At 73.5% G+C, this 226,370-nt stretch carries 193 protein-coding genes and 6 pseudogenes (2 of these 199 running past the window's edge); 86 read left to right on the top strand and 113 right to left on the bottom strand.

Going from position 1 to position 226,370, the window contains the following annotated elements:
• From ACH4E7_RS11255 to ACH4E7_RS11240, 4 genes are all read left to right on the top strand, one after another.
• Nucleotides 1–908 carry the 3' portion of an extracellular solute-binding protein gene (locus ACH4E7_RS11255; RefSeq protein ID WP_396248759.1) on the top strand. The gene continues 346 nt to the left of window position 1, outside the view, so only the last 908 of its 1,254 coding nucleotides appear in the window; its start codon lies off the left edge, out of view; the stop codon is at nt 906–908.
• Nucleotides 898–1,983: a carbohydrate ABC transporter permease gene (locus ACH4E7_RS11250; protein WP_396248758.1), complete on the top strand. Its 1,086-nt coding sequence runs from the start codon at nt 898–900 to the stop codon at nt 1,981–1,983. The genes ACH4E7_RS11255 and ACH4E7_RS11250 overlap by 11 nt, the downstream gene beginning before the upstream one ends.
• Nucleotides 1,970–2,866, top strand: a complete 897-nt coding sequence (locus ACH4E7_RS11245) for a carbohydrate ABC transporter permease (RefSeq protein WP_396248757.1) — start codon at nt 1,970–1,972, stop codon at nt 2,864–2,866. The genes ACH4E7_RS11250 and ACH4E7_RS11245 overlap by 14 nt, the downstream gene beginning before the upstream one ends.
• Before the next feature lie 102 nt (nt 2,867–2,968).
• A complete protein-coding gene (locus ACH4E7_RS11240) occupies nt 2,969–4,327 on the top strand; it encodes a hypothetical protein (RefSeq protein ID WP_396248756.1) in 1,359 nt (452 codons plus the stop codon).
• A gap of 57 nt (nt 4,328–4,384) precedes the next feature.
• Here the strand turns inward: ACH4E7_RS11240 and ACH4E7_RS11235 are convergent, their stop codons facing one another.
• The 4 genes from ACH4E7_RS11235 to ACH4E7_RS11220 all read right to left on the bottom strand — a co-directional run bounded on the left by ACH4E7_RS11235 (nt 4,385) and on the right by ACH4E7_RS11220 (nt 9,099).
• Nucleotides 4,385–6,214 carry a DUF1003 domain-containing protein gene (locus tag ACH4E7_RS11235; RefSeq protein ID WP_396248755.1) on the bottom strand — a complete coding sequence of 610 codons (1,830 nt, stop codon included), beginning with the start codon at nt 6,212–6,214 and terminating at the stop codon, nt 4,385–4,387.
• A gap of 330 nt (nt 6,215–6,544) precedes the next feature.
• Nucleotides 6,545–7,252, bottom strand: a complete 708-nt coding sequence (locus ACH4E7_RS11230; RefSeq protein WP_396248754.1) for a ribonuclease H — start codon at nt 7,250–7,252, stop codon at nt 6,545–6,547.
• Nucleotides 7,253–7,309: 57 nt separating this feature from the next.
• A complete protein-coding gene (locus ACH4E7_RS11225; RefSeq protein ID WP_396248753.1) occupies nt 7,310–8,062 on the bottom strand; it encodes an MBL fold metallo-hydrolase in 753 nt (250 codons plus the stop codon).
• Between the two features lie 35 nt (nt 8,063–8,097).
• Entirely contained in the window at nt 8,098–9,099 is a 1,002-nt protein-coding gene (locus ACH4E7_RS11220) for a GlxA family transcriptional regulator (RefSeq protein ID WP_396248752.1), read from the bottom strand.
• 292 nt (nt 9,100–9,391) lie between these two features.
• On the opposite strand from ACH4E7_RS11220, the gene ACH4E7_RS11215 reads away from it, so the two are divergent.
• Nucleotides 9,392–9,943 (top strand): YceI family protein, encoded by a 552-nt coding sequence (locus ACH4E7_RS11215; RefSeq protein WP_396248751.1) that lies wholly within the window; start codon nt 9,392–9,394, stop codon nt 9,941–9,943.
• A 167-nt stretch (nt 9,944–10,110) separates the two neighbouring features.
• Nucleotides 10,111–10,758 (top strand): DUF4937 domain-containing protein, encoded by a 648-nt coding sequence (locus tag ACH4E7_RS11210; protein ID WP_396248750.1) that lies wholly within the window; start codon nt 10,111–10,113, stop codon nt 10,756–10,758.
• Here the strand turns inward: ACH4E7_RS11210 and ACH4E7_RS11205 are convergent.
• Nucleotides 10,755–10,898, bottom strand: a complete 144-nt coding sequence (locus ACH4E7_RS11205; RefSeq protein WP_396248749.1) for a hypothetical protein — start codon at nt 10,896–10,898, stop codon at nt 10,755–10,757. The genes ACH4E7_RS11210 and ACH4E7_RS11205 overlap by 4 nt on opposite strands.
• A 208-nt stretch (nt 10,899–11,106) precedes the next feature.
• Between ACH4E7_RS11205 and ACH4E7_RS11200 the strand changes: the two genes are divergently transcribed.
• The 3 genes from ACH4E7_RS11200 (at nt 11,107) to ACH4E7_RS11190 (ending at nt 13,818) form a co-directional block, all read left to right on the top strand.
• A complete protein-coding gene (locus ACH4E7_RS11200; RefSeq protein WP_396248748.1) occupies nt 11,107–11,808 on the top strand; it encodes a hypothetical protein in 702 nt (233 codons plus the stop codon).
• Nucleotides 11,809–11,824: 16 nt separating this feature from the next.
• Nucleotides 11,825–12,367: a GNAT family N-acetyltransferase gene (locus tag ACH4E7_RS11195; protein ID WP_396248747.1), complete on the top strand. Its 543-nt coding sequence runs from the start codon at nt 11,825–11,827 to the stop codon at nt 12,365–12,367.
• A 566-nt stretch (nt 12,368–12,933) separates the two neighbouring features.
• Nucleotides 12,934–13,818 (top strand): S1 family peptidase, encoded by an 885-nt coding sequence (locus tag ACH4E7_RS11190; RefSeq protein ID WP_396248746.1) that lies wholly within the window; start codon nt 12,934–12,936, stop codon nt 13,816–13,818.
• An 88-nt stretch (nt 13,819–13,906) separates the two neighbouring features.
• Here ACH4E7_RS11190 and ACH4E7_RS11185 read toward each other — a convergent pair whose 3' ends face one another.
• Entirely contained in the window at nt 13,907–17,062 is a 3,156-nt protein-coding gene (locus ACH4E7_RS11185; RefSeq protein WP_396248822.1) for a bifunctional cytochrome P450/NADPH--P450 reductase, read from the bottom strand.
• Between the two features lie 182 nt (nt 17,063–17,244).
• Here ACH4E7_RS11185 and ACH4E7_RS11180 point away from each other — a divergent pair, with 182 nt between their 5' ends.
• The 3 genes from ACH4E7_RS11180 (at nt 17,245) to ACH4E7_RS11170 (ending at nt 18,905) form a co-directional block, all read left to right on the top strand.
• Nucleotides 17,245–17,925, top strand: a complete 681-nt coding sequence (locus ACH4E7_RS11180; protein WP_396248745.1) for a LuxR C-terminal-related transcriptional regulator — start codon at nt 17,245–17,247, stop codon at nt 17,923–17,925.
• A 114-nt stretch (nt 17,926–18,039) separates the two neighbouring features.
• Nucleotides 18,040–18,249 (top strand): hypothetical protein, encoded by a 210-nt coding sequence (locus tag ACH4E7_RS11175; protein ID WP_396248744.1) that lies wholly within the window; start codon nt 18,040–18,042, stop codon nt 18,247–18,249.
• A 152-nt stretch (nt 18,250–18,401) separates the two neighbouring features.
• Complete coding sequence (locus tag ACH4E7_RS11170; RefSeq protein ID WP_396248743.1) at nt 18,402–18,905, top strand: LURP-one-related/scramblase family protein; 504 nt, start codon at nt 18,402–18,404, stop codon at nt 18,903–18,905.
• A 47-nt stretch (nt 18,906–18,952) separates the two neighbouring features.
• Here ACH4E7_RS11170 and ACH4E7_RS11165 read toward each other — a convergent pair whose 3' ends face one another.
• Entirely contained in the window at nt 18,953–20,620 is a 1,668-nt protein-coding gene (locus tag ACH4E7_RS11165; RefSeq protein WP_396248742.1) for a histidine decarboxylase, read from the bottom strand.
• Between the two features lie 161 nt (nt 20,621–20,781).
• Here ACH4E7_RS11165 and ACH4E7_RS11160 point away from each other — a divergent pair, with 161 nt between their 5' ends.
• Nucleotides 20,782–21,273: an Lrp/AsnC family transcriptional regulator gene (locus tag ACH4E7_RS11160; protein ID WP_355674737.1), complete on the top strand. Its 492-nt coding sequence runs from the start codon at nt 20,782–20,784 to the stop codon at nt 21,271–21,273.
• 22 nt (nt 21,274–21,295) lie between these two features.
• Here the strand turns inward: ACH4E7_RS11160 and ACH4E7_RS11155 are convergent, their stop codons facing one another.
• The gene (locus tag ACH4E7_RS11155) at nt 21,296–21,952 is read right to left on the bottom strand and encodes a TetR/AcrR family transcriptional regulator (protein WP_396248741.1); all 657 of its coding nucleotides are present in this window, start codon (nt 21,950–21,952) and stop codon (nt 21,296–21,298) included.
• A gap of 91 nt (nt 21,953–22,043) precedes the next feature.
• Between ACH4E7_RS11155 and ACH4E7_RS11150 the strand changes: the two genes are divergently transcribed.
• The 3 genes from ACH4E7_RS11150 to lanL all read left to right on the top strand — a co-directional run bounded on the left by ACH4E7_RS11150 (nt 22,044) and on the right by lanL (nt 25,585).
• Nucleotides 22,044–22,679 (top strand): NAD(P)-dependent oxidoreductase, encoded by a 636-nt coding sequence (locus tag ACH4E7_RS11150; RefSeq protein ID WP_396248740.1) that lies wholly within the window; start codon nt 22,044–22,046, stop codon nt 22,677–22,679.
• Between the two features lie 240 nt (nt 22,680–22,919).
• Entirely contained in the window at nt 22,920–23,087 is a 168-nt protein-coding gene (locus ACH4E7_RS11145) for an SflA family class IV lanthipeptide (protein ID WP_396248739.1), read from the top strand.
• 2 nt (nt 23,088–23,089) lie between these two features.
• Nucleotides 23,090–25,585: a class IV lanthionine synthetase LanL gene (lanL, locus tag ACH4E7_RS11140; protein WP_396248738.1), complete on the top strand. Its 2,496-nt coding sequence runs from the start codon at nt 23,090–23,092 to the stop codon at nt 25,583–25,585.
• 72 nt (nt 25,586–25,657) lie between these two features.
• Here lanL and ACH4E7_RS11135 read toward each other — a convergent pair whose 3' ends face one another.
• The 3 genes from ACH4E7_RS11135 to ACH4E7_RS11125 form a co-directional block, all read right to left on the bottom strand.
• Nucleotides 25,658–26,104: a hypothetical protein gene (locus ACH4E7_RS11135; protein ID WP_396248737.1), complete on the bottom strand. Its 447-nt coding sequence runs from the start codon at nt 26,102–26,104 to the stop codon at nt 25,658–25,660.
• A gap of 147 nt (nt 26,105–26,251) precedes the next feature.
• Complete coding sequence (locus tag ACH4E7_RS11130; RefSeq protein ID WP_396248736.1) at nt 26,252–28,066, bottom strand: alkaline phosphatase family protein; 1,815 nt, start codon at nt 28,064–28,066, stop codon at nt 26,252–26,254.
• A 178-nt stretch (nt 28,067–28,244) separates the two neighbouring features.
• Nucleotides 28,245–28,466, bottom strand: coding sequence for an RICIN domain-containing protein (locus ACH4E7_RS11125; RefSeq protein ID WP_396248735.1), 222 nt, complete (start codon nt 28,464–28,466; stop codon nt 28,245–28,247).
• Between the two features lie 79 nt (nt 28,467–28,545).
• Here ACH4E7_RS11125 and ACH4E7_RS11120 point away from each other — a divergent pair.
• Nucleotides 28,546–29,031: pseudogene (locus ACH4E7_RS11120) on the top strand (IS200/IS605 family accessory protein TnpB-related protein); the annotation flags it as partial.
• Between the two features lie 31 nt (nt 29,032–29,062).
• Here ACH4E7_RS11120 and ACH4E7_RS11115 read toward each other — a convergent pair.
• Nucleotides 29,063–31,450: a ricin-type beta-trefoil lectin domain protein gene (locus tag ACH4E7_RS11115; protein ID WP_396248734.1), complete on the bottom strand. Its 2,388-nt coding sequence runs from the start codon at nt 31,448–31,450 to the stop codon at nt 29,063–29,065.
• 310 nt (nt 31,451–31,760) lie between these two features.
• On the opposite strand from ACH4E7_RS11115, the gene ACH4E7_RS11110 reads away from it, so the two are divergent.
• The 4 genes from ACH4E7_RS11110 to ACH4E7_RS11095 all read left to right on the top strand — a co-directional run bounded on the left by ACH4E7_RS11110 (nt 31,761) and on the right by ACH4E7_RS11095 (nt 36,597).
• Complete coding sequence (locus ACH4E7_RS11110) at nt 31,761–32,807, top strand: substrate-binding domain-containing protein (RefSeq protein ID WP_396248733.1); 1,047 nt, start codon at nt 31,761–31,763, stop codon at nt 32,805–32,807.
• A 97-nt stretch (nt 32,808–32,904) separates the two neighbouring features.
• Complete coding sequence (locus tag ACH4E7_RS11105) at nt 32,905–34,551, top strand: sugar ABC transporter ATP-binding protein (protein ID WP_396248732.1); 1,647 nt, start codon at nt 32,905–32,907, stop codon at nt 34,549–34,551.
• Nucleotides 34,548–35,588, top strand: a complete 1,041-nt coding sequence (locus ACH4E7_RS11100) for an ABC transporter permease (protein WP_396248731.1) — start codon at nt 34,548–34,550, stop codon at nt 35,586–35,588. Before ACH4E7_RS11105 ends, ACH4E7_RS11100 begins: the two co-directional genes overlap by 4 nt.
• A 214-nt stretch (nt 35,589–35,802) precedes the next feature.
• On the top strand, nt 35,803–36,597 hold the full coding sequence (locus ACH4E7_RS11095; RefSeq protein WP_396248821.1) for a DeoR/GlpR family DNA-binding transcription regulator: 795 nt from the start codon (nt 35,803–35,805) through the stop codon (nt 36,595–36,597).
• A 3-nt stretch (nt 36,598–36,600) separates the two neighbouring features.
• Here the strand turns inward: ACH4E7_RS11095 and galK are convergent, their stop codons facing one another.
• Entirely contained in the window at nt 36,601–37,746 is a 1,146-nt protein-coding gene (gene galK, locus ACH4E7_RS11090) for a galactokinase (RefSeq protein WP_396248730.1), read from the bottom strand.
• Nucleotides 37,747–37,965: 219 nt separating this feature from the next.
• Between galK and galT the strand changes: the two genes are divergently transcribed.
• The gene (galT, locus tag ACH4E7_RS11085) at nt 37,966–39,075 is read left to right on the top strand and encodes a galactose-1-phosphate uridylyltransferase (RefSeq protein ID WP_396248729.1); all 1,110 of its coding nucleotides are present in this window, start codon (nt 37,966–37,968) and stop codon (nt 39,073–39,075) included.
• Between the two features lie 9 nt (nt 39,076–39,084).
• On the opposite strand, the gene ACH4E7_RS11080 is transcribed toward galT, so the two are convergent.
• From ACH4E7_RS11080 to ACH4E7_RS11070, 3 genes are all read right to left on the bottom strand, one after another.
• A complete protein-coding gene (locus tag ACH4E7_RS11080; RefSeq protein WP_396248728.1) occupies nt 39,085–39,843 on the bottom strand; it encodes a DeoR/GlpR family DNA-binding transcription regulator in 759 nt (252 codons plus the stop codon).
• A 110-nt stretch (nt 39,844–39,953) separates the two neighbouring features.
• Nucleotides 39,954–42,623 carry a TIM-barrel domain-containing protein gene (locus tag ACH4E7_RS11075; protein ID WP_396248727.1) on the bottom strand — a complete coding sequence of 890 codons (2,670 nt, stop codon included), beginning with the start codon at nt 42,621–42,623 and terminating at the stop codon, nt 39,954–39,956.
• Between the two features lie 189 nt (nt 42,624–42,812).
• Entirely contained in the window at nt 42,813–43,430 is a 618-nt protein-coding gene (locus tag ACH4E7_RS11070) for a TetR/AcrR family transcriptional regulator (protein WP_396248726.1), read from the bottom strand.
• A gap of 80 nt (nt 43,431–43,510) precedes the next feature.
• Here ACH4E7_RS11070 and ACH4E7_RS11065 point away from each other — a divergent pair, with 80 nt between their 5' ends.
• Together ACH4E7_RS11065 and ACH4E7_RS11060 are read left to right on the top strand one after the other, a co-directional pair.
• The gene (locus tag ACH4E7_RS11065; RefSeq protein WP_396248725.1) at nt 43,511–44,344 is read left to right on the top strand and encodes a class II aldolase/adducin family protein; all 834 of its coding nucleotides are present in this window, start codon (nt 43,511–43,513) and stop codon (nt 44,342–44,344) included.
• Nucleotides 44,345–44,434: 90 nt separating this feature from the next.
• On the top strand, nt 44,435–45,451 hold the full coding sequence (locus ACH4E7_RS11060; protein WP_396248724.1) for a 2-dehydropantoate 2-reductase: 1,017 nt from the start codon (nt 44,435–44,437) through the stop codon (nt 45,449–45,451).
• 8 nt (nt 45,452–45,459) lie between these two features.
• Here ACH4E7_RS11060 and ACH4E7_RS11055 read toward each other — a convergent pair whose 3' ends face one another.
• Both ACH4E7_RS11055 and ACH4E7_RS11050 read right to left on the bottom strand, forming a co-directional pair.
• Nucleotides 45,460–47,103 (bottom strand): multicopper oxidase family protein, encoded by a 1,644-nt coding sequence (locus ACH4E7_RS11055; protein WP_396248723.1) that lies wholly within the window; start codon nt 47,101–47,103, stop codon nt 45,460–45,462.
• A gap of 234 nt (nt 47,104–47,337) precedes the next feature.
• Nucleotides 47,338–48,471, bottom strand: coding sequence for an FAD-dependent oxidoreductase (locus ACH4E7_RS11050; protein WP_396248722.1), 1,134 nt, complete (start codon nt 48,469–48,471; stop codon nt 47,338–47,340).
• Between the two features lie 174 nt (nt 48,472–48,645).
• On the opposite strand from ACH4E7_RS11050, the gene ACH4E7_RS11045 reads away from it, so the two are divergent.
• The gene (locus ACH4E7_RS11045; protein ID WP_396248721.1) at nt 48,646–49,155 is read left to right on the top strand and encodes a GNAT family N-acetyltransferase; all 510 of its coding nucleotides are present in this window, start codon (nt 48,646–48,648) and stop codon (nt 49,153–49,155) included.
• Between the two features lie 60 nt (nt 49,156–49,215).
• On the opposite strand, the gene ACH4E7_RS11040 is transcribed toward ACH4E7_RS11045, so the two are convergent.
• Nucleotides 49,216–49,887 (bottom strand): TetR/AcrR family transcriptional regulator, encoded by a 672-nt coding sequence (locus tag ACH4E7_RS11040; RefSeq protein WP_396248720.1) that lies wholly within the window; start codon nt 49,885–49,887, stop codon nt 49,216–49,218.
• Nucleotides 49,888–49,924: 37 nt separating this feature from the next.
• Between ACH4E7_RS11040 and ACH4E7_RS11035 the strand changes: the two genes are divergently transcribed.
• Nucleotides 49,925–50,251, top strand: a complete 327-nt coding sequence (locus ACH4E7_RS11035; protein ID WP_396248719.1) for a rhodanese-like domain-containing protein — start codon at nt 49,925–49,927, stop codon at nt 50,249–50,251.
• A 36-nt stretch (nt 50,252–50,287) separates the two neighbouring features.
• Here ACH4E7_RS11035 and ACH4E7_RS11030 read toward each other — a convergent pair whose 3' ends face one another.
• Both ACH4E7_RS11030 and ACH4E7_RS11025 read right to left on the bottom strand, forming a co-directional pair.
• On the bottom strand, nt 50,288–50,452 hold the full coding sequence (locus ACH4E7_RS11030; protein WP_396248718.1) for a hypothetical protein: 165 nt from the start codon (nt 50,450–50,452) through the stop codon (nt 50,288–50,290).
• Nucleotides 50,453–50,756: 304 nt separating this feature from the next.
• Nucleotides 50,757–51,485 (bottom strand): dienelactone hydrolase family protein, encoded by a 729-nt coding sequence (locus ACH4E7_RS11025; protein WP_396248717.1) that lies wholly within the window; start codon nt 51,483–51,485, stop codon nt 50,757–50,759.
• Between the two features lie 219 nt (nt 51,486–51,704).
• Here ACH4E7_RS11025 and ACH4E7_RS11020 point away from each other — a divergent pair, with 219 nt between their 5' ends.
• Both ACH4E7_RS11020 and ACH4E7_RS11015 read left to right on the top strand, forming a co-directional pair.
• Nucleotides 51,705–52,643 carry a hypothetical protein gene (locus ACH4E7_RS11020; RefSeq protein ID WP_396248716.1) on the top strand — a complete coding sequence of 313 codons (939 nt, stop codon included), beginning with the start codon at nt 51,705–51,707 and terminating at the stop codon, nt 52,641–52,643.
• A gap of 274 nt (nt 52,644–52,917) precedes the next feature.
• Nucleotides 52,918–53,694 carry an HAD-IIA family hydrolase gene (locus ACH4E7_RS11015; RefSeq protein ID WP_396248715.1) on the top strand — a complete coding sequence of 259 codons (777 nt, stop codon included), beginning with the start codon at nt 52,918–52,920 and terminating at the stop codon, nt 53,692–53,694.
• A gap of 147 nt (nt 53,695–53,841) precedes the next feature.
• Here the strand turns inward: ACH4E7_RS11015 and ACH4E7_RS11010 are convergent, their stop codons facing one another.
• The 3 genes from ACH4E7_RS11010 to ACH4E7_RS11000 all read right to left on the bottom strand — a co-directional run bounded on the left by ACH4E7_RS11010 (nt 53,842) and on the right by ACH4E7_RS11000 (nt 56,662).
• The gene (locus ACH4E7_RS11010; protein ID WP_396248714.1) at nt 53,842–54,723 is read right to left on the bottom strand and encodes an alpha/beta fold hydrolase; all 882 of its coding nucleotides are present in this window, start codon (nt 54,721–54,723) and stop codon (nt 53,842–53,844) included.
• A gap of 323 nt (nt 54,724–55,046) precedes the next feature.
• A complete protein-coding gene (locus tag ACH4E7_RS11005) occupies nt 55,047–55,649 on the bottom strand; it encodes a DUF4240 domain-containing protein (protein WP_396248713.1) in 603 nt (200 codons plus the stop codon).
• A complete protein-coding gene (locus ACH4E7_RS11000; RefSeq protein ID WP_396248712.1) occupies nt 55,646–56,662 on the bottom strand; it encodes a helix-turn-helix transcriptional regulator in 1,017 nt (338 codons plus the stop codon). The genes ACH4E7_RS11005 and ACH4E7_RS11000 overlap by 4 nt, the downstream gene beginning before the upstream one ends.
• A gap of 93 nt (nt 56,663–56,755) precedes the next feature.
• Between ACH4E7_RS11000 and ACH4E7_RS10995 the strand changes: the two genes are divergently transcribed.
• The gene (locus ACH4E7_RS10995; protein ID WP_396248711.1) at nt 56,756–57,154 is read left to right on the top strand and encodes a VOC family protein; all 399 of its coding nucleotides are present in this window, start codon (nt 56,756–56,758) and stop codon (nt 57,152–57,154) included.
• Between the two features lie 433 nt (nt 57,155–57,587).
• Here ACH4E7_RS10995 and ACH4E7_RS10990 read toward each other — a convergent pair whose 3' ends face one another.
• The 3 genes from ACH4E7_RS10990 to ACH4E7_RS10980 all read right to left on the bottom strand — a co-directional run bounded on the left by ACH4E7_RS10990 (nt 57,588) and on the right by ACH4E7_RS10980 (nt 59,605).
• Nucleotides 57,588–57,863 carry an isoamylase early set domain-containing protein gene (locus ACH4E7_RS10990; protein ID WP_396248710.1) on the bottom strand — a complete coding sequence of 92 codons (276 nt, stop codon included), beginning with the start codon at nt 57,861–57,863 and terminating at the stop codon, nt 57,588–57,590.
• Between the two features lie 361 nt (nt 57,864–58,224).
• Nucleotides 58,225–59,085 carry a class I SAM-dependent methyltransferase gene (locus ACH4E7_RS10985; protein WP_396248709.1) on the bottom strand — a complete coding sequence of 287 codons (861 nt, stop codon included), beginning with the start codon at nt 59,083–59,085 and terminating at the stop codon, nt 58,225–58,227.
• Between the two features lie 25 nt (nt 59,086–59,110).
• Nucleotides 59,111–59,605, bottom strand: coding sequence for a Tn3 family transposase (locus tag ACH4E7_RS10980; protein ID WP_396248708.1), 495 nt, complete (start codon nt 59,603–59,605; stop codon nt 59,111–59,113).
• 267 nt (nt 59,606–59,872) lie between these two features.
• Between ACH4E7_RS10980 and ACH4E7_RS10975 the strand changes: the two genes are divergently transcribed.
• The 5 genes and pseudogenes from ACH4E7_RS10975 (at nt 59,873) to ACH4E7_RS10955 (ending at nt 63,566) form a co-directional block, all read left to right on the top strand.
• Nucleotides 59,873–61,027, top strand: coding sequence for an IS701 family transposase (locus tag ACH4E7_RS10975; protein ID WP_396248820.1), 1,155 nt, complete (start codon nt 59,873–59,875; stop codon nt 61,025–61,027).
• 340 nt (nt 61,028–61,367) lie between these two features.
• Complete coding sequence (locus tag ACH4E7_RS10970) at nt 61,368–61,961, top strand: hypothetical protein (RefSeq protein WP_396248707.1); 594 nt, start codon at nt 61,368–61,370, stop codon at nt 61,959–61,961.
• Between the two features lie 93 nt (nt 61,962–62,054).
• Nucleotides 62,055–62,153: pseudogene (locus ACH4E7_RS10965) on the top strand (N-acetyltransferase); the annotation flags it as partial.
• A 66-nt stretch (nt 62,154–62,219) separates the two neighbouring features.
• Nucleotides 62,220–62,837 (top strand): RNA 2',3'-cyclic phosphodiesterase, encoded by a 618-nt coding sequence (gene thpR, locus ACH4E7_RS10960; RefSeq protein WP_396248706.1) that lies wholly within the window; start codon nt 62,220–62,222, stop codon nt 62,835–62,837.
• A gap of 219 nt (nt 62,838–63,056) precedes the next feature.
• A complete protein-coding gene (locus ACH4E7_RS10955) occupies nt 63,057–63,566 on the top strand; it encodes a DUF664 domain-containing protein (protein ID WP_396248705.1) in 510 nt (169 codons plus the stop codon).
• Between the two features lie 131 nt (nt 63,567–63,697).
• Here ACH4E7_RS10955 and ACH4E7_RS10950 read toward each other — a convergent pair whose 3' ends face one another.
• Both ACH4E7_RS10950 and ACH4E7_RS10945 read right to left on the bottom strand, forming a co-directional pair.
• Nucleotides 63,698–64,492, bottom strand: a complete 795-nt coding sequence (locus ACH4E7_RS10950; RefSeq protein ID WP_396248819.1) for an inositol monophosphatase family protein — start codon at nt 64,490–64,492, stop codon at nt 63,698–63,700.
• Nucleotides 64,493–64,702: 210 nt separating this feature from the next.
• Nucleotides 64,703–65,026, bottom strand: a pseudogene (locus ACH4E7_RS10945) (sigma-70 domain-containing protein); the annotation flags it as partial.
• 246 nt (nt 65,027–65,272) lie between these two features.
• On the opposite strand from ACH4E7_RS10945, the gene ACH4E7_RS10940 reads away from it, so the two are divergent.
• Complete coding sequence (locus ACH4E7_RS10940; RefSeq protein ID WP_396248704.1) at nt 65,273–66,448, top strand: AI-2E family transporter; 1,176 nt, start codon at nt 65,273–65,275, stop codon at nt 66,446–66,448.
• 12 nt (nt 66,449–66,460) lie between these two features.
• On the opposite strand, the gene ACH4E7_RS10935 is transcribed toward ACH4E7_RS10940, so the two are convergent.
• From ACH4E7_RS10935 to ACH4E7_RS10905, 7 genes and pseudogenes are all read right to left on the bottom strand, one after another.
• Nucleotides 66,461–66,838: a DUF488 domain-containing protein gene (locus ACH4E7_RS10935; protein ID WP_396248818.1), complete on the bottom strand. Its 378-nt coding sequence runs from the start codon at nt 66,836–66,838 to the stop codon at nt 66,461–66,463.
• A gap of 150 nt (nt 66,839–66,988) precedes the next feature.
• Nucleotides 66,989–67,366: pseudogene (locus tag ACH4E7_RS10930) on the bottom strand (ATP-binding protein); the annotation flags it as partial.
• A gap of 179 nt (nt 67,367–67,545) precedes the next feature.
• On the bottom strand, nt 67,546–69,813 hold the full coding sequence (locus ACH4E7_RS10925) for a SpoIIE family protein phosphatase (RefSeq protein ID WP_396248703.1): 2,268 nt from the start codon (nt 69,811–69,813) through the stop codon (nt 67,546–67,548).
• Nucleotides 69,810–73,358, bottom strand: coding sequence for a HAMP domain-containing protein (locus ACH4E7_RS10920; protein ID WP_396248702.1), 3,549 nt, complete (start codon nt 73,356–73,358; stop codon nt 69,810–69,812). Before ACH4E7_RS10920 ends, ACH4E7_RS10925 begins: the two co-directional genes overlap by 4 nt.
• A 145-nt stretch (nt 73,359–73,503) precedes the next feature.
• Nucleotides 73,504–73,896, bottom strand: coding sequence for an STAS domain-containing protein (locus tag ACH4E7_RS10915; RefSeq protein WP_396248701.1), 393 nt, complete (start codon nt 73,894–73,896; stop codon nt 73,504–73,506).
• A 100-nt stretch (nt 73,897–73,996) separates the two neighbouring features.
• On the bottom strand, nt 73,997–74,506 hold the full coding sequence (locus ACH4E7_RS10910) for an ATP-binding protein (RefSeq protein ID WP_396248700.1): 510 nt from the start codon (nt 74,504–74,506) through the stop codon (nt 73,997–73,999).
• Between the two features lie 11 nt (nt 74,507–74,517).
• A complete protein-coding gene (locus tag ACH4E7_RS10905; protein WP_396248699.1) occupies nt 74,518–74,778 on the bottom strand; it encodes a hypothetical protein in 261 nt (86 codons plus the stop codon).
• 204 nt (nt 74,779–74,982) lie between these two features.
• Here ACH4E7_RS10905 and ACH4E7_RS10900 point away from each other — a divergent pair, with 204 nt between their 5' ends.
• Nucleotides 74,983–75,741, top strand: a complete 759-nt coding sequence (locus ACH4E7_RS10900) for a maleylpyruvate isomerase family mycothiol-dependent enzyme (protein WP_396248698.1) — start codon at nt 74,983–74,985, stop codon at nt 75,739–75,741.
• A 39-nt stretch (nt 75,742–75,780) separates the two neighbouring features.
• Here ACH4E7_RS10900 and ACH4E7_RS10895 read toward each other — a convergent pair whose 3' ends face one another.
• Nucleotides 75,781–77,046, bottom strand: a complete 1,266-nt coding sequence (locus ACH4E7_RS10895) for an NAD(P)/FAD-dependent oxidoreductase (RefSeq protein WP_396248697.1) — start codon at nt 77,044–77,046, stop codon at nt 75,781–75,783.
• 227 nt (nt 77,047–77,273) lie between these two features.
• Here ACH4E7_RS10895 and ACH4E7_RS10890 point away from each other — a divergent pair, with 227 nt between their 5' ends.
• Nucleotides 77,274–78,902: a PucR family transcriptional regulator gene (locus tag ACH4E7_RS10890; RefSeq protein WP_396248696.1), complete on the top strand. Its 1,629-nt coding sequence runs from the start codon at nt 77,274–77,276 to the stop codon at nt 78,900–78,902.
• On the opposite strand, the gene ACH4E7_RS10885 is transcribed toward ACH4E7_RS10890, so the two are convergent.
• Nucleotides 78,890–80,002 carry an ABC transporter substrate-binding protein gene (locus ACH4E7_RS10885; protein ID WP_396248695.1) on the bottom strand — a complete coding sequence of 371 codons (1,113 nt, stop codon included), beginning with the start codon at nt 80,000–80,002 and terminating at the stop codon, nt 78,890–78,892. The genes ACH4E7_RS10890 and ACH4E7_RS10885 overlap by 13 nt on opposite strands.
• 366 nt (nt 80,003–80,368) lie before the next feature.
• Entirely contained in the window at nt 80,369–81,562 is a 1,194-nt protein-coding gene (locus ACH4E7_RS10880) for a TIGR03364 family FAD-dependent oxidoreductase (RefSeq protein WP_396248694.1), read from the bottom strand.
• 163 nt (nt 81,563–81,725) lie between these two features.
• On the opposite strand from ACH4E7_RS10880, the gene ACH4E7_RS10875 reads away from it, so the two are divergent.
• Both ACH4E7_RS10875 and ACH4E7_RS10870 read left to right on the top strand, forming a co-directional pair.
• Nucleotides 81,726–82,487, top strand: coding sequence for a GntR family transcriptional regulator (locus ACH4E7_RS10875; protein WP_396248693.1), 762 nt, complete (start codon nt 81,726–81,728; stop codon nt 82,485–82,487).
• Between the two features lie 4 nt (nt 82,488–82,491).
• Nucleotides 82,492–83,181, top strand: a complete 690-nt coding sequence (locus ACH4E7_RS10870) for a phosphonatase-like hydrolase (RefSeq protein ID WP_396248692.1) — start codon at nt 82,492–82,494, stop codon at nt 83,179–83,181.
• A gap of 532 nt (nt 83,182–83,713) precedes the next feature.
• Here the strand turns inward: ACH4E7_RS10870 and ACH4E7_RS10865 are convergent.
• On the bottom strand, nt 83,714–85,183 hold the full coding sequence (locus ACH4E7_RS10865) for an IPT/TIG domain-containing protein (protein ID WP_396248817.1): 1,470 nt from the start codon (nt 85,181–85,183) through the stop codon (nt 83,714–83,716).
• Nucleotides 85,184–85,750: 567 nt separating this feature from the next.
• Between ACH4E7_RS10865 and ACH4E7_RS10860 the strand changes: the two genes are divergently transcribed.
• On the top strand, nt 85,751–86,587 hold the full coding sequence (locus tag ACH4E7_RS10860) for a PIG-L family deacetylase (RefSeq protein WP_396248691.1): 837 nt from the start codon (nt 85,751–85,753) through the stop codon (nt 86,585–86,587).
• 460 nt (nt 86,588–87,047) lie between these two features.
• Here ACH4E7_RS10860 and ACH4E7_RS10855 read toward each other — a convergent pair whose 3' ends face one another.
• A complete protein-coding gene (locus ACH4E7_RS10855) occupies nt 87,048–87,191 on the bottom strand; it encodes a hypothetical protein (protein WP_396248690.1) in 144 nt (47 codons plus the stop codon).
• 177 nt (nt 87,192–87,368) lie between these two features.
• Between ACH4E7_RS10855 and ACH4E7_RS10850 the strand changes: the two genes are divergently transcribed.
• Complete coding sequence (locus ACH4E7_RS10850; RefSeq protein ID WP_396248689.1) at nt 87,369–87,986, top strand: LysE family translocator; 618 nt, start codon at nt 87,369–87,371, stop codon at nt 87,984–87,986.
• Between the two features lie 59 nt (nt 87,987–88,045).
• Here ACH4E7_RS10850 and ACH4E7_RS10845 read toward each other — a convergent pair whose 3' ends face one another.
• Nucleotides 88,046–88,138, bottom strand: a complete 93-nt coding sequence (locus ACH4E7_RS10845; RefSeq protein ID WP_396248816.1) for a hypothetical protein — start codon at nt 88,136–88,138, stop codon at nt 88,046–88,048.
• Between the two features lie 88 nt (nt 88,139–88,226).
• A pseudogene (locus ACH4E7_RS10840) lies at nt 88,227–88,529 on the bottom strand (DUF885 family protein); the annotation flags it as partial.
• A 325-nt stretch (nt 88,530–88,854) separates the two neighbouring features.
• Here ACH4E7_RS10840 and ACH4E7_RS10835 point away from each other — a divergent pair.
• Both ACH4E7_RS10835 and ACH4E7_RS10830 read left to right on the top strand, forming a co-directional pair.
• A complete protein-coding gene (locus ACH4E7_RS10835) occupies nt 88,855–89,163 on the top strand; it encodes a hypothetical protein (protein WP_396248688.1) in 309 nt (102 codons plus the stop codon).
• 157 nt (nt 89,164–89,320) lie between these two features.
• Entirely contained in the window at nt 89,321–90,985 is a 1,665-nt protein-coding gene (locus ACH4E7_RS10830) for a serine/threonine-protein kinase (protein ID WP_396248687.1), read from the top strand.
• A gap of 7 nt (nt 90,986–90,992) precedes the next feature.
• Here ACH4E7_RS10830 and ACH4E7_RS10825 read toward each other — a convergent pair whose 3' ends face one another.
• The 17 genes from ACH4E7_RS10825 to ACH4E7_RS10745 all read right to left on the bottom strand — a co-directional run bounded on the left by ACH4E7_RS10825 (nt 90,993) and on the right by ACH4E7_RS10745 (nt 107,823).
• The gene (locus ACH4E7_RS10825) at nt 90,993–92,426 is read right to left on the bottom strand and encodes a phytoene desaturase family protein (RefSeq protein ID WP_396248686.1); all 1,434 of its coding nucleotides are present in this window, start codon (nt 92,424–92,426) and stop codon (nt 90,993–90,995) included.
• Between the two features lie 72 nt (nt 92,427–92,498).
• Nucleotides 92,499–93,569 carry a hydrogenase expression/formation protein HypE gene (gene hypE, locus ACH4E7_RS10820; protein WP_396248815.1) on the bottom strand — a complete coding sequence of 357 codons (1,071 nt, stop codon included), beginning with the start codon at nt 93,567–93,569 and terminating at the stop codon, nt 92,499–92,501.
• 7 nt (nt 93,570–93,576) lie between these two features.
• The gene (gene hypD / locus ACH4E7_RS10815) at nt 93,577–94,701 is read right to left on the bottom strand and encodes a hydrogenase formation protein HypD (RefSeq protein WP_396248685.1); all 1,125 of its coding nucleotides are present in this window, start codon (nt 94,699–94,701) and stop codon (nt 93,577–93,579) included.
• Nucleotides 94,698–95,009, bottom strand: coding sequence for a HypC/HybG/HupF family hydrogenase formation chaperone (locus ACH4E7_RS10810; RefSeq protein WP_396248684.1), 312 nt, complete (start codon nt 95,007–95,009; stop codon nt 94,698–94,700). The genes hypD and ACH4E7_RS10810 overlap by 4 nt, the downstream gene beginning before the upstream one ends.
• Before the next feature lie 6 nt (nt 95,010–95,015).
• The gene (hypF, locus tag ACH4E7_RS10805) at nt 95,016–97,334 is read right to left on the bottom strand and encodes a carbamoyltransferase HypF (RefSeq protein ID WP_396248683.1); all 2,319 of its coding nucleotides are present in this window, start codon (nt 97,332–97,334) and stop codon (nt 95,016–95,018) included.
• Nucleotides 97,331–98,059: a hydrogenase nickel incorporation protein HypB gene (gene hypB / locus ACH4E7_RS10800; protein ID WP_396248682.1), complete on the bottom strand. Its 729-nt coding sequence runs from the start codon at nt 98,057–98,059 to the stop codon at nt 97,331–97,333. Before hypB ends, hypF begins: the two co-directional genes overlap by 4 nt.
• A gap of 89 nt (nt 98,060–98,148) precedes the next feature.
• On the bottom strand, nt 98,149–98,496 hold the full coding sequence (hypA, locus tag ACH4E7_RS10795; protein WP_396248681.1) for a hydrogenase maturation nickel metallochaperone HypA: 348 nt from the start codon (nt 98,494–98,496) through the stop codon (nt 98,149–98,151).
• A gap of 116 nt (nt 98,497–98,612) precedes the next feature.
• Nucleotides 98,613–98,717, bottom strand: coding sequence for a DUF6893 family small protein (locus tag ACH4E7_RS10790; protein ID WP_387933688.1), 105 nt, complete (start codon nt 98,715–98,717; stop codon nt 98,613–98,615).
• Nucleotides 98,711–99,217 carry a hydrogenase maturation protease gene (locus tag ACH4E7_RS10785; protein WP_396248680.1) on the bottom strand — a complete coding sequence of 169 codons (507 nt, stop codon included), beginning with the start codon at nt 99,215–99,217 and terminating at the stop codon, nt 98,711–98,713. Before ACH4E7_RS10785 ends, ACH4E7_RS10790 begins: the two co-directional genes overlap by 7 nt.
• A 22-nt stretch (nt 99,218–99,239) precedes the next feature.
• A complete protein-coding gene (locus ACH4E7_RS10780) occupies nt 99,240–100,610 on the bottom strand; it encodes a hypothetical protein (protein ID WP_396248679.1) in 1,371 nt (456 codons plus the stop codon).
• On the bottom strand, nt 100,607–101,251 hold the full coding sequence (locus tag ACH4E7_RS10775) for a DUF6084 family protein (protein WP_396248678.1): 645 nt from the start codon (nt 101,249–101,251) through the stop codon (nt 100,607–100,609). Before ACH4E7_RS10775 ends, ACH4E7_RS10780 begins: the two co-directional genes overlap by 4 nt.
• 150 nt (nt 101,252–101,401) lie before the next feature.
• The gene (locus ACH4E7_RS10770; RefSeq protein WP_396248677.1) at nt 101,402–102,049 is read right to left on the bottom strand and encodes a DUF5947 family protein; all 648 of its coding nucleotides are present in this window, start codon (nt 102,047–102,049) and stop codon (nt 101,402–101,404) included.
• Nucleotides 102,046–102,513 carry a thioredoxin gene (locus ACH4E7_RS10765; RefSeq protein WP_396248676.1) on the bottom strand — a complete coding sequence of 156 codons (468 nt, stop codon included), beginning with the start codon at nt 102,511–102,513 and terminating at the stop codon, nt 102,046–102,048. The genes ACH4E7_RS10770 and ACH4E7_RS10765 overlap by 4 nt, the downstream gene beginning before the upstream one ends.
• A complete protein-coding gene (locus ACH4E7_RS10760) occupies nt 102,510–104,294 on the bottom strand; it encodes a nickel-dependent hydrogenase large subunit (protein WP_396248675.1) in 1,785 nt (594 codons plus the stop codon). The genes ACH4E7_RS10765 and ACH4E7_RS10760 overlap by 4 nt, the downstream gene beginning before the upstream one ends.
• A gap of 87 nt (nt 104,295–104,381) precedes the next feature.
• Nucleotides 104,382–105,428, bottom strand: coding sequence for a hydrogenase expression protein HypE (locus ACH4E7_RS10755; protein WP_396248674.1), 1,047 nt, complete (start codon nt 105,426–105,428; stop codon nt 104,382–104,384).
• Between the two features lie 133 nt (nt 105,429–105,561).
• On the bottom strand, nt 105,562–107,253 hold the full coding sequence (locus ACH4E7_RS10750; protein ID WP_396248673.1) for an enoyl-CoA hydratase-related protein: 1,692 nt from the start codon (nt 107,251–107,253) through the stop codon (nt 105,562–105,564).
• A gap of 138 nt (nt 107,254–107,391) precedes the next feature.
• Nucleotides 107,392–107,823 (bottom strand): hypothetical protein, encoded by a 432-nt coding sequence (locus ACH4E7_RS10745; protein WP_396248672.1) that lies wholly within the window; start codon nt 107,821–107,823, stop codon nt 107,392–107,394.
• Between the two features lie 370 nt (nt 107,824–108,193).
• Between ACH4E7_RS10745 and ACH4E7_RS10740 the strand changes: the two genes are divergently transcribed.
• Nucleotides 108,194–108,619: an SsgA family sporulation/cell division regulator gene (locus tag ACH4E7_RS10740; RefSeq protein ID WP_396248671.1), complete on the top strand. Its 426-nt coding sequence runs from the start codon at nt 108,194–108,196 to the stop codon at nt 108,617–108,619.
• Between the two features lie 73 nt (nt 108,620–108,692).
• Nucleotides 108,693–109,067 (top strand): cupin domain-containing protein, encoded by a 375-nt coding sequence (locus ACH4E7_RS10735; protein WP_396248670.1) that lies wholly within the window; start codon nt 108,693–108,695, stop codon nt 109,065–109,067.
• A 243-nt stretch (nt 109,068–109,310) separates the two neighbouring features.
• Here the strand turns inward: ACH4E7_RS10735 and ACH4E7_RS10730 are convergent, their stop codons facing one another.
• From ACH4E7_RS10730 to ACH4E7_RS10695, 8 genes are all read right to left on the bottom strand, one after another.
• Nucleotides 109,311–112,064, bottom strand: a complete 2,754-nt coding sequence (locus ACH4E7_RS10730) for an alkaline phosphatase family protein (RefSeq protein WP_396248669.1) — start codon at nt 112,062–112,064, stop codon at nt 109,311–109,313.
• Between the two features lie 4 nt (nt 112,065–112,068).
• Nucleotides 112,069–113,451, bottom strand: coding sequence for an ABC transporter permease (locus ACH4E7_RS10725; protein ID WP_396248814.1), 1,383 nt, complete (start codon nt 113,449–113,451; stop codon nt 112,069–112,071).
• An 8-nt stretch (nt 113,452–113,459) separates the two neighbouring features.
• A complete protein-coding gene (locus ACH4E7_RS10720; RefSeq protein WP_396248668.1) occupies nt 113,460–114,398 on the bottom strand; it encodes an ABC transporter ATP-binding protein in 939 nt (312 codons plus the stop codon).
• 195 nt (nt 114,399–114,593) lie between these two features.
• On the bottom strand, nt 114,594–114,749 hold the full coding sequence (locus tag ACH4E7_RS10715; RefSeq protein ID WP_396248667.1) for a DUF6131 family protein: 156 nt from the start codon (nt 114,747–114,749) through the stop codon (nt 114,594–114,596).
• A gap of 246 nt (nt 114,750–114,995) precedes the next feature.
• The gene (locus ACH4E7_RS10710) at nt 114,996–116,585 is read right to left on the bottom strand and encodes a threonine/serine exporter ThrE family protein (RefSeq protein ID WP_396248666.1); all 1,590 of its coding nucleotides are present in this window, start codon (nt 116,583–116,585) and stop codon (nt 114,996–114,998) included.
• A 260-nt stretch (nt 116,586–116,845) separates the two neighbouring features.
• Nucleotides 116,846–117,751 carry a toll/interleukin-1 receptor domain-containing protein gene (locus ACH4E7_RS10705; protein ID WP_396248665.1) on the bottom strand — a complete coding sequence of 302 codons (906 nt, stop codon included), beginning with the start codon at nt 117,749–117,751 and terminating at the stop codon, nt 116,846–116,848.
• 7 nt (nt 117,752–117,758) lie between these two features.
• Entirely contained in the window at nt 117,759–119,360 is a 1,602-nt protein-coding gene (locus tag ACH4E7_RS10700; RefSeq protein WP_396248664.1) for a DUF4157 domain-containing protein, read from the bottom strand.
• 178 nt (nt 119,361–119,538) lie between these two features.
• Nucleotides 119,539–121,209: a phospholipase gene (locus ACH4E7_RS10695; RefSeq protein ID WP_396248663.1), complete on the bottom strand. Its 1,671-nt coding sequence runs from the start codon at nt 121,207–121,209 to the stop codon at nt 119,539–119,541.
• 199 nt (nt 121,210–121,408) lie between these two features.
• Here ACH4E7_RS10695 and ACH4E7_RS10690 point away from each other — a divergent pair, with 199 nt between their 5' ends.
• Complete coding sequence (locus ACH4E7_RS10690) at nt 121,409–121,582, top strand: hypothetical protein (RefSeq protein WP_396248662.1); 174 nt, start codon at nt 121,409–121,411, stop codon at nt 121,580–121,582.
• On the opposite strand, the gene ACH4E7_RS10685 is transcribed toward ACH4E7_RS10690, so the two are convergent.
• Together ACH4E7_RS10685 and ACH4E7_RS10680 are read right to left on the bottom strand one after the other, a co-directional pair.
• Nucleotides 121,572–122,033, bottom strand: a complete 462-nt coding sequence (locus ACH4E7_RS10685; RefSeq protein WP_396248661.1) for a hypothetical protein — start codon at nt 122,031–122,033, stop codon at nt 121,572–121,574. The genes ACH4E7_RS10690 and ACH4E7_RS10685 overlap by 11 nt on opposite strands.
• Before the next feature lie 133 nt (nt 122,034–122,166).
• On the bottom strand, nt 122,167–124,065 hold the full coding sequence (locus ACH4E7_RS10680; RefSeq protein WP_396248660.1) for a putative Ig domain-containing protein: 1,899 nt from the start codon (nt 124,063–124,065) through the stop codon (nt 122,167–122,169).
• Between the two features lie 562 nt (nt 124,066–124,627).
• On the opposite strand from ACH4E7_RS10680, the gene ACH4E7_RS10675 reads away from it, so the two are divergent.
• A complete protein-coding gene (locus tag ACH4E7_RS10675; protein ID WP_396248659.1) occupies nt 124,628–125,839 on the top strand; it encodes a serine/threonine-protein kinase in 1,212 nt (403 codons plus the stop codon).
• Here the strand turns inward: ACH4E7_RS10675 and ACH4E7_RS10670 are convergent.
• The 7 genes from ACH4E7_RS10670 to ACH4E7_RS10640 form a co-directional block, all read right to left on the bottom strand.
• Nucleotides 125,836–127,281, bottom strand: a complete 1,446-nt coding sequence (locus tag ACH4E7_RS10670; RefSeq protein WP_396248658.1) for a hypothetical protein — start codon at nt 127,279–127,281, stop codon at nt 125,836–125,838. The genes ACH4E7_RS10675 and ACH4E7_RS10670 overlap by 4 nt on opposite strands.
• A gap of 3 nt (nt 127,282–127,284) precedes the next feature.
• Entirely contained in the window at nt 127,285–130,845 is a 3,561-nt protein-coding gene (locus ACH4E7_RS10665; RefSeq protein ID WP_396248657.1) for an OmpH family outer membrane protein, read from the bottom strand.
• A gap of 1 nt (nt 130,846) precedes the next feature.
• Nucleotides 130,847–131,860 (bottom strand): hypothetical protein, encoded by a 1,014-nt coding sequence (locus ACH4E7_RS10660; RefSeq protein WP_396248656.1) that lies wholly within the window; start codon nt 131,858–131,860, stop codon nt 130,847–130,849.
• A gap of 112 nt (nt 131,861–131,972) precedes the next feature.
• The gene (locus tag ACH4E7_RS10655; RefSeq protein ID WP_396248655.1) at nt 131,973–132,893 is read right to left on the bottom strand and encodes a WD40 repeat domain-containing protein; all 921 of its coding nucleotides are present in this window, start codon (nt 132,891–132,893) and stop codon (nt 131,973–131,975) included.
• A gap of 252 nt (nt 132,894–133,145) precedes the next feature.
• Nucleotides 133,146–133,616: an ATP-binding protein gene (locus tag ACH4E7_RS10650; RefSeq protein ID WP_396248654.1), complete on the bottom strand. Its 471-nt coding sequence runs from the start codon at nt 133,614–133,616 to the stop codon at nt 133,146–133,148.
• A gap of 145 nt (nt 133,617–133,761) precedes the next feature.
• Complete coding sequence (locus ACH4E7_RS10645; RefSeq protein WP_396248653.1) at nt 133,762–134,205, bottom strand: STAS domain-containing protein; 444 nt, start codon at nt 134,203–134,205, stop codon at nt 133,762–133,764.
• 117 nt (nt 134,206–134,322) lie between these two features.
• Nucleotides 134,323–135,222 (bottom strand): SigB/SigF/SigG family RNA polymerase sigma factor, encoded by a 900-nt coding sequence (locus ACH4E7_RS10640; protein ID WP_396248652.1) that lies wholly within the window; start codon nt 135,220–135,222, stop codon nt 134,323–134,325.
• A gap of 247 nt (nt 135,223–135,469) precedes the next feature.
• On the opposite strand from ACH4E7_RS10640, the gene ACH4E7_RS10635 reads away from it, so the two are divergent.
• The 4 genes from ACH4E7_RS10635 to ACH4E7_RS10620 all read left to right on the top strand — a co-directional run bounded on the left by ACH4E7_RS10635 (nt 135,470) and on the right by ACH4E7_RS10620 (nt 138,544).
• Nucleotides 135,470–135,907: an SRPBCC family protein gene (locus ACH4E7_RS10635; protein WP_396248651.1), complete on the top strand. Its 438-nt coding sequence runs from the start codon at nt 135,470–135,472 to the stop codon at nt 135,905–135,907.
• 143 nt (nt 135,908–136,050) lie between these two features.
• Entirely contained in the window at nt 136,051–136,419 is a 369-nt protein-coding gene (locus ACH4E7_RS10630; RefSeq protein ID WP_396248650.1) for a PRC-barrel domain-containing protein, read from the top strand.
• A gap of 144 nt (nt 136,420–136,563) precedes the next feature.
• Nucleotides 136,564–136,959 (top strand): SsgA family sporulation/cell division regulator, encoded by a 396-nt coding sequence (locus tag ACH4E7_RS10625; protein ID WP_396248649.1) that lies wholly within the window; start codon nt 136,564–136,566, stop codon nt 136,957–136,959.
• Nucleotides 136,960–137,449: 490 nt separating this feature from the next.
• Nucleotides 137,450–138,544 carry a mechanosensitive ion channel family protein gene (locus ACH4E7_RS10620; RefSeq protein WP_396248648.1) on the top strand — a complete coding sequence of 365 codons (1,095 nt, stop codon included), beginning with the start codon at nt 137,450–137,452 and terminating at the stop codon, nt 138,542–138,544.
• 9 nt (nt 138,545–138,553) lie between these two features.
• Here the strand turns inward: ACH4E7_RS10620 and ACH4E7_RS10615 are convergent, their stop codons facing one another.
• Nucleotides 138,554–139,456 (bottom strand): LysR family transcriptional regulator substrate-binding protein, encoded by a 903-nt coding sequence (locus ACH4E7_RS10615; RefSeq protein ID WP_396248813.1) that lies wholly within the window; start codon nt 139,454–139,456, stop codon nt 138,554–138,556.
• Here ACH4E7_RS10615 and ACH4E7_RS10610 point away from each other — a divergent pair.
• From ACH4E7_RS10610 to ACH4E7_RS10600, 3 genes are read left to right on the top strand one after another with little or no spacing between them, the layout of a single operon-like run.
• The gene (locus tag ACH4E7_RS10610) at nt 139,437–140,003 is read left to right on the top strand and encodes a nuclear transport factor 2 family protein (protein WP_396248647.1); all 567 of its coding nucleotides are present in this window, start codon (nt 139,437–139,439) and stop codon (nt 140,001–140,003) included. The genes ACH4E7_RS10615 and ACH4E7_RS10610 overlap by 20 nt on opposite strands.
• Nucleotides 139,994–140,743, top strand: a complete 750-nt coding sequence (locus ACH4E7_RS10605) for an ABC transporter ATP-binding protein (protein WP_396248646.1) — start codon at nt 139,994–139,996, stop codon at nt 140,741–140,743. Before ACH4E7_RS10610 ends, ACH4E7_RS10605 begins: the two co-directional genes overlap by 10 nt.
• Nucleotides 140,737–143,229 (top strand): FtsX-like permease family protein, encoded by a 2,493-nt coding sequence (locus tag ACH4E7_RS10600; RefSeq protein ID WP_396248645.1) that lies wholly within the window; start codon nt 140,737–140,739, stop codon nt 143,227–143,229. The genes ACH4E7_RS10605 and ACH4E7_RS10600 overlap by 7 nt, the downstream gene beginning before the upstream one ends.
• A gap of 71 nt (nt 143,230–143,300) precedes the next feature.
• Here the strand turns inward: ACH4E7_RS10600 and ACH4E7_RS10595 are convergent, their stop codons facing one another.
• On the bottom strand, nt 143,301–144,185 hold the full coding sequence (locus tag ACH4E7_RS10595) for a LysR family transcriptional regulator (RefSeq protein ID WP_396248644.1): 885 nt from the start codon (nt 144,183–144,185) through the stop codon (nt 143,301–143,303).
• A gap of 315 nt (nt 144,186–144,500) precedes the next feature.
• Between ACH4E7_RS10595 and ACH4E7_RS10590 the strand changes: the two genes are divergently transcribed.
• Nucleotides 144,501–144,650 (top strand): hypothetical protein, encoded by a 150-nt coding sequence (locus ACH4E7_RS10590; RefSeq protein WP_396248643.1) that lies wholly within the window; start codon nt 144,501–144,503, stop codon nt 144,648–144,650.
• A 12-nt stretch (nt 144,651–144,662) separates the two neighbouring features.
• On the opposite strand, the gene ACH4E7_RS10585 is transcribed toward ACH4E7_RS10590, so the two are convergent.
• The gene (locus ACH4E7_RS10585; protein ID WP_396248642.1) at nt 144,663–145,445 is read right to left on the bottom strand and encodes a class I SAM-dependent methyltransferase; all 783 of its coding nucleotides are present in this window, start codon (nt 145,443–145,445) and stop codon (nt 144,663–144,665) included.
• 293 nt (nt 145,446–145,738) lie between these two features.
• On the opposite strand from ACH4E7_RS10585, the gene ACH4E7_RS10580 reads away from it, so the two are divergent.
• The 14 genes from ACH4E7_RS10580 (at nt 145,739) to ACH4E7_RS10515 (ending at nt 163,833) form a co-directional block, all read left to right on the top strand.
• Complete coding sequence (locus tag ACH4E7_RS10580; protein ID WP_396248641.1) at nt 145,739–146,944, top strand: hydroxymethylcytosylglucuronate/cytosylglucuronate synthase; 1,206 nt, start codon at nt 145,739–145,741, stop codon at nt 146,942–146,944.
• Between the two features lie 98 nt (nt 146,945–147,042).
• Nucleotides 147,043–148,044, top strand: coding sequence for a cytosylglucuronate decarboxylase (gene blsE / locus ACH4E7_RS10575; RefSeq protein WP_396248640.1), 1,002 nt, complete (start codon nt 147,043–147,045; stop codon nt 148,042–148,044).
• Entirely contained in the window at nt 148,032–148,988 is a 957-nt protein-coding gene (gene blsF, locus ACH4E7_RS10570; RefSeq protein ID WP_396248639.1) for a CGA synthase-related protein, read from the top strand. The genes blsE and blsF overlap by 13 nt, the downstream gene beginning before the upstream one ends.
• A gap of 59 nt (nt 148,989–149,047) precedes the next feature.
• A complete protein-coding gene (gene blsG, locus ACH4E7_RS10565) occupies nt 149,048–150,232 on the top strand; it encodes an arginine 2,3-aminomutase (RefSeq protein ID WP_396248638.1) in 1,185 nt (394 codons plus the stop codon).
• On the top strand, nt 150,229–151,410 hold the full coding sequence (locus tag ACH4E7_RS10560; protein WP_396248637.1) for a DegT/DnrJ/EryC1/StrS family aminotransferase: 1,182 nt from the start codon (nt 150,229–150,231) through the stop codon (nt 151,408–151,410). Before blsG ends, ACH4E7_RS10560 begins: the two co-directional genes overlap by 4 nt.
• On the top strand, nt 151,407–152,681 hold the full coding sequence (locus ACH4E7_RS10555; RefSeq protein WP_396248636.1) for an ATP-dependent carboxylate-amine ligase: 1,275 nt from the start codon (nt 151,407–151,409) through the stop codon (nt 152,679–152,681). Before ACH4E7_RS10560 ends, ACH4E7_RS10555 begins: the two co-directional genes overlap by 4 nt.
• Nucleotides 152,678–153,976: an MFS transporter gene (locus ACH4E7_RS10550; RefSeq protein WP_396248635.1), complete on the top strand. Its 1,299-nt coding sequence runs from the start codon at nt 152,678–152,680 to the stop codon at nt 153,974–153,976. Before ACH4E7_RS10555 ends, ACH4E7_RS10550 begins: the two co-directional genes overlap by 4 nt.
• A 106-nt stretch (nt 153,977–154,082) precedes the next feature.
• The gene (locus tag ACH4E7_RS10545) at nt 154,083–155,936 is read left to right on the top strand and encodes a hypothetical protein (RefSeq protein ID WP_396248634.1); all 1,854 of its coding nucleotides are present in this window, start codon (nt 154,083–154,085) and stop codon (nt 155,934–155,936) included.
• A 39-nt stretch (nt 155,937–155,975) separates the two neighbouring features.
• On the top strand, nt 155,976–156,599 hold the full coding sequence (locus tag ACH4E7_RS10540; RefSeq protein ID WP_396248633.1) for a class I SAM-dependent methyltransferase: 624 nt from the start codon (nt 155,976–155,978) through the stop codon (nt 156,597–156,599).
• Nucleotides 156,600–156,604: 5 nt separating this feature from the next.
• Nucleotides 156,605–157,090 carry a nucleoside 2-deoxyribosyltransferase gene (locus tag ACH4E7_RS10535; protein ID WP_396248632.1) on the top strand — a complete coding sequence of 162 codons (486 nt, stop codon included), beginning with the start codon at nt 156,605–156,607 and terminating at the stop codon, nt 157,088–157,090.
• Between the two features lie 29 nt (nt 157,091–157,119).
• Nucleotides 157,120–158,445 (top strand): M1 family metallopeptidase, encoded by a 1,326-nt coding sequence (locus tag ACH4E7_RS10530; protein ID WP_396248631.1) that lies wholly within the window; start codon nt 157,120–157,122, stop codon nt 158,443–158,445.
• A gap of 146 nt (nt 158,446–158,591) precedes the next feature.
• The gene (locus tag ACH4E7_RS10525) at nt 158,592–160,343 is read left to right on the top strand and encodes an RNA ligase family protein (RefSeq protein WP_396248630.1); all 1,752 of its coding nucleotides are present in this window, start codon (nt 158,592–158,594) and stop codon (nt 160,341–160,343) included.
• The gene (locus tag ACH4E7_RS10520; RefSeq protein WP_396248628.1) at nt 160,343–163,156 is read left to right on the top strand and encodes an RNA repair domain-containing protein; all 2,814 of its coding nucleotides are present in this window, start codon (nt 160,343–160,345) and stop codon (nt 163,154–163,156) included. The genes ACH4E7_RS10525 and ACH4E7_RS10520 overlap by 1 nt, the downstream gene beginning before the upstream one ends.
• A 182-nt stretch (nt 163,157–163,338) precedes the next feature.
• Entirely contained in the window at nt 163,339–163,833 is a 495-nt protein-coding gene (locus ACH4E7_RS10515) for a DUF1772 domain-containing protein (protein WP_396248626.1), read from the top strand.
• A 97-nt stretch (nt 163,834–163,930) separates the two neighbouring features.
• Here ACH4E7_RS10515 and ACH4E7_RS10510 read toward each other — a convergent pair whose 3' ends face one another.
• Entirely contained in the window at nt 163,931–164,614 is a 684-nt protein-coding gene (locus ACH4E7_RS10510; RefSeq protein WP_396248625.1) for a polysaccharide deacetylase family protein, read from the bottom strand.
• Between the two features lie 341 nt (nt 164,615–164,955).
• Here ACH4E7_RS10510 and ACH4E7_RS10505 point away from each other — a divergent pair, with 341 nt between their 5' ends.
• The 3 genes from ACH4E7_RS10505 (at nt 164,956) to ACH4E7_RS10495 (ending at nt 168,947) form a co-directional block, all read left to right on the top strand.
• The gene (locus ACH4E7_RS10505; RefSeq protein ID WP_396248623.1) at nt 164,956–166,317 is read left to right on the top strand and encodes a hypothetical protein; all 1,362 of its coding nucleotides are present in this window, start codon (nt 164,956–164,958) and stop codon (nt 166,315–166,317) included.
• 90 nt (nt 166,318–166,407) lie between these two features.
• Complete coding sequence (locus tag ACH4E7_RS10500) at nt 166,408–167,628, top strand: AAA family ATPase (protein WP_396248622.1); 1,221 nt, start codon at nt 166,408–166,410, stop codon at nt 167,626–167,628.
• Complete coding sequence (locus ACH4E7_RS10495; RefSeq protein ID WP_396248620.1) at nt 167,625–168,947, top strand: VWA-like domain-containing protein; 1,323 nt, start codon at nt 167,625–167,627, stop codon at nt 168,945–168,947. Before ACH4E7_RS10500 ends, ACH4E7_RS10495 begins: the two co-directional genes overlap by 4 nt.
• Before the next feature lie 222 nt (nt 168,948–169,169).
• Here ACH4E7_RS10495 and ACH4E7_RS10490 read toward each other — a convergent pair whose 3' ends face one another.
• From ACH4E7_RS10490 to ACH4E7_RS10450, 9 genes are all read right to left on the bottom strand, one after another.
• The gene (locus ACH4E7_RS10490; protein WP_396248618.1) at nt 169,170–171,995 is read right to left on the bottom strand and encodes a condensation domain-containing protein; all 2,826 of its coding nucleotides are present in this window, start codon (nt 171,993–171,995) and stop codon (nt 169,170–169,172) included.
• Nucleotides 171,992–173,800 carry an amino acid adenylation domain-containing protein gene (locus ACH4E7_RS10485; RefSeq protein WP_396248617.1) on the bottom strand — a complete coding sequence of 603 codons (1,809 nt, stop codon included), beginning with the start codon at nt 173,798–173,800 and terminating at the stop codon, nt 171,992–171,994. Before ACH4E7_RS10485 ends, ACH4E7_RS10490 begins: the two co-directional genes overlap by 4 nt.
• Nucleotides 173,801–173,873: 73 nt before the next feature.
• A complete protein-coding gene (locus ACH4E7_RS10480) occupies nt 173,874–175,697 on the bottom strand; it encodes a non-ribosomal peptide synthetase (protein WP_396248616.1) in 1,824 nt (607 codons plus the stop codon).
• Between the two features lie 24 nt (nt 175,698–175,721).
• A complete protein-coding gene (locus tag ACH4E7_RS10475) occupies nt 175,722–176,897 on the bottom strand; it encodes an acyl-CoA dehydrogenase family protein (RefSeq protein ID WP_396248614.1) in 1,176 nt (391 codons plus the stop codon).
• Nucleotides 176,894–179,980: an amino acid adenylation domain-containing protein gene (locus tag ACH4E7_RS10470; protein WP_396248613.1), complete on the bottom strand. Its 3,087-nt coding sequence runs from the start codon at nt 179,978–179,980 to the stop codon at nt 176,894–176,896. Before ACH4E7_RS10470 ends, ACH4E7_RS10475 begins: the two co-directional genes overlap by 4 nt.
• A 189-nt stretch (nt 179,981–180,169) precedes the next feature.
• Nucleotides 180,170–181,474 carry a non-ribosomal peptide synthetase gene (locus ACH4E7_RS10465; RefSeq protein WP_396248611.1) on the bottom strand — a complete coding sequence of 435 codons (1,305 nt, stop codon included), beginning with the start codon at nt 181,472–181,474 and terminating at the stop codon, nt 180,170–180,172.
• 54 nt (nt 181,475–181,528) lie between these two features.
• Nucleotides 181,529–182,923 carry an MFS transporter gene (locus tag ACH4E7_RS10460; protein ID WP_396248610.1) on the bottom strand — a complete coding sequence of 465 codons (1,395 nt, stop codon included), beginning with the start codon at nt 182,921–182,923 and terminating at the stop codon, nt 181,529–181,531.
• 440 nt (nt 182,924–183,363) lie between these two features.
• Complete coding sequence (locus ACH4E7_RS10455) at nt 183,364–184,455, bottom strand: PP2C family protein-serine/threonine phosphatase (protein ID WP_396248608.1); 1,092 nt, start codon at nt 184,453–184,455, stop codon at nt 183,364–183,366.
• 81 nt (nt 184,456–184,536) lie between these two features.
• Nucleotides 184,537–185,190 (bottom strand): maleylpyruvate isomerase family mycothiol-dependent enzyme, encoded by a 654-nt coding sequence (locus ACH4E7_RS10450; protein ID WP_396248606.1) that lies wholly within the window; start codon nt 185,188–185,190, stop codon nt 184,537–184,539.
• Between the two features lie 72 nt (nt 185,191–185,262).
• Between ACH4E7_RS10450 and ACH4E7_RS10445 the strand changes: the two genes are divergently transcribed.
• A complete protein-coding gene (locus ACH4E7_RS10445) occupies nt 185,263–186,207 on the top strand; it encodes a LysR family transcriptional regulator (protein ID WP_396248605.1) in 945 nt (314 codons plus the stop codon).
• Between the two features lie 7 nt (nt 186,208–186,214).
• On the opposite strand, the gene ACH4E7_RS10440 is transcribed toward ACH4E7_RS10445, so the two are convergent.
• Entirely contained in the window at nt 186,215–187,360 is a 1,146-nt protein-coding gene (locus tag ACH4E7_RS10440) for an erythromycin esterase family protein (RefSeq protein ID WP_396248604.1), read from the bottom strand.
• A gap of 96 nt (nt 187,361–187,456) precedes the next feature.
• Between ACH4E7_RS10440 and ACH4E7_RS10435 the strand changes: the two genes are divergently transcribed.
• Entirely contained in the window at nt 187,457–188,182 is a 726-nt protein-coding gene (locus ACH4E7_RS10435) for a TioE family transcriptional regulator (protein ID WP_396248603.1), read from the top strand.
• 145 nt (nt 188,183–188,327) lie between these two features.
• Here the strand turns inward: ACH4E7_RS10435 and ACH4E7_RS10430 are convergent, their stop codons facing one another.
• The 6 genes from ACH4E7_RS10430 to ACH4E7_RS10405 all read right to left on the bottom strand — a co-directional run bounded on the left by ACH4E7_RS10430 (nt 188,328) and on the right by ACH4E7_RS10405 (nt 196,812).
• Nucleotides 188,328–191,318: a bpX6 domain-containing protein gene (locus tag ACH4E7_RS10430; RefSeq protein WP_396248601.1), complete on the bottom strand. Its 2,991-nt coding sequence runs from the start codon at nt 191,316–191,318 to the stop codon at nt 188,328–188,330.
• Nucleotides 191,318–192,985, bottom strand: a complete 1,668-nt coding sequence (locus ACH4E7_RS10425) for a hypothetical protein (RefSeq protein WP_396248600.1) — start codon at nt 192,983–192,985, stop codon at nt 191,318–191,320. The genes ACH4E7_RS10430 and ACH4E7_RS10425 overlap by 1 nt, the downstream gene beginning before the upstream one ends.
• Before the next feature lie 100 nt (nt 192,986–193,085).
• A complete protein-coding gene (locus ACH4E7_RS10420; protein ID WP_396248599.1) occupies nt 193,086–193,532 on the bottom strand; it encodes a hypothetical protein in 447 nt (148 codons plus the stop codon).
• A complete protein-coding gene (locus ACH4E7_RS10415) occupies nt 193,529–194,692 on the bottom strand; it encodes an AAA family ATPase (protein WP_396248597.1) in 1,164 nt (387 codons plus the stop codon). The genes ACH4E7_RS10420 and ACH4E7_RS10415 overlap by 4 nt, the downstream gene beginning before the upstream one ends.
• A gap of 171 nt (nt 194,693–194,863) precedes the next feature.
• Complete coding sequence (locus tag ACH4E7_RS10410; RefSeq protein WP_396248812.1) at nt 194,864–196,189, bottom strand: MFS transporter; 1,326 nt, start codon at nt 196,187–196,189, stop codon at nt 194,864–194,866.
• 125 nt (nt 196,190–196,314) lie between these two features.
• Complete coding sequence (locus ACH4E7_RS10405; protein WP_396248596.1) at nt 196,315–196,812, bottom strand: MarR family winged helix-turn-helix transcriptional regulator; 498 nt, start codon at nt 196,810–196,812, stop codon at nt 196,315–196,317.
• A gap of 108 nt (nt 196,813–196,920) precedes the next feature.
• On the opposite strand from ACH4E7_RS10405, the gene ACH4E7_RS10400 reads away from it, so the two are divergent.
• Nucleotides 196,921–197,586 (top strand): response regulator transcription factor, encoded by a 666-nt coding sequence (locus tag ACH4E7_RS10400; RefSeq protein WP_396248595.1) that lies wholly within the window; start codon nt 196,921–196,923, stop codon nt 197,584–197,586.
• 131 nt (nt 197,587–197,717) lie between these two features.
• Here the strand turns inward: ACH4E7_RS10400 and ACH4E7_RS10395 are convergent, their stop codons facing one another.
• The 3 genes from ACH4E7_RS10395 to ACH4E7_RS10385 all read right to left on the bottom strand — a co-directional run bounded on the left by ACH4E7_RS10395 (nt 197,718) and on the right by ACH4E7_RS10385 (nt 201,333).
• Nucleotides 197,718–198,914 carry a sensor histidine kinase gene (locus ACH4E7_RS10395; protein WP_396248594.1) on the bottom strand — a complete coding sequence of 399 codons (1,197 nt, stop codon included), beginning with the start codon at nt 198,912–198,914 and terminating at the stop codon, nt 197,718–197,720.
• A gap of 248 nt (nt 198,915–199,162) precedes the next feature.
• A complete protein-coding gene (locus ACH4E7_RS10390) occupies nt 199,163–200,554 on the bottom strand; it encodes an FtsX-like permease family protein (RefSeq protein ID WP_396248593.1) in 1,392 nt (463 codons plus the stop codon).
• Nucleotides 200,555–200,559: 5 nt separating this feature from the next.
• Nucleotides 200,560–201,333, bottom strand: a complete 774-nt coding sequence (locus ACH4E7_RS10385; RefSeq protein WP_396248592.1) for an ABC transporter ATP-binding protein — start codon at nt 201,331–201,333, stop codon at nt 200,560–200,562.
• 250 nt (nt 201,334–201,583) lie between these two features.
• On the opposite strand from ACH4E7_RS10385, the gene ACH4E7_RS10380 reads away from it, so the two are divergent.
• The 5 genes from ACH4E7_RS10380 (at nt 201,584) to ACH4E7_RS10360 (ending at nt 205,762) form a co-directional block, all read left to right on the top strand.
• A complete protein-coding gene (locus ACH4E7_RS10380; protein ID WP_396248590.1) occupies nt 201,584–202,834 on the top strand; it encodes a hypothetical protein in 1,251 nt (416 codons plus the stop codon).
• Between the two features lie 71 nt (nt 202,835–202,905).
• Nucleotides 202,906–203,781, top strand: a complete 876-nt coding sequence (locus tag ACH4E7_RS10375) for a ketopantoate reductase family protein (protein ID WP_396248589.1) — start codon at nt 202,906–202,908, stop codon at nt 203,779–203,781.
• A 71-nt stretch (nt 203,782–203,852) separates the two neighbouring features.
• The gene (locus ACH4E7_RS10370) at nt 203,853–204,413 is read left to right on the top strand and encodes a DUF6817 domain-containing protein (protein WP_396248811.1); all 561 of its coding nucleotides are present in this window, start codon (nt 203,853–203,855) and stop codon (nt 204,411–204,413) included.
• A 125-nt stretch (nt 204,414–204,538) separates the two neighbouring features.
• Nucleotides 204,539–204,937 (top strand): hypothetical protein, encoded by a 399-nt coding sequence (locus ACH4E7_RS10365; RefSeq protein ID WP_396248587.1) that lies wholly within the window; start codon nt 204,539–204,541, stop codon nt 204,935–204,937.
• 138 nt (nt 204,938–205,075) lie between these two features.
• Nucleotides 205,076–205,762 carry a transcriptional regulator gene (locus tag ACH4E7_RS10360; RefSeq protein ID WP_396248586.1) on the top strand — a complete coding sequence of 229 codons (687 nt, stop codon included), beginning with the start codon at nt 205,076–205,078 and terminating at the stop codon, nt 205,760–205,762.
• A 1-nt stretch (nt 205,763) separates the two neighbouring features.
• On the opposite strand, the gene ACH4E7_RS10355 is transcribed toward ACH4E7_RS10360, so the two are convergent.
• Entirely contained in the window at nt 205,764–206,252 is a 489-nt protein-coding gene (locus tag ACH4E7_RS10355) for a hypothetical protein (protein WP_396248585.1), read from the bottom strand.
• Between the two features lie 293 nt (nt 206,253–206,545).
• On the opposite strand from ACH4E7_RS10355, the gene ACH4E7_RS10350 reads away from it, so the two are divergent.
• Nucleotides 206,546–207,721 (top strand): S1 family peptidase, encoded by a 1,176-nt coding sequence (locus ACH4E7_RS10350; RefSeq protein WP_396248584.1) that lies wholly within the window; start codon nt 206,546–206,548, stop codon nt 207,719–207,721.
• Nucleotides 207,722–207,737: 16 nt separating this feature from the next.
• On the opposite strand, the gene ACH4E7_RS10345 is transcribed toward ACH4E7_RS10350, so the two are convergent.
• Nucleotides 207,738–208,958 carry an ROK family protein gene (locus ACH4E7_RS10345; protein ID WP_396248583.1) on the bottom strand — a complete coding sequence of 407 codons (1,221 nt, stop codon included), beginning with the start codon at nt 208,956–208,958 and terminating at the stop codon, nt 207,738–207,740.
• Nucleotides 208,959–209,101: 143 nt separating this feature from the next.
• Nucleotides 209,102–209,959 carry an SDR family NAD(P)-dependent oxidoreductase gene (locus ACH4E7_RS10340; protein WP_396248582.1) on the bottom strand — a complete coding sequence of 286 codons (858 nt, stop codon included), beginning with the start codon at nt 209,957–209,959 and terminating at the stop codon, nt 209,102–209,104.
• Between the two features lie 186 nt (nt 209,960–210,145).
• Here ACH4E7_RS10340 and ACH4E7_RS10335 point away from each other — a divergent pair, with 186 nt between their 5' ends.
• Together ACH4E7_RS10335 and ACH4E7_RS10330 are read left to right on the top strand one after the other, a co-directional pair.
• Nucleotides 210,146–211,891 carry a SpoIIE family protein phosphatase gene (locus tag ACH4E7_RS10335; RefSeq protein ID WP_396248581.1) on the top strand — a complete coding sequence of 582 codons (1,746 nt, stop codon included), beginning with the start codon at nt 210,146–210,148 and terminating at the stop codon, nt 211,889–211,891.
• Nucleotides 211,888–212,529: an NUDIX domain-containing protein gene (locus ACH4E7_RS10330; RefSeq protein WP_396248810.1), complete on the top strand. Its 642-nt coding sequence runs from the start codon at nt 211,888–211,890 to the stop codon at nt 212,527–212,529. Before ACH4E7_RS10335 ends, ACH4E7_RS10330 begins: the two co-directional genes overlap by 4 nt.
• 36 nt (nt 212,530–212,565) lie before the next feature.
• Here ACH4E7_RS10330 and ACH4E7_RS10325 read toward each other — a convergent pair whose 3' ends face one another.
• Together ACH4E7_RS10325 and ACH4E7_RS10320 are read right to left on the bottom strand one after the other, a co-directional pair.
• Nucleotides 212,566–213,768, bottom strand: a complete 1,203-nt coding sequence (locus tag ACH4E7_RS10325) for a trans-sulfuration enzyme family protein (protein WP_396248580.1) — start codon at nt 213,766–213,768, stop codon at nt 212,566–212,568.
• Nucleotides 213,769–213,912: 144 nt separating this feature from the next.
• The gene (locus ACH4E7_RS10320) at nt 213,913–214,287 is read right to left on the bottom strand and encodes a hypothetical protein (protein ID WP_396248579.1); all 375 of its coding nucleotides are present in this window, start codon (nt 214,285–214,287) and stop codon (nt 213,913–213,915) included.
• Between the two features lie 379 nt (nt 214,288–214,666).
• Between ACH4E7_RS10320 and ACH4E7_RS10315 the strand changes: the two genes are divergently transcribed.
• A complete protein-coding gene (locus tag ACH4E7_RS10315) occupies nt 214,667–216,145 on the top strand; it encodes an LCP family protein (protein WP_396248578.1) in 1,479 nt (492 codons plus the stop codon).
• A gap of 76 nt (nt 216,146–216,221) precedes the next feature.
• Here the strand turns inward: ACH4E7_RS10315 and ACH4E7_RS10310 are convergent, their stop codons facing one another.
• The 5 genes from ACH4E7_RS10310 to ACH4E7_RS10290 form a co-directional block, all read right to left on the bottom strand.
• Nucleotides 216,222–216,881: a zinc ribbon domain-containing protein gene (locus tag ACH4E7_RS10310; RefSeq protein ID WP_396248577.1), complete on the bottom strand. Its 660-nt coding sequence runs from the start codon at nt 216,879–216,881 to the stop codon at nt 216,222–216,224.
• Between the two features lie 540 nt (nt 216,882–217,421).
• On the bottom strand, nt 217,422–218,375 hold the full coding sequence (gene lepB, locus ACH4E7_RS10305) for a signal peptidase I (RefSeq protein WP_396248576.1): 954 nt from the start codon (nt 218,373–218,375) through the stop codon (nt 217,422–217,424).
• 65 nt (nt 218,376–218,440) lie between these two features.
• A complete protein-coding gene (locus tag ACH4E7_RS10300) occupies nt 218,441–219,037 on the bottom strand; it encodes a helix-turn-helix domain-containing protein (RefSeq protein ID WP_396248575.1) in 597 nt (198 codons plus the stop codon).
• A gap of 145 nt (nt 219,038–219,182) precedes the next feature.
• A complete protein-coding gene (locus ACH4E7_RS10295) occupies nt 219,183–220,718 on the bottom strand; it encodes a hypothetical protein (protein WP_396248574.1) in 1,536 nt (511 codons plus the stop codon).
• 354 nt (nt 220,719–221,072) lie between these two features.
• Nucleotides 221,073–221,225: a hypothetical protein gene (locus ACH4E7_RS10290; protein WP_396248573.1), complete on the bottom strand. Its 153-nt coding sequence runs from the start codon at nt 221,223–221,225 to the stop codon at nt 221,073–221,075.
• Nucleotides 221,226–221,720: 495 nt separating this feature from the next.
• On the opposite strand from ACH4E7_RS10290, the gene ACH4E7_RS10285 reads away from it, so the two are divergent.
• On the top strand, nt 221,721–223,118 hold the full coding sequence (locus ACH4E7_RS10285; protein ID WP_396248572.1) for an FAD-binding monooxygenase: 1,398 nt from the start codon (nt 221,721–221,723) through the stop codon (nt 223,116–223,118).
• A 30-nt stretch (nt 223,119–223,148) separates the two neighbouring features.
• Here the strand turns inward: ACH4E7_RS10285 and ACH4E7_RS10280 are convergent, their stop codons facing one another.
• The gene (locus ACH4E7_RS10280) at nt 223,149–224,072 is read right to left on the bottom strand and encodes a RimK family alpha-L-glutamate ligase (protein ID WP_396248571.1); all 924 of its coding nucleotides are present in this window, start codon (nt 224,070–224,072) and stop codon (nt 223,149–223,151) included.
• 208 nt (nt 224,073–224,280) lie between these two features.
• Between ACH4E7_RS10280 and ACH4E7_RS10275 the strand changes: the two are divergent.
• Nucleotides 224,281–225,036, top strand: a pseudogene (locus ACH4E7_RS10275) (ATP-binding cassette domain-containing protein); the annotation flags it as partial.
• A gap of 128 nt (nt 225,037–225,164) precedes the next feature.
• Here ACH4E7_RS10275 and ACH4E7_RS10270 read toward each other — a convergent pair.
• Both ACH4E7_RS10270 and ACH4E7_RS10265 read right to left on the bottom strand, forming a co-directional pair.
• On the bottom strand, nt 225,165–226,253 hold the full coding sequence (locus tag ACH4E7_RS10270) for an S-(hydroxymethyl)mycothiol dehydrogenase (RefSeq protein WP_396248570.1): 1,089 nt from the start codon (nt 226,251–226,253) through the stop codon (nt 225,165–225,167).
• Between the two features lie 47 nt (nt 226,254–226,300).
• Nucleotides 226,301–226,370, bottom strand: partial view of an aromatic ring-hydroxylating dioxygenase subunit alpha gene (locus tag ACH4E7_RS10265; protein ID WP_396248569.1) — the end only. 1,052 nt of this gene lie beyond the right edge of the window; only the last 70 of its 1,122 coding nucleotides appear in the window; the start codon falls outside the window, past its right edge; the stop codon is at nt 226,301–226,303.

Here is a 226,370-nt window from a genome sequence, read left to right as displayed (position 1 = left end):
TGTACGCCTACGGCGACCGGATACCGGACGCCGCGGACTTCTCCCCGCAGCTGCGCCAGGCCTTCAGCTACAACGGCAAGCTCACCTGCCTGCCCAAGGACAGCTCCACCCTGGGCCTGGCGATCAACACCGCGATGTGGCAGCGGGCCGGCCTGACCGAGGCCGACTACCCGACCACCTGGCCGCAACTCGCCGACGACGCCGGCAAACTCACCAAGAACGGCGTGACCGGCCTGGTGACCGCCCCCGACTACCAGCGGCTCGGCGCGCTGATGAAGGAGGCCGGCGGCTGGGTCACCAACCCCGAGCAGACCGCGATGACCGCCGACAGCCCGGCCAACAAGCAGGCGCTGGAGTACGTCCAGACCATGCTGAAGGCCGGCTCGGCCAAGTACGTCTCCGAGGTGGACGCCGGCTGGGGCGGCGAGGCGCTCGGCAAGGGCAAGGCCGCGATGACCATCGAGGGCAACTGGCTCAAGGGCGCGATGGCCAAGGACTACCCCGACGTCCAGTACAAGGTGCTCCCGCTGCCGGCCGGCCCCGCCGGGCAGGGCACCCTCGCCTTCAGCAACTGCTGGGGCATCGCCGCCAAGAGTCGGCACCAGGCGGCCGGCGTCGACCTGGTCAAGCACCTCACCGCGGCCGACCAGCAGTTGGAGTTCGCCAAGGCGTTCGGCGTGATGCCCTCGCGCACCAGCGCGCTGGCCACCTACGCCGAGAAGTACCCCGAGTCCAAGGCCTGGGTCGACGGCATCGCCCACTCCCAGCCACCGGTCACCATCCCCGGGTTCACCAAGGTGCTCACCCAGTTCAACACCGACCTGCAGTCGCTGAGGACCGGCGACCCGGCCACCATCCTGGCCGCACTCCAGCGCAACGGCGAGCAGGCCATCAAGAATGCCGAATGAGGGAACCGTCGGCACGAAGCAGAGGCGCGGCCTGCGCGAGGGAGCGTGGGGCTGGCTGTTCGCCGGCCCCATGGTCCTGGTCCTCGGTCTCTTCCTGGTCCTGCCGATCGCGATGGCCCTGTGGGTCAGTCTGCTGCACTGGGACGGCCAGTCCAATCCGTTCAGCGGCCACGCGGACTTCGTCGGCCTGGACAACTACCGCAGGCTGTTCGCCGACGACGGCCTGGACCGCACGCTGTTCGCCACCTCGATGCGCAACACGCTGTACTACGTCCTGCTGACCGTGCCGCTGCAGACGGTGTCGGCGCTGTTCCTCGCCGTCCTGGTCAACCAGCGGATGCTGCGCGGCCGGGGCGCCCTGCGCACGGCGTTCTACTTCCCGTCGGTCACCAGCTCGGTCGCGATCTCGACGGTGTTCCTGTTCCTCTTCCAGGGCAGCGGCGCCGTCAACCGGATGCTCGGCTGGGTCGGCGTCAAGGGCCCCAACTGGTTGGCCGATCCGCGCGGGGTCGTCTGGCTGGTGCTCGGCCGGTTCGGCGTCGACCAGCCGGCACCGACGGCCGGCGGACCGCTCGGGCTGTCCTGGTCGGAGTGGTTCGCCGGGCCCTCGGTCGCCATGTGCACCCTGATCCTGATGGCGGTGTGGACGACCTCCGGCACCTTCATGCTGATCTTCCTGGCCGCCCTCCAGGACATCCCCCGCGAGCTGGAGGAGGCCGCCGCGCTGGACGGCGTCAACCGCCGTCAACTGCTGCGCAACGTCACGTTGCCGGCGCTGCGGCCCGTCCTGTTCCTGGTCCTCACCCTGGGACTGATATCCACCTGGCAGGTCTTCGACCAGGTCTACGTGATGGGCAAGGGCGCACCCGGCAACACCACCCTCACGCCCGCCTACCTGTCCTACTCGGCCGGCTTCGACAACGCCGACTACGGGCAGGGCGCCGCCATCGCGTTCGTACTGCTCGGCCTGATCCTGCTCCTCACGGCCCTGCAGCGGTGGGTCCTGCGGGAGCGCGGCGGCAGGCCCCGGCGCGGCTCACGGAGCCCGAAGGGAGCTCGCCGTGCGGCACGCTGACCGCAAGCCCGTAGCGGACAAACCCGTCCTCGGCCGCTTCCCCCGGCCGCTGCGCGTCCTCGGGTACACCGCGCTGCTCGGCTTCGCGCTGCTCTACCTGCTGCCGTTCCTGCTGCAGCTGGCGAACAGCTTCAAGACCGACCCGGATGCCGCCGCGAACCCGATGGCACTGCTGCCGGACGGCGGCACCCTCGCCTCCTACCGACGGCTGTTCGGTCTGGCGGAGGGCGTGGAGAACATCCCGTTCCTGCGCTGGCTGGGCAACAGCGTGCTGGTGACCGTCCTGGTCACGGCCGGCCGGGTGCTGTTCGACTCGATGGCGGGCTACGCCCTGGCCCGGATCCGCTTCCCCGGCCGCCGGCTGCTGTTCGCCTTCGTGCTGGCCGTGATGGCGGTCCCGGGCGTGGTGCTGCTGATCCCGAAGTTCCTGGTGCTGAAGAGCTTCGGCATGTTCGACACCTACAGCGGGATGGTCCTGCCGCTGCTGGTCGACGCCGCCGGGATCTTCATCATGAAGCAGTTCTTCGAGTCGGTGCCGCGCGAGATCGAGGAGGCCGCGCGGATCGACGGTGCCGGGACGTTCCGGATCTTCTGGTCGGTGGTGCTGCCGATGTCCCGGCCCTCGCTGATCACGCTCACCGTGCTCTCCTTCCAGGGCTCCTGGAACGAGTTCACCCACTTCCTGGTCTCCACCCAGTCCAGCGAGCACGACACCCTGACCACCGGCCTGGGGCACTTCGTCTCCGGCGGCCTCGGCTCCGGCACGCAGTACCCGCTCAAGCTGGCGGCGGCGTTGGTGTCCACCCTGCCGGTGGCGGTGCTGTTCTTCTGCTTCCAGCGCCACTTCGTGCGCGGCGCCAACTCGGGCTCGTCGAAGGGGTAGCTGCCGCGGGGTCGAAATCCGGCCGAACAGCCGTGATCTCGGCCGGATAGCTTAAAAGGAGGGTCAAATAATCGCGTGACTCCTTGCTGATAATGTGATCGCATGTGTACGCGCTGCGGCGCGCTTCGCCACAGGGGAGGGATCGGCCTGGCCCCGTTCGATCAGGCCCTGTCACACAGGAGTTGGACCATCAGCACCGCCATCCGCAAGGCCGCCCGCGGCGCGCTGCCCGTCGCGGTCACCGCTTCCGTCCTCGCCACGGGTCTCACCGCCTGCGGCACCGCCGAGCAGCTCTCGGCCGCCCAGCAGGTGTCGAAGGCCTTCGACAAGGTCGGTGACAGCAAGTCGGCCGGCTTCACGCTCTCCGTGGATGCCACCCCCGAGCAGATCGTCGCCTTCACCAAGGCCACCGGTGAGGAGGCCGACGAGAAGAGCGCCCGGGGCCTGTCCGGACTCTCCCTCTCCGTCGCGATCTCCGCCGACAAGCCGCTCAAGGAGGTCGACGCCTTCAAGAAGGAGGCGAAGGACCTCTCGCTCGACAAGTCGGTGCGCGTCTCCTACACGGTCGCGGACAAGAAGGGCACCACGCTCCTCGAGTACCGCCAGCTCGACGCCAAGGCGTACCTGCACATCGACGTGAAGAGCGTCCTGAAGCTGACCGGCCAGGACCCGTCCGAGGCCGACACCGCCACCAAGGACCTGCCCCCGGAGCTGAGCAGCGCCAAGGACGTGCTGAACGGCAAGTGGATCTCGCTCGACCTCCAGGAGCTGGCGGACGAGGCCAAGAAGAAGGACGGCGCCAAGGGCGCGACGCCGGAGGCCGTGCCCTCGGTCGACCCGGAGGCCGCCAAGCAGCTCGTCAACTCGTTGAAGGACGTGTTCAACCGGACCGTCACCTTCGACGACAAGGGCAAGAAGGACGGCGCCGAGCACATCTGGATGAGCGCCCCGGCGCGCACCGCGGTGGACGAGCTGTACAAGGCCCTCAAACCGCTGTCCGGCAAGTTCCCGCAGCAGTTCAAGAACTTCCCGACCGAGGCTCCGAAGGACGTGCCGGACACCAAGGTCGGCGTCGACCTCTACCTGAAGGACGGCAGGTTCTCCTCGGCCACCTTCGACCTGGCCCAGCTGGACACCAAGGCCGGACCGGGCGTCAACTTCCCGGTGAAGCTGACCTTCAACGAGGCCGCGCCGAACGTCCAGGCCCCGGCCGACGCGGTGAAGACGACCAGCGACGACCTGATGAAGACCTTCCTCGCCCTCGCCTCCGGCGGCGCCGGGCCCGAGACCGGCGACGCCGCCGGGGCGGACTCCGTCCCGCCGATGACCGAGGCCGCGCCGCTGACCGACGCCCAGCTCAAGGAGCTGGCCGGCCTCGGCATGCCCGAGGCGCAGGCCCGTGCCTTCAACAAGATCGGCATGAGCTTCGAGGAGATCAAGTCCATCGCCCAGGAGAAGTGATCCCCTCCTGACGCGGCGACCGGCCGGTCGCCCCCATGGCCGGCCGGTCGCCCCCGTTCAACCTCGTTTGCGCAGACCGACCTCGGCGCGTGCGGGCTCCGGAACATCGAGGTCGCTCGCGGCCCGGACGGCCTCCACGGCGGCGAGTTCGCTGGGCACCCGGGAGCGCGCGCCCAGACCGAGAATGCCGCCCTCCTCGTTGGCGTCGGCGACGACCACGGCGATCTCCAGCAGGAAGGCGCGGAACTCGGCGAGTTCGTCCGGCGCCTGCTCGGCGACGATCCGAACGGCCGCGCGGATGGTGTCCAGCGCGGGACCGCGGTACGCGACGTAACGGGTGTCGGGACGCAGCCCGGTGTCGAAGGTCGAGGCGGCCGCGAGCTCCCGGACGAAGCGTCGCGGATGGGTGCCGCTCGCCTCGCGCAGCAGCTTGACGATCGCGATGATCTCCTCGGGGTCGGCAACGCCCTCGGCGAGCGAGACCAGGACACCGGAGGCCATCAGGGCCCGGCCCAGGGTCGCCCAGTCCTCGGGGGTGAAGTCCAACTCGCCCACGCCGTCGGCGATGCGGCTGATCCGTACCACCTGGAAGCCGACGTCGGCCAGGACGGCGGGGATCCGGCGGACCGACTCCACCGTCCGGGCCCGGGCCCGATCGGACAGCTCTTCCCAGGGCAGGGACTCGACGCGGCCGTCCCGCCGGCCGGGCAGCGAAGCCGAGTCGGCGCCGTGCTCGCGCTCGTGTTCGTGTTCCTGTTCGTGTTTGTGTTCGTGCTCCAGCCGGGCCAGGACCTCGGCCTCCTCCTCGGTGAAGTCCCCGAAGCCGCCGCCGGCGTCGGAGGCCACCTGCTCGGAGGTGGGCACCATCAGGCAGCCGACCGTGGCGAGGCGTTCGCCGAGCTGCCGGGCTTGGCGCCGGTTGGCTGCCCTCAGCTCCTCGGGCAGCTCCTCCCAAGGCAGCAGGGCGGCCCGGCTGCCCGGCTCCTCGCCGTCCTCGACCGCCACCGTCAACCGGCTCTGGTGGATGGCCCGCGCCAGATGCCGGATGACCTGGGCGCTGGTGTAGTCGGCCAGGCTCTCGATGACCTTCCCCTGTGCCTCCAGCCGGGCCTTCATCCGGCCGCACTCGTGCAGTACGGCCTCGGCGTCCAGCAGGGTCTGCTCGGCGCGGCGGTCGCCGGCCTTGCCCAGCACGTCCTGGCCGACCATGATCACGATCATGAAGATCAGCTGGGCCAGGGTGGACAGGAAGCTCATGAAGGCGAACGGGTACGGGTCGAAGGTCTGCACCCCCAACTGGGACAGACCGATCCAGACCACCTGTGTCCCGGCCGCGAGGCAGAAGGCCCCCATGCTGCCCAGCCGCTGGGTCAGCCAGGCGGCGATCCGCCCGTTGACCCCGGTGACCTGGTCCAACGCCTGTGGCGGCGGCTGCACCCGGTGCCGCTGAATCCACGGGTGCCCGCTGGTCTCCAGCAGGCTGACCCCGCGGCCGAGCGCGCGGTCGTGCCGGTCCAGGTGCGCCTGGAGGTCGGCGACCTTGGCGAAGATCGCCTCGGCGTTCTCGTAGGTCTGCACCGCCCGGCGGTCGGCCGCCTGGCCCAGGACCCGCTGGCCGACCAGGATCACCAGGCAGAGCACCAGTTGGACCACGTTGTCCAGGAACAGCAGGAAGCCGAAGGGGTACGGGTCGACCGAGTGCAGCGGCCCCCAGGTCGCCAGCGCCATCCAGCCGCCGACCACCACCAGGGCGACGTACAGGGCGGGCATCGAGCCCACCGCCCGGGTCAGCGCCGCCGCGATCGCGCCGTTGGAACCGACCTGTTCGTCCGCCATCGCCACCGGCTGCTGCCGTGGCTGATCGGTCCCCGCACCCGCAGCGTTCACGCCCGCTCCTCACCATCGGCTCCGGCGCCGCCGCCGAAGTCATGCTCATGATGACAGCGGGCGCGCCGGTCGGCGGGCCGCTGGACTGCGATCCTGACACCGTGTCAACGCCGCTTCCACGCCCGGCGTGTGCGGCTCGCCCCGACCGTCGCGGAGGTGGCTTCGGTGGCCGTCGGCGAACTCCAGCCGGAGGCTGCGGTCCGCCGGGGCCGCACCGCGGCGGCCCGTCGACCCGGAAGCCGGCGGCAGTGACCGACCGCTGTCGTCCAGCGCCCGGCCGGGCCGTCGCCTGAATGCGGGTACTCAGGCGACGGCGTCGAACCGCCCGGGTCAGGCGTGGGCGGCGGCGCACTCCGGGTGGCCCCAGCTGCTGCCCACCTTGGTGATCTTGTCGCCCTTGGCGTACGGGCGGCTGCACGGGCAGGTGCCGGGGAAGCGGGCGTTCAGGGTGCGCGAGCCGGTCCGCTTGGTCGTGCTGCCGGTACCGCCGCCGCTGCTCGTCGCTGCGGCGCGGGTGCTGCGGGCCTTGGGGGCCTTGGCAGCCGCGGCCGGGTCGGGCACCGGGAGGTCGGCGGCGGTCCCGGCGGCGGCCCGCTGGGTGCGGGCGGCGTCGCTGGCGGCCTTGTCGGCGATGGCGTTCAGCGGGTCGCCGTCCGCCTGGTGGGCGGGGACGTACACGAAGGTGACGTCCCGGCCCTCCAGGAGCTCGTCGATCCGCTGGATCAGCTCGCGGTTGGCCACCGGCTTGCCCGCAGCCGTCTTCCAGCCGTTGCGCTTCCACCCCTTGAGCCACTTGGTCACCGAGTCGCGGGTGTAGGTGCTGTCCAGCCGCACCTCCAACGGGACGCCCGGGTCGGTCGCGGACAGCAGCTGTTGCAGCGCCGTGAGCTCACCGATGTTGTTGGTGCTGTGCCCGAGCGGCCCGGCCTCCCACCGCTGGGGCGCCCCGGCGCTGTCCGCGACCACGTAGGCCCAGGCCGCCGGGCCCGGGTTGCCCTTGGCTGCTCCGTCACACGCTGCAATGACTCGTTCGACCATGCCTCCGATCATGCCTGGTCAGGGGGCCGGGAGCCAAAGCCGCTCAGCGGCTCCGGATCAGTCGAGGACTTCGGCGACGCCCGGGGTCAGCCAGTGCAGCCGGTCCGCCAGGCCTGCTGCCGCGAACCGCTCGACGGTCTCCCCTCGCCCCTCGGTGAAGTGCTCCCACGAGGTGTAGTGCACCGGGACCACCCTGCGGGCGCCGAGCGAGGCGGCGAGCGCCGCCGCCTGGACCGCGTCCATGGTGATCAGCCCGCCGCCGCCGAAGGCCTCGATCCTGGCCGCACCGAGGTGCAGCAGAGCCGTGCCGATGGTGAACCTCCGTCCGATCTCGTCCAGTTCGGGGATGTGGACGGTGTCGCCGGAGATGTAGACGGCCTCCTCCTCGCCGGGCACCTCGACCACGAACCCGGTCACGTCCCCGACCGGACCGTGCTCGCCGGGCGTACCGGTGACGTGCACGGTCCGGTCACCGACGGTCACCGTCCGGGTCTGCCAGGGCGCGAGGCCCAGCGCACCGCCGCCGAGCCGGGCGGCGCCGCTGACCGTGGTCAGCACCGGGCGCCCGGCGAGAAGGGTGCGGCCGGTGGCGTCCAGGTTGTCGGGGTGCTCGTCGTGGCTGAGCAACACCCCGTCCACCTCCGGGAGTTGGTGCACGTCCAGGGCCGGTCCGGTGGTGCTGCGCAGGACGACCGGGTCGTGACGGTACTCGGCGGGGGCGGGGTCGAAGACCGGGTCGGTGAGCAGCCGCAGGCCGCCGATCTCCAGCAGGACGGTCGCGGTGCCGATGTGTGTGGCCGTGATCTTCACGATTCTCCTCGATGATTCTCGGTAGTTCTTCGGGTTCAGGGTGTGGCGACGCGGAACCGCCGCCGGTACTCGCCCGGGGTCGCGCCCAGGTGGTCGCGGAACACCCGGTGCAGGGTCTCCACCGAGCCGAAACCGCAGGCCCGGGCAACCCCCGGCAGCGGATGGTCGGTCCGCTCCAGCAGCCGGCGCGCCGCCTCCAGCCGCAGCTCCTCGACGTACGCGCCGGGCGTGGTGCCGGTCTCGGACCGGAACACCCGGGCGAAGTGCCGCTCGCTCATGGCGAGTCGAGCGGCCAGCGCGGGCACCGAGAGGTCGGCGTCCAGGTGCTCGCCGATCCAGCGGCGCAGGCTCCGCAGGTCCGAGCGGCCGCCGACGGGATGGGCCAGCGGGACGCTGAACTGGCTCTGGCCACCCGGACGTTGCAGGTACATCACCATGATCCGGGCGATCTCCAGGGCGAGGTCGTCGCCGTGGTCCTCGGCCACCAGGGCCAAGGTGAGGTCCATCGAGGTGGTCAGGCCCGCGCTGGTCCACATCCGCCCGGAGCGGATGAACACCGGGTCGGCGTCCACCTCCACCGCCGGGTGGTCGGCGGCCAGCCGGTCGGCGGTCGCCCAGTGGGTGGTCGCGCGGTGCCCGTCCAGCAACCCGGCGGCCGCGGTCACATGCGCGCCCGCGCACACCGAGGCGACCCGCCCGGCCCGGGGCCCGATCTCACGCAGCCAGGCCACCACCGCGGGATCCACCTGTGGCACCGGCCCGTGCGGCTCCAGGTCCACCCGGCCCGGCACCAGCACCGTGTCCGGCCGCACCCGCGCCGCCTCCAGCGTGCCGCTCACCTGCAGCGGCACCCCCGAGAACGTCGCCACCGGCCCACTGCGCTCGGCGCACAGCCGCACCTCGTACCCTGGCCGCTCCGGCGCCAGCAGCTGCCCGGCGAGCGCGAAGATCTCGGCGGGCCCGGTCACGTCCAGCGCGTTCACCCCGGGGAAGACCGGGATCACGACCAGGTGCGGCAGGCGGGGTGCGTCGTCCATGGCTCCACCCTCGCCCGGCAGCGGGTGTGGCGGCAATGACAGGACTGTGCAGGATCCCGCCATCGATCCCGTCATCGACGTTCCGTCGACCGGCCGCGCCTTCACCCGTGCGCGCTAACTTGCCGCGAGGGTGCCGCGCGGCGGGCGAGGCGGTGTCGCGACGGGCTGGCAGTTTGCACCCTGGCACTCCGCACCGCGCCTCGGCCGGGCGGAGGGAGGGGAAACCCCGGCATGGTCGGGGGACACCCCGGGCACACCGCCGCCAGGACCGAGACCATCGTGGAGGCACACCGTGACCGTTTCACTCCCCGAGCTCACCGGGGACTACGTCCTCGACCCCGCCCACACCCGGATCGGCTTCGTCGCACGCCACGCCATGGTGACCAAGGTCCGCGGCGCGTTCCACCGGTTCGAGGGCGCCGCCCACCTGGACGGTGGCGACCCGTCCCGTTCGACCGCCCAGCTCACGATCAAGGCCGAGAGCATCGACACCGGGGTCGAACAACGCGACCAGCACCTGCGCACCAACGACTTTCTCGACGCCCCCAACTACCCCGACATCACCTTCCGCACCACCTCCGTCGAGCCCGGCTCCGATACCGAGTACCGGGTGACCGGCGACCTCACCATCAAGGACACCACCCGCCCGGTCACCATCGACTTCGAGTACACGGGCAACGCCGTCGACCCGTACGGCAACCTGCGGGTGGGCCTGGAAGGCTCGGTGACGATCAGCCGCAAGGATTACGGCGTGACCTGGAACGCGGCACTGGAGGGCGGCGGCGTCCTGGTCGGCGACAAGGTCGTCCTGGAGTTCGACATCTCCGCGATCAAGCAGGGCTAGCAGCCACCGACGGCCCATCGACGGCCCCGTCGGCGCACTCCGCCAACGGGGCTTCGCCGGTTCATCCGACCTCCCCACGGCCCGGCACACCTACATCCCCGGACGGAGCGCCCCGGCGACCTCCGACCGATTGATCCTCCTCCCCCGGGCCCAGCAAGATGGCCCGCATGTGGGGCAAGTGGATCGACTGCCGGGTGCGGCCCGGCGCACACGGGGCCTTCGCCGCCGGCCAGCGCCGCTGGGCGGCGCTCGCGGACCAGCCGGGGCTGGTCGGCCAGGTGGGCGGCTGGTCCCGCGCGGACGGCCGGGCACTCGTGCTGGCCCTCTGGGCGGACGAGGAGGCGTACGGCCGCTTCATGCGCGAACGTCATGACGCGGTCGCCACCGAGGCCGCCCAGCAGGGCAGTTGGCGATCGATCCAGGCGGCCGCCGGCCCGGTGGCGCTCACCATGCCGGGCTCGGCACCGTCCCTCGTGGACGCCCTGCAGCACGCCACCCTGCTGCGCGCCGCCGACTGCCTACTGCGCCCCGGCCGTACCGGCCACTTCCTGGAGGTCCAACGCGAGGTCTGGGCCCCCGGCATGGCAGCGGCCGGCGGCATGCTCGCGGGCACCGTCACCCGCCTCGCCGCCGACCGCTACCTGGTCACCACCCTCTGGACCTCCCCCGAGGCCCACGCGGCCTACACCGCCGACGCACTCCCCGCGCTGCGCGCCCGCGCGGACGTCCCGGCCGACGCCGAGTCACTGACCGGGCACGTCCTGCCGCTGGAACCTTCCTGGCAGGTCCTGCCGTCACGGATCCGACGGGTCTAGTGGTGCGCGGCGGCGTCGAAACCCTCGGGGGCGCGGTCCACGAAGACGGTGACGGCGGTGATCCGGCCGTCCTCGTCCAGCTGGACCACATCCGTACCGGCGGCGAAGGACGTGCCCTCGCCCTCGCCGGAAGCCCCCATCACCTGAGCCGTGAGAGCAGCTCGCCCCACTCGTCGCCGCCGTCCGCCCCGGTCCGCTCGCCACCGCAGCGGGGGTGATCGCGATGATGGTGGCCGCCCTCACCGGCGCCACCGCTCCCGCCACCGGCCTTCACAAGCCGCCCGGCCCGACGAAGGACCCCGCCCCGCCGCCTCCCGTCCACCCCCTGACCTGGCAGGATCTCGCGCCATGACGCGAATCGAGACACCACCGCCCGGGCCCGGGGCCAGGCGGCGCGGCGGACGCGGCGGCCGGGGCGGGAAGAACGACACGCCCTGGCCGAGGCGTCCCCTGCTGACCGCCCTGTGGATCCCGGCCGCCGCCGTGCTGCTGCCGCTCGGCGGCGCGCTGGGCGCCTTCGGCCTGTGGCTCCTGCTCCCGTCGCTGTTGCTGGTCATCACCGGGCTGGTCGGCCTGATCTACGCCCTGGTGAGCCTCTGCCAGTCCGGCCCCCTGCGGCTCGTGGCGCTGCCGCTGCTGATCGCGCCGCTGATCGGGGTCCCGCTGCTGAGCATGAGCACCGCGCAGGCCGCCGTGTTGTCGATGCGCGGCGTGGCCCACCCGGGCACGGTCACCGAGGTCCGGGTGAGTCACGGCAAGACCACCACCTACTCGTGCGCGGTGCGCTACGAGGACGCGCCGGGTCGCGGCGGGTCCGTGAAGTGCGGGGCGGGCGACACCGCGGGCGAGCGGGTCAGCGTCGCCGAGGACCCGGGCGGCCTGGTGGATCCGGAGTTCACCGACCAGGCCGCCAATCCCCGGTTCGATCTCGTCATGGACGGCCTCGCCGACCTGACGCTGCTGGTCATCGCCACCGTGACGGCCGCGATCGGAGCGCTGCTGCACCGGCTGCAGGTCCGCCGTAATCCTGTTGCGGGAGCGACGGGGTAGCGGGGATCCTCCACAGATGGAGCTGGCAGAGCAGGAAATCGCCCTGGGTGAGGTGACGCTGCGCCGTTTTCGCGGCGAGGCGGACCTCCCCGAGTTCTTCCGGGTCATCGAGGAGTCGCTGGAGCACCTGCGGCCGTTCATGCCGTGGGTCGCCGAGCACAGCCTGGCGAAGACCACCGCGTTCCTGGCCGAGCGGCCGGAGTTGTGGGAGAGCGGCAAGGACTTCACCTACGCGATCCTGCTGGACGGCGCCATCGTCGGCGCCTGCGGGCTGTTCCGGCGCGAGGACACGCCGGAGAACGGCCGGGAGATCGGCTACTGGTTGCACCCCGCCGTGACCGGCCGGGGCATCGCCACCCGGGCGGCCCGGGGGCTGGCCGAGCAGGCCTTCCGGCTTCCCGGCGTGGACTTCGTCGAGATCGTGCACGACTCGGCCAACCACGCGAGCGCCGCCGTTCCGGCCCGGCTCGGCTTCACCGAGTACCTGCGCCGCCCCGCCGAGGCCCTCGCCCCGGCCGAGACCGGCGAGGAGCAGGTCTGGCGGCTCGACCGTTCCTGACGGACAGGTCCCGACGGCCCGCCGCCGTGGGGGGAATGCGCGCGGACCGCCGGGTTGCGCCGGCCGGACGGGACGATCCGGCCGGCGCCGTGGGAACGAACGCGGCCGGAGACCCTCATCTCCGCGCGGAGCGCCCCATCTCGAACCCCGCGTTCCGGCCGCACACCTCTGCCACGGCCTCGCGCGTTCGTTCCCACGCCCAGGAGACCGTGGGCGGACCACAGCGATAACACTTTTCCTTTCGGCCGGCCCACCCCGGAGACCCGATTGACGGTTCATCACCCCTCGGGGGCCTGCCGACCGCGCCCGAGGCGGCGCCCGCCTGGAACGCGCCCTCGCCGGACCCGCGGGTCACTCCACGGCGCTCGGGGCCGCCGACACCACGTCCGACACCCGGTCAGGAAGCTTGTACCGAACCGTCCGTTTCTTCATACTTTCGGGCAGCGCCTGTCAGGGGCAGATCATCCGCCGCGCTTCCGGACGGCACCGGCCGGGGTCCGCCCACCGCCTGACCGCGCCTCACGGCCCCCAACCCTCGGGGGCCTCTCACTCCCAGGAGGAGATCGGTGAGGACCATGCGCAGGACCCCCCACACCGGCATGACCCGGAGCATCCGCCTGCTCGCCGCGACGCTCGGCCTGCTGACCGCCACCGCGGTCGCCGCGCCGGGCGCCGCCGCCGCACCCGCCCACACCGCCATGCCGGAACAGCTCGCGGCGATCAGTGACGCCGTCCTGAACGCCGAGGTCGACGGGACGGCCTGGTACGTCGACCAGGACGCCGGCCGCGTCGTGGTGACCGCCGACAGCACGGTGACCCCCGCCGGGCTCGCCAAGGTCATGCGCGCCGCCGGCCCCGCCGCCGCCACCCTGTCCATCCACCGCGTCGCCGGTGCCTTCACCCCGCTGATCGCCGCGGGCGACGCCATCTACGGCGGCCAGTACCGCTGTTCGCTGGGCTTCAACGTGGTGAGCGGCAGCACCCACTACGTCCTCACCGCCGGCCACTGCGGGAACGTCGCCCAGACCTGGTTCACCGACAAGGCCCACACCACGCTGATCGGGCCGACCGTCAGCTCCAGCTTCCCGGGCACCGACTACGCGCTGGTCCGGTACGACGACGACACGCTGGCGCACCCCGGAGGGTTCACCTCCGCACCCAACGCGTACATCGGCGAGTCGGTCACCCGCACCGGCTCGACCTCCGGCACCCACACCGGCACGGTCACCGGGCTCAACGTCACCGTGCGCTACTCCGACGGCGGCACCGTCCGCGGCCTGATCCAGACCGACGTCTGCGCCGAGCCCGGCGACTCCGGCGGCCCGCTGTACGAGGGCACCAAGGCGCTCGGCCTCACCTCGGGCGGCAGCGGTGACTGCACGGTCGGCGGAACGACCTTCTTCCAGCCGGTGAACGCCGCGCTCGCCAAGTACAAGGCGAGCGTCTACTGACCCCCGGCCACGGATCCCGACCCACTGATCCCGGGGCCGACTGCCCGCTGCTCCGAAGCAGTGGGCAGCCGGCCCCGGTGTGCGGGGCTCAGCCCGCGTACACGTCCTCGACGTAGCGGCCGCCCTCGACCAGCCCCTGCAGCCAGTCCCACGCCTGCTGCTCGTCCGCCCCCGGCGTGCGCTGGCGGTAGAGCGCCCGGAACGCGTCCCGCACGCCCGGCGCCATCCGGGCGCCGTCGCCGCAGACGTACACCTCCGCGCCGGCCACCAGCAGCTCCCAGACCTCCGCCGCCTCGACGGCGATGCGGTCCTGGACGAAGCGCTGCCCGTCCACCGGCCGCTCGCTGAACGCGGGCCGCATCGAGACCGCGCCGGCCCGCTCGGCCGCCTCCAGCTCGGCTCGGTGCAGGTAGTCCGCCTCCGGGTCGTCACAGCCGAAGTACAGCAGCGCCGGGGCGAGTTCGCCGCCGCCGTCGACCAGCGCGCACCGGTCGGCGACGGCCCCGCGGAAGGGCGCCAGGCCGGTCCCGGCCGCGATCATGATCACCGGGGTGTCGTGACCGATCCGGAACACCTCCCGGCACGGCTGCACCCGGGCGCGCACGGTGTCGCCGACGGCCACCCGGTCGAGGTAGCCGGAGCCGGTGCCCCGGAAGGTGCCCCGGCCCGAGCGGGCCGGCGCGCTCAGCACCGAGACCATCAGGTCGACCTGCCCCGCGTCACCGGCGGGCGAGGAGGAGATCGAGTAGTGCCGCGGCCGGATCGGCGGCAGCAGCTCCAACAGCACCGGCCAGCTCAGCCGCTCCCGCAGGGCCGGGTGGTCCTCGATCAGGTCCAGCAGGGTGCGCTGGTCGTCGGCGGGCAGCGCCCGCAGCGCGGCCTGCTCCGGCGGGCAGGGGTTGAGACCGGCCAGTAGGACGCGCTGCTCGGCGCTCGGCCGGTCCTGCAACTCGACGTGGTGGGTGAGCAGTTCGCGCACCGTCAGCGGACGGTCCACGGCCAGGCCGGTACGCCGGTGCGGCGTGATGGAGAGCACGGTGTCGAGGTCGGCGCCGAACAGCTTGGCGGCGCGCTCGACCAGCTCCGGGTCGTTGGCCGGGAGCACGGTGAGGTGATCGGCGGTCCGGTAGTCCACCCCCTCCGGCAGGGCCAGCCGGACCAGCCGCTTCACCCGGTGGTACGCCGGGTCGGTCAGGCTGTCGACGGCGGTGACGGTCAGCTCGCCCATGCCGTGCCGGGCGGCCAGCGCGTCCGACGGGCCGCCGACCAGCTCGGTCACCGTGTACGCGGCCTCCTCCTGCCGTACGGCCGGGGCGTCGGCGTCCCCGTAGCGCTCCAGCAGGGCGACGCCCAGCGCATCGGTGAACGCCCGGACCGCACCGGCCAGGTCCCCGGAGGCGTCGGCCTCGGCGCGGGCCAGCAGCCGGGTGCCGCCGAGGGCGGCGAGCCGGTCGTCGATCAGGGCGGGGATGCGCTGGTAGGTGGCGGCATAGGTGCGGTCGCCGATGCCGAGCACCGCGTACTCGACCCCGTCGGCCGCCCCGTCCTCCTGCAGCCGGCGGACGAACACGGCCGCGTCGTCGGTCGGTTGGCCGTTGTACGAGGCGGCGGTGATCACCACCGGGCGGTCGGTGGGCAGGCCGGCCGCATAGGCGTCCAGCGGGGCGATCTCGGTGGCGCAGCCGAGTTCGGCGGCGACGTCCGCGAGTTGGCGCGAGAACTCGCGACAGGCGCCGTAGTTCGAGCCGTGCAGGAGCAGCAGGCCGGTCCCCTGCCGTACCCGGCCGGGGAGCTCGGACCGGGCGGCCCGCTCGGCCGCGGCCTCGACCGGCTTCGCTGCAGGCGCGGGGGTGCGCGGGGCGAGGGCGAGGGTGAACTCGTCGGGCTTGATGGTGAGGGTCTGCTTGATGGTCAGCCGGTAGTCGGCGTGGTCGATCAGCCGGTAGCGGTGGACCAGCATGGCCAGCAGCATGGTGGCCTCGTGGAGCGCGAACTGCCGCCCGATGCATGCGCGTTCGCCGGTGCCGAAGGGCTTGAAGGCGTGCGGCGAGCGGGCCTCCTCGCGCTCGGGGTCGAACCGGGACGGGTCGAACAGCTCCGGGTTGTCACCCCAGGCCGGGTCGCGGTGCAGCATCGGGGTCACCACGAAGATCGGCAGCCCGGGGCGGACCGGGATCCGCCCGCCGAGCAGGGTCTCCTCGCGCGCCTCCCGGCTGAACTGGGGCGCCGTCGGCCACAGCCGCAGCGCCTCGTTGAGCACCTGGCGGGTGTGACGCAGCCGTCCGACGTCCTCGTACGAGGGCTCCGGGTCGGCCTGGTCGCCCCAGAGCGCGTCCACCTCCCGCTGGAGGCGCCGGAGTTCGGAGGGGTGCTTGGACAGGTAGTACAGCGCGAAGGAGAGCGCGCCCGAGGTGGTCTCGTGACCGGCGATCAGGAAGGTGATCACCTGGTTGCGGATGTTCTCGATGTCCAGCCGGGTGCCGTCGACGGGGTGCACCGCGCCGAGCATCAGCCCGAGCAGGTCCTCGGCCGGGCCCTGCTCGCCGCTCCCGGCCCGGGCGGCGATCACCTCGTCCACCACCCCGGCCAGGTAGTCGGCGTCGGCCCGGAACGCGGCGTCGCGCTCGCTGTGGTCGAGCTGCGGGTCGCGGGTGAGCCGGGTCATCGCCCAGTCCAGGCAGCGCACCATCGCCTCGACGAAGGGGTGCGGCTCGTCCCGTTCGAAGGAGCCGAAGTCGAAGCCGAAGCCGGCCAGCCCGATGGTGTCCAGGGTCATCCTGGTCATGTCGCCGGGCACGTCCACGGTCAGCCCGGCGGCCGAGCGGCGGTCCCAGGAGTCGATCAGCCGACGGGCCACCCGCAGCATCACCGGGTGGTAGGTGCGCAGCGAGCCGAGCGCGAAGGCCGGCACCAGGATGTCGTGCGCCCGGGCCCAGTTGGGCTCCTCGTTGTAGGCGGTGAACAGGCCGTCGCCGGTGAACTCGCGGACGTTCTCCAGCGCCGGGCCGACGGCCTTGCGGAACCGCTCCTCGTCGGCCAGTTCCTCCACCAGCTCCAGACTGCTGACCATCACGGTGTCCCGCCCGTGCAGCCGCTGGACGAAGGCCGGGCCGTGCGCTCTGACCAGCTCGATGGTCCGCAGCACGGGGGCGGAGACCGGCGGCAGCCCGGAGATGTCCACCAGGGGGACGTTCTGGGCCTCCGTCGGCGCCCCGGTCGCCGGGGTCGGCTCGGCCTCGGTCATGGTCTCGGTCATCGCTTGGTCCCTCCCAGGCAGGAAAGTTCTCGACTCCTCCACTCTGCGCCCCCCGGACACCCCCATGGCAACGATCACTACATGATTGTGTAGTGCCAGCGGCATCCGGAGACTTGCCCACGACCCGTCAGATCTGATGCGGGCCGGCTGCCGCGGGAGGAGAGCGGAGCATGCGACCGACCGACGGCTGCGGTCCGGCGCCCGGCACCCGGCTGGACGCCGCGGTGATCTGGCGCAATCGGGCGCTGCGTCTGCTGGACCATGTGCCGCTGCCCATCGCCGTGGTGAGGTTCGGCGGCGCGATCCTGATCGTCAACCGCGCAATGGCGGCCGAATTCGGCCTGCTGCCAGGGCAGTTGCACAACCGTCGGATTCTCGAGTTCTTCACCCTGCAGGACAGCGCCACCCTGCAGGCGCTCACCGAGGCCGTCCGGCTGCACCGCCGCTCGCAGTACCCGGCCCGGGTGTCCTGGACGCCCTCCAGCGGCGGCGAGCGCCACGGCGAGATGACCGTCGACCTGGTCAGCGACACCCCCGAGCAGACCCCGAACCTCCTGCTCTCGCTGCGTGCCCTCGACGAACCCGCCGCCCGGCCCGCGCCGCCGACGGCGGACCCGAGCGCCGAGGCCAGTCCGATCGAGGCCCGCATCCTCGCCGCGGCCGCCCGGGGCGCCACCACCGCCCGGATCGCCAAGGAGATCGGCCTCACCGCGGACGGCGTCAACTACCACCTGGCCCGTCTCACCCGTCGCTGGCAACTGCCCAACCGCACCGCCCTGGTGGCCCGCGCCTACGCCCTCGGCGTCCTCACCCCGGGCGCCTGGCCCCCGGAGGTGGCCGGGCCCCGGTGACACGGCGGCCCTGTCCGATACCGCTCCCCCGTTGCACCGGAGAACCGCCCGCACGGCCTGCGAATGGACGCGCCCGACTCGCCGCCGTCGCAGTCGCATGCTGCCGTAAGACACATGATCACTACATCGCTGGCCCGTCTGGCCGTCCCGCTCGCCACCGCCCTCGTCCTCGCCGGTTCCGCCCCCGCCTGGGCGCTCCCGTACGACGTCACCGCCGAGCAGTGCCAGGCGGCCGGCGGCACCGTGCAGGGCGGCGGCTACTGCGTCGGCGCCGTCGGGCAGGACGAGTGGGGGGCCGACATCGACGGGCAGGGCATCGCCTAGGCCCCAGGCCGACGTCACCGTGGTGTAGGGGGAATGTCGCGGACCGGTAAAAGCACCACCCCCCGCCCCTCCCCCGCGCTGACCAGCCGCTACGCTCTGGGCCGCGCCGGGCCGCAGGGCCGGCGGAGACGATCTACCACGGGGGAACCGCTGTGCGTTACCTGGTCCGCGACCGCATGTTCGCCTTCCATGAGGAGGCTTGGATCGAGACGGAGCACCGGGAGAAGCTCTACCGCGTCAACCGGAAGTTCTTCCGGCTGCGCCGCACCTTCGCCCTGGTCGACACCCGCGGCGAGCACGTCGCGAGCATCGTCCGCAAGGCCTTCACGATCCACCACACGCTGCTGATCAAGCAGGACGGCGCCCTGACCGCCAAGATCAGCAAGAAGATGTTCACGCTCTTCGGCGACCGCTTCAAGGTCCGCCTCCAGGACGGCCGGCGACTGAAGGTCAGCGGTAACCTCTGGGACCGCGAGTTCGACATCCAGCACGAGGGCACCACCCTGGCCCACATATCGCGGCGATGGTTCACCGTCCGCGACGCCTACGCCGTGGACGTGCTCGACGAGCAGGAGGCACTGCTGCTGGTCATCCTCGCGGTCTGCGTCGACCACGTCCTCCAGGACGCCAAGGGCGACCAGCTCACCAACCTCTGAGCGCCGACAGCCCCCCGGCCGTCGGCCGGGGGGCTGTCAGTGGCCGCTCACCGGCCCAGGATCGCCGGGTCCTCGGCGAGTTCGGCGAGCAGGGCGTCCAGCTTGGCCCGGTCGACCGAGGGCATCACGAAGACGTGGACGTAGCTGCGCCGGGTGGCCTCGTCGCCCGGGACCATCAGCACGTCCTGGGAGGACAGCGACCACTTGGCCACCAGCTCCGGGCTCGGCTTGCGGAACCGCACGGTGACGGCCCCCGGGGTGCGGGCCGGCCAGAGCTCGACGCCGAGCTCCTGCTCCATGGCGGTCAGTCGGCGCTCCAGGTAGGCGGCGAGCTCCTGGGCCTCGCGGATCCGGTCCACCTGGTCCCGGTAGGAGTAGCGGGACAGGTGGTCCCAGAGGATCAGCGGCGAGAAGCCGTTGCGGGAGCCGGCGAAGGTGGTGTCCGGCGCGCCGATGTAGTCCGGCTGGGACGGCGGCGAGATCTGGTACTTCACCTTGGTCATGTAGATGCCGCACGGCCACGGCGCACCGGCCCACTTGTGGCCGCTCATGGCGATCGAGGAGACCATGTCGACCTCGCCGTGCTCGGCGGTGGGCAGCCGCAGGCCGAAGTCGAACTCGGGCAGCTCCACCTCGGGGGTCCAGCCGTACTCCCCCGGCTCCTGGGCGGCCAGCCGCAGGAACGGCGCGTAGCCGGCGCCGAGCGCGCCGTCCACGTGGATCCAGAAGCCGCGGCGAAGGTCCACCAGCGGCTCCCCGGTCTGCGGGTCGGTGCCATATACCACCTCGCGCTGGACCAGGCCGTACCGCTCGAAGATCGGCAGCAGCCGCTCGCAGACCTCGCGGACGTTGTCGTGGGCGCCCTTGAAGGTGCTGCCGAGGTTGAGGTTGACGAAGATCGGGTGGCCCTTGGCGGCGAAGAACTCGACCAGCACGGCGAGGGCGTCGACGTCTATCTCGCCGGTGCCGTCCCAGGAGAGTCCGGACGGGCCCGGGCGGGACGGGACCTCGGTGGGCCAGCTGCGCAGGCCCGTCACCGGGTCGACCAGCGGGCACTCGTCGGCGTACTTCTCCAGGCCCACGGCGTGGAAGGTCTCCACGCCCAGGACCCGGACGGCCTTGGCGAAGGAGTAGTGGGTGTCCTCGGAGTAGAACGCGACCGGGTGGTGGGCGTTCGGGTTCCGCCGGTCGGGCGCGGCCTTGACGTAGCGCAGCGCGTCGAAGGGGGCGGTCGGCGGCTGGATCAGCGCCTTGCCGCTCAGGTAGTCGCGGGCGTTCCAGAGGGCGTACATGTTGCCCTCGGTCGAGCCCATGGACAGCATGTAGCCCCAGTAGGACTCCGGGTCGGCCGGGTCGTGCGGGCGCTCGGCGTGCCAGAGCCTGGCGTAGTAGTCGAGGACGGCCCGCTCGACGACCTTGGTGTTGGGCTTGTAGCCGCCGCTCTGGAACGGGTCACCGAGGTTGTTGATGTTGTTCGGCAGGAACCGGGCGAGGTCCAGCGCGGTGCCCTGCATGTCCTGGGTGGCCTGGTAGCCGACCAGGTGCTTGCGCTTGCGGGTCAGGTACTCGTCGACGGCGTCGAGCGCGCGCAGCCGCCGGGCGTCGTCCAGGCCGTCCGCGGGGAGCGCGAAGTCGCGGCCGTCCAGCTCCGGGCCGGGGTCGACGACGGTCGGGGCTGCGGTCGGCGCGAAGGTGGCGGACGCGGTCGGGCTCATGGGCGGGGCGCTCCGAAAGTTGCTGCGGACGGCGACGTGCGTTCATCGCCAGCGGCAAGGATGGAACTTTCGCGGGATCCAGGGAAGCTCCTCCGAAGAACATTCGGTTCCGACCCGATCGGGTTTGCGGATCTGCGGAACGGGCTGGAATTCTGGCAGGTATGCCGAACAATCCGCAGGCCCGGCGAGCACCCCTCGACGAGGTGGACCGGGCGATCATCCGCGCTCTGGCCGACAACGCCCGCCTCCCGAACAACGCCCTGGCGGCGGCCGTCGGCATCGCCCCGTCCACCTGTCTGACCCGCGTCCGCGCCCTCCAGGAGCGCGGCACCATCCGCGGTTTCCGCGCCGAGCTCGACCCCGCCGCGATCGGGCTGCCGCTGCAGGCGATGATCTCGGTGCGGCTGCGCGCCCACACCCGGGAGCAGAACGAGAGCTTCCGCGGCACCGCCCCGGACCTTCCCGGCGTCCTGGCGGTCTTCCACATGGCCGGCTCGGACGACTACCTGCTCCACGTCGGCGTCGCGAGCCCCGAGGCGCTGCGCGATTTCGTGGTCGACCACCTCACCACCCACCCGGCGGTCGCCCAGACCCGGACCAACCTGATCTTCGAGCAGATACCGGGCCGCCGCTACCTCGCGCCCGAGCGCTGACGGCCTGGACCCGCCCGCCGGCTCAGGCCTCCGGGGCCTGGATGCCGCCGAGCAGGGCCCGGACCGTCGTGCGCGCGAACTCGTCCAGGGCGGCGGGGCGGATGGCCTCGGCCGGGCCCTCGCCGGCGTAGAAGACCTCCAGGAAGGCGCGGTGGAAGCAGGCGCCGATCAGCAGCATCGCGGCGGCGTCCGGGTCGACGTCGGCGGCGACCCGCCCCAGCCGCCGTTCGGCGCGCAGGTAGTCGGCCAGATGTGAACTGACGTGGTGCGGACCGGCGTCGTCGAGCTTGCGGCGGTGGGCGGCGAGCAGTTCGGGGCTGGCGAGCAGCCCGCCGGCCATCGGGAACGACTGCCGGTAGAACGGCACGGCGACCACGACCACCGCTTCCAGGTGCTCACGCACCGTGCCCTGCCCGGCCCGCTCGGGAAGTTCGGCGACGGCGGCGGCCAGGCGCGGGGCGCGTTCGCGCAGGACCCGGACGAAGATCTCCTCCTTGTCCCGGAAGTGCTTGTACAGCGCCGCCTCCGAGCAGCCGGCCTCCCGGGCGATCTGCTTCGTGGTGGCCCGGACCAGCCCCACCGTGCCGATCAGCCGGGCGGCGGCGTCCAGCACCCGGGCCCTGGTCAGCGCCGCCCCGGTCAGCGGCTCGACTCCCTCACGCGTCCCCTCGTTCGTCATGGGCACCAGCCTACCTTGACAGGTGGGTGAACACTCACCCACCATCGGGACGAGAAGGAAGTGAGCACTCACCCACCCCCTGGGAGGGGTCATGGAACTCGCTGTTCTGGGCGCCACCGGCGGCATCGGCCGCCACCTGGTCACCCTCGCCCTCGCCGACGGGCACCGGGTCACGGCCGCCGTCCGGGACCCGGCCCGGCTGCCCGTCCGCCACGACCGCCTGACCGTGGTCAGGGCCGACGCCCTCGACCCCGCCTCGCTGCAGCCGGTGATCGAGGGCGCCGACGCCGTCCTCTCCGGCATCGGCCAGGCCGGCCGGACCGACCCCCTCAAGCCCGCCTCGACCTCCGCCCGCGCGGCGGCCACCGCCATGGCGACGGTCGGGGTGCGCCGCATCCTCGTGGTCAGCGCCGCACCGCTCAACCGCTCCGGGGCCGGGCAGTCCTTCCTCACCGCGAAGGCCTTCGGCCCGCTGCTCTGGGCGGCGCTCCGGGACGCGTACACCGACCTGGAGGCGATGGAGCGCGTGCTGCGGGACAGCGACCTGGACTGGACGGCCGTCCGGCCCCCGCGGCTGACCGACCGGCCCGGCCGGGGCCGTTACCGGCACGCCGTCGAGTCCGGACCGGCCGGGACCACCGTCCCGCGCGCCGACGTCGCACGGGCCATGCTGGACCTGGTCACCGACCCGACGAGCTTCCGGCACGCCGTCGGCGTCAGCTCCTGACCCGACGGCCGACCGTCGAAGGACCGTCCACGATTCCTCCACGGATGTGTCCGACAAGTGGAGTTGATGCGTCCCGACCCCTTGCCAGGCCCATCGTTCCTCCCTACCTTCGTGGATCAGGAACCCGGACCTTCGTGGATCAGGCACCCGGCCCGATCGGGCCCGCCGGTTCGCCGCGACCGCAATCCGCGCCGTCGCCATCGCCATCGCCAAAGGCACGACCAGACCTGGAGGCGCCACATGCCCGTAACCCTGATCGACGAGATCCGCGACGCAGGCCCGCTGGTGGTCGATGACGAGGCCATCGTGTTCGAGGGCGACGACCGCGGCGACCACGAGGCCACGGCCTGCCTGGCCGACCCGTGGGTGACCGCCACCACCCGCTTCGCCTGCGACTTCAACTCCTGACGGTGACCGGTTCCATCGCCGGCCGCAGCGGATGGTCCGACGACACCTGGTCGTACCTGAACGATCCGCGGATGCCGGCGATGGAACACGGCTGGAAGCTGCACGTCTCGGCCCGCCCGGGCGGGCTCGACACCGTGGTCGACCTCGTCCTGCCGGTGCTGGCGCGGCACGTCTGCCACGCGAAGTGGGCCAGGGATCCGGAGACCCTGCGGGCGATCAACTCCGGCGTGTCGAGCGCCGGTTCCGTCGGGAAGGCGATCACGGTCTACCCGGCGCCCGGCACCCTGGTCGCGCTCGCCGAGGAACTCGTCGCCGTGTTGCGCGGCCGGGAGGGCCCACAGATCGTCAGCGACCGGCGGGTCGATCCGCACTCCCCCGTCTACTACCGCTACGGGCCCTTCACCGGCGACTACCGGACCGGCCGCAGCGGGCGGCTCGAATCGGTCATGACCGGCCCGGACGGCCGGGTCTTCGACGGCCTGGCCGGCGGCTCCTACCGCTGCCCGCCCTGGGCCGAGGACCCGTTCGAGCACCGGACCGCCGCGCCCCACGCCCCCTCCGGGTTCGACGGCGGCCGCTACCGCGTCACCGCCGGGATCTCGCGCAAACCGCAGGGCAACGTCTACCGCGCCCTCGACCGGGCCACCGGGCTGCCGGTGGTCGTCAAGCAGGCCCGGGCCTTCGTGGCCGAGGACGAGTCCGGTGCGGACACCCGGGACCGGCTGCGCAACGAGCGGACGGTCCTGACCGCGCTCGACGGCGTCACCGGGGTGCCCCGCGCACTCGACTACTTCCGGCAGCGCTCGGACGAATACCTGGTGATGACCAGCTGCGGCAACCGGGACTTGCGGCGACACGTCCAGGAGAACGGCCCGTACCGGGACGGCGCGCTCCCGGACCTCGCCGGACGGCTGCTGCGCGTCCTGGACGGCGTCCATCGCCGGGGCGTGGTGGTCCGGGATCTCAAGCCCGACAACGTCGTACTCGACTCCGCCGGGCGCTGCCATCTGATCGACTTCGGGATCAGCGCACTGCACGGGGTCGGTCCCGACGGCTCGACGCCCGGCTACAGCGACCCGGTCCGACGCGCGCCGGGCGCGGCCGAGCCCGCCGACGACTACTACGCGCTGGGCGCCACGCTCTGCTTCGCCGCCACCGGCATGGACCCGGTGATCGTCGACGCCGACAAGGCCGTCAACCGGGACCGCACCCTGGCGGGGCTGGCGTGGGCGCTGCCCGGTGCCGAACACCGGCACGTCCGGGCGGTGATCGGCGAGTTGATGAGCTTCGACCCGGCCGTACGAACCGCCGGGGCCGGCCGGCTCCGCACCGGGGTGCCGGCGGCGTCCCGGGTGGCCGTACGGCTCCGCTTCGACCACGGTCTGCTTGAGGAGATCATCGAGCACACGACCGCGTACTGCGTCGAGGAGGCCCGCCGGATCGTCGACCCCGCGGCCGCTTCCCGGGCCGGCATCCCGACACCGGTCGACGTCTACGGCGGCAGCTCGGGGCTCGGCCTGGAGCTCCTCCACCACCCGCACCGGCCCGGGGTGCGCGACGCCGTCGACGCGCTGGCGCGCTGGACGGCGCGTCAGTCCAGGAGTCTGTCGCCGGGCTTCTACTCCGGCCGGACCGGCGTCGAGCTCTTCCTCACCGAAGCGCGCATCGAGTCGGCGGTGAGCCCGCCCGCCCTGCCGGCCTCGGGCCCGGGCGGCGGACCACCGGAGGCAGACCTGATCGAGGGCGTCGCCGGAATCGGCATCGGCCGCCTGCTGCTCGCCCGGCACGCCGCCGGGACCGGCAACCGCGAACTCGCCGACCGGCACCTCGCCGTGGCCGCCGCGTGCGAGCGGATGCTCGCCGCCGGCGCGGCCCGGCTCACCCCGGAGGGGGCCGACACGCCCGGCAGCGCCGCCCTGCGCGACGGACTCGCCCACGGCGAGGCGGGCGTGGCGTACTTCCTGCTCGAATTCGGCAGCGCGACCGGCGATCCCGATGCGCTCCGCCGGGCCCGACAGGCCTGCGCCCGGCTCGCCGCCGTCACCCCGCGCATCCTCGCGACGGCGGGCGAGCCGGGGGCGACCCGCCGTTACGGCTCCTGGTGCCGGGGCCTGGCCGGGATCGGGTCGGTGCTGGTCCGGGCCGCCGACCGCCTGGAGGAACCCGGGTACCTCGCCCTCGCCCAGCGGGCCGCGCGCGGCTGCGCCGAGCTGGCGCCCCGGATGCCGCTGGTCACCCAGTGCTGCGGGCTGTCCGGGGTCGGCGAGCTGCTGGTGGACGTGGCCGGGGCGACCGGGTCGGAGGAGTTCCGGAACGCGGCCGAGACCGTCGCGGCGATCATCCTGAGCCGCAGCGGCGGCACCCCGTCCCGTCCGGTGTTCCCGGACACCGGCCTCACCCGCTCCAGCGCCACGTGGGCCGGTGGCTCCGCCGGGGTGCTCGCCTTCTTCCGGCGGCTGCACGACCGGGGCGGCCGCCGACTCGGCCTCATCGACTGACGGCCCCGAATCGGGCCTCTACGGGCCCACCCGCTGAGGGACGAGCCTTCCTCCGGGACGTGTCGGGTGCCGTCACCAGTCCATGCTGCGCCTGGCGAGGACCGCCATGGCCACGGCTGCGGGCAGTTCGACCAGTAGGGCCATGGCCAGCGCCACGTACCAGTCGCCGCCGCCCTCCGCAGTCATCACGTCGAACCAGGCGTCGAGCAGCAGCAGCGTGGCGGTGGCGGCCCCGGCCAGCGCGACCAGGCGCGAGCGGCGGACCAGCAGCAGCGCGGTGGCGATCAGGCCGGTGCACTGGAGCAGGTCCATCCCGATCCACACGGTGGACCAGTTCCTGACCTCGGCCTGCCCGCGGGTGGTCGACCCGAGCACCAGGATCCACCCGAACAACAGCGCCGCCACCACGACCAACCCGCCGGCCACCGCCTTGCGCGGGCGTTCCGAGGCCGGGGCGTCCGCGCCGAGACGGTCGAGCAGGGCGTGCAGCGGTCGGGGGTCCCGTATACGACTCTCCATGATCGGAAACCTACCGTCACGCGGCCACGGGGCGGCCCCTGTGGGGGCCGCTCGACACTGAGCAGCCCCGGGGCGCGACAGCCCGGCGCCAGGGGTCTGGCCGACCCCACCGCACCGGGCTGTCGATCACCCACCGAGGAGCCGGCGTCAGCCGACGGTCAGCCGGAACGGGCCGGCCAGCACCGAGTAGCCGTCGTTGGCCAGGTAGTAGGCGTCGTAGCCGCCGGCGCCGTTCAACTTGCCGGTGGAGAAGGTGACCGCGCCGCTCTGGTTCGGCGTGTAGGACCAGGTCAGCGCGGAGCGGGAGCCGGGGGTAACGCCCGCCGGGTAGATGCCGACCCAGTTCTTGGCGCCGGCCTGGGAGGCGTTCGGCAGAGCGTAGCGGAGGGTGACGTTGCCGCCGTTGGCCACCGCGTTGAGGTCGCCGGTCAGCGTCGGGCCGGTGGCCGTGGCGGGGGCGAAGGCGGCGTTGAGCGGCGTGGCGTAGGTGTCGTTGCCGGTCAGGCCCGGCAGGCCGAGGGCGGACTCGATGGTGCGGCCGACGCCGTAGTGGTCGTAGTGCAGCGGGCTGCTGGTGGCGGCCGGGACGGTGCCCTGGGAACCGACGACGACGGTGGCGAGGTGGTTGTAGCCCTCGTTCTGGCTCTCGTCCCAGGTCAGGATGAGCAGCGAGCGCTGCTGGGTCCAGGCCGGGGAGGACAGCACCGGGGCGAGGGTCTGCTGCAGCCAGCCGTCCTGGGTCTTCAGGCTGGTGGCGCTGCCGTTGCCGGAGGCCTCGCCGTCGTAGTAGTCGTCGGCGGCGATCCAGGAGAAGTCCGGCGTGGTGGCCGCGGACTGCAGGTCGGTGGTCAGCTGGGAGGTGTCGAACAGGTGCGCCGCGCAGCGGGCCGGGTTGCCGCTGATGTCGGCGTAGTTGATGAACGGCGCGTCGTCGGGCATGTAGTAGCTGTCGTAGTTCTTGGTGGTGTTGCAGGGCGTGCCCATGCCCTGCTCGTAGGCCTTCCAGGTCTTGCCGGCGTCCTCGATGGTGTCGCCGAGGTTGCGCTGCGGGGAGTTGATGTTGGGCCAGTAGGTGGCGCCCTTGGTGTAGGTGTCGCCGCCGGCGACGGCGAGGTAGTTCTCGTCGCTGGGGTGGTAGACGCCGTGGGAGTCCGTGAGGGTGGCGCCCTGGGACATCAGGCTGTGGATGTACGGCGTGTCCGTCGGGTCGTTCATGATCTGGGAGTAGTCGGTGTTCTCCATCATGACCGTGAACACGTGGTCGTAGCCCGGCACGGCGGACGCGGGCGGGGTCAGCGGCGCGGGCGCGGCGACCGAGGTGTCGAGGGTGAGCGCGAGGTTGTCCAGGTAGCCGGTCTCGCTCGTGGTGGAGAGGAACTGCACCTCGACCTGGATCGAGCGGGTGCCGGCCGGGACGGCTCCGGTGGCGTTGCGGGAGAGGAACTTGGTGCTCAGGCCCCGGTCGGTGGCGGAGACGGTGGGCAGCTTGGCGGTCGCGCCGAGCGGGCTGCCGCTGGCGTCCTGGAAGTGCAGGCTGACCGCGACGTAGCCGCCGTAGGTGGTCCAACCGCCCAGCCATCCGGAGAGGTTGAAGTGCACTCCGCCGCCGTCGATGGCGCCGGCGGCGGAGGAGACGTCGACGGTCTGCGACATCGCGCCGTCCCCGAAGTTGCCCGGGCCGAAGAAGGCCTTGCCGGGGGTCCGGCCGTCGCTCGGCAGGCCGAAGGAGCCCACCGAGTGGCACATGACGTTGACGCCGCCGGCCTGGACCGTCCAGCCGGGGACGGTGCTGGCGGCGCTCCAGTCGTTGGTGCAGTAGCCGCCGGCCTCCGCGTCGCCGTTGACGATCAGGTTGCCGCTGCCGCCCGCCGCACCGGCGGTGGTGGGGGCGGCGACGACGAGCGCGCCGACGAGGGGAAGGGTAGCGAACAGCCCGCCGAGGGGGCTCCAGCGCAGTCGCATAGGGGGTACCTCGTCCCGTTGGTGAGGGTGGGTGCGCCATGGCTGTTCGCCATGGGCGGGACATAAGTACCGGTCGGCGCTGTCCGGCGGAAGAACTTCGGCCGAACTTGACCAGACAACTTTGAGCAGCCGGGCGACCCGGGCCGGTTGGCGCCCCGGCCCGGGCCTCCCGGGAGTGTCAGGAGACGGTCCATTCCTGGTTGGTCTTGCCCGTCCCGCAGGTCCACTGGACCACCTGGGCGCCGTCGGCGGTCGAGGCGCCGCACTTGCCGCTGTTCAGGCTGCTGACGGTGTGGTTCGCGGGCGCGGCCAGCGGGGTGACGGCGGTGTTGGCGAAGTCGACGTGCTGGAAGCCCCCGACGGCCAGGCCCGTCTGACCGAAGCCGTGGCTCGCGTCCACGACCGACGCGACCTGGGCGTGGTCGATGGACGCGGTGACGGTTCTGGCCCGCCCTGCATGGCCAGCGTGAGGTTGCGCCCGGGAGAAGCACGGCCGCAAGAAGCGATTCCGGCCGCTCATCTCGAGCATTCCCACCGGCAGACTCCGCGCCCGGCTGCTGTCCATGTGCGCGGAGGCCGGAATCGGCGTGATCGCCGTCGATCCCGCCTACACCAGCATGTGGGGGGCCGAGCACTGGCAAAAGCCCCTCTCCACTGACCGTCGCCCCGTCAGCCGCCACCAGGCGGCAGGCGTGGCGATCGGACGACGCGCCCTCGGTCACAGGATCAGGCGACGGACGGCACCGCCCCGCCGGCACCAGAGCGATGCCGGCGGGCATCGGACCGCCCAGGCCCGACCCGATGACCGGGGACGTGAGGAAACCCGCCCCCGCATCCCCGGACCACGGACACGATCCCTGTCGCCGGGCGCGGAGCGAAAGCGGGCGACCAGTGCATCCAAACCCGTTCGGGATGCGCCAGCTGCGCAGGTTTGGGTCCAAGACTCACTCCTGCTCACTGGTTAGGAACGGTGGGCCGCATGACGCCCCGGTTCCGCTACGGCAGGGTCCAGCGCTGGTTGGCGCCGCCGCTGCAGTCCCAGATCTCCAGCCGGGTGCCGTTGGCGGTGGCGAAGGCCGGGTCGTCGAGGCAGCGGCCGGACTGGACGCCCTTCAGGGTGCCGTCGGGCTGGGGCGTCCACTGCTGGTTGGCGCCGCCGTTGCAGTCCCAGAGCTCGACCGGGGTGCCGTTGGCAGTGCCCTGGCCGGTGACGTCGAGGCACTTGCCGTTGTGGGTGAGGGTGCCGTTGGTCCGGGTCCAGGTCTGCGTCGCGCCGCCGTTGCAGTCCCAGAGCTGCACGGCGGTGGAGCCCGGGGCGTCCACGCACGTGCCGGGCAGAGCGGAGGTGATCGGACCGGTGTGGGCGGACGGCGTGCCGGGGGTGAGGGTGAAGTCGTCGAACTGGTCGGTTTGGTAGCCGGTCACCCCGAGGCCGGCCTGGCCGTTGGTGTAGCCGGCGTCGGTGGCGCTGCCCACGGTGACACCGTCGACGGTCGCGGTCAGGGTGGAGTCCTGGAGGGAGAACGCCACGGTGTGCCAGCTGCCGGTGCCCGGGGCGGTGATGGTGCCGCTGGCGAGGGTGGTGAAGTTCCAGCTGGTGTCGCTCTTGTCGATGGACCAGGCGCCGGTGTCGCTGACCCGCAGGTGGTAGGCGTTCAGGCCGTTGTTGTTGCGGCCCTGCTGGTTGACCCGGCCGAGCAGCTCGACGGTACTGGACTGCTCGAAGAGGGTGTCCGCGGTGACGGTGTAGTTGGACCAGCTGCCGTCGCCCATCATCGTGTACGGCGCGTCGTACGGCTCGTCGGTCCAGCGGATCGGTGTGGTCGGGGCCATCTGGCGCAGGCAGGTGCCGGTGCGCCCGCCGCCGCAGGGGACGGTCTGGAAGGCGCCGTTCATGTCGGTGAAGTACTTCGGGGAGGTCGTCGTGGCCGGGGTCTCGAAGCCGTCCGCGTACGGCAGTCGGAGCGGGGCGGCGGCCGGCGCGGTGGCGCCGCCCTTGCCCTGGCCGGTCGTGGTGGTGACGGAGTAGACGTGGCCGGGCTGGAGGGTGAGCGTGTAGCCGCCCTTCACCGGGGTGAGGTCCTGGGTGTGGACGAACCAGGCCGCCGGGTCGGCGGAGTTGAGGTCGGTGTCCCAGACGTGGACCCGGCCGGTGGACAGTCCGCCGGTGACGGTGAAGTTAAGGCTCTGGGCGGCGGTGGCGTCCATGGTCTCGATGACGGTGCTGTAGTCGCTGTTGTTCGGCGACTTCAGCGTGACGTAGCTGCCGTTGCCGCGCGCGCCGCCGAGGTAGCCGCCGGCGGAGTCGATGTAGCGCCAGCCGGGCATGGCGAACTGGGTGGTGTGCGCGGTGACCCAGGTGGTCTTCCCGATGCTGTAGTGGCCGGACCAAGGCTGGTCGGCGATCGACATGCCGTCGGTGGAGAAGTACAGGTTCGGGTAGAGCGCGGCGATGACCGGCCAGTTGATGAACGAGGTCATCTTCCCGTCGAGGTAGTCGCGGTTGAGCGCGCGCGCCACCGACGGCGCACCCGCGTCGGCGTCCTCGGAGCCGTTCTCGCTCGCCCACAGCGGCTTGCCCAGGGACTGGGCGTTCGCGGTGCTGGGGCAGGAGTTGAAGGCGCCGAGGTAGCCGCACGGGTAGTGGACGCCGACGATGTCGACCGCGTTCTTGAACGCCGGGTCGGTGGTCATGGCGTCGGCCACGTTCCAGCCGTCGTCGGCGGCGACCACCTTGGTGGCGTAGCCCTTGGCCACCAGGGTGCTCTTGAGGTTCTCGTACCAGCTCTTGTCGAAGCCGCGCTCGTTCCAGCCGCCGAGGTAGTCGATCGCCAGGTGGCGCTGCTCCGCGCAGCCCATCCAGTTCATCAGGTAGCCGACGGTGTCCTGGGACCAGAAGTCGCCGTTGCCGATCCAGCCCGGGGCGCCCCAGGACAGGCCGTAGAGCTTGATCCCGGGGTTGCGGGCCTTGGCCTGTTCGGCCAGCCACCACTCGTAGCCCTGACCGCAGTCGACGGTGCCGGCGGTGTGCTCGATGCTGGGCTCGGCGCCGTCGGTGGAGTTGGTGTCGCCGCCGATCTCCAGCTTGAGCACCTGCAGTGAGGCGCCGTAGCCGGGCTTGAACAGGTAGTCGAGCAGCTGGCTGCGCTGCGGCTCCGGGTAGTCGACCAGCAGTCGGGAGTTGCCGCCGCCCCCGGAGATGGCGCCGACCCCGTCGAAGGTCAGGCCCGGCTTGGTGCCGTCGACGGTGATGGCGGTGGACACGGTGGCCGGGGTGGCGGCCGGGGTGGCCGGTGCGGCGGCGTGGGCGGTGGACGAACCGAGCAGCAGGAGCAGGATCGCACCGGCAGCCTGGCATGTTCGTGATAAGTATCGGAGGCCCATGGGTGTCTCCAACGATGGGTGAGAGTGGGGGATTGTGATTGATCGCGCCAAATCATGCGGCTTGACGAAGCATCGGTCAACAACTTCCAACAGACCTGACACTCGACCAGGGCCAAAGTGACGGACCGTCGAGACATCCAGGGCACGGGCATAACGAGACGGTTTCGAATCCGGCGGGCGAAGCGTCCAACGCTTGACGCACGCATGAACCGGGCGTTTCCCTTGTACCTCATCGCGTTTGATTGCGATGTTTTTTGATCGGTTGTGTTGCTTCTAGTCGGCCGGTCCAACACCCTCAGGAGCCCCCACCATGCACCCCTCCGTCCGTAGCCGCCTGGCCCAGACCGCCGCGCTCGGCCTCGCCGCCGTCCTCGGCCTGACCGCGTGTTCCACCGGACAGACCTCCTCCGGCGGCGACGCCTCGGTGGCGCCGGTGTCCGGCAAGATCTCGATCACCTACCTGCAGAAGCAGGGGGATCAGCAGTACTTCGTGGACGAGGCCGCGGGCGCGAAGGCCAAGGCGGCCGAACTCGGCGCCGACCTGAAGGTCGTCAACCTCGGCAACGACGCCAACAAGACGGTCAGCGAGGTGCAGTCCGCGATCGCGCAGAAGAGCAACGGCCTGATCATCGTGGTGCCCGACCCCGCGGTGGGCCCCCAGGTCGTCCAGACCGCCCGGGACGCCAAGGCCGCGCTGCTCACCTCCGACGACCAGGTCTGCGCCGGCGGACCCTCCCCCGCGCAGTGCGCGGCCACCGACCTGGTGCCGCGGATCGGCTTCTCCGGCCAGCAGATGGGCCAGCAGGTCGGCCAGCGCGCCGCCGAGGAGTTCAAGAAGGCCGGCTGGAACCCGGCGGACACCCGGATCATCTCCGCCTGGAAGCAGGACGTCACCGTCTGCGGCGACCGCGTGAAGGCCGCGAAGGAGGCCTTCGACCAGGCCGTGCCGGGTGTGCAGGCCATCGACGTCGCCACCGACAACACCCCGACCGGCGCCCAGGACAAGGTCGCCGCCACCATCACCGCCAACCCGGGCGTCAAGCACTGGGTGACCTGGGGCTGCAACGACGAGAACGTCCAGGGCGCCGTCACCGCCCTGCAGAACGCCGGGGTCGCCCCGAACGACATCGACGGCGTCGGCCTGGGCGCCTACCTGGCCTGCAAGGACTGGGCCGCCGGCAAGCCCTCCGGCATGAAGGCCGCCCTGTTCATCAACGGCAAGGACGTCGGCGCCCTCGCGGTGCAGACCATGTTCGACAAGCTCAAGAACGGCAAGGACTTCCCGAAGGAGGCCTTCGCCCCCACCAAGATGGTCGACGCCACCAGCTGGCAGTCCGCCGGCGTGTCCTGCAGCTGACACCGCGTCCGGCCACCGGTGCGGCGGGCGACTCCGAACCGCCGCACCGGCCCGCGTCCTTCGAAGACCGTACCCCCGCGCCGCCAACGAGGCCCCGATGACCGCACCTGAACCCGTCCCCGCCCCACCCCCCGGCAGCTCCACCGGCTCCGCGCCCGGCGCATCGCCCGGTCTGAGCGCCGAGGGGGTGTCCAAGCGCTTCGGCACCGTCCAGGCGCTGAGCGACGTCACCCTCACCTTCCCGCCCGGCCAGGTCACCGCCCTGATGGGCGAGAACGGCGCCGGCAAGTCCACCCTGCTGCGCATCCTCACCGGCGACCACCGCCCCACCGCGGGCCGGGTCCTGCTGGACGGCGAGGCCCTCGACCTGCACTCCCCGCAGGACGCCCGGCGCGCCGGGATCCGGATCATCCCGCAGGAACCCGAGATCATCCCCCATGTCTCGGTCGCCGAGAACGTCTACGCCGGATCGCTGCCCCGCACCGGGATGCGCCGCCTCGACCGCGCCGAGCTGCGCCGCCGGATCACCGCGGACCTGCACCGTCTGGGCTTCGACAAGGTCCTCGACCCCGATCTTCTCGGCTCCGAACTCACCGCAGCCCAACGCCAGTTGGTCGAGATCCTGCGGGCCCTGACCGGCGCCGTCCGGCCGCGCGCGATCGCCTTCGACGAGCCGACCTCCTCCCTCTCCGAACACGAGGTCGAGGCCCTGTTCGCGCTGATCGGGAGGCTGCGCGACGAGGGCATCGCGGTCATCTACGTCTCGCACCGGATGAAGGAGATCTTCCAACTCGCCGACGGCATCGCGGTGCTGCGCGACGGCCAGGTCGCCGGGGTCGTCCGGGCCGCGACCACGGACGAGAGCGCACTGGTGAAGCTCATGGTCGGCCGGGACCTCTCCGCCCTCTTCGTGCGCCAGCAGGTCGCCACTGACCGGGTCGTCCTGGACGTCCGGGGCCTCACCACCGACGACGTCAGCGACATCAGCCTGCGCGTCCACGCCGGGGAGGTCGTCGCCCTCGCCGGACTGATCGGCGCCGGACGCTCCGAACTCGCCCTCGCCCTGGCCGGCGACGCCCCCGTCCGCTCCGGAACCGTCGAGCTCAACGGCGAGGTCCTGCGACTGCGCGACCCCCGCGCCGCCATCACCGCCGGCATCGGCCTGGCCCCCGAGGAGCGCAAGGCCCAGGCCCTGTTCCTGCAGCGCACCATCCGCGACAACACCTCCCTGGTCAGCCTGGGCCGGCTGCGCCGCTGGCGGTTCGTCAGGCAGCGCCAGGAGAAGGCGCTCGCACAGGAGTACGCCGACCGGCTGCGGGTCCGGGCCCCCTCCGTCGAGGCGGAGGTCCGCACGCTGTCCGGCGGCAACCAACAGAAGGTCGTCCTCGCCCGCTGGCTCGCCCGCAAACCCGACCTGCTGATCCTGGACGAACCGACCCGCGGCGTGGACATCGGCGCCAAGGCCGAGATCTACCAGATCATCGCCGACCTCGCCCGCGAGGGCACCGCCGTCCTGGTCATCTCCTCCGAACTGCCGGAAGTCCTCGGCCTCGCCGACCGGATCGTGGTGATGCAGAACGGCCGCACCACCGGCGAACTCAGCCGCGACCAGGCCACCGAGGAGGCCGTCCTCGCCCTCGCCATGGCCGACGACCTCGCCATGGGCGACCTCGCCACCGCCCCCACCGTCGGCACCACCGCCCACGCACCGACCGGGCCGAACACCGCTAAGGACACCCGATGACCGCCACCACCTCCCCCAGCGCCCAGCTGCCGGAAGCCCGGCCGGGGGCCGGCCGGTCCGGCGGCCCGCGTGCCTTGCTCGCCGCGATCGGCGGGCAGAACCTCAGCCTGATCGGCGCCCTCATCGCCGTCGTCGCCCTCTTCGGCACGCTCAACCCCAACTTCGCGGGCTGGGACAACATCCAGGTCATCGCCGAGGCCGCCACCATCTCGGGCCTGCTGGCCGTCGTCCAGACCGTCGTGATCATCTGCGGCGGCCTCGACATCTCGGTCGGCTCCCAGGCCGGCCTGGCCTCCGTCACCAGCGCCATGGTCTTCACCTCCACCGGCAACAGCCCCTTCCTCGGCATCGGGGCCGCGCTCGCCATCGGCGCCGGCATCGGCCTGTTCAACGGCATCGTCATCATCTACGGCCGGGTCAACCCGACCATCGCCACCCTCGCCGGGCTGGCCGCCTACAAGGGCGTCGCCCAGCTGGTCTCGGACGGCCGCGCCCAGGGCTACGTGCTGGGCGACCCGGTCTTCGTCTTCCTCAGCCGAGGCAAGATCGCCGGGCTGCCCACCATGGTCTGGCTGCTCATCCTCACCGCGGCCGCCGTCCACGCCCTCCTCACCTACACCGACATCGGCCGGAACATCTACGCCATCGGCGGCAACGACACCGCCGCCCGCCTGGCCGGCATCAACCTCAACAAGTACCTGATCGCCGCCTACGCCCTCTCCGGCACCGTCGCCGCCCTCGCCGGCGTCCTCCTCACCGCACGCACCGGCAGCGGCCAGCCCGTCTCCGGCAGCGAGGGCCTGGAACTCCAGTCGATCACCGCCGCCGCCCTCGGCGGCTGCGCCCTCAAGGGCGGCAAGGGCAGCATCGGCGGCACCCTGCTCGCCGTGGCGCTGCTCGGCGCGCTGCAGAACGGCCTCACCGTCCAGGGCATCAACGCCTTCTGGCAGAACGTCGCCCAGGGCTCCCTGCTGGTCGCCGCCGTCGTCATCCAGCAGCGCCGCAACCGTGAACGCGCGGTCGGGCTGCCGGCCTGACCTCACGCTGTGCGGGGCCGGCCGCCCGATCGCCGGTACTGCTCCCGCCCGCAGCACCGGCGGTCCGGCTCCCGGCCCGGCGGTTCCGCCCCGTGCGGCTGACCAGCGGCAGCCGTGCGTACGCCGTTACCGGGCCGTTTAGGGTTAGTCTGCCGGACAGTGCGGAAGCGAATCGGGCACCCGTTCGACCGAAAGGGCCTTTGTGGCTGACCAGATGTTGCTCGCCCCCCAGCGCCAGGCGCTGATCCTGGAGGCGATCCGCCGGGCCGGCGCCGTGCGCGTCGCGGAGCTGGTCGAGCAGTTCGGCGTGTCGGACATGACCATCCGTCGTGACCTGGACGCACTGGCGCGCCAGGGCGCCGTGCAGAAGGTGCACGGCGGGGCGATGGCGACCGGGACCGCGAGCACGTACGAGCCGGGGTTCGACGCCAAGTCCGGGCTGGAGGAGGCCACCAAGGCCGCGCTCGCGGACGCCGCCGTCAAGCTGGTGGAGCCGGGCAGCGTGGTGGCCCTGTCCGCCGGTACCACGACCTACGCGGTCGCCGCCCGGCTGCTGGAGATCCCGCAACTGACGGTCGTGACCAACTCCCTGCCGATCGCCGACCTGCTCTGGACAGCCAGCCGCGACCGCGGCGAGGCCGTCCCGTCGCTGCTGCTGACCGGCGGTTCGCCCACCCGCTCGGCCGCTCTGGTGGGCGCCCTGGCCGATCAGACCATCCGCTCGCTCCATGTGGACCTGCTGATCCTGGGCGTGCACGGGGTGCACGAGCAGGCCGGTCTCACCACGCCCAACCTGGCCGAGGCGCAGACCAATCGGGCCCTGATCGCCTCGGCGCGCCGCACGGTCGTGGTCGCGGACCACACCAAGTGGGGCGTCGTCGGGCTCAGCAGCTTCGCGACCTTGGAGGAGGTCGACTGCTTCGTCACCGACGACGCCCTCCCGGCGACCGCCCGCGGGGTGCTCGCCGACGCGGTCGGCGAGCTCCTCGTCGTCCCGGCCGCCGGCTGAGACTCAGGCCACCCGCCGTGCCCCCGCCGAGGGCACGGCGGTGAACGCCACCGGCGCGGCGAAGCCCGCCGAGCCGAAGGCGGACCGCACCGCGTCCGAGACCGCCGTGACGTCCCCGGCCGCGACCAGCGCGATGACGGACCCGCCGAAGCCGCCGCCGGTCATCCGGGCCCCCAGCGCCCCGGCGGCGACGGCGGCCTCCACCGCGAGGTCCGTCTCGGCGCAGGACACCCGGAAGTCGTCGCGCAGCGAGGCGTGCCCGGCCGTCAGGATCGGGCCCAGCGCGGCGATCCCGCCGCGGTCGAGCCGCTCGACGGTCTCCAGGACGCGGCGATTCTCGGTCACCACGTGCCGCACCAGCGGCCGGAGTTCACCGGGCAGCCGGTCCAGCGCGGGGGCCAGGTCGGCGACGGCGAGGTCGCGCAGCGCGGGCAGCCCGAGCAGCTCGGCGGCGCGCTCGCAGCCGGCTCGCAGGGCGGCGTAGGCGCCGTCGCCGAGGTCGTGCTTGACCCGGGTGTCGATCACCAGCAGCCGCAGGCCCGCCGCCGCAAGGTCGAGCGGTACGTGCCGCTGCTCCAGGGTCCGGGTGTCGAGGAACAGCGCGGCGCCGTCCGTGCAGCAGGCGGAGGCCATCTGGTCCATCGCGCCGCAGGGCACGCCGACGAAGGCGTTCTCGGCCCGCTGGGCGAGCAGGGCGAGTTCGGGTGCGGCCAGGCCCAGCTCGTACAGGTCGTTCAGGGCCGCGGCCGTCGCGCACTCCAGGGCGGCGGAGGAGGAGAGTCCGGCCCCGGCCGGCACGTCGCTGTCGATGAACAGGTCGGCCCCGCCGACCGGGTGGCCCGCGTCGGCGAGGGCCCAGAAGACGCCGACCGGGTAGCCGGCCCAGCTCGCGACGACGCCGGGGGTCAGGCCGTCCAGCGACAGGTCGGTGATGGTGCCGTCGCCCTGGGCGCTGTACAGCCGCAGTCGTCCGTCCTCCCGGCGGCGGGCGGTGACCCGGGTGGTGTGCGGAAGGGCGACGGGCAGGACGAAGCCGTCGTTGTAGTCGGTGTGCTCGCCGATCAGGTTCACCCGGCCGGGAGCGGCCCACACGCCGGTCGGTCGGCCGCCGTGGACGGCCTCGAAGGTGGTGGCGGCCTCGTCGATCATCTGCTCAGCTCCAGTGCGCGGGGGAGAGGAATGCCAATTCCGACATAATCAAACATGATCGGGTCTCGCGGTCAACACATTCGCATGTCCAAGCCCACCTGCCCCAAGAGGGCCCGACCGAGAGTCGTCGGCCATAGACCGGCCATGTTGGCAACCGGTAGTATCTGTTTGATTCTGTTTGACCGGGCGGGCCGATGTCACAGACGAAGGAGAACAGCGGTGCACAAGACCGCCAGCAAGTTGGCCGACGGCCGCGAGCTCGTCTACTACGACCGGGAGCCGGGAGCGGCGCGCGACGCCCGGGACGAACGCCCCCTGGAGCCCGCGGTGAGCTTCTCCGAGATCCGGCTCGACCCGGTGCTCGGCGACTGGGTCACGGTGGCCGCCCACCGCCAGCAGCGCACCTACCACCCGCCCGCCGGCGAGTGCCCGCTGTGCCCCTCCCGGGACGGCCGGCTCAGCGAGATCCCGGCGGCCGACTACGAGGTGGCGGTGTTCGAGAACCGCTTCCCCTCGCTCGCCCTGGGGTCGGCCGAGCACGTGGCGGCCCACGAGGGCCTGCTGCACACCGTTCGGCCGGCGGCCGGCCGCTGCGAGGTGGTCTGCTTCACCTCCGACCACGACGCCTCCTTCGCGGACCTGGACGAGGCCAAGGCGCGACTGGTGCTGGACGCCTGGACCGACCGTACGGCGGAGCTGTCCGCCCTGCCCGGGGTGCGGCAGGTGTACTGCTTCGAGAACCGGGGCGAGGAGATCGGGGTCACGCTGGGCCACCCGCACGGCCAGATCTACGCGTTCCCCTTCATCACCCCGCGCACCGCCAAGATGATCGTCCGGGCCGAGGAGCACCGGGCGCGCACCGGACGGAACCTCTTCGAGGACCTCCTCGCCGCCGAGCGGGGCTCCCCCGAGCGACTGGTCCTCCGGGGCGAGCACTGGGTCGCCTTCGTGCCGTTCGCCGCGCGCTGGCCCTACGAGGTCCACCTCTACCCCAAGCGCCGGGTCGCCGACCTCACCGCGCTCGACGAGGCCGAACGCGCCGAGTTCCCCGGCCTCTACCTCGACCTGCTACGCCGATTCGACGCGCTGTTCCCCGCCGCGCCCGGCGCGGCGCCCAACCGGACCCCGTACATCGCGGCCTGGCACCAGGCTCCCGCCGAGGGCGGTGGTGAACTGGCGCTGCACCTGGAGCTGTTCACCATCCGGCGGGCCCCGGGCAAGCTCAAGTACCTGGCCGGCGTGGAGTCCGGGCTGGACGCGTTCGTCACCGATGTGAGCCCGGAGGGGGCGGCCGCCCGGCTCCGGGATGCCGCGACGCCAGGACGGTGAGGCGGCCGCTCAGGCCCGGAGCACCCGCACCCCGGTGTCGGCGATGGCCCGCTCCTGCTCGTCGGAGATCCCGGAGTCCGTCACCAGGTCGTGGACCTCGGTGAGCGGGCAGATCGAGGCGAAGGTGACCCTGCCGATCTTGGTGCGGTCCGCCAGTACGACCGACCGCGCGCTGCTGCCCAGGAACGCGCGGTCGGTCTGGGCCTCCATCTCGTCGTGGGTGGTGCAGCCCTCCTGCACCGTCAGGCCGTCCACGCCGATGAAGGCGAGGTCGAGGTGGTAGCGCTGGAGCATGCTGTCCGCGGCCGGGCCGACGAGTTCGTAGCTGGCCGAGCGGGCGATGCCGCCGATCACCACCAGACGGATCTCCGGACGTACGATCAGCTCGGCCGCGATGTTCACGGCGTTGGTGACCACCGTGACCTTGCCCCGTTCGCCCAGCACCCGGGCCAGTTCGGTGGCGGTCGTGCCGCCGGTCAGGCCCACCACGGCGCCGTCCGGCACCAGCTCGGCGGCCACCCGGGCGATCCGGCGCTTCTCCTCCTGCTGCTTCTCGCTGCGGTGCCGCAGCGGGAGTTCAAGGTTGACGGCCCCGCTCACCGCACCGCCGCGGGTGCGGTGCAGGAGCCCCTGGTCGTGCAGTTCCTGGAGGTCGCGACGGACCGTCGCGCCCGACACGCGCAGCAGATCGGCGAGCGCGTGCACGTCGGCACTGCCCACCTCCGCGATGTGGGACAGGATCCGGGCTGCGCGATCAGCTTTGAGCATGGACGGAGTGTAGCCCCGGGCCGTGAGCCTCGGGACACGTGATCCTCCAGGGGCACGTGTGCGAACGGGGACGGGGGCAACGGCCCCCGTCCCCGTGGCTTGGGCCGAGGTCAGCCCTCGATGGCGCCGGCTCCCGCCAGGAGCAGTGAGAAGGTGCTGCCGGTGGACCGCTGCGGCGTCTTCACGTGCACCACGCCGGCGGCCTCGTCGTACCACCAGCCCGAGGCGGCCGCGTCCAGCTCCGCCTGCGAGTCGAAGCCGTCCAGCGGCCGGTGGTCGAGCAGCACCGCGCCGGGGCCTGCGCCGGTGTGCACGGTGAACTCGTAGGCGCGGCTCGCCGGTTTGCCGGTGTAGTCGCCGACGCTCGGCCCGACCTCGACGGTGGTCATGCCGTGGCCCCGGCCCACCGAGCGGACCTTGACGTCCTGGGTCGCGGACGCGCCCTGCTCGTGGCCGCGGGTGGTGCCGTCGTCCTCGTACAGGGTGTAGGAGGACGTGCCCTGGGCGTAGATGTCGTAGTCGAGCCGGCCGGTGTCGCGGGTCTGCCAGGACAGCGTGCCCTTGGGCCACATCGGCACGACGGCGCCGGCCCGGACGAACAGCGGCAGGGTGTCGAGCGGCGCCTGGTAGCCGTTGAGCGTGGTCGGCCCCTGGTAGGTCCTGCCGGTCCAGTAGTCCACCCAGGTGCCCTCGGGCAGGTAGATGCCGTTGCGGGTGGCGGAGTCGTCGTAGACCGGGGCGACCAGGAAGTCCTTGCCGCTCAGGAACTCGTACTTGGCCGCGTCACCCCAGGTGTTGGGGTCGTCCGGGTACTCCAGGACCAGCGGCCGCACCGCGCCGACGCCGCTCTGGTGGGCCTGGGCGGCGAGGGTGTACAGGTAGGGCAGCAGACGTTCCTTCAGCTGCAGGTAGCGCCGGTTGATCGAGGTGTACGGTTCGCCCGCGCGCCAGGGCTGCTTGTCGCCGGCGGCCCAGCCGTCCATGGTCATGATGGTCGGGATGAAGGTCTTCCACTCCAGGTCCCGGGTCGCCGCCTTGGGGTCGTTGCCGAAGATGCCGCCGACGTCCCCGGTGTTGTAGGCGATGCCGGACATGGTCGCCCCGGCGTAGGTGGGGATCTGCCAGCGGACGTAGTCGTAGGTGCCCTTCTGGTCGCCGCTCCACAGCACGCCGCAGCGCTGGGCGCCGGCCCAGGAGACCGGCAGCCAGACGAAGCCGCGGGCGTCGCTGTTCGCCTGGATGCCGTCGTACGCCTTCTGGCAGCCGTCGAGGGCGAACTTGTAGCCGGGGCCGACCCAGGCGACGTCGAGTTTGCGCACCCGGACGCCGGCCTTGACCTCCTCGTTCTGGTTGGGCAGGCCGGTCGAGGTCCACAGGCCCAGCTGGGCGTGCTGGTCGCGCAGGCCCTGGCCGGTCTGCCGGAGGTCCTCGTAGCCGCAGCCGTAGCCGTCGTTGACCAGCATCCAGCCCAGCGGGTCCTGGTTGGCGGTGTAGCCGTCGGCGACCTTGAGGGCGTCCAGGGTGTGCCGTTCACCGCGGTTGGCGTTGTGCAGGTAGCAGTCGGAGTCGCCGGGCTCCAGGCCGTAGACCGGCGGCATGAAGGGCTTGCCGACCAGGTCGGTGTAGGCGCCGATGACCGTCTTCAGGTCCGGGCCGTAGAAGTAGTAGCCGTCGAAGCGGCGTTCGCGTTCGGCGGTGGTGACCGGGTCGTCGAAGGTGTAGGTGCCGGGGGCGTAGGTGTGCCGGAAGACGCCGTAGCCGGCCGAGGAGAGGTAGAAGGGCTGAGAGTTGTTGAAGCCGCCCTCGTTCCAGTTGTAGTCGTTGGCGGCGTGGACGGTCCGGCCGCGGTGCGAGAAGGAGCCGTTCTGCTCGCCGGCGCCGTAGAACTGCTCCTGGGGCCCGCGGGCCAGGGTCTGGGCCATCGAGGTCTGCGTCCAGGTCAGGCCGCGGGTCTCCTGCCAGACGGGCTTGCCGTCGTCCTCGGCGTACAGCGCGAAGCGCAGCGGGTGCTTGTAGGCGCGCAGCGTCAGGTGCTCGGAGCTGATCGCCCAGTAGTCGCCCTCGTCGCTCTGCCGGACGGTCTTCAGGGTCGGCGGGGCGGTCGCGATCATCTCGCCGACGGGCGGGGCGGTGAAGGTGCCGTCCGGGGCGAACTGCAGCCGGAAGGTGTCCTCGGTGCTGAAGTCGACCCTGGCCTTGGCGGCGCCGGCCTGGATCAGGTAGCCGTCGCCGTCGCGGGCGATGCCGGTGGCGTCGCCGACCGTGGTGGGCTGGGTCAGCAGGGCGGTGGCGGTGTAGGAGGAGTTGGTGACGTTGTAGGGCACGACCAGGACCTGGTAGGTCCCCGAGGCGTTCGGGATCACGGCGGAGGCGGGGTCGGCGCCCGACGCGTCCTCGGCGACCTTCCGGCCGGTGTTGTCGTAGACGTAGAGGTCGAACTCCATGGCCGGGTCGGGCCAGCTGATGGAGACCGGGACTCCGCCGTCGGGGTTGTCCTGCCAGTAACCGGGCGGGACGTCGACGGTGAGGTCGAAGCGGTCGCAGACCTTGCCCTGCGGGTCGGCGGCCGCGGTCGGGCAGTGCTTGGGGTCGGGCACCGAGCCGCTCGGATAGGTCGGGGACTGCCAGGTGACCGTTCGGTGGGCCGCCGAGAGCGTGCCGCCCGGGGGTGCCGCCGCGTGGACGACGGGGGCGGTGCCGAGCAGTCCGCACAGCACGGCCACCACGGCGACCAGGATGCCGTGGGGGCGGGGTGGGTGTGAGCGCCTGAATATGAGCATGGGCATGCCACCGTTCAACGGGGGTCGGGGTGGTGTGCGCCGCAGGACCCTACCAGTTCACTTCTGCTCACTCAATGGTCAAGAGTGCACAGTAGGTGTCAAGCGAGTGCCCGAACATGCTTGAGACTGAACTGAATTACACAGCTTCACACAACACCCTGGTCCCCCGACGCCGAACCGTCCACCTCGTCAGGGCGTGCGGGACTCCATGGTCAGCGCCGTCAAGAGCGGTTCCAGGAAGCGTCGTTCGAGTCGGCCGGGCGGCAACCGGTCGGGCTCGACGTAGCTCTGGGCCAGACCGCCCTCACGGATGGCGATCAACAGCCGGGCGAGTTCGTCGGCTTCCACGGTGAGGGTGCGACCGGCGCGGGCCAGGTGATCGGTGAGGGCACGGGCGAGTTGGGCGCGCAGCCGGGCATCGTGCTGGGCGAGCACCCAGGCGGCCTGGGGGTCGCGGATGGCGTGCAGGGTGAACTCGGTGGTGACCAGGTACCAGTCGCGTTCGGCCGGTTCGATCTCGCAGAGGACGTCGACCAGGGCTTGCACGGTGAGGTCCTCGGTGGCGATCGAGTCGACCAGCTCGGTCATCCGCTGGACGACCTGCTCGCTGTGCGCGTCGAACAGCGCGAGGAAGAGCTCCTCCTTGCTGCTGAAGTTGGAGTAGAACGCGCCACGGGTGTAGCCGGCCCGCTCACAGATCTGCTCGATGGTGGCGGCGCGGAACCCGTACTCGGCGAAGGTCTCCAGTGCCGCCTGGAGCAGGGCCGCACGGGTGCGCGGACGGCGCTTGGTCTCACCCTTGGGCATCGGTGGCGTCCCGGTTCACTCGAAGAACGGCCAATCGGATGCATTGGCGTATCGGATGCATCATTGTATCTTCTGGGGCCATGAGCATCCCTACCCCCTCGGGGACCGGCGCCCCGCTGCCCGCCTCGCTCGCCGCCGCCGTCGGACCGCTGCCGGCCGGCGTCACCCTGCCGCTGCCGCCCGGCTTCGACTCGGTCGAGGCGGAGCGCCGGTACCGCAAGGAACAACTCGCCGCAGGCTTCCGACTGTTCGGCCGGTTCGGCTTCTCCGAAGGGGTGGCCGGGCACATCACCGTGCGCGACCCGGAGCACCCCGACCGCTTCTGGGTGAACCCGTTCGGGATGCCCTTCAGCATGATCAAGGCCTCGGACCTGATCCTGGTCGACCACGAGGGCACCCTGCTGCACGGCAACCGGCCGGTGAACCGGGCCGCGTTCGTGATCCACTCCCAGGTGCACGCCGCCCGCCCGGACGCGATCGCGGCCGCCCACGCCCACTCGCTGCACGGAAAGGCCTTCTCCAGTCTCGGCATCCCGCTGGACCCGCTGACCCAGGACGCCTGCGCCTTCTTCGAGGACCACGGGCTGTACAGCGACTACCGCGGCGTCGTCAACGAGGTCGACGAGGGCAAGCGGATCGCGACCGCGCTCGGCGCGCACAAGGCGGTGATCCTGCAGAACCACGGCCTGCTGACGGTCGGCCAGTCGGTCGCCGAGGCGGTCTGGTGGTTCGTCACCATGGAGCGCTCCTGCCAGGCCCAGCTGCTGGCGATGGCGGCCGGCACCCCGAAGCGGATCGACCGGGAGACGGCGCTGATCACCCGTGGACAGGTCGGCAGCAGCCTGGCCGGCTGGTTCCAGGCGCAGCCGCTGTTCGAGCAGATCAGCGCGACCGACCCGAACCTGGTGGACTGACCGTCGGGCCTGTCGTCGAACTCCCGCCTGCCGAACGAACGACGCGGGTTCGAAGCAAGCCCTGAGCCGCGCACACGAAGGACGCGACGCATGAACAAGGAACCGCGGATCGCGGTCTTCGGTGCCGGAAGCATCGGCTGCCACCTCGGCGGCATGCTGGCCGCCGTCGCCGACGTCACCCTGGTCGGCCGGCCGGCCGCGATGGCGGCGATCGAACGGGACGGGCTGACGCTGACCGGCCCCGGCGGGGCGCAGCGGCAGGTCCGGGAGCTCACCACGGCCACCGACGCGGCCGCCACCGCGCGGGCGGACTACGTGCTGGTGACCGTCAAGTCCGCCGACACCCGGGCGGCCGCCCGCGAACTGGCCGGACACCTGGCACCGGAAGCGGTGGTGATCAGCTTCCAGAACGGTCTGCACAACCCCGAGGTGCTGCGGGCGGAGCTGCCGGGCCACCGGGTGCTCGCCGGGATGGTCCCGTACAACGTGCTGCGCAGCGGGCCGGCCGCCGTCCACCAGGGCAGCGGCGGTGCGTTGATGGTCGAGGACACCCCGGCGGCCGGACCGTTCGCGGCGGCGGCCCGGGCCGGCGGGCTCAGCCTGGCGCTGCACCCGGACATGCCCGCCGTGCAGGCCGCGAAGCTGCTGATGAACCTCAACAACGCGGTGAACGCCCTGTCCGGACTGCCGCTGCGCGAGCAGCTGGGCGCCCGGGCGTACCGCGCCTGTCTGGCCCGGTGCCAGCGGGAGGCGCTCGCCGCCTTCCGGGCGGCGGGTGTCAGGCCCGCCCGGCTGGGCCCGGTGCCGCCGGGGTGGATGCCCGGGGTGCTCGGGCTGCCGGACGCGCTCTTCCGCAGGCTGGCCGCCGCCAGCCTGCGGATCGACGCTCATGCCCGCTCGTCCATGTGGGAGGACCTGCGGCGTGGCCGCCCGACCGAGATCGACTCGCTCCAGGGCGAGGTGATCGCGCTCGCCGGGCGGCACGGCCTGTCGGCCCCGGCCAACGCCCGCCTGGCCGCGCTGGTCCGCGAGGCCGAGCGGGCGGGTCCGGGCGCCGCGCGGCCGTGGTCGGGCCCGGAGCTGCTGGCTGAACTCGGGGGCGACTGACGCCGGGGTCAGCGGCCCCGCTGCCGCGGATCGACGTACTCGACGGTCTGCATCATGCCGAGGTCCTCGTGCTGGAGCTGGTGGCAGTGGGCGACCGTCCTGCCGGTGAAGTCCTCGTACCTGACCAGGAAGGTGACCTTGTCCCCGGGTTCACCTCCGGCCAGCCCGACGGTGTCCTGCCAGACCGGCGGGTCGACCCGCTCGCCGTTGCGGTGGGTGACCAGGACGTGGTTGGTGTGCAGGTGGAAGGGATGGTTGAAGGCCGGCCTGGTCTCGTCGGTGCGGACGGTCCACCGTTCGACCGTGTCGAGCGGCAGGGCGTGGTTGACGTAGCCGGGATCGAACAGGCCGTAGGCCGGGTCCCGGGTGAGGTCGCCGTCGGGGTCGGCCGCGGGGGTCGCGTTGGTGCCCAGGACGCGGAAGGCGTTGGGGAACGGCCCGTCGAAGGCCCGCGGGTCGACGTGGAAGACCACCTCGCGGTCCGCGTCGGGGTTGGCGATCTCGTTCTCGTCGAGGAACGGCTTGCCGGCCGGCAGCGCGGTCGGCAGGTCCATCGGCGGTTCGACGGGCTCGCCCGTCACCTCGACGGTCATCAGCGACTCGGACACCCCGTCGGCCCGCAGTTCGTACCTACCGGGGTCGCCGCCCCGGACCAGCACGTCGGCGCGGTTGCCCATGGCCAGGCTCACCGTGTCGGCGGCGACCGTGGCCGGGAAGGTCACGCCGTCCTGCGCGATCTGGTGGAAGGTGAGGTTCTGCCCATCGCCGGTGAGCCGCAGCGGCAGCGCGGTGAAGGCGGTCGCGGCCACCAGCCGCCAGCGCTGCACCTCGCCCGGGCGCAGCCTGATGGTCGGGTTGACCTCGCCGTTGACGGTGAGGGTGGGCGGGACGGCGGTCAGGGCGCCGCCGGAGGTGAAGTCGGGGACCTTGCCGTCCTTGAGCCGGAGTTCGTTGATGCAGACGACGATGTCGGCGGCCGCCTTGACCTCGGGCACCTCGTCGATGTCGCCCTCGACGATCAGGACCCCCGCCATCCCCCCGACGATCTGCACGGCCGTGGCCCCGTGCAGGTGCGGGTGGTACCAGTGGGTGCCGGCCGGGTGGTCGGCCGGCACCTCGACGGTGGTCACGTACTGCGGCTCCGGGGCGCCGGCGTCGACCTCGTCGGCCGTGCGCGGGGCGAACTCCCGCAGGACGTTGTCGGCGTCCCCGGACGGGGAGACGTGCAGGCCGTGGGTGTGCAGGTTGAAGCTGTTGAGGTGGTGCGGCCGGTTGTGGTCGCCGTCGAAGGGCTGGTTGGGCGGCAGGCCGTTGATCTGGGTCAGCCGCAGGGTGTCCCCGCCGCGCACCTTCAGGGTCGGCCCGGGGATCGCCCCGTTGTAGGTACGCGTGGTGACCAGCCCGTAGCCCGGGACGGCGAGGTCCGTGAACCGTACGTCGAGCGTCTGCTCGAGCACCTCGGACGCCCGGCCGGGCACCGCCCGCGAGGTCCGGACGGCGACGGGCTGCGGGAACCGCTTCCGCACCCCCGTCCGCGCCGGCGCTGCCACCGCTCGCCGGCGCTCGAGGATCCCCGAGGATGCCTCCAGGAGGACGGCTAGGGGGATCGCCTTGAGCACCGATCGACGGCTGATTCCGACATTTTCGCTCATGTCCGGGCAATCTAGATCACATTGGGAAGCCACCCCGGAAGGCACACCGCACGGGCGCGAGACGGTCCGTCATGTGAGTTCACGCTTGAGGATCCCGCCGGCGGCGGTCATCGGCCGCCGCTCGATCCGACCGGAGATCGCACCCGCACCACCGACGGGTCCCCCGCCGTCCCGCGTTCCCCGGAGGCCGCCGCTCGGGACCGCACGAGGATCTCCGCCTCGCCCTCGGGTGCGCTACCGCGCGGGCGTGAAGTCCGGGAGCCGCTCCAGGCTCTCGGCCACGGCGGCGAAGCCGTGATCGAGCATCCGCCGCTCGTACTCCTCGACGGCGGCCGGGAGTTCGGCCTCACCCCGCTGGACGGCGGCGAGCGAACGGCTAAGCAGCTCGGCGTCACGCAGCGCCGTGTTGGCGCCCTGGCCGCCGCTCGGCGGCATGGGGTGGATCGCGTCCCCGAGCAGGGTGACCCGGCGGGTGCCGCCCCAGTGCGGTACGGGCTTGGCGTAACGGACGGTCAGGGCCGAGCTGTTGACCACGTCGGCGCCGCGGACCAGGTCGACGAGGTCCGGATGCCAACCGTCCAGCAGGGCGAGCAGGTCGCCACGGATGCCTGCCCAGTCCTTCGGCTCGGCCGGGGCGAGGCCGGGGAGCATCACCACCCAGCGCAGATAGCTCGCGGTGTCGGGCAGTCGGATGTCGGGCGCGAGCTCTTCGGCCGCGAGCCGTGGCGGCCGGCGGAACTCCATCCGGCCGAGCAGCATGCTCACCCCGGCACCTGCCACCACGGTGCCGAAGCCCGGCACCAGCGCGGCGAACCGCTCGGTGAGCGGGGTGCGGCCGAGGACGGAGTTGCCGGGGACGGTGACCACCTCGGCCTCGGGCAGCAGTTGGCGGCGCACCGCCGAGCCCACGCCGTCCGCGCCCACCAGCAGGTCGCCGATCGCGCTGCCGCCGTCGCCGAACCGCGCCTCGACCGTGCCGTCCGCCCGCTCGGTGTAACCGACCACGGCCTTGCCGAACTCGACCCGGTCGCCGAGCCCGGCCAGCAGCAGCCGGCGCAGCACATGCCGGTCGGTGGCCGTCCCCTCGTCCACCGCGCCGAGCCTGCGGACCTCCCGGAGCTGCGCGTCGACCACCCTCCGCTCCCCCGCCATCGGCCCGGTGACGGCGGCCAGCAACGGGTGCAACCGCTCCGGCAGGCAGGCGCGCAGAGCGGTGAGACCCGGCCCGTTCAGGACGATCCGGAAACCCTGGTAGCGACTGTGCGGGTCGTCCTCCCGTTCGAGGACGCGTACGTCGACGCCGGCCCGCAGCAGCCCGTGCGCCAGGCAGAGCCCGCCGATTCCGGCCCCGGCCACCAATACCCTCATGTCTGTTCCCCCTGTTCGCCAGGCGTTCAGTCTTGCGCGCCCAGCCGACCCCGCGTCAGTGATCCCTGTGGCCGGAACCACGTGACAACTGTCACGGCAGGCAGCTGACCGGCCGACCCGGTGGTGCCGACCCGACTGTGCGAAGGTCTGATCATGTATTACGTCATCCGCCGAATGACCAGCACGGAGCACCGGGAACTGCGTGCCATCAAGCTGGAGGCACTGCTCGACTCGCCGACGGCGTTCAGCTCCTCCTACGACGACACCGTCGCCCTCGCCGAGGACGTCTGGCAGCAGCAGGCCGCCGTCGAGGCCACCAGCGAGGAGTGCGCCACCTTCGTGGCCGTCGACGAGGCCGGGGCCTGGGTCGGGATCGCGGGTGTCGGGCCGATCCCGGACGTCCCCGACCACGTCCACGTCCACTCGGTCTACGTCTCCCCGAGGTACCGCGGGCCCGCCGGCCCCGCCGCCGAGCTGATGAGGGCGTGCATCCGCCACGCCCAGGGGCACACCGCCCTGGGCTGGTTGACCCTCGGCGTACACGAGCGCAATCTGCGGGCGCTGGCCTTCTACCGGCGGCTCGGTTTCGAGGACACCGGCAAGATCGTCCCCTACCGCCTCAACCCCGCCGAGAAGCTCCTCATCCTGGGCTACCCGGCCTTCCGGGCCTCCGACCAGCACTGACACCGCCCCGCGGGTGACGTTCGCGCGGCACGACGGCGCCGCGCCGTCGCCGGGACGCCCTCAGGCCGGCTTCACGATCCGGGCGGCCAGCCCGAGTGCCCCCGCCCGGATCCGCTGCTCCCCCAACTCCGGTAGCAGCGCCGCGACATGCTCGGCCGCGAGGGTCGCGAGCAGGGCGTGGGCGTCGTGCTCGGGGTCGGCCGCGCCGGCGTCGGCGAGCAGGATCGCCGTGTGCCGGTGCCAGAACCGGTACGCGCCGACCCGGTAGCGGGCGCCACGGCCGGCCGTCTCGGACATCCGCACCAGATCCAGGTGTTCCAGCAGGTAGTCCAGGTAGGCGTCGACGAAGGCCGCCAGCCGCTCACCGGGGGCCACTCCCGGCTCGACCGACCCGACCGGGCCGAGCGGTGCCGGCCCGCGCAGGATGGCCTCCTGCAGCTCCCGCTCGCGCGCGTCCAGCAGCGCCACCCCGAGCCCGGCCTTGTCGCCGAAGCGCCGGAACAGGGTGCCCTTGCCGACACCGGCCGCCGCCGCGACCTGGTCCATCGAGACCGCCTCCACCCCGTGTTCGGCGAACAGTCGGGCGGCCGCCTCCAGCACGGCGGCCCGGTTCCGGGCGGCGTCGGCGCGTTCGACGGGCGGCGGGGTACGGAGCAGCTCCAGGGGTACGGGCCGCTGCCCGGTCGAGGGGATTGCGGAACCGGACTGCGGTCCGTTATCGTCGTGAGCCATAACCGGACTATAGTCCGAATCTCTGGGAGGCAGAAACATGACCGCACTCATTTCCCGGGACGAGCTGGCCGCGGCGATCGAGACCGGATCCGTGACCGTGATCGACGCGCTCGGCGGCGAGTACTACGCCAAGCAGCACGTGCCCGGCGCGATCGCCCTGGTCCGCGCCGACGTGGACGAGCTGGCGCCCACCCTGCTGCCCGACCGCGACGCCGCGATCGTCACCTACTGCTCCAACCCGGCCTGCCCCAACAGCGGCCAGGTCGCCGACCGCCTCACCGCGCTCGGCTACACCGACGTCCGCAAGTACCGCGAGGGCATAGAGGACTGGGCCCAGGCGGGCCTCCCCCTCGAATCCGCCTGACCTCACTCCCGCGGGACGCCCTTCCGGCGGCGCCGGTCAGGCCGCCAAGAGGCGGCGCCAGCGCGGCAGTTCGGTGCCGCAGCAGGCCAGCGCGAGCAGGCTGACCAGCACCGCCGCCCAGGCCGGGAACAGCAGCCAGGCGGCGGTGACGGCGCCGGCGAGTTCGGCGAGCACCATCAGGACGGTGACCCAGCCGGGCACCGCGATGACCGTCCCCCCCCGGTTTGTCCCCCGGCGTCTGGAACACGGCCGGGACGCCGATCAGCAGGACGTCCACACCGACCGCCAGCAGGATCGAGTGCGACCACAGCGCGATCGGCAGCCCGATCCAGCCGACCAGTTCCAGGCCGGCTCTCAGCGCGGTGGCGTACTTGGGCTCGGTGAACCGCTTGTCCATCGTCTTCCCCCGTCAACGAGTGCCGGGGAAGCGTAGCGCGCGAACGCACCCGTGCCCACGGAGCGGAGCAGGCCGTTCTACCGCCGCTCCGCTCCGCGGGCTTCTGATCTACAGGTGACGGGCCAGCGCCTCGTGCACGCGCCGCCAGGCGTCGGCCGTCGCGTCGGCGTCGTGGTCCGCCGGGCGATCGGCCGCGAAGCCGTGCCGGGCGCCCGGGTAGGTGATCAGCTCGTGCCCGACCTTGGCCTCGGTCAGCCGCCGCTCGGCCTCCTGCCATTCCTCCTGCGGCAGGATGTGGTCCAGCTCGCCGCAGAAGCCCAGCAGGTGCACGCCGTTGGCGGCGATCCGCTCGGCGGTCTCCAGCGGTGGCACCGGACCGACCAGCGGGAAGCCGGAGTTGAGCAGCCAGCCAGGGTAGAACACCGCGGCCAGCTCGAACCGCAGCTCGGTGGCCGCGCGCACCGCGATGTGCCCGCCCATGCTCTGCCCGACGAAGGCCACCCCGCGCCCGTCGGCCAGGCCCCGCGCGGCGGCCAGCGCCTCGGCGGCGTCGGCGACCAGTTCGTCGCGGTCCAGGGCGCCCATCAGCACCAGGCCCGCCTCGCGCCCCTTCTCGGTGTAGCCGAGTTGGGTGCGGCGGGCGTTGCGCCAGTAGAAGTCCGGCGCCACCGCCACGTACCCGAGGCCCGCCAACTCCGCGCAGACGCCCCGAAGATACGCGTTGACCCCGTACAGCTCGGAGCAGACCACCACCGCACCGCGGACCTCTCCCTCCGGGCGGCGCACGTACGCCTCGATCCCGCCGGGCGTACCCAGCTCCTGCCACTGACCTGTCATCAGAACCCCCGTCGATCATCCGGATTGTGTCGCTGCGCATCGTAACCGCCGGGCCCGACCGACTCCGTTTCCCCGACAAGGGCTTGGTATGACCACGGCAAAGGCTTCGCTCCGCCGCGTCCGCACGTCTGGACCGACCGGCGGCCGAGCTGGTGAGGTGTCGGCGCTCAAACAACGCACTGACGAACCTCCCACACCCTCACACTCGGGAGCAGACACATGCGCAAGCCGTTCAAGGCCGCCGCCCACACCCTCACCGCGCTGGCCCTGGCCGCTTTCGGCACCACCTCGCTGGCCACCGGAGCCTCGGCGCAACCCGCCCCGGCACCCGCCCACTCCGGGCTCAAGCCGCTCCACCCGGGCACCGCCCAGCGGCCCGCCGCGAGCACCAACAACACCCTCTCGGTCCGCTCCAACGCGAGCCAGGGCGTGGTGTCCCCCACGCCGAAGGTGTACCTGGTCTTCTGGGGCTCACAGTGGTCCTCCGACCCGGCCGGGGTCGCCCCCGACATGCAGAACATGTTCAAGGGTCTCTACGGCAGCCAGGACACCTGGGGCACCATCCTCGACCAGTACTGCGAGGGCGTCGCCAAGGGCACCACCAACTGCGGCACCAAGGGCGTCCACGTCCAGCACCCGGCCTCCTCCCCGCTGGCCGGCGTCTGGTTCGACAACTCCGCCGCCGCGCCGTCCAGCGCGACCACCACCCAGATCGCCGCCGAGGCCGGCAAGGCCGCCGCCCACTTCGGCAACACCACCCAGGCGCCCAACCTCAACGCCCAGTACGTGGTGGTCTCCCCCACCGGCACCCACCCGGACGGCTTCCCCAACACCGGCTTCTGCGCCTGGCACGACAAGACCAGCAGCTCCTACGGCACGCTGGCCTACACCAACCTGCCGTACATCCCGGACAACGGCGCCGGCGCCTGCACCACCTTCACCGACGGCCGTCTGCTCTCCGGCATCGAGTCCACCGAGACCCACGAGTACGCCGAGGCGGTCACCGACTTCTGGCCCAGCATCGGCTGGAACGGCGGCGGCGGTGAGATCGGCGACGAGTGCGAGAACCTCGACGCCTACGTCACCCTGAGCACCGGCACCTTCGACCTCCAGGGCCTGTGGTCCAACAGCGCCAACAAGTGCGTGACGCACGGCTGATCGCGTCGGATCGAAGCGCGGGTCCGAGCCATCGGGCCCGCGCTTCCCACCGCGAACCTGATCTCGATCAACCGCCGTTACGGGGCGCACGCCGGGATCCGAATCACCGTCGGCGACGGCGGCCGGGTCGGAGAGCACCGGCCCCGGAAGAAAATGCACCATGTCCGCCGACCAGCCCAACCAATCCCCCGTTCGGCCCGACAGGACGTTCCAGGGCCCGCTCCGGCAGCGGAAGGAGCGGCGGCGGGGCCAGGCCCGGGGCTATGGTCGGGGCATGGGACGACCCGAAGGGGTACTGCTCGACATCGACGGCGTGCTCACGGTCAGCTGGCAGCCGATCCCGGGCGCGGTGGCTGCCCTGCGGGAGCTCCGCGCCGACGGCGTGCCGTACGTGCTGCTGACCAACACCACCTCACGCACCAGGCGCTCGATCGCCGAGACGCTCGCCGCAGCGGGGTTCCCGGTGAGCGTCGAGTCCGTGCTCACCGCGCCGGCCGCCACCGCCGCCCGGCTCGCGGGCACCCGGTGCCTGCTGCTGAACAGCGGCGACATCCGGGAGGACCTGGCCGCTCTGGAGCTGGTCGACGATCCGGACGACGCCGAGGTGGTGCTGATCGGCGGGGCCGGTCCCGAGTTCGACTACCGGGCGCTCAACCGGGCCTTCGCGGCGCTGCGAGCAGGGGCGAGGCTGGTGGCGATGCACCGGAACGCCTACTGGCGTACGGACGAGGGGCTGAGGCTCGACAGCGGCACCTTCGTCACCGGCCTGGAGTACGCGGCCGGCGTCCGGGCCGAGGTGCTCGGCAAGCCCGCCGAGGCCTTCTTCGTCGGCGCGCTGGAGCAGCTGGGCGTCACGGCGGCCGAGGCGCTGATCGTCGGTGACGACATCGAGTCCGACGTGCTCGCCGCCCAGCGGCTCGGGATCACCGGCGTCCTGGTCCGCACCGGAAAGGCCGCACCGGGCGCGCCGAGACGGGGCGACGGCGAGCCGGACCACGTGCTCGACTCCGTGGCGTCCCTGCCCGAGCTGCTCGCCCGGCTCCGCCGGTGACGGGCCCGCGGCACCCGGCAGGCGGGAACGTCCCGCGGATCGTGACCGTCCCCCTCACGGCATCAGCCCCATCGGCGCCACCGCCGGTCGAAACGGGTCGCCGGTCGAAACCGCCGACGGATTCGCGAGCGCCGGCGAACCCGCTGCTCAGTCGTGCGGCAGGCTCAGGATCGCCTCGGCGAAGGCCTCCGGTGCCTCCTGCGGGACGTTGTGACCCACACCGGGCAGGAACCGCACCTCGCACGGGCCGGTGAAGCGCTCGATGCCGGTCTGGTCGGCGGCGGGGATCACGCCGTTCTCCTCGCCGACGAGCACCATCGTCGGGGCCGCGATGGACGGCCGACCGGCCAGTGCCTCTTCCAGCTCCTGGTAGCGCGGGTCGCCTTCGACCAGGCCGTAGCGGTGGCGGTAGGAGTGGATGGCGACGTCCACGAAGTCCGGGTTATGCAGACTGGCGGCCGAGGCGGCGAACGCCTCCCGGGCCTGCAACCAGGTCGGAGACCAGAGCCGCCAGAGCAACCCGCATAGCTCCTCGCGGTTCTGCTCCAGACCCTGGCGACCCCGCTCGGAGTGGAAGTAGTACTGATACCAATAGTTGCGCTCCGTCTCCGGTGCGGCGGGCTCCATCGCGCGGGCGATGTCCTGGACGGTGTAGCCGCCCGCCGTGACCAGGCCGTGGATCCGCTCCGGCCACAGCGCCGCCGCCGCACAGGCCGCGCGCCCGCCCCAGTCGTAGCCGGCGACCACGGCGCGCCGGATCCCCAGTGCGTCCATGAACTCCACCAGGTCCTGCGCGAGCGCGGCCTGCTGGCCGCTGCGCGGGGAGTCGTCGGCCAGGAACCTGGTCGGCCCATAGCCGCGCAGGTACGGCGTCAGCACCTCCCGGCCGGCCTCCGCGAGCAGCCGCGCCACCTCGTCGTAGGCCCGCACGTCGTAGGGGAAGCCGTGCAGCAGGATCACCGGAACGTCGGTCTTCCGGCGGCGCTCGCCGGTCCGGTGGTAGGCGATCTCCAGAACCGGTGTCGTCACCCGGTGCACCTCGTGTAGCTCGTGGGAACTCGCAGTCATCCGGTCATGCTCGCACGTCTGTCTCGGACACGACTGACCCAGGGTCAGCTGCCCTCTGCAGCCGCGTACATTGCCGCCGGCAAGGTGGCCGGAGAAGCAGCGACGCTGAGACATCGGAAGCCGACGACCACGACGCGCACCCTGCGGTGCTCCCAGTCGTGCGGGACGGCAGAGAGTTCGGCGCGCACCGCCTCCGCGGCGGATTACTCGTCCGGCCGATTTCCCTACCTCGTGGGGTAACCGGTCTCGGCGAGATCCTCGGCAAGGTCCGCGAGGGTCAGCTCTCAGCCGCCGGCTGCGCCGAGGTAGAGGGCGGCAAGACGGGGAAGGCGACGGTGCATCTCGTCAGCGTCGTCGAAGTCGAAGTCCTCGCCCATGTCGGGCTCCAGCGCCGCATCCGGATCCTGCCCGGCCCGATGGCGCTTCCACGCCTCGTGAAAGGCGTCGGCGTCACCCGTGAGGCGTTCGAACGCAGAGCCGGCCGCGTAGTTCACGTCCTCGTCGAAGATCACGTAGTCGTCATCCCGGGCCGCGGCCTCGATCACTGCGGGGTTGTCCGCCAGATCGTCCGGGCCAGCGGCTGCCAGCTCGTACCAGTCCCGCCCGAGGGCGATCAGGCCGGCCCGGAAGTCCATGAAGCTGTCGTCCGAGCAGCCTCCCCCGATGAGATAGGCGGCGGCCCACACGTCCCAGCGGTACACGGCGCCGCGCACCTCGTCGAATCGCTCCTGATAGGCGAGGATCTCCTCCTGCGAGAGCCTCGCCAGCTGGTCCACCAATGCCTCGGCGAACGCCCGCCTCGACCTGGTCGGTTTCTGGCGCTGTGACCGAGAGGGTCCACCGAAATGACGCCAGTGAACCGAAGACCGACTACCTAGGTGTGTCATCCCATGACATCGGTTCCTTGCTGCCAGGCTCGGCGGGCGTAGGAAGCGAGGCGATCGGCGAGTGCGATGACGAGGTCGCGCAGTTCATCGGGGCGCTCGATGACGAACGGCCGGTCGAGCGAGGCGAGTACCGGAGGCAACCAGTCGAGTCGCTCCACCCGTAGCTCGACGCGCAGCCAGCGCTCGACCGCCCGCTCCTCGCCTGCCGCGGGCTCGTGCTCCTCCAGGCTCGCGACGCCGGCGGGAAGGTGGGCGCGGATCTGCTCAACCGTCCCGTGGATCCGCAAGGTCACCTCATGCCGGTACTCGGCCGTGGCGAACCCTGACACCACGCGCTGCGCCGGACCGGGACCCACGGGCGCCTCGAATGAGCCGGGCAGGGTCCTCGCGTCGGCGATGCGATCGAGCCGGAAGGTTCGGTCCTCGCTGATCTGGGCGTCCTTGCCCGTGACGTACCACCGGCCCGCGTGGGCGACGATCCCGTACGCGTGCAGCGTGCGTTCGCTGCGCCGTCCGTCGCGGTCGGTGTATCTGATCGAGACCGGTCGGCGGTGGCGCACCGCATCGGCGATGGTGAGCAGGACCGCGGCGTCCGGGGTGTCGAACTCGCCGGGCTGATCCGTGAAGGCGAGCGCCTCCAGGAGTGTGTCGAGCCGACGGGCGATGTGCTTGGGCAGCACCCGCCGGATCTTCGCCGATGCCGTCTCGTTCGCCGCGCGCTCCGTCGTCGTCAGCCCTGTTCGGCGGCCGGCGACCAGGCCGAGCAGCACGGCCAGTGCCTCGTCGTCGCTGAGCATGAGCGGAGGCAAGCGGTACCCGGGAGCGAGCCGGTACCCACCGTAGCGGCCGCGCACCGACTCCACGGGCACGTCCAGGTCGATCAGCTGGTCCACATACCGCCGCACGGTGCGCCCTTCGACGCCGAGCCGGTCGGCGAGTTCGGCCACAGTCCGGGTGCCGCCCGACTGCAGCAGCTCCAGGAGGGTCAGCACGCGGCCGGTGGGTCGAGGCATGTGCACAACCTAGCGCGAATAGTGGACCGATTCTGTCCACTATTTCTCCTAGCCTGCGACGTGCACGCCTCCAGTACAGCCAAGGAGATCCCCATGGACTTCGTCTCGATCCGCATCATCACCGGCGACGTCGCGCGCCTCGTCGAGTTCTACGAGCGCGCCACAGGGGTGCAGGCGATGTGGGCCACCGAGGACTTCGCCGAGCTCAAGACCACGGGCGCCACCCTCGCGATCGCCGGCACCCGCACCGTCCCGCTGTTCGCCCCGGGCTCCGCCCGCCCGGCGGACAACCACAGCGTGATCACCGAGTTCCTCGTCGAGGACGTGGACCGCGTTCACCGGAACCTGACCGGCTTCGTCACCGACTTCGTCAACGGGCCCACCACGATGCCCTGGGGCAACCGGTCGCTGCTGTTCCGCGACCCCGACGGCAACCTCGTCAACTTCTTCACCCCCGTCACTCCAGCGGCCATCGAAAGGTCGGCGCGTTGACGCCACGCACAGCCGCTCACGCGGGAGCCCTGAGATCCCAGGGCTCCCGATGAACGCGGCCGCCGAGACACGGCCCAGCACGCCCTCGCGTTTGCGGCCGGGCTGCTCGCACGCGACCGTGTGCGCTGCCTGCGATCCGGGCCACCGCTCTTGAACACTGGACACACTCACTTGGCACAGCCGAGATCACGAAGTCGCACTGGAGTACGAGCCCGCGAGAACGACACCTGGGGGCACCACAGGATCCACGGCGAACTGCGAACCACGGGCGGGAAGATCTCCGCCTCCACCGCCCGGGAGATCCTGAAGCAGCCCGGAATCGACCCAGCACCCCAACGTGCCGACCGCTCCTGATAGCACTCTGTCGAACCCCTGCGACCAGTGGCGTCACTGCGTGCCGGGGGTGCCCACTGGCACCCCCGAGCTGGGAGTCTCAGGTGTGCAGCAGACTGTTGCGGCCGTCGTGGCCGTCCGCCGCCTCCTCGTCGAACCACCAGCCATCGGCCGCCAGATAGCGGAAGGCGAACTGCCTTTCCAACGGAAGGTCGATCGTGACCGCACGGGAGCCGTCCTGGCGGGGATTGAACCGATGGGCACCGGGCCGCCAGCTGTTGAAGTCGCCGACCACACTGGTCTCTCCTGCCGGGTGGCCCGGCGGCAGGACGAATGTGATCGCGGTCTGCTCCTTGTCGCGACTGCGTTCCAGCACGGGGCATCAACTCCGTTTCGTGGTTCATCCGGGCAACCTGCCTGCGGCCGATCCTCTCCTCACCGACTGCCGGGCGGCTCCGGCGGCACGACGACCTGTCAGCTCCCTCACCCGGTCGGCGCATTCTCGCTCGCACCAGCGGGCGCCCCGGCTGCCGGGCGGGCACGGCGGGGCAACGCGGCTGGCTGCGGCCACAGACGGGGATCGAGTTCGGACAGCACGCACGGGCCGCGGTCGAGCAGCAGCCGGCAAGGCCGCATCCGCGCCGCCAGTCGTGGATGCGCGCGGACAAGCGCGCCGGTGTACAGGGCTCGCGGATGCTGCGCGAACACGACGAAGCGGGGGCCGGCCTTCGTCGTGCTCAGGGCGCCGCGCGCACCGCCGAGACCAGTCCGCCGGGGCCCTCGTCCTGCTGCGACGGGGTGAGCACCGGACGCCCGTAGGCCTCGGCGCGCTCACGCAGGGTGAAGGTCTCCGCCTCCCAGCCGAGGCCGTCCAGCCAGCCGACCGGGTCCTCCGGCATCTCCGAGACCCACATCGACGCTGCCGATCCCGGAACGGCGTCCCCGCGGAAGCGTTCGACCACACCGCGCGAGGCCAGTGTCAGGCCCATCCGGCTGCCTGCAGCGGACAGCGCGCCGACCCGTTCGAGCAGCGACTGCACCGCGTCCTCGGGCAGATAGACCAGCAGTCCCTCGGCGATCCACACCGTCGGCTGCGCCGGATCGTGCCCGGCCGCGGCCAGGGCGCCGGGCCAGTCCTCGCGCAGGTCGACCGGGACGGTGATCCGCTCGCAGCGCGGAACGGCCCGCTCCTGGCGCAGCACCGAGGCCTTGAAGCCCAGCGGTTCGGCCGTGTCGACCTCGAACAGCCGGGTCCCCGCAGGCCAGTCCATCCGGAAGGCCCTGCTGTCCATCCCGGCTCCGAGCAGCACGACCTGCCGGACGCCGGACGCGACCGCCCGGTCCAGCAGGTCGTCCAGGAACTTCGTCCGGATGACGATAGAGAAGGCCACACCGAGCCAGCGGCGCCGCGCCGCCTCGTCCGCGCGCGGGGGCGGCGGCGCCCCGGGGTCTCGCCCGCCGGCCGTGGCGAAGGCCAGCGCCAGCGGGTCCCGGAACAGCGGCTGCTCGCGTGCCGTCTCCATCGCCCTCACCCGGGCCACGCCCACGGCTGTGGCCCACACCCCGGACGGCTCGACCCGTCCCGCCGCATCAGTCATGCGTTCAGCCTAAGCCGCCGGAACGTCACACCGGGCGCGCGGTGGGGAACAGCGCTCCGGGGGCCAGGCCCAACCTGGTGGCGACGACGTCCTTGGGCGAGGTGAGGTCCACGTGCCGGTCGCCGAAGCGGCGTATGGTGCGCGTGATCAGCGGGCTGACGGTGGCCAGGTCGTCGGGGTCCACGAGATGGCCCTCGGCGGCGAGGGCGTCGGCGGCATCGGTGATGTCCAGCGCGGTGGAGTAGATCGCACGGTTGGCGATCGGCTCGTTGAATTTGACGACTCGCTCCTGGTAGTCCGGGTCGTTGTGGCCGATCAGCCGTCCGCCGATCATCAGATGCGTAGCGAAGCCGTGGAACGCCTCCGTACGGTTGGTGATCGCGGTGATCTGGACACGCAGCTCGGGCTCGGGCAGGTATCGAAGGAGCGTCACGGTCCTGACGAACCTGCCCACTTCGCGTAGCGCCTTGTAGATCCGGTTGCGCTTCGAGTGGTTGCCCAGGCGGCGCGGCAGCGCCACCGAGGGCAGACCGCCTCCCCCACCCCGCGCGGGATGAAGTGGGAGAACAGCGCGATGTAGTTGTCGGACACCAGCCGGAACGTCAGAGCCCCGAACCGGCGTACTCCATGCGGAGCGCATGAGGCGCAGCGCCGGGCGGTGGCCAGTGGAAGTTCACCACCTCCGACCTGGACGATCTGCTGGCCAGCTTGATCGGCCTCTGACGGACTTCGGGTGCCGACCGCTTAGTACTGCAACCGCACTTGATCGTGGTTGACTTGGCGAGTGATTGATCTTGGGGTGGGGCAGGTCGAGGAGTGGAAGGCGGCGCTGGCGGGATTGCACGCCCGCTTCGCGTCGCGCTTCACCAGATCGGAGCCGCGCGGGCGGGCGCTGGAGTACATGGCGGGACTGATCGCCCCGCTGGAACGTAAGAACGGCTGGTCGCTGGCGGAACGGGCCGGCGAGGACTGCCCGGACGGGATGCAACGGCTACTGAACTCGGCCGACTGGAATGCCGACGCCGTCCGTGACGACGTGCGGGACTTCGTCATCGAGAGCATCGGTGACAAGAACGCGGTGCTGATCGGCGACGACACCGGCTTCCTCAAGAAGGGCACCCGCTCGGCCGGCGTCCAGCGCCAGTACACCGGGACCGCCGGCCGCACCGAGAACTGCCAGGTAGGGACGTTCCTGGCCTACGCCTCCGCCAAGGGCCGGGCGTTGATCGACCGCGAGCTGTACCTGCCGGTGTCCTGGACCGACGACCGTGCGCGCTGTTGCCAGGCCGCCGGAATCGAGGACGACGTTCCGTTCGCCACGAAGATCGAGCACTTCCGGGCCATGCTCCAACGCGCCCTGGACGCGGACGTCCCGTTCGCCTGGGTGACCGCCGACGAGGCGTACGGCCAGGTCAAGACCCTGCGGTTCTGGCTGGAGGAACGCGGTGTGGCCCACGTACTGGCCACCAAGGTCAACGACACCGTGATCACCACCGGAGGCGGGGATGCCCGGGTGGACCAGCTCGTCGCCTCCCTGCACCGGCAGGCGTGGAAGCGCTTGTCCTGCGGAGCCGGTGCCCACGGCCGGCGGATCTACGACTGGGCCCGGGTACCGATCCGGATCTGCTGGGAGAACGGCTTCGGCCACTGGGTCCTCGCCCGGCGCAGCGTCAGCGATCCGACAGAGATCGCCTACTACGTCTGCTACGGCCCGGTCGGCACCCGGCTGACGGACCTGGCCAAGGTCGCCGGGGCGAGGTGGCAGGTGGAGGAGTGCTTCCAGGTCGCGAAGAACGAGTGCGGCCTGGACCACTACCAGGTCCGCCGCTACCAGGCCTGGTACCGGCACATCACCCTGTCCATGGCCGCACTCGCCGCCCTGACCGCCATCCGCGCACACGAGCTGTCAAAGGGGGCTCCCGACCCGGCCGCGACGGCCTGATACCCCTCTCCGTCGCGGAGATCCGCCGACTCATCGGCCTGCTCCTCCGTCCCCAGCACCTCACCGCCGCCCACCATCTGCGCTGGTCGTACTGGCGGCGGCGAAGCCAGACCCGGGCCCGTCACAGCCACTACAAACGCCGAGGCCACACTCCATAACTGCGGTTGCAGTACTAGGCCGCGTTCCGCCAGGCGTCGCAGGCGGCCGGCCGTACCAGCACTGGCCGCTTCAGAAGACCGCCTGAGAGACCGTGACTTCATGATTCGCTGGGGCCCTGGGTGCGGCAGTCGCCGCGCCCAGGGCCCCACCGTCACCCCAACACCCCTGAGGATTCACCGCCATGCGTACTCGCCCGCTCCTCGCCGCAGCCTCCCTGGCGCTCGCCGTCACCGCCGTCGCCACCGTCCCGGCCGCCGCTCACGGGGACACCATCCACCTGGACATCTCCGGCGTGCAGAACGGCCGCGTCACCGCCGTCGCCACGTTCGACACCGACCACGACCCGGTCACGTCGGAGTTCGCGGGCACGCTCTCCGCGACCTCCGCCGACGGGCGCAGCGCGGGCCCGTGGGTCCTGGTCGCCGTCCCCGACCACCCCGGCACGTACACCACGCGCGAGATGCTGCCCGTCGGGCACTGGAAGATCACCGTCGACTGCGCGTTCCCCTCCCTCGGCCACGGCGAGCGCGAACTCGATGTCGAGGCCGCTGCCATCACCGACCCCGCGACCGCCCTGGCCCCGGCCCCCACCGCCGCCCCGGCGACCGTGACGAGCACCACTCCCGCCGCCGCCCCGGCGACCGTCGTCGCGTCCGCCCCCGCCCACGACACGACCTCCGACGCGACCACCTGGGCCGCGCTCGGCACCGCCGCCGCGGCCCTCGCGCTCCTCCCCACCGGCTTCTGGCTCCGCCGCCGCGCCCGCAGCCGGTGACGGCGGAAGGCGCTACGTGACCGCGGGTCCCGACGTGAGCCAGTCGTCGTGGCGCCGGTCGAGGCAGGACTGCGTCCGGGCGCCGACCCCGCCTCGACCGAGGTCGCCGGGACCTGGACCATCCAGTCCGGCATCTTCGCCGAGAACGCCGCCAGTCTCGCCCTCCACGCCCGCGCCGGCTTCCGTGTCATCGTGCCACTGGTCGTTCATCGCGGACCCGCGTCCCCCGGGGCGCGTACGGGGTGCTAGAAATCCCTGGTGGACGTTCCCCCCGAGCCCTCGACCCTGCGTGTCTTCGTGGCGTTGGCTCCGCCCGACGATGCCAAGGACGAGCTGGCCCAGGTCCTGCAGCCCGCTTGCGCCAGGTACCCCCGGCTGCGGTGGAACCGGATCGAGGACTGGCACATCACCCTGGCCTTTCTCGGCGAACTGCCTTTTACCGCAGTGCCGTTGCTGCGGTCGGTGCTGGCCGGCCGGGCGGCGTCGCACCCCGCCCTGCAGCTGGGCCTGCGCGGGGGCGGCCACTTCGACGAGCGACTGCTGTGGAGCGGGATCGACGGGGACCTGGAGGGGCTGCATCTGCTCGCCGCCGACGTCCGGGAGCTGGTCAGGTCCTGCGGGATCGAGTTCAGCGACCGCCCGCTGCGGCCCCATCTGACCCTTGCACGGTCCCGCCGCGACGATTCCACCAGCGTGCCGCAGGCCGCGGCCGCTCTCGCCGGGTTCGTGGGCCGACCGTGGCGGACCGAGCGTCTCCACCTGGTCGGCAGCAACACCGCCCGTGGCCCCGGGCCGATCCACTACCGCGACATCGAGGCGTGGCGATTCGGCACCTCGGTCCGGGCCGACGGCGACGACGCCCCCGCCGAGCCGTAGCCGACGGACGAGCGCCGTCTCGCCGCTCGGACCGTGCCGCCCCCCGATCGAGATCAGCACCCCGACGACTCGGCCCACGCCCTTGAGGCCGCCCGGGCGACGGCCTGCCGGTCCCGGGTGGCCGGGGTCCCGCGGGCGGGACACAATCGTCCAAGCGGCGCGCGACCCGCCACGCCGCCGGCGCGACGGAGTACTCGACCGGAGGCGACAGTGACCGGTGTGACCAGCGCCGACCTTCTCGTGGACGCGTTCGACAGGATTCGTGAAACGGTCGCTGACGTGGTCGACGGTCTGACCCCCCAGCAGCTGGCGTTCCGGGTGCAGGATTCGGCCAACTCGATCGCCTGGCTGGTCTGGCACCTCACCCGGGTGCAGGACGACCACGTCGCCGACGCGGCCGACCGCGAACAGGTGTGGACCGCCGAGGGCTGGGCGGACCGGTTCGCCCTGCCGTTCGCCGCGTCGTCCACCGGCTACGGGCACCGACCCGCGCAGGTCGCCAAGGTCACCGCCACCGCCGAGCTGCTACTGGGCTACCACGAGGCCGTCCACGCGCGGACCGCCGACTACGTGCGCGGCCTCGACAACCGCTCCCTCGCCAGGATCGTCGACGAGTCGTGGCAGCCCCCGATCACCCTGGGGGTGCGTCTGATCAGCGTGATCGCCGACGACCTCCAGCACGTCGGCCAGGCGGCCTTCGTGCGCGGCCTGCTGCCCCGGCGTTGCTGACGATGAAACTGATACTCACTCACCCAGGCTCTCGCCCCTGCTGACCGTCGACGCGCGGATCCCCGTGGTCCGCCGGCCGCAACGACCGGTGGACCCGGCGGACCCGGCGGACCGGCACCCTGCCCGCGACCTCAGCGGCCGCGGACCACGGACATCAGCCGTTCATGGGTCTCCCCGTCCGCGGCCACGACCAGGCCGCGGCCCGCTTCGCCGATCGGACCGCCGTCGATGCCGGTGACCACGCAGCCGACGGCCCGGCACAGGGCGATGCCGGCGGCGAAGTGCACGCTCCCGGACAGGTCACCGCCGTCGGTGACATAGGCGGCGCGTTTTCCGGCGGCGACCCAGGCCAGCGCGATCGTGGTGGAGACGACCCGGGGCCGGAAGCCTTCGACGAACCCGGGGTGGGCCAGCAGGTCCACCGCCCGGAAGGTCGCGGCGTTGGGGAAGGGCGGGTCCAGGTTGACGTCCACGAGCCGGGTGGCGGCCGTGGGCACCAGCTCGGTGTCGGCACCGTCGCGCCGGACCCAGGCGGTGTCGCCGTCGGTGTGGAAGACCTCGCCGCTGAACGGGTCGGCCACCGCCGCCGCACCGCCGCGCAGCGCCACGTTGACGGCCACCAGCATGTTGCCGACGGCGTAGTTGAGTGTGCCGCACAGGGGGTCCACCAGCCACTGGCGCGCGGCCCCCGCAGCCCCCTGCTGCCCGCCCTCCTCGCCGAGTACGGCGTCATCGGGCCGGGCGGCGTGGATGACGGCGAGGATCGCCTTCTCGGCCTCGACGTCGGCGGTGGTGGCGAAGTCCCCGGCGCCCTTGTCGATCCGGGCGAGCCGCTGCCCGTACATGGCGCGCACGACGTCCGCGCCGGCCTGTGCCGCGGCCGTCGCGACGCCCGCATCGTCAAGTCCCTCATACGAGTTGATCATGTCGGGCAGGATATCGAGTGCGCCCGAGCGACCTCCCCTTGAACCTGCAACCGGTTGACGGGGCTTCAGGCCTCGTCCTGCCACCCGGGCGCGTCCAGGTCCTCCAACTGCTCGCGCAGCCGGGCCAGGGTGGGGGGGTGAGCAGACGGGAGACGTGCATCTGGGAGACGCCGTCCGGCGGGCGATCTGCGCCTGGGTCCAGCCGTCCCAGAAGCGCAGCTTGAGCACGGCCTGTTCGCGCCACGGCAGTTCGACGAGCAGCGGGCGGACGGCGGTGCGGAAGTCCGCGAGTTCGATGCCGGGGTCGCAGCCGCCGAGGCGGTCCAGTATCGCGCTGCCCGTCTCGTCGGTGTCCTGGTCGCGCAGCGCGTCCAGGGAGTCGGACCGGTGGACCCGGCCGGCGACCAGCCCCTCGACGGCCTGCTCCACGGTGAGGTGGAGGTCCGCGGCGATCTCCTCCGGGTGCGGGAGGCGGGCGAGTTCCTGCTCCAGCCGGTCGGAGCCGCGGGCGACGGTCAGGTGCAGCTCCTGCATGCTGCGGGGCACCCGGACGGGCCAGGAGGTGTCGCGGAAGTACCGCTTGATCTCGCTGCGCGGACGCACCGTTCCTCCGGTTCGTTCCGCTTCGTCCGAGTGTGCGGCCGGCCGCCGGGGCGGAGACGCTGGGAGGGGGTGTCCCCCGGGTCCTCCCCCGGGGGCTCCCATGAACATGAACGCCAGGAACCGCAGCAGGAGGTGGGATCGACGGACGGCCCGGCCACGAGAAGACGACCCGCGCGGGTGAACGGCACCGCGCCGGCCCGGCGGCCCGTGCCGCTCGGCAGCCGTCGGCCTCGGACGACCCCACCCCGTGCCCGAACCGTCGCGTTCGGTGACCGCGGCGCGTCCTGTGACCGAGTCCCGCCCGGCCTGCGGACCGTCGCCGGGTACGTCTGGCGGCTCGGGCTGCTCGGGGTGGCCGGATACCTGGTCGTCGCCGTCCTCGGCGAGCTCCAGCTCCCGGTGATCGCGTTGTTCCTGGCACTGGTGATCACCTCGGTGCTGCGCCCGGTGGTCGACCTGCTGGCCCGGGCGCTGCCCCGCTCGCTCGCCGTCCTGCTCGCCTTCGTCCTCACCGCGGTGGTCGTCGGCGGGGTCCTCGCGCTGGTGGGGACGACCATCGCCGACCAGTGGAGCCAGCTGGGCGCCGAACTGCGCGGCGGCCTCGGCCGGATCGACCCCTGGCTGACCGGACCGCCGTTCCACCTGCGCCCCGGCACCGTCACCGACCTGAGGGCGAAGCTCGGCGAGTTCCTCTCCTCCCACCGTTCCTCGCTGCTCACCACCGCGATCAGCGGCGCCAGCCGGGCCGTCGAACTGGTCACCGGGCTGGCGCTCGCGGTGTTCTGCTCGGTGTTCTTCCTGCACTCCGGCGACCGAATGTGGTCCTGGGCCCAGCACCAGCTCCCGACCCGGGCCCGCCCGGTGTGGGGGCGGGCGGGGCAGGCCGCCTGGCGCACCTTCGCCGGCTACACCCGCGGCGTGCTGATCGTGGCGGCGACCAACGCCGTACTGGTCGGCATCGCGCTGGCCCTGCTGCGGGTGCCGCTGGTCCTGCCGCTGATGGTGCTGGAGTTCGTCGCCGCCCTCGTCCCACTGGTCGGCTCCCCGATCGCGCTGGCCGTCGCCGCACTGGTCGCGCTGGCGGCCCGCGGACCGGTGGTCGCCCTGCTCGTACTCGCCCTGATCGTCGTGATCGGCCAGATCGAGGGCCATCTGCTGCACCCGCTGGTGCTCGGCTGGTCCGTACGGATCCACCCGGTGGTCATCGCCCTGTCGGTGATCGGCGGCGCCGTCCTGGCCGGGGTCCTGGGCGCGCTGGTGGCCGTGCCGGCGGTGGCGGTCGCATGGTCGGTGCTCAACGAGCTGCGGGCGCGCGGCCCCTCGCCGGGCGGCCACCGGCGCGGCGACGAATAGCCGGGCGCCGGGCTACCGGGCTGCGCCGCGCCGCTTGCCGTCGAGCCAGTCGGCGAGTACGGCCGCCTGGCTGTGGTCGACGTCCTTGGTGGCGGTCAGCAGCGTGATGCCGTCCCGGGCGGCGAGGTCGCGCAGGTGCGCGGCGGCCTCGTGGTGCTCGGCGTCGCCGAGTTCGGCGAGGTAGCGGCGACGGAACTCGGTGTAGCGGCTCGGCTCGTGCCCGTACCAGCGGCGCAGTTCGGTCGACGGCGCGACGTCCCGCAGCCACTCGTCCAGGTGGGCGTCCTCCTTGCGCATGCCGCGCGGCCAGATCCGGTCGACCAGCACCCGCTGCCCGTCCTGCGGCGAGGACTCCTCGTAGATCCGGCGGTAGGCGATCCGTGTGGCCATGACGGCGTCCCCTTTCAGGCGGGCCGGCGCGGCACGGCGCCGGGGGCCGGCGGGAAGCGGTGGGCTACCGGGACGCCTACCCAACCGTGCCGCACGGACACCACGGTCGCGGACCTCGGGCAACCGCAGCTCGCACCAGACGGTCTTGCCCGGCCCCAGCGGGCGCCAGCCCCAGCGCAGGGCGAGCCGGTCGAGCAGGAACAGGCCGAAGCCCCCGCCCCCGTCCGGGCCGTGCGGGGGCCTGGGCAGCGGAGGCCTCGGGCTGGCGTCGCTGACCTCGATCCGCACCCGCCCGGGACATCGGACGAGCAGCAGTGCGACGGGCTCCCCGGCATGGCGGAGGGCGTTGCCGACGAGCTCGGAGACCAGCAGGACGGCGTCGGCGACCACCACCGGGTCCGCCACCTCGGCAAGGAAGTCGGCGGTGAAGGTACGCGCATCCGCGGCGACGCCGGGCCGCGCCCGGAGCGGCAGCCACCGTGCCCGGGTCCGGCCCGGTGTCGTGGCGGGGACCCGTGCTCCGGCCATGCGCTCGCACCTCCCTCACGCCCCCGGTGTTCAGGCTGGTCCGCCGACAGGTTGTCCGGGCGTCCGAACGAGCAGGTCGTCCGGGTGTCCGAACGAGTGCCGGATCGCCCGGGGTCATGCCCCGGTGGTCGCCCCCTCGGGTCGCCTACCCGGGCAGCCGGGGTCGACACGCTGAGCGGTCACCCGATCTGGACGGCGATCAGGCAGGTGTCGTCGTCGGTGTCGGCCGGGCTGAATTCCAGCAGCCGGTCGAGGTAGCGCTCCAGGTCCGGGCCCGGGGCTCCGGCGGCGCGGATCAGCTGGTCCACGGACTCCTCGACCGAGCGGTCCCGGCGCTCGACCAAGCCGTCGGTGTAGAGCAGCAGGACGTCCCCCGGGTCCAGGTGGGCGGTGTACTCCTCGTACTCGGCGTCGTCCAAGGCGCCGAGCAGCACGCCGTGCGGCAGCGGCAGCACCTCGGCGCCGTCCGGGCCGAGCCGGATCGGCGGCAGGTGCCCGGCCCGGGCCCAGCGCAGCCCGCCGCCGGTCGGGTCCAGCAGGACGCAGACGACGGTGGCGGTGACGTGGCGGGGCTCGCGCAGGGCCACCGTGTTCGCCCACTCCAGCAGCCGCGCCGGGCCCGCCCCGGTGATGGCGAGGCCGCGCAGCGCGTGCCGCAGCGCGACCATCCCGGCGGCCGCGCCGACGCCGTGCCCGGCCACGTCGCCGACGGCCAGCAGCACCCGTTTGTCGGGCAGCGGCAGCACGTCGTACCAGTCGCCACCGACCCGGTCGTGCTGGGCGGCGGGGCGGTAGCGCACGGCCGCCCGCAGGCCGGTGACGCCGAGCGGCGGCGGTGCGGCGGGCAGGATGGCCTGCTGGAGCCGCAGGGCCAGCCGGGCGCGCTCGGCCGACTCCTGCTCGCTGTCGGCGAGGCGTTCCCGGGTGGCGCCGAGCGCGACCTCCGTCCAGTACTGCGCGGAGACGTCGTGGTAGGCGCCCCGGATCGCGGTGAGTCGGCCCGCGCTGTCGAGGACCGGTTCCGCGATCACCCGGGTGTGCCGGGAGGTGCCGTCCGGGCGGGCCAACCGGAAGACCGCGGAGGAGGTCCGGTGCTCGTGCCGGACGGTGCTCACCAGGCGCCGTACGGCGGGTGCGTCGTCCGGGTGGGCGTGCCGGACGAGTCGGGCCAGCGGCATGGGCGCGGTGTCGACCGGCAGGCCGAACAGCTCGTACAGGCCCGCGCTCCACAGGATCCGGCCGCTCTCCGGGAACTCCTCGAACCCGGCGACCCGGGCGAGCCGCTGCGCCTGGACGAGGAGGGCCGTCTGCTCGGCCTCGTCGGCCCGCTCGGCCTCGTCGGCCTGCTCGGACTCCAGCCGCCAGCCGACCAGCAGCCGCTCGCCCAACGGAGCGGCCGCGAGCAGGACAGTGGTGGGCAGGGCGAGTCCGCCCTCACGGAAGACCAGCCGCATCCGCTCGGCGGGCAGTGGCGTGCCGGTCCGGTGCACCCGCACCAGTCGTTCGAACAGCCCGCCACCGACGGCGGTCGGGTAGCTCTCCAGCAACGAGGTGCCCTCCAGCGCCTCCCGGGGTCGGCCGAGGGGGTCGTCGAAGCCCGCGGCCGCCCGCAGCACGGTGAAATCGGCCACCTGACCGTCGTGGAGCACCGGCTCCAGCAGGAGGGCGGGGGTGAGCAGCCCGGCCAGCAGGTCGGCGGCGTCCTCGGGTGCGACCGGGGCCGGCGGCGTGCCCAGCAGGGTCGCACAGAGGTCGGCGAGGGCGTAGAGCCGACGGCGTTGGGAGGGGCCGAGCGGGACGGCGGGGGCGGCCTGCAGCACCTCCAGCGCTCCACGACGGCGGCCGCCGTCGACCAGTGGGAGGACGGCCCGGGCCGCTCCGGTGCCGATCGACGGTCCTTCGGTGCCGGGGTCACCCGGCCACAGTTCCGCGCCGCCCTCGACGACCCGCTGGGCGGGGGTGGGGACGCCCGGCGGGACCCGGCTCCACGCGGCGGCCTCGTCCGCGGGGAGGCCGGCCCACGCGGCCAGGGCCAGGGCGCCGCCGGGCAGGCGTAGCCACACGGCCGCGGCCCGGAGGCCGAACGCCTCCCGTGACTGGTCGAGGACGGCGTCGACGGCCTGTTGCAGGTCCGGGAGCGCGGCGAGGGCGGGTGTCACGGCGGGCGCAGCCGCACTGAGCGGCTGCGGCGCCTCACCGGGCAGGGCGACGATGTCGGCGGCCAGGGTCACCGCCGGTACGCCCGCGTCCCGGGCGAGCCGGCCGAGGTGGGCGGCGGCCTCGGCCGGGAGCACCCCGAGGCGCTCGGCGAGCATGCCGGTGGCGAGGTCGACGGTGGAGCGCGCCCGGGCCTCCGCCCGCATCCGGTCGGCGTCCCGCTGGAGTCGGCGGACGGTCGCCGCGAGGGCCCGGGCGGCGCCGTCCGGGGGTTCATCGCGGCCGGTCATGAGCTGTCCAGCCAGTACCGGATGCGGTCGAGCAGGTGAGCGGTGTCGACCGGCTTGGTGACGTGGTCGTCGGCGCCGGCGGCGAGGCTCTTGTCCTGGTCCCCGGGCATGGCCTTGGCGGTGACGGCGATGACGGGCAGGCGGGCGAAGCGCTCGTCCGCGCGGATGGCGGCGATCGCGGCGTAGCCGTCGAGGCCGGGCATCATCACGTCCATCAGGACGAGGTCGGTCTCCGGGTGGGCCCGCAGCAGGCCGAGACCGGCATCGCCGTCGGCGGCGTGCAGCACGGTCAGGCCGTGCTCCTCCAGCGCCGCGGCGAGTGCGAAGACGTTGCGGACGTCGTCGTCGACGATCAGCGCGGTCCGCCCGGCGAGCGCCCGGTCCGAGGGCGTCTCGTCGGCGGGCGCGGGCTCCCGGGCGGCGCGGCGGCGGCCCAGCATGTGGCCGACGCGCTCGCGCAGGTCGTCCAGGCCCCGGGTGAGCTCCACTCCGGCGATCGCGCCGCCCGAGTCGTCGGACCGGTACCCGAGGACGGGGGTGCCGTCCGCCAGGGCCTCCAGCAGGACGGGCGCGAGCTCACCGGAACCCGCCAGATCGAGCACGGCGCAGCGGTACGGGCCCTCGGCCAGCGCGGCGCGCAGGTCCGCGGCGTCCCCGGCGCTGGTGACCCGCGCCGCCGGGAAGGGGCCGCCCAGGGTGTCGGCGGCGAGGCGCGTGAGCATGGTGAGCAGGGCCGGCGGGTGGGACTCGACGACCAGGACGCAGGGCTCCGACTCGACTGCTCTGTCCGGATGTTCGGGCACACCGAGCGGCAGATGGAGGGTGAAGCGGCTGCCCTGTCCGGCGGTGGAGCGGACGGTGAGGGTGCCGCCCAGCAGTCGGGCGAGTTCCCTGCTGATCGACAGGCCGAGGCCGGTGCCGCCGTAGCGCCGTCCGGTGGAGCCGTCGGCCTGTTGGAAGGCGCCGAAGATGCTCTCCAGTTGGCCGGGGTCGATGCCGATGCCGGTGTCCTCGACGTGGAAGGCCACCGCAGCTTCCGCGCGGCCGAGTTCGGGCGGCAGCTCCGGGGCCTCGACGTGCTCGATCCGCAGCTCGACCCGCCCGGTGTCGGTGAACTTCACCGCGTTGGACAGCAGGTTGCGCAGCACCTGGCGCAGCCTGGCCTGGTCGGTGACGATCCGCTCCGGGACGCCCCGGTCGACGACCGCCTCGAAGGCGAGGCCCTTCTGGTCGGCGAGCGGCCCGAAGGCGGACTCGACGTACTCCAGCAACTCCCGTACGGGGAAGGGCTCGGGGGTCAGCTCCATCTTGCCGGCCTCGACCTTGGAGAGGTCGAGGATGTCGTTGATGAGCTGGAGCAGGTCGGTGCCGGCCGAGTGGATGACGCCCGCGTACTCGACCTGTTTGGGGGTGAGGTTGCCGCCGGAGTTCTGGGCGAGCAGTTGGGCGAGGATGAGCAGACTGTTGAGCGGGGTGCGCAGCTCGTGGCTCATGTTGGCCAGGAACTCGGACTTGTACATCGAGGCGAGGCTCAACTGCCGGGCGCGTTCCTCCAGTTCCTGCCGGGCCTGCTCGATCTCCAGGTTCTTGGCCTCGATGTCCCGGTTGCGCTGGGCGAGCAGGGCGGCCTTGTCCTCCAACTCCGCGTTGGAGCGTCGCAGTTCCTCCTGTCCGGCCTGCAACTCCTCGGACTGGTCCTGGAGTTCGGCGGTGAGGCGGCGGGATTCGGCGAGCAGTTCGTCGGTGCGGGCGTTGGCGAGCAGGGTGCCGATGTTGACACCGCAGGTCTCGGCGAAGCGCTCCAGGAAGTCGCGGTGGACCTGGGTGAACGGGTGGACGGAGGCGAACTCCATGACGCCGAGCAGCCATTCCTCCAGCACGATCGGCAGCACGAGGAGCGAGCGGGCCTCGCCGGCCCCGGCGCCGGAGCCGATGACGGCGTAGCCGGGCGGCAGGCCGTCCACCGCGACGATCCGCCGGCTGCGGGCGGCCTGGCCGACCAGGCACTCCCCCAGCCGCACCCGCCGCACTTGCCCGGCGGGGCGGCCGTACGCGCTGATCAGGGCGAGTTCGGTGTCCGCCTCGCCCTCCTCGGCGAGGAAGAACGCGCCGTACTGGGCGCCGATCAGCGGGGTGAGTTCGTCGGTGATCATCTCGGCGACGGCCTGGATGTCCCGCCGGGCCTGGATGGCGGCGGAGAACCGGGCCAGGTTGGTCTTCAGCCAGTCCTGCTGCTGGTTGGCCAGGGTGGTCTCGCGCAGCGACTCGACCATGGCGTTGATGTTGTCCTTGAGGTCGGCGACCTCGCCGGAGGCGTCCACGCTGATCGAGCGGGTCAGGTCGCCGGCCGCGACGGCGCTGGTGACCTCGGCGATCGCCCGGACCTGCCGGGTGAGGTTGCCGGCCAGCTCGTTGACGTTCTCGGTGAGCCGCTTCCAGGTGCCGGACACGCCCTCGACCCGGGCCTGGCCGCCCAGGCGCCCCTCGCTGCCGACCTCCAGGGCGACCCGGGTGACCTCGGCCGCGAAGGAACTCAGCTGGTCCACCATGGTGTTGATGGTGGTCTTCAGTTCCAGGATCTCCCCGCGCGCGTCCACGTCGATCTTGCGGGTGAGGTCGCCCTCGGCGACGGCCGTGGTCACCTGGGCGATGTTGCGCACCTGGCTGGTCAGGTTGCCGGCCATGAAGTTGACCTTCTCGGTGAGGTCCTTCCACGTCCCGGCGACGTTCGGCACCCGGGCCTGGCCGCCCAGGATGCCCTCGGTGCCGACCTCGCGGGCCACCCTGGTCACCTCGTCGGCGAAGGCCGAGAGGGTGTCCACCATGGTGTTGATCGCGTCGGCGAGGGCCGCCACCTCGCCCTTCGCCTCCACGGTGATCTTCCGGGACAGGTCGCCCCGGGCGACCGCGGTCGCCACCTCGGACATCGAGCGGACCTGTCCGGTGAGGTTGGAGGCCATCACGTTGACGTTGTCGGTGAGGTCCTTCCAGGTGCCGGAGACGCCCCGGACGGTGGCCTGCCCGCCCAGGTTCCCGGCCGTGCCGACCTCGCGGGCCACCCTGGTCACCTCGTCGGCGAAGGCGGACAGCTGGTCGACCATCGTGTTGATGGTCTCCTTGAGCTCCAGGATCTCCCCGCGCGCGTCCACCCGGATCTTCTGGGTGAGGTCGCCCTCGGCGACGGCCGTGGCGACCTGGGCGATGTTGCGCACCTGGCTGGTCAGGTTGCCCGCCATGGAGTTCACCGAGTCGGTCAGGTCCCGCCACGTCCCGGCGGCGCCCTCAAGAGTGGCCTGACCGCCGAGCCGCCCCTCCGTACCGACCTCGCGGGCCACCCTGGTCACCTCGTCGGTCACCCGGGCCAGCTGGTCGGCCATCCCGTTGAAGACCTCGGTGATCTCCCCCAGCACCCCCGGCCGGTCGGGCGTGAGCCGGGTACGGAAGTCCCCGTCGCGCACGGCCGTCAGCCCGGCGAGCAACTGCCGCAGTGCCGCCTGCTCGGCCGGGTCGGCCGCCGGCGTGCCGGGTACGGGGTGTTCGTCCATCCGTCCCACCGCCCGGATCCGTCACGGACGCAGCGCACGCAGGGGCGCGCGCCGTCTCCACGGGCGACGGAGGGCCGCCCTGCTCCCACTCTGCCACCGCGCGGCGGGGGGTGCGAAGGGGCCCCGCGGGCCGCTGCGGGCCCGTTCAACCAGGCGGGGTGTCGCGAATCCGGAAGGCATCGGTGGCGCCGGTGAGTTCGAGCATCCGTAGCACCAGCGAGCGGGGGCGCGCCAGTTCGATCCGGCTGCCGTCGTCCGCCGCCCGGGCCTGGGCGCGCAGCAGGGCGTTGAGCCCGGAGGAGTCACAGAACTCCAGGCCCGCGCAGTCGACCACCACGACGGTGGCGGGCTCGGCCAGCGCCGGGTCCAGGGCCCCCCGCAGCTCGGCGACCGAGTCGAGGTCGAGTTCGCCGTACAGGGCGAGGACGGTCCCCTCGGCCCACGGCGACGCTTCCACGATGAACCTGCCGGGCGGTGCTTCGGCCGCGAAGCCCGGGCCGGTGGCCCTCGGCCACGGCGGCGGTGTCCTCGGGGTCACGGCGCTCCTCCTCCTTCCCGTCGACAGCCCCCGGTACGTGACTGTCCGCTGCGCGGCGTCCGAAACGCCCGGAGCGCGGGAAACTCGGGGCCGCCCCGGCTCAGCCCGGTCCGGCGCCGCGGCCCGACGCGGAATCCGGCGGGAGATCCGGTGGTGAGTACGTCGGGGAGTCCAGAGGTGAGGGCACCTCCAGCCAGACCAGCTTCCCCTCCCCCTCCGGCAGCGCCCCCCAGGCCTCGGCGAGCCGGTCCACCACCCGCAGACCGTGCCCGCCCGGTCGGCCCGGGTCGGCGTACGGGCGCAGCCGGGGCGGCTCCGGGCTGGCGTCGGCGACCTCTACCCGCAGCCGGGCGCCGTTCCAGTTCAGCCGCAGCTCGCGCGGGCCGCCCGGGGCGTGCAGGCAGGCGTTGGTGACCAGCTCGGAGACCATCAGCAGCACGTCCTCCGCCACCGCCTGGCGCTCCTCGTCGTCGGCGGGCAGCCAGTGCCAGGACTGCAGCGCCTGTCGGCTGAACTCCCGACAGCGCCCCACCGCGCCCTCACTGCCCGTCAGGGCGAGGCACCTGGTCTGGCCGAAGCCCGAAGCGCGGCCGGGTCCGGGGCGGTCCATGGCCGGGCTCCTCAGACCGGGTCCGACGGCGGGCCGTCGCCGGGGGCCCGAGGCCCCCGGCGCAGCCCGGCCGCCTCCGCGTCGAGGCGGGCGCGCGGCAGCGGGTTCAGCCTCGTCGAGTCGCAGAACCACAGGTCGGCCAGGTAGGCCACGATCCGCATGATGCCGTCGTCCACCGGCCGGGCGAGCGCCCCGCGCAACCCCTCGGCCGTCTCGTGGTCCAGTTCGCCGGCGACGCTGATGATCCGCACCGACCCCTGCCGGTCGTCCATGCCCGGCGTTTGCCCGGCGCCGTCGTGCCTACACCCGAACGCCCGGGACCCACGGCCACCGGGCCGGGCGGCCGGGGAGATACTTGACAGCCTCAACCTTTCAGGCCTAGCGTGCGTCATCGCAATTGCTTCATGCCATGAAGCATTGAGTGCGCAGGCCGTCCCGAAGCACCGCGAGACCCCGTTTCCCTGGAGACCACGTTCATGACCCCGCTCGACCACAGCGCCGCCGTCGCCGCCGAGACCGCCCACTTCGTCACCGCCGTGCAGCAGGCCGACCCCGCCCTCCCGGTGCCCAGCTGCCCCGGCTGGTCCCTCGCCGACCTCGTCCGCCACGCCGGCAGCGTGCAGCGCTGGTTCACCGTCCTGCTGCGACAGCGGATCCAGGAGCCGCCGCGCAGCCGCGACGTCGACCTGCAGCTGCCCGAGCGGCCCGAGGAGTACCCGGCCTGGCTGGCCGAGGCCGCCGAGCAGGCCGCCTCGACCTTCGCCCAGACCGACCTCGACGCCCCGATGTGGGCCTGGGGCGCCGACCAGCACGCCCGCTTCTGGGTGCGCCGGATGCTGTTCGAGACCCTCGTCCACCGCGCCGACGCCGAGCTCGCGCTCGGCCTGGCGCCCGAGATCGAGCCCACCCTCGCGGCCGACGGCGTGGACGAGTTCCTGACCAACCTGCCCTTCGCCGCCTTCTTCGCCCCCAAGACCGCCGAGCTGCGCGGCGACGACCGCACCATCCGCTTCAGCCGCACCGACGGCGACGGCACCTGGCTGGTGCGCCTGCGCCCCGACGGCCTCGGCCTCGTCCCGGACGACGGCGACACGACCGCCGACGCCACCGTCCAGGCCACCGCCGCCGACCTGCTGCTCCTCCTCTACCGGCGCCTCGACCGCAGCGCCGCGAGCGTCACCCTGTCCGGGGACGAGGAGCTGCTGGCGCTCTGGTTCGCCAACTCGGCGTTCTGACCACGGCCGGGGGCCCGTTGGTCAGTCGGTCCCGCTCGGTCAGCGCAGCGGGTCGAACGGCCCCAGCTCCGCCGGGCGACGGCCGGTCACCATCGCCTCGGCGAGGAGTTGGCCGGTCACCGGACCGAGGGTGATGCCCCACATGCCGTGCCCGCCGGCCGCGAAGACCCGCGGTGACCGGGTCGCCCCGATCAGCGGCAGCCCGTCCGGGGTGCACGGGCGCGAACCGACCCACTCGTCCCGGCGCGCGTCCAGATCGGCACCGCGCAGCATCGGCCGCGCGGCCTCGGCGATGGCCCGGATCCGGCGGCGGTCCAACGGCGCCCCGGGACTGCGGAACTCCATCATCCCGGCGACCCGCAACCGCTTGCCCAGGGGCGTACAGGCCACCCGCTGGGCCGGGAAGTACAGCGGATCGGCGGGCAGGCGCTCCATCGGCACGCTGAAGCTGTAGCCGCGGCCGGCCTGCACGACGGCGCGGACGCCGAACCTGCGGCCGAGCTCGCCCAGCCACGCGCCGCCGGCCAGCACCACCGCGTCGTACGGCTCGGGGGCGCCGCCGGACGCGAACACGTCGACGCCGCGGGCGTGGTCGCCGACGTCGGTCACGGCCGTACGGGTCCGGATGTCGCCGCCACGGCCGCGCACCGAGTCCGCCAGGGCGAACACGAACTGCCCGGGGTCGAGGTAACGCTGGCCGCGCAGCCGGACGGCCGCGCCGACCTCCCCGGACAGCGCCGGCTCCAGAGCCCGCGCCTCGTCGCCGCTGAGGAGGTCGTACTCCAGCTCCTGGCCGGCCGCGTGGAGGTGCTCGATCTCCTCGACCAGCACCCGACGCTCCTCGACGCCGCGGTAGGCGGCCAGGAAGGACCCGGCTTCGACGGTCTTCGCCTCGACGCCGCCGGCGGCCAGGGCGTCGAAGCCGGCGAGTGCCCGGCGGTTGACCGGCACCAGCGAGTCCATCGCGCGCCGCCAGCGGGCTGCCGTGCTGTGCCGCACGAATCCCGCCAGGAACCGGAGCAGTCGCGGGTCCGCGCTCGGCGGCACGTACACCGGCGAGGACGGGCTGAGCACCGCGCGAAGGCCGTACTTGAGCACGGCGGGTTCGGGCAGCGGGGCCGCCAGGCCGGGGGTCAGCCACCCGGCGTTGCCCCAGGACGCCCCCGCCGCCACCTGCTTGCGCTCGTACACGGTGACGTCGACGCCGAGCTCCTGCAGGAACCAGGCGGTGGACAGACCGACCATGCCGGCCCCGACGACGGCGACGCGTCGCGGCGGTGAGTCGGTCGATGCGGAACGGGCCATGGGTTCGCTCCTCCTGTTGCTTCCCTGATCTGCTTCACCGGTCTGCCGCGTCACCGGTCTGCCGCTCCCGCGGGGGGAGGCGCTCTCCATGGTGGGCCGGGCGGCCGCCACCGTCCTGGTGGCGGGCGGCCAATTCCGGCCCACAGGATGGTGCGCCGAGCACAACGGGTGCCGCAGACTGTTCGGATGAACCAGCCGCCCGCGTCCGCCGCCACCGGTTCCGTCCGATGATCGGCACGACCGACCTCGTCGACTCCCTGGGCGCCGGGTTGCTGCGTGTGGTGGTGACCGGACCCGACACCCGGGTGCACGACGTCGTCCTGGCCGTGCCGGGCGAGGTCACCGGCCAGCCTGGCGAACTCCTCCTCGGGGTCGGCCCCACCGGCCCGGCCGCCGCCGTCTCGCTCGTCCGGCAGGCCGGAGCCGCGGGGGCCGCCGGTGTCGTACTCAAGGCTCCGCTGGCCGACGACCCAGAGGTGGTCGCCGCCGCCCGGCAGCAGGGGCAGACGCTCATCGAGCTCCAGCCGCACGCCTCCTGGTCGCACGTCGTCTGGCTGGTGCGCGGGGTCATCGACCGGGCCTGCGCGCCCCAGCCGGCCGGCCCCGGTGGCCATGACGTGCACAGCGACCTGTTCACCCTGGCCGACGCCGCGGCCGAGATCGCGGACGCCCCGGTGACGGTGGAGGACGCCCAGTCGAGGGTCCTGGCGTACTCCGGCCGTCAGGACGGCACCGACCGTGCCAGGGTCTCGACCATCGTGGGGCGGCGGGTACCACCGGAGTTGATCGCCCACTTCCGGGCCCGCGGCCTCTTCCGCAGACTGGCCCGCTCCAACGAGCCCGTCCACGTCCCCGCCGGGCCGGACGGCACCCTGCCCCGGCTGGCCGTCCCGGTCCGCGCCGGCGGCGAGTGGCTCGGAGCGATCTGGGTGGTCGCCGCGACTCCGGTGCCCCCGAAGCGCGTTCAGCAACTCACCGACCTGGCCTCGATCGTCGCCCTGCACCTGCTGCGGCTGCGCGCCGAGACGGGCATCGCCCGCCGGGTCTCGGACGCCCAGCTGCGCACCGTCCTGCGGGACGGCCCCGGGCCGGGCGGCCCTGAGCTGCCACCGCCCCCGTGGCGCGTGGTGGCACTCGGCACCGCAGACCGCACCGAGGACGTCCGCCGACAGCTCGACCTCTGGGAGTCGGTCGTCCGCCGGTTCGGCTGGCATCAGCCGCTCCTGGTCGACCTGGACGACGTGCCCTTCGCCGTACTGACCGAGCCGCCGCGCCCGCACCGTCAGACCGCCGCGGACACCGGATCGATGCCCTGGCTGCGCCGCGTACTCGGCGAGGTCCGCACCCACGACCGGGGCCGGTACGCCGCAGCGGGCGGGCTCGCGCGCTGCCACGCCGAACTGCCCCGCTCACGGGCCCAGGCCGCCGAGCTGATCAGCCTCGCCGCCGCCGGCCGGGCGGCCACCGGCTCCCCGGACGGGGTGGTCCTGCTGGAGGACGCCTGGGACGCCGTACTGATCGAACGCGCCCGCACCGCGCTCGGGCCCGACGCCTGCCTGCTCGGCGGTCCCCTTCCGGACCTCCGCGCACACGACGAGGCGCACGGCACCTCGTTCCTGCCCACCCTCGCCGCCTGGTTGGACCACTACGGCGAACCGCAGGACGCCGCGCGGGCCCTGCGGATCCACCCCAACACCCTGCGCTACCGGCTGCGCCGGATGGCCGAGGTGACGACGGTCGATCTCTCCTCACCACAGGTCCGCCTGGCGTTGCGCCTCCTGCTCGGCACGCTGCTGGACGGGCCCAGCCCGCTCACGCCGCCCGCCGGTCGGTGTGGACCGCCTCAGCCTGCGTGAAGGATCCGGAAGCGTCCGGCGTCCGCCGGATCCCGATCGACGACCTGGACCGACGGCCACGCCCACTGCCAAACGCCGATGCCCGGCGTACGGGAGAACCGGATCCGCCCGCGGGTGCCCTCGACAGCGACGCACGGCCAGGACTCGGCGATGCGCGCGCGGTCCGCACCGTGCGAACGGAGCAGGTCGGCGAGGACGGCCACCGTGTCGTAGCCCTCGAAGGCGACGAAGGAGGGCGCTTCACCCAACCGCTCACGCAGGGCCGTCTCGACTCGCGCACCGAGTGGGCTGAGACGCTCGGGCAGGTAGCGCAGGAACGGGATCGCCGAGCCGTCGTCGCCCAGCAGCGCCACCCATTCGGCGAACTCCGGTTGCCCGGCCGGGGCACCGATCACGATCTCGGCGAGGCGCCGGTCGCGGCGGACGGACTTCACGATCGACACGGCCGGCTCCGGGTGGCCGGCCAGCAGGAGCAGGGCTGTCGCGCCATGCTCGACGAGCTCGTCGCACACGGCCGCGGGGGCGAGGGTGCCCATGTCGAGCTCGACGACGGTGCCGCCGCGCGGAGCGAGGTGGTCCCGCAGGATGCGGGTCCCGGACGCCCAGTAGACACTCGGCTGGGCTGCTACGGCGATCCGGCTGTGGCCCGCGCCGAGGAGGAAGTCCGCGTAGGTCCGCCAGCCGTGGGACTGCGCCGGGGCGAGGCGCGCGACCCAGTCCGTCGGCTGGTCGGTGAGCGCGTCGAGCACCGCTGACGAGCAGAGGAACGGCAGCCCGAGCGCGTCCGCCCTGGCGGCGACGGCGCGGGCGACGACGCTGTGGTACTCCCCCGCCAGGGCGGCCACGCCCAAATGAGCCAGTTCGTCCACGGCCGCCGCGGCCTTCTCCGGATCGGCCGCGGTGTCCCGGACCGCCAGTTCGAGCGGCCTTCCGCCGATCCCACCGGCGTCATTGACCTCGCGAACGGCCAACTCGAGTCCGGCGAGCAGGTGTTGCCCGGCCTCCACCCAGCCGGGCCTGGTCAGCGGCACGAGCGCGCCGATCCGCACCGATGATCCGTCAGTCCGCCCCGCTCCGGCTGCCGATGGTGACGTGTTCATGTATTGGCGTCTCCCGCGTGACGATTCGGTCGCAGGTCGCCCGGAGCGCCGAACGGCAGGGTTCGGTGGTACATGTCCACCTCTGCCGGCCACGGCGAGCACACCTGCGTGATCACGCCGGACATTGCATCCACCACCGTCGCCGACAGTCAACCGAATTCGCGTTCGTCCAGCCGCACCGCGCGGGCCCGGTCACCCGCGCCCGCCACGGCCACACCGCCCTCCGGCGTCCGCCCGTCCTGATTCCCGCCCACCGAGCCCACTTGTATAGTCAGGCGCCCAGCCGGATGTGGACACCATGGACACCTGGACGTTCGTCGCCGCCTCGACCGCGCTCGACACGGCCTTCCGGCTCGGGGCGACCGGTCAGCCGGTGGCGGCGAGCATGCCGTCGAAGGTGGCGGCCGCGAGGCCGAAGGACAGGGTCATGCCGATGCCCGAGGTGACCGAGATCGCCCGGACGCCCGACGCCAGGTCGCGCACCAGCAGCGGACCGCGGGGGCTGCTGGCGTAGACGCCCTGCCAGCGCTCCAGGATCCGCAGCCGCTCGACGCCCAGGACCCGCGCGACGGCCCCGATCAGCAGTTCGTAGCCGCGCTCGTCGATGAACGGCGGGGTGGTGGCGTCGTAGTGGTGCGAGTCGCCGACCAGTACGGTGCCGTCCGGCAGCCTCGTGAACATCACGTTGGCACCGATCTCCAGCAGCTCCGCGCTGTGGCCGAGGACCTCCTCCCGCAACCGGGCGGCCGACGGCCGGCTGGTGAAGGCGTCGTAGCGGAGCATCGAGGTGGCCGTCAGCACCGCGGAGTCGGTGGCGAACCCGGCCGGGGCCTCGGCCCGCGCCATGGTGAGGCGGCAGCGCTGGACTTCGTGGTCCTCGGCGATGTCGGGGAACAGGTAGTCCAGGTCGTGACCGACGCAGATCAGTATCCGGTCGCCGTGGACCGGGCCGCGGGTGGTGTGCACCGTCCCGGACTCGACGCCGGTGACGGCGGTGCCCCAGAGGATCCGGCCCTGCGACTGCCCGGCCACCCAGCGGGCCAGGCCGGGTGCCGCCTCGCGCGGGTTCACCCGCAGGTCGGCGGGCAGTATCGCGCCGCCCACCAGGTCGCCGGCCGCGCCGGCCGCGCGACCGAGCAGCGCCGCCGTCTGCGCGGCGGTGCGCAGCTCGACGGCGTCGCCGCCGCGCTCGGCGCGCAGCTCCTCCAGGACGGCCGCCTCGGTCGCCGACCGGGCCACCACCAGCGTGCCGGCCTCCGCGGCCCAGATACCGGAGGCCTCGGCGGCGCGCAGCCAGCCAGGCCGCGAACGCTGGGCGAGGGCGAGCAGTTCGCCGTCCTGGGCGCTGATGCAGCAGTGGCCGAAGTTGCGGACCGAGGCGCCGACGGGCTGCCGGTCACGCTCGACGACGGTGACGGAAAGCCCCTGGCTCAGCGCCTCGAAGGCGTGGGCCAGGCCGATGATGCCGGCGCCGACGATCACTACGTCGCTGCGGCCGGGCGTGCCGGGGGTGCGCGTACGGGAGGTGGCGGGGGCGGTGGTGGGTGTGCTGCTGCTCATGGCTCCAGATTCCGGGCCCGCCGGCATCAACGTCAAGAGATGTCTGTACAAGTTACCGTCTGTTCATCCACTCGACGACCACCGGATTCGAACGGCCCTCCGGGAAAACGAGCAGGTGGGCCCCGCCTTGAGAAGTTCCGACCCGGAGTGTCATAGTCAGCTTGTGAAGACAAGTGACGAGCTTCCTCTCCACCAACGGCTCGGCGCCGAGTTCCAACGCCGCATCGAGTCCGGCGAGTGGCCCGAGGGCGAGCCGGTGCCCAGCGAGTCGCAGCTCTGCGCGGAATTCGGCACCTCCCGCGGCCCGGTCCGCCAGGCACTGGCCATGCTGCGCCGCGAGGGCAGCCTGGTCGGCGGCCGCGGAAAGCCGCCGGTCGCCCGCCGCTCGGCCCCCTCCCAGCCGTTCGGCACCTTCCTCTCCTTCACCCAGTGGGCCCGCACCATCGGCCGCGAACCCGGGCAGACGACCGTCGAGGTGGCCCGCCGCCGGGCGACCCCGGAGGCGGCCGCCCGGCTCGGCCTCACCGAAGGGGAGCCGGTCGTCGAGCTGGTACGACTGCGGCTGCTGGACGGCGTCCCGGCCATGCTGGAGCGCTCCACCTTCGTCCACGAGGTCGGCCGCATCCTGTTCGACTTCGACCCGGACACCGGTTCCGTCTACGAGGAACTGCTGCGCCGCGACGTCGACCTGCACCACGCCCGGCACACCATCGACGCCGTCGCCGCGGAGCCGAGCGACGCCGAGCTCCTGCGGATCACCGTCGGCGACCCGCTGCTCCGCGTACGACGACTCACGACGTCGAGCCAGGGCGTGCCGCTGGAGGACGCGGACGACCGCTACCTGCCCGCCATGGCCACCTTCACCGTCGAGAACACCATCAACGGCCGTACCGTCGTCGGCCGCTACCGCACCGAAGAGGACTGACACCGTGATCGAGCTCGCCGCCCTGGACATGGCCGGTACCACCGTCAACGAGGCCGGTGCCGTCTACCGGGCCCTGCGCACCGCCGTCGAGGGCACCGGGGTGCCGGTCGCCGAGGCCGACCTCCAGGCCTGGATGGGCACCGACAAGCGCGAGGCCATCGCCGCCCTGGTCCGCATCGGCGGCGGCACCCCGACCCCGGAGCTGGTCGAGGAGGGCTACGCGGCCTTCCGCGAGTTCCTGCGCGAGGCCTACCGGACCACTCCCCCGCGGGCCATCCCCGGTGTCGAGGACGCCCTCGCGGAGCTGCGTCGACGCGGCATCAAGGTGGCCCTGACCACCGGCTTCAGCGACGACGTCGCGTACCCGCTGCTGGAGTCGCTCGGCTGGTCCACCGGTGAGGGCGGCAACCTCGACGCGGTGGTCACCTCGGACGAGGTCCCGCGCGGGCGTCCGGCGCCGCACATGATCCACCGGGCGATGGAGAAGACCGGGGTCGTCGACACCCGCCGGGTGCTGGCCGCCGGCGACACCGTCGTCGACGTCCAGGCCGGCGCCAACGCCGGTGCCGGTGTGGTGATCGGCGTCCTGACCGGGGAGCTCACCCGCGCCGACTTCGAGGGGCACCCGCACACCCACGTGCTGGACAGCGTCGCCGACATCCCGTCGCTTCCGGAGGCCCGGCCCGCCGTCTGATCCGACCGCCACGGAAGCCGCCGGGGATGGCGTTCGCCCCCGGCGGCTTCCGCGTTTCCGCCCCTGCTCCGCCCCTCCGGCAGGCCATGTCCGCGTCATCGCTCGGACCGGCACCGTTCACTGCACGCGGCTGATCCCGGGGTGCCCGCGATCCCGAAACTTGTCCAGACAAGATAAACCCCTCGTGACCCCCGTCTCACCGCGGCCAACCACAACGCCGTCCGCGGCGACCTACGGCGGCTCCGCCGACCGACCGGCACCTGATCTGGCGGCCGGGGCTGTCGTCGAGCCGCACCGCAGGACCCGGACTCTGGCACATCGGTGCCTCGACTCATCCCGGCCCCGGCCTCTCCGGGGGTTCCGAACACCTGATCGCCCGCCGGCTGCTCGGCCGTGCCGCACAGCTCCGTGGCCTGCTCGCCGCAGGGCGAACGGTCCTGCGGCGATCCCCCGTCCGGGCACGGTTCGACCGGTCGGCGGCAAGGGCCCGGGGCTGCCCGAAGGGCCACCCGGGGAACGGGGCGTGCGGACGCTACCGTCCGGTGTAGGTGAACTCGTCGGCCGGGCTGGTGGGAGAGGTGGCCTTGCCTACCGTCACGGTGATGTTCACCGTCTGCTGGACGTCGAGCAGACCGGGCGCGGTTGCGATGATCTGGCCGGTGGAGACGAACTCGACCGAGTCGGATGCTTTGTCCTTGAAGTGCACGGTGGCGCCCTCGGTGAAGCCCTCGCCGCTGATGGTGACCGGGGTGCCGACCTTTCCGCTGGTCGGACTGACCGCACTGACCACCACAGGCGCGGGTCCGCCATAGGCGAACTGCCCCATGGCGACGGCCGGGGAAGTGCCGAGGGTGTTGGTGACGCGGACGTGGACGACGCCGGTTCCGCTGGGGACCTGAGCGGTGATCCTGAGGCCGGAGGGGTCGATGTCGAGCTTGGTGCAGGCGAATTGGTCGAAGTCGACCACACTGTCCGGACTGAAACCGGTGCCGTTGACGGTCACCGTGTCGCCTGCTGCGCCGAAGCTGGGGGTCACGTCGGTCACCTCCGGCCCGGAAGGGACGTCAGGCGCCCCCACCAGCTCCAGGTAGGTGGAGTTGGCGTGCTGGAAGGCGACCTGGCCGAGGAAGTCCTGGGTGGTCTTGTTGACCAGGCTCTTGTTGAGGCTCGTGTATCCGGTGTTCATCAGGCAGAGCGTGCCGGGCTGGACGTAGACGTTGCCCTTGGTGCGCTGGGAGAACGTCCCGATGAGCAGCTTCACCTCGTCGGTCGCCTGCGGTCCCGGGCTCGGGTACCAGCCGGCGGTGGTGTCGAGATCGGCCCACGCGTGCGGTACCAGGTCGTAGGCGTTGTTCTGGCGCTCGTCGATGACCCACGACAGGGAGTTGAAGTAGTCGACGAAGCTCTGCAAGCCGGCGGTGGGAGCGGCATAGGTGATCACCGCGAACTTCGGCTGTTTCGGCCAGGTCTTTGCCTGTGCCTGCAGGTACGGCGCGAGCATGGTGGCGATGCAACCGCCCAGGCTGTGACCGGTCAGATAGACGGTCGGCTGCGGCGAGGAGGGCGCCGCCTTGAGCGCGGCGGCGAGTGCCTGAACGAGCGTGACGTTCGGGGAGGGTGAGGCGATCGAGCGGGCGTTGGTAACCCGGTCGAACGCATCCTTCGCCCCCTTGGAAACGACGGGCTTCGGCGATCCGCTTTCGGGGAACGGGACGACTTTGCCGACCTCGAGGTCCTCGAGGATGTCGGTCCAATCGGCGTCCGTTCCGCGAGCGGCCACGGCGAACTCGTTCGAGCCGTTGGTGCTCTTCGCGATGTATGCCATGTTGGCGTTGGCGTCGCTCAGGGCGAGCCACACCAGCTGCCACGCGTTCTGCGTCGCAAGGCTGGGATCGCTCAGTTGCGCGTTGATGCCGGTGATGATCCGTGCGGTCTGATGTTCCAGGGTCTCCCCGGACGGACGCGGGGTGGCCCCGGTGGATGCAAGGGCAGCCAGGGTCATGGTCACCTGGGCGATTGTCGGATCGGGTGCCATCGTCGTTCCTGCTCCTCGAATGTTTTGCCGGTGCGGAGGCGGGACGGCCTTTCGGCGGCATCAGGGCGGATCTGTGCCGAACCGACCGTCAGAGTGGATCGCGCACAATCAGACCTCCCCTCTGCGTTGTCCGGTGCTCTTCCTGCCTTCAGGTTGACCAGGTTCACCTTGTTGGCCGTTCGTCATGGGCGCAGGTGACGGCCGCCGTCACGGCCGGGCACAGCTACACGCTCACCGAGGTACACCCTGTACGACGACGTCACGCTGTCCTGAGCCGGTGAGCTGGCGCCGGGCCGTTCGACAACGGCCCGGCGCCGTCCCGGCTCACCCCGACCGGCCGTCGCTCACCGGCACCGGCGCAGCAGCACCCTTCCGCGGGGTGACCGGCGCACGGGCCGTCCGCAGCGCGTCCGGTTCGTGGCTCGAACATCGTGGTCCAGCACGGTCACGGCCTCGTCCCGATTTCGCTGGCCATCGACAGCCCGGGTAGCGCAGACTCGGGCCGGACACTTTTCAGACCGGAGGATGGTTTTCATGGTTGAGCGGCCCTTGACGCTGATGGCGGTGCACGCCCACCCCGACGACGAGGCCACCGGAACGGGGGGCGTGCTGGCCCGGTACGCCGCGGAGGGCATCCGTACGGTCCTCGTCACCTGTACCGACGGCGCCTGCGGTGACGGGCCGGGCGGCGTCAAGCCGGGCGAGCCCGGCCACGACCCGGCGGCCGTCGCCGCGATGCGCCGTCAGGAGCTCCAGGAGAGCTGCGACGTCCTCAAGGTCAGCCATCTGGAGATGTTGGACTACGGCGACTCCGGAATGATGGGCTGGGCGGCCAACGACGCTCCCGGCTCCTTCTGGCGGACGCCGGTCGAGGAGGGCGCCGCCCGCCTCGCCGAACTGCTGCACCGCTACCGGCCCGACGTGGTCGTGACCTACGACGAGAACGGCTTCTACGGCCACCCCGACCACATCCAGGCGAACCGCATCACCATGGCGGCGCTGGAGCTGAGCGGGATGACGCCGAAGGTGTACTGGACGACGGCGCCGCGCTCGATGATGCAGCGCTTCGGCGAGGCCATGCGCGAGTTCGGCGCCGACTGGGAGGAGCCGGACCCGGTGGAGGAGGCCGAGGTCATGCCCGAGATCGGCCTCCCCGACGAGGAGATCACCACCTGGGTCGACATCACCGAGTTCGGCAGCCAGAAGTTCGACGCCCTGGCCGCGCACGCCAGCCAGGGCGAGAACATCTTCTTCCTGCGGATGGGCAAGGAGAGGTTCACCGAGCTGATGGGCGTGGAGACCTTCGTCCGGGTCCGGGACACCACCGACGCCGCCGTGCCCGAGACCGACCTCTTCGCCGGCCTGCGCTGACCGCCGGCGCAGCCGTCCGTTGACCTGAGGACCCGTCGGGCAGCCGTGACAGGCCGCCCTACGGGTCCTCACCTTGTGCGGCATCCGGGCGCGGGGACGGAAGTCAGGGCGTACGAAGGAGAGTTCGCAACCAAAGTGACTCCGTCGGGCCACCGACTCACGCTCGCGCTCCAGCACGCTCTTACGACGGAAGACGTGCGATACCGATCCTGGCAGCGGACCCGTTCGTGTTCCGACGAGAGAAATCCCGCATGGCCATCGGAATCCGACTGCCGCACGCCTCCGCCGCCCTGGGCGCGGCCCTCCTCACCGCCACGGTCGCCGTCCCGCTGACGGCGACGCCGGCGCGGGCGGCGACCCCCATCTGCCTGCTACTTCCTCGACAGCGGCGCCGTCAGTACCGGCGCCGCGGTCACCGTCAACCAGGCGGGCACCGCCAACACCCAGGACTGGGCCACCCTCAGCTGACAGCCGAGGTTCCGCACGGCCGGACCGCCGCGTCACCGCCCCCCGGCGACGCGGCGGTCAGCGCGTCGTCGGCCGCGTAGCCGAGCACTCCGCCGCCGAAGGCCGTCAGGCGCGCTCCGAGCAGCTGTGCCGCCAAGGCTTCCTGAGCTGCCGCCAGTTCCTTGCCGCACTCCCCGTCTCAGGTGATCAGTGACGTGAGGATGGCGCGACCCGGTCCCGTCAGTCAAGATCACACTATTCCCCAACCGCCAGAACGGAGAGGCAAGATGACGATCAAACAGAACACCGGCGGTGGCTTCGTCCGGGCGGCGGCATGCTGACGTTCATCGTCGCCGCGCTCATCCTCATCATGATCCCCGGCCCCGACCAGGCGCTGATCACCCGCAACGCCCTGGTCGGCGGCCGGACCGCCGGTCTGTACACCACGCTCGGCGGCATGCTGGGCCTCAGCGTGCACGTGTCGGCCGCCTCGCTGGGCGTGTCCTCGCTGCTGGTCGCCTCCGCCGTCGCGTTCACGGTGCTCAAGGCCGTCGGAACGCTGTACCTGGTCTGGATGGGCATCGCCACCCTGCGCGCGGCCCGGCAGTCCGCGAAGGGCGCGGCGGACGCGACGGCACCGGCGGCGGCCGGGAACAACCGGCTGGTGTACCTGCGGCAGGGCTTCCTGTCGAACGCGCTCAACCCCAAGGTGGCGCTGTTCTTCGTCACCTTCCTGCCGCAGTTCCTCCCCGCCACCGGGCACACGCTGGGCCAGGCACTCGTTCTCTCCGCGGTGTTCGTGGTGCTGTACCTGCTCTGGTTCAGCCTCTACACCGTCACCGTCGACCGCATCGGCGCGTTCCTGCGGCGCCCACGGGTGCGCAGCCGCATCGAGCGGGTGACCGGCGCGCTGCTGATCGGCTTCGGCGTCCGGCTCGCGCTGATGCACTGATCCCCGGGGTTGTGGCCCGGGGATCAGGTGCCCGGGCCACAACCCCGTGCTCGGCGGACCTAGGCGAGCCTGGCGGCCAGGTCGTCCAGGCCGAGCGAGCCCTGGGCGAGCACGTCCGTGTGCCAGGCCCGGAGGTCGAAACCGGGCCCCAGCCGCCGCCTGGCCGCCTCGCGCGCCGCCGTTCCGGCCGGTCCAGGCGTCGAGCTGGGCGATGACCGCCCGGGCCTGCCGGGGCGCGCACAGCAGCCCGCGGCGGATGCCCTCGGCCGAGGTCGCCCGGTAGCCGTCCAGCGCGCCGGGCACGTTGCGCAGCCGCCCGGCGACGGCCGCCCAGTTCTCCTCCGTGGCGGTGGGCATCATGATGAAGACGCCCCGCACCTGGAGCACCGGCGAGTTGACGCTGCGCAGCTGACGGAACCGGTCCCCGGCCTCATACACGGCGAGCTCCGCGGTCAGCCGCTCCCGCAGCAGCCGGGCGCAGTCCCGTTCCGCGGCGTCCTCGGGGATCCCGGTGCTCCGCTCGGCGGCGTCAACCGCGGCCAGTGCCTTCCGGGCCAGCTCGGCGAGCGCTTCGAAGCCTTCCGGCGACAGCTCCGGCTACCGGTCGTCCTCGGGGTGCAGGCCGAGTCTGGTCGATGTCGGCGGATCGAGCGCCGCGGCCTGCGCGACGTGGTCATCGGCGATCCTGCGGAAAGTCCTCGGCGTCTCGGGCCTGTTCTCCCATGCCGGCGCACCGGCCGAGGCCCTGTCAGCGAGCGGGGGCCTGAACGAGACAGTGGAACCGTCCGGGGCGGGTCGCTCGTCGGAGCGTGCGTACGCCCGTCGGCCCCGAGGCCGTGCGGGACAGCGGAACCGGGGGGCCGTCGAGGTGCTGATCCTGCTCGTACTCTTCATCGCGGGCGCCGGCCTGGTCCTGATCGGCGTCCACAAGCTGCACACCGCGGTGCCGACCTGCTACGGCCGGCCCATGTCGCCCGAGGACGTCTGCCACCCCCGCGCCGCCCATGCCTACGGCGAGGGCATGCCCGAGCCCCACGACTCGACCTACCGGCAGCAGTTGGACAGCCTCACCAGCGGGGGCTGGACCGCCGTCGTGATCGGCGTGGTCCTGCTGGCGCTGGCCGTCGTGATCGGCGTCGCCTGGGCGGCCTCCGCCGCCCAGGACGGCCGGAAGTGAACCGGCCCGCACGCCGAGAGTGAACAGGCCCGCACGCCGGCGTGAACCGACGGGTGCGCCGGGAGCGGATCGGCCGGTGTACGACCGGCCGGGAGCCCGTTTCGGTCGAGCCCTCTCGTGTCCGGAACTGTCCCCTGGATCTCCTACGATGACCGCCATGAACACAGCTGGGGCGGAACGACGCCTCGTCGACGGGCGCTTCGAACTGCTTCAGCAGCTCGGTGGCGGCGGCATGGGCCTGGTCTGGCGGGCCCGGGACAACGCACTGCACCGCGAAGTGGTGCTCAAGGAGGTCCGCCCGGCGGACCCGGCGATGGCCGCGGCCGACCCGGACGGGGTACGGGAGCTGCGCGAGCGGGTGCTGCGCGAGGCCCGGGCGCTCGCCCGGATCCAGCACCCCAACGTCGTGGTCATCCACCACATCGTCGACAGCCCGGACCACCCCCACCCCTGGCTGGTGATGGAGCTGGTCAGCGGCGGCAGCCTCGCCGACCGGCTGGCCGAGGGCCCGCTCGGCGTGGCGGAGACCGCCCGGATCGGGCGCGGCGTGCTGTCCGCGCTGCGCGCCGCCCACGCCGTCGGCATCCAGCACCGGGACGTCAAGCCCGGCAACGTGCTGCTGCGCCCCGACGGCACCCCGGTGCTCGCGGACTTCGGCATCGCGGCCGTCCAGGACGCCACCGCCCTGACCGCGACCGGCGCGCTGATCGGCTCGCCCGAGTACATCGCACCGGAACGGATCCGCGGTCAGGAGGGCAATCCCTCCTCCGACCTGTGGTCGCTCGGCATGCTGCTCTACGTCGCCGTCGAGGGCCACCACCCGTTGCGCCGGGCGACCACCCTGGCCACCCTCGCCGCCGTCCTCGACGAGCCGCTGCCACCGCCGAGCCGGGCCGGGCGGCTCGGGCCGCTGCTGGTCGCCCTGCTCGGCAAGGACCCGGCGCTGCGCCCCGACGCCGAGCAGCTCGACCGGGCGCTGGAGCAGGCCGAGTACGAGCCCGAGACCGTCCCGCTCGCCCCGGCTGCCCCGGCCACCCATCCCGCCCAGCCGGTTCCGCACGACCGCATACCCACCGGCTTCCCGGCACCCCCGACGACGGGCCTCTCTCCTGCCGCGTCGACGTCCCGCCGGGGCCGCGTCACGGTCGCCGCGGTGGCGGCCGGCGCCGTGGTGCTCGCCGGCGCCGGGGCGCTCTACCTGAACCGGTCCGGCGCCGACGCGGATACCGGCGCGGCCAAGGCCCCGAGCGCCACGACCGGCGCCACGAGCACCGTGTCCGACGACCTGCCGCCCACGACCGCACCGTCCTCCGCCGCCTCGCCGGCCGCGGTGCCCGGCTCGGCCGCCGCCGTACCGCCGGCGGCGGCCCCGTCCGCCGACGCGAACCTGCTGAACCCGGACGGCGTGCGCCGCACCGTCACGACCCTGCAGCCCTACCTGTCCGACCACAAGGTCTTCGAACTGACCGTCTACCCGGAGTACGCCATCGCCGAGGTCCCCACCTCGGCCGGCCCCAACCTCTACGACCGGATCACGATCCGCGACGGCAAGATCACCCGCGAGGCGGGCGGGGAGCTGATGGGCGACGAGAAGCCCATCGACCTGCAGCAGTACAGCTGGGACGTCATACCCGGCCTGCTCCAGCGCGCCCAGGCCACCCTGAACGTCCCCCAGCCGACCACGCGCTACCTGCTCATCGACTCCGACATGTTCGACGGCACCCCCACCATCAAGGTCTACCTCGCCGACGACTACGGCACCGGCTACCTGGAGACGGACCCGAAGGGCACCACCAAGCGCACCAACCCGCGCGGCTCCTGAACCGCCCTCAAAGCGGCGCGACGCCCGCGTGCCGGAGCGCCGAACGCGCGGCCTGGACCCCGCACAGCCCGTGCACGCCGGCCCCGGGCGGGGTGGCCGCGGAGCAGAGGTAGACGCCGGGGATGCCGGTGGCGTACGGGTCGAGCGCGGCGCGCGGGCGCAGCACCGTCTGCAGCGCGGTGTTGGCGCCCGTGGAGATGTCCCCGCCGACGTAGTTGGCGTTCTCGCGCGCCAGCCGGCCGGCCGACGTGACGGCCGTGGCGAGTACCCGGTCGCGGAAGCCGGGCGCGAACCGCTCGATCTGGGCGAGGATCGCCTCCGTGGCGTCCCCCTCGTAGCCGTGCGGCACGTGGGCGTAGGCGTACACCGGGTGCACGTCGCCGCGCGAGCGGCCGGGATCGGCGAGGTACTGCTGAGCCACCAGCGTGAAGGGCCGCGCGGGCATGCGCCCGAGGGCCGTCTCGCGTTCGGCGTGGGCGATCTCCTCCAGGGTGCCGCCGACGTGGACGGTGCCGGCCCGGCGGCAGCCCTCGTGGCGCCACGGGACACCGTCCTGGACGGCGAAGTCCATCCGGAACGCCGCCGGACCGTGCCGCCAGCGGCGGTACGCGCGGCGCACCCGCGCGGGCAGTTCGCCGCCGCAGAGGTCCGCCGCCGCGCCGGGCGCGAGGTCCAGCAGGACGATCGGGCACGGCCGCAGCTCGGCCAGCGAGCGTACCGGCCGCCCGGTCTCGATGCGTCCGCCGAGTTCGACCAGCCGAGCCGCCAGCGCGCCGCTGATCCGGCCGGAACCGCCCCGGGCGACCGGCCAGCCGCGGTGGTGCGCCGCGGCGAGCAGCATCAGGCCGACGGCCGAGGTCAGCGGCCGCTCCAGCGGCTGGAAGGCGTGCGCGGCCGCGCCGGCGAACAGGGCCCGGGCCCGGTCGGTGCGCCAGCTGCGGGCGAGCAGGGTGGCCGGCCGGACGGCCTTCAGGCCGAAGCCCGCGAGGGTCACCGGGTGCCGGGGCGGCCGCAGGAGCGGGCGCAGGGCGTCCTCGGCGAGGGCGTCGAAGTCCGCGCTCAGCCCGCCGAACACCCGCTCCCAGCTGGCCGCGTCAGGCCCCAGCCCGCGGGCGCTCTCCCGTACCGAGCGCACCGCCACGGCCGCGTCCCCGCCGTCCAGCGGGTGCGCCAGGTCCACCTCCGGCCAGACCCACTCCAGTCCGTGCCGGGCGAGGTCGGGAGAGCGCAGCAGGGCGGAGGCCACACCGAAGGGGTGCACCGCCGAGCAGTGATCGTGCAGCAGGCCCGGCAGGGTGGCCTCGCCGCTGCGGGCGCCGCCGCCGATCTCCTCGGCGGCCTCCAGCACCGTGACGGCGAGGCCGTGCCCGGCGAGCGTGACCGCCGCGGCCAGCCCGTTGGGCCCGGAACCGACGACGACGGCCTCGCTCCGCTCACTCATGCCCTGCCTCCCTGGTGCGCCGCTCCCCTCGTCTGACTGGGCCGGACCCGCCCGGCCCCGCCCGGAACCGCGTCAGCAGATCCGCGGCAACTGCTCGCCCATCGGCAGGTCGACCACCCGGGTGCCGCCGAAGCCGGTGCGGGCGACGACCATCCCGGGGTGGTCGGCGACGCACTCGCCGATCACCACCGCCTCCGCGCCGAGGGGGTGGGCGCGCATGGCGGCGAGGACGGCGTCCGCCTCGCCGGGCGGGACGAAGGCGACGAGCTTGCCCTCGTTGGCGATGTACATCGGGTCCAGGCCCAGTACGGCGCAGGCGTTGGCCACCGGATCCGGGACGGGCACGGCGCGTTCGCTCAGCACCACACCCACCCCGGCCGCCGCCGCGATCTCGTTGAGCGCCGCCGCCAGGCCGCCCCGGGTGGGGTCGCGCAGCACGTGCAGGTCGGGGGTGGCGGCGAGCATCGCCTCGACCAGGCCGCCGAGCGCCGCGCTGTCACTGCACACCTCGACCCCGAACTCCAGGCCCTCCCGGACGCTCATGATCGCCACCCCGTGCAGCCCGATCGGCCCGCTGACGATCACCACGTCGCCGGGGACGGCCCGCTGCGGCCGGATGTCGACCCCGGCCGGAACGAGCCCGATGCCGGCGGTGTTCAGGTAGACGCCGTCCCCGTGCCCGGCCTCCACCACCTTGGTGTCCCCGGTGGCCACCTCGACCCCGGCGGTGCGGGCGGCGGCGCCGAGCGCCCGGGCGACCCGGTCCACCGCGGCCATCTCCACCCCCTCCTCCAGAATGAAGCCGCAGGACAGGTAGGCCGCCCGGGCCCCGCTCATGGCGAGGTCGTTGACCGTGCCGTTGACGGCGAGGTCGCCGATGCAGCCGCCGGGGAAGAACAGCGGCCGCACCACGTAGGAGTCAGTGGAGAAGGCGAGCCGGGCGCCGCCCAGCTCCAGGACGGCGGAGTCGCCGAGCCCCGCCAGCGCCCGGCCGCCGAACGCGGGCGCGAAGAGGTTCTGCACCAGCTCGGCGGACATCGCCCCGCCGCCGCCGTGCCCCATCACCACCCGGGGGTGGTCGCGCAGCGGCAGCGGGCAGGTCCAGCCGGAGAAGTCGGGCGCGGCCGACGGTTCCGCCAGCATCTCGGTGTCAGCCAACGGAACTCGCCTCCTGAGGCGTGATCGGCGTGCTCAGCCGCCGGTAGAGGTAGTACGCGGCGCAGGCCCCCTCGCTGGAGACCATGGTGGCGCCGAGCGGGGTGCGCGGGGTGCAGACGGTGCCGAAGGCCTCGCACTGGTGGGGTTTCAGCAGCCCCTGCAGCACCTCGCCGGCGCGGCACTCGGCCGGTTCCCTGGTGGCGATGCCCGCGACGTCGAAGCGGTGCTCGGCGTCGTGGTCCCGGTAGCGGGGCGAGAGCCGCCAGCCGCTCCGCGGGATGACGCCGATGCCGCGCCAGGGGCGGTCGGCCACCTCGAAGACGTCCGCCAGCATGGCGCGGGCCGCCGGGTTGCCCTCGGGCCGGACGGCGCGCGGGTAGGCGTTGTCGACGGTGTGCTCGCCGCGCTCCAGTTGCCGTACGGTCCGTCGGATGCCCTCCAGGATGTCCAGCGGCTCGAAGCCGGTGACGACGATCGGCACCCGGTGGCGTTCCGCGAGCGCCGGGTACTCGGCGGTGCCCATCACGCTGCACACGTGCCCGGCGGCGAGGAAGCCCTGGACCCGGCAGTCCGGCGAGTCCATGATCGCGTCGATGGCGGGTGGCACCCGCACGTGCGAGACCAGCATGCTGAAGTTGCGCAGGCCCTGCTTGCCGGCGAGGTGGACGGCCATGGCGTTCGGCGGGGCGGTGGTCTCGAAGCCGATGCCGAAGAAGACGACCTCCCGGTCCGGGTTCTCCCGGGCGATCCGCAGGGCGTCGAGCGGCGAGTACACCACCCGGACGTCGCCGCCCTCGCCGCGGACGCGGAACAGGTCCCGGTCGGTGCCGGGCACCCGCAGCATGTCCCCGAAGGAGCAGAAGATCACCTCCGGCCGGGCGGCGATCGCCAGCGCGCGGTCGATCACCTCCAGCGGGGTGACGCACACCGGGCAGCCCGGCCCGTGGATCAACTCGACCTCCTCCGGTAGGAGTTGGTCGATGGCGTGCCGAATGATGCTGTGCGTCTGGCCGCCGCACACCTCCATCAGCGCCCACGGCCGGGTGACCGTCGCCCTGATGTCGGCGAGCAGCCCCTCGGCCAGCTCGGGGTTGCGGAACTCCTCCAGGTACTTCACCGTCCGGCCTCCTCAGCCCCTCGCTCCGCCCCGGCCGCCCCGGCCACCCGCGCCGCCTCCCACGGGTCACCGAACTCCTCCTGCAGCAGCCCGAGTTCCTCGAACAGCTCCAGGGTCCGCCGGGCCGACTCCTCGTCCAGGCGCTGGAGCGCGAAGCCCACGTGGACGATCGCGTAGTCCCCCACCTGAAGGTCGGGCAGGTACTCCAGGCACACGTCCTTGACCACCCCGCCGAAGTCCATGACCGCCATCCGGGTCCCGTCACGCTCCCCGATCTCCGTCACCCTGCCGGGCACCGCCAGGCACATCCGCTCTCACTCCTCCCGGGTGGCCGACGACCGGGCGGCCACCATCAGCTGGCCGAGCGCCAGCCCTCCGTCGTTGGGCGGCACCCGGCGGTGCCGCAGTACGGTGAAGCCGTCCTCCCCGAGGCCGCGCGCGCAGGCCGAGGTGAGCAGCGCGTTGGCGAAGACGCCGCCGCTGAGCGCCACCGTGGTGGTGCCGTAGCGGTCCCGGGCGGCCGTGCAGATCCGCCGGACCAGGTCGGCCACCGCGCTGTGGAAGCGCGCTGCGACCAGCCCCGCGGAAGCACCCGCGGTCACGTCCGCCACCACTGCGGCCAGTACCGGCCCGGGGTCGGCGATCCAGCCGTCCTCCCGGGGCAGCAGTCCGAAGCCGTAGCCCGTCGCCGGGCCGAACTCAGCGGCCGCCGCCTCCAGTTCGATCGCCGCCTGGGCCTCGTAGCCGGCTCGGTGGCAGACCCCGGCGAGCGAGGACACCGCATCGAACAGCCGGCCCATGCTGGAGGTCGGCACGCAATGCAGCCCGCGCGCCAACTGTCGCTCCAGCAAGCGGAGTTCCTCCTCCGGGCAGGCTTGAACCGGCGGCAGCCCGGGTGCCCAGGGCAGCCCGGCCGTCCGCAGGTGCGCGAGCGCCGTCCGGTACGGGCGCTCGACGGCCGCGTCCCCGCCCGGCAGCGGCACGTACCCGAGGTGGGCGAGGCGGCGGAAGTCGTCGTAGTCGGCCAGCAGCACCTCGCCGCCCCAGATCGCGCCGTCCTCGCCGTAGCCGGTGCCGTCGAAGGCCACCCCGAGCACCGCCCGCCCGCCGTCCAGACCGTGTTCGGCCATCACCGCGGCGATGTGGGCGTGGTGGTGCTGCACCCGGCGCACCGGCCGGCCGTCGGCGGTCCGCTCGGCGTGCCGGACCGAGCGGTAGCCGGGGTGCCGGTCGGCGACGAGCAGGCCGGGCCGCACCCCGCTGACCATGCCGAGCTGCCCGACCGCGCGGTCGAAGGCGCGCAGCGTGGCCAGGTCGTCCATGTCGCCGATGTGCCCGGACAGCCAGGCGTAGCCGTCGCGGGCCAGCGCGAAGGTGTTCTTCAGGTCGCCGCCGACCGCCAGCACCGGCCGGACGGGCACCGGCAGCGGGAGCGGCAGCGGGGCGTATCCGCGCGAGCGGCGCAGCGGCAGCTGCTCGCCGTCGACCACCCGCACCACGGAGTCCTCGCAGGGCACGTGGATCGGCCGGTCGTGGCCGAGCCAGCCGTCGACGAGCGGGGCGAGCCTGCTCAGCGCCTCCCGGTCGTCGGTGACGATCGGCTCGCCGGAGAGGTTGGCGCTGGTCATCACCAGGAGGTCCGGCCCGGGGGCGGCGAGCAGCAGGTGGTGCAGCGGTGTGTACGGGAGCATCACGCCGAGGTCGGGGCTGCCGGGGGCGACCGCCGGGAGTTCCGCGGCGAACCCACCGGGGCGGCGCAGCAGGACGATCGGCCGTGCCGGTCCGGTGAGCAGTTCCCGCTCGACCGGGCCGACCGGCAGCAGGCCCTCGACGGCGGCGAGGTCCCGGGCCATCAGGGCGAACGGTTTGTCGCCGCGCCGCTTGCGCCGGCGCAGCAGGGCGACGGCTCCGGCGTCGCGCGCGTCGCAGGCGAGGTGGTAGCCGCCGAGGCCCTTGACGGCGAGGACCGCCCCGTCGGCCAGCAGTCGGCGGGCCTCCGTCAGCGCCTCCTCCCCCGCCCGCCCGGCGGTCCCGGGGACGGTCAGTGCGAGACGCGGCCCGCAGGCGTGGCAGGCGACGGGCTGGGCGTGGAAGCGGCGGTCGGCGGGGTCGGCGTACTCCCGGGCGCAGTCCGCGCACATCGGGAAGCCGGCCATGGTGGTGTTGGCGCGGTCGTAGGGCAGGCCGGTCACGATGGTGTGCCGGGGGCCGCAGTTGGTGCAGCTGATGAAGGGGTGCCGGTGGCGCCGGTCGGCGGGGTCGGCGAGTTCGGCCAGGCAGTCGGCGCAGACGGCGACGTCCGGCGGGATCAGGGTGGCGCGGGGGCCGTCGGCGCGGGACGGGACGATGGTGAAGCCGGTGGCGCCGGTGACGGCGAGCGGTGCGTGCTCCACCGCGGTGACCCGGGCGAGCGGCGGCGCGTCGCCGGCCACCCGTCGGCAGAAGGCGTCGAGGGCGTCCCGGTTGCCCTCGATCTCGGCCAGGACGCCCTCGCCGGTGTTGGTGACGCTGCCGGCCAGCCCGAGTTCGCCGGCCAGGGTGAACACGAACGGCCGGAAGCCGACCCCCTGGACGAGTCCGCGGACGGCGACCCGCCACCGCTCGCGGTCGAGCTCCGGGTGACCGGCCGTCACCTGGGCGCCTGCACCGTGTGGTGGTGCCCCCCGTGGGGGTGGGCCGCCATCACCGGCCGGTGCACCTCGGCGCCGTCCAGCACGGACAGGGCCCGCTCCAGCAGCGCCCCCACGCCGTCGCCGGTGCGGGCCGAGGTGTGCACCACCTCCACCCCGGGGTTGACCCGCTGGACGTTCGCCAGGAACGCCGCCCGGTCGAACTCGGCCGCCGCGGCGAGGTCCGCCTTGGTCACCAGCACCAGGTTGGCCAGCCCGAACGCGGTCGGGTACTTGAGCGGCTTGTCCTCGCCCTCGGTCACCGAGGCCAGCACCACCCGCAGCGATTCGCCGAGGTCGTAGGAGGCCGGGCAGACCAGGTTGCCGACGTTCTCCACGAACAGCAGCCGGCAGTCCTGCGGCAGCCAGCCGTCCAGGTGCCCGGCGAGCATCCGCGCCTCCAGGTGGCAGAGCCCGTCGGTGAGCACCTGCTTCACCGGCGCGCCGGAACGGGCCAGCCGCAGCGCGTCGTTCTCGGTGGCCAGGTCGGCGGTCAGCGCGGCGACCGCCACCCCTCGTTGCCGGGCCAGCCCCAACTCGGCCTCCAGCAGGGCGGTTTTGCCGCTGCCGGGACTGGACAGCAGGTTCACCGCCACCGTCCTCCGGGCGGTCAGCGTCGCCCGCAGTTCGCGGGCGGCGTCGTCGTTGCGGGCGAGGACCGCCTGGCGGAGGTCGACCGTCTGGCACATCGCGTCAGCCTTTCTGTTCGGCCCGGACGTCGGGGCGCCGGGGCGTGTCTTGAGGACACGTCCCGGGGCGTGTCCTCAAGACACGCCCTCTAGGCCCACTCGACGTCCAGGATCTGGAGCTCGCGCCCGGACAGCAGCTCGACGCCGCTGCCTCCGGAGCAGTTCGGGCAGCCGAGGTCCGGCGGCATGCCGACGGCCCACTCGACGGCGCAGGGCGCGCACCGGGCTCGCGCCACGACGGGCTCGGTGTCCAGCACCGCACCCTCCACCAGCGTTCCGGCACAGGCCAGTTCGAAGCAGAAGTCGAGCGCCTCGGGGACGACCCCGGCCAACTCGCCCACCTGCAGCCGCACCCGCGTCACCCCGGGGGCCCCGTGCTGGCGCGCGGCCTCGTCCACCTGCTCGACGACGGCGGCGGCGATCGACATCTCGTGCATCGGTCCCTTCCCACGGCGGGCGGCAACGGGCCCCATTACAGGGCGCGGTGGCGGCCACGGCTCGAAGCCGCGCCGCCACCACGCCCGGGGCTGCACCGTTCGCAGCAATCCGGGCCTCACATCCGCGAGATCTTCAGGTACCGCTTGAGGTCCGGCAGGCTCTGCCAGACCAGCGCGCCGATCCCCGCCAGCAGGGCCGCGCAGAACAGCTTCCTCAGCATGGTGTTGTCTCCCTCTCCGGTTGCGTGGCCTCGGTCACGACCCGCAGGACCACGTGGACCGCCTCCTCGACGGCGGCGGCGACGGGCTCGCTCAGCCCGATGCCCTCCTCCAGCGACGCCGGCTCGCAGCCGACCACCAGCACCCGCCCGGGCGGCTCGCCGCCGGTTCCGGCGGCGAGCGTGGCGAGCAGCGCGAGGACGGCGTCCGGCCCCATCCGGTGGCCGTCCAGCACCGGCGCCTCCAGCGGCTCGGCGGCCGCCTCGATGAGGTAGACCGTGCCGGGCGCCCCGCCGCGGCAGGTGGCGTCCACCAGGACGGCGGTCGGGTAGCCGTCGAGTAGCCGGTACGCCAGGTCGACGCCGCGCACGCCGACGTCGACCGTCTCGACGCCGTCCGGCAGGGGGTGGGCGGAGAGCCGTCGGACGGTCTCGACCCCGAACCCGTCGTCGCCGAGGAAGATGTTGCCCACCCCGGCGACCAACACCTTCCCGCCGCTCATGCGCCCGCCTCGCTCCGCTCGCTCACGGCTCCTCCAGTGGGGTGACCTCGTCGGGCTGGAAGTAGCGGAAGCGTCCCTGCGCCCGCCACAGGTCCGCGCCCGGATCGTCCTCCACGGTGACGGCCAGGTGCACCGAGCCGTCGACGTCGTGCAGCACCGCCTCCACGACGCCGGTCCGCCCGTCCAGGAAGAGGTCCTGGGCGTCGGTGCGCCGCCGTCCGGGCCGCAGCAGCACCCGGCTGCCGACGCCGACCGGGTGGCCGTCGACCAGCACCCGGTCCCGCTCGGGATCGACCTGCGGGTCGCTGCCCGGGTCCCACCAGGGCTGCTCCGCGTCGCCCGCGTCGCCGGTGACCTCGCGCAGCCCGCGGATGGCGCCGTGCAGGCGCTCCAGCACCTCGGGCGGCATGGACTCGGCCAGGTCGATCACGGCCCCGGCCCGTTCGTCGGTGCCGCGGGCCTCCCGTTTCTCGTCCTCGGTCAGGGCGGCCGTCCGCAGCGCCAGGATCTCGTCGATCTCGGTGGCGTCGTACAGGGTGCCGAGGCTCTCCGGGGCGACGCGCGGGTGGTCCTCCAGGATGATCGGCGAGGACAGCACCACCTGGTGCTCGCCGTCCGGTCCGGCCAGGACGGGCCAGGTGCGCTCGTTGCGGCACCGCTCGACGGCCGGCCGGGCCCACTCGGGCGGATCGGTGGCCGACAGGAAGCCGCCGCGCTCCAGACCGAGCAGCAGGTGGGTGGAGACCAGGGAGCGCGGCAGCGCCTCCTCGCGGCCGGCCTGCAGGTGCGGCGTCCAGGCGGAGGCGTTCTCCACCACCGCCGTCAGGCGCTGCGCCCGGTACGGTCCGGGCAGCTCCTCGGCCCTCAACCGCACCAGGCCGTCGACCTGTTCGCGCCGCCGCACCAGCCGTCCGACGGCGGTGCCCTGCTCGTGCAGCAGCTCCGTCCCGCCGACGCCGGGCAGCCGGAACCCCCGCTGCACTCCTTCGCCGCTCAACTCATCGACCGGCAGAAGGAGTTCGACCCTCTCCTCGACGCCCTCGTCCCATTCGACGAGCACCTGGTCGGCCAGCTCCAACCGTTCCACGGGCTCGAACCCGCCGGTGGCGGTAACCCGTTCGACGGTTCGCCGTTGAACGCGTAGGAAGCGCAGCTCGACCGCCAGCCGGTCGCCCGGGCGCGCCTCCATCACGCACTCGGTGCGCTGGTGGGAGTGCTCGCCGCCCTGCGCGGTGTACTCGGGCGGCACCAGGACGCCGAACTGCCAGCGCAGCCGGTTCTTGGCCGCCGACGCGCGGTACGGGTAGAGCACGTAGCCCTCCAGCAGCACCGCGTCGGCGATCTGCCGGGCGGCCGCGAAGGCGCGCTCGATCCCGTCGGGGAGGCCGCTCACCGAACGCCCCCGTCGATCGCCGCCGCCGCGAGCAGTTCGCGCAGCGTCGCCTCCCAGGAGGGCAGGGCCCGCCGGGAGCGGTAGGTCAGCAGGTCGTCCATCACGTCGTCCGGCAGGCGCAGCCAGCCGCAGCCGGGGAAGTGCTGGTCGATCGCCTCCCGCCAGACCCGCACCGGCATCCGCACCCGGGCCTCCTTGTCCCAAGGCACGGGGGTGACCTGGAAGCCGCCGGGGCCGGCGAAGGCGGTGCCGGAGAAGAGCAGCAGCATCGGCACTTCGCCGCCGTCCAGCGCCCGGAAGTAGCGGGCGGAGGCCACTTCCAGGTCGTAGCTGCACGGCACCGCCAGGTCGGCCTCCGTCTCCCCGGTGAAGCCGGGCACCAGCAGCGGCACGGTGGCGAACTGGATCGGGTTGAGCGTGGACGCCCAGCGCTCCCGTTCGCCGAACAGGTCGGTCAGCCGCTCGCCCTCGGCGGCGGCGTACGACCGGCGGCCCGGTTCGATCCGCAGCTGGCACTGGAGGGCGAGGGCGTGCACCCGGGTGTCGGCCGGAGCCGTGACCCGCAGCCGGAACACCAGGGTCGGCGCGGCCGCGTACGGGTCGGACCGCACGCCGGTGCAGGTGAAGCCGAGCGCGCTCATGCGCCCACCTCGCTGCGCTCGGCGAGCGCTTCGCACAACGCGCACCTTCCGACGGTTCGCTCACTTCGTTCGCTCATACGCCCACCTCGCTGCGCTCGGCGAGCGCTTCGCACAACGCGCACCTTCCAATGGTTCGCTCACTTCGTTCGCTCACGCCGTCACCTCCGCGCGCAGCGGGCGGGCCCGGGCGGCCAACCGCTCGAAGAAGGCGTCGAGTTCGGCCCGCGCCTCGGCCCCGCCGTCGAAGCCGTGCCAGCACCGCCGCAGCCGGCCGACCAGCTCGTAGCAGACGTCGATCGGCACCAGGAAACATGCGACGTTCCGGTCGGTGCGGCGCAGCAGCAGCGCCTCCACGTCCGGTTCCAGGGCGGCGGCCAGCCGGCTGGCGCCGAGGGCGCGTTCCCAGGCCTGGTCGTCCACCTCGCTCTCGGTGGCGCCGGCCGGCCCGGGGTAGAAGGCGAGCAGCCGGTCCAGGACGGCGTTGCGGAACAGGAACGCGGTGCCGACCGGGATCCCGAGCACCGACCAGGCCCGTTCGTCCAACTCGCCGTCCGGGTCGAGGAGATAGCGGTCCGGCACGGTGCGGAAGCGACCGCCGGCCGCGCCCGGCCGCTGGAACAGCAGGCCGCAGGCGGTGCAGGTGCAGGCCAGGGCGCGTTCCTCTACGTCCACCAGGTGGCGGTGGCCGACGGGCAGGTCCCGGCCGCAGAACCCGCACTGCTCGGGCCGCGGCGGCGCCGGCTCGCGCAGCCGGCGCAGCACGGCGATCCCGTCGCGGGAGACCCTGCGGGTGTTCATCGGGCCTCCACGGACTGCGGCGGGCGGGTGCCGATCTGGAGCAGCTGCGGGGCGCGTTCCAGCTCCAGGGCCGTCACCTCGGGCACGTGGCAGGCGAGTGCCGCCTCGACGTCCTGCTCCCCGCAGCCGCAGCCGGAGGCGGTCCGGCGCAGCCGCAGGGTGCCGGTGTCCGGTTCGAAGCCGAGCACCTCGATCCGCTCGGGCAGGTTGGCGAGCGCCCGGTCGATCCGGGCGGTCACGTCCTCGGGGTGCAGGTCGTGCAGGAGCAGCAGCCCGGCCACCGCGGGGTCGTCGAGCATCCGTTCCAGAGCGGGCGGGGGCACGAGCGGGACGAGCCTGGCCAGGCCCTCGCCGTAGAACTCCATGAGGTCGCGGACGAGTTGCTCGCCCGCCCGCTCGGCGCCGCTGCCGGCCAGGGCGTCCAGGGCCTCCTGGATCCGCAGCCCGGTCTGTTCGGCCGTCATGCGCTGAGCCCGCTCAGGCCGGTGGGCACGTGCATGGTCTGCAGGGTGCGCCCGCCGACGTACATGTGCACGCCGCAGGGCAGGCAGGGGTCGAAGCTGCGCACCGCGCGCATGATGTCGATGCCCTTGAAGTTCTCCGGGGAGTTCTCCTCGAAGATCGGCGTGTTCTGTACCGCGTCCTCGTACGGGCCGGGCGTGCCGTAGCTGTCGCGGACGCTGGCGTTCCACGGGGTGGGCGGGTACGGGTGGTAGTTGGCGATCTTGCCGTCGCGGATCACCATGTGGTGCGAGAGCACGCCGCGCACGGCCTCGGTGAAGCCGCAGCCGATCGACTCGTCCGGCACCTCGAAGCGCTCCCAGGTCTGGCTGCGCCCGGCGCGGACCTCGTCGAGCGCCTTCTCGGCGAAGTGCAGGGCGGCGGCGGCCGCGTAGGCCTGGAAGTAGGTGCGGGCCCGGTTGCGCTCGATGGCGTTGCTCCACTGCGGGATCTTCCACTCGAAGGTGACCTCGGGCTTGGTCATCGAGCGGGGCAGGTTGATCCGGACGCTGTGGCCGGTGGCCTTGACGTAGCCGATGTCGACCAGCCCGGACAGGGCGGTGGACCACAGCCGCGCGAGCGGGCCGCCGCCGGTGTCGAGGGCGAGGTGGTCCTTGCCGTCGAACCAGCGCGGGGACATCACCCAGCTGTACTTGTCGTCGAAGTTGCGCTTCTGCGGCTGCGGGATGGTGTGCTGGTTCCACGGGTGCCGGGGGTCGACCGGGTTGCCCAGCGGGTCGTGGGTGACGAAGAGCTCCTTGCCCTGCCAGTCCTCGTAGTAGGAGCTGCCGAGCAGGATCCGGATGCCGAGGTTGATCTGCGTCAGGTCGTTGGTGACGAGCTTGCCGTCGACGATGACACCGGGGGTGACGAACATCCTGCGGCCCCAGTCCGTCATGTTGCGGTACGTGAAGTCGCAGTGGTCCGGGTCGTTGAGGCTGCCCCAGCAGCCGAGCAGGACCCTCCGTCTGCCGACCTCCTCGTAGCCGGGCAGGGCCTGGTAGAAGAAGTCGAAGAGGTCGTCGTGCAGCGGCACGACCTTCTTCATGAACTCGACGTAGCGCATCAGCCGGGTCAGGTAGTCGGTGAACAGCTGCACCGTCGCGACCGTGCCGACGCCGCCCGGGTAGAGCGTGGAGGGGTGCACGTGGCGCCCCTCCATCAGGCAGAACATCTCCCGGGTGTAGCGGCTGACCTGGAGCGCCTCGCGGTAGAACTCGCCCTCGATCGGGTTGAGCGAGCGCATGATGTCGGCGATCGTCTTGTAGCCGTGGTCGCCGGCGTGCGGGGCCTCGGTGCGCTCGGCCAGTTCCAGGACGCCCGGATTGGTCTCGCGGACCATCTTCTCGCAGTAGTCGACCCCGACCAGGTTCTCCTGGAAGATGTTGTGGTCGAACATGTACTCGGCGGCCTCGCCGAGGTTGATGATCCACTCGCCCAGGTGCGGGGGCTTCACGCCGTACGCCATGTTCTGGGTGTAGACCGAACAGGTGGCGTGGTTGTCGCCGCAGATCCCGCAGATCCGACTGGTGATGAAGTGCGCGTCGCGCGGGTCCTTGCCGCGCATGAAGACGCTGTAGCCACGGAAGACGGACGAGGTGCTGTAGCACTCCGCGACCTTCTTCTGTTTGAAGTCGATCTTCGTGTGGATACCCAGGCTGCCCACGATCCGGGTGATCGGGTCCCAGGACATCTCCGTCAGGCCGCTGCCGTCGCCGGCCGCCCTGGTCGTCGGTGTTGCCATCGTGTCTGCGTGTCCTTGTCTACGGGGTCTACGAGCGGGGCGGAGGTCGACGGGGCCGCACGCCGGTCGGCGTGCGGCCCTCCCCTGTCACCAGGGCGGGCGGTAGCCCGTGGTCAGGTGGCGGCCGGTGCGGCGCCACTTCGGTTCCCTGTCGACGGTCTTCTGGGTGATCGCGCGCAGCCGCCGGATCAGCGATCCGTACGCGGTACTGGCGCCGCTGGAGACCCGCGAGCCGGGCGGCGGGTCCATGAAGGGCATGAACTTGTCCGGGAAGCCCGGCATGGTGCAGGCGATGCAGATGCCGCCCACGTTCGGGCAGCCGCCGATACCGTTGGTCCAGCCGCGCTTGGCGACGTTGCACTTGACGACCGGGCCCCAGCAGCCGAGCCGCACCAGGCACTCGGGCGTGCCGTAGTCGGTGGCGAACTGGCCCTGTTCGTAGTAGCCGCCGCGGTCGCAGCCCTCGTGCACGGTGGCACCGAACAGCCAGGCGGGCCGCAGCTTGTCGTCGAGCGGGATCATCGGCGCGGAGCCGGCCAGCTGGTACAGCAGGTAGGTGAGCGTCTCGGCGAAGTTGTCGGGCTGGATCGGGCAGCCCGGCACGCAGACGATCGGCAGCCCGGCCTTGGACTTCCACTTCCAGCCGAGGTAGTCCGGCACGCCCATCGCGCCGGTCGGGTTGCCGGCCATCGCGTGGATGCCGCCGTACGTGGCGCAGGTGCCGATCGCCACCACTGCGGTCGCCTTGGGGGCGAGCCGGTCCAGCCACTCACTGGTGGTGATGGGCTGGCCGGTGACGGGATCGTCGCCGAAGCCGCACCAGTAGCCCTCCTTCTTGATCTTCTCGTTGGGGATGGACCCCTCGACGACCAGGACGAACGGTTCGATCTCGCCGCGGTCGGCTTTGAAGAACCACTCGACGAAGTTGTCCGCGCCCTGGACCGGGCCGCACTCGAAGTCGATCAGCGGCCAGTGCACCGCGACCTTCGGCAGGCCGGGCAGCGCGCCGGTGACGATCTCCTCGATGCTCGGCTGCATCGCGGCGGTCAGTGAGACGGAGTCGCCGTCGCAGCTGAGGCCGGCGTTGATCCAGAGAACGTGCACCACGTCGGTGTCGGTTGTTGCAGCACCCATGAGGATGCCTCCTCGGGGATGGGAGCCGGACGAAATGGCTCAACGACAAGTCATAGCAACGGTTCGGATCGGACGCCGGTCCGGAGAGCCGAAGGGGTCGCCCGCAGGACGCAAGCGGGCGCGGCCGTTCGGGTCACATCCGCGCGACGGACCCTGCGGGCGCTGGGCGCTTGCGCACGAACGCGGACCGCAGCGCGTGGTACGGCGATTCGGGGGTGAAGAACTGCCGGTGCATCACCGCGAGCTCCTCCTCCCGGTACTCCGCCAGCGGCTTGGCCCGCTCGTCGGCCTCGCGGGCGGCCTTCTTCGCCGCGATCCGGCGCTGCGTGGCGGGCGAGGCGGCGAGCAGCCCGGCCAGGCGGGCCGCGCTCGGCCCGAACTCCTGCGGCCCGCAGCCGAGCACCCGGTCGACCAGGCCGATCCGCTCGGCGGCCGCCGCGGACACCGGCAGCGCCTGACGGGTCAGCCGTTCGGCCTCCGCCGCGCCCACCCGGCGCGGGAGGGTGTACGTCCAGTACTCCGAGCCGTACAGCCCCATCAGCCGGTAGTGCGGGTTGAGGACGGAGCCGCCGCGGCACCACACCTCATCCGCGGCCAGGGCCAGCATCACCCCGCCGGCCGCCGCGTTCCCCGCGACGGCGGCGACCACCAGCCGGTCGGTGGTGGTGAGCACCTCGGCGACCAGGTCGTCCATCGCGGTGATGTTGGCCCAGGACTCGGCGGCCCGGTCCGGCGCCGCCTCGATGACGTTGAGGTGGATGCCGTTGGAGAAGAAGTCCCGGCCGCCGCCGAGCACCAGCACCGAGGTCGGGCGGGCGAGGGCGGAGCGGTACGCCTCCCGCAGCCGCCGGCAGTGGTCGGTGGACATCGCCCCGCCCGGGAACGAGAAGCGCAGGAAGCCCACCGGGCCGTCCTCGCGGTAGCGGATGTCCGACCACGCGGGGTTGTCCTGCCCGCCCGGCATCAGCGGCGCCGCCACCTCCGGGACCGGCGGCAGCAGGGCGCCGAGCGCCGTCACCGCGGGGAGCTTGAAGGTCGCGGGCCCCCCGGGTGTGCGGCGGCGGCGGAGTTCGGGGATCCACACTGCGCCGTCCGAGGTGGCCCGGCACACGGCGCCGGCACGGGTCGCCAGCAGCTCACCCGGACCGCCGCGCAGCACCGGCTCGCGGTGCCCGCCGTGCAGGTACCACTCGCCGCCGCACAGCGCGTCGAGCACCCCGGGCTGGGAGTCCGCCGCGCGGAGCCTGCGCAGTACCGCCTCGGTGGAGTCGCCCGCCCAGTCGATCCGGCGCTCCTCCTGCCGCAGGAAGGGCCCGGTGCGCACCGCCTCCCGCCAGCCGGGGCCGTGCTGCGGCTGCGGCGCGTAGCTGCCCGAGGCGACCCGCTCCACGGCGAGCAGCGCGGCCGCCACGGCCGCGTCGGCGACCTCGTTGCGGTACAGGTCGCTCTTGCCGCGCTCGGGCAGCCGGCAGGGCGCCCAGGCCCAGATCGGCCCCGCGTCCATCTCCGCCTCGGCCTGGAGCACCGTGACGCCCCACTCGGCTCGGCCGTCCTGGATCGCCCGGTCGAGGGAGGACGGGCCGCGGTCGCCCGGTGGGCCGGGATGGACGATCAGACAGGTGAGCTCCGACCAGACTTCCCGCGGGATCGCCGTGCGGAGCATCGGGGCGAGCACCAGGTCCGGCCGCAGGCGGCCCACCGACGCCCTCACCTCGTCGTCATCACCGGCCAGTTGGATGTCCACGGTGTGCCGCCGGTCGCGCAGTTCGGCGTACAGCCGCTGGCTGAGGCTGTTGAACGCGCTGGCGAGGAGCAGGATCCGCATGTCCGCCTCCGACGGTGTGGGCCTCCGGGAACCCGGCGATCATGACCCCGGCCCCACCCGGCCCCCGGCCCGTCCGGCCCGCCGCGCCGCCCGTTCACCCGGGCGGCGGGGAGTCAGGGCGACGGGGCGGCGGCCGGATCAGATCCGGCGCCGACGGTTGTCGAGCAGCAGCACGGTGAGGGCCGCGGTGGCGACCCCCTCGGCCCAGGCGGCGAGCGTCTTGTCACCGAACCAGACCGGCTCGTGCATGTTCGGCAGCGGCCCGAGGGCGCCGACGTCCACGTAGCGGTAGAGCAGCAGCGCGCCGAGCCCGGAGGCGGCGACCGCCCAGGCGAAGAGGTCGCCGGCCCGGTGCCGCCAAAAAAGCACGAGGACCACCGCGAGGCTCGCGGCGGCCGCCTCGGCGCGGAACAGGGTGCCCTGGGTGATGGAGTCACCGACGGCGTCGTACTGGTCGGCGAGCCGGGCGTGGACGGCCGCGTCCACGGCGAGTCCGGCGGCGGCCAGCAGGCGCAGGACGAGGTGGGTGAGCCTTCGGCCGCGTCGACCGGCGTGTTCCAGGATGGCCACGGCGGGTCAGCCGACCGTGAGGGTGGCGTGCATGAACGGGTGGATGGTGCGGATGTACGGGTGGGGCCGGGGGCTGGTCACGTGGGGGCTCCGTTCGGGAAGGGGACACTGACCCGAGCACGTAGTCGAGGATCGCGGCGGGCAGGGCCCCCACGGCCAGGCCAACGCCCCCGAACGGCCGTCCGTTTCATCCCCACGGGTGACACCGGAGGCGAGGACTCGCCCCGGGCAGGGTCGGCCCGCTCGCGCTGTGCGAAGGGGTTGTGGAGATTCCGACCCCACGCGGTGCCCGTCAGCGCACCGGGTAGGCGCCCCTCAGGTGCGCCGGTCCGCCCCGGGTCGGCCCGTAGCGATCGCAGGAGGCCGATCGATGCAGATGTCCACTGTCCGCCCGGTGCCCGTCACGTTCCCCGACAGCGCGCTGCCCGACGTCCCGGTCGACGCGGAACTCCGTTTCGACACCAGCCTCCCGTACGCGGCCTGCCTGGCGTTCCCGCTGACTCCGTGCCGGTGCACCGGCGACGGCGCCCAGGTGTGCTGGTACTTCAGCCGTGAACTGCTGAACGAAGGCCGCCACGAACCCGTCGGCAGCGGCGACGTGAAGGTCCGTCCGGGCCCGGACGGCGAGGTCCTCATCACCCTGCGGGGGCCCACCGGCACCGCGGCCGTGCTCAGCGCCCCGGGGGACGTCGTCACCGCGTTCCTCTCCGACTCCTTCGACCTGGTGCCCGCGGGATCGGAGTCCGACCACCTCGACGTCGACGCCGCCGTCACCCGCCTCCTCGCCGACGACTGACCCGGACACGCACGCCGTTCCGTAGAATCCACAGGCAGATCCCGCCGTACCCGCTCGCCCGCAGGAGGCCCTGTTGACGCCCGATCCCGGGCCCGGTGTGCTCACCCACCTGGAGTCCCTGCTCAGCGAAGCCCCGGCCGACCGGAGCGGGGCGCTGTGGCGACTCGTCGAGGAGGGGCGCCAGCTGGACGCCAACATCATCCGCCTGCCGCCGAACGCCGAGGTCGCCGAGCACGTGGAGCCGGACCTCGACGTGCTCGTCCAGATCCTCGGCGGAAGCGGCCACCTGGACACGGACAACGGCCGGCAGACCCTCGCCCCGGGATGCACGGCCTGGCTGCCGCACGGCGCCCGGCAGGCCCTCTCCGCGGACGCGGAGGGCCTCCTCTACCTCACCGTCCACCGCCGCCGCCCCGGCCTCGCCATCCGCCCCGCTCCCGTTTCGTAGCGTGCCGGGGACGGGCGGCGAGGTGCCCTGGGCGGGCGGAGGATCGGGGGCGGGCTGCTTCGCCGCAGGTCGCGGCTGTGCTGCTCGGCATGCGAATACTGCTGGTCGAGGACGACGACCTGCGGTGCGCCGCCGTCGCGTCGGGCCCCGGGGCGGCGATGGCCCCGGCCCGGGGCCCGATCAGGGTTCCCCAGCGCGATCAGAGCTGAATCAGAGCTGAATCGGCGTCGGACCAGAGCCGGATCAGCCGTCGTTCTCCGCGGACGGCAGATACGCGCCGGGCACGTCGTTCGGTGCGAGGATCTCGCTCTCACCCGGGTACGGGGTGGTCCAGTCGTGCGTCTGGTACCAGGTCAGGTGGTTCATCTGCGCCGGGTTCGCGCGGTCCGGCGCGGCGTTCGGGCCGGTCAGGTGCTGCTTGGACTTCCAGGCGTCCCACTGGTCCGCGACGACACGCTCCGCGGCCGGCGGCGCGGTGGTCACCGGGGCGGCCTCCGCGCGGCGGTCCTGCTGCCCGGGCACGTCGAGGCCGCACGAGGGCGGTGTCTTCAGGCCGTCGGTCAGCGGGGTCCGGTTGGGCACCGCGGTGAACGGCGCGAAGTCCGGCTTGTCGGTGAAGGCCGTGGCCATCGGGGTGGCCGCGCTGTCCTTCTGGTTCATCGGGTGGATCCCGAGGATCTGTTCGATGGTGCGGACCATCGTGATCTGCGAGTAGTAGCGGCTGTCGACGGCCCCGTGCTGTGCCCAGGGGCTGATGATCTGGATCGGGGCGCGGTGGCCGTCCACGTGGTCGAGACCGGCCTGGGAGTCGTCCTCGACGACGAAGACCGCCGAGTCCTTCCAGTACTCGCTGTGCGAGATCTCGTCCACGATCCTGCCGACCGCCAGGTCGTTGTCGGCGACCTGCGCGGCCGGGCCGGCCGGACCACCGGTGTGGTCGCTGGACAGCCACAGCATGTTGAGGTTCGCCGGGCCGTTCTGCTCGAAGTCCTGCTTCCAGATCTGGAACCGGTACTGGTCCGGCACGTCCAGATCGAACTTCGGGAAGCCGGGCACCGACACGCTGTTGAGCGAGGGGATCGGCGAGGAGGAGTTGAGGGGGTAGGCGGTGTCCTGCCCGGTCGCGTCCATGGTCTTCGCGTCGCAGTACAGGTTCTGCCAGTTCGCGCCGTCGGGCTTGGTCAGGAACTGGTGGAACTCACCGAAGTCCCGCACGTCCTGGCCGGCCGCCTGCGCGCCCGTCCACAGGAAGCCCGACCGCTGGTGGCCCAGGCCGTCGTCCTCGGTGTCGTAGCTGCGCTCGTACTCGCCGGCCGAGGACTCGGTGTACTCCGGGTTGTCGGCCTGCATCAGCCAGTTGTGGCCCTCGGCGGAGTTGGTGCCGATGTCGTAGGTGTTGTCGTAGAGCCCGAACTGCTCGGCCAGCGCGTGTTGGTTCGGCGTCACGTTCACGCCGAACTGGGCCAGCTTCGGGTCGCCGTTGCCCTTCGACAGATCGCCGAAGAGCTGGTCGTAGGTCCGGTTCTCCTTGACGATCAGGAAGACGTGCTTGATCGTCGAGGGGTCGCCGATCCGTGCCGGCACCGGCACCGGCTTCGCCTTGTGCTGGCCGGCGGTCTGCACCGCGCCGTTGGTCCAGCCGTTCTGCCGGAAGACCTTGGCGGTCTGGGAGCGGATCTCCCGGTCGCCGGGCAGCGTGAACCGGGTCAGGCTGGAGGTGGTGTCGTGGGTGTTGTGCGCGCCGGTGCTGTTGGGCCGGCGCGCGTCGATGCCACGGGTGTTGGAGACGACCACCGTCGAGCCGACGGTGGTGATCTCCGTCGGGAAGTAGTCCGTGGGCAGCAGGCCGACGTAGCCGACCGGCTCCTGCGCACCGCTGTAGCGGTACACGGCCACCGCGTTGGCGCGGCCGAGGGTGACCAGCAGGCGCCCGTCGTCGGTGAGCGTCACCGCGTCGGGCTCGTAGCCCACCGAGGCCTCCGGCCACGGCTTGGTGGAGATGCTCTGCACGACCTTGTCCTGCGCGGTGTCGATGACCGACACCTCGTCGCTCCCGGTGTCGGTGACGAACAGCGCGCCGTTCTTGGCGTACAGCGTCGTCGGGTGCAGGCCGACGTCGATGGAGCCGACGGCGGCGGCCGGGTCCCCGAGGTCGATCACGCTGACGGTGCCCGTGGTCGTGGCGCCGGTGTCCGGGTCGGCCACCACCGGCGTGCCGTAGGAGTTGATCGTGTCGTCGTCGGAGCCGGCCGGGCGCCCGCCCTCGTTGCCGACGTACAGCTTCCGGCCGACCTGCGCGATGCCGCGCGGTGCGTTGCCGACCGTCCAGCTGTGCTCGATCGCGCCGGTCGCCGCGTTGATCGCGACCACCCGGTTCTGCCCGTTGACCGCCGCGTACACCGTCGAGCCGTCGGCGGAGAACACGGCACCCGACGCCAGCGCGTGCTTGGCGCCGTCGGCCGGAATCGCCACCTTCACCGGGTTGGCCAGGGAGCCATCGGCGTTCACGGTGAACTTGGTGTAGCCGTCCAGCTGGCCCAGCCACAGCTGCGAGCCGTCCGGCGAGTACACCGGGGCCTCCTGGCCGACCGTGCCGTCGGTCAGGTGCAGGTCGTCCGTCTTGGCCTTGCCGACGCGCTGCTGCACCCGGCCGGTCTTCAGATCGACCACGACCAGCGAGGCGTCGCCGTCGGCGATCGACGCGGCCAGGTGACCGCCGTCCGGGCTGACCCGGGAGGCCATGATCTTGCCGTTGTCGATGACGAGCCGGTCGCCGTACGGGGCGATGTACTGGTCGCTGGAGATGACCTGGCCGTCGGCGGTGACCTCGCCGACCCGGTCCGTGCCGAACTGGTGGGTGGTCGCGAAAGCCGTGCCCGTGGCCACGGCCACCGCCGTGATGCACGCCGTGGCGAGAGTGGCACGGCGGCCCGCACGCCGACCGGGAAGGACGAAGAAGTGATCCTTCCGGAAGCGTCGACGACGCGTTACCTGCATGGCGTCAGCCCTTCGTTGAGGTCGTTGAGTTCGTTGTGGAGGAGAGCAGCTCGACCTGACCGTCGAACTGCCACAGCGGGTTCGGCGCGTCCCCGGTCGGGGTGTGCACCAGGAAGTAGCCGTTCACTTCCTTGGGCCCGTCGCCGTCGGCCGTCAGCCGACCGTCCGGGGCCACGTCGAGTTGGTAGACCGCCGTCCCCGGCGCGGCCGTACCGGGCAGGTGCCAGGTCACGACGCAGCGCCAGTCGTTGCCCGGCCCCTCCGGGTCGACCTGGCCGTCACCCCGCTCGCACGCCGCCGTGACCCGTAACTGCGCCTCCGTGACGGCGGGGCGGTGCAGCTGGTCGGTCTGCAGCCGGTACAGGTGCGCGAACACGGTCGCGACCGACTGCTGCACCTTCCCCTGCGAGATCCCCGAGCCCGTCGAGGGCGCGGCCACCGCGACCGCCCCGACGGTCAGCGCGAGCAGCCCGGCCAGCGGCAGCACCCCGAAGGCGAGCGCGCGGCGACCCGTGCCGTCCTCGCTGCCGTTGGTGAAGTCCCGCCGTACGAAGAGCCGGTAGGCCGACGCGGTCGCCACCACGGCCCACACCAGGCTCACCGCGACGGCGATCAGCAGCTCGTCGAGCTGCGCGGGGTCGGCGAAGAGCCCGTTCCAGGAGACGAAGGCATAGCCGGGCAGCGCGAGGCGCAGCGCCACCGGCAGCGACAGCAGCTGCGCGAGCTGCATCGCGACCGCCGCCAACGCGGGTACCAGCAGCCCGGTCGGCGAGCGTCCCAGGATGACGGAGCCGAGCAGGCCGATCGCCGCCAGCGCCAGGGTCGGCGCCAACACACATACCCAGGCCAGCAGCACGCTCCCGGCCGCGTCCGCCGGGGACAGCGGGTGTCCGTCGACGCCGACCAGCGGCTGGTTCCCGACTGCCGCCAGCCCGCCCACCGTGCTCGCGGCCACCAACCCGGCCACCAGCAGCACGATCACGGTGGCGCTCGCCAGTGCCTTCGCCGCGAAGATCCGCCGCGGCGAGCGGACCGCCACCAGCAGGTGCCGCCAGGTGCCGAGCCGGTCCTCGGCGGCGAACACGTCGCCCGCGACCACGGAGGTCAGCAGGGGCAGCGCCCACGAGCCGGAGAAGCCCAGCACCACCAGCGGGCCGGCCCAGCCGGTGGCGTGCATCCAGCGGCCGAACAGGGTGTCGGACGGCAGGGTCCCCTGCTGGGCCACCGCGGCCGTGAAGAGCCCCGGCAGGGTCCAGCAGGCCAGCATCAGCAGCCGGATCCGCCACTGGGAGACGAGCTTGACCACCTCGAAGCGGTAGACCCGGCTCACCGGTACCAGGCGCGCCCCGGGTGCGGCGTCGGTACCGGCCATCGTGTCCTCGGCCATGGCCCTGCTCACGCTCGGCCCTCCTGCTGCTGATCGGTCAGAGCGAGGAACGCGGCCTCCAACGGCGGCACCACGGGGACGACTTCGCGCACCCGCACGCCCGCGTGCACCAGTTCGGCCACGAGGTCCTCGACGGCCGGCGCCGAGGCGCGCACGACCAGAGCCTGGCCCCGAGCCCCGGCGTCGACGACCCGCACCCCCGCGGCCTCGGCGGCCACCCGCCGGGCGGCCGCCGAATCGGAGGTGAGCAGCCGGTGGTCGAGCTCGCGGGTCTCGGCCGCCAACTTCTCCAGCGGGCCGGAGAAACGGACGCGCCCGGTCGCGAGGATCGTGACCTCGTCGCACAGCGCCTGGAGGTCGTCCATGCGGTGGCTGGACAGCACGACGGTCACCCCGCCGTCCGCGAGCCGCCGCAACGCCCGGTGCACATGCTGCTTGCCGGCCGGGTCCAGACCGTTGGAAGGCTCGTCGAGCACCAGCAGCCGGGGGTTCGTGAGCAGCGCCGCGGCCAGCCCGAGCCGCTGCCGCATGCCCAGCGAGAACCCCCGCACCCGGTCGTCGGCGACCTCGGTCAGCCCGACCTCGGCCAGCACCTCGTCGATCCGCCCCGGCCGCGGGTCGGGCCCGCTCAGCGCGGCCAGCGCGGCCAGGTTCCTACGGGCGGTCAGCGAGGGGTACAGCCCGGGCCCGTCCACGAATCCGGCCACCCCTGGCGGTGCCGCCAGGGCCCGCCCGACCGGTCTGCCCAGCACGGCCAACTCGCCGCCGTCGGCGACGGCCAGCCCGAGCAGCAGCCCGAGCAGGGTCGTCTTCCCGGCACCGTTCGGCCCGGCCAGCCCGTGGATCCGCCCGGGCGCCAGGTCCAGCCCGACCCCGTCGAGCGCCACGACGTCACCGAAGTACTTGGTCAATCCACGTGCCCGTACGGCAGGTTGCGTGTCGTCCATAGCCCCATCTCACAGTCCCCCAGGGAACGTAGGGCGTTGACGAAGCGCAGTCAGGAGCGCGCGGTTGAACGCCGATGAAACAGCAGACGGCCTCCTCCCCCGACGGCGGGCCCGGGCCCGGGCCCGTCGACCGGCCGGCCGCAGAGCGCGACGGCTCCGGCTCAGGGGTCCGCGGCGAATGGACTGGGTGTCGGGTCAGTAGTAGTGGCGGCGTCCACCGACGGCGTGCCCGAGGGCTCCGGCGAACCACAGGACGAGGCCGACGAGGAGCAGGATGACGCCGATGGTCCACAGGATCGGAATCCCGATGACGAAACCCACGATGAGCAGGATGACGCCGAGCGCGATCACGATGTCCTCCCTGGGGGTGACGGTGACGGTTGACGGGAGGGATCGGCTGCGGCGCGCTCGGCGCCGGAGCCGCCCCTGGGCGGCGGAGCCATCACTCCTCCGGCCGGTCCCATGAGCCGCGTCTACCGCCCCACGGGCCCGGTAAACCCCTGACCGGCCCCCGAAAGTCATCCGGCCGAGGGGACGGGATCGCCGGTGAACAGGGCGCGGCGTCCCTCTCGCCTGTTCATGCCCGTCGACCGCTCCTCAGCGGCGGTGGCGGCCCCTGCGCCGACGGGCGGCCGGGGCCACGCCCGGCGCCGGGAGGAACAGCCGGGCCACCTCGCGGCCGAGGTTCACGCCGATGGCGAGGGCCATCGCCGTGGCCGTGGCGCGCCCGAGGCCGCTGAGCCCCGTCTCGGGTTCGCCCCGGACGAAGGCGACCAGCCCGAAGTACAGCAGTGACCCGGGCAGCAGCGGCCCCAGCGCGGCGGTGACGAACGGCAGCGCGGAGCTTCCCCGGTACCGGGCCATGAGCTGGCCGGACAGGCCCACCAGCACCGCGGCGAGGCCGGTGGCCATGATGGGCTCCCCACCGGCGTCGACCAGCACGGCGTACGTCGTCCAGCCCGCCCCGCTGTTGACCAGGACGCCCGGCAGCGTACCCGGCTCGGTGTTGAGCAGCACCGCGAAGGTCAGGGCGAGCAGGATCGCCGCCGCCAGCTGGAGCGGCGGGTTCGACGACGACGCCGGAACGCCCTGGGCCGCCAGGTCGGCGCCGTTGTTGACGCCGACGTAGAGCACGGTCATCACCCCGACGACCACGCCCGCCATCAGGTACAGCACTTCCAGCAGCCGCGCGGCGGCGGTGAGGTAGAAGCCCGCGAGGCCGTCCTGCACCGCCGCCACCATGGGCCATCCGGGCAGGAGCGCGTACAGCCCCCCGATGATCACCACCGACCCGCGCAGGTGCAGCTGGTTGAAGGACATCAGGATGCCGACCACCGCGGCCGGGGTCGCGGCCGTCGCGATCCGGTAGAAATTCGGCAGGTCATGGCGACCGACCAGCGCCGACAGCCGGTCGCCCGCCATGGCTGTGACGACGGCGCTGACGAACACCAGCCAGGCCCGGGCGTCGGCCCGGCCGCCGACCAGCATCGCCGCGGCGCCGGCCAGCAGGCCGGAGGAGAGGACCAGCGCCCAGGCGGGGTAGCGGCGGCAGTGTCGGCGAACCGCCCTCAGCCGGTGGTGGGCGTCGTTCACGCGGAGTCCGCCGACGGTGATCTCGGTGACCAGCCGGAAGACCGCCGCCAGCCGCGCATAGTCCCCGGCGGGGTGGTGCACGGACCTCTCGGCCGTCACCGGCGGCCCGCCGCGGCCCTGCTGGTAGGAGATCGCCACCCGGGTGAAGGTGACCTGGGGGTCGCAGGGCCGGGCCCGGTAGGTCCGCGCGACGGCGAGCATGGCCGCCTCGACGTCCTCCGCGGCCTCGCCGCAGGCCAGCATCAGCTCACCCACCAGCAGTACCAGGTCCAGGACGGCGGCCACCTCGGCGGGCCCCGGCTCGTCCACGCCGGTCACCGCGCGGTCACCGGCCAGCGGACGGGCAGTGGTCGGGGTGCGCAGCAACGGCAGCATCAGGTCGGGCCAGTGGGCTGCTGCGTCCCTGTCGGCGCGCTCGCTCGGCGCCCCGGACGCGCCGGTGTCCTGGCGGGGCGCCGTCGGCCTTCCGGGCGGCCGCCCAGGGGCAGGGCCGGCCTCCTGGGCCTCACCGGGCTGTCCCTGCGGCGGCACGCGTCGGCCGGCCGAGCCCTCCGCCTCGGCCCACACACCGAACCGCTCGTGTTCCGGCATCATCGCTCCCCGCACCACCCCCACACCGCTACTCTTAGCACCCGCTTGACTACCCGGAGCCATCGATTCGTGAACGTCGCGCCCGGAGTGCGGCGGATTGTTCACGCCCGGCGTCCGGGTATGGCCGGTCGCCAGGCGTCGGGCGTCGGGCGCTGGGGGCTGGGAGCTGGACGCCGGGCGCTGAGGGCTGGGCGCCGATGGGATCACCTGAAAACCGGCCCAGGCGGTGGGTGGGCCCGGCGGCCGACCGGCGTCCGCGGGTCTCAGACGGGCAGCTCCCGGGTGAGCCGGTAGTGCCGCGGGTCGGCGATGCCGTGCAGGTCCTCGGCGGTGAGCGAGCGGTCGTCGCCGCCCAGGAGCTGAAGGCGCCGCAGTTCGCGCACCGGACGCAGCCCGAAGGAGGTCGCCAGCTCCAGGTCGAGCCGGCCCTCCGTACGGGTGAACGACCAGCGGCCGGTGACCTTGCCCTGCAGACCTGCCCTCAGGTGGGTGCCCGTCAGATGGCCGCCCTCGACGGAGTCGTCCGGTACCGCGGTGTCCGCCGAGGGGGCGAGTTCCAGCTCCAGGGACTCCCCGTACTGGGCGTCGCTCTCGATCACCCAGCGGCCGGGCGCCACCACCGCGCCGCCCGCCCGGTCCCACCCGGGGCCGTCACCGGGCCGCGCGTCGGTGGGACGGGTGCCCAGCAGCCGGTGGACCGCAGCGTCCACCTCCCGGGCGTCGCTGCCGGGCGACAGCCGCTCCACCGGCCCCTCCCCGGGCGACAGGGCCGTCCCGTCGAGCGGCCAGACCAGGCACGGCTTGTCGAACGAGTCCGCGTACCGGCGCTGCTCCCGGACGTGGGGGTCGTCGGCCGCGTCCCTGGACCAGAGGAGCAGGAACAGGTCACAGGCGCCCAACTCCTGCAGCACCGGTTCGGCCGGCAGGCCGTCGGAGAGGTCGCGCGACTCGTCCACGGCGGTCCGTACGCCCCCGGCGCGCAGCCGGGCGTCCAACGTGGCGGCCAGGTCGCCGTCCGCGGGCGCGTGGGCGAGGAAGACCCCGGGACGCACCGCCCGTTCCGGGCCGTCGTGCCCGTCACCGTGTGTCAGGTCGGGTGCCGTGCCGCGTTCCTCGCCGTACTCGTCGCGCTCGTCGTCGGGCTTGTCGTGGTGCTCGTCGTGGGGCATGGGCGCCTCAGGCCTCCGCGTCGTAGTCGTCCTTGTCGTGGCTGTGGTACCAGGGGGCCTGCGGGTTGTAGGAGGCGAGGTAGTAGTCCGCCTCGCAGGTGTACGTCTCCGGGAACAGCTGGTGCGCCCGCTGCCGCAGGATGTTCATGGCCGCGATCTCGTTGGCCAGCCCCTGCTGGTCCTGCTGGTTCACCGGCTTGGCCTGCTCCGCGTCCACGAGGATCTGCGCCGCCGCGAGGTTGTTCTGCAGGAACTGGGGCCATTGTGCCGGATTGCCGCTGTACGTGTAGTGCGGGGTGACCCGGTAGTGGATCATCTTGGGCCACGCCTTCTTGGGGTTGCTCAGGGGCGCCGCCGGGTCCAGGACGTGGGTGAGGTTCGGGTGGTCCTGCGCGTACGGTGCCAAGGCTGCCGCGCTCGAATCAGCCCCCTGGATGGCCTGCCCCGGGGCGGCCCAGCCGATGTCGCCGTCGCCGAGGTCGATCGGCGGGTTGGCGGCGAGCCACTGCTCGTAGCTCGCGGCGAGCCCGTGGGTGCCGTCCTGCATGTGGGAGCGGATGTGCTTCTCGACCTTGTTGTAGTGCTCCTGGGTGTTGGACCGGGCGGAGCCCATGAAGATGTTCCAGGCGGTGTTGTTGGCGCCCGCGACGAAGTCGCCGTTGATCGCGTGCATCGCGGTGGCCACGTTCTGCTGGCCGCTGGCGCGCACCAGGTTGACGTCGGCCTGCTTCATGACGGTGATGTCCAGGGGCTCGCCCGGTGCCGAGCCGCCCCCGCTGTTGCTGAGCATCTCCTCCAGGTACACCGAGTTGCCCAGGGTGCCGCCGTTGGCGTAGACGTAGCCGGCCCCCTTCAGGACGTCGGTCGCAAGTCCGCCGAGCGCCGCGTTGCCGGCCGTCATGCCGGTGAACGGCTGGAAGACGCCGCCCGCCCGCTGCAGCACGGCTTCCCCGGTGCGCGGACCGGGGCCGGGTCCGTGGCCGTGCTCGTCCTGGTGCTCCTCGGCCCGGTCCGCCGCGGCGGGCCCGCCGACGGTCACCGCCCTGCGCATCACCCGGACGGCGTTGGCCTCCGCCTCGCGCTCGAACCGGTCGGAGGGGTCGGAGACCCTGAGCCCGGCGCCGTTGTCGGTGCCCGCGACGGGACCGTGGCGCTGTTGGAGGACGTGGGTGAGCTCATGGGCCAGGGTGTGCCGGTCACCGCCGCCCTCCCCGATGACGACGTGGTTGCCGGAGGTGTAGGCGCGGGCGCCGACCTCGGCGGCGGAGGCGCGGGCGGCGCTGTCGTCGTGGATGCGGACGGCGGAGAAGTCCGCGCCCATCCGGCCCTCCATCTCGGAGCGGACGGCGGCGTCCAGCGGACGGCCGGGCGTGCGCAACACGTCGTGGACGGTGGAGCGCTGCACCGCCCCGCCGACCCGCTGCCCCGGTCCTGCCGCCCCCGCCCGGCGGAGCATCTGGACGACGGCCCGGTTCCCGGCGGTGGACTGCAGCGCCGCCAGGCCCGACAGCGGCGCCCGGCCGCCGCCGCGGGCGGAGCGGGCCGTCGAGCCGGTGCGGCCGGCGGCTTGGGTCCTGACGTTGTCTCGGGCGTGCGAGGGAGCGTGCAAGAGGGGCCTCTTCCCGTGCGGGGACAGCAACCCTTCCTGCCTACGCGCTCGACGGCCGCCGCGCCAGGGACCGAAGGGCAGACCAGGGTGCCCCGCCGGCACCCTCGCGGTGCAGCGGCCGCGGACCGGTGCCGCCGGACTGCTTCCGTCCGGCGGCACCGGCAAGGGTGGTGCGGCGTCAGCCCTGGCACAGCCCGCGGGTGTAGTCGTAGGTCGCGGCGGCCTGGGAGTACTGCCACTGCGGGGCGAGCAGCTGGTCGTTGAGCTGCGTCGCGGCGGTACGGTTCTCGACGAGGTAGCCGAAGTCCTGCAGCCAGGCCGGGTAGAGGTTCTTGGAGCCGATGAAGAAGGCGGATCCGTCGACCGAGACCAGCTTGTGGTGCAGCGCGTAGGGGTGGCCGTCGGCCCAGGTGGAGGTGGGGGCGGCGCGGAACGGGGCGAGCTGGAGGTTCCGGCACATCGCCGTCTTCGCCTGGGCCGGGTCGCCGAGGCGGGCGGTGAGGCGGGCGGCGAGGGTGTCGCTGATCTCCTTCAGGGACTTGATCTGCGAGTAGCCGCCGCTGCCGACCGTGCCCCGGTTGCCGGGGTCGCTGACCACGATGCGGACCTTCACGCCGTCGGCGAGCTTGCCCGCGAGCAGGTCGAAGAGCCGTACGTCGTAGCGGGGCATCGGCGGGCAGGTGCCGGTGACGTCCTGCTGGGAGATGTCGATGCGACTGTCCGCGCTCGCGATCAGCGCGCGCAGGGCGTTCTCCTCCGGGTTGACCGTCTCGTAGTCGCGGTCGCCGTTGGTGTTGTCGTGCAGGCCGATCGGGCCGCACTTGACGTCGTCGGCGACGGGCGCCGGGCCCGGGTGGTAGTCGGAGGCGGGGTCGTTGTCGCGGATCCCGACGCCCAGGCCCCCGACGGCAATCACCGACTGGCCGCCGGTGGCGGGCACCCGGTCGACCGAGGGGTTGAGGCGCTGCTCCAGGTCGGGGGTGCAGGCCGCACCGTTGGAGGCGGCGAACCAGGCGGCCGAGAACGTCCCGGTGTTGCGGCAGGTCCAGTCCCACAGGGTGTCCAGGTAGGAACCGGCGGAACCGGCGGCCGGACCGGTCAGCGCGAGGTCGACGTCGGTGACCGGGTGGGCGGTGTCGAGGTAGTCGTTCTTCCAGTTGTTGATCCCACCGGCGATGACGCTCTGCCCGTCGACGACCAGCAGCTTGGAGTGGTTCCAGGAGAACGCGGTCTTGGCGGTGGTCATCGAGGCGACCTCCAGGGTCACGCTGCCGGCGGCGCGACCGAGCTTCGCCACCAGCTCGTCCCGGTACTTGGACGGCAGCGCGGTGATGTTGTACAGCGGCGCGGCCCCGGCGAGGATCCGCACGTGCGGCTTGTTCCCCGCGGCCACCGACGCCTTGAGGCCGTCCACGATGGCGTTCTGGAACGCGCCGTCCGGGAACGGCGCGAGGGTCGAGATGTCGACGGTGCGGGTGGCGTGCGAGATGTTCTCGCGCATCTTGTCGAGCAGCCGGCGGGTGCCGGTGCGCTCGGTGCAGGACGGGTCGCCCCAGCAGCCGGGGGTCTGCAGCAGCCAACCGCCCGGATCGTCGGCCGGCGCGTCGAGCCGGTTGCCCGCCGTGCGCTGCCACACCGTCCCCTCCAGGCCGGGCGACACCTGACGCAGCGTCTGCTCCACCGCGTCCAGGTGCGGGGTGGCGTCGGCTTGCCCGGTGGCGGCCGGGGCCGGGGCGGGAGCCGGATCGGCGAACGCGGGGGCGACGGGCAGCACGCAGACGGCGGTGGCGAGGGCCAGCGCGGAACCGGCGAGACGGCGGCCGGAACGGCGGGGCTGGTGATCGAGCACGTACAAGTCCTTCATGAGAGGCCGGTGACATTCACTCGGATGACACTGTTAAATTACCCTAAAGTAACCTGATCTCGTGTCAGGGCCCCATCAAGAAGGGCGCCGCCCCTCAGGCCGGGCGGGTGGGGATCCGAGCGCCGACTCCCGCGCCGACGACGATCGGTCAGCCCTCACCGACCTCGGGCACGAGGCGGGGAAGGTGACGGTCAACCAGGACGGCGGTGGCGTCGGCTTCCTCGTCGACGCCACCGCGGTCCGGCTGTGCCCGGAGGGCACGATGAACCAGGCCGCCACCGAGGCGGACGTCTTCGCCGGCTGTCCGGACCGCACCGGCTGCGACGCCCCCGTGGCGGGCACTGAGCTCAGCCGGTGACCTCCACCGTGACGTCGTACGTACGCTGCTCGGGCCCGCAGTTGAGGGCCTCGCCGCAGCTGGTGCGGGAGGCGGTGAGGTGGGCGGTGCCGGGCGTGCGGGCGGCGAAGGTGGTGGTGACGGTGCCGCAGCCCCCGCCCGGGCGGCAGGAGGGGGACGGGGAGGTGGTGGGGGAACCGGCCGGGGCGACGGTGTCGGGGGCGGAGCTGGTGACGGCGGACCAGTAGGTGCTGTGCAGGTCGACGGAGACCGTCGTGCCGACGGCGACCTTCAGGGTGGTGTGGTTGGCGTGTTCGTCGGCGGTGACCGCGGCCGGCGTGGTCGTGGGCACCAAGGCAGTGGAGGCCGGGGCGGAGGAGGCCGTCGAGGCCCCGGTCGAGCCGCAGCCGGCCAGGGCCAGCAGGGCGGCGGCGCAGGTCAGAGCCAGGACGGTGGGTCTTCTCAGGTTCACAGTGGTTCCCTTGTGCAGATGTTCGAGGGGTGCCGATTCGACGCACCGGAGGCCGGATCGGATCCCTTGGAAACCAAAAAACCGCACCGGGGCGGGCACGAGGCCCACCCCGGCGCGTTCGGCGTGTCGATCGTCAGGAGACGGTCACGTCGTCGTAGTAGGTGTAGGTCGGGTCACCCGCGTAGTTGTCGTCGTGGTTGCTCAGGGTGAGCGTGTACGAGTGACCGGGGGTGACGGCCGCGCTCTGGTTGGTCCAGGTCGCGGTGGCGGCGCAGGTCTTGGCGAGGACCGTGGTGGTCGTGCCGGTGGTGTTGTCCTTCAGCGTGGCGGTGGCCCAGTCGTAGGTCACGGTGTCCGGGCAGGTGTTGCTGTACCAGAAGGACACCTTGCTGGAGCCGGTCGGCGCGGTGAAGGTCTGGGCGATCGAGGAGTCGCCGGTCGGGTTGGTGGAGCCGACCATCGCGCCGTAGCTGCCGCTGTGGGCGGCGGCGGTGGTGGCGGAGGTGGAGCCGGCGGCGGTCCAGCCGGTCAGGCTGCCGGCCTCGAAGTCACCGTTGGTGACGGCGCTGCCGCCGCCCGAGGTGGAGGACTCGATCCAGGTGAAGGTGGTGTTGCCGGCGGCGCCGGTGGTGTCGGTCGCGGTGACCGTCACGCTGGAGGTGCCGGCGGCGGTCGGCGTGCCGGAGATCAGGCCGGTCGAGGAGTTGATCGACAGGCCGGCGGGCAGGCCGGTGGCCGAGTAGGTCAGGGTCTGACCCGAGGCCGAGTCGCTCGCGTGGACCTGCAGGCTGGCGGCGGTGCCGACCGTGCCGGTCTGGTTGCCCGGGTTGGTGACGGTGACCGTGTTGCCGTGGGTCAGGATGGTGTGCGAGATCGCGCAGGAGTTGGTGTCGTTCGACCAGCTGGCCTGCTCGGCGAAGCTGCCGTAGGAGCCGAACGAGACGTTCGCGGCGCCGCCGGTGCTACCGGGCTTGATCCAGGCACACTCGTCGGAGTTCTCCTGGCCGTTGTACGAGCTGCCGGTCACGTGGTTGGTCCAGCCGCCGGCCGGGTTCTGGTCGGACATCATCTCGTGCCACTCGTGGCCGAGGGTCATCGTCCAACCATCCAGGGTGCCGGGCGAGTTGACGAAGCCGACACCGCAGTTCGCGCCCTGGTCGATGTTGTACGGCTGGTTCGAGAAGGCGATGTCGCCGTAGGGCGAGCTCGCCGCACCGCCGTTGAGGGTGGTGTCACCGTTCCAGTCGTGCCAGGCGCAGTACCCGGTGGTGGGGTTCTGGTAGTCGTCCGGGTTGGTGCCGTGCGGCGACAGGATGATGTAGTACGCGTCGCGGTTGGAGGCGGCCGTGGTGTTGCCGAAGTGGCCGGCGGCCTTGACGGCCTCCTGAGCCAGCTGGTTGCCGCTGGCCTGGGCGGGCGAGGCGGCCGCGTTGTCGTACCAGACGCCGGACAGCACGCCACCGCTCTGGTACGGGATGAAGTTGGCGTTCGACGGGCAGCTGACGGCGCCACTGGCGACGTTCGGACCGTCACACCACTGGGTCAGGTCGGCCGACCAGGTCTCGCCGTTGGTGCCGATGCCCTTGAACATCTGCTGGGTGGCACCGGCGGCGCCCGCCGAGTCGCCCGAGAACTTCGCGTTCCCGTTGGCGTCGGTGGTCTGGGTGCCCCACTGGTTGCCGTAGAAGACCAGGTAGACCTTGGAGTGACCGCTCTGCACGCCGATGCCGTCGACGCCGCCGCCGTAGGACAGCGTCTGCTGGCCGGTGGCCGCAGCCTGGTTGTGGGCGGCGAGCCACTGCTTGTAGTTCTCGTGCTGCTGCTTGCCCGGCACCGCGCCGTGGCGGTACTGGTGCCCGTTCTGCGGGCTCCAGGGGTTGAACTCGTTGGCCGTGCTGCCCTGGGAGCCGGAGATGTCCTGGGCGGCGGCCGGTCCGGCCGCACCGGCCAGGCCGGCGGCGGCGAGCGCGAGCGACGCTATTCCGGTGAGCGCCGCGTACTTGGCGCGCCGCGTTCTGCGGGAGTGACCCATGGGGTGAGGGTGCCTCTCTCGTACCGATCGCCCGTACGGCCGGGGGGCCGCGAACGATCCCTTTGTGGGGAAGGAGCAGACGGCGAATTCCGCCGAAAGCCAAATCCGGTCCTGTGTTCCGACACCGGAATTGACTGCCCGTCGACTGCAGGCCGCCTGCTGGGCATGAAGGAAAGCAGAGCTGATGAACGCGGGTCAACGGCCAAGGGTAAGGAATCATTAAGAATGGATGTCAGGGCAGGTGAAGTCCCTGATGGGCGGTGAAGTTGACGCGTGTAGCCATTCACTGAATAGCGGTCAGAACACTGTTTTCCCATTCAGTGAAACGTCGCATCCTCAACATTTTCGACATGGGCTGTGAACGGCCTTCGACGCGCCGAAACGCGGCAGAGTCGCCGTCGGGAAAATCGCTGCCACAAGCGCCGTCGCCAAGGCGGGACAGGTCAGTTCGGCTGCGAAGCCGCGTTCGACGTCCCACTCGGCCCGGACTGCATCGGATGGCCCTCGATGGGGTTCGGCGGGAGACTGGCCATAGGGGTCGAGGCACGGTTGGAGCGCAGCGATGGTCGATGGGCGGACCCTCGCCGAGGTGATCGCTGCCGACGGGCCGCTGCCGCCGCGCGAGGCGGCCCGGGTCGGCACCCAGATCCTGGCCGCGCTGGTCCGGGGACACCGGTCGGGGCTGGTGCACGGGGCCGTCGAGCCGGGCCGGGTGGTGCTGGAGCGGGGACGGGCGGTGCTCGGCGCGTTCGCGGCCGGTCCGTCGGACGCCTCCCCCGAGTACCGGGCTCCCGAGCGGCTCGCGGGCCGTCCGCCCGGCCCCGAGGCGGATCTGTGGTCACTCGGCGCCACGCTGTACACGGCCGTGGAGGGCCGACCGCCGGCGGAGCAGCCGCCCGCACCGCGTCGGGCCGGTCCGCTCGCACCGGTCATCCAGTCGCTGCTGCGGACGGACCCGGCACAGCGGCCGGGCGCCGAGTGGACCGGGCACATGCTCGACCGGGTGGCAGCCGGCCTCACCGTCGGCCCGGCGACGGCCGAGGCGCTGCCGTCCCGGGAGCCGACCGCGGCAGCCTCCACCCCTCTTCCGGGCGAGCCGCCTCCGGCAGCGCGACGGCCCGGGGCGCTGATCGCGGCGGTGGTCCTCGCCCTGGCCCTGATCGGCGGGCTGGTCTTCCTGCTGGCCGGCCGCGGCACGCAGCACCGGGCGACCATCACGGCCCCGGCCACGCCGCCGTCGGCGACCGCGCCGCCGACACCCGAGACGCCCACGACCCCACCGCCGACACCCGAGACGCCCTCGCCCCAGCCCCCGTCGACCGCTCCCCCGCAGACCCCCGGGGCCGCGGTGCCCCCCGGCTACGTCGAGACCAACGACCCGGCGGGCTTCAGCTTCGCGGCCCCCACCGGCTGGACCCGGACCGACAACGGCATGGGCGCCGGCGACTACTCCCCGGACAACGGCGGCCACGTGTTGCGGTTCACCCTGATCGCCAACCCCTCCAAACAGGCCCCCGTCGACGGCTTCCGCCAGCTCGAACAGTCACTCACCCAGCAGGGCGGCTACACCCGGATCGACCTGCGCGCCGACACCTACCAGGGCAACCCCGCCGCCTCCTGGGAGTTCACCTTCGGCCCGACCCACGTGGGCGCGCAGTCCTTCCTCGCCCCGAACGGCACCGAGTACACCGTCTACCTCTCCACCCCCGACTCCGACTGGGCCTCCTACCAGCCGGTCCTCACGACCGCGCTGAGCACCTTCACCATCCCTTAGGGCCCGGTACGGGGCCCGATCTCCTCGATCCGCCGCCCGTCCACCCAGGCCGACCAGCCGTTGGAGCAGACGATGTGCGCCCAGTCCCCGGCCCGCTGCAACACCTCCAGCTCCACTCTCCCGTCGATCCTGGTGACGGCCTTGAGCGCGGGGTCGGGCGCGGTCCAGGCGGACATGCCGCCGGACGGGACGCGGTGTGTGGGTCGGAAGGCGGGTGCGGTGGGCGGGGCCGGCGGCACGGGCGACGCGGGCGGGCGGCTGAGCGGTTCGGCCACCGGCACCGACACCGTCACCGGCTCCGCCCTCGGGCGGTAGACCTCCTCCGACAGGGTCAGCTCGGGGATCGGCCGCAGGAACTCGTCGGCCAGGTTGCACGCCTCCACGGCGCCGAGCGCCCGCAGCCCGAACCGGACGGCCGACCAGTCCTCGCGGGCCCGGGTGAGGCCCTGGCTGACCAGGGCCCAGACGGTCGGCTCGGTCACCACGAACAGCACCATGTCCTCCTGCGCGACAGGTCGGCCCGCCTCATGGCCGACCACCTGGACGTCGTGCAGGGAGAGCAGGCTGATCCAGGTGAACAGGGTGCCCGCGAAGGTCGCCAGGGTGAGCCCGGGCTCGTACGCCGGCGGATCGCCGGTCCCGACGCGGGCGAGGTATCCGGCCTCCTCGTAGCGCCGCAGCTCCCGTTCGGCGACGGCGGCGGTGACCGGCGGCAGGGTCGCGCCGGTCCGCCCGCCGGGGTGCAGCTGGGAGGCGAACAACTCCGCGACGGCGTGGCTGATCCAGCGCCGGTCGGCCACCCGCAGGGCGTCGTTCTGGGCCTCCAGGACGCCCGCCGAGGAGACGGTGACCGGCGTCGGCTCCGTCCGCCGCCCGGCGAAGGAGCGGAAGAAGGCGGTCTTGTACGCGTCGACCAGCACCAGCAGGAAGGCCAGTTGCTCGGCGGTCAGCTCCTCCTGCGGCAGCGGCATCGGCTGGCCGCTGGAGAACTGCAGCTGGAGCTGCACCCACCAGACGAGGTCCTGCGGCGCGAACGGCGCGAGCAGCTCGTACCCTCCGTCCACCCCGGGCCGCAGGCCGACGAAGACGTCCTCGGACCGGCGGGAGGCGTACAGCCGGCACTGGGTCGGCGCGCTGTTGAACAGGGCGCTGCGGGCGTCCACCACCCGGTCGGGGACGGCGAGCGGGAGCAGCGCGGTCCGCACGGTGACGGTGGGCAGCCCGGTGAACTCCCGGAGCAGCTCGGCGATTTCCCGGATCGGCCCGGTCGTGTCCGGGCTCGGGGCGCCCAGGTCGGTCAGCGGTGACAGCACGCCGGGCTCGGGAAGCTCCAGGTGACGTGCCAGCGGAGCGAATTCGGCCCGGCCGAGACGGATGGTACGGGCCAGGCCGCCCGGCGAGGAGGTGTCGGGTGCCGCCACACCGGTGGCTTCGGTGTCCATGGCTCACTTCCCTTCCGACGGTTCGCCATCACGCGCCGGGCCCGAGGCGATGCCCTTGACCACGTTCCCGGCCTGCCCGCCGACCGCCTGCGCGACGTGGCCGCCGAGCTCGCTCAGGCCGGGACCGGGCAGGGCGCGGAACGCGGGTTGCAGCGCGCCGTGTCCTTGGACGAAGGCCGACAGGTTCGAATCGACCTGCTGGGCCAGGCCGTTGATCGAGGTACCGAACTTCTGCTGGGACAGCAGCTCCATCTGAGACGGGGCGTAGATGCCCTTGCCGCAGTCGCTCAGGAAGCCCTTCATGTCCAGGACCCGCTGGTAGGCGGCGGGGTCCGCGCCCTGGTAGTAGTACATCATCGGTTCGAGCTTGGTGGTGATGTCCTTGGCCACGCCCCGGGCGGTCTCCTGCAGCGCGCTGCCCGGGCTCAGCTCCTTCGGGTTCATGTACGTCTTGTAGGTGGTCACCGACCCGGTCTGCGCGGCCCATTTGGGGTCGGGCGGGTAGCCGAGGGCGTCGTTCTTGAGCACCGGCAGGTCCTGGTAGGCCTCCGGGTGCTTGCTCTGGGTGACGGACTGCAGCGCCTTGTCCGCGTCCTTGCCGCCGGTGGCGTCGCCGTACGCCTTGTTGTATGCGGCCTGGAAGTCCTCGTTGGCCTTGGACGGGCTCACCGGCACGCCGTTGTGCTCCAGTTGGGAGGTGCCCCGGAACTGCTTGAGCTCCTCCAGCAGGTCGTCGGCCCGCAGCGAGGTGGGCGGGACCTTCTCCAACTGGGCGAGGGTCTGGCGGTAGGCCATCTGGTTGAGGGCCAGGTCGCGGTCCATTCCGACGGTGCCCATGCTCTTGGCGTTGCGCAGGTCGATCAGGTCGCCGGTGGTGAGCGGCCGTCCGCCCCTGGTGAAGCCCTGTGCGTTGAGGGCGGCGACGGTGTCCTCCTGGACCTTCGTCAGCACCGGGTTCAGGGCGTCGGCGTACTCCTTCTGGATCTCCTTGGGAACGGTCTTCAGCGTGGCCTTGGCCTGGTACATGGAATTGATGTCGACGGCCTTCTGCTGGAGCGCCTTCTGCGCCGCGGCGATCTCGTCCGCGCTCGCCCCCTGCGCCTTCAGGCCGCGCAGGTCGTCGGCCATCCGCTGGAATTCCTCCGCCGCCTTCTGTCCGGCGGCCTGCTCGGCGCGGTAGGCGGCGTCGGTGGCGGCCTTGGCGGTCGGGACCGGGCCGGGCGGCGGTTGGCCGCCGTGCAGCTGGCTCAGCGCGGAGGTCTCCTTGACCGCGTCGGTGGCCGCCGGACCGATGGTGTTCAGGCCCAGCGAGTGGAGCCCGACGGCGTTGCCGAGGTCCTGGACGAAGGCGAGCGCGATGCTGGCCCGACCGGCCTGCGGCGCCGGGCCGTTGGGGTCGATGACCTGGCCGACGGTGGCCTGGTAGGCGGCCTGCAGGGTGTTGATCGGCAGCACCGCGTTCGCCGCGCCGAGCAGGGCGTGGCCGAGCCCGCCCTCCTCGTACCCGACGCCGAAGCCCTGGACGGCGTTGCGGCCGACCATGAACGCCCCGAGTTGGGCGGCGCCGGCGGCGGTCAGCGGCACCGCGAACGGGGCCAGCAGCATCTCCCCGGCGATGGCGACGTGCTGCCAGCCGACGGCGGCGGCCTCGTGCTCCTGGGCCGCGATCGAATCCAGCTCGGCGGCGGCCGCCTCCGCCTCGTTCCGGCCCTGGGCCTGGGTGAGCAGCGCGGTGGACATCTGGCGCAACGCACCCTCGGTGTCACTGCCCGGGGCGCCGCTCTCGATCTGCTGCAGCACCCGGTTGGCCATCTCGAACTGGCCGGGCGGGAGGTGGTCGATCAGGTTGCTGAGGTAGTTCTCGCGGGCCTCCGTCGCGTCCAGCTGGTGCAGGTAGTCGGTGTAGTCCGCGTCCCGCTTGGTGCCGGCGGCGAGGAGCTTGTCCATGCCGTCGTCGCGGGCCGTCTCCCGGGCTTCCAGTCCCTTCGTGTTGGCGTCCCGGAGATTCCTCTCCAGGTCCGTGATGGTCTGCAGCTGGTCGGGAGCGAGGCCCTTGGCCGGGTCGACGTTGTCGAGCAGGCCCTGCAGCCGCTGCCAGTAGTGCGACGGGTTGTCGGGGTCGGGGTCGTAGTAGTTGGCGTCGCTCAGCGCCTGGAGCCGGTCCCGGATCGCTTGGGCGGGATCGGGTGCGGGCGGCGGCGCGGGCGCGGGAACAGGAGCGGGGGGCTGGTCGGGTATGGGCTGGGCGTCCCCGCTGGGCCCTTCGTCCAGTGGCTCGGGGCCGGGCGGCAGGTCCGGGAGCAGCGGTATCGGTTCGTCCGCCGGGAGCGTGGGGAGCGGTCCGGCGTCCACCGGGAGGTCCGCCCGCGCGCTGGGCAGGGTCAGGGCCGGGTCCGCCATCCCCTGCGCGTGGCGCCAGTTGAGGTACTGGTTGAACTCGGCGTCGGTGGGCGGGTCGGTGAAGCCGGGGTGGGTGGCGCGCCAGCGCTGGAAGGCCGGATCGTCCAGCAGACCCTGGATCCAGTTGTCGATCGCCTGGCGGTCACCGGGCGGCATGTTCGGCTGCGGCTGCCACGGCGGTTCGCCGCCGCCGTCCGGTGGGCCGGTGCCGGGCTCGCCCGCCAGGGTGCCGGCGAGGTTGCCGAGGAACGAGCCCAGGATCCCGCCCGCCGCGGCCGCGGTCGCCCCGGCCGTGGCGTACCGCAGCACCGTGGCGCTGCCGTTGCAGCTCAGCCAGGCCTGGCCGGTGCATTCCAGCGATCCGCCGTCGTCGGCGTGGGCCGGGATCGCGTCGGTGATCCCGTGCAGGAGCACCACGGCGCCGACCAGCAGCACGACGCAGGCGGTGGCGGGCGGGCGGGTGCGGGTGGTGCTGATCAGGACGGCGGCCACCGCGAGGACGCCGGCCAGGACGTACTTGGTCGCGCTGCTGGAGATCAGCGAGGCGACGATCAGTGACGCGGCGGAGCCGAGCAGGCCCACCGTCATCCCGGTGATCCCGGTGATCCGGTGGTGGCGGGTCGGGGCGATCTGCCGGACCACCGCCGACCAGATCCGGCGCAGGAACGTCGACACGATACTCCCGAGCACACTCGGCGCGCCCGCGAGCACCCCGACGGCGAGCACCGCCCCGGCTGCGGGCGGCACGACCTGCGCGGCCAGCAGCGCGACCGCCGCACCCCACAGCAGGTGGACGGAGGCCGACCGGTCGCCCCGGACCAGCCCGCCGAGCGTGCGCGGCAGCGCGCGCAGGTCGGCCAGGAAGCGGGTGGTGCCGACCGCGTGCCAGTAACCGAACACGCCGAACAGCACGGTGGTGAGCAGGCCCCAGAACAGCGCGCCCTGGAAGACGTTGCCGTGGCTCGTGGCCGGCGCCCCGTGCGGCACCTTCCGCCAGCCGCCGTAGCGGACGGCGACCAGCCAGACGTTCATGGCGTAGCCGATCAGACCGCCGACCACCGCCCCGGTCACGGCGGACCAGACGTGCTCGCGCAGCCACCCGGGCAGCCGCCGGACGACGTCGCCGATGGTGGGGACGGTCTGCGGGGCCGTGACCGTGGTCATCTCAGCGCTCCGTCCGGTCCACGATGACGAACCCGCCCGCGTAGGGCTGGTCGGAGGTGCGCACCCGCAACACGGCGTTGCCGCCGGAGGCGAAGCAGGCCGCGGTCGTGCTCCCGGGGTCCAGCCGTGGCGACCCGACGGCGGCGGGCAGGGTGTACGGCACCCCGTCGCCGTTGCGCAGGGTCACGCAGCCGTGCGCGGGCACCCGCAGGTACTGCGGATGGAACCGTCCGTCCAGCACCAGGGCGCTCGGACCCGGCGCCACCCGCTCACCGGCCCGCACGAGCGCCGGGGTGCCGAACGGCCGCTGCCAGACCACCAGCACCAGGAGGAGGGCCAGCAGCGCGTAGGCGGTGGGGTGCGGCCCGACCTCGCGCAGCCGGCGGACGGCGCGTTCGGGATCGGCGACCAGCAGGCCCAGCGGGGCCCCGTAGGCCAGGTGCCCGGCGTAGGCGAGGGCGATCAGCCCGGCCCCGCGCAGCGCGTAGACGCCGGCGACGGGCGAGGCCACCACGAGGGTCTCGATCATCAGGCCCCAGGCCAGGCCCCACTGCCAGCGCCGGCCGGAGGCGATGACGGCGTAGCCGATCCCGAAGCCGATCCCGTTGGAGAAGTGGAACGCCCAGCCGACCAGCCCGGTGCGCGGGCTGGAGGAGACCGCGTCCAGGGCGAGCACGCCGTAGGTGTCGATCGGGGCGAAGAGCCGGACCCCGGCCAGCGCGAACGGCACCCGGAACAGGTCGTAGCCGAGGGTACCGATCAGGCCGCCGACGGTTCCGACGACGAGGGCGCGGTGCAGTCGGAGCAGGCGCGGCCGCCGGGCGCTCCACGCGCCGATGGCGGCGAGCAGCACCAGGCTGGGCACGGTGACCGACCAGAACCAGACGGCGAACGGCGCCAGTCCGTACGCCCAGGCCAGGACGGGGGTGACGGGGAGGAGTCCGAGAAGCGCGCAGAGGGCGCCGACACCTCGCCCACCGGGCCCGGCGGAGGCCCGGACCACTGGGCTGTCCACGGTCGAGGTGCGTTGCTCTCCTGGTGCCCGCTCGGCCATTTCGGGTTCCGATCCGACCTTCTCCTACCACGATTCCACCGGCGGGTGACCGAGGGCAACCGGTGACCGAGGGCTACAGCTCCCAGACCCGGATCGTGCGGTCCGCGCTGGCCGAGACCGCGCGCCGGCCGTCCGGGGTGAAGGCCACGCCGTTGACGTTCCCGGTGTGGCCCTCGTAGCGGGCCAGCTCCCGGCCGTCCCCCGGGTCGACCAGCCGGACCCGGTTGTCGACGCCGAGGGCGGCGAGCAGGTCGGCGTCGTAGTAGTCGGTGCCGCTTCCGGTCAGCAGCCGCCGGCCGTCCGGGGACACCGCCAGACAGCGCAGATTGCCCGCCCCGACCTCGAAGCGGCCCGTCTCCGCGCCCGTGACCGGATCCCACACGTGCAGCAGGTTGTCCATGGTGGTGGCGACGGCGAGGCCGCCCCGGACGGCGAACCCGACGGCGGTGACCGCGAACAGGCCCTCGCCGAAGCGGCGCAGTTCCTTGCCGCCCTCCAGGTCCCACAGCCTTACCTGGTCGGCGCCCGAGTCGTACTGGGCGGAGCCGGAGAGCAGTCGGCTGCGGTCCGGGGAGAACGCGACGGCGGTGACGTCCGCGGTGTGCCCCGGGAAGCGGCGCAGTTCCCGGCCGGTCGCCGGGTCCCAGCAGCGCACGGTGTGGTCCCCGCAGCCGGTCGCCACCAGCCGGCCCTCCGGCGAGAAGACGGCACCGAGGCAGCCCTGCTCCTGCCCGTGGAAGCGGCGTAGTTCGGCGCCGGTGTCGGTGTCCCACAGGACCGCCGGACCCCAGACGCCGCCGGACACCGCGAGCCGACCGTCCGGGGAGAGGGCCGCGCACTGCACCCCGTCCTCGTGGGCGACCCAGCGCCGCAGCTCCGCCCCGGCTTCGAGGTCCCACAGCCTGAGCGTGTGGTCCTCGCTGCCGGAGAGCAGCAGGCGGCCGTCGCGGGAGACGGCGACACAGGTCACCGCCGCCGTGTGGCCGGTCAGCACGGACACCTCGGGCGGCGGGCCCGGCGGTGGACCCGGCGGTGGGCCGGGCGGTGGGCCGGGCGGTGGACCCGGCGGTGGGCCAGGGGGCGGCCCGGGCGGGGGGCCGGGCGGCGGTGTCGCGGTACCTGGCATGTCGGCGCTCCAGCACGAGGGAGGTGACCCGCCCGCGACCACTGTCGACGCTACGCCTCACCCCACCGGGCGACCACGCGCGAGGTGCGCGGACGCCGCGACGGTGCGCGGGGCGCCCGGTCAGCTGCCGGGGTTGTGGGGCCGCGCGTCGACCTCGGCCCAGACCGTCTTGCCGTCGTCCTGGAGCAGGACACCCCAGCGGGTGGCGGCCTGTTGGACGATGAAGAGCCCGTGCCCGCCCGGAAGGCCCGGGCGGTGGGGTCGGCGCGGCTCGGGCAGGACGGTGGACCGGTCGCTGACCTCGATCCGCAGCCGGGTCTCGGAGGCGTCCAGGACGAGGTCCACGGGGCCGTCGGCGTGCAGCATGGCGTTGGCGACCAGTTCGGCAACGAGGAGCACGACGTCGTCCTCGGCGCCGGACGTGCCCGTCGGCCACGACCAGTCGGCGACGGCCTGCGCGGTGTACGCCCGGGCGCGGGCGACGGGCTTCGGCAGACCGGCCAGGTGCAGGCGGCGGCGCTGTCCGCCGGGCGGCAGGGTGGGGCCGGCGCCCGGGCGGTCGCCGTCCAGGGTTGCCCGGCTGGTCGTCATGTGCGGGTTCCCCTTCGGTTTCGGCGCTGAGTGGCTCCGCTTAGTCTGCTCGGTTTCCCGACCACTGCCGGATTATGCGTGCCGGCGGCCGGAGCCGGCCGCACCAGGTACCGTCCACGCCCTCGCCGTCGGCCGACGGCCGTGGTCAGAGCGGTGCGGCGAGCGCGGCGTCCAGGGACGGGTGGAGCGAGAACACGGTGTCGGCGCAGGTCAGTTCCAGCAGTCGGCTCACCGCCGCGGAGGGCGCCGCGAGACGGAACTCCACGTCCGCCGAAGCGGCCGCCATCCGGGTGCGCAGCAGCAGGTTCAGGCCGGAGGAGTCGCAGAAGTCGACGCCCCCGAGGTCCACGACGAGCAGCGGCGGATGCTGCTCCACCAATCCGTCCAGCGCGCTCCTGGCGGGCGCCAGGGTCTCGATGTCGAGGTCACCCGCAAAGGCGCAGACGGCCGCCGGGGTGTCGGTGTGCCAGGTGCGTACCACCAGGTCGGGCCTGGACGGGGCCTCCGGCCGGGAGGAGTCGGAGGGTACGGCGCTCGGCGGCACGGTCGCGGGCTCGTTCTCTGCGGGCATCGTCTTCTCGGCTGGCATCGTCGTCGTGTTCCCTCCACGGGTGTGCTCCACGAGCCTACGCACGCCAACCCGGTACGGCCAGGCCGTGGTTGGCGCGCGCGGCGTCGCGTGTGTCCCTGGTGCCGCGAGGCCGGCTCAGGTGGCGGTGAGGTCCGCGTGCAGGTGCTTCAGGGTGCGGCTGAGGAGACGGGAGACGTGCATCTGGGACAGTCCGAGACGGGCGCCGATCTGGGACTGGGTGAGCTCCTCGCCGAAGCGCAGGGACAGGATGAGCCGGTCGCGTTCCGGCAGGGCGGCGATCAGGGGCTTGAGGACGATCAGGTTCTCGACCGTCGCGAACCTGCCGTCCTCCTCGCCCAGGCGCTGGGCGAGCGGGCTCGGCTCCTCCTCGCCCTCGGTGGCGGAGGTGTCCAGGGAGCCGGCGGTGCGGCCGTTGGCGGCGGCGAGCCCCTCGATCACCTCCTCCTCCGAGAGCCCGAGGTGGTCGGCGAGTTCGGGCACGGTCGGCGCGCGGCCCAGGCGCTGGAACAGCACGTCACGGGCCTTGGCGAGGGTGATGCGCAGCTCCTGCAGGCGTCGCGGCACGTGCACGGCCCAGGTGGTGTCGCGGAAGTACCGGCGGATCTCACCGAGGATGGTGGGCAGGGCGAAGGTGGTGAACTCCGCGCCGAGGTCGGGGTCGAAGCGGTCGATCGCCTTGATCAGTCCGAGCGAGCCGACCTGTATCAGGTCCTCCGTGGGCTCCCGCCGGTTGCCGACCCGGTGGACCGCGAACCGCACCAGGGACAGGTTGAGCTCGATCAGCGTGGCCCGTACGTACGAGTACTCGCGGGTGCCCTCCTCCAGCGTCGAGAGCCGGGCCAGCAGCACCCGGGTCAGCTCGCGCGCGTCGCCGGGCGCGACCCGCCGCGGGTCCTCGATGTCGGCGAGCTCCGGGACGACGGCACCGGGGGCGCCTGGCGCGTCGACCGCCGCGGCCCCGTCCTGTCCCGGCGCTGTCGCCTGGTGGAGGAGTTCGTCACTGGTCGTGGCCATATCGGTCCTTTCCCCTCGGCGTACGGTCCGTCCCCGGGTACCCGCCGAGGCGGTTTCCATGCCCCCTGCCGCTGTGAGGGTTGCGTGAACGGCCCGGTCGGGCGGCTGCCGTTGCGGCGGCGGGCGTGGCGGAGGTCGCACACGCCGTGCATGCCGGGCGGGAATCGGGGCACCCGGACACCCGTGAGCCGCCACCGCGTGGGCGGCGTCGGGGGAGCGGATACCGGAGGTCGAGGAGGGAGAGACGATGGGACGGATCGAGGAGTCGGTCGAGGTGTCGGCGCCGCTCGACGAGGTCTACGGGCACTGGGTACGGTGCGAGGACTTTCCGCGATTCATGCGCGGCGTGGTGAGCGTCGACGTGTCCGGTCCCGGGAGCAGCAGCTGGGTCGTCGAAACCGCGGGCGGCCGCAGGGAGTTCAAGGCCGTGACCACGGAGGTGGTGGAGGGCGAACGGGTGGCCTGGGACGGCGGCGGCACCGCCCCGGTGCGCCACAGCGGCGTGGTCACCTTCCACCACGTGGACGACCGGACCACCCGGGTGATGCTCCAGCTGGAGATCGAGCCGCACGCGCTCTGGGCGCACCTCGCGGAGGCGCTCGGTTTCGTCGACCGCCGTGTCATCGACGACCTGAACGACTTCAAGCGGCACGTCGAGCGGAGCAGCGGACCGGCGGCCGGTTGAACAGGCTCCGCACGCCTTCCGGGCTTCCCGGACGGATCGACGATCCGAGGGCATGAACCGCGGCATCGGGGGCAGCCGAGCGAATACGACCCGCCGGGCCGTACGGGAACGGCCCGGCCCGCGAAGGGCGAACGGAGGCAGTCATGAACGAACGCCACACCATCTGGGAGTTCCGCACCGCCGCCGGTCACACCGCCGGCACCGACCTCGTCGGCTTCCACGTGGAGGCCACCGACGGCTCGATCGGCAAGGTCGACAAGCTGTCCGAGGAGGTCGGCGAGCAGTACCTGGTCGTCGACACCGGCCCCTGGATCTTCGGCAGGCGCGTGCTGCTCCCGGCCGGCACCGTCACGCGCATCGAACTCGCCGAGCGGAAGGTCTACGTCGACCGGTCCAAGGACGACATCAAGCACAGCCCCGACCTCGACGAGGCCGCTCCCCACCAGGAGAACGACACCCGCGAACGCTTCGGGCCCTACTACGACCGGTTCTACGGCGGCCGGATCATGTGAGCGGGCCTCCGGCGGCCGCGCCGGACAGACGTCCGGGCACTACAGAAGACAGCAGAAGACCACAGACGAACACCACAGACAGAACGGGCCGGGACGGCCAGCTGCCGTCCCGGCCCGAAGAACCCGGGAAAGGGAACCCACTCCATGGAACGTCTCGCCACCCGGATCCCCATGCGACTGATGACCGGCGACGAACGCAGCCGGGACCTGGACGTCGGCTGGTCCTACCGGACCGACGACTCCCACGCGATACACCTGGACTTCACCTCCTACCAGGCGGATGCGGTGTGGTCGCTCTCGCGCGAATTGCTCATCACCGGCCTGCACACACCCGCGGGCGAGGGAGACGTCCACGTCGCGCTGTTCGACGACACCAGCCTGCTGATCGCACTCGCCGGTGACGAGGGCATCGCCCTGCTCGCCGCGTCCGCCGAGACGGTCGCCCGATTCCTGGCCGCCACCACCAAGCTCGTCCCGCCCGGGCACGAATACACCCGGATCGACTGGGACCAGGGCCTGGCGGACCTGCTGGCCGCCTGAGCCGCCGGGCCCCGCCCCCGGCGGAAGGCGGGGCCCGGCGTCACCGCACGGTCTCCCGACCGCACCGCACCGAGAGGAGCCCTCGCCCATGACGACCGCACCCGCCCAGCCCGGTCTCCCGCCACCACCGCTGCTTCCGGAACCTCCGGAGCCCCTGGTGCCGCCGGAGCCCCCCGAGCCGCCCCGGCCGCCCGGACCGCCCGTGGTGCCCGACCCGCCGCCGCCACCCGGCTCGCCCGTACCTCCGCCGGATCCGCCTCCGGCGCCCAGTCCCCTCCGGCCGGGCCCCGAACCGCCCGCACCGCAACCGGGCCACCCCCCACCCGACCGAACCACCCGACTGAACTGCCCCACCGAACCGCCCTGCTGAACGACCAGGCTGAACCGCCGTCAGCGGCGGTCAGCGAACCCGGGACCGGGCCGACGGGCGATCACCCGTCGGCCCGGTCTCGAGCCCCTCACCCGCCGGAAGCAGAAAGGAGAGCGGGACATGTGGTGGAGTCTGCTCCGCCTCGCCGCCGTCGGCGTCGCGGCCGCCCTCTTCACCTACGGCCTCGACCGGACGGTGCAGGTGGTGGCGCGACGGCTGGCGGTCCCCGGCGGCACTGTCGGAGTGCCGAGCCTGGTCCGCCGGTGCCGGCGCCCGGTCCTGGCGCTGACGGCGTGCCTCCTGCTCTCCGCCGCGCAGCCGTGGATCGACCCGCCGCCGACCGCCCGCACGGGGCTGCGGCACCTGTCCGTGATCCTCGCGATCGCGTCCGGCGGCTGGCTGTGCGCCCGTCTGGTGGCGCTCCTCGTGGACGGCGCGCTCAGGCTCGCCGTGTACCGCCGCGATGCGGCGTGGGCCGGTCGTGCCCGGACCCAGGCCAGCCTGCTCGGCCGGATCTGCCAGGCGGTCGTCGCCGTCGCGACCCTGGGGGCCGTCCTGATGACCTTCCCGGCGGTCCGCGGCGTCGGTACGAGCCTGCTGGCCTCCGCCGGCCTGGTCGGCGTGGCGGCGGGTGTGGCGGCGCAGAGCACGCTCGCCAACGTCTTCGCCGGGGTGCAGATGGCCTTCGGCGACCTGGCCCGGATCGGTGACGTCGTGGTGGTGGCCGGTGAATGGGGGACGGTGGAGGAGATCACCCTGACGGCCGTGGTGATCGCCACCTGGGACCAGCGACGGCTGGTGATGCCGATGTCGTACTTCGTCGGCCGCCCGTTCGAGAACTGGTCCCGCCGTACCAGCCGGATCACCGGCACGGCGCTGCTCCACCTCGACCACCACACCCCGGTCGCTCTGTTGCGGGAGGAGTTCGACGCCTACCTGGCCAAGAGCGACCTGTGGGACGGCCAGGGCAGCGCCCTCCAGGTGGTCGACACCACCCCCACCACCATGGTGGTCCGGGCGCTGGCCACGGCGGCGAACGCCGACGACGCGTTCGAACTCCGCTGCCGGCTGCGCGAACACCTCATCGGCTACCTGCGCGACCACCACCCCTACGCCCTGCCGCGCATCCCCGTCGCGGACGCGCCGGGGATGCGCCCGGACGCCCGGGGGGCCACCGACACCCCCCGGCCGGACCCTGGCCACCGCACCCCGTAGGGCCCGGGGCTACCCGCGCGGGTCGACGGATCGACGGTGCGGGGAACGCCGGCCGGCGGGCCGAGAGCGATGAGGACCCACCCCGTACCGGCCCCGCCGTGGCCGCCCCGGGCTCACACCTCCTGAACCACCGCCAGGGCCGCGTCGCCGAAGGCCCGGACCCGGGCCGTGGCACCGTCGACGGGCCAGACCAGGCCTCATTCGACCGGCGCCGCGTCCGTGAGACGCACATAGACGACGTCGGGACGGGCGAAGTACCTCCTGGCGTGGGCCCCCCACGACGAAGACCCCCTCCCCCGCGCCCACGAGCGTCAGCGCCTCGTTGAACGTCGTGGCCGCCGGGCCGGCAGAACCGGGCCGGCCGGCGGGCGGCCGCTGCGAACCGCCGCCCTCGCCCACGGAATCCGGGAGCACCTCCGGGATCTCCAGCACCGTCGCCCGGGCCAGGTCCGCCACGGAGAGGGCCTCCCGGCGGGCGAACGGATGCCCGGTCGGCACCGCGAGCATGCGCGCCTCGCTCACCAGCACCGGCCCCATGACGACATCGTCCGCCCGCACCGGATGGCAGGTCAGCGCGAGATCCACCTCGCCGCCACGCAGCCACGACAGCACCTCCGGCGGCCGGGCCTCACGGATCCGGACCTCGCAGTCGGGATGGCGCCCCCGGAACTTCTGCGTGACTCCGACCAGCAACTGGCCCGCCGCCGGCCCGTTGAAGGCCACGTGTAGCAGTCCGGTCAGACCCCGCCCGGCATCGACCGCCCGCACGACCGCGGCGGTGATCCGGGACCACGCGGGCCGGAGCTCCCCGTACAGTTCCCGCCCGACCGGCGCCGACGCCGAACTGGACTTCCGCCCCGCCGCCGCGAAGTGGGGCGCCGAGCCGCCGCTGATGTCCGGGCGGGACACCATCGTCGACACCATCCTGGGCATGTTCACCGGCCGGGTCGACACCACCCACCAGGTCACCAACCCGCGGATCACCGTCGACGGCGACACTGCCCGCCTCACCGCCCTGGTCGAGGCCCAGCACCTGCTCATCGCCGATCCCACCAAGCACGCGCTGCTGAAGACCCCTACGCCGTCGACCTGGTCCGCGACGGCGACCGCTGGGTCATCCGGCGGCTGCGCATCGACAACACCTGGTTCACCGGCGAGCCCGCCGCGATCTTCGGCTGAGCCCGCACCACCTCCGGAGGCGGCCGACCCCACCCCGTGCCCCGACCGCCCACCCGCCCGGCTCAGGGGCTCCTCAGGGGCTCCTCAGGGTCAAGATCAGGGGCCATCCGGAGGTGCGGACGCCGTGTCCGGCCCTAGCGTCGGCGCGGCGGGTGAGCCACGTCCCCGACCGACCCCCAGGGAGAAGGCGAGCGAGTGTTCCGGAACAGGGCAACAGCGGCACGGGCGTCGAGTCCGGCCTCCGTCGGTACGACGGACTCGGGCGGCATCGTGCGCCTGACCGGCGTACACCGGACGTACCGCCGCGGCGACGACCGGGTGCGGGCGCTCGACGGGGTGGACGCCGACTTCGCGACGGGCACGTTCACCGCCATCATGGGCCCCTCGGGCTCGGGCAAGTCGACGCTGCTGCAGTGCGCGGCGGGCCTCGACCGGGTCGACGCGGGCACCGTCCTGCTGGACGGCGCGCCGCTGCACGAGCTCTCCGAACGCGCCCTGACCGAGCTGCGCCGCGAGCACATGGGCTTCGTCTTCCAGTCCTTCAACCTGATCCCGGCGCTGACCGCCCGGCAGAACATCGAGCTGCCGCTGCGGTTGGCCGGGCGCGCGATCGACCCGGCGGCGATCGACCGCGGGCTGGCCGAGGTCGGCCTCGCCGAGCGCGGCGGGCACCGGCCCGCCGAGCTCTCCGGCGGGCAGCAGCAACGGGTCGCCATCGCGCGGGCGCTGGTGACCAGGCCCAAGGTGGTCTTCGCGGACGAGCCGACCGGCGCGCTGGACTCGCGTACCGCGCGCGAGGTCCTGGCGCTGCTGCGCGGCGTCGTCGAGCAGCATCGGCAGACGGTGGTCATGGTCACCCACGACCCGGTGGCCGCTTCGTACTCGCAGCGGGTGCTCTTCCTCGCCGACGGCAGGGTGACCGGCGAACTGGCCGAGCCGACGGCCGAGGGCGTGGCCCTGCGGATGGCCGCGCTGGAGCCCGGATCCCAGCCCGGCGGAAGCGGGACGAGCCCGTGCTGAGGATCGCCGCAGCCACCCTGCGCCACCGGCTGACCGGCTTCCTGGGCGCCTTCCTCGCGCTCGCGCTCGGCACGACCATGATCGGCATGATGACGCTGACCCTGGCGGCCACCTTCGGCACGCCGCACCCGGGGCCGCAGCGGTTCGGGGAAGCCCGGGTGGTGGTCGCGCCGCAGGGCTTCGAGGGGCGCCCGATGAAGGCCCCGGCGGTGCTGCCGGACGAGGTCGTGGCGAAGGTGACCGCGGCCGGGAAAGCCACCCCCGACCGCAGCTTCCCGGTGCGGCTGGACCCCGGCACTGCGGGGACGACCGGGCACCCCTGGTCCTCCGCCGCCTTCGCGGGCTACCGGCTGACGGCCGGTCGCGCGCCGCAGGCCCCGGACGAGATCGCCGTCGGCGGCGGCGGCGAGTCGCTGATCGGGCGTCAGGCCGAGGCCGTCACCGCCGACGGCACCGGGCGCTACCGGGTGGTGGGGGTCACCGACGCCCGCTGGTTCGAGGACGCGGTCTTCTTCAGCGACGCCGAGGCGCAGCGCCTGTCGCCCGGCGTCAACGCCCTGGTCACCGACCGGAACGCGAAGCAGCTGTCCTCGCTCGTGGACGGCCGGGCCGTGGTCCTTAGCGGCGGCGAGCTGACCCGGATCGACCCCGACCCCACCGGCGGCGCCCAGGCGCTGGCCAACGCCCAGGCGATGGCGGGCAGTACCACCGGACTCGCGGTCTGCGTCGCGGTGTTCGTCGTCATCGCGACCTTCGCCTTCGCCACCGAGCAGCGCCGCCGCGAACTGGCGCTGCTGCGGCTGGTGGGTGCCGCGCCCCGGCAGGTGCGGCGCATGGTGCTCGGCGAGGCGCTGATGGTCGGCCTGGCGGCGGCGGTCGTCGGCTGCCTCCTCGCCCCGTTGGGCACCGCGCCGCTGCGATCCTGGATGCTGGACCACCACGTGGCCCCGGCCTGGTTCACCATCCCCTTCGCCCCCCTGCCGTTGCTGGTCTCCTTCGTCATCGGTGTGGCCGCGGCGCTGGCCGGCTCGGCCGCCACCCTGGTCCGGGTCTCGCTGATCCGGCCGATCGAAGTCCTGCGCGAGAGCGCGGTGGAGCGCCGGGGGATGACGCCGGTCCGCTGGCTGCTGGGTGCCGGGATGCTGGTCGGCGCGGTCGCGGCGGGGATCGTCATCGCCCGGACCGAGCCGTACCTCGCGGCCAACGCCCGCAAGTACCAGGCGGTCCCGGTCCTCTACGTCGGCGCCGTCGCCCTGCTGGCACCGATCCTGCTACGGCCGGTCACCCGGCTGCTCATCGGCCCGCTGCGCCGCTCGGCCAAGGCCGGGCCGCTGCTGGTGCGCGAGAACATCCTCACCGCCCGGCGGCGTACGGCTGCCACGGTGGCGCCGCTCGTGGTGGCCGTCGGGCTGGTCGGCACCCTGCTGACGGTGCAGAAGTCCGGTGACGCGGCGGTGCTCGCCCGGCAGAAGCAGGAGGTCCACGCGGCGGACGTGGTGGTACCCGGCGGCTCCGGGACCCCCGGGGCCGCCGGGACCTCCGGGACCTCCGGCATCGACGCCCGGACGCTGGAGCGGCTGGCGGCCGTACCCGGGGTCCGGGTCACCCCGGTCACCTCGATGAACATCCGGATCGGGACCGCGAAGGGAGAGCAGATCGACTCTCTGAGCACGAACGCGGTGCCCGCGGCGGCACTCGGCACGACCGTCACACCGCCGGTGCTCTCCGGCTCGCTCGCCTCGCCGCCGGACGGCTTCCTGGTCATCGACGAGCACGCGGCCCGGTCCGACGGCCTGTCGGCCGGGGACGAGGTGGTCACGCTGCTGCCGACCGGCGCCCGGGTCCGGACCGTCATCGCGGCGGTCGTCGCCCGCGGCCTACACGGCGACGACACCTACCTGTCCGCCGCGCTGACCGGCGCGGTGATGCCGAGCCTGGTCTACCTCGACTCCTCGACGGGCCCGGGCCTGCCGCTCGACGCCCAGCAGACGGCCGCGGTGAACCGGGCGCTGGCCGGCTCCGGCGCGCACGTCACGACCTACGCCGCCTACCTGTCGGCCCAGCGCGCGCACGCCGCGGAGCAGACGGACAACGCCGCGGTGGTCCTCCTGGGGGTCGCGCTGGCCTATGCGCTGATCGCGGTCGCCAACACCCTGGTCATGGCGATGGCCGGGCGGCGACGGGAGTTCGCCCTACTCGGACTGGCCGGCGCGGTGCGCGGCCAGATCGTGAAGGTGGCCGCCGCCGAGTCCGCCGTGGCGGTGGTCGTCGGCACCGTACTCGCCGCAGTGGCGACCGGCCTCGCCGCGGTGACCCAGCACGTCTCGCTGAGCAGGCTCGCGGCCGGGGCGCCGACGGTGATCCCCTGGGCGCCGCTCCTGGGGACCGTCGCACTCTGCGCCGTCGTCACCGTGGTCACCGCGTCGGGGGCGGCCGGACGGACGACCCGCTCACGGGCGATCGAGGCCTCGGGCCTGCGCGAGTAGGACACCGCCGGGCGTTCGGGCTTCCTCCCGAACGCCCGGGCCCCGGTGAATCGGCGGACACCGCAGCCCGCTCACGCCGGACAGGCCTCGATCAGGGCGTCGATCACGACACCGACCGAGGGGCGCGCGGCCGAGGTGGATCGCCAGATGGCGAAGACCCGGCGCCGCGGGGCGTCCGCCAGGGGCACGAACCGCACCGGAGCGGCGGTCGGCTCACGTCCCAGGTGCGGGATGATGGCGATGCCCAGTCCTGCCGCGACCAGTGCGATCTGGGTCGGGTGTTCCGCGGCGGTGTGGGTGATTCGGGCCTGCTCGAGGCTGCGCACCAGCCATCCGTGGCACAGCTGCCCGTCGCTCGAGGTGATCCAGTCCTCATCACCGAGGTCGGCCAGGCTCAGCGTCGCGCGGCCGGCGAGCCGATGGTCCGGGGGCAGGGCGATGTCGTAGGTGTCGTCGAGGAGAGTGCGGTGCTCCAGCCCCTGCGGGAGGGCGAGCGGATCGTCGATCCAGTCCTCGACGACTGCCAGGTCGAGCAGCCCGCGCCGCACCGCCGGGATGGCGTCGGACGGCTCTTGTTCCCGCGCCGACACCGTCAGATCCGGGTAACGCGACCGCAGCGCCCGCAGCGCCGGCGGGAGCAGTCCGCGGGCGGCGGTGGGGAAGGCCGCGATCGTGAGGTTGCCGGTCACCTCTCCGCGGTGCTGCGCCATCGTCGTCATCACGCGCTCGACCTGCGCGAGCAGCTCTGCGGCCTGATCGGCGAGCAAGGTGCCGGCCTCGGTCAGGCGGATGCCCCGGCCTTGACGTTCCACCAGGTGCGCGCCGGTCTCCTGCTCAAGGCGTGCCATCTGCTGCGAGACCGCCGAGGTGGTGACGTGCAGGAGCCGTGCGGCACCGACGACGGATCCGGTCGTCGCCACCGCGTGCAGCACCCGCAGGCGTTCGAGGTTCAACATCTCAGCGATGCTACGAGATGCGGTCCACAGACATTCACTTGTGCTTCTCGGTGATCGAATCCAGAGTTGGCGGAGTGCGACAGGCCGAGGCCATCGGGGGAGTGCCGAAACCCGATCGCTCGGGTTCGGTGCGGTGCGCGTCCCAGGGGCCGCGCACTCTCGGCCTGGTGCCGGCGCTGTCGAGGGACCCTCGCAGCGCTTCGAGGTCGACGCGTCCGTCCGCCCGTGACATCCCGGTGGCGGACGCGTCGCCACCTCGCTTCCTCCAGGGCCTCCCCCGCACCGCATTCCTCAGGAGGCACCACCGTGTCCGCCGTGCGCGACAAGATCGCGCTGTTCGCCGCCACGGCCGGCCTCGCGCCCAGCGGTGACCGGCGAGGATCACCCGGAGTCGTCGATCGAGAACTCGATCCGGAGCCGCCTGCCCACCCCGCGCACCACGTGCCCCGTTCGAGCGGTGGGTGAAGCCCCGACGGGTCAGGCCGGGGCGCGGCGGATGGTGAGCATGTCCTGGGTGTGGCCGATGGCGTAGCCACCGTCGGGCTGGATGAAGTGCTCGCGGACGTAGGCGGTGAGGGCGGCGCGGGTGGGGCGGGGGTCGAGGGTGGCGAGGTCGGCGACGTTGACCATGAACTCTGCGACGTCGACGGCCTCGTTGAGGTGGGGAGTGCGGTAGTGCAGGGCGAGGGTTTCCAGGGCGTAGCCGTGCGCGGGGTGTTGGGCGCGGAGGCGGTCCTGGAGGGGGCGTAGGTCGTAGCGGGCGCCGGTGAAGTGGGCGGCCATCCGCATGCAGGGGCTGTCGGGGTTCTGCAGGACGATCAGGAGGGTGCCGCCGGGGGCCGTCCAGTCGAGGGCCCGGGTGACGGTGGGGAGCCAGTCGGGTTCCGGGACGTAGTAGAGCACGTGCGAGAAGTGGACCAGGTCGGCCGGCTCGGGCGGCTGGGCCCGGTCGATCGGCTCCGGGAGGACGAGGGCCTCGGGGCAGGTGGTGCGGAGCTTCTCGCGCATGGCGGCGCTGGGTTCGATGGCGATCACCCGGTCGAAGTGCCGGGCCAGGTGGGCGGTGGTGCGGCCGTCACCGGCGCCCATGTCGAGCAGGACGCGGCGGTGCGGGAGGGCGGCCACGATCTCGCTCAGCCGGGCGTGGGTGCGGGGCTTCTCGTCGGTACCGGCGAGGAAGAGTTCGAAGGCCCTGCGGTAGTCGGTGCCCGAGACGTCGAGTACTCGGACCGGAACGGTGTCGGTTGCCGGGGGTTCCATCGGTCTCCATGCAGTGTGCGGGCTCGGCGGCGGGCTTCATTGCATCGGGTCGGGGTCCCGGCGAGGTGCAGGCACGTTCCTGCCCGCGTGTCGCGCCGCGCGGTCTGGCCGCCCTTCGTCAACTCCCTGAGTGGCAACTTCACCTGGCGGGGTGGTTAGCCTTCGCCGTTCCGTAGGTAGTCGAACCGCCCTGTCCGATCAGCCTGGTACGAATACGGAGCGAAGGAGATCCGGTACGTGGGGGCGCAGTTGCGGCAGCCCCACCGGAGTGGCGTGGGAGGGAGGCGGAGCGGATGAGGGCACGTGCGGGAGTCCGGACCGTAGCCGTGGCCGGGGTGGAGTTCGGGTGGGGCAGTTCGGGGAAGTTGAGCGCGGTGCTCTCCGCCCTGCGCGACCGCGGCGGAGGGAAGCTCAGATTCGTCGGGCTGGCCTCGGGGCTGGGGCGGCCGGTGCTGGCCGGGCAACCGGTGGAGCGCTGGTTCGACCTGCCGGAGGGTGAGTCGGGCGAGGAACTCGGGCGGATCGTCCGGGCGCAGCGTGTGCAGGCGGCGCTGGTGGTGCTGGACGGGCGGCTGGCGAAGGCGCTGCGCGCGTGCGGGGTGCCGGTGGTGTTCGTGGACAGCCTGCCGTTCCTCTGGACGGAGGGCGACCGGCCCGACCTCCCGCTGGACGCCGAGGTGTACTGCGCCCAGCGCTGCGTGGAGCTGCCGCCGGAAGGCGCCGGGGTGCTGGCGGACGCACCCCGCCTACGCTGGGTGGACGCGGTGATCGCCGACGGCGGAGTCACCCGTCGTGCCGCGCCGACGCAGCGCCACCGCAGTGCCCTGATCAGCCTCGGCGGGCTGCGCGCGCCCCAACTCGCCGACTGGGCCGGCTATCCGCGCATCGTGCTGCCGGCAGCACTGGAGGCCCTGACCGCGAGCGGGGTCACCGCGGTGCACATCGCGGGGAACCTACCCGCCTGGCTGGCCGCGCAGTTGGTGGACTCCTGCCTGCACCCGGCCGTCACCACCGTGGGCGCGCTCCCGCACGAGGACTTCCTACGCCGCCTCGCCGAGTGCGATGTGTTGCTCACCTCCCCCGGGCTGACCACCCTGTTGGAGGCGGGGCGAATCGGAACCCCGACGCTCTGTCTGCCGCCGCAGAACCTGAGCCAGATCTTCAACGGCCGCTTCCACAGCCGGGCGCTCGGTGTCGAGGTCCGCGTCCCCTGGCCCACGGGTGTATTCGGCGAGGACGAGGCCCTCGCGCTCCGCGCCCACGGCGAGGGGAAGGCCCTCGACCTGATCTACGGCGGGATCACCCGGGCCGCCGACCTGGACCGGCAGCGGACGGCGACGGCCGTCCGGGTAGGGCTCGTCGAGAAGCTCAGACACCTGGCCGCTGGGCCGGGCGTCGACTGGACGGCGCTGACCACGGCGGTCGGCACCGACGGCGCGGCACAGGTCGCCGACGCCCTGGTCGAACTCCTGGGGGCCACCGCCCCCGCCCGCCGCTAAGTGCCCGCTGATGTACCCGCCGCACTGTGCCGCGCAACCGAGCGAGCAACAGTGCAACCGACGAACCGGTCCCAGACGAAACGGTCCCAGGTGTCCTCGTGTCCTCCACCACGCACCCGCGCCCCCGCTACCTGTTCATCCGCATCCTCGAAGCCTGCAACGCCGACTGTTTCATGTGCGACTTCGCACTGTCCCGCGACACCTTCCGCTTCTCCCCCGCCGACTTCGCCGAGTTGCTGCCGAAGGCCCGCGCCGTCGGGGTGGCGTACGTCCGCTTCACCGGCGGCGAGCCGCTGATGCACCCGGAGGTCGTGGACCTGGTCAGGGCCGGCACCGAGGCCGGGATGAAGATGTCGATCATCACCAACGGCTCCCTCCTGCCCAAGCACGCCAAAGACCTGGCGGCGGCCGGGCTGGCCCAGGTGATCGTCAGCCTGGACGGCGCCTCGGCCGGGACCCACGACACCTACCGCCGCTCCCCGGGCATGTTCGAGGCCGGTCTGCGCGGGCTGCGGCTCGCCGCCGAACTCGGTGTGCTGCCGCGGGTCAACACCGTGGTCGGGCCGCACAACTACGCCGAGATGCCCGAACTCCAACGAGTGTTGACCGAAGCCGGGGTGCGCCAGTGGGAGCTGTCGGCGCTCAAGCTGGACCGCACCATCCGCTACCCCGACCCGGAGCACGTACGCGCCGTCTGCGACCCGTTGTACGAGGCCGACCCGGCAAGCGTCCTGGTCCCGATGGGCAAGCGCTTCTACGGGGACACGCCCGAGGAGCAGTGGCAGTACTTCGAGGATTCGACCCCGCCCCGGGCCTCGCTGCCGCTCTGCCACGTCACCGACGACGTGATCTACATCGACGGCAAGCGCGGCCGGATGCACGCCTGCAGCTGCATCCCGCACCGGGACGACGCCGACGGGCCGGGTGGCGCGCCGATCCGTGAAGGCGGGGTCATCCTGCTGGACACCCCCGCCTTCCGGGCGCGCGTCGACCACTTCCGGGAGCGCGGCCCGCGGGTGTGCAGTGGCTGCTCGACCACGGCGGCGGGGTACAGCGACGACGTCGCCCGGCTCGGGACGGTGACGCCGTGGCAGTACTGACCAACCGGGCGTCCGTCCTGCTCGCCTGCCACGAGGAGCAGTTGGACTCCCTGCTGGCCCTGCGCCGGATCGCCGCCCACCTCGGCGACTTGCCCCGGTTCGGCGACCTGCCCCACCTCGGCGACCTGCCCCACCTCGACGACCCGCCCCACCTCGACGACCCGCCCAGGCTCGGCACCGCCGACGCCGAGCGGCCGGCGGCTGCCCTGGTCTGCGACGACGAGGCGGTCACCGCGCGGCTCACCCGCCTCGGTGTTCCGGTGCTGCACCTGTCCTCGGCCCTGCCCGAGGCTCCGGTGGCCGGCCCGGCCACCGGTTCAGCCGAAGGCCTCCTCACCCGCGCCCACTGGCCCGGCTGGCTGGACCACCCGCCCGGCATCCGCCCCACCGGTCTGCTCGCCCCCGCCCGGCTGACCCGCAACCGCGACCGCCGGGGCACCCTGCTGCTGATCTCCCTCTGGGGTCTCCCCACGGCGGAGACCGGGGCCTTCACCGACCGCCGGCTCCCCGCCCTGGTCGGGGAAGCCGTCCGCCGCACCGGCTCCTGCACCGTCGTCTGCGACACCTCCCTCGACCAGGTCCGCGCAGCCACAGCTCACCTGCCGGACACCACCACCCTCCGCGCCGCCGACATCGACGTCGACGCCCGGCACGCCGAGGCCGAACTCCTGCTCGCCTCCCCCACCATGGCCGCCCTCGCGCTGGCCCGCGCCCGCCGCGCCCCGCTCGCCTTCCTGCCGCCGCTCGGCCCCGCGCAACGCGCCCTGGCCGAACGGATCGCCCACCTCGTCCCGGTCCCCACCGCCGACCCCGCCGACCCGACCCGCTGGGAGCAGCCGCCGGCAGAGGTCCAGTGGGCCGCTCTCGGCCGAGATCTGGACGATCTGCGCGGCGCCCAGGCCCTCGCCCGTACCGTCCGCCAACTGCTGCTCGCGCCGCTGTAGTCGCCCGACGACCGCCCCACCGACCGCGCCCGACACCCGCCGCCCCGTACGGAGCCACCGTGTCCCACTCCGCCCGAACCGAACGAGACCACACCGGACGAGACCACCCCGAGCGAGACCGACCCGCCGCCGAGCCAACCCCCGCCGAGTGGGACGACTGGCGCTGGCACATGCGCAAGCGCATCAACACCGCCGAGAAGGCCCGGCAGTGGATCAACCTCACCGCCGACGAGGAGCGCGCCATCGCCGGGGTGGCCGGGCGCTACCGCTGGAGCGTCACCCCGTACTACGCCTCCCTGATGGACCCTGACGACCCGAGCTGCCCCGTCCGGCAGCAGGCCGTCCCGGCTGCGGAGGAGCTGCTGGACTTCCCGGGCGCCGAGGTCGACCCGGTCGGCGACACCCTCTACCGGCGGACCAACCGGGTGGTCCACAAGTACCCGGACCGGGTGATCCTGCTGGTCACCGAGACCTGCCCGGTCTACTGCCGGCACTGCACCCGCAAGTTCCACACCACCGACCTCCAGGGCAGCTACTTCCGCGACGACGAGGGCGGCTCCTACGACGAGGACCTCCGCTACATCGCCGACCACCCCGAGATCCGGGACGTGCTGCTGACCGGCGGCGACCCGCTCAGCTACCAGGACGGCCGGCTGGAGGAGATCGTCGCCGGCCTGCGGGCGATCCCCAGCGTCGAGATCATCCGGATCGGCTCGCGCTTCCCCGTGCTCCTCCCCCAGCGGATCACCGACGAGCTGTGCACGATGCTCTCCCGCTACCACCCGGTGTGGTTGAACACCCACTTCAACCATCCCAAGGAGATCACCCCCGAGTCCGCCGCCGCCGTCGACCGCCTGCTGCGGCACGGCGTCCCGGTCGGCAACCAGACCGTGCTGCTGCGCGGCGTCAACGACGACGTGCCCACCATGCGCCGTCTGATGACCGAGCTGCTGCGGATCCGGGTGCGTCCCTACTACCTGTACCACTGCGACAACGTGACCGGCGTCGCGCACTTCATGACCTCCGTCGAGAAGGGCTGGGAGATCATGGACGGCCTCCAGGGCCACATCACCGGTTTCGCCGTGCCGCAGTACGTCCTGACCACGAAGATCGGCAAGATCCCGGTCTCCCGCCCCTCCTTCACCGAGACGCCCGACGGCGGCCTGCTGCTGCACAACTTCCGCGGCCAACAGCTGCGCGTCGACGGCTCCACGCACCCGATCACGGAGACGGACGCCCGATGACCCTCCACCACCGGCAAGGCCAGCGCTTCCTCCCGTACGGCGCCAACTACCTCGACTGGCAGGACATGACGGAACTGCGGGAGGTGATCGACCACAAGGTGCTGTTCCGCTACCAGACCGAACAGGAGAGCACGGCCTCCCGGCTGGAGCGCCTGGTGAGCGAACGCCTGGGCGCCGCACGGACCCTGGCCGTGCACAACTGCACCGAGGCGCTGCGGCTGGCGCTGGTCTCCACCCGCCCCTCGGTCGGCGACCTGGTGTACGTCCCGGCGGTCACCTTCGTCGCGGTGGCCGGTGCGGTGCTCTCCAGTGGTCTGATCCCCGTCCTGGTGGACGCCGACGAGTCGCTCGCCCTGGACGCGTCGTTGCTCCCGCCGGACGCCCAACGGGTGATCTTCGCCCACATGGAGGGCGCGGTCGCCGCCGTGCCGCAGGGCGTGCCGTACGTCATCGAGGACTGCGCGCAGACCCTCGGCGGGCGGTTCCCGGACGGCCGGGAGGTCGGCACGGCCGGCTACGCGGGCGTGTTCAGCTTCCACCACAACAAGGTGCTCACCTCCGGCGAGGGCGGGCTGGTGGTGACCGACGACGAGCAGGCCTGGGCGGCGATGCGCTGTTACCACGACCACGGGTCCGCGCGCGTCCCCGGCCACTACCCGACCTGGAACCAGGACGCCTACTACGGCGAGAACTTCGTCACCAGCGAGGAGGTCGCGGCGATCCAGTGCCAGCAGTTCCGGCACCTGGACGAGGTGCTCGCCGGGCTGGAGCGGATGTACGGCCTGGCGATGGAGTCCCTGCCCAACCGCACCGACCTCCACGTGCTCCCGCGCACCAGGGGCGACGTCAAGGTGAGCCTGCGGTTCCGCTGCGAGTCCCGCGAGCTGCGCGACGCCGCCGTGGCCGCCCTCACCGCCGAGGGCATCGCCAACTGGACGCTCGGCAAGTACCTGCTGCCCGAGCACCCGGTGTTGACCGGCCGCCGCTCGCTGTACGCCGACGGCTTCCCCTGGAACCTCGCCCCCGAGGGCCGTCCGCTCGCGCTCAGTCGGGACGGCTTCGCCCGCACCCGCGACCTGCTGGACCGCACCCTGTGCGTGCCGCTCTCGCCCGAACTGCCGCAGGAGCAGCAGGCGGTGGCGGTCAAGGCGATCCGGCGCGCGCTGGAGGCGGTGTGAGCACGCCCGACCCGGTACTGCTGCTGGTGGACGACCGGCCGTCCTCCTTCACCCACCACGCCGCCGCTACGCTCCCCGAGCACCTGGTGCTGCTGCGCTTCGAGGAGCTGCGCGACGACCTCTCCGAGGACCACCTGCGCCGCACCGACCACCTGCCCGCCTTCTGGGTGCGCGCCGGGGTCCCGCTGGAGCAGCAGGCGGCGCGCTACCGCGACTGGGTGACGGGGCGACTCCCCGTCGCGCCCACCCGGTTCTGCAATCCCTCCGAGCCGCGCCAGGCCCTGGCCCACCGCTTCGCGGCACTGGCCGGACTGCCGCACCTGACCGGGCAGCAGGTCGCCTGGGTGCGCGACAAGGCCGAGATGAAACGGCGCTTCCGTGAACTCGGCCTGCGCACCGCCGAGTTCAAACTCGTCCGGACGGCCGCCGAGATCGAGTGGTTCGCCGCCACGCACGGCTGGCCGCTGGTGCTCAAACCGGTGGACTCCTTCGCCTGCGTGGACACCCACCGCCTCGACGGCCCGCAGTCCCTCGACGGCATCGACCTCACCGCCCGGGACTGGATGGTCGAACAGTTCCTGGGCGGCACCGAGTGGGAGGTCTGCGCGGTCATCCACCGGGGCGACGTGCTGGACGCCTGGCCGAGCGCGATGCCCTGCCGCCCGCTGGACATCGTGGACGGCGCGATGAACGCCAACATCAGCGTCGCGACCGACGAGGCCCCGCCGGTCGACCTGCGTGCCCTGCTGCAGCGGATCGTCACGGGCATGGGCATCGACCACGGCTACGCGCACATGGAGTTCTTCCTGATCGACGGCCGGCTGTACGCCGGGGAGTTCGGGCTGCGGCTGGCCGGCTGCGAGATCCCGGCCAACCACGGGCACGCGTACGGCTTCGATGTCTTCGGCGCCACCCTCGACGTCTACCGGGGCATCCGTCCCGACCTGCGCTACCGGCAACGGCGCTGCGCGGGCGACCTCCTGCTGCCGCTGCCGGGCTCAGGGAGGGTCCACCGGATCACCCCGACGGAGGAACTGCTGCGTGTCCCCGGGGTGGTCCAGGCCGTTCTCAAGGTCGGTGTCGGCGACACGGTGTCCGCCCGACGGGCCTCGCACAACGCCTCGGGGTACGTCCATGTGGTGGGTGCCTCGATCGAGGAGGTGGAGCGGAGGATGCGCGAGGTGCTCGGCAGGTTCACCATCGAGCTCACGCCCGCGCCCGTCGAGGGCGCCACGCGGACGGACCGCCCGGCCTCGGAAGGCGCCCGGTGAGCGAAACCCTGCCCCACGAGACCACCCCGCCGCCCAGGGACACCCTGGCCCGCCGCCTCGGCTCCCTGCTGCGCCGCCCGCGCGTGCCGGCCGTCGCCGGGTGGAGCGTGGTGTCCCGGCTGCCGGTCTACCTGATGTCGCTGGCCACCGTCCTGGTGGTGCGCGAGCAGGACGGCAGCTTCGCCCAGGCCGGGCTGACCAGCGCGCTCTACACCGCCGGGATGGCGGCCGGCGGCCCGTTGGTCGCCCGGCGGCTGGACCGCGCGGGGCGCCGGCCCGTCCTGCTCGTCACCGGCCTGCTCTACCCGGCGGCGCTGGCCGCGCTCGTCTGGGGCACCCGACCGGGCGGCTGGGCCCAGCCGGCCGTCGCCGCCCTGGCCGGTGTCGCCCTGCCGCCCGCCAACGCCTGCATGCGCTCGCTCTGGGCCCGACTGCCGCTCGCGGACACCGAGCGGGACACCGCCTACCTCTGGGAGGCGATCCTCGCCGAGGTGCTGGTGATCGGCGCACCGTTGATGCTGGCCGGGCTGATGCTGGCGGGTTCCGCCGCCCTGGCCCTCACCGCCGTGGCGGCGCTCGGCGGCCTGGGCGCGCTCGGACTCGCCCTGGTCAGGCTGCCCGCCGGGACGGAACCCGAGCCGTCCACCGAGCGGCGCGACCTGATCGGTCCGCTGCGCAGCCCCGCCATGCTGGCGCTGGCCGCGGTGATGGCCGCCTGCGCGGTGCCGATCGGGCTGCTCACCCTGGCCATCCCGGCGTTCGTCGCCGCGCACGGCTCCCCCGGCGGCACGGGCGCGGTCTACGCCTGCTGGGGAGTGGGCAGCGCGCTGGGCGCCGTCTGGCTCGGCCGCTCGCAGTCCGACGTCCCCGCTCCGGTGCGCTTGCCCCGCCTGGTCCTGGCGTACGCGCTGGGCACGGGCCTGACCCTGGCCGCCACCTCCCAACCGCTGTTGGCGGCTGCTCTCGCGGTGGGCGGCGCGCCGATCGCCCTGGTGTCGGCGGTGGAGATGACCCTGGTCGGCGCGGTGGCGGACGAACGCTCACTGGCGGAGGCCTTCACCTGGGCCTCGCTGGCGACGGTGCTCGGCGACGCGGCGGGCCAGCAGGCCGGCGGGCTGCTGGTGGAGCCGCTCGGGCCGCGCGGGGTCTTCGCGGTCGCCTTCGGCGCCGCACTGGCCGCGGCCGCTCTGGCCTTCGCCTGCCGCCCGCTGCTCTCCCGCGCCACTACTGCCGCCAAGGCCGCCACCGCCTCGACCGACTCGACCGCCGTCACCGAGCCGGAGTGCGCCGCATGACAGCACCTCCTTCCCGTCCTTCCTGCCCTTCCTGCCCTTCCTGCCCTTCCTGCCCTTCCTGCCCTTCCTGCCCACGAGATCCCTCCCGACCCCGAGGTCACCGACGATGAAGTCCGCAGACCAGCTCTTCCGGCCGGTCAAGTTCGCCCAACTCCCGTCAGCCGTGAAGGAGTTCCTGGAGTCAGCGGAGGCCGACGGGGCTCCCGGGCCGGCGGCGGTGCCCGTCCCGGTCGAGGGCCGGGACGACCTGGCGCAGAGCATCGAGCTCGCCGCCCGGCTGTACACCGCACTCGACCGGCCGCGCCCACTGGACCACGGCGTCCTCCTCGGCGCGGAACGACTCCCCGACGGTGTCGCCGACCTGGCCCGCCCGCTGGCCCGCGAGTGGCTGACCGAGGAGCAACTCGCCGACGCCCCGGCCTTCCTGCGCGACCACCACGGCACCCTGCTGCTGGTCGGCTGCTACGACCGGCTCACCCTCGACCCGGTGCGCTCGCTGCTGCTCGCCACCTACCGCAGCCGCACCCACGCCCTCACCCTGCTCAGCGGGCGCGACGCCGCCTCGCTCGCCTGGAGCGTCGCCAAGCAGTACGTCCGCCCGGACGCCGGGGTGGACGGCGTCGGCCTGTTCACCGACACCGACCGACCGCCGCACCTGCCCGGCATCCAGGTCTTCGACGACCGGGACTTCGAGCGGGTCGACATCCAGTCCGCGATCCTCGCCGGCCGCTGGCGCAAGGTCGCCTTCCAGGGCCACGGCAAGGACGACAGCGTCAACCTGGGCGAGTTCACCATCTGCGGCCTCAACCCGGCCGCCCCCGCGCGCCCCGGACTGCTCGGCCCGCGCTGCGCCTACGGGCTGCCCTGCTACAAGCCCGAGGACAAGCTCGTCCCGCTGCACCGGGTGCCCGCCGTCGAGGTGGTGCTCAGCGCCTGCAACAGCGGGCCGCTGGCCGACCTCGCGCTGTACGACCCCAAGTACCAGCTGCTGCTGAACGCCCTGGACGGGCCCGCCCGTACGGTCGTCGCGGCCGTCTCGGTGCACGACTCGGACCGGCCGGAGAACGTCGCCTGGATGCGCTCCGCGCTGGCCGGCGGCGACACCGTGGACACCCTGAACGCCAGCCTGGCCGGCTCCCACCCGTACCCGGCCTTCCTGCGCTTCGGTCTGCCGGACTCGACCCCGACCGCGCAGCCCGTCTTCGCCGACCACCGGCCGGCCCCCCTGCTGCTCACCGTCGGCCGCCGGCTGACCGCCCTGCTCGGCTCCGAACTCCTGCCGCACAACCACGCCTTGCGACCCCGGCTGACCAAGCTGGCCCGCAAGGTGGACCTCTGGGTGGCCCGCCCCACCCATCTGGCCGACCAGTCCGCCGACGAGGTCCGCGCCTCGCTCACCGCCGACCTCCAGTCACTCGACCACGTGATCGCCGGGCAGGTCGCGGCGAACCCCGAGGACGAGCTGATGAACTACCCGGCGCACTTCGGCGACCGCAGCTCGCTCGACCCCGAGGTCCGCGAGGTGACCTGCCACTGCGGGCGACCCGCTCAGGAGTTCACCCGGCGCGGCCTGCTGCCCAACGTGCTCGACACCGTCTGCGCGGTCTGCATGCGCTGCGGGGACGTCACCTTCCGGCTACCGGAGGCGCCCGCCCTGCTGGCGTACAGCGCCGACGAGGTCCGCCAGGGCGGTGTCCTGGAGGTGCGCGCCTCGCTCTCGCCCGCCCGCAGCGGTCCGGTGCGGCTCGGCCTGTTCGTGCCCGGCTATCTGCGCGAGGACGCCACCGTCGAGCCGGAGTCGGCGAAGGTCCGCGCCGTCGCCGGACAGCCGCAGGATGTGCGTTTCCGAGTCCGCTTCGACCCTGCCACCGCCCCGCAGGCGTACTACTTCACCGTCTTCGCCGTCCAGGACCTCGCCGTCTCCACGGCCCGGCGCCACTTCGGCGTCCTGCCCGGCTGAACCCCAGCGCCCCCGCACCCCCGACCGGAGGACACCCCCGTGACCACCACGCCCAGCACCGAGCCCGAGATCCGACTCATCGAGCAGAACGGCGAGGTGACCCTCAGCATCGGCGGCGAGCAGGCCATGCAGGCCTGGGAGCGGGACCTGATGTGGGCCAGCGCCGACCTGCTGTGCGAGTACGGCCAGGACTTCTACGAGGTGGGCCTGGGCCTCGGCCTGTCCGCCCTGCGGATCGCCGGGAACCCGGCCACCCGCAGCCACACCGTGCTCGAACTGTTCGACGAGGTCGAGGAGTTGTTCCGAGCCCAGCACCCACAGCCGCCCGCCAACCTGGCCGTCGAGCGCGGCGACTTCTTCCAGCGGATCTTCGAGCTGCCCGCGGAGAGCATCGACGGCATGTTCTTCGACCCGGCCCTGGACATGGAGGTGTGGACCGACACCGAGCTCTGGGCCCGGACCATGCCCGAGGTGGTCCGGGTCTTGCGCCCGGGCGGCGTCTTCATCCCCTTCTTCAGCACCAGGCCCGAGCTGCGCTGGCAGTACACCCCGCACTTCCGCCGCATCCGGGTCGAGCGCCACCCGTACACGGCCTACGACACCACCGAGTACACCTATGGCACCAGCGGCGATGCCTACATCCAGTGCTTCCTGAAGGACTGACCGCCATGACCGAGCACACCCACGCCCCACCCCGGTCCCTCTTCCTGGCAGGCCCGTTCATCCAGCTGCTCGACCCGGCGACCGGCGAGATGCCGGCCGCCGCCCGGGCGCCCTTCGACCTGCTGATCAAGCACTTCGAGGCCCAGGGCACCGCCGTACACAACGCCCACCGCCGGGAGGCCTGGGGCGCCGAACTGATGCGGCCCGAGCAGTGCACCAAGCTCGACCAGGACGAGATCCGCAAGGCCGAGCTGTTCGTCGCCCTGCCCGGCTCGCCGGCCTCACCCGGCACCCACATCGAGATCGGCTGGGCCAGCGCCTTCGGCAAGCCGATCGTGCTGCTGCTGGAACGCGGCCGGGAGTACACCTTCCTGGTCCAGGGCCTGCACACGGTCGCGACCGTCGAGGACGTGGTCTACACCGACCTCGCCACCGCACTGCCCGCCGTCGACCGCGCGGTCCAGCGGGTGCTGGCCCGACACCTCACCTGATTCCCGCACCACCGACAGGAGTTCACAGCGTGCGACGCCCCCTCATCCTGTTCGCCGTCCTCGCCGTGCTCCTGTCGGTGGCCGCCGCCCCGCCCGGCCGCGCCCCCGCCGACCCGACGCGCACCCCCGACACACCCGCCTACACCGCCGAGCTGCGCAGCGACGCCACCGGCGCGCACTGGCGCGGCCACGAGCGGATCACCTTCGCCAATGCCTCGCCCGAACCGCTGCGTGAGGTGTACCTGCGACTCTGGGACAACTTTCGCGGCGGCTGCGCCTCCCCGTCCGTCCAGGTGACCGGCCTGGACGGCACCTCCGAGGTCGCCTGCACCGCACTGCGCGTCCCACTGCCCCGCCCGCTGGCCCAAGGCGCCTCCGGAACCGTCGAGTTCGACCTCGCCATCGACGTCCCGGACGGCATCGACCGCTTCGGCCGCGACGGCGCCTTCAGCTTCGTCGGCAACGCCCTGCCCGTCCTCGCCGTCCACGACGGGGCGGGCTGGCACCTCGACCCGTACTCCGAGCTCGGGGAGTCCTTCTACGCCCTCACCTCCGACTTCGCCGTCACCCTCGACCACCCCGCCGACCTGTCGGTCCCCGCTACCGGCACCGCCGTCGACACCCCCGGCGAGCCGGGCCGTACGGTCACCCGGGCGGCCGCCAAGCGCGTACGCGAGTTCGCCTGGGCGGCCGGGCCGTTCAGGCGGATCGCGGGCCAGTCCGGCGACGGCGTCCGGATCGCCGTCTACTCGGCCGCCGGCGTCAGCGCCGAGGACGCCCGCGCGATGCTCGACCTGTCGCTGCGGACCATCGACGCGCACTCCGCGAACTACGGCACCTACCCGTACGGCGACCTGGCCCTGGTGCTCGACAACGCCTTCCCGTTCGGCGGTATGGAGTATCCGGCCTTCGTCCTCGCCCGGGTCAGGCCCTCCGCCGTGATCCACGAGTTGGCGCACCAGTGGTGGTACGGCATCGTCGGCGACGACCAGTACCACGCGCCCTGGCTGGACGAGTCCTTCGCCGAGTACGCCATGGACCTCGCCCTCAACGACATGGGCGAGGGCTGCACCGCCACCACGCCCTGGAAGGCCGCGGCCGAACGCCTCACCAATCCGATGAGCTACTGGGACACCCACCCCGACCGCTACGAGGCCGTCATCTACGACCACGGCTCCTGCGCCCTGCACGAACTGCGCCGCCTGATCGGCCCGGACACCATGTCCGCCCTTCTGCGCGACTACGCCCACGCGCACTGGAACGGCGTCTCCACCACCGCCGAGTTCAAGGCCGCCGCCCAGGCCGCCACCCGCGTCGACCTGGGTCCCTTCTGGCGCGAGCACCGCATCGACTAGGGCCCTGCCTCCCGGGCGTTGTCGCGGGCCCGGCAGGAGCCCGAGCGGCAGGCCCTGAGCCTCCGCCGGCTCCGTTAATCGGTGGCCCGGCCCGCCCGCGCGCTCCTACAGTGTCCGACGGATCAAGGACGTTCAGGGAGCCGGACATGCGAGTGCACTACCCCCGGACGCCGCATCTCCCCTGGTCACCGGGGGCGACGGCGGACGACGTACGGGCTGGGGACCTCTCCGGCCTGGCCGGGGCGGAGGTCGTCGTCACCGAGAAGCTCGACGGCGAGAACACCACCCTCTATCCCGACGGCTCGCACGCCCGCTCGCTGGACTCCGCGCACCACCCCTCCCGGGCCTGGGTCAAGGGCCTGCAGAGCCGGATCGGCGCCAGGATCCCGGACGGCTGGCGGATCTGCGGAGAGAACCTGTTCGCCCGGCACTCCATCCCGTACACCGACCTGGACAGCTGGTTCTACGGCTTCTCCGTCTGGACCGACCAGGACCACTGCCTGGACTGGGACGACACCGTCCGCTTCCTGCGCCACCTCGGCGTCCCCGCACCCCGGGTGCTGTGGCGCGGCCGCTACGACGAACGCGCGCTGCGCGCCCTGCGGTTGGACCTCGACCGGCAGGAGGGGTACGTCGTCCGAACCGTCCAGGGCTTCCCCCGGGCCGAGTTCGGCGAGCGGATCGCCAAGTGGGTCCGCCCGCAGCACGTGCGCACCGACACCCACTGGATGCACGCCGCCGTGGTGGAGAACGGGCTCGGGCCGAACGCCGCGCTGTGGTCGGTGCGTTCGGGCCAGCCGCCCGAACTCCCGCTGCTGGCCGAGGCCCTGGGACTGCCCGAACCGAGCTGCCCGCCGGAGGAGTCGGCGGAGGTCTCCGCCCGGCTGGACGAACTCGGCCGCACCGGGGACGCCCGGCTGGCCGGCGTGCTCGCCACCGCACTGCGCACCGCCCGCCGGGAGCAGCTGGCACCGCGGCTCGCCGGGCGGCTCGGCCTGCCGCTGGCCCGGCGGGTCGCCGACCTGGTCGGGCTGCACCCCCGGCTGCAGCAGCCGTACCCGGACGAGGACCGCCGCGCCGGGCTCGTCCGGCTCTCCTGCGCCGCCGACCTCGGCGTACTGCATGCGGTGGCCGCGACCGCCGCCCCCGGCCAGGCCGAGCGCGAGCAGGTGGCCTGGTCCGCCCTGCACGCCGAGGACGCCGGACTGCTCGGCCCCGACCCGCTCGGCCGGCTGCGCACCGGCCTGCGCGAGGCGCTCGCCGACCTCGACCGCGACGCCGCCGACCGCTGCTGGGCGCAGGCCCGCGAGGCCTACGCGCTCGGCCGGATCTCCACCGTCGAGGAAGCGGTCGCCGCCTCCTGGCGCTGGCGGGACGGCCGCTTCCCCCGACTGGTCCAGCTGAGCGGCCCGGCCGGCAGCGGCAAGAGCACCTTCGCCGCCACACTGCCCGGGGCCGCCACCCGGATCAGCCTGGACGACCTGCGCGCCGCCCGCGGCTCGCGCGCCGACCAGCGCGACAACCCCGAGGTGCTGCGCGAGGCCCTGGACCGGCTGGACGACGCTCTCGCCGACCCGGCCGCCACCGTGGTCTGGGACGCCACCTCGCTCAACCGCCACCAGCGCTCCCACGTCCACGCCATCGCGCAGCGTCGCGACGCCCTGGTCACCCAGGTGGTGCTGCCGGTCGGCGAGGAGGAGCTGCTGCGCCGCAACGCCGTCCGGCTGCACCCGGTACCGCCCGAGGTGCTCACGGCCCAGCTGCACCGCTACAGCCCGCCCTACCCCGGCCAGGCCCACCGCACCTGGTACGTCGGCCCGGGTGGCACCGTGGAGGACACGGCGGGCACGCTCCACACGCCCGACACGCCCGACTCGCTCGGCCCCGAGGAGGACTGATGCGCCCCATCGAACAGGTCTGCCAGCGCATCCGCTGGGACGCCCGCTTCGACCCGGCCCGGTTCACCCTGGGTGTGCGCCAGCGCGACGACCGCACCAAGCGCGTCCCGCTGGAGGCCTTCGCCGCCTCCGGCGAGATCCCCTGGCACCGGGTGCACTGGGTCGAGGCCGACGGTGTGCGGGTCTGGGACCGCGCCACCGGCGTGGACATCCTCGACACCACCGGGGCCGGACACCGGACCGAGCCGCGCCGACTGCCCGCCCCCTTCTTCACCGCCACCGCGCCGCACGTCTGGCGGCCGGAGGGCGGCTGGCAGCCCGGCGGCGATGCCGGCGCTGACGCCCCCACTGCCGCCACGGACAGCCTGCGCGTCGTCACCTGGAACACCCTGTGGGACCGCTACGACGCCGACCGGATCGACACCGCCCGCCGCCGGCCGCTGCTGCTCGCCGCGCTGGAGGCCGCCGACGCCGACGTCATCGCGCTGCAGGAGGTCGAACCCGCCCTGGTGGCCCTGCTGTTGGCCGCGCCCTGGGTCCGCGACGGTTACACGCTGGGCACCGACCCGGCCAGCCCTGACGTGGCCGACCACGGGCTGCTGCTGCTCAGCCGCCTCCCGGCGCTGGAGGCCGGACGGCACCAGCTCGGCCCGCACAAGGCCGCCATCGCCGTCACCGTCCGGACCGCCGATGTGCCGCTGACCGTCGCCGCCGTCCACCTGACCAGCGACCACTCGACGGACGGCCCGGCCCGACGGCAGGCCGAGCTCGCCGAGCTGGCCGAGGGATTGGGCGGGGTGGAGGGCGAGCTGCTGGTGCTCGGGGACTTCAACGACGGCCGTTCCGGCCCGGCCGGCCCGGCCGCCGCCCTCGGGCTGCGGGACGCCTGGTCCCAGGTGCACGGCCCGGCCGACGACACCCCCACCTTCGACCCGACCGCCAACCCGCTCGCCGCCGTCTCCTCGCTCACCGGCCGCGCCGGCCGCCTCGACCGCGTGCTACTCCGCTCCGACCGCGCCCGCGCCACCGCGGCCGCCCTTCTCGGCGACCGGCCGACGGAGGACGGGCTCCACCCCTCCGACCATTACGGCGTGGCCGTGGACCTCGCCCTCGGCGGCGGCTCCACCGCGGAGACGCTCGACGCCGCACCGACCGCACGCACCGCCGTCGCCTGGCTGCCGCCCGAGGAACTGTGGCCGCCGATCCAGCGGCTGCGCGCCGCGTACGACCCCCAGCTGCGGCGCTGGCCCCCACACGTCAACCTGCTGTTCGGTTTCGTCCCGGAGTCCGAGTTCGACCGCGCCCTGCCGCTGCTCGGCGCGGCCGCCGCCGAGGTCGCGCCGTTCACCGCCCGCCTCGACGGCGTGCACACGTTCGGCCACCGCGAGGACGCCACCGTCTGGCTGGACCCGGCCGCCGCCTCCCCCGAGCCCTGGGCGGCTCTGCGGCACGCCCTCGAACGGCGCTTCCCCCGCTGCCGGGGCCGCGCCGAGGGCTACACCCCGCACCTGTCCCTCGGACGCAGCACGGACCCGCAGCGGGTGGCCGCCGACTGCGCGGCCCGGCTCAGCGGGGTCTCGGCCCGGGTGGGCGAGCTGGTGGTGCTCTCCCGGCGGGGCGGCGAGCCGATGCGGACCCGGGCGGTGGTCTCGCTGGGAACAGGCGAGGTGCGGGTGCCGCCGGAGGAGCCGGTGGTCTCGCTGCGGCCTGAACCCGCTGAACAGACCGCTGCCGCCGTCGAGTTGGCCTCGCGGATCGCTTCGTCGCTGCCCGAGGGGGTGGTCCACACCGTCGGCTCGCGGCGGTTGGGCTGCCAGTTGGACGGCGGCGACCTTGACCTGGTGGTGGCCCTGCCCGGCCCGGCCGACCTGGCCGGCGTCCGCGCCCGGGTGTCGGCCGCACTGCCGCAGGCGCGGCAGGTACGCGAGGTGCGCGGCGCCCGGGTGCCGGGGCTGCGACTGGAGGCGGGCGGGCTCGCCGTCGACCTGGTCGTGGTCTTCACCGGTTCGCTCGACCCCGCCCGAGCCGTCGCCCGGCGGGCCGAGTTGGGCGAAGCGGCGGCGATCGCGCTGAGCGCCGTCACGGACGCCGAGGCGATCCTGACGGCGGTCGGTGGGCGGCACCGGCACTTCGTCCGGCTGGCCCGGGAAGTCAAGACCTGGGCGCGGGCGCACGGCCTAGACTCCGCGCCGTTCGGCCAACTGCCCTCGCTGGCCTGGTCGGTACTGGCCGCGCGGACCGTCCTGGATGCGCACGACACCGCCGCGGGAGACCTGTTCCAGCGCTTCGCCGAGACCTGGGCGTCCCGCGACTGGCGCCAACCCGTCGGCCTGGCCGCCGACTCGACCGACCGCCCCGACGCACCCCTGACCGTGCTCACCCCCTCCGCCCCGGTCCGCAGCTGCACCACCCAGGTCAGCTCCGACACCCGCGACCTGCTCACCGAGGAGCTCTACCGCGCCTGGGAGCTCACCACCGAGCGTGCCGACCCCTGGCCCGCCCTGCTCTCCCCGCCCCCACTGCACCGCCGCCACGCCGCCTGGGCCGTCGTCACCACCGGCGAGGAGTCCCTGGGCGCCGTCCGCGGCCGGCTCCGGGCCCTCCTCGCCGCCCTGGAGGAAGCCGGTGCCACCCGCCTCCACGCCTGGCCCCATCCCTATCGCACCCGCGACGGCCGCGCCCACCTCCCCATCGGCCTCGGCCCCGCCCCCCTGACCCGCGCCCAGCTCGCCCCGATCACCACCGCCTGGGCCCGAGGCCTCGCGGGCGTCCAGGTGGACTACGTCGAGGGCGGCGCGGTCCCGACGGTTTAGCACGAGTTCCCGGCCCGGCTGGTCGCGCCGCCGTCTCAGCCGACACCAGGAGGTCATTTGACGGTTCGTCATGTGAGGAGGTTGTGAGCGGTCGCGGTGGATCGGGCGGCCCGAATGCCGGATGATCGGCCCACGGGGACCGGGCCGGTACCCGGCGGATACCGAACAGAGGGGCTGCGAAGATGGAGACGGCGCGCACACTCGTCCTGGTGGCGGCCACCCTGACCTGCGGACTGACCGCCGGACTGTTCTACGCGTACGCGTGCTCGGTGATGCCCGCGCTCGCCCGGGTCGATGACCGGACGTTCATCGAGGTCATGCAGCGCGTCAACGTGGCGATCCTGAACGGCTGGTTCGTGCTCGGCTTCGTCGGCACCCTGCTCACCACGGCGGCCGCGGTGGCCCTGCACCTGCCCTCGGACGGCCATGACGTGCTGCCCGCGACGGTGGCCGCCCTGGTGCTGTACGCGGCGGCGATCGGGGTCACCCGTTCGGTCAACATCCCGCTGAACGACGAGTTGGCGGCCGCCGGAACACCGCGGGCGATCGCCGACCCGGCGGCGGTCCGCGGGCGTTTCGAGGTGCGATGGGTGCGCTTCAACGTGCTGCGCGCCCTGCTGTGCACCGCCGCGCTCGGGTGCCTCGCCTGGGCGCTGATCCTCAACGGGCGGAGCTGACGGTCCCGCGACCAAGGGTCGGCCACCGGGCCGGCCCTTGCGCGTCTGCGCCTGCCCGGTCAGCCGAAGGTCCCCTGGTCAGGGCGGGATCGCCCGGTCAGCACAGGATCCCGAAGCTGTACCCGCGCGCCTTGAGGGTGGACAGGATCGTCGGCAGCGCGGCTGCGGTCTGGCTGCGGTCGCCGCCGCCGTCGTGCAGCAGGATCACCGAACCCGAACGGACGTTGTTCAGCACCCGCGACTGGATCGCGCCCGTCCCCGGTCGGGACCAGTCCGCCGGGTCGACCGACCAGAGCACCACCTGCTTGCCCAGCCCCGCCGCCCGGGAGCGCACCGTGCCGTTGACCGCGCCGTACGGCGGGCGCAGGCACTTGGGGGCGCGGCCGGTCTGGGCGCGGATGGCCTGATCGGTCCTGCTCACCTGGGCGTTGAAGGAGGTCGCGGAGAGCCGGCGCAGGTCCGGGTGCGACCAGGAGTGGTTCTGCACGCTGTGCCCCTGGCGGGCGACCTGCTTGGTCAGCGAGGGATGGGCCGCAACGTTCTCACCGATCTCGAAGAAGGTGGCGTGCACCCCGTAGCGGTCGAGGATCGACAGGATCCGCGGCGTGTAGGCGGGGCTGGGGCCGTCGTCGAAGGTCAGGTACACGACCTTGCCCCCGGCCGCCTCCGCCGGTGCGGCCGGCACCCCGACCACCACTCCCGCCACCAGCGCGACGGCGAGCGCGCCGATCGCGGTGCGGATCCGTCCAACTGCCCTGCGCCTGCCGGGTCGTACGGCCATGCCTACCCCTTGCGGTCGGAACTCCCGTGCACGGACCAGTCTGCGCCCGAGCGCCACGCCCCCGCGACCCACCTGGGGACGAAAAGGGATGAAATCGGCCAGCCGAGCGGCGGGTTGACTTGTTCGACGATCGCCCCGCGCGTGGAAGGGCACGACCGAGCGCCCCCGGCGGAATCCACCGAGGGCGACTTCGCCCTGCCCTCCAGCGGTCCCTGAGCGCCGACGGACGGGCGCGGGCCGAATCGGTGTGGCGGACGGCGGCGGCGGGCGCTATGCTCCCCGGCGATGACCACTCTCGCTGATCACAGATCGGAGGGCCCGTCCGCGCAAGGTGAGTGCTGATGAACACTCACACCGCGAACGGGTACGACTCCCACCTTTCCTTCTGGCGGCGCGTACGCGAGTACGCCGTGCCGCCCTCCATGATCGAAACCGCCACCGAGCGACGCCGGGTCGGCGACTGGGCCGGGGCCTGCGCTGCGGCGAACGTCGAGGTCGAGTTCCGGCTTCGGGACGTCTCGCGCACCCACGGCCAACAGATCGCCGACCGGGTGCGGAGCGATCTGCGCCGCCTGGCACCGGACTTGCTGCGCTGGCACCTGCCGAGGACCGCCCCCGACGGGCTGCTGCGGCCGGGGCTCACCATGGCGCTGGCCCGGTACCCGGGCGAGCGGCCGGTGTCCCTGGTGGTCCGTACGCCACCCGCCTGGGCGGCGTACGGGCAGCACATCAGCCTCGCACTCTGGGACGGCTACGACGACGGCGGGCCCCGGCATCCGCACCCGCATCCCAGCCGCCGGTTCCGCTACGACCTGCACCGGCACCTGTGGGACGCGGACCGGAGCGGGGAGTTGGCGTTGCGCGCCGGGGCCGGTCCGCCGAGCTCCCAGGAGGCTGAGGGCCTCGGCACGCCTGCGCTGCGCTGCGCCGTCGACCGGTGGGCCGCCGAGGCCGAGCTACTGCTACGCGCCGACGGGCGCCCGGCCGGACCCGTCGTGGTGCGGCTGGGGCGTCGGCGGCACGTGCTGCTCAGGGCGGGCGAACCCGCTGCGGAGGCCGCCGGAAACTTCCAGGCGCTGCCGCTGCTGCCCGACGCGGCGACCTGGGCGCTGCCCGACCTCGACCTGCTGCACAGCGGCGCGATCGAGCCGGACCGGCTGCACCCACTGGTCGCGGCCGCGCTCGCGCCCGGACACCAGCCGAGCCGGACGCTCCAATTACCGCCCACGCAACGGCTGGTGGACTGTCGCGGCGCCCGGCACCGGATCGCCGTGGTCGACGGGGTGCTCACCCCGCTCGACCACGACCCGGCCCAGCTGCGCCGTGAGGAGCTGCTCGCGGCGCTGTCCGGCACCCCGCTGCCCTGCCTGCGGGCCGTCGACCAGGCGTACCGCAATCCGGCCGAACTGGCCGGTGTGCGCGAGCGGTTGGACCACGGCGACACCGCCGGGGCGCTGGCCGTGGTCGAGGACCTGCTCGGTCCCCGGGCGGTACTGCGCCCGGGCCCGCTGCGGGACGAACTGACGGCGGCCGTGAAGCGCCGGACGGCCTACGGCCTCTACCGGGCGGGCCTGACCGACCCGGGGCCCAACGGCTTCCCGTTCCGCCGGCGCCCGTGCCGACGCCGCTCCCGCCTGTACACCGCCGCGCGCTGCAACCCGCAGTGCGGCCCACACTGCAACCCGCGCACCGGCACGCGCTGAAGCCTGCCGGAACCCCTGGCCGAGCCCCTCTACTTCCGACGTCCCGAGCTTCCGACGTCCTGAGCTTCCGACTTCCCGAGGTGATCACCCATGCCCACGCACGCCCCCGCCGCCCGGCTCGACGTCGCCCGCGAGCTGCTCACCCTGCTGAACGACACCAGCACCGAGCCCCGCGCCGACATCCAACTGGAGGCCCTCACCCTGGCCGTCGCCGCCGACCTGCCCGTCCTGCTCTGGGGCGAGCCCGGAATCGGCAAGACCGCCGCCCTCAACCAGCTCGCCGAGGCCCTGGAGCTGCCGCTCACCACGGTGATCGCCAGCGTCCACGAGCCCTCGGACTTCTCCGGCCTGCCCATCGTCGGAGACGATCCGGCGCAGCAGGGCGTCCCGCTGGCCCCGCCGGACTGGGCGGTGCGCCTGGTCCGGGCCGGGCGCGGGCTGCTGTTCCTCGACGAACTGTCCACCGCGCCGCCCGCCGTCCAGGCCGCACTGCTCCGGCTGGTCCTGGAGCGGCGCATCGGCGCCCTCCAACTGCCGCCCGGCGTACGGATCGTGGCCGCCGCCAACCCGCGCTCCTCGGCGGCCGACGGGTGGGAGCTGAGCCCGCCGCTGGCCAACCGGTTCGTCCATCTGCAGTGGGTGCACGACCACGAGGTGGTGGTGCGCGGCCTCGGCGGGGTGTGGCCGGTCGCCACCCTTCCGCAGCTCGATCCGGCGCAGCTGCCGGCCGCGGTCGCCTTCGCCCGCCGCGCGGTGTGTGAACTGCTCTCCGCCCGGCCGGAGTTGGTGCACCGACTGCCCACCACCGAGACCCGGCGCGGCGGGGCCTGGCCGTCCCCGCGCAGCTGGGACATGACGCTGCGGCTGATCGCCTTCGCCACCGCGGCCGGCTCCTCCCGAGAGGTGCTGTCGCTGCTGGTGCGGGGAACCGTCGGGGACGGTCCGGGGCTGGAGCTGATGGCGAGCATGGAGCGGATGGACCTGCCGGACCCGGAGAAGCTGCTCGCCGACCCGGCGGACGCGGTGTTGCCCGAGCGCGGGGACCTGCGCCAGGTGGTGCTGGACGGGGTGGTGGCCGCGGTACGCAACCGGCCGGAGCGGGCGAGGTGGGACTCGGCCTGGGCGCTGCTGGTGCGGGCGATGGAGACCGGCGCGCCGGATGTACTGGTCGTCCCGGCCACCACGCTGGCCTCGCTGCGTCGGGAGGACTGGGAGGTACCGGAGTCGATCGAGCACCTGGCCTCGGCGGTGGCCGTGTCCCGGCGGGCCGACCGCGCCGCCGCCCGGGCCGACGCGAAGACCCGCCGATGAGCGCGGGCATGACGCCGCTGGACGTCGGCGGGCGCATCAGGCCGAAGGTCGCCAGGCCGGCCCCCACACCCCTGGACGCCGGCTGGCAGATCAAGCCGCAGGCCAGCCGGCTGGACCTCGACAAGCTGTACGCCGCCCGACTGCAGGCCGTCCGGGCCCGCCCCTACCTGGCGACCGCGCTGTTCGCCCTGCACCTGGTGGAGTCCCGGCAGGTACCGACGATGGCCGTGGACCGCTACTGGCGCTGCTACGCCTCGCCGGCCTTCGTCGAGCGCACCCCGGTGGAGGACCTGGCCTCGGTGTGGGTGCACGAGGTGTCGCACCTGCTGCGCGACCATCACGGGCGCAGCGACCGGCTGGCCCACGACCTCGGGCTGAAGGGCCGGGACGACCGGCTGCGGATGAACATCGCCGCCGACTGCGAGATCAACGACGACGCGTACGGGGACGGGCTGGTCACCCCCGTGGGCGCCCTGACGCCCAGGCGCCTCCACCTGCCGGAGGGGCAGCTGATGGAGGACTACCTCCGCGGCTTCGGCTTCGACCTGCGCAAACCGGGGCTGGCCTGGCTGGACTGCGGCAGCGGCGCCGACGGCGTGGACCGCCCCTGGGAGCTGGGGCCGGACGGCGCCGACGGGCTGACCCCGCAGGAGCGGGACGCCGTCCGCTTCCGGGTCGCCGAGGGCATCCGGGCCCGCCCCGGCGACACGCCGGCGAGTTGGCGGCGCTGGGCCGAGGAGGCGTTCCACCCGCCGCAGCCCTGGCGCCAGCTGCTGGGCGCGGCGATGCGCTCGGCGGTCTCCGGGCCCGGCTCGGGCGGGGACTACAGCTACGGCCGGCCCGCCCGCCGCTCGACCGCCCTGCCGGGCGCGGTGCTGCCGAGCCTGCGGCGGCGCCCGCCGCGCGTCTCGGTGGTGATCGACACCTCGGGGTCGGTCTCCGACGACGAGCTGGGCAGCGCGCTGCTGGAGGTCGCGGCGATCGGCCGGGCGGTCGGCGGCCGTCACGACCAGGTCACCGTCCTGTCCTGTGACGCGGCCGCGCAGACCGTCCAGCCGATCTGTCAGGCGGCGGGCATCTCCCTGATCGGCGGCGGGGGCACCGATCTGCGCACGGGCTTCGCCGCGGCGCTGCGGACCCGGCCGCAGCCGGACGTGGTGGTGGTGCTGACGGACGGGCAGACTCCCTGGCCCGAGGTCGCGCCGTCCTGTCGTACGGTGGTCGGCCTGTTCCGCAGGCCGGTGCGGTACAACGAGGCCAACCCCGACTACCGGCCGGACGCGCCACCCGCGTGGGCGCGGGTGGTGACCATCGGCTGAGGCGGTCGGGTGGGCTCCCGGCCGACGCGACCGGGTCGGCCGAAGCGGCGGACCGGGCGCCCGACGAGCACGCACGGTTCGCCCGCTACCGCCGGGCGCTCGCGGAGGTGGCACCGGAGGACGCGGCCGGGCCGGCGGCACGGGTGCTCGCCGATCCCGATCGGGCTGCGGCAGCCGGGCGGAGGAGTCCGGTGCCGGACTCCTCCGCCGCATGCGCCGGCCTCAGCCGACCATGGCCGCCAGGACGGTTCGCCAGTCCTCCCCCGGTTCCGGCCGCAGCGCGGCCGCGAGGGTCTCCGCCCGGTAGTGCCAGGGGCGGCGCAGCTCCGGGTCGGCGTCGGGGCGCTGGTCCAGCGTGCTCTCCGAGCCGAGCAGCCGGATCAGCTCGGCGGTGAACTCCGCCCAGGAGACGTGCCCGCTGATCGCGTTCACGACGCGTCCGGCGGCGGGGTGGTCGGGCACCGCGCAGGCGGCGAGGGCGCGGGCGAGGGCCGCCGAGTGCACCCAGGCGGCGCCGTTCCAGGCGTCGCGCCCGCCGGGGGCTGGGGCGGGCAGGGAGATGGGCCGGCCGGCCAGCGCGGCCTGGTACAGCTCGCCGGTGGAGCCCCAGCGGAGCTGGTCGCGCAGCCGCTGCTGCGGGCCCCAGACGATCGGGGCGCGCACGGCGGTGACCGGGCCGCGGCCGCCCACCTCGGCGGCCTCGAAGAGCAGCTGTTCGCAGTCCAGCTTCGCCTGCCCGTAGGCGGTGACCGGCGCGCCGCTCGGACCGCCCTCGGCGACGTCCGCGCCGGTTGGCCGTCCGTAGGCGTCGATGCTGCTGACGAACACGAACGGCCCGCCGGACCAGCCGTCCAGCAGGGCGCGCATGGCGGCGACGTCGGTGGCGTGCTCGGTGAAGGTGCAGGCGGAGTGGATGACCGCGTCCACGCCCTTGACCGCGCGGTGGAGGCTGTCCAGGTCGGCCAGGTCGCCTTCGGCGATCTCGGCGCCGTGCAGGGTCGGCAGGTGCGCGGACTCCGGTCGGACCAGGACCCGCACCGGGCGGCCCTGGGCCATCAGCTCCTGCAGTACGGCCGCGCCGACGCCACCGGTGGCACCGGTGAGCAACACGGTCCCGGTGCGGGACTCGGTGCGGGGGTGGGCGCCGGTCCGGGCGAGGGCGGCACGGCGCTCGTCCGCGCGGGTGGCGAGCAGCCCGGCGAGGGCGCGCGGGGTGCGCTGTTCCAGGATGTCGAGACCGGTGAGCGGCAGCCCGACGCGGGTGCGCAGGCGTTCGGCGAGCTGGACGGCGACCAGCGAGTGGCCGCCGAGGGCGAAGAAGTCGCCGTCGGCGGGCGGGACGCTGCCGAGCAGTTCACCGAAGGCGGTGCGGACCAGGTCGAGTGGGCCGGGTCGCGCGGAGGCGCCGGCCGGGGCGGCACCGGGCAGTCGGCCTCGGTCGACGGCGCCGTCCACGGCACGCGGGATCCGGTCCAACAGGGTGATCGCGAGCGGGAGTTCGGCAGCAGCGAGGCTGCGTCGCAGGACCGAACGCAGGTCGCTGCCGCTGGGGGTGACCGGGCCGCGCACCACGGCGTAGGCGAGCGGCGGACCGCCGGCGGCCTCGACCACCGCCGCCTCGGCCACCCTCGGGTCGGCCAACAGCGCGTCCACCAGCGGGTGTTGGGTGGCGACCAGACGGCTTCCGGGCAGCTCCGCCAGCGGCCGGTCGGCGTCCGAGGCCACCGCGCCGAGCACGGCGGCGAAGGCGTCGAGCAACCGCGCGGCGGTGGCCTCGTCCAGCGCGTCCCGGTCGTGCTGGACCAGGCAGCGCGGCTGCGGCCCGTCCTCCAGCAGCAGGGCGAGGCCGAACTTGGCCAGCCCGAGGTCGAGTTCGATGTTCTCGACGTCCAGCCCGGGAAGTTCCAGCGGCGTGACGGGCTGGACCAGGTCGCAGCTGACCGACAGCAGCGGGGTGCCGTCCGCGCCGCGCGAGGCCGCGCCGAGCCGCTCGACCACCAGGTCGAAGGGCACCTGGTGGTGGTGCTGCGCATCGAGCAGCGCGCCACGTACCAGGGCCAGCGCCTCGCTGAAGGTCTGCTCCCCGGCCAGCTCGGCCCGCACCGCGAGAGTGTTGACGCCGAGGCCGACGGTCCGGCGCAGCTCGGGCCGGGCCCGATGGCCGCTGGCGCAGCCCAGGGTGAGGTCGTTCTGGCCGGAGGCGGTGCGCAGGGTGGCGAAGGCGGCGGCGAGCACGACGGCGAACAGCGTCGCGCCGTGCCGGGTGCCGAGCTGCCGCAGGCCCTCGACGGTGGCGGGGTCGAGCGGTGCGGCGTGCAGGGCGGCACGGCGTTCGCGGGTGCCGGGCGGGACGGGCCGCAGCAGCGGCAGCGGCCGGGCCCCGGCCAGGTGGGCGGCGCGGGCGTCGGCGGCGGCGGTGAGTTCGGCGTCGCGTGCGCGCTCCTGGCGGGCGTACTCGGCGTACGGCATGCCCGGCGCCGGGAGCCCCGGCTCGACGCCGTCACGGGCCGCGGTGTAGAGCGCGGCAAGGTCGGCCGCGAGCACCGGGAGCGATCCGCCGTCCACCGCGATGTGATGGATCGTCAGCAGCAGGGTGTGGTCCTCGGGACCGTGCCGGAGCAGCAGTGCGCGCAGCATCGGGCCGGTGGCCAGGTCGAACGGCCGGGCGGCCTCGACGGCGAGCCGGTCCGTGCCGTCGGCGTCCACGATCGGCAGCGGCACCGGGGCGGCCGGTTCGATCCGCTGGTACGGCTGGTCGCCCCGGCGGGGGTAGCGGGTACGCAGCACGGCGTGCCGCTCGGTGAGGGCGGTGAGCGCGGCGGCCAGGGCTGCCGGGTCGAGCGGGCCGCGCAGTCGGGCGGCGAGCGGGACGTTGTAGAGGGCGCCGCCCTGGCCGAGGTGGTCCATCAGCCACATCCGCTGCTGGGCGTGGGAGAGCGGGGCCGGGCCGGCCGGGCTCTCCGGGGCTGCCGCCGGGCGGCCGGGCGCGGTGGCGGCGCGGCGGTTGCGGGCGCGGCGCAACAGGTCGCTCTGGTCGGTGGTGCTCATCGGTCGGCTCCGGGGGTGTCGTCGGCGGCCCGCAGGGCGCGCTCCAGCAGTTCGGCCTGCGCCGCCACGGTGGGGTGGTCGAGGAAGTCGGCGAGGGAGAGTTCGACGCCGAGGTCCTCGCGCAGGTCGTCGACGATCCACATGGCGAGCAGCGAGTGGCCGCCCTCGGCGAGGAAGTCGGCGGCCGGGTCGGCGATCCGGCGCTCCAGGGCGCGACTCCAGGCCTCGGCGACGGCCTGCTGAATCGGGGTGAGCGCGGCCTCGGCCGGGCCGGAGGCGGCGGCCGGGTCGGGGGCGGTGGCGAGCGCCCGCCGGTCGACCTTGCCGCTGCCGGTGAGCGGCAGCACGTCGAGGACCGTCCAGGCGGTGGGCACCAGGTGGGCGGGCAGCCGCTCGGCGAGCCGGGTGCGCAGGGTCTCGACGCCCGGTCGGGCGCCCTCGGCGAGGACCAGGCAGGCGGTGAGCGCGGCGTCGGGCTGCCCGGCGCGGCGTACCACCACGGCCGCCTCGGCGACCTCGGGGAGCTGCAGCAGCGCGTGCTCGACCTCACCGGGTTCGATCCGGAAGCCCCGGACCTTGACCTGGTCGTCGGTGCGTCCGTGGAACTCCAGGACACCGTCCGGCCGTTGGCGCACCAGGTCACCGCTGCGGTAGGCGCGGCCGTGGCCCGGGAGCACGCGGAAGCGCTCAGCGGTCAGCTCGGGCCGGTTGAGGTAGCCCTGGGCGAGCCGCCCGCCGGCGATCCAGAGCTCGCCCACCGTGCCGGGCTCCACCGGCGCGAGCCGCTCGTCCAGGACGAGAACCCGGGCGTCGCCGAAGGGTCGACCGATCGGGACGGCACCGTTGTCACAGTCGGCCGGGGCGACCCGGTGCAGGGTGGTGAAGGTGGTGGCCTCGGTGGGCCCGTACCCGTTGCACAGCTCCAGCCACGGGAAGGCCCGCAGCACCGCCCCGGCGTGCTCGGCGGACATCGCCTCGCCGCCGACGACCACGGTGCGCAGCACGCCGAAGACCCGGGACTGCTTGGCGGCCAGGTGGTGGAAGAGCGCGGTGGTGAGGAGGAGGGTTGTGACGCCGAACCGCTCGACGTCGCGGACGAGTTCCTCGGTGGAGGGCCGTTCGGCAGGGGAGATCGCGACGGCGGCGCCCCGGGCGAGCGGGGCCCACAGTTCGAAGGTGGCGGCGTCGAAGGAGACGGTGGAGTGGAAGAGCACCCGGTCGCGCGGGCCGAGGGCGACCGCGTCCGGGGCGGTGACCAGGTCGGCGACGGCGCCGTGCGGGACGAGCACGCCCTTGGGGCGGCCGGTGGAGCCGGAGGTGTAGTAGAGCAGGGCGGGCGCGGCCGCCTCAGCGGCGTCCGGCACCGTCTCCGCGGTCGCCTCGGTGCCGCGCTCGGTCAGCACCAGGGCACGTTCCTCGGGCAGTCCGACCTCGGCGAGCAGCGCCTTGTCGCCGAGGACGAGGCGCACGTCCGCGTCGGCGGTCATCTCGGCGATGCGCGGGCGCGGGTAGGCCGGGTCGAGCGGGAGGACGTGGCCGCCGGCCCGCCAGACGGCGAGCTGGGCGACGGCCAGGCGGGTCGAGCGGGCGCAGAGCAGGCCGACGGCGCTGCCGGGGCCGATCCCGCGCGCGGCCAGGACGGCGGCCAACCGGCCGGAGGCGTCCAGGAGTTCACGGTAGGTGAGGAAGGTGGAGCCGTCGGTCACGGCGAGCGCGCTCGGGTGCCTCTCGGCCTGCCGGGCGATCAGAGCGGGGAGGGTGGAGACGGTGGGGAGGGTGGAGACGGTGGGGATGGTGAGCGTCATGGCTGGTTCCCTTCCGGGCGCCCCGGCGGCGAGGCCGGGGCGCCCGTGCTCAGGCGGGGTGGACGGACGGCTCCTACGCGAGCGAGGTGCTGGGCATTCGCTCCTCGACCAGCCGCGCGATCGCCCGCAGGTCGGGCTGGCGCAGCAGCAGGGCGGCGCGCAGCCGCACGCCGTACTCCCCCTCCAGGGACTCCAGCAGGCGGGCGGCGGCGAGCGAATTCCCGCCCGACGCCAGGAAGTTGTCGCCCGGACCGAGGTCGGCGCGGCCGATCAGCTCGCGGCAGAGCTTCAGCACGGTGCGCTCGACCGGGGTGTCGCCCTCCTCGACCTCCGAGACTCCCGAAGCCCCCGAGACTCCCAAGGCCCCCGCGCCCGCGGCGACCGGCGGCTCGGCGGCGAGCAGCGCCGCGCGGTCCACCTTGCCGTTGGCGTCCAGCGGGTAACGGTCGACCAGCCGGACGACCGAGGGCACGGCCTGCTCGGGCAGCCAGGGCCGCACCGCGCCCAGCAGGGCCTCGGCCTGCGCACCGTCCTCGGCCTGGACGAAGGCCACCAGCCGGGCGCCGCCCGTCGCCGCGGCCTCGGCGGCGACCACGGCCCGGCGTACCCGCGGGTCGCGCTCGAAGGCGGCCTCGACCTCGGCGGGTTCGATCCGCACTCCGCTGACCTTGACCTGGTCGTCCAGACGACCGTGGAACTCCAGCACGCCGTCGGCGCGCATCACCACCCGGTCGCCGCTGCGGTAGAGCCGGTCGATGCCGTCCACGCCGGGCGGCACCTCGACGAAGCGGCGGGCGGTCAGCTCGGGGTCGAGGTAGCCGGCCGCCAGGCCCCGGCCGCCGATCCGCAGCTCGCCGGCCACTCCTCTGGGCACCGGGCGGCCCTGCTCGTCGGTGACCAGGACGACCGCGCCCGGGACGGGCAGTCCGATCGGCGGCGCGCCGTCCCCGTGGTCGCCGCCGGGCGCCATGGTGTGCACGGTGGTGGTGACGGTGGCCTCCGCGGGGCCGTAGGCGTTGTGGACGGTCGCGGTGACGTCCGGCCCGGGGGCGCGGCGCAGCCGGTCGCCGCCGACGGTCAGATGGCGCAGCGCCAGCCCGGCGGGCCAGGGCCGGCCGAGGACGGGTTCGGCCAGCGGGGTGGGCAGCACGGTGACGGTGATCCGCGCCTCGCGGAGCCAGTCGGTGAGCGCGCCGGAGTCCCACCGGACGGCCTCGGGGGCGACGACCAGCGCGGCACCGGAGGTGAGGCCGGCCCACAGCTCCATCAGGTGCGGGTCGAAGGCGACCCCGATCAGCAGGCTGTGCCGGGCGCCGGGACCGAGGTCGGTCAGTTCGCGGTACCAGTGCAGCAGCGCGCCGAGCGCCGGTTCGGTGACGGCGACGGCCTTGGGGGTGCCGGTGGAGCCCGAGGTCAGCACCGCGTAGTGGGTGCCGACCGGGACGGCGGCCTGATCGCCGGAGGCCAGCACGGCCTCCACCACGCCGGTGGCGGGCAGGTCCAGCGACAGCCGCTCGCCGCCGGCCGGCAGGACGGCCGGCTCGCCGACCAGGCAGGACGGCCGCAGCTGCTCGGCGACGGCCTGCAGCCGCCGCTCGCCCGGGCGCGGGCCGAGCGGCAGGTGGACGGCGCCGAGCTTGGCGGCGGCCAGGGTGACGGCGACCAGCGCGGCCGAGTGGCCGAGGCAGACGCCGAGCAGGTCGCCCTTGCCGACCCGGCCGCGCAGGGTCTCGGCGACGGCCTCGGCGAGGCGGTCGAGCTCGGCGTAGCTGTAGCTCTGCTCGCCGTCGATCAGGGCGGGTGCGTGCGGGGTGCGGTGCACCCAGCCGGTGAACAGGTCAAGGACCCCGCCGTCCCGGTGCGGACGGCCGTACCCGATGCTCAGGGATTCCATCATCGACTCCAGATAGGTGACTAGTCGTCAGTTCAAACCCATGGAACGGGCAATGATCACCTTCTGGACCTCGGAGGTACCTTCGATGATCGTGGTCATCCGGACATAGCGGTACAGGAACTCCAGCGGGTGGCCGCGCACCCAACCGGTGGCGCCGTGCACCTGGAGCGAGCGGTCCACGGCGCGCACCGCCGTCTCGGAGGCGGTGAGCTTGGCGAGTGCCGCGTTCTCGGGCGCCTCGGTGCCCTCGTCCACCAGCCGGGCGCAGGCGAGGGTGAGCAGTTTGGACGCCTCCACCTCGGCGCGGGTGGTCACCAGGTGCTCCTGCACGTGCTGGTACTCGCCGATCACCCGGCCGAAGGCGCGCCGCTCGCGGGCGTACTCGACGCCGGCGCGCAGCGCGTACTCGGCGATGCCGTTGCACATCGCGGCGACCACCAGACGGCCGCGGGAGAGGCTGTCCATGGCGAGGGCGGTGGCCGCCGCGATGCCCTCCTCGCCGCCGATGACGGCCTCCGAGCCGACGCTGACCCCATCGAGCAGCAACTCGAACAGCGGCTCGCCGGACATGCCCTCGTAGCGCTGGCCGATCCGCAGCCCCGGTTGGTCCATCGGCAGCACGAAGGCGGTGGCCCCGGCGGTGGGCCCGGCGCCGTCGCCGAGGTCGGTGGCGGCGACCACCAGCGCGATCCCGGCGTGCTCGGCGTTGCTGACGAAGGTCTTGCGCCCGTTCAGCACCCAGCCGTCACCGGTGCGCACGGCGGTGGTGGTGAGCCGGAACGCGTCCGAACCGGCCTGCGGCTCGGTCAGCGCCAGGCAGCGGGTCTGTTCGCCGCGCACCAGCGGGACGAGGTGGCGCTCGATCTGCTCGGGGGTGCCGTGCCGCAGCAGCGGGCTGGGGCCGTCGGAACCGGCCAGCGCGTACGGGGCGAGCACGCAGCCGCTGCGCCCGGCGGCGTGGTGCAGCAGCACGACGGCAGTGAATGGCATGTCGGCGCCGCCGAGTTCCTCGGGGTAGTCCCCGGCGTAGAAGCCGAGCGCGGCGGAGCGCTTGCGCACATAGGCCCGCAGGTCGGCCGGGACCTGGTCGGCGGTCTCGGGCAACTCGGCGGCGAGCGGGACGAGTTCGCGGCGCACGAAGCTCTCGAAGGCGTCGACGAGTTCGCGGTGGCCGGCTTCGAGGACGGCGGAAGGGGCACTCACTTGGAGCCTCCGGCGAGGACGCGGGCCTGGTCGGCCAGCACGGCGTGGCGGAACAGGGTGCGCAGCGGCGGGCGGCTGCCCAGGTGCGGCTCCAGGAAGGCGGCCAGCTGGGCGGCGAGCAGCGAGTGGCCGCCGACCTCGAAGAAGTGCGAGTCGGCGGTGAAGCGGTCGTGGCCGAGCACCTCGCGCCAGGCGGCGGCGATCAGTTCCTGGCCGGGGTCGGCGAAGGCACTGGGCGCGCTCTCCTGCTGCTCGGGGGTCTCGTCGGCGAACCGGGCGAGGGCGGCGCGGTCGGGCTTGCCGCCGGGCAGGGTGGGCATCGAGGGGACGGCTGTCCAGGTGGCGGGGACGAGTCCGCCGGGCAGCCGGCGGGCCAGCGCCGCGTGGAGAGCGGCCTGGTCGGGGCGGTCGGTGCCCTCCAGGAAACCGACCAGGCGGGGGCCGGTCTGCGGGTCGGTGTGCAGCAGCACCGCGCAGGAGCGGCCGCCGAGTTCGGTGGAGGCCGCGGCCTCGATCTCCTCCAGTTCGATCCGGTGGCCGCGCAGCTTGACCTGGTTGTCGGCGCGGCCGAGGAACCGCAGTCGGCCCTCGGTGTCGCGGTAGCCGCGGTCGCCGGTGCGGTAGACCCGGGCGCCACCGAGTGCGGGGACGGTGGTGAAGCGGGCGGCGGTGGGCTCCGGCAGGCCGACGTAGCCCTCGGCCAACAGGTCGCCGCCGACGACGAGTTCACCGACACAGCCGGCCGGGAGCGGGCGCAGGGTCTCGTCCAGGACGTGGATCCGCACGCCGTCGATCTCGGTGCCGAGCGGGATCTCGCCGTCCTCGGCGACGTCGGCCTCGGTGACCCGGTGGACGGTGGAGGTGACGGTGGCCTCGGTGACGCCGTAGGCGTTGAGCACGGTGGTGGACTCGGTCAAGCCGGTCAGCGCGCGGGCGGGCAGACGCTCGCCGCCGAGGACGAGCAGCCGGGGCGTCCAACGGCCGTCCCGCAGCGCCTCGCGCAGGTCCTCGCGCACGCCCAGCAGGTAGCTGGTCGGCAGGTTGGCGACGGTGACGCCGCGGGCGGCGAGCACGGCGACCAGCTCGGGCCCGGTGGGCACCTCGCGCTGCGGCAGCACGAGCGCGGCGCCGACGGCGAGGGCGGGCAGCACCTCCTCCAGTGCCACGTCGAAGGACGGCCGGGCGAACAGCAACACCCGGTCGGCGGACGTGAGTTCGTAGCGGGCCGCGATCGCGGCGACGTACCCGGCGAGCGCCTCACGGCCGACCAGGACGGGCTTGGGCACACCGGTGGAGCCGGAGGTGTGGATGACGTAGGCGGCGCCCTCCAGCACGGCGGCGGGCTCAGCCTTCGGGAACGCGGGGCCGTCCAGCAGCGCCGGGGTGACTCCCTCGGCGGGCAGCGCGAGCGCGCTCTGCCGGGTGGCCAGGACCAGCGCGGGGGCGAGTCGCTCCAGCAGCAGGCCGAGCCGGGCGGCCGGGTCCTCGGTGGACAGCGGCGCGTAGACGGCGCCGAGGCGCAGGCAGGCGAGCAGGGCGACCACGCTGTCGGTGCCGCGCGGCAGCACGGCGGCCACCGGCTGGCCGGGGGTGACCCCGGCGGCGCGCAGCCGGTCGGTCAACTCGCCGACCCGGCGGTCGAGTTCGCCGTAGCTGAGCCGCTCGGTGCCGGCCAGCAGGGCGAGCGCGGTGGGGTCGTGGGCGGCGGCCGGGTCCATCCCGGCCGGGGTGACCGGGGCGGCGGGCTCGGCCTCGGCCGTGGGGGCGAGCTCGGCGAGCGGCGCCTGCGGCCGGTCGAGGTAGCACCGCAGCAGCTCCAGCAGGCGGTCGGCCAGCAGCACGGCCCCGGCCTCGCCGAAGAGGTCGGCGTCGTAGTCCCAGACCAGGGTCATCCCGGCGGCGCCGTGCTTCTCGCCGACCACCCGGCGGTCGTCGGGCAGCAGCACCAGGTCGAGGTCGAAGCGGGTGGTGCCGGTGTTGAAGCCCTCGTAGAGCGAGACCTCCAGGTCGGGTGCCTGGACGTCGGGCAGCGCGGCGTCGTGCGCGCTGAACATCACGTTGAACAGCGGGTTGTCGGCGCCGCCGGTGTGCAGCCCCAGGCGGCGGGTCAGCTCCTGCACCGGCAGGTCCTGGTGCGGCAGGGCGCGCAACAGGACGTCGGTGGCCTCGTCCACGGCTTCGGTGCCGGGGGCGGCCGGGTCGAGCCGCAGGCGCAGCGGCACGGTGTTGACGAACATGCCGACGGTGCTCTCGAAGCCCTCCGGCCGGTTGCCGACGGCGGTGCCGATGACGAGTTCGCGGTGGCCGCTGTGGCGGCGCAGCAGTTCCGCGAACAAGGTGAGCAGGGTGCTGAACGGGGTGTGGCCGTCGGCCTTGCTGCGCTCGCGCAGCCGCTCGGCGAGGTCGGCCCCGATCGACTGGCGCAGCTGCCCGCCGCGGTGGCGGCGCTCGACGCCCGGCTTGGCCAGCCCGGGAAGGGTGACCTCGCGCGGGGCGTCGGCCAGCTCCCGGGTCCAGAAGGCGAGAGCGCGCTCACGGGCGTCGGGGTCGACCGAGCGGCGGGCGTGCTGCTCGTACGAGGGGGCGGCGGGCAGCTCGTACGGCTGGTCGAGGACGTGGGCGCGGTAGACGGTGAACAGGTCGCGCAGCAGGATGGCGAAGGAGTGGCCGTCGTGGACGAGGTGGTGCTCGACGTGGATCAACCGGTGGTGGTCCTCGCCGAGTCGGACCAGGTGCCAGCGCAGCACCGGGGCGCACTCGGTGTCCAGCGGCTCCTCGGCCTCGGCGGCGAGCAGCCGGCGGAAGGCGGCCTCCGGATCGGCCTCGGCGCTGAAGTCGCTGTGGCGCAGCACCGGTTGGCAGTTCTCGGCGACCCGCTGGCCAGGCAGGCCCTCCGCTCGGGCGACCAACTCCAGCCGCAGGCCCGGGTGGTGGCCCAGGACTGCGGCGAGGCCTGCGTGCAGCGCGTCGCGGTCGAGGGTGCCCCACAGGTCGAGCACGGCGGTGAAGTTGTAGGCGCGGCTGCCCGGCAGCATCTGCTCGTGCAGCCAGACGATCTCCTGCGAGGGAGAGAGTGCGAACATGGGTGATTCCCTTGTGTGGTGGGCGTGTTGGCACTGCGGTGACCGGGCGCGGGTGTGGGGTGGTCCCGCGGCGGCCGGTGGGGGCCGGGCCGCACCGGGGTGAGGGTGCGGCCCGAGGTTCGAAGGGACTGGCCTGTCTGAAGGGACTGGCCTGCCGGAAGGGGGTGGCCCCGCTGGAAGGGGCTGGGCCTAGGAGAGGTGGTGGCGCAGCACGGCGAGCAGCTGTTCGAAGGCGGCCTCGGCGTCCGCGGCGGGGAAGCGCTCGCTGTCCCAGGCCAAACGGACCAGCAGCTCGTCACCGTGCGCGGCGGCGACGGCCAGTGGCGCGGCGAGCGGCCGTCCGGCGAGGTGGACCTCCCGGCCGGGGACGCCGCCGAGCACCAGCGGCGGGCGCCGCTGGAGGTCCTCCAGGGTGAGCATCGCGTCCAGCGCGCCGGACCAGCGGGAGCCGGCGGCCCGGGCCGCGCGCACCACCTCGTCGAAGGGGGTGCCGGCGTGGTCGAGGTCGTCCCACCAGTCGTCGCAGAGCGCCTCCAGGTCGGCGGCGGGTTGCGTCGGCACGGCGTGCACCAGGGTGTTGAGGAAGCAGCCGAGCGCGGCGGGCGCGCCGGGCGGGCGGCCGCCCCACGGATAGCCGAGCGCCAGCGGGCCGTCCGCGCGGTGCAGCCGCTGGGCGGCGGCGCCGACGGCGTCCAGCAGGGCGGGGAAGACGGCGCTGCGGGCGGCGCCCTCGGCGGCGGGTAGCCGCTCGGTGAGCATGCCGGTGGCCGTGGCCGCGCCGCCGCCGGCCCCGGTCAGGGCGCCGAGCCGGCGCCCCCAGTGGGCCTGGGCGGCCTCGCCGGCGGCGGCCTCCTCGGCGGCCAGCTGGAGTTCGACGGCCTCCCGGAAGTCGGCCAGGACCTGCGGGTCAGGGCCGGGCGCGGGCGACTCGTCTCGCCGGTAGGCCTCGGTGAGTTCGCCGACGAGCACCCCGAGGGACTGTTCGTCGCAGGCCGCGTGGTCCAGCGCGAGGGCGAGCAACTCCTCGTCCCCGTCCGGCTCCTGGGCGATCAGCAGGCGCAGCGCGGGCCCGTCGAGGGGCCAGTCCAGCAGGGCCGCGCGCAGCGCAGCCTCGGCGGCGCCGCCGCTGAGGGTTCCGCCGCTGGGGGTTCCGCCGCCAGGGGTTCCGTTCGGTGCGACGGCGATCCGGGCGACCTCGACCGAGGGCCCGCCGGCCCGCAGCACGGGTGTACCGCGTACGGTGGCGAAGCCGCCGCACAGTGCGGGGTGGCGGGCGGCGACCGCGGCGGCCGCACGCCCCAGCCGGGCCAGGTCGAGGGTGCCGCGCGGGTAGGCGAAGAACAGCGGGACGATGTCGGAGCGGATCAGCGGCGCGAGTCGGCGGGTGATCAGGAACCGCCGCTGGGCGCCGGTCAGCGGGAGCAGCTCCACCGGGGAGTCGGCGGCGGCGGAGCGGTACCGGGCGAGGTAGGCGGCGGTGATGCTGGCGTGCACGGAACGGTCTCCGGTTTCCGGTCTCGGCTCGGGTGCTCGGTCAGGGGTCAGGGGTCAGGAAGTGGTCGGGCTCGCAGTAGGCTGCTCGGCGGTCTCGGCACTCTCGGCGCGCTCGGTACTCTGGGCGTGCTTGGCGTGCTGGGCGTCCTGGGCTTCCGTGGCCGCAGCACCCTGGACCTCCACGGGCGCGGTGGCCCCGGCTTCCGCCTTGGGCAGGTCGCGCATCCGCCGCAGCGGCGACAACAGCAGCGGCACCGGCACCAACAGGAATCCCGCCGCGCAGAGCCACAGGGCGGCGCGCGGCCCGGCCCGGTCGGCGACGAGCCCGCCACCGAGGGCGCCGATCGGCATGGTGCCCCAGACCAGGAAGCGCATGGTGGCGTTCATCCGCCCGAGCAGCTCGGGCGGGCAGACGCTCTGCCGGAAGCTCACCTGGGCGACGTTGTAGGCCACCGCACCGAACAGCACCACGCCCGCGGCCAGACCGAACAGCCATGCGCCCGCGCCGCCCTCGGACAGCGGCCACAGCACCGCGAACGGCGCGGTCACCACGGTGGACAGCCAGATCAGCCGGGCCTGCCCGACCCAGCGGGACAGCTGCCCCGCGCACAGCGCGCCCGCCAGTCCGCCGAGGGCGGAGGCCGACAGCAGCGCGCCGATGGCGCCGGGTGACAGGTCGAGAACCCGTACCCAGAACACCGTCTGCACGGCCATCAGCACGGCGGCGAACAGGTTGGACACGGCGGTGGCGGTGGCGATCGCCCGCAGCAGCGGGTGCCCGAGGACGAACCGCACACCCTCGGCCACCTCGGCCCGCAGTGAGCGCCCCGGCTCGGGCTCCGGCCGCGCCTCCTCGACCCGGATCCGGGTGAGCAGCAGCGCGGAGGCGAGGTAGCCGCAGGCGTCCGCCACGATGGCGAGCGGCGCGCCGAGCAGCTGGACCAGCCCGCCGCCCAGGCCCGGCCCGGCGATCTGCGCCGAGGACCGGACCGTCTCCAGTGCCCCGTTGCCGCCGACCAGTCGCTCGCGCGGCAGGACGGCGGGCAGGAACGACTGGTGGGCCACGTCGAAGAACACCGTGGCCACCCCGGTGACCAGCGCGACCAGGTACAGCTGCGGCATGGTCAGCACCCCGAGCGCCGCCGCCGGCGGGATCGAGCCGACGGCGATGCAGCGCACCACGTCGGCGCGGATCAGCACCGGGAGCTTGCGCATCCGGTCCAGCCAGGCCCCGGCGGGCAGGCCGACCAGCAGGAAGGCGGCGGTCTCGGCGGCGGTCAACAGGCCGACCTCGAACGGTGTGGCGTCGAGCACCACCACCGCCACCAACGGCAGGGCGACCAGGGTGACCTGGCTGCCCGTCTGGGCCGCCGCGGCTCCGGCCAACAGGAGCCGGAAGTCGCGGTGGTCGAGCAGACGGGCCTGGCGGGGGCGAAGCATCTCGTTCATCAATGCGACTCTCGGTCACCTCTTCGATACGCGGCAACCGGCGGAACCGTTTCCAGACGAACCGCAGGTCGGCAGGATCCCGCCACTGCCCTGACCTGCTCTTGCTCCTCCCTTACGGCCCCTTATGCCCCGGCGCCGATCCGCCGCGACGCCGCACCCGCCCGTTACCCAAGGCAGCGCGGCCCGACAGGGGATCCGCACCGCCCACGGGAGCAGCGGTCCATTTCGCCGTCCGATATTCGGACGTCTGGTTTCCGGCCACCGGAGGACGTCACTCAACTTGGCCGGATTTTATGGAGCACTCACCTTCCGTAACTTCATCGTGATATCAGCGTGACCGGGCTGAGCCGTGAAACACGTGTGCGATCGGCGCCCCGGTGTGCGCTGCGGCGGGTCACCTTGTCGCCGTTCGGCGGGTCACCCCGCGTCCGTTCGGCCGGTCACCCCGTCGCCGTTCGGCTGGTGACGGCGAGCACCGCCATGTCATCGTCGCGCGGCCCACCCGTCCACCGCGCCACGTCCGCCACCAGCGCGTCCAGCACTTCCCCCGGCCCCGCGAACGGACCGAGCGGGGCCAGCCCGAGCACCGGGTCGTAGAACTCCCCCGCCGAATTCCGGGCCTCGGTCACCCCGTCGGTCACCAGCAGCAGCGTGCACCCCGGCGGGAACGCCCGGGTCTCCGGTTCCGGCCGCGCCACGCCCAGGGCTCCCATCCCGAGCGGCAGCCCCGGGTCGGCCGCGTCCCACCGGCACACCGTCGGCCCACCGCCCAGCAGGTACGGCCCGGGGTGCCCGCAGTCCAGCGTGCGCGCGAGCGCCTCCCCCGGCGGGAACTCCACCAGCAGCGCCGTGATGAACCCCTCCAGTCGCACTTCCTCGCTCAGCTGGGCGCTCTCCCTGGTCAGCGAGCGCTCCAGGCCGTCAGCGAGCACGACGAGGTCCGGCGCGCGGTGCGACTCCTCGCGGAACGCGCCCAGCAGCACCGACACCGCCCCCACCGCGTGCAGCCCCTTGCCCCGCACGTCCGCGATCAGCACCCGCACGCCGTACGGGGTCGCCTGCAGCGCGTAGGCGTCCCCGCCGATCAGCGCCTCGTCCTGGGCCGCCCGGTAACAGGCCGCGACCTCCAGTTCCCCCACCCGCCCCGGCGGCGCCGGCAGCACCGCCCGCTGCGCCGCCTCCGCCACCGACCGCACCCGGGCCAGCCGCCGCCCGTGCCGCGACACCACCCGGTTCACCCCGACCCCGAGCAGCGCCGCGAACAGCGTGTTGAACAGCTCCAGATAGCCGGCCCGGGTCCCGATCGACCCGTCCTGCGCGGACAGCAGCAGGATCCCGGTCACGTTCGCCACCGCGACGGCCACCGTGTCCCGCAGCGTCAGCAGCGCTCCCGCCAGTACGGCGGCCGCCGCCAGCAGCGGATCGCCCCAGTAGGCGGTCGGTTCCAGCGCGTTCCACACCAGCCCGCCGACGATCAGCAACCACGGCGCGACCCGCACGTACGGCGGCCACTGCGCGGACCTCGGGGCCATCGGCGACCTGGCTTCCGTCTCGCCATCCACTCGGAAGGGGTGCTTCCGATCGTAGGCACTGCGCGCGTCCCGCGCAGCCCCCTACCGATCCCACCCGAACCGCTCCGCCCCCTCCCCCGCCAGCAGCCCGCGCGGCACCCGCCGCCCGTACGCCACCAGCAGCAGGTGCTCCGCCCGGCCCTCCACCACCGAGCGCCCTTCCCCGTACGACCACTCCACATCCGTCGCCCGCAGCCGCACACCCTCCAGCCGGGCGCCGAAGAAGCGCACGCTCCGCGCCGAGACCGCGCCCAGCAGCGCGGCGGCGCGGGGCAGCGGGAGGCGCGCGGGCATCCCGAGGGCCACGGTGATGTCGAGACCGTGGACCGCGTCATGGGCGAGGCCCGCGATCCGGCCGCCGACCGGGGGCCGCCAGGGGTGCCGCGCGTGGTCGGCCAGGGCGGCGGACAGCTCACGGTCGGTGAGGGCGGCAGCGTCCCGGCGGGCGACGCGGTCCGCCATCCGATGGATGTTCCCGCCGGAGCGGGCCAGCTCCCAGGCCGTCCGAGCCTTGGAGTGCCGGAAGCCGGTGCTCATGTGGGCGGCCACCTCCCGTACCCGCCAACCGTCGCACAGCGAGGGCGAGTTCCACTGGTCCGCCGTGAGGCCGGCGAACACCCCGGCGAGTTCCCGTCGCTCCGCCGCGATCTGCTCGCGGATCCATTCCACACCCTGGTCCTGCCGCACGCTCTCCATGCCCCTCAGCCTGCAGTGCCCGCCGTCCGCACGTCCAAGACCAGGCAGTTCTGCCACCTATGATCAACAGTTATGGAACTCCGGCAGCTCCAGTACTTCGTCACCGTCGCCCAGCACGGCAGCTTCACCCGGGCGGCCGAACTGCTGCACCTGAGCCAGCCCGGAGTGAGCGCCCAGATCCGGCAGCTGGAAAGGGAGTTGGGGCACCCGCTGCTCGATCGCTCGGGCCGCACCGTCCGGCTGACCCGGGTCGGCGAGGCGGTGCTGCCGCACGCCCGGGCCGCACTCTCCGCAGCGGCGGCCGCCCGGCAGACGGCGCAGGAGTTCGGCGGGCTGCGGCGCGGGCACGTGCGGCTCGGCATGGTCGCCGGTGCGGCGCTCACCCCGCCGTCCGCTCTGGGCACCTTCCCGGGGCTCGCCACCACGCTCGCCGCCTTCCGCCAGGAGCACCCCGGCATCGACTTCTCACTCGCCGAGGACACCACCGCACGGATGCTGGCCGCCCTGCGTGAGGGCAGGCTGGACCTCGGCGTGATCGGCCTGCCGACCGCCGCGCGCGGGCAGGAGGGAGACGACGGCTGGACGAGCCTCACCGGGCTCGACCTGCACACCGTGCTGGAGACACCGCTGGTCGCGGTGTGCCCCGAGGACCATCCGCTCGCCGCCGCCCCGGACGTTCCCCTGCCCGTCTCCGCGCTCGCCGGGCACGCCCTGGTGAGCACACCGCGCGGCACCGGTCTGCGGACGGCCCTGGAACGCGCCCTCGCCGAGGTGGGGGCGAGCCCGACCGTGACCGTCGAGGCCGCCGCCCCACCCCAGTTGGCCGAACTCGCCGCGCACGGGCTCGGCGTGGCGGTGCTGCCGGACCCGGGGCCCTCCCCCGATCTGCGGATCCGGCAGCTCACCGACCCCGTCCCACGCGTGCGGATCGCCCTGGCCTGGCCGAGCGGGCGGCGGCCGGCACCGCCGACCGCCGCCCTGCTGGACCATCTGCGCGCCGCCTACCCGGGACCTTGACGAACCCCTACCCGGCCGCCGCCGCGCCGTCGCCGACGTGCAGCACGGCGGCCGCCCCACGGAGGGTCGAGCGGTCGAAGCGGTAGCCCTGCTGCGGGACCGTGTCGGCACGGGCACGGGCTTCGCCGAGCGCCGAGGCCGCCACCAAGCCCCATGCCCTGTCCGGCCTCTGCAGCAGGGCCTCGTACGTCCCGGGCGCCGGCTCGCCCAAGCCGAGCGCCTCGCTGCGCCCGAGGCTCCCGGCGACGTAGACGTACCGCTCGCCCAGCAGCGGGCCGACGATGCGGCCCGCACCGTTCCAGCGGCAGTCCAGCTCCCCTCCCGCCCAGCTGCTCGGGGCCTGCTGGAGGTGCAGGTTGTGGGCGAACACCAGGGTCGGCCCGCGCTCCGCCTCGGCGGCGCGGATGTCGAGCAGGTTCTGCGCCATCAGCGCGTCCCGCAGCCCGAGCAGCCCGGCCACCCGGTCGCTCAGCCCGAGGCCCTGGATCGCGGCCTGCGCGTGGTAGCGCAGCAGCCCGATCCCGGCCCGCAGATGCGTCCCGGCCCGGAGCCAGTCGGCTCGCGAGCCTGCCGCGATCAACTCGGGCCCCCGTACGTACAGTTGGATCAGCATGTCGTCGGCGACGCGGCGCAGCGTCCCGGCCTCGGCCGTGGCGCCGGGCGAGCTCGCCGCGTCCAGTACCGCCTGCTCGCGGCTCCAGCGCTCGTCCTCGCCCGTCAACGCCGCGATGTCGACATCGAGTTGGAGGTAGTCGCGGGCGTGTTCGAGATAGCCGCGGGGGCTGGGGGCCATGGTGTTCTCGGTCGGGATGTCGAAGCCGTAAAAGGCCAGCCGCTCCCCGGGCTCCCGGTCGCGGTTGAACTCCCGCGTCCAGGCGACGAGTCGGCGGTTTCCGGGCTGGGTGCCGAAGCCGTGCGTGAAGCCCTCGGCCAGCACCGCGTCGAGGGTGCCCGGGCCGCCCTGAACGTAGTCGTCCACGGCGAGCGCGGCCACCCGGTCGGTCTCCAGGGCGATCGACCGGTAGCCCCGCTCGACCAGTCGGGCGAAGAGTTCGTTGCGGACCCGCCCGAAGGCCGGTTCCTGGTGCGTCGGCTCGCCGAGCGCCAGGAGTTCGCAGGAGGGGGTGAGGAAGTCTCTGATGTCCTGACTCATGGACCTCAAGCGTATCCTTGAAAGCTCGGTTGAGACTTTCAGTGACAGCACCGCTCAACTCTGGGGAAAAGTATCAAACGAGAGGCCAACACCACCATGCGCCCCGCCGACCTCGCACGCGAACACGGCCTCTCGACCCAGGCCGTCCGCAACTACGAACGCGACGGCTTCCTCCCGCCCGCCGAGCGCACCCCCAACGGCTACCGGATCTACACCGAACCGCACGCCGCCGCCCTGCGCGCCTACCTCGCCCTGGTCGCCGCGTATGGGCACGCCACCGGCGGCCGGATCATGACCGCCGTCCACGCCGACCGCCTCGACGAGGCCCTGACCGCCGTCGACCAGGGCCACGCCCAACTCCTGCGCGACCGCGAGACCCTCACCGCCGTCCGCCGAGCCGTCGACCACCTGACGGCCGAGCCCGCCGACCCCCGAGAACCCGCCGAGCACCGCCCGCGCATCCCCGGCCCGCTCAGCATCGGCGACCTCGCCCACCGCCTCGCCCTCACCCCCGCCACCCTGCGCACCTGGGAGGCCGCCGGCATCCTCACCCCACCCCGCGACCGCATCACCGGCCACCGCCGCTACAGCCCCGACGACGTCCGCGACGCCGAACTCGCCCATCTCCTGCGCCGCGGCGGCTACCCACTGCCCCACATCGCCACCGTGCTGGAGCAGGTCCGCACGGCGGGTGGAACGGACTCCCTGGCCGACACCCTCGACGCCTGGCACCACCGCCTCACCACCCGCGGCCGCGCGATGCTCACCGCCGCCACCCGCCTCGACGCCTACCTCGCCCTCAGGCCCGGCGGCCTCGCATAGCACCGAGGAGACCCCGCCCGACCAGGCGGCTCGGCGCACCTGCGACGGCGCGCTGTGCCTGGCGGCGGAGGAAGCGGCTCGGCCCTGACCGCGCGTCAGGGTTGGAGCCTGCTCGCACGACGGACGAGAACAGCCCTGAAGCAGGTCAATGAGCCGCCGTGACGCGCAGGTTGGCGAGCAGCCGGGTACCGTCCGCGCTGACCGCGAGCACCCGGCCGGTGCGGTGCCAGCAGGTGATCGCACCGCCGTGCGCCCGCAGGCCCATCGGCGTGGCCGCCGCCCCGGGCACGACGGCGGTGAAGGCGGCGCCGGCGGCCGCTCCGACGGTGACGCGCAGGCCGTCCTCGGACGGGGACGCGAACAGCCAGTGGGCGCCGTCCGCGGCGAGGATGACCCGGCCGGGGACGGTCTGTTCGGCCGTGCCGTTGCCGCTCCAGCGGAGCACGCTCCGGCCGGGGGTGTCGCTGGGCGTGGCGGCGAGCATGCGTCCGTCGGCGAGGGTCGCGGCACCCACGGCGTCGGTCGGGTTGACCGCCGTACGGGCGCGCAGCTCCCAGCCCGGCTGGTCCCAGCGCCACAGTTCGGTCAGTTCGGCGGCGAGGGCGCCGGCCCGGGTGTGCACCAGGGCCGCGCAGCTGTCGGGGGTGCGGGCGATCCGTCTCAAGGCGACCTGATCGCCGCCGAGTTCGCGGTGGACGACGGTCGGGCGCGGGGTGAGCGTGTCGAGCACGGCGATGCCGTCCTGGTCGACGGTGAGCAGATGGCGGCCGTCGTAGGAGGGGACGAGCTGACGTACCCGCAGCGCTGTCCAGCGTTCGACCTTGCGGGTGGCGAGGTCGAGCCGGAACAGCTCGCGGACCTCGCCGTAGCGGGCGACCAGCAGCGCGGTGCCGCCGTGGTCGGCGAGGACCAGCTGGGCGGCGGGCACGTCCCAGCGCGCGCGGGTGCGGCCGTCCGGGCCGATCAGTCGGACGCCTGCCTGGCCGCAGGCCGCCAGAACGGCTCCGCAGTCCAGGTGGGCCGCGTCCAGGACGGGCAGGGCGCCGGGGCGGTCGGCGGCGGTGACCAGCAGCGGGCCGCCGCCGGATCGGGCTGGTCGCGGCTTCGCCAGGTCGGCGGCGACCAGCGGGTCGGCGCGCTTCAACAGCCGGGTGTGGACGGCGGCGGCGCCGCGCGCGTCGCGGTGTCCGGCGAGCCCGTCGGTGCGGACCAGGGAGCGCACGGCGGCGGTGGCGAGTTCGCGGTCCAGGACCGGGTCGACGCACCGCAGGTCGGCGAGGGCGGTGAGGGCGGCGGCGAGGGCGGTACCTTCGGCGCCCTCCGCGGCGAACAGGGCCCGCGCAAGCTCCGCGACGTCCTCACCGAGGGCCAGCAGGTGGACCAGGGCGCGACCGCGCGCCGCCCCGCCCAGTTCCAGCGCCTCCCGCAGGTCGCCGACCAGCCCCGGGCGCAGCGTCTCGTCCGGCCAGGCGGCGTCGACCGCGCCGAGCCGATCGCCCGCCCGGCGGCGGTGCTCCGCCCAGGCGGTGCGCAGTTCGCGGGCGGACGCCGGGTCGCTCTCGCTGAGGCGCTCGACGGCGGCGGCGAAGGCGCCGCGCCGCTGGGCGATCCGTACCGCCCGCTCGCGCTGCCCGGCCCGCCACCAGAGCCGGACCACCAGCTCCGCCGCCAGCCCGCGCCCCTCGGCGAGTTCGGCGGCCTGCGTGGCACGGCCGTGCCGGTCCAGCAGGGCGACGGCCTCGGCGGGCGCGACCAGCAGGTCGGCGAGGACGTACGCGGCCTCGTCGATCCGCCCCTCCCGTTCCAGTGCCTCGGCGGCCTCCCGGTAGAGGTCGGTGAGGAGCTGGTGGACGGTCGGCCCGCTGATCGGCGAGGCCATCGGCGTCCCGTCGCGCTCCTGCGGGCTGGGCCGCAGCTCGCCCGCGTACCGGTCGGGCAGGCGCAAGGACAGCAGCCCCGACCGCGATGTGCCCTCGGCCAGCGGGAGGGCGTCGCGCAGGGCGTCCTCCCAGCGGCGCCGCTGGAACGAGCGGGTGAGCTGATTCAGGTAGCGGACGTGCCGTTCCTGGAACAGCGGACCGACGGGGGTGCGCAGGGCGAGCCTGGCCAGCCACTGTCCGCGCGGGCGCCGCGACGGGCGCTGTCGCGCCGCGGCGGTTCCGGCGCCGGCTCTGCGGGCGGCCGCCTGCGCCGGCCGGGCGGTACGAGCGGCGCGGGCACGCTCGGCGACGACCGGGATCCGCGGCAGCACGGACACGGCGACCCCGCAGGCCCCGAGGAGCGTCAGCAGGAGCAGTCCGCCGGCGAATCCCGTGGCGATGAGCCCGGCGACGCCGAACAGGAGGCACAGGAGGGCGGGGACGAAGAAGGACCACCACTCGCGTCCCCCGGCGAGCCCGCTCCGGACGATCCGGACACTTCGGCCAGTCCGGCCCTTACGGCCGTAACGGCCGCTCCGGGTTCGGGCGTACGGCACGACCGACAGACCGACGAGCGCGCCGATGCCGACCGGGAAGATGATCGGGACGCTGGCGAACCTGCCATAGGTGGTCAGCGCGAGGTAGAGCGCCAGGGCCACGACCACGCCGACGACGAGCAGCTGCCAGGACGGGCGCGTTCGCCCCGCCGTTCCGCGGCGCTCGCCCAGGAACCGTCCGGCGCGCTCGCTGGGCTCGGCGATGCCGGCCGCGGCCCGCAGGTCCATGGCGGGCGGGCGCGGGAGGTCGGTCTCAACCGGCTCCGCCACGGCGGGAGTTCCGACCGGCGCCAGCCGGTGGAGGGTGAGGCCGCTCAGGTCCAGCCAGTCCGACGGGTCCAACGTGCGCAGCTCGGGGATGACATGACGTTTCGTCACACCAGCCACAGTCAGGGCGACTTCACCCGAGGAGCCGCCCGACGCCCCGGCCGCGACCAGCGCCCCACCGGCAGCCCGCAGTGGCTCGCCGGGCGCGCGGTCGACGCGGATCCGGACCGGCTCGACCAGGGTCAACAGCCAGCGGCCGTCCGGCAGTTCGGAGAGCCGAGCGCCGTCCTGCCAGTGAGCGAGGGTGCGCTCGGCCGCCTCGGCGGCGCCGATCACCGGCACGTCGAGCACGAACCCGACCGCGTCGACGGGGGACGTCACGGGGGAACTCATCAGTCGGTACTCCTGATCACAGCGTGCGACCGCCCGCTGACCGCGTGGGCGACCACCACCCGGCCCGGGCGCGGTTCTGCGGCGATCAGCGGCAGCCGGGGGTGGACGGCGGGGGCGGTCGAGCCGCCGGACAGGCCGGTGAGCGTCCGGACGCCGTCGGCGCGGACGGCACGGACCAGCCCGGCGGCGGTGGTGCGGGTGATCAGCACGGGTTCGGTCCCGTCCTCGACCAGCCCGATCACCTCGTCCGCCCCGCCCCCGAGGACGATCCGCCGGCTCCCGTTCATGCCCTGCACCTCCCACTCCCGTCCGTCGGCGGACCAGCCGACCGAGCCCGCGCCGTGCACCAGGTGCGCCGCCTCGGCCGCCGCGCGCGGCACCGGGGCGGCCGACAGCCTGGGCTCGCGGGCCCGGCAGAACGGCCGCCCGCCCTCGGTGGAGACCACCGGCCCGTCGTTGCCCACCCGGCCGCCGGGGGCGATCCGCCGCCACTGGCCGGCCAGCGGCAGCAGGAGGTCGTCGCCCTCGCGCAGCAGCGGCAGCACGGGCTGTGCCATCAGCTCGGCGAACTCGGCGGAGCCGGCCCTGGGCAGATCGACGTCCACCGCCTTGACCGTGTAGCGGTCGGGGTCGCCCAGCGCGCGGCCGCTCACATGCAGCGTCAGCCGGTCAGCGTGGCTGTACAGCACCAGCAGCCGCCCGCCCTGGCGCCCGGCCGCGATGACCGGACCGGGCAGCTGGTGGCGGCGCGGCCGCGCGGCGCCGTCGACGGCTCCGCCGCCCGCCAGCCCCAGGGCGATCAGCACGAAGGACTCCCGGCCCCGGGTGAGCAGGGCGCTGGCGCCGGTGGTGAAGGCGGGCAGCGCGCCCCCGACGCCGGACAGCGGCGCGCTCAGGTCCGCCGAGTTGCCGAACTCGGCGCCGCGCAGGGCCCGTACCGCGATCCGCGCCGGGGGCAGCGGGAGTTCCACGGCCGGTTCGCCGTTCACCCGGACCCGGACCTGCCCGACCCCGTCGGCGTTCCAGGAGGCCTCCTCACTGACCACTGTCCGCCTCCGGGCGGGCAGTTGAGCCGCGAGGCGGGGCGAGGTGAGCAGCCAGGTCCGGGCGGCGGCGTCCAGCGCCCGCTCCGCGTAGCGGACGTCCTCGGGGGTGGGGTCGCCGTGCCGCCGGGCCTTGAGCCAGCGCGGCAGCAGCTCGGCGAGGTCGCCGCCGATCAGCTGCCCGGGCGGGTCCCCGAGCACGCCGACCAGCAGCTCACTGCCGTGGGCGGCGGCGCGTCGGTGCAGGACCAGCAGCGCGGCCAGCTGGACCAGCCGGGCGGCTCCCGCCTGCGCCGGACCGGCGTCCACCAGCGCGACGACCTGGCCCCGGCTGACCGGTTCGTTCAACTCGGGCGCCAGATGGAGCAGTTCGTTGTCGCTCCAGCGGCGCAGGAACTCCTCGGGGAACTCCTCGGCGAGCAGCCACTCGGAGGGCAGCAACTGCTCCGGCCGGCCGCTACGCGCCAGCCCGCCGTACCCGTCCGGCTCCCCCTCGGCCCCGGTGACGGACTCACGCTCGCCGATCAGCGCGTCCAGGCACCGCAGCAACGGGCCCAGCGCGGTGGCGAGTTCGGGCGTGAGCGCGGAGAGCGTCGCGGCCCACGGCGCGAGCGCGGTGGTCATGCCGGGGCTCCGTTGTCATCGCGCCGGTGCCGCTCGTCCGAGGACGCGAGGAAGGCGGCCCCCGGCTCGTCATGGAGCTTGTGGTGCCCGGTCCGGTCGATCATGCGCTCGGTCCCCCTTCGGCCGCGGTGGTGCCGTCCTCCTGAGCCGCGCCGCCCAGGAACGGGTCCAGCCCCGTCGGGTCGCAGCCGGGCGCCGGCGGGTCGGTGACCAGCGCGTGCCCGGGGACCAGCACGCAGAGCCGTTCCTCCGTCGCCCCGAGGGCCGCTCGCCACAGCGCGGCCGGCGGCTGGGGGCGGGCCGTGGTCGGGACCAGCACTCCGCCCTCCGAGCCGAGGTAGCGGGCGCCGTCGGCCCACGGCAGGTCCGCCACCTCGCCGAGGACCAGCAGCGCGCCCTCGTCGCCCGCCACCGCGAGTCGGCGACCGGACTGAATCCGGGACCGCGCCGCGGCCGCGAGGACGGGAACCGCAGACCCGAGGGCCAGCACGGCCACGGCCTCCAGCGGGGGTTCGCGGCGCTCCCAGCGGAGCGGAACACCGGTCACGAGGGTGCGACCACCGCGACCAGGCCCGCCCGGATGCCGGCCAGCGGTGCCGGCAGGTCCGCCGGGTCGAAGCCGGCGTCGATCTCGCGCAGTACGGCCTCCAGCCGCAGCCGGGAGTCCGGACCGTCCGGCAGCCCGCCGTGCTCGGCGAGCAGCGCGGCGCCGGTGCGCATCAGCCGTTCGGCGCGGGCGGCGGTGCTGCGGGAGAGCTCCTCGGCGGTGTGCGTCAGGCTGCGGTTGGCGGCCTGGTCGATCAGATCGGCCAGGGTCTCGCGGGCCAGGGTCTGGCTGTCGGCGGTGGGGGCGATCAGCGGGAGCACCCACAGGTCGCGGGCGGAGGCGGCGGTGCGGCCGTCGAGGACGGCGGCGGCCGCGACGAGGTTCTGGGAGCGGACGGCGCGTCGGTCGCTGATCGGCACGCCCGCCGCCCGCAGTCGGCGCAGGGCGGTGGCCAGCAGCGGGGTGACGGCGTCCAGGTCGCAGTCACGGGCGGCGGCGGCCAGCCGGTCGAGCGCGCCGAGCAGGTCTGCGGTGGCGCTGGGGGCGGCCGGGCGGCGGCCGGACTCCAGGAGCTCCTCCAGGCGGGCGTCCGCGACCGGCTCGACGAAGACCCGGGCGAGGAAGCGGTCGGCGAAGGCGGCCAGCGCCGGGTCCTCGGGCAGGTGGTTGGCGGCGCCGACGCAGATCCGCAGCGGGCTGGCGAGGGTGGTGCGGCCGCGCCGGAAGACCCGTTCGTTGAGCAGGCCGAGCAGGGTGTTGAGGACAGCGGTGGAGCCGAGGAAGATCTCGTCCAGGAAGGCGATCTCGGCCTCGGGCAGCATTCCGGCGGTCTCGAACTCGACCCGCCCCTCCCGGAGTCGGCGCAGGTCGACGGGGCCGAACAGTTCGTTGGGCTCGGTGAAGCGGCCGAGCAGGTACTCGAAGTACCGGCCGCCGAGCTGCGCCGCGACCCGCCGGACCGCCTCCGACTTGGCCGTGCCCGGGGCGCCGACCACCAACAGGTGCTCACCCGCGACCGCGCACAGCGCCACCACCTCGGCCACGGTCTCGCGCCCGACCATTCCCCTTCCGGCGGCGGCCACGGCGGCGGCTATCAGCTCGGCGTCGGAGGGCGAGGCGGCGGGGCCGGGCGTCGGGGCGGTGGTGATGGTCTCGGTCACGAGCACGGGAGTCTACGGCGGCCCGGGCGGCGCCTACCAGCGGGTTTCCGTTGGTGGGCCTCCAGGGCCTCCAGGGCCTCGCCGCGTCGGCCGGAGCGGTGCAGGGCGATCACGGACCGGCCGTGCGGGCCCTGATGGGTGCGGTAGCGGTCGACCGGGAATCACACTCCGTCAGTTCGGTTTCACGGCAGCGGTTCCCACCCGGCCGAGTGAGCGGTCGGGGAGGATGACGACGAAGAGCAGGGCCGCACCGCCGAGCATGAACAGCGCGAGGTGGTGCAGCCCGCCCGTGGTGGCGCCGTCCGGGAAGGAGGCGGCGGTCGCCGCCGAGGCCGCCATCGCGCCGAGGTACATGAAGGTGCGCAGTAGCCCGGCCGCGGCGGCGACGGCGGCCGGGTCGGCCTGGTGGTACAGGGCGCTCTGGTTGCCGAGTCCGATCAGCCCCTGCGGGATGCCGGCCAGGACGCCGACGGCGATCAGCAGTGCGACTCCACTGGTCGAACCCAGCAGCAACAGGGCGGCGCAGGCGGCCATTTGGAAGACCGATCCGATCACCAGCTTGCCACGCACGGCCGCACTGCGGCCGGTGACGGCGGCGGACGCGAGGCCGGTGAGCGAGAGCGGCAGCACGACCAGCCCGGCGGAGGCCGCGCTCAGGCCGCGCCCCTCCTCCAGCCACTGGGTGTAGCCGTAGAGGAAGGCGTAGGTGCCGGTGCTGCCGAGGACCTGGCGCAGATAGGTGGCGATCAGCGGACGGTTGCGGGCGAGCGCCCGCAGGTCGATGAAGGGGTTGCGGGTCCGCGTCTCGCGCACCGCGAAGCCGACGGCGGCCAGGACGGTGAGCACCGGCAGGTACCAGCGCGCGGTGCCGGGCTTCATCACGAACAGCATCAGCGCCAGCAGGAGGATCGCGAACAGCGCGATCCCGGCGTGGTCGAGCCGGTTCCCCCGGCCACGGCGCGGCGCCGTGGCGGGCAGGCGGGCGGCGCCGAGCGCCAGACAGGTCAGCGACAGCGGGACGTTGACGGCGAAGACCGTCCGCCAGCCGCCGAGTCCGATCAGCAGACCCCCGAGGGTGGGCCCGATCACCGCGACGGTCTGGCCGGCGACGGCGAGCACGGCCAGCACACCGGCGGGGCTGCTCTGCCCGGTCCGCTCGGCTTCGCTGCGGGTGAGGTGTATCGCGGCGGGGTAGGCGGCGGAGGTGCCGAGGCCGAGCAGCACCCGGGCGACGACCAGCGCCCCGAGCGAGGGCGCCAGCGCGCCGAGCACTCCGGCCAGACCGACCAGGGCCGTTCCGGCCAGGTAGAGCCGGCGCGGCCCGTAGTCGTCCACCAGCCGCCCGATCACCGGTTGACCGACGGCCGTGGCGAGGTAGAGCGCGGTGACCAGCCAGGCGGTCTCGGCGGGCGACGCACCGAAGGCGGCGCCGATCGGGACCAGGGCCACCGCGATCATCGAGGAGTTGATCGGGTTGAGCACCGAACCGAGCACCATCGGCGCGAGCAGCCGATGGTTGAACTCGGCGCCCGGGGTGGGCTGTTCATCGTGACGCTCGGGCAGCTGACCACCCGGCGAACAACGGCGGCCCCGGAGCCGGGCGAGCAGGGTCGACGGGCCGGTCATCGCCGGTTCAACCGATCGATCAGCGGCAACGCCTCCAGCACGGCGGCCCGCTCGGCCTCGGTGAACTCCTCCTGGAGGGCCCGGGCCAGCCACTCCTCACGCGCCCGACGGCTGTCCGCGATCCACGCCAGGCCCGCCTCGGTCAGACCGACCAGCTGGCGGCGGCCGTCCTCGGGGTCGGGCCGCCGCCCGACCAGCCCGTGCTCCTCCAGTGCGGCCAGGGTGGCGGCCATGGACTGCGGACGGACCCGCTCGGCGGCGGCCAGCGCGCTGGGCGAGGCCGGGCCCTCGCCGATCAGCCTGCTGAGCACGGCGGTCTGGGAGGGGGTGAGATCGCTGCCGCCCTGGATCTTCTCCAGGAGGGTACGGCGCAGCCGGCTGAAGACGGCGCGCAGTTCCCGGGCTGCCACGGCCGCGGAGTCCGCAAGGTCGGCGGGGTGCGTGGAGTCGGCGGGGGTTTCGAGGGCGGCTGGGGAGGTTCGCTTCTCGGTCACGGTTCCACGGTAATTTCATCAGTCTGGACTGTCCAGTCTCGCTGTATATTTTCCGTCGACGCCGGACTCCCGCACCCGGCGGTCCCGGCACACCCCGATAATGGCGTCATGATCGACAAGCAGCTCCGCGTCGTCCTCGCCGAGGACTCGGTGATCCTCCGGGACGGCATGGTCGAGCTCCTGACCGCCCGCGGCTGCACGGTGGTCGCCATCGCCGGTACGGCCCCCGAGCTGATCGCCGCCGTGGCCGAGCACCGGCCCGACGTGGCCGTGGTGGACATCCGGATGCCGCCCACCCACACCGACGAGGGCATCCGGGCGGCGGTCGAGATCCGGGCCGCCTCGCCCGAGGTCGGGATCCTGGTCTTCTCCCAGCACGTGGAGACCGCCTGGGCGGCCCGGCTGCTCGCCGGCGGCGCCGCCGGCATCGGCTACCTGCTCAAGGAACGGGTGGCCCGCACCTCCGAGTTCGTGGACGCCCTGCACCGGGTCGCCGAGGGCGGCACGGCGCTCGACCCGGAGATCGTCAACGGGCTGATGAACGGCGGCCGACGCAGCCGGGTGGACTCGCTCACCGCACGCGAGCGGGAGGTGCTGGAGCTGATGGCCCAGGGCCGTTCCAACCGCTCGATCGCCGGGCTGCTCACGGTGTCGGAGCGGGCGGTGGAGAAGCACGTGGCCGCCGTGTTCACCAAGTTCGCCCTGCCCGCGACGGACGCCGACAACCGACGGGTCAAGGCGGTCCTCGCCTACCTCGCGGAGACCGGCGCCTGACCGGCCTCCCGGCGCAGGCGCGGGTTCGGTCCGGGGCCCGGCCCAGGCGCAGATGCAGGCGCAGATGCAGGCGCAGGTGCGGGTGAGAGTGAGGGTGCGGGTGGGTGCGCGCGGGTCCGGGTCCGGGTGCGTCACAACCTGCCGGGCAGCTCGGCGGTGACGGTCGTCGGCCCGCCGGGCGGGCTGTCCACCCGCAGCATCCCGTCCACCGCCGCGAGCCGTTCGATCAGCCCCGCCAGCCCGGTGCCCGCGCCGATCGCCGCACCGCCGCGACCGTCGTCACGGACCGTCAGCCGTACCCGCCCGCCGGCCGCGCTCGCGGTCAGCTCGGCCGTGTCCGCGCCGCTGTGCTTGGCGACGTTGGTGAGCAGCTCCGCCGCGCAGAAGTAGACGGCGTGCTCGATCACCTCCTCCGGCCGCTCCCGCAGGTCCAGCCGGACCGTGACCGGGACCGGCGAGGTGGCGGTGAGTCCGGGCAGCGCCTCGGCCAACCCGCCGTCCAGCGCCACCGGGTGGATGCCCCGGGTCAGGCGGCGCAGCCCGGCGATGGTGTCATCGGTCTGCCCGCGGGCCCGGTCGACCAGGGCGCGCAGCCGTCCGATCCCGGCGCCGGGGCCCGGGTCGGGGGCCAGGTCGGCGAGGGCGTCGTCGGCCAGCGAGAGGGTGATGGCGAGCGCGACCAACTGCGCCTGGGTGCCGTCGTGCAGGTCGCGTTCCAATCGCCGCAGCCGGTCGGTGCTCTCGGCGAGCAGCGTGGCCCGCGCGCTCTCCAGCTCGCGCACCCGCTGCTGCGAGCGCACCGGCCCGAGCAGCACCCGGGCGAGGACGCGGTTGGCGCGACTCAGGGCCCGCAGCGCGGCCGGTACGGCGGCGAGCACCGCGAGGCCGGCCGGCAGCCCCAGCACGTCCAGCCAGCCCACCGGCCGTGGCCCCGGCTCCAACAGCCGTACCCACAGCGGGAAGCCCGCCAGCCAGACGCAGCTCAGCGGCAGCCCGACCACGACCAGGAAGCCGAGCGTCCCGAGCGGCAGCCGTAGGAAGAGGTAGAGCAGCGCCCGCCAGGCCACCGGGTCGGTCAGCACCACCCTCCCCCGGGCGAGCGCCCCGGAGGGACGTTCCCGCGGCGGCGGCGCGGCCACCTGCTCGCCCAGCAGCCGCCCGACCAGCCGCCGGTGCAGCCCACCGATCCCCCGCGCCCCGACCAGGGCGGCCACCAGGAACGGCAGCCCCAGGACGGTGAGCGAGAGCAGCACCCCCGCGTAGAGCACGGCCACGGCGTAGACCCCGCCCAGCACCCCGAGCGGCAGCCCCAGGACGGCGAACGCCACGTCACCGCCCCGCACCGTCAGAACCCGCCGCCATCTAGCCACCACGCGCCTCACCGTCCACTGATCAACCGGCCCCCAGCATCCCCCGGGCACCGGCCCGACCGCCGCACACCCACCCCGGCGACCGCCAGGTCACACGGCCCTCAGCACCCACCGCCACGGCCGGCCGCCCGGACCATCGCGCATCTCACCTCCCACTCCCCGAGCCGCCGCCAACACCCGCCGCTCACCACCCGCAACCCGACGCCTCATCCCCGCTCCCCGCCCACCTCCCGCACCGCACTCCCGCCGACCGCCCACAGCCCCGTGCCCACGATCCCCGGCACCGTGAGCACCGCCGCGCCGGCCACCACCCAGGCGCAGGCCGTGCCCGGCACCACCGGAACCATCGAGCCGGTGACCGCCCGGCTGAAAGCCCCCGTCGCCGCGGCCGCCACCGCTGCGCCCAGCAGCACACCCACCGCCGTCGTCAGGGCGGCCTCGACGGACAGCATCCGCAACAGCTGCCCGCGCGTCGCCCCGACCAGCCGCAGCAGCGCGAACTCGCGGCGCCGGTCGGCGGTCAGCGCGATCAGGGTGTTGACCGTGGAGACCGCCGCGAAGCAGACCAGCAGCCCGAGCTCCGCCTGCCGCAGCCAGACATCGCTCGCCTTGGTGACGCTGGTCGTCGCACCGGTCGCCAGGGCCGCGTGCTCGGCGGTGGTGGTCGTGATCAGCATCGTCGCCGAGAGCCCGACCAGCAGCGCGACCGGCACCACCGCCGAGGCGAGCCGGGCCGCGTACCCCCGCAGGTTGGCGTCCGCCAGCCAGCCCGCCCGAGGCACCAGCACCCGGACCGGGACGCCCAGCACCGCTGCCGGCACCCGCGCCGCCAGTGGCCCCAGCAGCCCGACCGCCGCCAGCAGCACCAGCGAACCGAGCATCGCCGCCTGCCCCGCCTTGTCCAACTCCCCGGCCGGCCTGCCGGCGGCCAGCCGCAGCAACAGGACACCGCCCGTCGACACCGCCGCCCCCGCCAGCAACCGCAGCACCCCCGTCCGCCGCTGTCCGGCCGCGCCGTCGGTCAGCGCGGCGGCCGGGGCGGGCCGGGTGACCCGCCGGACCGCGACGGCGGTGGCCGCCAGGCCGACGAGCAGCGCCACCGCGAGCGCGATCAGCATCGGCACGGGCGTCCCGGGTATCCGCAGGCCGGGCGCGGCCATGCCACGCCGCTGGAGCGCGGCGAGGACGGCGCGGGCCCCGAGCGAGCCCACCGCGCAGCCGGGGACGACGGCCAACAGGACCGTCGCCGCGACCTGGGCGCGGACCAGCCGCCGGATCTGCCGGGGTGTCGCCGCGACCGTCCGCAGCAGCGCGAGGTCACGGTGCTGCTGCCGGAGGGTGAAGCCCAGCGCGTTGACCACGACGAACAGCGCGACCAGGACGGCGATCTCGCCGAACGCCCCGGCGATCACCACCAGGCCGGGCCCGGCCACCGCGGCCCGGGTCACGGCCGCCGGGGCCGTGAGCTGCGCCGCGGCCAGTGAGCCGAACAGCGTCACCGCCCCGACCGCCAGGAACAGCGCCGCCGCCAAACCGGCGAAGGCCGTCGGTCGGCGCCGGATCTGACCGACCGCCAGGGCCAGCACGGACCCACTCATCGCCCTCACCCGCCCAACCGGCTCAGCCGCTCGCCGACCTGCGCCGCCGTGGGCCGGATCAGCTCGTCCACCAGCACCCCGTCCGCAAGCAGCAGCACCCGGTCCGCGTACCCGGCGGCCACCGGATCGTGCGTGACCATCACGCACGTCTGCCCGTCCACGTCCACCCCCGCACGCAGCAGGTCGAGGATGTCGTGGCCGGTCGCCCGGTCCAGCGCGCCGGTGGGCTCGTCGGCGAACAGCACCTCCGGCCGGGCGACCAGCGCGCGGGCGATCGCCACCCGCTGCTGCTGGCCGCCCGACAGCTCGCCGGGCCGGTGGCGCTCTCGCCCGGCCAGGCCGACCCGGGCGAGCGCCTCCCGAACCCGGGCGCGCTCCGGTGGACGGCCGGCCAACCGGCCTGGCAGCTCGACGTTCTGCGCGACGGTCATCGCGGGCATCAGGTTGAAGGACTGGAAGACGAACCCGACCCTGGCGCGCCGTAGTTCCGCCAGCCGCCGTTCGGGCAGCCGGGACACCTCCGTACCGCCCCAGCGGACGGCGCCCCGGGTGGGGCGGTCCATCCCGGCCAGGCAGTGCAGCAGGGTGGTCTTGCCCGAGCCCGAGGGCCCCATCACCGCCGTGAACGTCCCCGGCGCGAAGGCCACGGAGACCCCGCGCAGCGCCCGGACGGCGGCCGCGCCGCGCCCGTACTCGCGGTGCAGCCCCTCACCGGTGAGCGCCGCGCCCGTCACCGTGTCGCGCGCCGCCCCTGCGGCGGCTGTCGTCCTCCCGTTCATGCCCTCAATCCTGGGCATCCGGGACCGGGAGATCGATTGTGCTGGCACCCCGATGCGGGGTTCGGAAAACCGAACCCCGCGGGGGGCCGGTGATCCTGAGTCAGGGAATCGTCGTCGGGGCCGCCCGGGGCGCGGTTCGACCGGTCGGCGGCAAAGGCCCGGGGCTGCTCGAAGGGCCGCCCGGGGCCCGCACCCGTCCGGCCGCGAAAACCGGCTCCCCTCGACCCGCCCCAGGAGGGATCATGATCAGGTGACCATCGACCTGCTGCCCGGCCACGGCGTCCGCCTGCCCGCCCCGCTGCCCGAACTGCGCTTCGGCCTCACCGAGGCGGCGGTGCGCGCGCTGCTGGCCCCGCACGGCGAGCTGCTGCCGGACGGGGTGCGTCCGACCTTCGTCTGCGGCTCCCGCTGGGCGCTGGGCTTCGAGCTGCCCGGAGTGGCGGTCACACTCTCCTCGGGCGACGGTGACGACCTGCGGAGCGTCGTGGTGGGCCGGAACCCGAACGACGACCGGCCCGTCTGCCCGGTCGGGTACCACGGGATCGATCTGTTCGGCTGGCCCGCCCACGAGTTGGTGGAGGCGCTGCGTGCCGAAGGCCTGCCCGTGCCCGATCCGAGTGACGGGGGCAGTCTGTGGTACGACACGCTTCACCTCTCCCGGCACGTCCGACACCGCCCGCCCCTGGCCCCCGGCCGGAAGCCGCGCCACCAGCCGCCCTTCCGCTTCGACCACGCCTCCCTCCACCGCACCGCCCCCCGAGGCCACCGCGTAGCCACGCACCCGACCGGCACCGCCACCGGTCCGCACGACGCCGCCTTCCTCCCCCGCCTGGAGCTCTCCCCGCGCCGGGCCGGGCAGCCGATCACCGCCCCGGTCCCCAAGCTCGGCGGCCGGCCCTGCTGGCTGGCCGAACCCGCCTGGCCGCTCTCCCCCACCACCGGCGAACCGCTGGTGTTCATCGGCCAGTTCCCCGTCCCGGGCGAGGAGTCGCGGCTCGCCTACCTCTTCCTCGCCGCGGACGACGCCCTCATGGGCGGCCGCGATCCCGAGGCGGGCGACGGCCTGCTGCTCATCCAGCCGGGCGGGCGGATCCCGCCCTTCGCCGTCATCGGCCCGCCCGGCACCCGGGGCCGTACGCTCTGGCGGCGCGAGCCCGACGGCGAGCGGACCCCGGTCGAGTTCCACCTCGACCTGGTGCCGCTGTCGGCCGACCTGAACCGGTCGATGGACGGACGGGCCGCCTTCCAGCGGTACTGGCGCGGCGAGGGCCCCGAGGTCCCGTTCCCGGACGGCCCGCACGTCCACGACCACCTCGGTGGCATCCCCTCCTTCCCGAGCGGCCGGGCCGAGGTCGGCCCGGACTGGCGGTACCTCTTCTCCCTCTCGGACGCCTGTGAGGAGGACGATCCGTTCTTCCTCGACTTCGACTACGGCGACGGCTTCGGCTTCCTCAGCCCGGACGGCCTGGAGGGCCGCTTCTTCTGGGACGTCGGGGTGTAGCCGCAGCCAATCCACAGCCACCCCCGATCCACCTGTTGTCCAAGGCCCCATAGACAGCCGAAGGAGTCACCATGTCCACCACCACCCCCCTCACCGTCGCCGTACTCGGCCCCGGCGGCGTCGGCGGCCTGATCGGCGGCCTGCTGGCGCGTGACGGCCACCGGGTCGTCTGCGTGGCCGGCGAGGAGACCGCCGCCGTCCTCAACCGGGACGGCCTGCACGTCGACAGCGCCCAGTTCGGCGAGTTCACCGCCCGGGTCACGGCCGCCACCGAGCTGCGCGAACCGGTCGACGCCGTCTTCGTGACCGTCAAGGCGACGGCGCTGACCGCCGCGCTCGACCGGATCCCGCCGCACGTCCTCGACGGGGCGATCGTCGTCCCGCTGCTCAACGGCCTCGACCACATGGCGCTGCTGCGCGAGCGCTACCCCGCCGCCCGGGTCACGGCCGGGACGATCCGGGTCGAGGCCACCCGTACCGCGCCCGGCCGGATCGAGCACACCAGCCCGTTCGCCACCATCGAACTGGCGGCCCCGGTCGAGGAGTTCGCCGAGCAGCTGCGGCACGCCGGTCTGGACGTCACCCTGCGCGAGGACGAGACGGCGATGCTCTGGAGCAAGCTGTCCTTCCTCGCCCCGTTCGCCCTGCTGACCACCCGGCACGCCGACGGGATCGGTGCCGTCCGCAGCGAGCACCGGGCCGAACTCCTGGCCGTGCTGGACGAGATCACCGCCGTCACCAAGGCGGTGGGCGCCCCGGCCGACCCGCAGACCCTGCTGGCCTCCTTCGACCGCATCCCCGGGACGATGAAGTCCTCGATGCAGCGCGACGTCGAGGCCGGCCGTCCGACCGAGCTCGACGCGATCGGCGGCGCCGTGCTGCGGGCCGCCGAGGCACAGGGCGTCGACACCCCGACCATCGCCCGGCTGGTGCGCGAGCTGGCCTGACGAACCCTTCCGGCAGACCCGCCGATTCCGGTTGCGGGGCGGCTGACTCCACGAGTAGAACTCCTGAGGTGATGTCAGCCGACCACCGCAGCGCTCCCGCGTGGAGCCACATCGAGGACTTCCTGCGCGCCCACGAGGCCGACCGGATCCCCCATCCGGGCGGCACCCTGCTGGAACACCTGGCCCGGGTGGCGGCACTGTTGGCGCAGTGGGGCACCGACTCCGCCGTCCAGGCCGCCGGGCTCTGCCACGCCGCGTACGGGACCGACGGGTTCGACGGCGCCCTGCTCGGGCTGGACGAGCGGGACACCCTGGTCGAACTCGTCGGCCACCGCGCCGAGGCGCTGGTCTACCTGTACGCCAGCTGCGGCCGCGCCGCCGTCTACCCCCGCCTGGGCCGGGACGAACGACCGCTGTTCCACGACCGGTTCACCGGGGACGACCACACCCCGCCGGAGGAAGACCTGCGCGCCTTCCTGGCCATCACGGTCGCCAACGAGCTCGACGTACTCGCCCACAACTCCGAGCTGGCCGAGCGCTACGGGCCGAGCCTGTACGAACTCTTCTCCCGCATCCGGGGCTTGCTGCCCGCCGCCGCCTGGCGGACCTGCCTGGACCGGATCGGCCCGTAGGGCGGGCAGGGCTTTGACGATACGTCACCATCCCCCACCGGGCCGGGTTTTGCCGACCGTCCACTCACCGCACCGGAACCACCGCACCACGGCCGGGCGTTCTTGAGGACGGGAGGGATAAAGACATGACAAAGAAGCCGTACCGCCTGGCCGTCGCCGCAATCGCGCTCCTCGTGGCGGCCCCCTTGTTCACCGCGTGCAAGAACGCCGATCAGGCACTCGACTGCGGAAAGCGGGCGATCAGCCTCACCGGCGATGTCCAGGACCTCGCCGACTCGGCGCTCAACGTCGGCCAGATCACCGACGACAGCCGGCGCAAGCACACCCTTGAGGCCCTGAAGAAGATCGCCGACGACGCCAAGACGATCCGCCGCGACGGCGGCGGCAAGGTCGACGCCGCCGCCGACAAGCTGTCCAAGGCCGCCAGCGACGCCGCGGACGCCGTCTCCAAGGGCAGGCAGCCCGACTTCGGGCCGATCGGCGACGCCGCCGCCGACCTGACCAAGGCCTGCGCCGGGGCCTGACCACCACGGCGATCAGGGCGTGTCGTGTGGATCTTGCTGGAGACGGCGAAGATCCACACGACACGCCCCAGGCCGGGAGCGCCGGGCATCGACGCTCCCGGCCTGTCGCCGCCGCCCGGAAGCCGCCAGACGGTAGGAATGGGCACCGGACCGAACCGCACCCCGGAGGCGCCGGTGAACAACCCGATCCTCGACCAGATCCAGCGGCTGCGCGCCGATCTGGCCCCCGGCGACACCACCCCCGCGCTGGTCGCGGCGCTCACCGAGGGCACCGCCCCGCTCACCACGGTGGGCGAACTCGCCGCCCAGCAGCACCGGATCATCGCCTCGGACCGGCGCAGTCTGCTGCTGCTCGCCACCCGCTGCGCCGACCGGCCGCTCGGCGCCTGGTTCGCCACCCTGGCCGAGGGCGAGAGCGCCGCACTGCGCACCCTGCCGGCCCTGGCCGCCGCCTGCGGCCTCGACGAACGAGCGGTGGCGGGCCGTCCGCCGCTGCCCGGCTGCCAGGCCTACCCCGCCTACCTCGCCTGGCTCGCCCTGAACAGCCGGCCCGCCGCCGCGGCCGCCGCCCTGGTGGCCAACTTCGCGGCGTGGGGCGGCTACTGCGCCACCGTCGCCCACGCCCTGCGCCACCGCTACGGCCTCTCCGACGGGGCCTGCGCGTTCTTCGACTTCTTCGCCCAGCCCGCGACCGAGCTGGAGCAGCAGGCCGCCGACGCCCTCGGGCCCGACCCGCTGGACGAACGGACCCTGGCCACCGCCCGGGAGTACGGTCTGCTGCTCCAGGCCTACGAGCACCTGTTCTGGGACACCCTGGGCGGCTGACTCACGCCTGCCAGTGCGGCTTTCCGCTGACCATCCGGCAGTAGATCACCCGCCCGCCGGCGTCGTGGGTGCTCTTGCCCAGGTCGTCGTTCCGGCAGAACTGCCCGGCCGCATAGCAGTTGCCCGCGCTGGAGCGGATCTCGCACTGTCCGCCGCCCGCCGCCGCAGTGTGCTGCGACTCCGGGTCGGTCGGCGGCTGCGCGGTGGTGACCTTCGGCTGCGGCGCCTTGGGCGGAGCCGACTGGGGATGGGTGGGCGGGGCCGCGGGCGGCGCGACGGTCGAGGGCGGCGCCGGGTCGGTCGGCGTGGCCGCACTGGGGGTGGGCGCGACGCTCGGGCTGGCGGCGACGCTCGGCGAGGACGGGGCCTTGGCCCCGCCCTCGGCCGACGACGGGCCGCAACCGGTCAGCGTCAGACCGACGGTGAGGACGAGTCCGGCGAATCCGGCCAGACCGGCCGCCCGGCAACGGCCGGGTATCCGTGAAGGCATGGGAGGAGAACGCTCCGTTCCGTTTGGATGAGGCGTGCGATTCAAGCAGACCCCGCACACGCCGCACGCACGGTTTCCCCACTCGTTGGCAGATCGAGATCTTCCGACTACCGGACGTGATCGCCCCTGAGTCGCCGTCACCCTCCGCCGCGACACGACCGTGGAGTCGCGTGACACCCGCACACGGGCACGGGGGTATAGCGCCATGCCGCGGGGCGTTCTGACATGTTCCGGCCACCAAGTGCGGATCGCTACGGTTCCGGCAACCCCCATGCCGAACAAGGAGATCCCCCATGCTCCGATTCCGTGCGCTCGCGGTCGCCGCCGCCTTCGCGACCGTCGCACTCACCGCGGCCCCCGCCGTCAGCGCCCCCGCTGACGACCCGTCCATAGCCGCGGCCCTGGCCGCCACCCCCACCCGGACGGCCGCCGCCCCGCCCGCCCTGCTGCACGCCATGCGGCGCGACCTCGGCCTCGCCCCGCAGGCCGCCGCCGACCGGCTCGCCCGCGAGAGCCGGGCCGCCGAGGTCCAGGGCGCGCTCGCCCGGGCGCTCGGCGACCGCTGGGCCGGCGCCTGGGTGGACGGTCCGCAGACCGAGCTGGTGGTCGCCACCACGGACACCTCCGCCGCCCGGACCATCACCGCCCACGGCGGCCGGGCCACCGTCGTCCGGCACGCGCTCACGGCTCTGAACCGGGCCAAGGACGCGCTCGACCGCGCCTCCGACGCCGCCGCGCCCGAGGCCACCCCGCTCTGGTACGTGGACGTCCGGGCCAACACCGTCGTGGTGCGGTCCGCCGACGACGCCCGCACCGAGGCCTTCCTGAACCACTCCGGCGTGGACCGTGCGCTGGTGCGGGTCGAGCGGGCCACCGCCGCGCCCAAGCCGCTCGCCGACCTGCGCGGCGGGGACGCCTACTACATCGACAACGCGGCCCGCTGCTCGATCGGCTTCCCGGTCACCCAGGGCGGCCAGCCCGGCTTCGTCAGCGCCGGCCACTGCGGCCAGCCCGGCTCCAACGCCACGTCCTCCGACGGCAGTTCGATCGGCACCTTCCAGGGCTCGACCTTCCCCGGCAACGACTACTCATGGGTCGCGGCCGACCCGGGCTGGACCGCCCAGCCGCAGGTCAGCGACTACGCGGGCGGCGCGGTGACGGTGGCCGGCTCCTCGGAGCAGCCGATCGGCGGCTCGGTCTGCCGCTCCGGCTCCACCACCGGCTGGCACTGCGGCACCGTCGAGGAGCAGAACGCCACCGTCAACTACCAGGAGGGCAGCGTCTACGGCCTCACCCGCACCAACGTCTGCGCCGAACCGGGCGACTCCGGCGGGTCGTTCATCTCCGGCGACCAGGCCCAGGGCGTGACCTCCGGCGGCTCCGGCGACTGCACCGCGGGCGGTGAGACCTTCTTCCAGCCGGTCAACCCGATCCTCAGCACCTACGGCCTGACCCTGGCCACCGGCTGATCCCACCGACCGGTCGTCAGCACAGCCCCGCCGTCCGGCGCTCGAACACCTCGGAGCGGGCGGCCTCCAGCGCCGTGGAGACCGCGCCGAGGAGCACCGCCTCCGTCCCCAGGAGGCTCGGTGCGAGCGTCGGACGCATCGGGGCGAGCCGGTGCAGGGCCTGCTCCAGGGGTTCCAGGAGCAGGTCCGCACTGCTGCCGATGCCACCACCGAGCACCACCAGGTCCGGGTCCAGGATCGCGGACAGCACGGCGACGGCGTAGGCGAGCCGTTCCGCCTCCCGCTCCACCGCCCGGACCGCGGCGTCCTCGCCGGCCCGGGCCCGCTCGAAGACCTGCTCGGCGGTCAGCTGCCTCCCGCCCGGCCCGGTCAGCCCGAGCTCCCGGGCGGCGCGCACCACGGCGTCGGCCGCGGCCTCCTGCTCGATGGTCGCGGCCGGCTCGCCCGGGCGGGCGGGCAGCGGCACCAGGCCGATCTCGCCCAGCGCGCCGTGCGCGCCGAGCAGCAGTTCGCCGTCCTTGACCACGCCGACCCCGAGCCCGGTGCCGACCAGCAGGTAGGCGAACATCCGGCTGCCGCGCCCGGCGCCGAGGGTGTACTCGCCGAGTGCGGCGAGGTTGGCGTCGTTGGCCACCGTGACGGCCGTGCCCAGGCCCTCCCCGATCCGGTCGAACAGCCCGGGCCTGCCCCAGCCGGGCAGGCTGGTGGCGTAGCGCACGCCGCGCCGCTCCTCGTCCCACACGCCCGGGGTGCCGATCACCGCGTGCACGATGTCGGCGGCGGTCAGGCCCGCCTCGGCGGTCGCCTCGCGCGCGGCGGCCACCACGGCGTCCGCGACGGCATTGGCGCTCCGGCCGCGGTTGGCGACGTCCCGGCGGGCGACCACGGCACCGGCGAGGTCCGCGACCGCGACCCGCAGCCGGGCCCGGCCGATGTCCACCCCGAGCACATGACCGGCCGTCGGGTCGGCCTCGTACAGCACGGCGGTACGGCCCCGCTCGGGGGCCAGCCGCCCGGCCTCGCGGACCAGCCCGGCCCGCTCCAGCTCGGCCAGGGCGGCGGACACGGTGGGCTTGGACAGGCCGGTGTCCCGGGCCAGTTGGGCACGTGAGGAGCCGCCGCCGGTGCGCAGCAGCTCCAGCAGCAGCCACTCGTTGTTGCTGCGCAGCCGTTGCCGGTTCCACGGCACCCCGGGGGCCCCGGCCGCCGGGCGACTGGTCGGCTGGTGGGGGCTCATCGGCTCCTCCGGTCTGCCGCTACGGCGTCGGTCGGGCGGGCCCGGCACGGCCCGCGGCGTCCGGTGTCGAGCGCCGCCGCCCAAGTATGACCGGTGATCACCCGGCTCCGGCCGCGCGGACCCGCCCTCCCGCCGACGCGGTGTCAGGCGCCTGCGGAGGCCACCCAGCCGCCCGTCATCGTCTGCACCGCGGAGCCGTCCAGGTCGGCCAGCTTGGTGCCCGCGAAGGCGCGGGCCGTCTCGGAGGTCTGCACCCGGAACGGCGGCCGCTCGGCGGTGAGCGCCGCGACGATCGGCGCGGCGGCCTCCTCGGGGGTCTGGGCGTTGCCGAAGGCCTTCAGCGTCCGGTCGACGTACGCGCTCAGGGCCGGGCCGTACGGGCCGGCGGCGGCGATGAGCGCCGGGACGTCGAGGTCCTGGTTGCCGATGAACTCGCTGGCCACCGCGCCCGGTTCGACCACGGTGACGGCGACGCCGACGGTGGCGGCGGTCGGGGCCAGTGACTCCATGAAGCCCTCGACGGCGAACTTGGCCGCGCAGTACGCCTCGTTGAAGGGCTGGCCGACCACGCCGCCGACGCTGGTCACGGTGACCACCCGGCCGCCGCTGGCCCGCAGGTGCGGCAGCGCGGCCCGGGTCACCTCGACCACGCCGAAGTAGTTGACCTCCATGGCGGCGCGCACCGGCGCCAGCCCGTCCTGCTCGACGGTGCCGACGAAGCCCGCTCCCGCGTTGTTGACCACGGCGTCCAGCCGCCCGTGCCGGTCGAGGACGATGTGCAGGCAGTCGGCGACGGAGGCCGGGTCGGTGACGTCCAGCCGCTCGACCTCGATCCGCTCGGCGACGCCCGCCCGCTCGGCCGCGCGGAGCAGGTTCCCGGCCCGCCCGGTGTCGCGCATGGTGGCGACCACGCGGCAGCCGGCACGGGCGGCGCTCACGGCGGTGGCGAGGCCGATCCCGGAGGAGGTGCCGGTGATCAGGACGATCCGGGTGGTTTCCATACGGGCTTCTCCTCCTGGCTTCCGGGCGGTGTCCCGGACCCGGTGTGGCTATGTGCGTGTGCACGCACTCTACAAGTACGTGTGCGCGCACGCAACCGGCTCGCCCTCGAAAACGACGGCGTCTCCGCCAGTCAAGGTTTCACCCTGTTGTGGGCGCTCCGCGCCCCGGCGCGTGATCATGGGCCTATGCACTTCCGGCACGGCAAGCGAGCAGAGGGCTCCCCATCCGCGACACCGGACGCCCGGTCCCGGGCGGCGACCGCGGCGTCCCTCGCGGCGGGCCTCGGCCCGATCACCGGTGGCGACCACCGCGACGACGACCCGGGCCTGCTCCGCGAGGTGCTCGCCGCCGCCCCGGTCGCCGTCGCCCTGCTCGACGAACGGCTGCGCTGGCAGTACCTCAACCCCGCCTTCACCGCCGTCACCGGACTGCGCCGCGCCGACCTGCTCGGCCGCACCGCCGAGACCACCGCCTTCGCCGGAGCCGCCGCCACCCTGCACCGACTACTCGACGACGGGCACGACCGCGAGCAGGTCACCGGCGGCCCCGAGGGCGCCGGCTCCCCCGTCCCACCCGGCCTGCGGGTGCGTTACCGACCGCTGCGGCACGCCGGGCGGACCACCGGTGTGATCGTCGTCGTGCTGGACGACCCCGACCCGGCCCGTGAGCAGCTGCGCCAACTCGAACAGGCCCGCGCCCGGCTCGCCCTGCTCGACGCCGCCGCCGAACGGATCGGCAGCACCCTGGACGTCGACACCACCTGCGCCGAACTCGCCGCCTTCGCCGTGCCCGGCCTCGCCGACCTCGCCGTCGTCGACGTGCTGCCGCCCGAGGCCGAACCCTCCCGCCCCGGCCGCGGCGGCGGCCAGCGGCTGCACCGCGCCGCCGTACGGGCCGTGCCCGCACTGGACGACGCCCTCGCCGAACTGGCCCGCCCCGGCGAGTCCGTCCGCCACCGCGAAGGCTCGGCCGCCGCCCGCAGCCTGGCGGGCGGGGTGTCCGTACTGGCCGAGCCCGCCCCCGAGGACGCCTGCCCGGCCGGTGCCGCCTCGCTCCTCGTGCTACCGCTCGCCGCCCGGGGCCGCGTCGTCGGGCTGCTCACCCTCGGCCGGACCACCGCCACCCCCGCCTTCACTCCCGACGAGGCCGCCCTCCTCGGCGACCTCGCCGCGCGCGCCGCCACCGGCATCGACAACGCCCGCCGCTACACCCGTTCCCAGGGCATCGCCCTGGAACTGCAGCGGGCCCTGCTCAGCGAACCCGGCAACCCGCACCAGAACCTCTCCCTCGCCTCCCGCTACCTGCCCTCCGGCAGCGCCACGGTGGTCGGCGGCGACTGGTACGAGACGGTCCGACTGCCCTTCGGCCGCACCCTGCTCGCCATGGGCGACGTGATGGGGCACGGCGTCGAGGCCGCCGTCGACATGAGCCACTACCGCTCGGCACTGCGCGACATCGCCGGCATGGACCTGCCCCCGCACCGCATCCTGCGCCAGCTCGACAACGTCATCTCCGCGAACGACTCCGCCCGCCCGGCGACCTGCCTGCTGGTCCTCGCCGACCCGGGCCGCGGCCGCTGGACCCTCTCCAGCGCGGGCCACCTGCCACCGGCCCTGGTCACCCCGGACCGCCCCACCGAACTTCTGCGCGTCCCCACCGGCCCACCGCTCGGCACCGGCCTCGGCGGCTACGAGCAGGCCACCCACCCGCTCACCCCCGGGCAGACCCTGCTCCTCTACACCGACGGCCTGGTCGAGCGCCGGGGCGAGGACATCGACGTCTCGCTGGAACGCCTCGCCGCCCTCCGACTCCCCGCCACCGGCGAACTCGACGACCTCCTCGACGCCGTCCTCCACTCCCTCGCCCCGCCCCCGGCCCCCGCCGCCGAGGACGACATCGCCCTGCTCGCGGCCCGGCCCAAGGTCCGCTGAGGACCTCAGCCGGCCGCCAGGACCTCCACTCCGGACTGCACCGCAACCCCGACGTCGTGGTCCGCGACATGGAGCTCACCTCCCAGGGCTGGCACGTACTGCGCCGCACCACCTTCGACTACCGGCGCCGCGACGGCCGCTGGGTCACCCAGCAACGCGAGACCTACGACCGCGGCAACGGCGCGGTCGTCCTGCCGTACGACGCCGAGCGCGGCCGCATACCGCTCACCCGCCAGTTCAGGTACCCGGCCGACGTCAACGACCACCCGGACGGCATGCTCGTCGAGGCCGCGGCCGGGCTGCTCGACGCCGACGACCCGCCGGCCGCGATCCGGCGGGAGAGCGCCGAGGAGCTCGGGGTCACCCTCGGTCCGCTCACCCACGTGCTCGACGCCTACATGAGCCCCGGCTCCGTCACCGAGCGCCTGCACTTCCACGCCGCTCCCTACACCCCGGCCGACCGCACCGGGGCGGGCGGCGGGATCGAGGAGGACTGCGAGGACATCGAGGTCCTCGAACTGCCCTTCGGCGACGCCCTCGCCATGGTCCGCGACGGCCGCATCACCGACGGCAAGACCATCCTGCTCCTGCAATGGGCCGCCCTGGACGGCCCGTTCGCCGCGGCGGACGTCCGCTGACGCCGCCGCCCGCGCCCGCCGCCGTCGCGGCGGCCCTCACAGCTTCGCGAGCGCCCCCTCCACGTCCGCCCACAGGTCCTCCGGGTGTTCGATGCCCACCGAGACCCGCACCGTCCCCGGGCCGATGCCCGCCGCCGCCAAGTCGGCGTCCGAGAGCTGCCGGTGGGAGGTACTGGCCGGGTGCAGCACCAGGGTGTGGACGCCGCCGAGCGAGGGGGCCAGCGAGGCCAGGCGGACGGACTCGGTGAAGGTGCGGGCCGCCTCGCGGCCGCCGGAGAGGTCGAAGGCGAGGACGCCCCCCTGGCCGTCCGGCAGGAGGCGGCGGGCGCGGTCGTGGTCGGGGTGGGTCGACAGGCCCGGGTAGTGGACGGCGGAGACCGCCGGGTGGGCCGCCAGGCGGGTGGCCAGGTCGAGGGCGGTGTCACAGTGGCGGCGGACCCGCAGGGCGAGGGTCTGCAGGCCCCGCAGGGTCAGCCAGGCGGCGAACGGGTCCGCACTGGCTCCCAGCTCGGTCGCGAACTGCCAGACCTTCCGGTGCAGTTCGGCGTCGGCGAAGACCGCGATCCCGGCCAGGACGTCCGAGTGCCCGCCCAGGTACTTGGTGGCCGAGTGGATCACCACGTCCGCGCCGTACTCGATCGGCCGGCACAGCAGCGGGGTCGCGAAGGTGTTGTCCACGACGCTGACCACCCCCGCCCGCCTGGCGGCGCCGATCAGCCCCGGCAGGTCGGTGACCCGGGTGGTCGGGTTGGAGACCGTCTCCAGGTGCAGCAGCCGGGTGTTGGGCCGCAGGGCGGCCTCGACCTCGCCCGGGTCGGCGCCCGCGACGTGGGTCACCTCGACGCCCCACCGCTGCGCGAGGTCGGCGAGCATCGCGAAGGTGCCGCCGTACAGGCTCCGTTGGGCGATCACGTGGTCGCCGGAGCGCAGCAGGGCGAGCAGCACGGTGTTGATCGCGCCCATGCCGGAGGCGGTGGCGATCGCGCCGGTGCCGCCTTCGAGGTCGGCGACGGCGGTCTCCAGCGAGCGGACGGTCGGATTGCCGAAGCGGTTGTAGAAGAATGCCTCGCCCGGCTCGGCGAAGGCCCGTACGAGCGCGTCGCTGGTGTCGAAGGCGAAGAGGTGGCCCTGGTGCAGCGGGATGCCCAGCGGGCGGCTGCCGACGGCCTCGGCCAGCGACGGGTGGACGATCCGGCTGTCGGGGCGCAGCGCCTCGGGGTTCGGGTGGAAGTCGCTCATGCCGTCATCCTGGGCCGCTTCCGCCCGACCCGGACAGGGCCAATCACGGCCGAGTGGCCCGGTCCGGGCGCCGAAGGGGCACCTGGACCGCGTCACTCGGACTCGACCGGTCAGCGACTGCGACAGGTCGGCGGCTGTGGCAGGTCAGCGACTGCGGCGGAAGATCCGCTTCACGAGGTGGATGATGCCCCAGATCACCAGGATGATGAACAGAATGATCAGGATGATCACGACCAGCAGGAACTTGCCCAGCTTGGCGAAGAAGCCCGACTTCTTCTTCTCCGGCTTGGCCGCGAGGTGCGCGGCGGAGGCGGGCGCGGCCGCCTCGTAACGGATGCCCTGGGCGGCGTTCGTGGCAACCGGTCCCCCCGCGACGGCCGCGGCGCCCGGGGCGGCGGCGGCCGCGACGGTCCGGGGTGCGGCCACCGCCGTCGCGCTCGACGCCGCGACGCTCAGGCCCACGGCAGCCAGCAGTGCCACCAGGGCGCCGGCTATCGAACGTGCGATCCGGTGAGTCATCGTGCTCCTCGTACAGGTCCGGAGCAGCGGGGATGAGTCACAGCCGACCAGTTCTCCTGGTCTGACCAGTGATTTTCTCATCTACGCTTAGTATGCTCCTCTGAAGTTCTACAGCGGTGTAAAAGTTTAGCGACGGGCCTGCCCGGATCGGCTCCGACCCCGGGCCACGCGAATCCACCGCTTCAACGGGGGTTCCGTGGCAACTGTGGAGGATGACGCCGTGTCGGGTCGCAGGGGTTCCCCCGAAGCCGAGAATTCACCGCACCGCCCCGGGGGGCGACGGGCCGCAGGTCGGAAAACCGCCACAGAAAAGGACATACCGGACGACCGTCCGACGAGCCGGGCCAAGCCCAAGCGCAAACGCAGCACCAAGCAGAAGGTGCTCTGGATCACAGCCGGCTGCACCTCCCTCCTCCTCATCGGCGGCGGCGCCCTCTACTACCGCCTGAACAGCAACATCACCACCTTCGACGGCGACGCCCTCAGCAAGGACCGCCCGGAGGCCGCCGCCCCGGACGCCCAGGGCCGCACCCCGGTGAACGTCCTGATGATCGGCTCCGACAGTCGCGGCAACGGCAACAGCGACCTGGGCGGCGGCGGGGACGAGGGCGCCCGCTCGGACACCGCGATCCTGCTGCACGTCTACGCCGACCACAAGCACGCCGTCGGCATCTCGATCCCCCGCGACTCCCTGGTCAACATCCCGCCGTGCAAGCTCCCCAACGGCAAGTGGACCAAGGAGCAGACCAATGTGATGTTCAACAGCGCCTTCGCGGTGGGCAACACCGAGCAGGGCAACCCGGCCTGCACCCAGAACGCCGTCGAGAAGCTCACCAACCTGCGGGTCGACCACACCATCGTGGTGGACTTCAACGGCTTCGCCACCATGACCAAAGCGGTCGGCGGCGTCGACGTCTGCCTGCCGAACGACATCCACGAGGGAGACCTCAACCCCAACCTCGGCCACAAGGGCAAGCTGATCTTCGCCAAGGGCAAGCAGAAGGTGGAGGGCCAGGCCGCACTGGACTTCGTCCGGGTCCGCCACGGCATCGGCGACGGCTCCGACATCGGCCGCACCAAGCGCCAGCAGGCCTTCCTCTCCTCCCTCATCAAGCAGGTCAAGTCGCAGGGCATGGACCCGACCACCCTGCTGCCGCTGGCCGACGCGGCGACCAGGTCGCTGACCGTCGACCCCGACCTCGGCTCGGCCGCCAAGCTGATGTCCTTCGCCATGTCGATCAAGGACGTGGACCTGCACGACATCAAGTTCATCACCGCCCCGTGGCGGTACGAGGGCCCGCGCGTCGCCCTGGTCCACCCCGACGTGGACGAGCTCTGGGCCGCCCTCAAGGCCGACCGCACCATCGACGGCCAGGACGCCAGCGCCCAGCACCCGGACGCCCCCGACACCGCCGCCCCCAGCACCCCGCCCGCCGCGGCGACCCCGACCCCAACCGCGAACGCCAAGAACGCCGAGACCAAGGTCGCCGTGCTCAACAGCACGGGCGAGTCCGGCATCGGCGGCAAGGCGGCCGAGACCGTCAAGGGCGCCGGCTACACCGTGAGCACCGTCGGCAACGCGCCCGGCAAGCCCCGCAGCACCACCGTGGTCGAATACGGCACCGGCGAGCGCGCCGCCGCCGAGGCGGTGGCCAAGCTCTTCCCGGGCGCGACCGTCCAGCCCGGCGGAAAGGGCCTGAGCGTCATGGTCGGCCACGACTTCGCCGCCGCCAACCCGGGCCCCGCCGCCTCGGCGCCCGGCGCGAACCCCGGCGTCCCGGCCCCGCTACCCTCCAGCGTCAGCGGCACCGCCCGCTCGGCGGACGACGACCCCTGCGCCAACATCTCCTACGGCTGAGCCGCGACCGCGGAACGGACGACAGCGGGGCGCCCGCGGACCTCGGTCCGCGGGCGCCCCGCCCGTTTCACGGCCGTCAGCGTCTGGTCCCGCAGGACGGACAGAACGCGGCGCCCTCCGGCACGTCCTTGTGGCACTGCCCGCACTGGACGGGCTGCGCCAGCCTGAACCCGCAGCCCGGACAGAACGGCGTGCCGTGCGTCTCGGTCCGGCACTGCGGGCAGACCAGCTGCCGCGGCGTCTGGACGTCGAACTCCGCACCCGACTGCTGCCCGGCCTTGTAGGCCCGCTCGGAGACCATGTCGTTGAGGCCGCGCCGCTGCGCCGCCAGCGCCTCGGCCGCGGTGTCCGGGGCGCAGTCGAAGCACAGGCCCTGACCAGGGTCGAAGCAGCGGCCGCAGACGTAACGGGTGCACCGGCCGCAACGGTTGAAGTGCGACTCGGCGTTGGCGATCGCGCGTTGGAAGGCGGCGTCCCGGGCGGTGCCCCAGGTCTGGCCGGCCAGGCCGTCGGCGGCGTTGCTGATGGTGTTGGCGTTGCCGCCGATGAGGTTCCACGCGGCGCTGACGCCCTTGCCTATCCAGCCGGCCACCTGGCCGGTGGTGAACCGCTCGAACGGCGAGCGCCAGGTGTCGGAGCAGCGGTAGCAGTAGAACTCGAACTGGAAGCCCGCGCCGGTCCCGTACTGCTCGCACAGGTCGCGGTAGTTACTGCTGAAGTTGATCTCGGAACTCACGTCGTCCCCGGTTGCTGAAGTGGCCTGTTCGGCGGTCGCTCCCAGGGACGATGAGGGGTCTTCGAGCGGTTCCGCCGGGACTTTCCCCCCGGCTCCTCAGCCCGGAGACCGGCAGCAGCAGCATCCGATCGGGTTCGAACAGCCGCCAACCGGCGGGCTGCCCGCTGCAGCTGACCCGCAGTCGGCACCACTGCCGCCCGGCCGGGTCCCGCCACCAGCCGCTGATCCGGCCGAGCGCCCAGGTGCCGCCGCCGAGGTCGACCTCGACCGGCTGGCACACCCACCGGACGTCGGTGTCGGCCGGTTCCACGGTCGGTGCGGGGCACCGCCGACTCTCCACCACGCTTCCGCCTCCCGACCAGGCCCGCCCGGCTGCGGCCGGCTGCGGCCGAGCCCGGAACCGCGGCCCATCGCCGGAACTCTACAGCCGTGTAGAGCACGGTGGGTGGAGTTCCGGCGAAGCCCGTCCGCGGACTCGGCAGTCCCGCTCGAAGCCCGTCGGTCGATTCGGCGGGTCCCGCTCGAAGCCCTCCCGTCGGCTCAGCGGGCGTCTCGGCGCGACCGCCGGCGCCGCCACAGCGCGACCGGGACGACACCCGCGAGCGCGAGCGCCGCCGGCGCCGGGGGCGCCTCCAACGGGGCGGCCGCGGACCCGGAGGGCACCTTGTCGAAGGTGTCCGGGACGGGCAGCGTCGACCAGTCGGAGATCGGCCACGCCACCACGAAGGCCCGGCCGACGACGTCGTCCACCGGCACGAAGCCGTCCCCGGTCAAGTTGTGGTGCGGACGGGAGTCCCGCGAGTTGTTGCGGTGGTCGCCCATCACCCAGAGCTTGCCCTTGGGCACGGTGACGGTGCCGACCGGGTCGTTGTCGCAGGGCGTGGCACCGGGGAACAGGTACGGCTCGTCCAGCGCGACGCCGTTCACCTTCACCGGGCTGCCCGCGTTGCACTCGACGGTGTCACCGCCGACCGCGATCACCCGCTTGATCAGGTCCTTCTCGTCCGCCGAGGGCATCAGGCCGACGGTGCTCAGCACCTTCTGCACGGAGCCCATGAAGCCGTCGTCGTGCGTCTGCGTGCCCTCCAGCCAGCCGCCCGGATCGCGGAACACCACCACCTCGCCGCGCTCCGGCTCTGCACCGAACCACGGGGTGAGCTTGTCGACCAGCACCCGGTCACCGATCTGCAGGGTGTTCTCCATCGAACCGGAGGGGATGGAGAAGGCCTGCACGAAGAAGGTCTTGATACCGAGCGAGAGCAACAGGGCGATCACCAGCAGGATGGGCAGCTCCTGCCAGAACGGGCGCTTCCTGCGCGCGGGCTTCGCGCCCGGCTCCGCGTCGTCCGGCCCGGCCTCGCCCGCCCTGGCCTCCACGGCCTCGCCGGCACCGGCCGACCCGGCCCGTTCCGCAGCCTCGGCCCGCTCGGGGCGCTCCGCCCGCTCCTTCGTGCCACCGCTCTCGCCGGACTCCGTGCTCTGCTGCACACTCATTTCCTCGGCCCCTCCCGACGGCCTGGCGGGAGCCCGAAGCGGAAACCCCCTGTCAGGGAACGAACCTACCGAACTGAGGTTCCCGGGCGCGCCCTGACATGGATGCGCTCGCCCTGCGGACCGAAGAGACTGAGGAACTCCACCGGCTGCGAACCGGCGTTTCCGAAGGCGTGCGGGGTGCGGGTGTCGAACTCGGCGGCCTCACCGGCCGTCAGCACCAGGTCGTGCGGGCCGAGCAGCAGCCGCAGCCGCCCGGCGAGCACGTACAGCCACTCGTAGCCCTCGTGCACCTTCAACTCCAGCTCGGGCCCGACGTTCCGGCCCGGCGGCACGATGTGCTTGTACGCGTGCAGACCGCCGAGGTGCCGGGTGAGCGGGACGATCGTCTGGCCGTTCCTGGTCACCGGGCGCGGGTGGATCCGCGGGTCGCCGGTGGCCGGGGCGCCGACCAGTTCGTCCAGCGGCACCCGGTACTCCCGGGCCAGCGGCAGCAGCAGCTCCAGGGTCGGCTTGCGCTGCCCGGACTCCAACCGGGACAGCGTGCTGAGCGAAATGCCGGTCGCGGCGGCCAGTTTGGCGAGCGTGGTGCCGCGCTCCCGACGCAGGGCCCGCAGCCGCGGGCCCACCGTGGTGAGGACGTTCTCGAACTCTTCGTCGGCCATGCCTGCCATTCGCCGGGACGGCAAGGGTGGTTGTCAATCCGGCACACCGTGGAACGTGCTCGCCGCTCCCGGGCGACGCGCCCGCACGGACGACGGCGGGGCCCGGTGACGATCGGGAGATCGCCGCCGGGCCCCGCGCTCCGGATCAGCGGTACTCGCGCAGCCGGGGCCGCACCCCCAGCGCGGTGAGGCCGAGCGCCAACACCAGCGTGCCGCCGGCCAGGGCCGCCGTGGTGCCGTCGAGGTCGCTGTCGGTCTCGGCGACCGCCGTCTCCATCGCCGTCCGGTTGATCGCGATGGTGTCCCCCATGGCCGTGCTCAGCTGCTCGAACTCGTAGTTGGACTGGCCCTTGGCGAGCCCGGTGTTGAGCGTGACCGCGTCCTTGAGCTTGCCCTCGTTGCGCAGATCGCGGATCTTGCGATCGGTCACCTGGTAGTCCTGGAAGCCGGTCAGCACCCGCTCTGCGGCATCGTGCTCGCCGGCGAAGGTGATGTTGCGCAGTTCGCTGCCCAGGTACCCGCCGAAGGGAACGGCCGCGTGGTTCGACCGGTACCCGTTCGCGGCGGACTGGAGCTGGGCGTTGTAGCCGGCCATGGTCGCGCCGTCCAGCCGCACGATCGCCTGGCTCTGGTCGAAGTAGGCCTGCTCGTACGCGGCCGCGCGCGTCGGGTCGGTGAGGTAACGGCTCTCGTCGGCGTTCATGTCGAAGGCGACGGCGCGGGCCCGGCTGAGCGCTATCACCGAGTCGTAGGCGTCGCTCTTGGCGGTCACCAGGTGGTCGTCGGCGCGGCCCACCAGGTACAGCCCGGCCACCAGGACGATGCCGGTCAGCACGGTGACTGCGGCCAGCGCCGGGTTGACCACCCGGTGGTAGCGCAGGGTCAGGACGCGCTGGAGCCCGACCAGGGCGGCGAGGGCGAGCAGGCCGCCCACGAGCAGCCACCACCAGCCGCTGCCCATGGCGTCGCGCTGCTCGGTGTACACCCGGTCGACGGTGGCCTCGTTGGCGGCGGTGACCTGATCCGCGGCGGGCAGCAGCTGCTGGCGCAGCAGGTCGGTGGCCTGTCGGTAGGCGTCCAGGGCGGCGGGCGAGGGCTGGCCGGCCGGGGCCTTGGCCTGCTCCTCCAGCAGCTGGGCGCGGGCCACCAGGGCCTCGTAACCGCCGAGCTTGCCGAGTACCAGCTGCACGGCGCGCTGCCCGGCCGGATCGTCGGCGGCGGCCTGGGCGGCCTGCTGGAGGTCGTTGTCGGCCTGGTCGCGGCGCTGCTCGTAGGTGTCCAGGGTCTGCTTGCGCAGCGTCGCGTAGTCCGGGTCGGAGCCGACCAGCAGGAGGTTGGCGGCCTGGGCGTCCATGTCGCTGAGCGCGAAGTAGAGGTCGGCGGCTCGGGTGGCCTGCGGGGCCGCCCGGTGGCCGATGGTGTCGGTGCCGTCCCGGGCGCCGCCGAGGACGGTGGTGGCGGTGGCGCCGAGGCCGATCAGGGTGGCCAGGCTCAGCGCGGTGAGACTGCGGACCAGGCGCGGGGTGGTCCAGTAGGACCGGCTGCCGACCGTCCGCAGGCCCTGGCCGAGCCTGGCCAGGGTGCCGGGCGGGACACCGGGTACGGCCGGAACGGGGCTGTCGCCCCCTTCTCCGGCCGCCTCCTCCGAGGTGGCCGTTCTACGCGCTGTCGAGGTGGTCATGACCGTACGTCCCTCTCCCCCGTTGCACGGTCTGCCAGGGGTTTCCCCCGAACGCAGATCCGTTTCTCTCCGCCGGGCGAGGCTAGTGCCGCGCCACCTGGGATGAGACGCCTCCTGACGCCTCCTTGACACCGCCGGGCGCCGTTCTTGACGCTTTCTTAGCGCCGCTGCGGCGCCCGGCGGGGTCGGTCCTGCGTGAGGTGTCGGTGGAGCGGTCAGCTCTGCCCGGCCTTGCGGCCGTGGTTCGCCTTCTTCTTCCGCCGGGCCTTCTTCTTGCGGGCGCGCTCGGACTTCGTGCCCTTCCTGTCGTTCCTCGGAGTTCGGGGTTGCTTCAGGCCCTCGGGCCGGACCGCTTCAGACGGTCTGGCCGACCAGCTGGTCGGCGAGCTTGACCAGCTGCTTCACCGAACGCTCCTCCTGGGCGGCCGGGACGCTCTGGGCGACGGCGCCGCCGTCGAAGTACGCCCCGTCGGTCAGCTCGACGTCCGGCAGGCAGAGCCGCACCACGGCCGCCGCACCATCCGCCGCCGGCGCGCCGGTGCGCCGGTGCGCCCGTACGGCGATGGGGCGGGGTGCGGCGCGGGCCGTGCCCTCCGGCGGGAAGGCGCGGAATCAGCGCACGGCGATGACGACCACGGCAGCACGGACCGGCTGCCGCCTATGCGGCGGACGGTCGTGATGGCGTACCGGGCGGTTCATGCAGCTCATCCAACCCGCCCCCGCCCGCCGGGGCAAGCACCGCACCGGCGCCCTGACGAATCCCTGACGCGCCCCGAATGCCCTTACGTCCAACCGGGGTTGACGGACCCACCGGGATCTCAGAGCCTCGGCCCGCCGAACGGTCCCGGTCGCCGGCGGCGGGCTCCCCGCCACCGGCACCCTCAGCCGCCACGGCCCGTGTCACCCTCCGGTTCGCAGCACCACCAACGAACGTACCGGGGCAGCACGTTCGTCCTGGTGAAGCGGCTACGGACCGCCTCCGCCCCCACTACGCTACGTGCCATGACTTCTTCGGAGACGACCCCCGGGCGGGGCACGGCGGTGGTGATCGGCGGCGGGCTGGCCGGCGTGGTGGCGGCCTGGGCGCTACGGGGCTGCGCCGAGCGGATCGTCGTGGTGGAGCGGGACCGTTACCCGGACGAGCCGGCGTTCCGGGCCGGCGTGCCGCAGGGGCGGCACGCGCACCTGGTGCTGGAGGCAGGGCACCGGGTGCTGGAGGAGATGATGCCGGGCATCAAGCAGGAGCTGACGGACGCGGGCGCGCTCCGGGTCGCCACTTCGGGTGACCTGAAGTGGCTCAGCTCGGCCGGGTGGATGGCCGACTACCCCGCGCGGATGGCCTTCCTCAGCTGCACCCGGCCGGTGCTGGACAAGGTGGTGCTGGACCGGGTCCGCACCGAACCCTCGATCGAGTTCCTGGAGGGCACCGACGTGGTCGGGCTGCTGGGCTCGGCGCGAGCGGTGACCGGGGTCAAGGTCCGCGCCCGCGACTCGGGGCGTGACTCGGGGCGTGACTCGGGGCGTGACTCGGGCCGCGACTCGGGACGGAGCTCCGCTCGCGGTGAAGTCCGCGACATCGCGGCCGAGTTGGTGGTCGACGCGTCCGGCCGCTCGACCTCGGTACCGAAGTGGCTCGCCGAACTGGGCTGCCGCCCGGTACCCGAGGAGCGGGTGGACGCCGGCGTCGCGTACTCCTCCCGACTGTTCCACCGCCCGCCCGGGGTCGACCTCGGCTACCAGGCGATCTACCTGCAGACCAAGGCACCCGACAAGCCGCGGATGGGCGTACTTCTGCCGGTCGAGGGCGACCGCTGGATCGTCAGCCTGGCAGGGATGCGCGGCGCCGAACCCGAGCCCGGCGAGGAGGGTTTCACCAAGCACCTGGCCCAACTGCGCGATCCGGGCCTGCGCGAAGCGCTGCGGGACGCCGAACCGGCGGGCGAGGTACGAGGCTTCCTGCCCGGCCCGGGGGTACGGCGCCACTACGAGCGCAGCTCCCCGGAAGGCCTGGTGGCGGTCGGCGACGCCGCGAGCACCTTCAACCCGGTGTACGGCCAGGGAGTCACCGTCTCCTTGTTCTGCGCCCAGGCGCTGCGCCGCATCGCGCTCCGGCACGGCGGTGTCGGGCACGCCACGGCCCGTGCCGCCCGGCGGGAGATCGCGGCGGTGTCCAAGAACCCCTGGGTGATGTCCTGCGCCGAGGACGTCCGCTTCGCCGCCACCACCGGCGGCCCGTCCGGCGCACTGATCAAGGTCCAGCACCGCTTCCTGGACAAGGTACTGGCCGGCGCCACCCGCGATCCGCTGGTCACGGCCGCGTTCCACGAGGTGATGTCCCTGGTGTCACCGCCCACGATACTGTTCCGCCCGTCGGTGCTGGCCGCCGTCCTGCGGGGTTGACGCTTGCGGAGCTGACACGTGCGGAGCCGCTCACGGCGTGAGGTGCGCGGCGACGTACGGCAGCGCGACCTGCTCCAGAGCGCGCTGCCCGAAGGCCGGGTGGACGTTGACCTCGAAGACCACGCCGCCGCTCTCGGCGGCGAGGTCGACACCCGCCAGCTCCAGCCCGAGCGATTCGGCCGCGAAGACCGCCGACTTCGCCAACCCGTCGGGAAGTTCATCGACTTCCAGCAGGGTGGAGACGGCTCCTCGGCACTCGTTACAGGGCGCGTCCGGGTCCGCCTGGACGTGCTCCACCGCGCGGACCACCGTGCCGCGCAGCACCACCACCCGATACTGGTGGCGGCGGCCGTCCGGCAGGAAGTTCCGGGCGTCGCGGGCGATCAGCCAGTCAACCCCCGCCTCGGCGTAGTGCCGTGCGACGGCGTCGAGTCGGGTGCGGGTGGTGACGTGGAAGACGTCCTCGCCGCCCATCCCGACGCAGGGCCGGGCCCAGACGTCGCCGCCGAGCCGCTGGAAGGCCTCGGCGGCGACCCCCGGACTCGGCCGGGAGAGCACCACACTGGGCATCTGCGGCACGCCGTCCCGGGCGAAGCGGGCGACGGTGCGGTCCTTCTCGGTGGCCGCCCGCCACGCCTCGGGGTCGGTGCCGAGCGAGCGGGCGCCGTACGCGCGCAGCTGCCGCTGGCAGTCGGCGAAGGCGCGGCGGCGGTGCGGCGGGATCTCGTAGACGATCACCGTCTCAGCGGTGACGGTCTGCCCGTCCACCGTGAGCCGGAGGCCGTCCGGACCGTCGGCGGGCTCGATCCGGCCGCTGCCGCCATCCATGAAGTGCCGCGCGTCGAGGTCGACGGGCGCGCGGCCGGTGAGCGTCCGCACGGCGGTGGCGAGGACGTCCCGGCTGCCTTCGGTCGAGCTGTGATCGGTGAGGAGAACGAGGTCGCGTCGGCGCATGCGGCCATGGAAGCGGTCCCTCGTGGTCGGGACAAGACGGCCCCGCGCGCCACGGTGACCGAAACCCCTCGCGGACCGGCGGCGGGGCCGTCCGGCACGGCCGTTGACCAGACCGCTGACGAGGCCGTTGAGCAGACCGTTGACCAGGCCGTTGACAAGGCCGCCGAGCAGGTCCGCCGAGTACGGCCGCGACCGCTAATTCGGATTCAGCCACGACCTGGAGCTGGTGGAGGAGACCGTCAACCGGGTCTTCCACCTGGACCCGACCCGCGCCACCATCGACATCCACAACACCGGCTGGCAGGCCTATCTCACCCAGCGCGCGACCGACGAACGCCGCCGCGCCCGCGAGCGGGCCAACGCCGAACGCAAGGCCGCCGCCCTGCACGCCCAGGCCGACCGGATGCGCGCCAACGTCGCCACCGCGACGACGGCCCGCAGCATGGCCCGCCGCGCCGACCGGATGCCGGCCGAGCTCGAACCCGTCCGGCAGGCCGAGCGCACCGCCTGGATCCGGCTGCCCGAACCCGCGCCCTGCGGCCGGATGCCGCTCGGCGCGATCAGCCTCGCCAAGGCCTACGGCGACCGGCCGGTGCTGACCGGGCTGGACCTCGCCGTCGACCGCGGCAGCCGGCTGGTCGTCCTCGGGCTCAACGGTGCGGGCAAGACCACGCTGCTGCGGATCCTGGCCGGCCAGGAGGCCCCGGACTCCGGCCGCGTCGCCCCCGGGACGGGGCTACGCCTCGGCTACTTCGCCCAGGAGCACGACACCCTGGACCCGGCGCTCAGCGTCCGCGACAACCTCGCCAAGGCCGCGCCCGACCTGACCGACGGCGAACTGCGGCACGTGCTCGGCGCGTTCCTCTTCCGCGGCGACGACGCCGACAAGCCCACCAGGGTCCTGTCCGGCGGCGAGAAGACCCGCCTCGCCCTGGCCGCCCTGGTCCAGATCGGCGGAACACTCTGGCACCCTACCTGGCCTGCGGCAAAGCACACGAAGCTGCACGGCTGGTCTCTCTGCACGGGCATGTGGGCGGGCACGTCTGGGCGGTGCGGAACCCCCGCAAGACCAGGCGTTCACCCGGGCCGCTGTCAGAACACCACGACCGAGCGGAGCACGTCGCCCCCGTGCATCCGCTCAAAGGCCTTCTCCACCTCGTCCAGGGCGATGGTCTCGGTGACGAACGCGTCCAGGTCCAGGCGGCCCTGCAGATACAGGTCGATCAGCATCGGGAAGTCCCGGGAGGGCAGGCAGTCGCCGTACCAGGAGGACTTCAGGGCGCCCCCGCGGCCGAAGACATCCAGCAGGGGCAGCTCCAGCTTCATCTCCGGGGTCGGAACGCCGACGAGCACCACCGTCCCCGCCAGGTCGCGGGCGTAGAAGGCCTGCTGGTACGTCTCCGGGCGGCCGACCGCCTCGATCACCACGTCCGCGCCGAAGCCGCCGGTCAGCTCGCGGACCGCCTCGACCGCGTCGACCTCCATCGAGTTCACCGTGTGCGTGGCACCGATCCGCCGCGCCGTCGCCAGCTTCCGGCCGTCGATGTCGACCGCGATGATCTTCGCAGCGCCGGCGAGCCGCGACCCGAGGACGGCCGCGTCGCCGACGCCGCCGCAGCCGATCACGGCGACCGTGTCCCCCCGGCCCACGCCGCCTGTGTTGATGGCCGCGCCGATGCCGGCCATCACACCGCAGCCGAGCAGTCCGGCCACGGCCGGCGAGGCCGCCGGGTCGACCTTCGTGCACTGCCCGGCGGCGACCAGGGTCTTCTCGGCGAAGGCGCCGATGCCGAGGGCCGGGGACAGTTCCTGGCCGCTGGAAGCGAGGGTCATCTTCTGCCGGGCGTTGTGCGTGTTGAAGCAGTACCAGGGCCGCCCGCGCAGACACGCGCGGCACTGGCCGCAGACCGCCCGCCAGTTGAGGATCACGAAGTCGCCGGGTGCCACCTCGGTCACGCCCTCGCCGACCGCCTCCACCACGCCCGCGGCCTCGTGGCCGAGCAGGAACGGGAAGTCGTCGCTGATGCCGCCCTCGCGGTAGTGCAGGTCGGTGTGGCAGACGCCGCAGGCCTGCACGGCGACCAGCGCCTCGCCGGGGCCCGGGTCGGGCACCACGACCGTCTCGACCCGCACCGGCTCGCCCTTGGCGGGGGCGATGACTCCCTTGACCTGATGGGACATTGCACGACACCTTTCGCTGTGGGTGTGATCCGGCAGGGACGGACGGGTCAGCCGCGGAGCCGTTCCGTCACCCACTCGTGGAAGGCCCCGATGTGGTGCTCGCTCGGCACCAGCACG

Origin of the sequence: Kitasatospora sp. NPDC018058 (assembly GCF_044327205.1) — a bacterium.
Taxonomy (GTDB): domain Bacteria; phylum Actinomycetota; class Actinomycetes; order Streptomycetales; family Streptomycetaceae; genus Kitasatospora.
Note: the sequence above shows the minus strand (reverse complement) of the source record. Positions and strands in the feature narration are given on the sequence as shown.

What these genes read in the sequence shown, in the direction of transcription:
- ACH4E7_RS11250 (WP_396248758.1), top strand. Translation starts at nt 898, where the DNA reads ATGCCGAATGAGGGAACCGTCGGCACGAAGCAGAGGCGCGGCCTGCGC.
- ACH4E7_RS11240 (WP_396248756.1), top strand. Translation starts at nt 2,969, where the DNA reads ATGTGTACGCGCTGCGGCGCGCTTCGCCACAGGGGAGGGATCGGCCTG.
- ACH4E7_RS11230 (WP_396248754.1), bottom strand. Translation starts at nt 7,252, where the DNA reads ATGGTCGAACGAGTCATTGCAGCGTGTGACGGAGCAGCCAAGGGCAAC.
- ACH4E7_RS11220 (WP_396248752.1), bottom strand. Translation starts at nt 9,099, where the DNA reads ATGGACGACGCACCCCGCCTGCCGCACCTGGTCGTGATCCCGGTCTTC.
- ACH4E7_RS11210 (WP_396248750.1), top strand. Translation starts at nt 10,111, where the DNA reads ATGTGGGGCAAGTGGATCGACTGCCGGGTGCGGCCCGGCGCACACGGG.
- ACH4E7_RS11205 (WP_396248749.1), bottom strand. Translation starts at nt 10,898, where the DNA reads ATGGGGGCTTCCGGCGAGGGCGAGGGCACGTCCTTCGCCGCCGGTACG.
- ACH4E7_RS11200 (WP_396248748.1), top strand. Translation starts at nt 11,107, where the DNA reads ATGACGCGAATCGAGACACCACCGCCCGGGCCCGGGGCCAGGCGGCGC.
- ACH4E7_RS11195 (WP_396248747.1), top strand. Translation starts at nt 11,825, where the DNA reads ATGGAGCTGGCAGAGCAGGAAATCGCCCTGGGTGAGGTGACGCTGCGC.
- ACH4E7_RS11185 (WP_396248822.1), bottom strand. Translation starts at nt 17,062, where the DNA reads ATGACCGAGGCCGAGCCGACCCCGGCGACCGGGGCGCCGACGGAGGCC.
- ACH4E7_RS11180 (WP_396248745.1), top strand. Translation starts at nt 17,245, where the DNA reads ATGCGACCGACCGACGGCTGCGGTCCGGCGCCCGGCACCCGGCTGGAC.
- ACH4E7_RS11175 (WP_396248744.1), top strand. Translation starts at nt 18,040, where the DNA reads ATGATCACTACATCGCTGGCCCGTCTGGCCGTCCCGCTCGCCACCGCC.
- ACH4E7_RS11165 (WP_396248742.1), bottom strand. Translation starts at nt 20,620, where the DNA reads ATGAGCCCGACCGCGTCCGCCACCTTCGCGCCGACCGCAGCCCCGACC.
- ACH4E7_RS11160 (WP_355674737.1), top strand. Translation starts at nt 20,782, where the DNA reads ATGCCGAACAATCCGCAGGCCCGGCGAGCACCCCTCGACGAGGTGGAC.
- ACH4E7_RS11155 (WP_396248741.1), bottom strand. Translation starts at nt 21,952, where the DNA reads ATGACGAACGAGGGGACGCGTGAGGGAGTCGAGCCGCTGACCGGGGCG.
- ACH4E7_RS11150 (WP_396248740.1), top strand. Translation starts at nt 22,044, where the DNA reads ATGGAACTCGCTGTTCTGGGCGCCACCGGCGGCATCGGCCGCCACCTG.
- ACH4E7_RS11145 (WP_396248739.1), top strand. Translation starts at nt 22,920, where the DNA reads ATGCCCGTAACCCTGATCGACGAGATCCGCGACGCAGGCCCGCTGGTG.
- ACH4E7_RS11135 (WP_396248737.1), bottom strand. Translation starts at nt 26,104, where the DNA reads ATGGAGAGTCGTATACGGGACCCCCGACCGCTGCACGCCCTGCTCGAC.
- ACH4E7_RS11130 (WP_396248736.1), bottom strand. Translation starts at nt 28,066, where the DNA reads ATGCGACTGCGCTGGAGCCCCCTCGGCGGGCTGTTCGCTACCCTTCCC.
- ACH4E7_RS11115 (WP_396248734.1), bottom strand. Translation starts at nt 31,450, where the DNA reads ATGGGCCTCCGATACTTATCACGAACATGCCAGGCTGCCGGTGCGATC.
- ACH4E7_RS11110 (WP_396248733.1), top strand. Translation starts at nt 31,761, where the DNA reads ATGCACCCCTCCGTCCGTAGCCGCCTGGCCCAGACCGCCGCGCTCGGC.
- ACH4E7_RS11105 (WP_396248732.1), top strand. Translation starts at nt 32,905, where the DNA reads ATGACCGCACCTGAACCCGTCCCCGCCCCACCCCCCGGCAGCTCCACC.
- ACH4E7_RS11100 (WP_396248731.1), top strand. Translation starts at nt 34,548, where the DNA reads ATGACCGCCACCACCTCCCCCAGCGCCCAGCTGCCGGAAGCCCGGCCG.
- ACH4E7_RS11095 (WP_396248821.1), top strand. Translation starts at nt 35,803, where the DNA reads ATGTTGCTCGCCCCCCAGCGCCAGGCGCTGATCCTGGAGGCGATCCGC.
- galK (WP_396248730.1), bottom strand. Translation starts at nt 37,746, where the DNA reads ATGATCGACGAGGCCGCCACCACCTTCGAGGCCGTCCACGGCGGCCGA.
- ACH4E7_RS11080 (WP_396248728.1), bottom strand. Translation starts at nt 39,843, where the DNA reads ATGCTCAAAGCTGATCGCGCAGCCCGGATCCTGTCCCACATCGCGGAG.
- ACH4E7_RS11075 (WP_396248727.1), bottom strand. Translation starts at nt 42,623, where the DNA reads ATGCTCATATTCAGGCGCTCACACCCACCCCGCCCCCACGGCATCCTG.
- ACH4E7_RS11070 (WP_396248726.1), bottom strand. Translation starts at nt 43,430, where the DNA reads ATGCCCAAGGGTGAGACCAAGCGCCGTCCGCGCACCCGTGCGGCCCTG.
- ACH4E7_RS11065 (WP_396248725.1), top strand. Translation starts at nt 43,511, where the DNA reads ATGAGCATCCCTACCCCCTCGGGGACCGGCGCCCCGCTGCCCGCCTCG.
- ACH4E7_RS11060 (WP_396248724.1), top strand. Translation starts at nt 44,435, where the DNA reads ATGAACAAGGAACCGCGGATCGCGGTCTTCGGTGCCGGAAGCATCGGC.
- ACH4E7_RS11055 (WP_396248723.1), bottom strand. Translation starts at nt 47,103, where the DNA reads ATGAGCGAAAATGTCGGAATCAGCCGTCGATCGGTGCTCAAGGCGATC.
- ACH4E7_RS11050 (WP_396248722.1), bottom strand. Translation starts at nt 48,471, where the DNA reads ATGAGGGTATTGGTGGCCGGGGCCGGAATCGGCGGGCTCTGCCTGGCG.
- ACH4E7_RS11045 (WP_396248721.1), top strand. Translation starts at nt 48,646, where the DNA reads ATGACCAGCACGGAGCACCGGGAACTGCGTGCCATCAAGCTGGAGGCA.
- ACH4E7_RS11040 (WP_396248720.1), bottom strand. Translation starts at nt 49,887, where the DNA reads ATGGCTCACGACGATAACGGACCGCAGTCCGGTTCCGCAATCCCCTCG.
- ACH4E7_RS11035 (WP_396248719.1), top strand. Translation starts at nt 49,925, where the DNA reads ATGACCGCACTCATTTCCCGGGACGAGCTGGCCGCGGCGATCGAGACC.
- ACH4E7_RS11025 (WP_396248717.1), bottom strand. Translation starts at nt 51,485, where the DNA reads ATGACAGGTCAGTGGCAGGAGCTGGGTACGCCCGGCGGGATCGAGGCG.
- ACH4E7_RS11020 (WP_396248716.1), top strand. Translation starts at nt 51,705, where the DNA reads ATGCGCAAGCCGTTCAAGGCCGCCGCCCACACCCTCACCGCGCTGGCC.
- ACH4E7_RS11015 (WP_396248715.1), top strand. Translation starts at nt 52,918, where the DNA reads ATGGGACGACCCGAAGGGGTACTGCTCGACATCGACGGCGTGCTCACG.
- ACH4E7_RS11005 (WP_396248713.1), bottom strand. Translation starts at nt 55,649, where the DNA reads ATGACACACCTAGGTAGTCGGTCTTCGGTTCACTGGCGTCATTTCGGT.
- ACH4E7_RS11000 (WP_396248712.1), bottom strand. Translation starts at nt 56,662, where the DNA reads ATGCCTCGACCCACCGGCCGCGTGCTGACCCTCCTGGAGCTGCTGCAG.
- ACH4E7_RS10995 (WP_396248711.1), top strand. Translation starts at nt 56,756, where the DNA reads ATGGACTTCGTCTCGATCCGCATCATCACCGGCGACGTCGCGCGCCTC.
- ACH4E7_RS10985 (WP_396248709.1), bottom strand. Translation starts at nt 59,085, where the DNA reads ATGACTGATGCGGCGGGACGGGTCGAGCCGTCCGGGGTGTGGGCCACA.
- ACH4E7_RS10970 (WP_396248707.1), top strand. Translation starts at nt 61,368, where the DNA reads ATGCGTACTCGCCCGCTCCTCGCCGCAGCCTCCCTGGCGCTCGCCGTC.
- ACH4E7_RS10950 (WP_396248819.1), bottom strand. Translation starts at nt 64,492, where the DNA reads ATGATCAACTCGTATGAGGGACTTGACGATGCGGGCGTCGCGACGGCC.
- ACH4E7_RS10935 (WP_396248818.1), bottom strand. Translation starts at nt 66,838, where the DNA reads ATGGCCACACGGATCGCCTACCGCCGGATCTACGAGGAGTCCTCGCCG.
- ACH4E7_RS10925 (WP_396248703.1), bottom strand. Translation starts at nt 69,813, where the DNA reads ATGACCGGCCGCGATGAACCCCCGGACGGCGCCGCCCGGGCCCTCGCG.
- ACH4E7_RS10920 (WP_396248702.1), bottom strand. Translation starts at nt 73,358, where the DNA reads ATGGACGAACACCCCGTACCCGGCACGCCGGCGGCCGACCCGGCCGAG.
- ACH4E7_RS10910 (WP_396248700.1), bottom strand. Translation starts at nt 74,506, where the DNA reads ATGGACCGCCCCGGACCCGGCCGCGCTTCGGGCTTCGGCCAGACCAGG.
- ACH4E7_RS10905 (WP_396248699.1), bottom strand. Translation starts at nt 74,778, where the DNA reads ATGGACGACCGGCAGGGGTCGGTGCGGATCATCAGCGTCGCCGGCGAA.
- ACH4E7_RS10900 (WP_396248698.1), top strand. Translation starts at nt 74,983, where the DNA reads ATGACCCCGCTCGACCACAGCGCCGCCGTCGCCGCCGAGACCGCCCAC.
- ACH4E7_RS10895 (WP_396248697.1), bottom strand. Translation starts at nt 77,046, where the DNA reads ATGGCCCGTTCCGCATCGACCGACTCACCGCCGCGACGCGTCGCCGTC.
- ACH4E7_RS10890 (WP_396248696.1), top strand. Translation starts at nt 77,274, where the DNA reads ATGATCGGCACGACCGACCTCGTCGACTCCCTGGGCGCCGGGTTGCTG.
- ACH4E7_RS10885 (WP_396248695.1), bottom strand. Translation starts at nt 80,002, where the DNA reads ATGAACACGTCACCATCGGCAGCCGGAGCGGGGCGGACTGACGGATCA.
- ACH4E7_RS10880 (WP_396248694.1), bottom strand. Translation starts at nt 81,562, where the DNA reads ATGAGCAGCAGCACACCCACCACCGCCCCCGCCACCTCCCGTACGCGC.
- ACH4E7_RS10865 (WP_396248817.1), bottom strand. Translation starts at nt 85,183, where the DNA reads ATGACCCTGGCTGCCCTTGCATCCACCGGGGCCACCCCGCGTCCGTCC.
- ACH4E7_RS10860 (WP_396248691.1), top strand. Translation starts at nt 85,751, where the DNA reads ATGGTTGAGCGGCCCTTGACGCTGATGGCGGTGCACGCCCACCCCGAC.
- ACH4E7_RS10850 (WP_396248689.1), top strand. Translation starts at nt 87,369, where the DNA reads ATGCTGACGTTCATCGTCGCCGCGCTCATCCTCATCATGATCCCCGGC.
- ACH4E7_RS10830 (WP_396248687.1), top strand. Translation starts at nt 89,321, where the DNA reads ATGAACACAGCTGGGGCGGAACGACGCCTCGTCGACGGGCGCTTCGAA.
- ACH4E7_RS10825 (WP_396248686.1), bottom strand. Translation starts at nt 92,426, where the DNA reads ATGAGTGAGCGGAGCGAGGCCGTCGTCGTCGGTTCCGGGCCCAACGGG.
- hypE (WP_396248815.1), bottom strand. Translation starts at nt 93,569, where the DNA reads ATGCTGGCGGAACCGTCGGCCGCGCCCGACTTCTCCGGCTGGACCTGC.
- ACH4E7_RS10810 (WP_396248684.1), bottom strand. Translation starts at nt 95,009, where the DNA reads ATGTGCCTGGCGGTGCCCGGCAGGGTGACGGAGATCGGGGAGCGTGAC.
- hypB (WP_396248682.1), bottom strand. Translation starts at nt 98,059, where the DNA reads ATGTGCCAGACGGTCGACCTCCGCCAGGCGGTCCTCGCCCGCAACGAC.
- hypA (WP_396248681.1), bottom strand. Translation starts at nt 98,496, where the DNA reads ATGCACGAGATGTCGATCGCCGCCGCCGTCGTCGAGCAGGTGGACGAG.
- ACH4E7_RS10790 (WP_387933688.1), bottom strand. Translation starts at nt 98,717, where the DNA reads ATGCTGAGGAAGCTGTTCTGCGCGGCCCTGCTGGCGGGGATCGGCGCG.
- ACH4E7_RS10785 (WP_396248680.1), bottom strand. Translation starts at nt 99,217, where the DNA reads ATGAGCGGCGGGAAGGTGTTGGTCGCCGGGGTGGGCAACATCTTCCTC.
- ACH4E7_RS10775 (WP_396248678.1), bottom strand. Translation starts at nt 101,251, where the DNA reads ATGAGCGCGCTCGGCTTCACCTGCACCGGCGTGCGGTCCGACCCGTAC.
- ACH4E7_RS10770 (WP_396248677.1), bottom strand. Translation starts at nt 102,049, where the DNA reads ATGAACACCCGCAGGGTCTCCCGCGACGGGATCGCCGTGCTGCGCCGG.
- ACH4E7_RS10765 (WP_396248676.1), bottom strand. Translation starts at nt 102,513, where the DNA reads ATGACGGCCGAACAGACCGGGCTGCGGATCCAGGAGGCCCTGGACGCC.
- ACH4E7_RS10760 (WP_396248675.1), bottom strand. Translation starts at nt 104,294, where the DNA reads ATGGCAACACCGACGACCAGGGCGGCCGGCGACGGCAGCGGCCTGACG.
- ACH4E7_RS10755 (WP_396248674.1), bottom strand. Translation starts at nt 105,428, where the DNA reads ATGGGTGCTGCAACAACCGACACCGACGTGGTGCACGTTCTCTGGATC.
- ACH4E7_RS10750 (WP_396248673.1), bottom strand. Translation starts at nt 107,253, where the DNA reads ATGCGGATCCTGCTCCTCGCCAGCGCGTTCAACAGCCTCAGCCAGCGG.
- ACH4E7_RS10740 (WP_396248671.1), top strand. Translation starts at nt 108,194, where the DNA reads ATGCAGATGTCCACTGTCCGCCCGGTGCCCGTCACGTTCCCCGACAGC.
- ACH4E7_RS10730 (WP_396248669.1), bottom strand. Translation starts at nt 112,064, where the DNA reads ATGCAGGTAACGCGTCGTCGACGCTTCCGGAAGGATCACTTCTTCGTC.
- ACH4E7_RS10725 (WP_396248814.1), bottom strand. Translation starts at nt 113,451, where the DNA reads ATGGCCGAGGACACGATGGCCGGTACCGACGCCGCACCCGGGGCGCGC.
- ACH4E7_RS10720 (WP_396248668.1), bottom strand. Translation starts at nt 114,398, where the DNA reads ATGGACGACACGCAACCTGCCGTACGGGCACGTGGATTGACCAAGTAC.
- ACH4E7_RS10710 (WP_396248666.1), bottom strand. Translation starts at nt 116,585, where the DNA reads ATGATGCCGGAACACGAGCGGTTCGGTGTGTGGGCCGAGGCGGAGGGC.
- ACH4E7_RS10705 (WP_396248665.1), bottom strand. Translation starts at nt 117,751, where the DNA reads ATGCCCCACGACGAGCACCACGACAAGCCCGACGACGAGCGCGACGAG.
- ACH4E7_RS10680 (WP_396248660.1), bottom strand. Translation starts at nt 124,065, where the DNA reads ATGGGTCACTCCCGCAGAACGCGGCGCGCCAAGTACGCGGCGCTCACC.
- ACH4E7_RS10675 (WP_396248659.1), top strand. Translation starts at nt 124,628, where the DNA reads ATGGTCGATGGGCGGACCCTCGCCGAGGTGATCGCTGCCGACGGGCCG.
- ACH4E7_RS10670 (WP_396248658.1), bottom strand. Translation starts at nt 127,281, where the DNA reads ATGGACACCGAAGCCACCGGTGTGGCGGCACCCGACACCTCCTCGCCG.
- ACH4E7_RS10665 (WP_396248657.1), bottom strand. Translation starts at nt 130,845, where the DNA reads ATGACCACGGTCACGGCCCCGCAGACCGTCCCCACCATCGGCGACGTC.
- ACH4E7_RS10650 (WP_396248654.1), bottom strand. Translation starts at nt 133,616, where the DNA reads ATGACGACCAGCCGGGCAACCCTGGACGGCGACCGCCCGGGCGCCGGC.
- ACH4E7_RS10645 (WP_396248653.1), bottom strand. Translation starts at nt 134,205, where the DNA reads ATGCCAGCCGAGAAGACGATGCCCGCAGAGAACGAGCCCGCGACCGTG.
- ACH4E7_RS10640 (WP_396248652.1), bottom strand. Translation starts at nt 135,222, where the DNA reads ATGGCCACGACCAGTGACGAACTCCTCCACCAGGCGACAGCGCCGGGA.
- ACH4E7_RS10635 (WP_396248651.1), top strand. Translation starts at nt 135,470, where the DNA reads ATGGGACGGATCGAGGAGTCGGTCGAGGTGTCGGCGCCGCTCGACGAG.
- ACH4E7_RS10630 (WP_396248650.1), top strand. Translation starts at nt 136,051, where the DNA reads ATGAACGAACGCCACACCATCTGGGAGTTCCGCACCGCCGCCGGTCAC.
- ACH4E7_RS10625 (WP_396248649.1), top strand. Translation starts at nt 136,564, where the DNA reads ATGGAACGTCTCGCCACCCGGATCCCCATGCGACTGATGACCGGCGAC.
- ACH4E7_RS10620 (WP_396248648.1), top strand. Translation starts at nt 137,450, where the DNA reads ATGTGGTGGAGTCTGCTCCGCCTCGCCGCCGTCGGCGTCGCGGCCGCC.
- ACH4E7_RS10610 (WP_396248647.1), top strand. Translation starts at nt 139,437, where the DNA reads ATGTCCGGGCGGGACACCATCGTCGACACCATCCTGGGCATGTTCACC.
- ACH4E7_RS10615 (WP_396248813.1), bottom strand. Translation starts at nt 139,456, where the DNA reads ATGGTGTCCCGCCCGGACATCAGCGGCGGCTCGGCGCCCCACTTCGCG.
- ACH4E7_RS10595 (WP_396248644.1), bottom strand. Translation starts at nt 144,185, where the DNA reads ATGTTGAACCTCGAACGCCTGCGGGTGCTGCACGCGGTGGCGACGACC.
- ACH4E7_RS10585 (WP_396248642.1), bottom strand. Translation starts at nt 145,445, where the DNA reads ATGGAACCCCCGGCAACCGACACCGTTCCGGTCCGAGTACTCGACGTC.
- ACH4E7_RS10580 (WP_396248641.1), top strand. Translation starts at nt 145,739, where the DNA reads ATGAGGGCACGTGCGGGAGTCCGGACCGTAGCCGTGGCCGGGGTGGAG.
- ACH4E7_RS10560 (WP_396248637.1), top strand. Translation starts at nt 150,229, where the DNA reads ATGACCCTCCACCACCGGCAAGGCCAGCGCTTCCTCCCGTACGGCGCC.
- ACH4E7_RS10545 (WP_396248634.1), top strand. Translation starts at nt 154,083, where the DNA reads ATGAAGTCCGCAGACCAGCTCTTCCGGCCGGTCAAGTTCGCCCAACTC.
- ACH4E7_RS10535 (WP_396248632.1), top strand. Translation starts at nt 156,605, where the DNA reads ATGACCGAGCACACCCACGCCCCACCCCGGTCCCTCTTCCTGGCAGGC.
- ACH4E7_RS10525 (WP_396248630.1), top strand. Translation starts at nt 158,592, where the DNA reads ATGCGAGTGCACTACCCCCGGACGCCGCATCTCCCCTGGTCACCGGGG.
- ACH4E7_RS10520 (WP_396248628.1), top strand. Translation starts at nt 160,343, where the DNA reads ATGCGCCCCATCGAACAGGTCTGCCAGCGCATCCGCTGGGACGCCCGC.
- ACH4E7_RS10515 (WP_396248626.1), top strand. Translation starts at nt 163,339, where the DNA reads ATGGAGACGGCGCGCACACTCGTCCTGGTGGCGGCCACCCTGACCTGC.
- ACH4E7_RS10510 (WP_396248625.1), bottom strand. Translation starts at nt 164,614, where the DNA reads ATGGCCGTACGACCCGGCAGGCGCAGGGCAGTTGGACGGATCCGCACC.
- ACH4E7_RS10505 (WP_396248623.1), top strand. Translation starts at nt 164,956, where the DNA reads ATGAACACTCACACCGCGAACGGGTACGACTCCCACCTTTCCTTCTGG.
- ACH4E7_RS10500 (WP_396248622.1), top strand. Translation starts at nt 166,408, where the DNA reads ATGCCCACGCACGCCCCCGCCGCCCGGCTCGACGTCGCCCGCGAGCTG.
- ACH4E7_RS10495 (WP_396248620.1), top strand. Translation starts at nt 167,625, where the DNA reads ATGAGCGCGGGCATGACGCCGCTGGACGTCGGCGGGCGCATCAGGCCG.
- ACH4E7_RS10490 (WP_396248618.1), bottom strand. Translation starts at nt 171,995, where the DNA reads ATGAGCACCACCGACCAGAGCGACCTGTTGCGCCGCGCCCGCAACCGC.
- ACH4E7_RS10485 (WP_396248617.1), bottom strand. Translation starts at nt 173,800, where the DNA reads ATGACGCTCACCATCCCCACCGTCTCCACCCTCCCCACCGTCTCCACC.
- ACH4E7_RS10480 (WP_396248616.1), bottom strand. Translation starts at nt 175,697, where the DNA reads ATGATGGAATCCCTGAGCATCGGGTACGGCCGTCCGCACCGGGACGGC.
- ACH4E7_RS10470 (WP_396248613.1), bottom strand. Translation starts at nt 179,980, where the DNA reads ATGTTCGCACTCTCTCCCTCGCAGGAGATCGTCTGGCTGCACGAGCAG.
- ACH4E7_RS10460 (WP_396248610.1), bottom strand. Translation starts at nt 182,923, where the DNA reads ATGAACGAGATGCTTCGCCCCCGCCAGGCCCGTCTGCTCGACCACCGC.
- ACH4E7_RS10455 (WP_396248608.1), bottom strand. Translation starts at nt 184,455, where the DNA reads ATGGCCCCGAGGTCCGCGCAGTGGCCGCCGTACGTGCGGGTCGCGCCG.
- ACH4E7_RS10450 (WP_396248606.1), bottom strand. Translation starts at nt 185,190, where the DNA reads ATGGAGAGCGTGCGGCAGGACCAGGGTGTGGAATGGATCCGCGAGCAG.
- ACH4E7_RS10445 (WP_396248605.1), top strand. Translation starts at nt 185,263, where the DNA reads ATGGAACTCCGGCAGCTCCAGTACTTCGTCACCGTCGCCCAGCACGGC.
- ACH4E7_RS10440 (WP_396248604.1), bottom strand. Translation starts at nt 187,360, where the DNA reads ATGAGTCAGGACATCAGAGACTTCCTCACCCCCTCCTGCGAACTCCTG.
- ACH4E7_RS10435 (WP_396248603.1), top strand. Translation starts at nt 187,457, where the DNA reads ATGCGCCCCGCCGACCTCGCACGCGAACACGGCCTCTCGACCCAGGCC.
- ACH4E7_RS10430 (WP_396248601.1), bottom strand. Translation starts at nt 191,318, where the DNA reads ATGAGTTCCCCCGTGACGTCCCCCGTCGACGCGGTCGGGTTCGTGCTC.
- ACH4E7_RS10425 (WP_396248600.1), bottom strand. Translation starts at nt 192,985, where the DNA reads ATGACCACCGCGCTCGCGCCGTGGGCCGCGACGCTCTCCGCGCTCACG.
- ACH4E7_RS10410 (WP_396248812.1), bottom strand. Translation starts at nt 196,189, where the DNA reads ATGGTGCTCGGTTCGGTGCTCAACCCGATCAACTCCTCGATGATCGCG.
- ACH4E7_RS10400 (WP_396248595.1), top strand. Translation starts at nt 196,921, where the DNA reads ATGATCGACAAGCAGCTCCGCGTCGTCCTCGCCGAGGACTCGGTGATC.
- ACH4E7_RS10390 (WP_396248593.1), bottom strand. Translation starts at nt 200,554, where the DNA reads ATGAGTGGGTCCGTGCTGGCCCTGGCGGTCGGTCAGATCCGGCGCCGA.
- ACH4E7_RS10385 (WP_396248592.1), bottom strand. Translation starts at nt 201,333, where the DNA reads ATGAACGGGAGGACGACAGCCGCCGCAGGGGCGGCGCGCGACACGGTG.
- ACH4E7_RS10375 (WP_396248589.1), top strand. Translation starts at nt 202,906, where the DNA reads ATGTCCACCACCACCCCCCTCACCGTCGCCGTACTCGGCCCCGGCGGC.
- ACH4E7_RS10370 (WP_396248811.1), top strand. Translation starts at nt 203,853, where the DNA reads ATGTCAGCCGACCACCGCAGCGCTCCCGCGTGGAGCCACATCGAGGAC.
- ACH4E7_RS10365 (WP_396248587.1), top strand. Translation starts at nt 204,539, where the DNA reads ATGACAAAGAAGCCGTACCGCCTGGCCGTCGCCGCAATCGCGCTCCTC.
- ACH4E7_RS10360 (WP_396248586.1), top strand. Translation starts at nt 205,076, where the DNA reads ATGGGCACCGGACCGAACCGCACCCCGGAGGCGCCGGTGAACAACCCG.
- ACH4E7_RS10355 (WP_396248585.1), bottom strand. Translation starts at nt 206,252, where the DNA reads ATGCCTTCACGGATACCCGGCCGTTGCCGGGCGGCCGGTCTGGCCGGA.
- ACH4E7_RS10350 (WP_396248584.1), top strand. Translation starts at nt 206,546, where the DNA reads ATGCTCCGATTCCGTGCGCTCGCGGTCGCCGCCGCCTTCGCGACCGTC.
- ACH4E7_RS10345 (WP_396248583.1), bottom strand. Translation starts at nt 208,958, where the DNA reads ATGAGCCCCCACCAGCCGACCAGTCGCCCGGCGGCCGGGGCCCCCGGG.
- ACH4E7_RS10340 (WP_396248582.1), bottom strand. Translation starts at nt 209,959, where the DNA reads ATGGAAACCACCCGGATCGTCCTGATCACCGGCACCTCCTCCGGGATC.
- ACH4E7_RS10335 (WP_396248581.1), top strand. Translation starts at nt 210,146, where the DNA reads ATGCACTTCCGGCACGGCAAGCGAGCAGAGGGCTCCCCATCCGCGACA.
- ACH4E7_RS10325 (WP_396248580.1), bottom strand. Translation starts at nt 213,768, where the DNA reads ATGAGCGACTTCCACCCGAACCCCGAGGCGCTGCGCCCCGACAGCCGG.
- ACH4E7_RS10320 (WP_396248579.1), bottom strand. Translation starts at nt 214,287, where the DNA reads ATGACTCACCGGATCGCACGTTCGATAGCCGGCGCCCTGGTGGCACTG.
- lepB (WP_396248576.1), bottom strand. Translation starts at nt 218,375, where the DNA reads ATGAGTGTGCAGCAGAGCACGGAGTCCGGCGAGAGCGGTGGCACGAAG.
- ACH4E7_RS10300 (WP_396248575.1), bottom strand. Translation starts at nt 219,037, where the DNA reads ATGGCCGACGAAGAGTTCGAGAACGTCCTCACCACGGTGGGCCCGCGG.
- ACH4E7_RS10295 (WP_396248574.1), bottom strand. Translation starts at nt 220,718, where the DNA reads ATGACCACCTCGACAGCGCGTAGAACGGCCACCTCGGAGGAGGCGGCC.
- ACH4E7_RS10285 (WP_396248572.1), top strand. Translation starts at nt 221,721, where the DNA reads ATGACTTCTTCGGAGACGACCCCCGGGCGGGGCACGGCGGTGGTGATC.
- ACH4E7_RS10280 (WP_396248571.1), bottom strand. Translation starts at nt 224,072, where the DNA reads ATGCGCCGACGCGACCTCGTTCTCCTCACCGATCACAGCTCGACCGAA.
- ACH4E7_RS10270 (WP_396248570.1), bottom strand. Translation starts at nt 226,253, where the DNA reads ATGTCCCATCAGGTCAAGGGAGTCATCGCCCCCGCCAAGGGCGAGCCG.